The sequence below is a fragment of the Streptomyces angustmyceticus genome, assembly GCF_019933235.1.
GTDB classification, from domain to species: domain Bacteria; phylum Actinomycetota; class Actinomycetes; order Streptomycetales; family Streptomycetaceae; genus Streptomyces; species Streptomyces angustmyceticus.
Map to the genome: position 1 here is coordinate 7524100 of NZ_CP082945.1, position 230686 is coordinate 7754785.

Here is a 230686-nt window from a genome sequence, read left to right on the forward strand (position 1 = left end):
GGGGGAAGGGTCGCGGCCAGGGCGGAGGTCGTCGAGGCAGAGGCCGTACCGGCCGAAACGGATCAAATGGCCCCGGGCCGGGACGTCATCGGCCTTCCGGTCAAGAGCACCGGCTCATGCGAATTTCCCCACCTGTCGGGCATCGGGCGTGGCACTCACATTCCGGTCTGGAAAGACGGGACGATCGCGGCGGCGCGACAGGTGCTCGTCACAGCTGACCGAAGCGAAGGAGACCACCCATGGCCACGGCAGGTCAGCGCAGTCGGCGCAGTGATGCCGTCATCGTCGGGGGCGGGCTCGCCGGCCTGGCCTGTGCGCTCGACCTCAGTCGTGCGGGACTGCGGGTGGAGCTGCACGAAGCGGGCGACGAGGTCGGCGGCCGGATGCGCACGGACCACCGGGACGGCTTTGTCCTGGACCGCGGTTTCCAGGTGTTCAACACCGCCTATCCGCAGGTGAAGCGCCGCCTGCCGCTGCGGGAACTGCGGCTGCGGCCGTTCACCCCCGGCGTGCTGGCCCACACCCCCACGGGCGTCGCACGGCTCACCGATCCCACCCGGCGCCCTCGCGAGGCGGGCGGCCTCCTGCCCGGACGTGTCCTGGGAGCACGTGACCTCGCGGTCCTGGCCGCCCTGACCGCGCGGGACATGCTGGCTCCCGCCGCCGTTCTCAAACGCGGCGGGGACCGCAGCACCGCTGAACTGCTGGCCGGCAGCGGCCTGTCCGCGGAAGCGGTGGACCATCTGCTGCGGCCCTTCCTCGCCGGCGTGTTCCTCGACAAGAAACTGGAGACCTCGGCCCGGTTCTTCCATCTGGTGTGGCGCAGCATGGCCCGTGGCACGCTCTGCCTGCCCGCGCAGGGCATCGGCAGTGTGCCGCGCCTCCTCGCCGGCCGGCTGCCCGCCGGCACCGTGCGGCTCGATTCCCCCGTCACGGCCGTCACCGACGGGGGAGTGCTGCTGCGCGACGGCACCGAGCGCCCGGCGGAGGTGGTGGTCGTCGCCACGGACGCCGGCACGGCAACCCGGTTGCTTCCCGGCCTGCCCGTGCCCCGCGGGCGGACCGTCACCACCTACTACCACGCGGCCGAGACCTCGCCCCTGCCGGAACCGACCCTCGTGGTCGACAGCACCCTGGCCGTGCTCAACACCTGCGTGCTCACCGAGGTCACCACGACGTACGCGCCGCCGAGCACTGCCCTGGTGTCGACCTCCGTCCTCGGTGGCGATCCGCCGGGCGCCGAGGTCGCGGTGCGCCGGCGGCTGGCGGAGCTGTACGGCACGGACACCGCGCCCTGGCGACTCGTGGCGACGTACACCGTCGTGGACGCGCTGCCCCAGATGCGCCCGCCGTGGCCGCTCAGCCGCAGCACCCGCTTCGCGAAGGGCCGGTACGTCTGCGGCGACCACCGGGCGACCGGCTCGGTGCAGGGGGCTCTGGCCTCGGGCAGCCGGGCCGCCCGGGAGGTCCTGGCGGACATCCGCAGCAGGGGAAGGCTGTGATGCACTGGCTCTTCGGCGACCAGTTGGGGCCGCACTTCCTGCGGCCCTCGCAGGACAGCGGTCTCACCCGCGAGGCACCACTGCTGATGATCGAGGCCCGGTCGGTGTTCCGGCGCCGGCGCTTCCACCGTGCCAAGGCCCATCTGGTGCTCTCCGCCATGCGTCACCGGGCCGCCGAACTCGGCGACCGGGTCACCTACGTCCGCGCGGACACCTACCGGGAGGCGCTGGAACGGGCGGCGGGCGGCGACCGAATGACCGTGCATCACCCCACCTCGTACGCCGCACTGAAGCTGGTGCGTTCGCTGCCGCGGGTCACCGTGGGCCCCGCGCGCGGATTCCTGGTCCCCATGGACGACTTCACGGCATGGGCGGACGGTCACGGCGGCGAGCGACTGCGTCAGGAGGACTTCTACCGGTGGGTGCGGCGGCGCCATGACCTGCTGATGGACGGCGACGCCCCGGCCGGCGGCCGGTGGAACCACGACCACGACAACCGGGAGCCGCCGCCGCGCAGGACGCCCGTCCTGCCGGTCGCCGCCCCCTACCGGCCGCGTGAGGACGAGATCGACGACGAGGTCCGCCGCGACCTCGACCGCTGGGAGCGGGACGGCGACGTGTCCTTCGTCGGACGGGACGGACCGCGCCTCTTCCCCGCCACCCGCGCCGAGGCCCGACGAGCCCTGCGGCGCTTCATCGACCACCGGCTCGCCACGTTCGGCCCGTACGAGGACGCGATGCTCGCCGCCGATCCCGTCATGAGCCACAGCCTGCTGTCCGCCGCGCTCAACCTCGGCCTGCTCGACCCCGCCGAGTGCGTCGAGCAGGCCGAAGCGGTGTGGCGTGCGGGCGGGGCGCCGCTGAACAGCGTGGAGGGCTTCGTCCGCCAGGTCGCCGGCTGGCGCGAGTACGTATGGCAGCTGTACTGGTACTTCGGTGAGGAGTACCGGCACTCGAACGAGCTGCGGCACACCGCGCCGCTGCCCGACTGGTGGCACGACCTGGACGCGGACGACGTACGCGCGCGCTGCCTGAGGACGGTACTGACCCAGGTACGCGACTCGGGCTGGACCCACCACATCCCGCGGCTGATGATCCTCGGCAGTTACGCACTCCAGCACGGCTGGGATCCGGCCGCCGTCACGGACTGGTTCCACCGCTGCTTCGTGGACGGCTACGACTGGGTGATGGTCCCCAACGTCGTCGGCATGTCCCAGTACGCCGACGGCGGCCGCATGACCACCAAGCCCTACACCTCGGGCGGCGCCTACGTGAACCGCATGAGCGACCTGTGCGGCCCCTGCGTCCACCGCCCCGGCGACCGCACCGGCCCCCGCGCCTGCCCCTACACCGCCGCCTACTGGTTCTTCCTCGACCGGCACCGCGGCAGACTGGAACACAATCACCGCACCGCCCGCGCCGTACGAGGGCTGGACCGCCTCCCCGACCTCGCGGAACTCCGCCGACAGGAGCGAGCACGCGGTGACGGCCCGCCGTGAGGTGCGGGTTTCGCACGGTCGCCGAGCAGCCGGAGAACCGGCCGACGGGGGAAGGCTCCCCACCTCGCCGGCTCCCGGCCGGCCGCCCCCGTGCCGAGGATCAGACACGTGATCATGCTGCGTGTTTCGGCGGGGAACCGCGGGGCACACGTGCTGTAGTCCCCGGCTGGTACCCCCGTCCAGCCGGGGACTACGTCATGGAACCCGCCGGGGTGCTGGTGGCAGCCGTGCCCGCGGGTGGCTGGGTTGTCAGGCCATCCAGAAGAAGACCGCCGTCATCCGTTTGTCCTGCAGGGTGGTGCCCCAGTAACCGGTCGCCGTGTGGATCAGGTTGGCGGAGTAGAGCAGCAGACGGTTGGCGCGGTGCGGGACGCGGACGTCCTCGGTGAAGGAGTCCGGTCCGACGAAGCGGGTGCCGAGGGCGTCGACCAGGTTGTTGTGCGGAGGGGCCACTTGGTTGCCGCCGAGGGTGCCGCCCGGCAGGCTCTGCCGGCAGAAGCTGGTTCCGCAGTCCTTGGGGACCAGGGGGTTGAGGTAGAGCACGGCCGCGTACCGGCACAGGCTGCGGGAATCGGTGTGCGGGCGGGGCTCGCCCTCGCCCTCGCCGACGACCTGGACGCAGTTGTGGTGGAAGGTGCTCCCGCCCGCCGGGCGTTCGGCCCAGATCTTCGGGGCGCCGGTCGCCCCTCGCACCAGCTTCTCGACGTGCGCCAGTTCGCCGGGTTCGAGCGCCGGCATGGTGCGCAGGCCCGGCCAGCTCTCGGGCTTGTGCGGGTAGCCCTCGGTCCAGTCGCTCCGGGCCAGACAGCGTTCCCGCACCGCGTCCGGGTCCGGCAGTACGTCGTCCAGCACCCAGTAGTCCCGGCCGCGGGTCGGCTTGCGGTACGGGAGCACGGGCAGAGCCGGGGTTCGTAGAGGCATGCAGGGAACGTAGTTCGCATCCCGTCAAGGGCTCGCCACCCAGGCGGTCAACCTTCAGTCAAGGGTTGCTCATCCCGCATTTGACCCTCGGAGTCGGGGGAGCGGTGGCGTTGGCCTGGGACCGGCAGGCCGGCCCCCTCGTCCCGCCGCGAGGTCGTCGCGGTGCTGGGCCCTTCCGGTTCCGGGAAGTCGACGCTGCTGCACTGCCTGGCCGGGATCGTGGCCCCCGACTCGGGATCCATCGTCTACGACGGCCGCGAGATGGCCGGCATGAGCGACGCCGAGCGAAGTGGGCTCAGGCGGTCCGAATGTTCCCGTTCGGGCAGTTGGTGGCCGAACTCACCTGGGTCGAGAACGTGGCCCTTCCCGCTGCGGCGCCGTCGTGGTCCTCCTGGTGACGCTGCTCGGCCTGCCGCCGCTGATCCGGATGGTGCGGCCGGACGGGCTGCGTACGGAGTGACCTCCGGCCTCGTGGTGGCACGCTCGGAAACAGCGCGCCACCACGTCGCGTTGCCGCGGGTGGTCCGCCGCTGCCCTCGTGCCACGACGGTGGTCCGTACGGGCAGCCGCGGACTGCCCGTGCGGACCTTCACCGGCGCCCGGCGAACCCGTATACCTGGACGCGATACCCGATCCCCGTCCCGAAGGATCCCGCTCCGATGCGCGCCAGCGATCACGACACCGCGGCGGCCGGCCGCTCCCCTCGCGCCCCGTTACCGTCCGCCGCGCGACGCGCGGACGGACCGCGGGGCGACCTCCTCGCCCTCCAGCGGACCGCCGGCAACGCGGCCCTCACCGCCGCGCTGCGAGAGGGCGGGCACGCCGTGCAGCGCACCGCCGGGCCGGCCGTCCAGCGGGCCCCGCTCTCCCACGGCAACTTCCAGTTCACCAACCTGGCGCAGACCAACCCGCAGTACCGGGACAAGGCCATCCGCGTCCTCGACCTGCTCGGCAGGCACACGACCATCACGAACTACGTCGGTACCCGCACCTGCCGCATCACCCTGGAGAAACGCACCACCGAGACCCCCGGCGAAGTCGTCGACCGGGGTGCCGAAGGCGTCTCCGTCACACTCGCCGCCTACTACTTCGAGAACTACGACGTCGGGTACCTCACCGGCATGCTCGCGCACGAGTTCGCGGTCCACCCGCTGGCCTCGGCCCGGGGGATCGCGCACGAGGAAGCGGGCTTCCACGGATTGCCCTTCCCCGTACCGGGGCTGGAGAACGAGGACCGCCGGGGCGGACCGCCCATGATGAACACCCAGGGCGCGAAGCAGGCCGACCACATCCTCGCCGTCGTCCCCAACGGACCGCGCTACGAGATCTACCGGGACGTCACCCTGGAGATGGCCGAGCTGCTCGTGGAGGACGTGCACCAGCAGGAGGAGGGGGCGAGCGAGCAGGACGTCACCGACCTGCTCGACTGCTTCCTCATGGACGTCGCCACCATGGCGGCCACCAACGACCAGCGGCTGCGCGCCGCTCCGATGACGTGGGGCGGCGGCGCGGTGCGTGCGGACGTCGCCAAGGTCTACAACGCGTACAAGGAGAGACTGTCCGCGGTTCTCGCGGCGGACAGCCCCATCCGGCCCCTGATGCCGAAGAACAAGGACGCCGACGCCGTCTACACGGACTTCGCCACCCTGGCCCGCCGCGTCGCCGCGGGCGTGCTGGGCGCCCGGAGCATCCAGAACTAGCGGGCGTCACCTTGGCCGGCCCCGGCCCCGGCCCCGGCCCCGGCACCGGCCTCGGACCGCTCCCGCTCCCGCTCCGCCTCGTCGGAGTCCGGGCGCAGGGTCGCGGTGGCGATGTCCAGGAAATCCCGTACCGGTCCCGTGCAGTTGCTCTCCGGTACCGCCAGGCAGGTCTCAACGGGCAGGGCGTCGGTGATGGGCAGGTGGACGAGGTCGGGGCGGGAGTACGAGGTCATGACCCTGAGGGGGACCAGGGCGATGCCCTGCCCGGAGGCGATGAGCTCGAACTTCTCCTCCAGCGAGGACGTCCGCCGCTTCCTGACGTCGAGGATCGGCTCACCGTCGAGATCGGCCGAGGTGAGGGCGCGGCGGCCGGCCAGGTGATGCGTCACGGGCAGGCACGCGACCTTGGACTCGTGGCCGATCGGGACGGTGTGCATCCCTGAATCGTCGAAGGGGCGCCGGAGGTATCCGACATGCGCGCGGCCGTCGCGAAGCGGCGCGTCCTGCTCCCACCAGCGCAGCGGGAAGACGTCGATCGCGACCTCGGGGTGGCTCGCCGTGAACGCCCGGATCGCGTCCGACACGTGCAGGCCGGGCGAGAAGGCGATGACGAGCCGCTGCTCGCCCCGCTCGGCCTCGTGCACCCGTCGCAGCGCCGTGTCCACCACCGTGGTGATCCTCTGCGCCTCGTCGTACAACTGCCGCCCGGCGGCCGTCATTTCGACGCTGCGTGTGGTCCGTGTGAACAGCCGGCAGCCCAGCTCCTGCTCGAACGCGCGGATCTGCCGGCTGAGAACCGGCTGCGCGATGAACAACGCCTGTGCCGCCCGGCCGAATTGCCGGTGCTCGGCCACCGCGACGAAGTAGCGGAGCTTCCGCAGATCCAAGTCCATGCCTGGAAGGTATCAATGTGCGCGAAAGGGTATTGGACGCCCGGCCGAACCGCTCGGAGACTTGAAGCATGATCGTCCTCACCGCTCCGGTGGGCGGGCGGCAGCGACAGCCGGGGCCTGCCCCCTACGTGGCGGGAGGCTGCTCCCTTCCGGAGTCCGCACCCAGCTGACCGGGCGCCCGCTGCCACCCAACTCCGGCCCGCCGCACCCCAACTCCGGCCCTACGTAACGCCGCTTCGGCACAACCGCCCGGCGGGCCAACCCACTACGGGGCATCCCGCTACGGGCCATCCCTGCTGCCGCAGTCGCTCCTCCTCGCGACCCGGCGCGCGGCGAACGATCACCGACCCGCGACGGCCGTGAGCCATGCCTCGCGACCGCCTTTGACCACGATAGGAATGCCTCACATGACCGACACCCGCAACACCGCCCTCGTCGTCGGCGCCTCCCGGACCCTGGGCCTCGGGCTCGTCGCCGAGTACCTCCGCCGCGGCTGGGACGTCATCGGTACGGTCCGCGGCAGCCGGCGCACCGGCCTCCACGACCTCGCCGACGCCTCCGAAGGGCGGCTGACCATCGAGTCGCTGGAGATGACCGACCCGGAACAGATCTCGGCCCTGCGCGACCGCCTCGCACAGCGCACCCTCGACCTGCTCTTCGTCAACGCCGCCATCACCCGCGGCGACCTCCCGGTCGGCGAGGTCCCGACGGACATGTTCACCGAGGTCATGACCACCAACGCGCTCAGCCCGATGCGCGTCGTGGAGTCCCTCCGCCCGCTGGTCGCGCCGACCGGAACCATCGGCGTCATGTCCTCCAGCCAGGGCAGCATCGCCCTGAACACCCGTGGCGGCCAGGACCTGTACCGGGCCAGCAAGTCCGCGCTGAACCAGCTGATGCGCAGCTACGCCGCCCGCTACGCCGAGGACCCGCGCACCCTGCTGCTCGTCGACCCGGGCTGGGTGCGCACCGAACTCGGGGGGCCGGGCGCCGAGCTGAGCGTGGCGGAGAGCGTTCCCGGCGTGGCGGAGACGATCGAGCGCCACCGGGGGAGGACCGGCCTCCACTTCGTCGACCACGAGGGGCAGGTCGTGCCCTGGTAGATGCCGTGACGGGGCCCGCTGCGCTCGTCGGGCGGTCGGGGTGGGTCACGGTTGTGTAATACGGCGATCCGGGCCTGAACGCGCGGGACGGTGCGGCCATCTCACCCGGCAGCAACGACGTAAGGAGTGCGCAGATGCTTCACAAGCGCTTAGGTCTGATCGCCGCGCCGATCGCGGCCGTCGCCTTGTCCCTGACCGTGGCCGGTTCCCCGGCCGGCGCGGCCGGGTCGCCGGCCTCGGGCGGCACGGGACAGTCCGGCAAGGCGGCCAAGGCCGCGGCCCCGTGCCTGGCCGGTGCCGCGACGCTGGTCGGCGACCTCGACGGTGACGGTCACGCCGACAAGATCAGCAACCCGGGTCTCACCGGTACCAGGATGACGGTGCAGTGGGGGGCCGCGAACGGCTCGTTCGGCAAGCCGTACGCCGTCAGTGCCCTCCTCGGCGCGAAGAAGGGCGAGGTCACCTCCGCCGCGGTCGCCGACTTCCAGCGCGACGGCACCCTGGACATGGTCGTCAACATCGTCAAGCCGGCCGACGGCGACGACCCCGCGACGGCACGCGTGGCGCAGTACCGCCCCGGCCCCCTCAAGCGGGCCGACCTGGCCTCCGCCAAGGCCCGGCACTCCGACATCGGCGACCACGGCGAGGCCCAGCAGCTCCGGATCGCCAACTACGGCGGCGACGCCTACCCGGACCTCGCGATCCTCAACAACTCCGGTGACGGCGGACTGGACCGCGACGTACGCCTGACGAAACCGGCCACCGGACCGGGGCACTTCGACTACGACCTCCAGGTCAAGTACGGCGCGTTCGGCACCACCTCCGAGCCACCGGCCATGCCCGGCGACGGCTGGAAGCACTTCTACACGCCCTGCTCCTGACCCCACCGGGGTGACCGGTCCTCTTCCGGTAGGCCGGTCCCGGCCCCTGATCCGAGGAGGCCGAACGGAAGGCGCCTGACGGGCAGAGCCCGGGTCAGGCGCCTTCCTTGTGCTCTTGGACGAAGTGGTCCTTCATCCTTGAGGCACGAAACCCGTTACCGGCAGCGCAGTTGGCCTCCCATAATGGTGATCATGACTGCGGTGTACGTCGATGATCCTGTGCGGGTGGGTGCGTGCCGGCTCTCCGATGGGCGGTTGCTCGGGTGGGCGGAGTGGGGGCCGTCGGACGGGGTGCCCGTGGTGTTGTGTCCGGGGGCGGCCACGAGCCGGTGGCTGGGTTTCGGTGCCGGTGTCGTGGAGGCGCTGGGAGTGCGTCTGGTGTCCGTGGACCGGCCGGGGCTCGGCGTCTCCAGTCCTGAACTCGGGCGGGACTTCTCCGGCTTCGCCGGTGACATCGGGCAACTCTGTGTGCAGCGGGGGCTGGGGCGGCCGGCTGTGGTGGGGAACTCGCAAGGTGCGCCGTTCGCGCTCGCCTGTGCCGAAGCGGGTGTCGTCTCCGCTCTGGCGGTGGTCTCCGGCGCGGACGAGGTCGCCGCCCCGGAGTTCGCCGTCGACCTTCCGGCCGATCTGCGGGGGCTCGTCGAGCGGGCCGCGGACGATCCGGCCGGTGCCGAGGCGTTCTTCGCGGGGTTCGGTGCGGAGGCGATGTGGCGCATGGTCATGGCCGGGAGCCCGGCGTGTGACCTCGCCGTGTACCGGGACGACGGGTTCGCGGCGGCCTACCGCAGGGCCCTGGACGAGGGCTTTGCGCAGGGCGGGGCCGGCTATGCCCGGGACACGGTCCTGGCCATGCGGCGGTGGCCGTTCGCCCTCGACCGGATCACCGTGCCGGTCGACATCTGGTACGGCGAGGAGGACAGCGGCCACTCTCCCGACCGCGGTGCGTGGCTCGCCACCCGTGTTCCCCGGGCCCGGCGTCGTGTCGTACCGGGGGCCGGCGGATCGCTGTTGTGGACGCACGCCGGGCCGATCCTCACCTCGCTCCTGGAGAAGGCCGTACGGGACACGTAGCGAACCGCAGCATCGGAGCGGGGAGGACCGCTCAGCTCCAGCCGGGCAACAGAGGCAGCGGGGGCAGGGCCGGCTTGCGCAGCCATGCGTCGAAGAGGTCGTCCAGGGGAGCGGTCGCGTAGTGCTGGGTGTGCGTCGTGAAGTCGGTGGTGGTCACGACGCTGTGGCGATGGAGGCTGGTCCAGTCCCTCAGCATGGGGAAGAAGGCGTCGTCGCCGAGGGCGCAGCGCAGCGCGTGGACCGTCAGCCCGCCCCGTTCGTAGAGCCGGTCGTCGAACATCAGCCACCGGCCCGGGTCGGCCGGCCGCAGGTTCTGTGGGAGGCAGGCCAGCAGGTGGTGCGCGGTGGCGGCGTGGGCGGCCGCCGAGCGGCCGCCCGAGTGCTCCGACCACAGCCACTCGGCGTACTTGGCGAAGCCCTCGTTGAGCCAGATGTGCTGCCAGTCGGCGAGCGAGACGCTGTTGCCGAACCACTGGTGGGCCAGTTCATGGGCGATCAGGCGTTCAAAGGTGCGGGCGCCGTCGACGTGGTTGGTGCCGAAGGTGGCGATGCCCTGGGCCTCCACCGGGACGTCCAGTTCCTCGTCGGCGACCACGACCGTGTACTCCTCGAAGGGGTACGGCCCGAAGACCTCCTCGAAGTACTGCATCATGCGGGTCTGCCGGGCGAAGTCCTCGGTGAACTCGGGCAGCAGCCGTGCGGGCAGGTAGGCGGTCTGCGGCACCGGTGCGGGCCGTCCGTCGGACGGGTCCCGGGCGGTGAGCGGCACGGCCGTGTACCTGCCGAGGGAGACGGTCACCAGGTAGGGGGAGGTGGGGGCGGGCTGCTCGTACACCCAGGTGGTGCTGCTCGCCCGGGTGGTGCGGGCGAGCAGCCGGCCGCCGGTGACCGCGGTGTACGGGGACGGTGTGGTGATCGCCAGGCGGTACGCGGCCTTGTCGGCCGGCCGGTCGTTGCAGGGGTACCAGGACGGGGCACCGACCGGCTGGCTGGCCACCAGCGCGCCGTCGGTCAGCTCCTCCCAGCCCAGGCCGCCCCACGGGCTGCGCACCGGCCTGGGGTTGCCGGAGTAGCGCACCTCGACGGTGAAGGCGGCGTCCGGGGCGAGCCCCTTCGCCGGACGGATGCGCAGCTTGCCCGCGCGGTGGGTGTAGCGCACGGGCCTGCCGTCCAGCAGCACCCGCTGAATCCGGAATGCGGCCAGGTCGAGTGCGATGTCCGCCAGTGGCGCGGGGCCCGTCTGCGCGCTGATCCGGGCCGTGCCGCTGAGCCGGTTGGACATGGGCCGGTAGTCCAGGTCGAGATCGTAGTGGTGGACCCGGTAGCGGGGGTCCCCGTGATCCGGGAAGTACGGGTCCGGGCCGGGAGTGGAGACCTGGCGGGCGTTCACCGGTGTCCCTCCCTCCTGGCGCCGGTGGGCCGGCGGCGCATCGTGGTGTGTCTCATTCTCGCCAGGCCGCGATGGGATTGCCCAGCCACCGGGTGTCGTCGGGGACGGTTTCCGCGCCCATGGCCAACGACGCGGGACCGAGCGTGCTGCGCGCCCCGAGGGTGCTGCCGGGCAGCACGATGCCGCCGGGGCCGAGTGTGGCGCCCTCGCGGAGCACCACGGTGTTCATCCGGATGATGCGGTCGTGAAAAAGGTGGGTCTGCAGCACACAGCCCCGGTTGACGCTCACCCCGTCCTCCAGGGTGACCAGGTCGGCTTCCGGCAGCCAGTACGTTTCGCACCACACCCCCCGGCCGACGGTGGCGCCCTGGGCCCGCAGCCAGAGGTTCATCAGCGGCGTGCCCGGCACCGCACCGATCAGCCACGGCACGGCCAGCACCTCGACGAACGTGTCGGCCAGCTCCGTTCGCCAGACGAAGCCACTCCAGAGCGGGCGCTCCGAGGGGCGGAACCGGCCCACCAGCAGCCACTTGGCGGCGAGGGACACCCCGCAGGCGAGGACCCCCGCGGCCAGCAGCACCGGGCCGGACAGCAGCGCCGCCACCGCCGGCGAGCCGAGTGCGGCCAAGTGGGCCAGCGCGGCCGTCGTCAGCAGGCCGAGGGCGGCGGAGGCCAGTACCGGCACCAGCCGGCACCCCTCGACCAGCCCCCGGGCCCAGACCAGCCGGGCCGGCGGATCGTAGGTCTGGCGGGGGTCCGCGGCGCCGGCCCTGCGCGGCAGGCGGATGGGCGGCAGGCCGAGGTACGAGCCGCCCTTCTTCGCCTTCTTCGGCGTGGCCGACAGCACCCCCACCAGCCCGCGTGCCGGGACGGTCCGCCCGGGTGCGGTCATGCCGGAGTTGCCGAGGAAGCCCCGCTCGCCGATCTCCGCCGCGCCGATCCGCAGCCATCCGCCGCCCAGTTCGTACGGGGCGACCAGGGTGTCGTCGGCGAGAAAGGCCCCGTCGCGCACGGTGGTGAGACTGGGCAGCGCCAGCACCGTGGAGACCTCGGCCCGCCTGCCGACCCGCATGCCCAGCAGGCGCAGCCAGACGGGGGTGACGAGGCCGGCGTAGAGCGGGAAGAGCGCCTCCCGGGCCAGGTCCATGAGCTGGCTGACGGTCCAGACCTGCCAGCCGGTCCGGCCGTGCAGCGGATACCAGCCGGGGCGCAGACCACGGCTCAGCGACCGGACGGCGACGATCAGCAGGGCGGCGTACGCCAGCCCGTACGCCAGGGTGGCGGGCACGAGCGCGATCAGCGCCCCGCGTACGGCGTCGCCGAGGCCGTCCCCGGCGTGGACGAAGCAGCCCGCCACCGCGAAGGCCGGGACCGCCGCGAGCAGTCGCAGCAGCCCGAATGCCGGGCGGCTCATTCCGTAGAGCGCCGCCCAGCGGGCCCCGCGCGGGGCCCGCGGCTCGGGCCACTGCCGTTCGGCCTTGCCCAGCTCGACGGCGGGCGCACCGCCCCAGCTCTGGCCGGTCGGCACCCGGGCGGTGACGACGGAACCGGGGGCGACCTGGGCCCGCTTGCCCACGCGGGCGCCGGGGAAGAGGGTGCTGCGGACACCGACGACCGCGCCGGAGCCGACCTTCACCGGGCCGACCACCAGCCGGTCCCCGTCCAGCCAGTAACCGGACAGGTCCACCTCCGGCTCGACGGCGCACCCCCGGCCCAGCTTGAGCATCCCGGTGACCGGCGGCAGCGCGTGCAGATCGACGTCCGGGCCGATCCGGGCGCCCAGCGCACGGCCGTACCGGACCAGCCACGCCCCGGACAGGCAGTCGACCCCGCTCAGTTCGGCGAGCCGCTCCGCGGTCCACAGCCGCAGATGCACACTCCCGCCGCGGGGGTAGCTGCCCGGCCGCAGTCCCCGAAGCAGCAGCCGCGCCCCGCCGGCCGCCGTCGCCAGCCTGCCCGGCGGGCTGAAGAGCAGCAGACCGCCGGCCGTCACCCACCACCAGGAGGCCGTCGGCGCCCACGGATAGCCGCCCCACCACGCCAGGACGTTGCCCAGGGCCAGCAGCCCCAGCGTCCAGCGCAGCCCGGTCAGGGTGAAGAGCGGCAGGAGCAGCAGCAGGTGCCCGAGGCCGGCTCGGGCCGGTACGGGCGTCACCCGGCGCGTGGTGCCGTCGGGCTCGTCCGGTGCGGAACGCTCCAGCAGCCGGGCCAGCTTGCGCAGGGTGGGCTGCCGGTAGATGTCGCGGACGGCGGTGGCGGGGTAGCGGCCGCGGAGCAGGGTGGCGAGCTGGGCGGCGGCGAGGCTGCCGCCGCCGATCGCGAAGAAGTCGTCCCGGGCGTCGGTGACCGGCACGCCGAGGATCTCGTACCACTGCTCGGCCAGCCACGCCTCGGTGCCGGTGAGCCGCCCGTCCGGCCCCGGGGAGGAGCGGGTGGGGCCTGTGGTGCGCGGCAGCGGCCAGGGCAGCGCGGCCCGGTCCACCTTGCCGGAGGTACGGGTGGGCAGGGCGTCGACGGGGGCGAGCAACGGCACCAGGGCGGCGGGCAACTGGGCGCGCAGCCGCTCGACGGCCTTCGCCCGGTCCCAGCCGTCCTGGGTCACCACATAGCCGACCAGCAGGGGAGTGCCGCCGCGCGGCGTCCGGACGGCGGCCGCGGCGCCGCTCACGCCCGGCAGGGCCTGGAGCGCCGCGTCCACCTCGCCGAGTTCGATCCGCCGTCCGCCGAGCTTGACCTGTTCGTCGTCGCGCCCCAGGAAGACCAGCCCCTCGGGCTCGGCCCGTACGAGGTCACCGGTGCGGTAGGCCCGGGGCCAGCCGAGTGACGGAAGCGGCCCGTATTTCTCGGCGTCCTTGGCGCGGTCCAGGTAACGCGCCAGTCCGGCGCCTCCGACGACGAGTTGGCCGCTGCGGCCCATGGCGACCGGGGTGCCGGCCCCGTCCACCACGGCCAGCTCCCACCCGTCCAGCGGCAGGCCGATCCTGACCGGTCCCTCGCCCGTCAGCAGAGCGGCACAGGTGACCACCGTCGCCTCGGTCGGACCGTAGGTGTTCCACACCTCCCGCCCCTCGGTGACCACCCGCTCCACCAGTTCGGGCGGACACGGCTCGCCACCGAAGACCAGCAGCCGCACCTCGTTGAGGGCCTCGGCCGGCCACAGCGCGGCGAGCGTGGGGACCGTGGACACCACCGTGATGTCCTGCTCGGCGAGCCACGGGCCGAGACCGGCGCCGTCCCGCACCCGGGAACGCGGTACGGGCACCAGACAGGCCCCGTGCCGCCAGGCGAGCCACATCTCCTCGCACGAGGCGTCGAAGGCCACCGAGAGACCCGCCATCACCCGGTCACCCGGACCGACCGGCTCCTCCTGGAGGAAGAGCGCCGCCTCGGCATCGACGAAGGCCGCCGCGCTGCGGTGGGTGACGGCGACGCCCTTGGGCCTGCCGGTGGAACCGGAGGTGAAGATGATCCAGGCGTCTTGCGCGGGATCAGGGCGGCCCGGGGCGCCGGTGGTGCCGCCACCCGTCAGGGTGAGCCGCCGCCCGGCTTCCAGGACCGCGCCCACCGCGGCCTCGCCGAACACCAGGTCGGCCCGCTCGTCCGGGTCCTCGGCGTCCACCGGGACGTACGCCGCCCCCGCGGCGAGCACCGCCAGAATGCAGATGTAGAGGTCATTGGTGCCGGACGGCAACCGCACCCCGACCCGGCCGCCCACCCCGATCCCGGCCGCCGCCAGCCGGCGCCGCAGCGCATCGACCTCACCCGCGAGCTCCCGATAGCTCAGCGAGGTCCGTCCGTCGTCCAGGGCCGGTTCGTGCGGGTGGATCAGGACGGTGGCGTCCAGGATGTCCACGAGCGTCCGCGAAGGGGGAGCCATGCGTCCGCCGAACACGGCGGGAGGGCTCTGCACGCGCTCGCCGACCGGGTCCTGTCCCCGCACCATGCGCCCCGACACCAGGTCAACCATGCGTTCCTCGTCCTTCGTGCGCGGTTCCGCCACCAGGGGCGGGACGGGGCCGGGGCGGGCCCATCGCGGCGCGCGGAATCGCCCTGCCCTGCCCCGCCAGGGAGCGACCGCGTGCGGTGCCCGCGGGCTCACTCGCCCATCCATGCGAATATCCGGCATGACGCGCCAGGCGGCGAGGAGTATGGGCAAAAGGGTTGTTTCGGACTGTGGTCCGCGGCCTGCGGTCGCCCTTCGGTGGGCCACTGGCGGGTCACCCATTCGGCCGTCCGTGTGCGGGAGGGGTGGGGCGTGGGAAGTCCGATGGTCCCTGGGGGCGCCGGAGGCGGCCTCCGTGTCCCTCAAGTGCCACCGGCGGCGGCCGAAATGGCGCCCTCGGTGCATGGGGTGGCTTGTCGGTCGGTGTGCGTGCCGCGCATGCTCGTGCGGTAAGAGAGCGCTCCCAAGAGGGAGTTCGCGCCCGGTGGGCCGAACGCGTCGAGCCGTCTGCCGGCTGCTGGTTCGCGTCGCGACATCCTGCCATAAAGCGGCTTTTTCAAGACGCATGCCCAGATATGTACGTCATGCGGATTCTCTGCCCGGTGAACTGATCGTCGGCTGTGTACGGGGAGCGGTGCACGACGGTCGGCGATCGGGAGGGGCTCATGGCACTCGGGGAGATCGGCCGCAGGAACGAGACGGCGCGGCTCCGGGCCGTGCTCGAACAGTCCCGCCGGGACCGCGGACCCGTCGTGGCGGTCATCCGTGGCGAGCCGGGGGCGGGGAAGTCGGCGCTGCTCGACGCCTTCGGAGCGGCCGCGTCCGCGGCGGGGTTCCGCGTCGCCGTGGTGCGCGGGACGGGGGCGGAGGACCGCCCGCATGCGGCCGCCCACCGGCTCCTCGCCCAACTGAGGGCCGCTGACGGGACATGCGGGGAGGGGCCGCACGGCATACCGTCCGGAGAGGATCTCGGGCGGCCGGCCGCCGTGGTGCCGACGGAACGGGACGTCCCCCTCGCCCTGTGCGTGGACGACATGGCGCAGGTCGACAGCCGGTCGCTGCGGTGGCTGCTGGAATTGTCCCGGACGGTGCCCACCGCCCCGCTGGCGATCGTGCTCACGGTCCGGATCTGCGGGGCCGGGGCGGAGGCCGTCGCCGGCTCCGCCAACGGCACCCCGGACGAGCCCGGCGCCGCACTCCTCGCCGCCGCCGAGCCCGTCGACCTGCCGGGGCTGGGCACGAACGACCTGCCCGAAGCCGCCGCCGAACGGTGCCGGGTCCGCCTCGACACCGGCACCGCCGCGGTGTGCGGCGAACTCACCGGCGGCAATCCCGCTCTCCTGCGCGCGCTGCTGGCACCGCACACCGGCACCGCGCCGACGGCCGACGCGCTGCGCACCACCGCGGCGTCGGGCACCGTGGCAGGGGCCGACCGGTGGCTCGCGCCGTTGAGCGCCCCGGCCCTGGCGCTCGCGCGGGCGGTGGCGGTGCTCGGCGCGGGCGCGGAGGTCGTGGAGTGCGCCGAGCTGGTCCGCCTGACGGTCGAGGAGGCGCTCGGCGCCGTCGACCAGCTCGTCGGCGCCTGTCTCCTCGCCAATCGCACCCCGCTGGCCTTCCGCCACCCGCTCCTCGAAGCCATGGTTCTCGGCCGTATCGCCGCCGGCAGCCGGGCCGCCCTGCATCTGCGGGCGGCGGCCCTGCTGCGCGACCGGCAGGCCGCCACGACGACCGTCGCCCACCACCTGGTCGCCGCCGGCCTGGTGGGACAGGAGTGGGCGATGCGGTGCCTGTGGCGGGCCGCCCGCCAACTGGAGCAGGAGGGCAGGCCCCAGGACGCGGCCCGCTGCCTGCGCGCCGCGCTCCGCGAGCCCCTGCGTCCCCACGAGAAGTCGGCCGTCCGCCGGGAACTCGCCGAGCTGGACGCCTTCGTCGACCCGGAGCGCGCCGTACGCCTTCTGGACGCCGCCCGCTGCGAGTCAAACGACCCCGGCGTCGTCCTCGAATACGCGCTGGCGCTGGCCGCGGTGCTGGCCGAGTGCGGCCGGGCCGAGGACGCCGTCACCGTCCTCGACGACGCCGCGGCCCGCCTCGGGCGGACCTCGGGGGACGGCTCCTGGCAGCTGCGGCTGCGCCTGCACAAGGCGTTCACCTGCCGGCGCGGCCCCCTGTGGCTGGCGCAGGCGGCCGATCCGCCGGGGCACCTGACCCGCCGGGCCCCGCAGCGGGGGCAGGTGGGCCGGGAACTCGCGGCGCTGCGCGCGGTACAGGAGGCCGACACCGGGGCCGACCGGAGCGCGGCGGTCCGCTACGCCCGGCAGGGACTGCCGCGGGGTGCGGGGCCCGGCTCGGCCGCCCTGCTGTGGCACACCTGCGGCGTACTGGTGGCGGCCGGTGAACTGGCCGAAGCGTGGACGCACTGCGGCCGCGGGCGGCAGGTCGCCGGCGCCCGCCCCGGCCACTGGGACCACATCAAGGTCGAGCTGCTGCGCGCGACGGTCCTGCGGGCCCGCGGTGACCTCCACGCCGCCGACGCCACCCTGACCCCGCTGGCCGACCGTCTGGTCGCCTTCGCGGCGACCGGACACCCCTCGGCCGTGACCGGCGTGGCCGTCCTGGCCGAGGTACGGGCTCTGAAGGGCCTGACCGACTCGGCCCGTTCCCTGCTCGCGGAGAGCGGCCTGGACCGGGACCCGCTGCCGTGGCGGCGGGACTCCGCGCACGCCCTGGCCGCGCGAGCGGCGGTGCACACGAGCGACGACCCCGCCCGCGCCCTGGACGACCTGCTCGCGGCAGGCCGCCTCCTGGAGGAGGCCGGGGTGCGGAACCCGGCGCTGCTGCCCTGGCGCTCCCGCGCCGCGCGGCTCCTCGCGGCGCGGGACGAACGCAAGGAGGCCGCCGAACTCGCCGCCGCCGAGCTGGACGACGCCCGCCGCTGGGGCACACCGGAGGCCATCGGCACCGCATGGCACGCCGTGGCCCTCGCCGAGACCGGGGAGCGGCACATCGACCTGCTCACGGACGCGGCCGCGCTCCTCGCCCGGTCCCCGGACCGCCTGCAACGCGCCGTGGTGCAAGCGGACCTGGGGGCCGGACTGGCCGGGCTGGGGCGCGGGGAGGCGGCCCGCGCCGAGCTGCTGTCGGCCTTCCGGCTCGCCCGCGCGTGCGGCGCGGAGCCGCTGGCGCGGCACGTCCAGAGCGTCTGGACGTCGCTCCGGGGGACGGAGCGGGGGCCGTTGGAACTCTCCGGGACGCCCATGCCGGCGCCCGCGCCCGTGCCCACGCCCGCTCCGGTGCCGGCCCCGATGGCCGCGCCCACGCCCCTGGCCTCGCCCGACCCCGCGGGCGTGGGGGAGCAGCCGTCCGTACCCGCGCCGTCCACCGTCCACGCCGCCCCACGGCCCGCCCCGCACTCGGTCCGGCAGGCCGACTCTCCGCTCCTGGACCGCCTGACGCCGCAGGAACGGAAGATCCTCCACCTCGCCAGGGACGGACACTCCAACCGCGACATCGCGGGCCGGCTGTTCGTGGCCGTGCGCACCGTCGAGTTCCACCTGTCCGGCGCGTACCGCAAGCTGGGGATCACGGGCCGCCGGCAGCTCGCCCAGGTCTTCAGCGGCGGCTGACGCCGGGGCGGGCGGGGGCGGGGCTCAGCGCGTGCCCTCCGCCCACTCGGTGCCGATCCGCCGCCAGGCGGGCTCCTCGCTCCCGTCGGGTTCGGCGACGTACCGGGCGAAGCTGGCGACGGCCGACGTGCCGTGCACCGACTCCACGGTCCGCGACGCCAGATGGCACAGCAGCCCGCGGTCCACGGGCGCCAGCCCCAGCCGGTTGAGGTGCAGGTAGAGGTAGTTCATCACCAGGCGGAACGACGCGAACCACGCGTCGTCGACCAGGAAGTCCCGGTGCCCGTGGTCGGACTGCAGGAGCCGGTGGAACTCGCTGAGCTCGCGCGTCGGCATGCGCGGCGCCAGCGCCGCCCCGGCCATCGACACCTCGCCCGAAGCGAGCAGCGGCTGCGCGATCCGCTGGTGCCGGCGCACGGCCCGCGCCCACTCCCGTACGAAGGGCACCCCGGAGCCCGGCGGGGGATCGGTGCCCTCCGGGTCCGCGAGCGTGGCTTCCACCTCCCGCAGCCGCGCGCCCAGGGCGGCTTCCTGCCTGCGGAACCGCTCGTCGAAGCGGGCGAGGCAGACCACCGGGTCGCGGGTGCGGGACAGGAAGGCGTCCGCGTGCGAGCGCAGCGACAACACGCCCCGCTCGATCGGGGCCCCGCCGTCCTCGAACGGGATCGCCGCCGCGGCCGCCGTGGTCCACATCAGGTCCAGTGCCAGCACGGACAGCGGAGCGGCCCGCAGATGCTCGTACATCCGGAACGCGAGGCCGGTGGTGTCGGAGAGGAACCCGGCCAGCAGTTCGCTCGCGCGCGGCGAGCCGAGCACCTGCAGCCGGTGGTCGTACGGGCGCTCCACGACGGTGTTGTCCGCCACCCACGGACCCGGCGGCCCGGCCTCCATCTCCAGTTCGGCGAGCCGCTCGTGCACGGGCGCGAGCGCGGCGGGGTCCACCCGGACGGTGGACGGGCGCGCCCGTAGGTAGTCGGTGACGATGCTCCGCACCCGGGGGCGTACGTGCGCCCGCCATGTCGCCTCCTCCGTAAGGAAGTTGAGACGGAGATGCGGGCCGCGCAGCCAGTGCCGGCCGAACCAGGCGCCGCGCACCCGCGCCTCCACCGAGGCGAACGCCGGCCGGACGGCGCCCAGGATCAGTGCCGGCTCGGCGGCTTCGTCGTGGTGGTGGACGTGCAGGCTGTACCAGGACGCCCCGGCGGATCCGGTCATGCGACGCCCTGCGCCTCGGGCAGCTCGGACAGCACCCGTCCCACGAGGAAACGCAACTGGTTCTCCTGCCACAGCGTGAGCCCGAGGCGGTTGTTCACCAGGTGGGCGCAGCGCAACAGCACCAGGCTGGTGGCCGGGTGGGCGGTGGCCGCCAGGTCCAGCGGTTCCGCCAGGGGGGAGCCCGCCCAGTCGGCGGCGAACCGGCCGGTCTCCTCCAGGTGGTGCAGCTCGTCGCGCAGCCGCCGCACCGACGCCAGCCAGTATCCGCGCTGGTCGTTCCCGGGCGGACGGGCCGTGAGTTCCCAGGTGTGCCGGGCGCGCGCGTGCAACCGCTCCCGCTGGGCGCGGTAGCGCGGCTCGACATCGGCGGCTTCGGGGCCGCTTCCGAACGGCAGCGGCGGCCCGCCGTGGCGCGCCCACCGGTCGCGGACCTCGTCGCACAGCGCGAACACGCCCACCACCAGGTCGAATGCGAGCAGCGCCCGCTGCTCCACCGAGGTGCCCGCCGACACCACCGACAGCGCCAGCCGGCTCGACTCGCAGAAGTGCCGCTCCACGGCGGCGATGGCGGGGCCGCGCCCGTAGTCGGCGTGCTCACGCTCGTAGGGGAGGAACTCCGCGGTGTTGTTGGGCCGCACCACGTCGTCATGGCCCGCGCGCCCCTCCAGCCCGGCCAGGTCCTGCGCGACCTGCGCGAAGCGGGAGCGGTCCACGACGTCCGGGGCGGGCGACGTGGCGAGGAACGTGCCGAGGCGATGCTCCGCCTCCTCCGCCACCGCCGTGCGGTCACGGGCACGGGAGGGCAGCAGCCGCAGCCGCACATGCGGGCCGCCCTCCCAGTAGCGCAGGAAGAAGTACCGCCGGATCAGCCCGCGTCGCTCCAGTTCCGTCACCACCGGCTCGACGCAGCGGGCGAGGAGGGCGTCCTGGTCGGTGTCGTAGAAGACGTGCGCGCACACCCAGTCCGCCGCCCGTGCGGTCGCCGGGTCCAGGCGGGCGCCGTCGCGGTGTCCGTCCGTCATGGTCATCGTGTCCGTCCTTCGTTGATCTCGACGAGGAATTCGGTCACCCGGGGCCCGCTGTCGTCGTGGTCCGGCATCTCGCAGGGGCCGGGCAGGGCCTCCTGGAGGAACACCACCTGTCCCGCACCGGCGGCGAGCAGCCGCTCGAAGACCCCGACGAGCAGCAGGTTGGCGAAGTCCACATAGAGCGGCTTGCGCGACTTGACCCGCCACACCTCCCCGCTGACCACCGACCGCGGGTCCAGGGCGCGGACGAAGCACCGCTGCGGCATCCCGTGCTCCGTCAGCCACCCGACCAGCCGCAACAGCAGCGAACGGTCGCTCTCGCCCTTCTCCCGCCGCGGCACGGCACCCGCCGGCAGCACCCACTGCCGGCGGCTGACCGTCGTACGGCCCACGACCACCCGCGGCTCCGCCATGACCTCCCGCACCTCCGAGAGCGATGGATCGCCGAACATCCGCCGCCCCGGGATCAGCAGGTTGGACGTCGCGCCGAAGGTCTGCAGCAGCAGACGCAGCGCGGGCGGCAGCCACAACTCCGCGATCAGGTTGGGGTGGACGGGCCGTACCTCGCCGTCGCGCCCCCGCGCGTGCAGGGTGAGCAGGCCGGGGCCCGGGTCGTGCCGGACGAGCAGGTCGCCCAGGCGGATACGGTGCCCGCGAGGCCGCAGGCTCAGCCCTCCGGGGTAGTCGATCTCCGCGGCGACGGCGGACGCCCGCAGACCGACGTTGCTGCCGAAGTGGCGGCAGGTGTCGGCGGGGACGAGGCCCGGGGGCGGGGGAGCGGTGTCCACGGCCGTGTCCCGTACCGCGTCGAGCCCCGCCTGGGTCAGGAGCCGCCGGATGCGGTCGCGTCCCCGGCCGTGCCCGGAGTTGACGGCGTTGACCACGAACTCGGGCGCGGTGCCGGTGCCGAGCGGCTGGCCGTAGTAGGTCACGGAGTCCGGCGCCCGCATCCACGCGGGCCGGCGTTCCACCACCGAGAGCAGCCGCTCGGGGGCGATCCGGGCGACGCCCTGCGCCTCGGCCGGGGCCGCGCGGACCACCTCGCACAGTTCGTCCCGCAGCGCGGCCAGTTCGCCCAGCCGGGGCAGCCGGTGCCGGTACATCGGCCCGTAGCCGTGCACGGCGACCGAGAGCAGGGCGGGCAGCGCGGGGTCGTCGCGCAGCCAGGTCTGCACCAGCCGGTGGAAGGCGAGGAACGGCACCGACTCGCCGGGGCCGACGCGCTCGGCGAACAGGTCGGCGAGCGCGACCCGTCCGGGCAGGCCGGGGTCGAGCACGGCGTAGCACTGCCGTACGGCGTCCAGGTCCCGCAGGACCGGACCCCAGGCGTGGCGGTCCGGACCGGGGTAGGGCGCCGCCACCAGGGCGTTCTCGATGACGCTGTTCTTGGCGGGCAGAGTGACCCGGTCCGGGCCTGCCAGGTCCCTGATCCGCCGCAGGGCCGCCTCCACCGCACGGGTGGCGCGCACCCGCTCCGCAGGATCGGACAGGCGCGGATAGCCGGCCAAGGTGTCGGCGATGACCGCGAGTTCCCGCTCGATCCCGACGAGCCCGTCATCCGTCGACCCGGCGAGCCAGGAGCGCACCTCGGCGACATGATCGAGGCTCTGGTCGGCGAAGGGCCGCTCGGCCTCCAGCAGCCCCAGCTCCTCCAGACGCGCCAGGTACGCCGCGGCCGTCGCCCGGTCGCTCGCGGTGCGGTCCGCGACGATCCGGGCCGCCTCCTCGCGCGTGGGGCGGCCCTCCCGCACCACCGCCACACACTCCCGCACCGCGGCCGCCCCGGGCAGGGTCCGCAGCGGCTCCTCGGCGCCCGTCCCCAGGAACTCCCAGCGGCCCTCGGTGAGCCGGGCACTCGGGTTGAGGCGCAGCCGTGCGCGCCCGGCGAGCCCGGGACGGCCGGCGAGCGCGCGGACGACCTGCTGGACGACCCACACGTTCAGCTCGGCGACCGTACGCACCCCGGGCCCGCCTGCCGCCCGGTCCCCTTCGTCGCCGTTCCAGGTCCCCAGGCCGCTGGCGGTGAACGTGCTGAACGGACTGGTCTTCATGGTGACCCGCGCCAGGTACTTGGCGAGCCGCAGCGCCAACGAGCGCTCCGGTGCCCGCTCGTCGGGGCGCGCGAGCCACTTGCGCACCTCGGCGAGGAGCACCGGACTGCTCAGGACGAGCCCGTGCTGGAGGACGGGATCGCCGGCCGCCTTGCGCAGCAGTACCTGCTGGGTGCGCAGATGGTGCCCGATCAGGTCGTCCAGCCGGGCCACCGCCTCCTGATGGCCGGCCCGCAGCCGCGCCCAGCCGTCCACCTCGTCGACGACGGCCCGGGGGAGCAGCGCCCGGACGTCGTCGTTCCAGTGCCGCTCGGCGAGCGGACGGCGGTTGTGCACGGCCCGCCGCACCGCCACCAGCAGCGGCTTGCCGGAACCGGCCCGCCCGATTTCCTCGTAGAGCACACCGGACAACACCGATGCCCGGCCATCGAGTTGGCGCTCCATGGCGCACACGGCCTCGGCCCGGCGCCACAACTCCGGCGAGCGCATGTCGTCCAGCGTGGGCGCGGGCAGCCCGCCGATCCGTACGCCGAAGGTGTCCGGGGTGGTGAAGTCCTCGGTCATGGCCGACTCCAGTCACGGAAGGTGCGGAAAGCACGGGGGAGCGTGGGTGGCAGGCGGACGGACGTCACGGGAACGGATGCGGGTGCGGATTGATCTCCGCCTCGGCCAACGGCGCTCCGCGACAGCCGAGTTCGGCCGGCAGCCGCAGCAGCCGGGGCAGCCCGTGGGTGCGGCGCATCCGGTGCCCGAACGTCATCGGCAGCAGCCCCGGCACGATCACCTTCGCGCAGGCCAGCCCGCCCGCCCGGTGTTCGTCCGTGGTCTGGTCGACCACGACGACGTCCAGGCCCCGGCCGGTGAACCGGGCCACCGCCTCGGCCAGGTCGTCGCGGAGATCCTCGCCGCGCGGCCGGCAGGTGGCCCGCGCGAATGCCTCCTCGACGGGCAGCCCGCCCCGCTCGGCGTCGCCGTCGTCGCCGAGCAGGAAGGCGAAGCGGTCGAACGCGGCCGGGTGGCAGTACAGCAGCGCATGGTCCCGCATCTCGCGCACCAGCTCCGGCGCGTCGACCATCGCCGCGATGCGGTCCCGCTCCTCGCGGAAGGCCGCCCGGTTCCACCCCAGGTTCGCCGCGAGTTCCAACAGGCCGTTCCGCAGGGCGCTCTCGGGGTCGAAGTGCGCCCCCGCGGCGCAGACCGCGGCGGGCTCGTCGGGCCGGCCCGGTCCGCTCGGCCGTACGGCCATCAGCCACGCCGTGGGGATGCCGTGCTCCGGGGTGGTGGCGAAGGCCAGCACCCGGTGGCCGCTGTCCTGCCGGATGCGCTCGGCGAGCGCACCGACGCGGGGGTCGGACACCGTCCGCAGGTCCACCCGCGGCACCGGGAGGCGGGCGTACCAGGTCAGCAGGAACGCGTCCCGCTCGGCGAGTTCGACCAGCCCGTGCAGCGCCGCCTCCTCCAGACAGCCGCCCAGCGCGCACCCGTTGGACACCTCGTACGCCAGGGGCCGGGCCGCCTGGTTGCCGTGCCGGGTGCGGTAGTACGCGTAGTCCTCCGGCACCAGGACGGGGGCGTCCCGGGCGAAGGAGTGCCCCCATACCCAGTTGAGCTCCAGGCCCGGGTCGTACGGCGGATAGGGGAAGTCCGGCTCGGCGTAGCGCTCGGGCGGGTACAGGCCCAGGTCGAGGGGGCACAGCGCCCGGTCGGCGACCGCCGCGTAGCCGGACCGCACCGTCGTCCGCCGCCCGCCGGGCCGGGCCCCGCCCAGCCGCTCCAGGGCCTCGGCGAGCGCGGTCCGGGCGCACGCCGCGTAGTCCAGATCGCGGCCGAACCCGGCCTCCTGCTCCCCGCCCGGCAGGTGCAGCGGGGCGGAGACCATGGGATACGGATAGTCGGTGCGTACGTCGAGCTGCCGGACCAGTCCCGTGCGCCCGTCGACGTACCGGGCGACCAGCTCGTCCCAGTCCGCTCGCAGGTCGCGCACGCGCGGGACGTCCGGGTGGGGCTTGGGCCGGGGCCGCTCCATGAGGACGGGCGGCCGGTCCTCCGGGAGCCCGCCGCACCAGGTGCACGCCGGGTCGGGCAGGAAGCGGTGCACGTCGACGGCCATGGTCGTCAACGGCAGGAAGGCGACGGCGCGGTCGGTCGACCGCCCGGCGGTGGCGCCCAGGTCGCTCGCGACGAGCGCGGCGGCGGTTTCGCACGCCCAGGTGGTGAGGACTGGTGACGCCCGGTCCGCGAGCCGGTCGCCGTGCCGCTCCAGGAGGGCCGCGCGCGGACTGTCCTTGCCGAGGGCCCGCTGCCGCCGCGTCCGGGCGCACCGGGCACACCCGGCCCGCCCCGGTACGGTCGCCGGGCCGATCACGAGCAGACCGAGCTCGACCCGTACGGGCAGCCAGGGCACGTCGGGGCGCGGTGGCTCGGTCCCGGTCACCCAGCCGTCCTCGGCGGTGACCACCGCGGCACACGCCGGATCCTCCTCCGGCACCAGCCGGTGCGTACGGGCCAGGGCCGCCCGGATCGTCGAGGCGAGGGCGCCCTTGCCGACGACGGCGACGGGGGCCGCGGGAGCCGCGAGGGCCGTCTCGGGGCCGGTGGGGCGGGCCGGGCGGAGGGTTTCGGCGAGCCGTCCGGTGCGGGCGGCTGTCGCTGCGTCGGTCAACGTCACATCCTCGTCGTTCGCCGGGATGCCGCGTCCGGCGGGCGCGGGGCCCGCCGGACGCGACCGTGCTGCCGTCTTTCAGCAGCAGCAGCAGGAACAGCAGCTCGCCGGGGTACCCCTGGACGTGCAGTTGGACGCGCCGATCTCGACCATCGCGTGGCCCACGTTCACCGCCTCCAGGCTCTCGCCCGGTGAGGTCGGCAGGATCTCCAGTTCGTCCGCACTGAGGTCGGCGAGGTCGAGGACGAGTTTGTCCTGCATCGCGATCCCCTTTCTCCTTGGCAGGATGAGAAGTTGGCCAGTCACTGGTTGCTCCGCATCCTGCGGTCCGCGAGCGTGCGGTGTCTTCACGGTCCGACCGCAGGTCCGGCCGTAGCACGGGGCTGCGGGCGCGGCCGTCGCGCACCACAGGCCCGCCATGGCCCGCCCCGTGAAGCACCGCAGGTACGGTTCACCAGATCAGCTCCGGCTCGTACTGGGCGGTGGGCCGACGACGGCCCACGATGAGCGTGAACACCGGCACCTGGGCGGCATCCAGACCGATCAGGTCCCTGACCATCCCGTCGTGGTACCCGTTCGTGATCCGCGCGGACAACCCGGCCGCGGCGGCGAGCACGCTGACCCGCTGGGCGACGATCCCCGCCTCCTGGTGCAGGAGGCGGTAGCCCCGGGCCCCGAACCACCGGTCCCCGGCCAGCCGGTCGGCGGTCAGGAACACGACGGCGCCGGCCTTCGCCGCGTTCACCGCCGGCGTCCGGTCGCACAGCATCCCGAGCACGGCGCGCCAGTCCCGCGCCGGCAGCCGCACCAGCGCGGGCGGCCCCGCACCGGCGGCCAGCCGGTAGAGCCCGGTGGAGGCCCCGTCCGTGCCCAGCACCAGCACATGGGCCGACACGAGAGGGCGGCACGGTGCAGCCGCATGGTCGGACGGCACGGGCTCCAGCGCATACCGCAGTGCCGACGCCAGCCGGGCGAAGGCCACGGGCCGGGCGTCGGGGAGGAACATCCGCCCGCCCGAGTCCCGGGCCCGCAGCGCGGCGGCCAGCTCCACCCCACCGGCCCCGGGCTCCGGCCCGGCCAGCCCGAGGACCCCGTCCGGGCCCGGTGCCCCGACGGGCGGGCGAAAGCCGCCGGGGTCAACGGGCGCACCGGGCCCCGCGAGCCGGGCGGCGAGATCGAGCGCGGTCAGACCGGACCACGCGCCGTCGGACATGCGACCGGTCTCCGCATGAACCGGCCGAATCTCCGGGAAATCGCTTGGGACGCACGGCTGTTGAGGAGCAGCGGCAGCCACCGGCGCCCCCTCCTCGGCCGTGGACGGGGCCAGATCGAGCACGGCGAACGCCGTCTCCTCCCGCCCGTCGAGCCCCAGCGCACGGTTGACCACCGCGTCGTCGAAGCGGTGGTGCACCCGCGCGCGCAGCCCGAGCGCGGCACCGGTCAGCAGCGCGTTCCCGACCGTCATCCCCGCTTCCTGCGCGCACAGCCGGTACGCGTAGTCCCGGTAGCGGAAAGCGGTCTTGCGGAACCAGGCGGAGGCCACCAGGAGTCCCGCCTGCGCGCGCACACCCGCACCGATGCGCACCGCGTCCGGCACACCGCCCTCGCGCAGCAGTGTCACGGCGTGGTGCGCCGGGTGGTAGTGGTAGCACCCGGCGGGCAGCTCACCCGCCGGACGTGCCAGCCACACGTACAGCTCCACAGGGTGGAAGCACCGCGCGGAGGCGACCATCCGGTGGTAGGGCCACACGGCATGCGGACCCAGCTCGATCCGGCCTACCCCGTACGTCCAGTACAGCAGCGCGGAGAGCGTGTGCCGGTCCAGGACGCCGGGGGCGGGCGCGCCCTGCGGGTGGGCGGCACGGAACGCGGCGAAGGACCAGCGCGCGTCGCCGATCCGCCGCGCCGGTTCGGGAAGCACGTAACGGGGCAGCCCGCGGTACGTCTTGACCGGCAGCGGGTCGTCCGGGCCGCCCTCTTCGCCGTGGCCCTCCGCGAAGAGGTCCTGGACCCCCTCGAAGGTCCGCCACCAGAACCGCAGGCCGACCGAACCCCGCAGCCTGTCGTCGGTGGCGCTACGCATCGCCGTGCGCCTCCGCCCGCCTCTCCGCTTCCCCCGGACCCGCCCCGTCCCCGTCGGCGATGACGAGGCGCACGACGAAGGGCAGCACCTCGTGCACCGCCGGATCGTGATCGAGCGGCACCACGAGCGGCCGCGCCCCGCGCGACCGCAACGCCTCGACCATCCGCGCGGGCCCGGCCGGCACCGGCAACTCGGCACCCTCGTCGCCCGCGACGGGCACGCCGAGCCGCGCCCACCGGGCCGGTGCGTAGGCCGGTTCGCCCGTCATCACCGCCTGACGGTCGAGCAGAACGCCGCGAAGCCCCTCGGCGACCGCCGACTCCCCACACGTCACGGCGGCCGGGCGGCCACCCTGCCACCAGGCCAGGACGGGTACGCCCAGGGCCCCGCCGATGTCGGCCACCTCGACCGAGCCGCGCGAGGCGGCCAGCAGATCGAGGAGCCGCCGCTCCCCGGCGGCCAGCGCTTCGGGCCGCAACCGCACGGGCCGGGGCCGCGACCGCCCCCGCGCCACATCGCCCAGCGCCAGACGCACACAGTGCTGGGCAAGGCCGTCCGCCACCGCCTCGCCCCAGCCGAGCCGGGCGGCCACCCCGACCTCGTGGTCCGTGCCGAACACCCGGCCCGCCGCCACCGCCTCGGCACGCCGCTCGTCCGGGGCCCAGCCCCACACCGTGCCACCGGGCCCGTAACGGCGCTCGTCGGGGCGGTGCGCCGCGTACGAGGCGAGCCCGCGCAGCGCGGCCTCCCGGCGCGCCGCGGCGAAGCCCGTCCCCGCCCCGTGCACCGGTGCCGCGCCCGCCGCGCGCGGCACCGCCTCGGTCACATGGAGCGGCACCTGTGTGAACTCCCCCTCGTCGAGGCCGCGCAGGACACCGACGTACGGATCGAAGCAACGGGCCGCGCGCCGGGAGAACGCGTCCTCGTCCAGCGGCGCCGTGGCACCGAGCCGCTCGACGCGCCGGGTGAACTCCTCCCGCGTCTCCGGACGGGCCGGGGCCGCCGCCGGGTGGGGCAGGAACGCATGCGTCGAGGTGCGCAGGGTCTCCAGATCGATCCGCGTCACCTTCCGCGCCCCGTCCGCGGCTTTTGTGGCGCCGGCGATCCCGGTGAGCGCGGTGAACGCCGCGAGTCCCAGGTGCGAGGCGACCACCGCGGCGGCGGGCCCGGTGAGGAAGGCGTTCGGCCGGAACGGCCCACGGGCATCGAGCCGCAGCCACGCCGACCGCCAGTCGCTACCGGCCGGCCCCAGCCATGCGACATCGTCCACCACCAGCCCCTGCACCAGCAGCGTGCCCGCCTCCCGGCACAGCTCGTCCAGCCACCGCGCCCGATCGACACCGCCCCCGTCCGCGACGTGCACCACCGCCCCTGCCCGGCCACCGACCAGCCGCGCCAACTCCCCCTTTTCATAGGCGATATGACTGACCCGCTGCTCCGGATCCCGTACGGCCGCCTCGGCCGCGAGCTCCGCCAGCCGCTCGGTATGGGTGGTGGCCTCCTCCGTACACACGGCCCGCAGATGCCGCACCCCGGAACGCAGCGCCGAGCAGACCAGCGATACGAACACCGGCCCCGCACCCACCACCAGCAGCCCGCTGTCGCGGTAGGTCTCGAACCGCCGCGCCGCGGAGTCGCCGTGGTACTCGATGAACGCGATCTCGGACGCGTAGGTCTCCAACTCCCGCCGCGTGAGCCCGTGCGGCAGATCCTCTCCCGCGTCGAAGAGGCAGCCGGCGGCCTGCAACTGGCCCACCAGGGCGTGCACGAGCCGCCGCTTGTCGTCGGGCAGCCGCCCGACCAGGTCGTCGAGCTCGGCCGAACCGTCGAAATGCGGCGCCAGCCGGTCCAGCCACTGATAGGCGGCCCTGCCACGCAGCGCGAGATCGGCACCGGCACCGAAGACATGGACGCCGTCACCGGTCGGCACATACAGCACATCGGATTTGAGTCGCGGGCGCATCATCCGCCTTCGGAGTCGGGCATCCGCCACCCCGGGTCCGATGCGCCATCGGACCCGGAGCCGGAACCAGCAGTCGGTCGGGGCCCAGCCGAGTATCGGCGCCCCTCAGACCCCTGTCTTCACGGTCGGGCCACAGGGTTCACCGCAGGTTTCCGCGGTCGGGTGGCAACGGAGTCCTCACCCGAGCAGGGCGCGGGCGAGTTCCAGGGCGAGGCGCAGTTCCAGGGTGCTGCCCGTGGTGGTGGCCGTCGGCAGGAGTTCCTCGGCGCGTTTGACGCGGTAGGTGACGGTGTTGCGGGCCACGTGCAGAGCGCCGGCGGCGGCCCGCAGGCTGCGTCCCTCGGCGAGGTAGACCCGCAGGGTCTCGCGCAGCTCCCGTAGCCGGGCGCCGTCGGAGGCCAGCGGGCCCAGGAGGTCGTGGACGAACCAACGGGCGTGTTCGGGGTCGGCGGTGGCCAGGGCGACCAGGCGTGCTTCGCGGTAGTCGGTCAGCCAGTCGCCGGGGGCGAGCCGGGCGACGCGTTGCGCCTCGCGCGCGCCGTAGTGGCTGCGGCGCATCCCGGCCGTGCCGTGGGCGGGCGGGCCGAGGGCGACGTGTACCCCCGGGGCCCTGTCGGTCCGGGACCGTGCGCGGTCGGGGAGGCCGGCGAGGTCGTCGGGGGCGTGCAGCCACAGCCAGGCGAGGGTCCCGGCGGCAGGGATCATGAGCAGCGGGCCGGTGCCGACCGCGCGGGCCAGCGCGGTCGCCGTGTGCTGCAGCCGCTCCGCCGCGGGCAGCGGGTCCACGGCGTCGTCGCACCACAGCACGGCGGCCAGGTGCGTACGGGTGACGTCGTAGCGCAGCCGCCGGGTCGCGGTTTCCGGTTCCACCGGACGGGCGGCCAGCAGGTCGTCGATCGTCTGGCGCCGGGCCGCCTCGTCGCTGCCGCGCCAGCGGTCGCGTTCGGCGATGTAGGACTCGGCCATCAGACTGGCGTGGGTGTCGGCGTGGGTGAAGAGTTCCTCGGTGATCCGGCGCAGTTCGGCGAGGTGCTCGCCGGCCGGGACGTACCGCTCGACGGCCGAGGTGAGTTCCTGGGTGAGCCGGGCGTGGCCGAGCCGCACCCCGCGCAGCACCCGGTCGAGCCCGACGCCCCGGCGGGCGAACTCGCGGCAGCTCTCCAGGGCTTCGTCGGGCAGTGTGCCTCCCTCGCCGGCGGCCTCGGTGAGCAGCAGCCGCAGAGCGGCCAGGACCGTTGACTCGATGCAGCGACGCAGGGTGGCCAGGGCCGCCGGACCGCCGCCGTGTTCGGGAACCTGCTCCAGGACTTCCGCGGCCATGGCGTCGGCGGTCTGCATCGCCCACCCGACGGGGCCGGGGCCGAGGACGGCGGTCATGGCGGTCAGGGTGGCCGGGGACAGTGCCGGCTCGTGGTGCGGGTGGTCCTGGTCCGGCGTGAGCTGCCGGAGCCACTGCCGTGTCATGAGCGCCTCCTTTCGGGTCCATGGTGCCGGGGCCGGCGGCTGTTCGGCTGCCGGCTCACCTCATCGGTCAGCCCTATCACCGGCCCCCCGGCGGCCGTCTGCCGGGACCGGCCCTCTGCCGGGGACCGTCGCCCGGCAGAGGGCCGGCCTCCCTCTCCCGGTACCGACGGGGGAGAGGGAGAGGAAGGGACCCGACTCACCGGCCGGACGGCACCGCGGCGGAGGCCACGTGCTCCTGGGACGCCACGAGCCCCTGCCGCAGCGCCGCCACCAGCCCCGGCACCTGGGCCATACGTGCCGCACCGCCGAAGACGTAGTGGTCCGGACGCAGCAGCAGGGCCTCCTGGCCGCAGTTTTCCAGGTGGGAGCGGTAGGTACCGTCGAGGTCGACGACCTCGGCCGGTCCGTTCGCCGCCGGGTCGCCGGTGACCCGCAGGAGGCGGACGCCGAGCCGCGCGCACCAGCCGAGTGCCTCGTCGTCGAGTACGGCCCGTGGGTCCTCGGTGGCGAGCAGGGCGAAGCCGGTGCCCACGGCCTGGTCGAAGAGCCCGGTGCGGCCGCGGAAGCGCACCCGGCCCTGACAGCCGAGCTGCCCGGCCGGGGCCGGTGGCGCGCCGTCCGTACCCTGCCGCAGCAGTCCTCCGGTGAGGATCTGCGGGGGCATGTCCGCCAACGGGTCCCGGCCCGCCCGCCGGTCGGCGAGCATCCGCGCGTCGCGCTGGGCGGCGGCCGCGGGGTCGGGTTCGCAGATGATGCCGCCCAGGAAGACGGAGAGTTCGATGGCGTGCCGCAGGTGCTGGGAGCGTTCCGCGGTGTAGGTGTCCAGCAGCGTCGCGCCGGCGCCGCCGCGGAGCACGAGATCCAGTTTCCAGGTGAGGTTGGCGGCGTCGCGGATGCCCGAGCACATGCCCTGGCCGGCGAACGGCGGCATCTGGTGGGCGGCGTCACCGGCCAGCAGCAGACGGCCCTCGCGCCAGTTCTCGGCCCAGCGGGCGCGGAAGGTGTAGACGGTGTGCCGCTCCAGGGTGGCGTTGCCCGGATGCAGATCCCAGTCGGCCAGCAGCCGCCAGGCGTTCTCCGCGCTGCCGAACTCCGCGGCCGGCTCACCGGGCAGCAGCATGAACTCCCAGCGGCGCCGGCCCGGACCGCCGGAGACCGCCGTAGTGGGCCTGCGGGGGTCGCAGACCTGGAGGTTGCGCGGGGCGAAGACGCGGTCCGCCTCGTGCGGGAGGACGTCCAGGACCAGCCAGTCGTGCTGGAAGCCGCGGTCGGTCATCGTGGTCGTCATCCGGGCGCGGACGAAGCTGTTGGCGCCGTCGCAGCCGACGACGTACCGCGCGCGCAGGGTGCGGTGCCCGCGGACACCGCCGCGGAGCACCGGCTCGTCCCCGGCGCTCTCGGCGACGGTCAGCGAGACCCCGGCCGCGTCCTCGGCGAGGTCGGTGGCCTCCCAGCCGCGCAGCACGTCGACCCCCGCGGTCCGGCGGGCCTGCGCCTCCAGGACGCCCTCCAGCTGTGGCTGGGTGAAGAGGTTCATCGCCGGCCAGCCGGAGGCTCCGGTGTCCTCGAACGCCAGCCGCAGCAGCGTCTCGCCGTCGCCGTTGCGCCATTCGTAGTCCGCGGCCGGCTCACTGAACGTGGGCAGCACGTCCGCCAGGCCCAGCGCGGCCAGGATGCGGGCGACCTCGTGGTCGAAGACCACCGCCCGCGGCAGCGGATAGGGCCGCGGCCAGCGCTCGACGAGGCCGACCCGCCATCCCCGGGCCCCGAGCTGGATCGCGCAGGTGAGCCCGACGGGCCCGGCACCGACGACCAGTACGTCATAGGTGTCATCGCCGCCCGACCCGACAGCGCCGGCCACCGGGACGGGGAAGTCCGCCGGGACGGACCCCGCAACCGTCACGGGAGCGTCCGCCGGGGCAGAGCCGTCAGCCGTGCCCGTCCCGCCACCCGCCGCGGCATCCGTGTTCTGCTTCTCGTTCATGCTCGGTGTCCTCCTGCCGTACGGGTCGTCAGCTCGCGTCATGGGCGCCGGTCATCAGCGCGGCGAGGTCCTCGGGTTCGAGGAAGGAGGGCGGGACCGGCGGGCCCCAGCTGTAGAGGGAGCGGGCGTCCTCCCACACCCGGGGTGTCCACAGCTGGTCGTCGACGATGCAGTCCATGTCGGCGAAGTACTCGGCGAAGTTGCCGGCCGGGTCCTTGAGGTACCAGAAGAAGTTCGAGCCGACGTGGTGGCGGCCCAGGCCCCAGACATGGCGTTCGGGGTGGCCCGCCAGCATGCGCGTCGCGCCGCGCCCGACCTCGTCGACGTCGTCGACCTGCCAGGAGGAGTGGTGCAGGAAAGGGACCGGAGCCTGCTGCACCAGGACGTTGTGATGGTCGGTCGAACACCGCAGGAAGGCGGCGCCCGGAACCAGATCGCTGACCTTGAATCCCAGGCCCTCGGTGAAGAACCACTGCGAGGCCGCCTGGTCGGTCGACCCCAGCACCACATGCCCCAGACGGCGCGGCCGGACGGCGTCCTCGCGCAGCACCGCCGGTGCCCGGCCGTCGGGCCGCTCCACGCGGCCGGGCCCGTTGCAGGGCTCGGGCGCGGCCGCGCGCTGCACGATACGGGGCCGGACCTCGACGGTGACGGTCACGTCCGTGCCGGGATCGACCGCGCGCAGGCAGTGCCGGTCGCGGACGTACGGCATCTCCAGGCGGTCCAGGGCGGCGCCGATCCGCCCGAGGTCGTCGGCGTCATCGGCCGCGACGACCAGTTCGTCCAGCCGGCGGCGGGCGGCGTGCACGATCTTCAACTGCTCACCCCCGTCGGCCGAGGCGAAGCGCCCGCGGCCCAGGGCGGTGAGCCCGAAGTCGGCGTAGTAGTCGTGTGTGGCATCCACATGAGGCACGCCCATGGTGATCCGGGCGAGACGGTGCAGGGGCATGACGGCTCCTGGAAAGCAGGGGAGGTGGGAAGTCCGGAGGTCAGGCGCCGGGGCCGTCGGGGTAACCCGGGCCGGTGACCAGCCGGTTGCGGAGCGCGCCGATGCCGTCGATCCAGCTGTGCAGTTCCTCGCCGGGAGCCAGGAACCGGCGCGGAGTGCGGGCGCCGCCGACACCGGCGGGAGTACCGGTGAAGACCAGGTCACCGGGCAGCAGGGGGCAGACGGCGGAGAGCCAGGCGATCTGCTCAGCGAGCGGGAAGACCATCCGGCCGGTACGCGACTCCTGCATCGTCTCGCCGTCTACGGCACAGCCGAGCGCCAGATCATCCGGATCGGCGAACTCGTCGGGCGTGACCATGACCGGGCCGGTCGGACTGAACCCGGGGAACGACTTGCCGAGCGCGAACTGCGGTGCCGGTCCCTGGAGTTGGATACGACGCTCCGAGAGATCCTGCCCCAGGGTGAGACCGGCGACATGCTTCCAGGCGTCCTCCGCCCGCACCCGGTGGGCCCGGACGCCGATGACCGCGACCAGCTCGACCTCCCAGTCCACCGTCGCGCTGGGCAGCTCCACCGTGTCGTACGGACCGGCCAGCGAGGTCGGGTACTTGGTGAAGACCGCCGGCCGAGCAGGGGTGTCGAGGGCGGACTCCTCGATGTGGTCGGCGTAGTTCAGCGCGACCGCGAACACCTGGCGCGGGCGCGGCACGGGGGCGCCGAGCCGGCGCTCCTCCAGCGGCAATCGCTCGGCGCCCCGCGCGGCGGGCGTCCGCGCCCAGGCCGTGAACTCCTCCCAGCGGTCGAAGACGCCCTGCGGGTCGGACGGGAAGCGACCGTCACTGGCCTTCTCGACGTCGACCACCCCGTCCTCGTGAACGAGGACCAGACGATTACCGAGATTTGCTGTGCGCATGGCGCACCACCTCCAGGAAGGAAGAAGGGAAACGGGAAGCGGAAGGGAAGAGAAAGGGAAGGGGAAGGGGAAGGGAAGAGAAAGGGGGAACTACGGGAAAGTCCCGGGAAGCCACCTGCTGCCGCATTCAGCGGCGGAACAGGAGAGGAACGGCCCCCGGCGGCGGAGTCAGTCCCGCGCCCGGCGCCACCGCAGGCGCTGACGAGCGCCGTCGTCCGCGGCGGCCGTCAGCAGCGCGCTCATCCAGCCGTCCCGGCTGTACAGCAGCATCCCGCCGGGCCGGTCACCCAGCGGCCGGGGCTCCTTCCCCGCCCGCTCGACCGAGCAGTCCACCAGACTCCAGCAGCCGATGATCTCGTCCACGCCCATGCATGCCTCACAGGTTCCGTTCCGGACAGGTCCGGCCGGACGAGCGCACCGGAGCACCACACAGCAGCACTCGGCCCGACCGGACCACGGGTGACCGCAGCCGCCCATGCCCTCAGCCAACCGCGGCGCCCACCTGCCGGCCTCGGCCCGCGAGACCAAAGTCCGGGTCGGCATTTGGGCCCGGTGGTCTCTTCGCGGGGCCAGCGGGCCGGTGGTGCCGACAGCGCAGGTGGTGCCGCCGCTACGAGACGACGCGAGGGCTAGACGAAGCGAGACGGCGCGAGGGAAGGGGCTGCGAGGGGGCGCGAGGCGAAGGAGTGCGAGGCGATGTGAGCCCAGGCGACGCGGGGCCAGGCGACGCGAGGCGACGCGAGGCGATGCGGCGGAACGCCCTGGCCCTGGCCGTTCGGTGTCCCGGCCGTTCAGTCCGAACGCTGTCCGGCGCCGCTGATCCACCGCAGGGACTCCATCAGCACGGCGCGATGCGCGTCCGGCAGGCCGCCGACGACGGAGGCGTCAACGGCTTCGCTGAGGGGGCGGATCCGGTCCAGTGTGGCGTTGCCGTCACCCGTGAGCGTCAGGAGTTTGCGGCGGCGGTTCGCGGGGTCGACCTCGCGGGCGAGCAGGCCCCGGAGTTCCAGGCGGTGGACGAGGGGAGCCAGGGTGGCCAGGTCGATCCCGGTCATCTCACCGAGCCGGGACTGGTCGATGCCCGGGCACTCGTGGACGGTCAGCAGCACCGCGTACTGGGGCGGTGTGACGTCGCCGACGGCTTCCTGCCACTTCGCGGAGTAGCTCTGCAGGGCACGGCGCAGCAGGTGCAGGGGAGAGCCCGCGAGGTAGTGGGGTGTCTGCGGCGTGGCGATGACGGCCTCCGGGGTCGTGTGGCATACGCGGGACTTGATTCTGCCAGTCTAATGAGTATCTTCGTGTACGAATGATTCGTGCACGAAAGAAAGGCGGGATCATGCGGCGACTGGTCGTGGGGATGACGGGTGCCACGGGCGCGGTCCTGGGCATCCGGTTGCTCCAGGAACTCCGGCAGCAGCCCGACATCGAGACCCACCTGGTGATGAGCCGCTGGGCCCGCGCCACCGTCGAGCTGGAGACCGACTGGAGAGCGCGCGACGTGACCCGCCTCGCCGATGTCGTGCACGGTCCGGAGGACCAGGCGGCGTCGATCTCCAGCGGTTCGTTCCGCACCGACGGCATGGTCGTCACGCCCTGCAGCGCGAAGACCCTCGCCGCGATCCGGGCCGGCTACGGCAGCGACCTCATCAGCCGTGCGGCGGACGTCCACCTCAAGGAGCAGCGGCGGCTGGTCCTGGTGGTGCGCGAGACCCCGCTGTCGACCATCCACCTGGAGAACATGCTGGCCCTGTCCAGGATGGGCGTCAGCCTGCTCCCGCCGATGCCGGCCTTCTACAACCGGCCCGCGAGCGTGGACGACGTGGTCGATCACCTCGTCGCGCGCGTGCTGGACCAGTTCGGCCTGGACAGCCGGCGGGCGGTCCGCTGGGAAGGGCCCGCCACCGCCCGCACCCGCCACGCCCGGCCCGACAGTACGGCCCCCGACCGGGCGGTGGGCTGAGCCACGAAAACCCCCGCCGTGGCGCCCCTCGGCGCCTCGACGGCCCTGAAGGAAAGGAACCCCATGGCCCGTATCAAGGACCTGCGCGCCTACCTCGACGCCCTCGACGCACTCGGCGACCTGCGCACCGTCGACCGGCTCGTCGATCCCGATCTGGAGGTCGGCGCGATCATCCGCCGCTCCTACGAAACCGTCGCCCCCGCGCCCCTGTTCACCCACATCAAGGACTCAGCCCCCGGTTTCCGGCTGCTGGGCGCTCCCGGCGCCCTGAGCTCCGCTCCCGGCCGCCCCCTGGCCCGTATCGCGCTCTCCCTCGGACTCGACTCCACCGCGAACGCCCGCGAGATCGTCGACGCCCTCGCCGAGGCCCGCACCCGTGAGCCCCTCCCGCCGGTGCTGGTCGACAGCGCACCGTGCAAGCAGAACATCCTGCTCGGCGAGGACGCCTCACTGGCCCGGTTCCCGACCCCGCTGCTGCACGACGGCGACGGCGGCCCCTACGTCAACACCTGGGGCACCATCGTCGCCCGCACCCCGGACGGGTCGTTCACCAACTGGTCCATCGCCCGGATCATGATGATCGACGACACCCATATGACCGGCCTGGTGCTGCACCCCCAGCACATCGCCCAGGTGTGGCAGCAGTGGGCCGACCGCGGCGAGCCGATGCCGTTCGCCCTGGTCCAGGGCGGCGAGCCGGCCCTGCCCTTCGTCTCAGGGATGCCCCTGCCGGACGGCGTGGAAGAAGCCGGCTACCTCGGCGCCCTGCTCGGCGAGCCCCTGGAACTGGTCCGGTGCGAGACCGTCGACCTCCAGGTGCCGGCGAGCGCCGAGATCGTCATCGAGGGGCACCTGTCCGTCGAACGCACCGGAATCGAGGGCCCGATGGGCGAGTTCGCCGGCTACCGCCCGAGCGAGACCTCCCTGCAGCCCGTCTACACCATCGAGGCCATCACCCACCGCGACGACCCCATCTGGCCGACCGTGGTCGAGGGCGAACCCGTCGACGAGTACCACACGGCCACCGGCCTCACCCTGGCCGCCGAAGTCCTGACCGCACTGCGCGCGGCGGACCTGCCCATCACCTCCGCCTGGGAACCGTTCGACGGTGCCTCGCACCTCCTGGTCGTCAGCGTCGCCACCGACTGGCGCGACACGCTCCCCGGCCTCTCCACCGGCGACCTCACCCAGCGGATCACCGACGTCATCGCCGCCCAGCGCTTCGAAGCCCTGATACCCCGCACCTTCGTCCTCGACGACGACGTGGACGCCTCCGACACCGGAGAACTGATGTGGGCGCTCGCCACCCGGGTGCACCCCACCGGCCGGCGGATCGTGCGCGAGGGCACGGTGCTGCCCCTGCTCTCCGTCTACACGCCGGACGAACGGCACACCTCGACGGGACCGAAGGTCACCTACGACGCCCTGCTCCCCTCCGCCGAAGAGGGCCGCGAGCCCCGAAGCTCCTTCCGCTTCATCTTCCCGAAGGAGGTCCAGCAGCGGGTGCTGGACCACTGGAACGACTGACCCCGACCGGCGGGCCCGTCGCGCCCTGCACGTCGCGCCCTGCACGTCGCGCCCTGCACGTCGTGCCCGGCACGTCGTGCCCGGCACACCTCACCGAGCCGGACGAACGCACCCGCCCGGTCCCGGCTCATGCGCAGCTCCCCGTCCCTGTCGAGGACCGTTCCGTCCCTCGACGGGGACGGGCGACCGGCGGTGCGGGAACCCCGGCGACGACAACTGCGCCTTCCTGCCCGGCCCCTGCGACGTTTCGAGCTTCTTGCCCGGACCCTGCGACGTTCCGATCCGAGGAGAGAGCGGACTCAGCCCCGCGCCTCGCGGAACCGCCGCACGATTTTGCCCGCGCCCACCACGAGGACCCCCGTCACCACCACGGTGTAGAAGGAGTCCGGTGTCTGCCAGCCGCCGTTGAGGTCGGAGACGAAGGCCGGATTGAAGAACTCCTGCCGATACAGGACCCAGGCCAGCGGCAGTGCGAAGACCGCCTCGGCGCAGGCGCTCCAGACGGCCAGGGCGCGCGTGCACACCCGCACCGCCCGGATCGCGTCGAGCGTCACGAGTCCGACGAGCCCGGCCAGGACCGGCCAGATCCAGGCCGACCACAGGCCCGGGTCGAGCACATCGAGGCGGACGCCGCCGTCGGTCCGGTACGGCCGCGCGGTGTGCTGCCAGACGATCAGGGCGATCAGCAGCGCGTGCCACACCACTCCGGCGTAGGCCGCCGCACCGCGCTTCTTCGGTACGCGCCGCTCGGGCAGGTCGTCGGGCGTCCAGCCCCTGCCGACCGTCCCGGCCCGTTTGCCGGACCGCTCGACGAGGGCGAACACCACGGTGAGCCAGGCGATCATCTGGGCCCCGAGGGAGAACACCGCCGTGACGGCGCCGCCGATCACCTCATCGGCTCCCCGGCCGTCCAGGATGTCGAGCACCACGGTCACTGCGGTGACCGCGGGCAGCACGGTGCACAGCAGGACCGTGAGGAGCCGTATGTACGTCGGGTAGAGCCCGGACCCGATCAGGGCGAGCGGCCGGTCCGCGTACCGGGCGGCGAGCCGGATCGGGTCGCCCATCTCGGTCAGCACCTCGCGCTCGGCGGCCTCCGGGTCGGCCGGGCCGCGGGACTCGACGGTGTCGGCGATCGTGGCGCGCAGCTCGTCGGCCACGTCGCCACGCTGATCGGCCGGGATGCGCCGGACGACCTCCGCCACATAACGGTCCGTCAGCGTGCCCGTGCGGGACGCGGACAACATCCTCAACGTTCCCCCTTGGTCAGTCGTGATAGCGAGGCGCCGAGGTCCCGCCACTCGCGCAGCAGCCCGGCGCGGACCCGAGTGCCCTCGGGGCTGACCCGGTAGAACTTGCGCGGCCTGGACTCGTCCGTGTTCCACTCGCTGATGAGCAGCCCCTGCTTCTCCAGGCGGCGCAGCAGCGGATAGAGGGTGTTGCCGTCGACGGCAACACCGGCATCGCCGAGCGTTTCCAGGAGCGCATAGCCGTACTGCGGCTCCTCCAGGAGCGTCAGGCAGGCCAGGACGACCGTGCCGCGGCGTAGCTCCTGGGCATGGCTGAGGATCAGTTCATCGGCGCCCACGTACGGCACGATACTGTGCGTCGCACACCAATGTCACACTCCTCGGTCTGGACCGGCCCGGACCGGACTGGTGTGGCCCGGACCGGCCGGATTGGCCCGGCCGGGCCCCGGATGACCGCAACGAGCATGAGATTCCGCGCGCCCGCCCCTACTCGCCGACGCTGCCGTCGGCGAGTTCGCGTGCGATGTCGAGATGGCCGACGTGCCGCGCGTACTCCTGGAGCAGGTGGAACAGGATCCAGCCCAGCGCGGGCCGTTCGTCCTCCGGCAGCACCTCTCCGCCCAGGGTCGCGGCACGGTCCTCCCAGGACGCTCCGGCGACGACTGCCCGGGACCGCTCGCACTGTTCCCTGAAGAATGCTCCGAGTTCGTCGAACGTCTCCTCCGGGCCGACCCGCCACCTGCCGCCGCGGCATTCCATATCGCCCCATGGCTCGCTCACGGTCTCACCGGAAAAGCCCCACTGGAGCCACCGCATCTCGACATGAGCGAGATGCTTGAGCACTTCCAGCGGCGCCCACCCCGAGGGAACCCGGCTGCGGCGCAATTCCTCGTCGGACAGCCCGTCGAGCTTGCGCAGCACCGTGTCGCGGTAGAAGTCGAGGTACTCCGCCATCAGTTCGTCCGGAGCGGTGAGGGTCATGGGCGGTTCTGCCAGGAATTCCATAAGACACTCCACTATCACGTGGAACGGGCGCGGCCCTGTGAACCTGGCGCACACACTGCAGGATGTGCGGCAGCGACGCTCGGGGGCCTTCAAGGCCACTCCGGCCGGCTATGAGCCTCCGATCGCGGAGAGGTGCTGGACGGAGAGGGCCGCTGTGTAGCCCGCGCCGCGCGTGGGGACGAGGGCACCCACCAGCAGTACGGATTCCGCGATGATCGCTGCGGCCAGCACCGCGTAGGCCGGGCCGGGGGGAATCTGGCTGAGCAGACCGGTGAGGGAGTTCATCGCGAGGTTTCCGGCCGGACGGTCAGCACGCCGACGAGGTCACCGCATCGATCGGCCGGCGCAGTTGCCACACCTCCGCGGGGGGCAGATTTCCCCACACGGTCCACCGGCCGACCGCGTACCGGTGGTGGTATCGGTTCAACAGACCTTTGACGTCGCGTTGACGGCGGGCTTGCGGGCGGGAGGTCAGAAAGGTGCGCACCCAGCGACTGCCGCAGTAGGAAAAGTAGGTGAGGGTGCCCCCGGGGCGGAGCAGTTCCAGGTAGCGCCCCATGATGTCCTCGACCTGCTGCGGGGAGAAGTTGGAGAACGGCAGGCCGGAGACGATCACGTCATAGCGGCAGTCGGTGGCGAGCTGCTCGACGAAGAGGTTGTGGACGCGCACCTGCTCCTGCTTTTCCAGCACGTTCGGGTGGCTGCGAACCAGGCGACGCAGGTGTGCGGCAAAGTGGGTGTTGGCTTCCACGACGTCCAGTCGGCTTCCCCGAGGCATCAGGGGGAGCAGGGTTCGGGTGACCGATCCGGTACCCGCGCCCACTTCCAGAACGTTCGAACTCTGCGACGCTCGTTCCAGCAATGGCGCAGCCAGCATACTGGCCAGCGATTTACTGCTGGGGGCGATGGAACCCACCGTGCGATGGTTCCGTATCGATTCGACTAAGAAGGTCCAGCCTTCGGTCGCAGGCTGAGTCCGGGCGTGGTGCTGAGCAGTGATTTCGTTCATGGTGAAAGGGAATTCCTGAGGAGTGCGGAGCGGCCGGGTACGACAAACGCTCTTCACGGGCAAGGGGAAGGGCCTTGGCGGCAGACTCCAGGGCAGGGGAGCGCGCTCAGGCAAAGGCCGGGGCAGTGGATCTTCAGTAACAGCACGCGATGTAACCGCGTGCGCGAAAGGGGAATCGAGGAAGCGGAATCGGCGTACCCCTGCTATGGCACTCAGCGGCAACTGAGGGAGTGCGCCGTCGGCTCAGCCGGACACGCGTCCCCGAAGGGGGGAGCAGCTCAGCAGACCTCGGTGAGAAACCGTCGACCGGAGGGCCGGGCCATGCTCACCGGAGTGACGGACAAGTGCGAGTAACGGAACAACTGCCGTGCAGGACATGGAAACTCCTGGAGAGAGGACGGCGGACCGACTCACCCATCCTCGAATGCACAAGTCAGCACCGTCCTCCCCCACAGGGACTCAAAGCCGGACGGTACTGCGGTGCGACCACGGGTTCCGGCGTCATCCTCTGGGGGGACGGCTGCCCGCCCAGGGATCGGGGTGTGGCCCTGACCGGAGAGGTCGCCGACGGACCTGGCGTCGTCGTCTGCAACCCGGCCGTGCACCGTGTAGGGCGGCCGTGGCCGTGGTCGACAAGCAGCCGCCCGGCCTGTTCCGCAGACTCAGGCCGGGCGGGCGCACCTCCACCGACAACTCGCCACGACGCACGCGGCTCTGTGTACCTCGGCGTCGCCACCGCAGCGATCCTGGTCCTCTGGCTCCGTGCATGAGCGCCAGTTCTAGACCTCGGCGGCCGGGGCGAACGCGTCCGGCAGGCGAGGAGGAGGGCCCCGGGTCCACACGATCCGCAATGCTGAGGCGGAGATCCGCCAGCCGTCGGCCGTCCTGACGAGTTCGGTGTCGGCGTGGCCGGCCGAGATGAAGACGCGAACTCGCCGTACCGGACGGGGATTCCTCGTCCCGTCAGCCGCTGCGCGTCACCGCGACCCCGCGGCCACCAGCGTCGCGGTGATCGGTTCGAGCTCGGCTGCCAGCTCGTCGAGCTCGGCGGGAGACAGGGCGTCGTACGGCGGGGCGGCGAGCTCGTCCGTAAGGGCTTCGATGCGCTGCTTGGTCTCGCGGCCGGCGTCCGTGAACCGGCCGTCCGCGTCGACGAGCCCGCGCTCGCGCAAGCCGTCCATGACCGCGGCCAGCCGCTCCTTCGGCAGGTGATGGAGGCGTCCGAACGACCCCGGCGGGTGGATGCCCCGCGCCAGCGCGTCCAGCACGTGAGCCTCCGTGCCGCCGATGCGCGCGCCGACGAGAGCGGCGACGTGTCCGTCACAGCGGTGCTCGCGCAGCATGGTCGCGGAATGCCACAGCCGGGCGACCGGGTCGCCCGGCACCGGAAGGGTGCGCATCCCGGCGTACCTCATCCGGCCTTCTGTGGGCGCGTTCGTCGCGGCTTTGGTGGTCAGGTCGGCGGCGCGCACCAGGCCCGGGGAGTCGGCCGGCTCGTCGCCGAGGATCCGCCGCAGGGAGGTCGCGCTGCCCCGCTCCCGCGCGGCGACGGACGCCTCGGGCGGGATCGTCTCCCACGCGCTCGGGATGTGCCGTGCGGCCTCCCCGTCGGCGAAGCTGTAGAAGGCCGCGTGCACGACCTGCGCCGGAACCCGCCCCAGCGGCGCGGCCCGGCTGGCGAAGTAGCCGTCCCAGTAGGTGCGGTGGCCGAGCGCGGCCAGCTCCTCGTTGCACTCGTCGGCGAAGTAGGTGACCAGGCAGATCGGCTCCAGGAGCTCGAACATGCGGCGGGCGGAGTGCGTCATGGCGTCCATCATGCCCGCGGTCATGCGCCGTGCGGCAGTACGCGCCGCAAGAGCAGCTCCGGGCCGCTGAACACGGCCAAAGCGTCACCTGGGCACGGCTCTTGAGGCCGGTGTGGGGATGGCGCGGCCGTCACCGGCCACCAGGCACCGGACGGTCTTGGTACGGCAGGTCAGCGGGCGACTGCGGAGCAGAGCCGGCAGGCCATGGACTTCCCTCAGGGCAGGCTTTTCCTATTCGTGTTGATCCTGTGGATCTTTGCCGTCGGGCGCATGGAATCCGGACGAGGATGCCCATCTCGCTGGGGAGTTCGTGTCTTTGCCGTGATAGCACGGAGTAATTCGATTCGAGGGAGGCTACGACCGCATGGGTATCTTCAGCCGTCGCCAGAGCGCGACTATCGAGCCGACGCAGGCGGTTGGCCCCCGTACGCCCGCCCCGGCGGCCGACGGCACCGGAGTCCCGCTCGACCCCGCGCTCCGCGCGCTCACCGGGCAATGGACCATCGACCGCCCGCACAGTCGCATCGGATTCTCCGTGCGACATGCGATGGTGACGACGGTACGAGGTGCTTTCGCTGATTACGACAGTGCGCTGTATTTCGACGGAGCCCAGCCCTCCCAGTCCCGGGCCGAACTCGTCATCCGGGTCGCCAGCGTCGACACGGGCGTGGAGCAGCGGGACGCACACCTCATAGGCACCGACTTCTTCGACGCGCAGCGCTTCCCGGAGATGGTGTTCCGCAGCACCTCCACGATTCACGAGGGTGCGGAGAGCTTCCGGATGACAGGGGATCTCACCATCCGTGACCACACCCGGCCGGTCGAGCTGCAACTCGCCTACCTCGGCTCGGTCTTGGACCCCTTTGGCTATGAGCGAGCCGGATTTGACGCCACCACCACCATCGACCGCACCGATTGGGGCCTGGTCTACAACCAACGCCTGGAGGCGGGCGGCGCCATGGTGAGCGAGAGGGTTCGGCTGCAGTTCGACATCTCCGCGATCCGGTCCGTGCCCCCGGCGTAGTTGCCCCCAAGGGGCCTTTCCCGGTGTGTTCCTTACGCCTGCTCGCTCGACGAGGAGAGCGAACTTCGCCGGGCGATCCCCTTTCCATTCCGGTCTCGGCGCAGCCATGGCCGCACAGCCCTCCGGTCCCGGCTCGCGCCAGGACCGGAGGGGCTGGAGGGCCCGGGAGGGGCCGGGTCAGCGTCGGGTCACAGCTTCTGCTTGCCGCCGCCACCGACGTGCTGCAGGTTGTTGCTGGTCTTGTTCTCGGCCCCGGTCGTGCCGCCGGCGTCGTCGTTGGTGTTGCCGTTGACGTTGGTCGGGCTGCCGCTGTTGCTGTTGTTGCCGGACAGGTGGACGTTCTGCGAATTCCGGACGTTGCCGCTGTTCAGCGGGCCGTTGATGCAGATCCTCGCCCGGTTGCGGCAGCTGAAGCCGGCGTGGAAGCTGGCCACGGTGTCGCTGTTCCAGACACCGTCCCCACGCCCTCCGAACAGTCCGCCGCCGTCCCACGCCTGGGCGGGCGAGGCACCGCCGGCAGCCAGGAGCAGACCGCAAGCTCCTGCGATCACGAAATTGACGCGTGGCATGTTCTTCACTGTGTGCTCCTGGACCTCGCAGTTGGTACCTCGCGCCTTGCTACCGGCCGCGCGCCCTTGCGCCAAGTCTGAGCAACGGCCCGTCCTTTGTATTCACTCGTACCGATCAGCGAATTCACCGTGACAGCCCTCCGTGCTGCTCCCTGCGGCGGCCGTCTCACGCCGGGTGTCCGGACCACTGCGTCGTCGCCGCGGCAAAGGGTCAGTCACTAGCCGGGACGGTGTGACAGATACCGCTGCCGGTCTGGGCCACCGGTCCGTTCCGGACGTTCTGCTCGAAGCGGTCTTCGGCCGGCGATTCGCAGGAAACACTTGGCAGGCACCGGGTCCTCACTCAACGTGCGCACACGCAGGAGACGCCATGCATCTGTCCCGTCATCGCCCGCGCCTCGCGCTCGCTGCGACCATGCTGGCCGTCTTGGCCATACCTGCATGCGGCAGCGAGTCGGGAAGCCCGGAATCGGGGGAGCTACCGCGGCCAACTCATACACCCGCGAAAGACAAGAAGAAGGCCGCGCAGAACGCCTATACCGCCGGTTACCAGCAGGGCCAGGCTGTCCGCGAAGCAGGGGGCAAAGGTTCGTCGGTCCGTGAAGTCGTCTGGGGTGGCTGCACACGACGCGCTCTCCGCGCCGGCCGGGAGGCCGAAGCCGACCGTGGAGCCTGGGTTTCCGGGTGTCTGGACGGCGTGAGCGAAAACGCCAAACATCTGCCGAACAGCCAAGTCACCAAACGCAGCGATGACCGGGATCTCCTTGAGCGATTCCATGCCTGGCTGAGTGCTACCGGAAAACGGTCGATGCGCGTGCATGTCATCAGGTTGACCCTCGTGGAACTGCACCACAGTGACTATGACATCGAGCTGGCTACCGACTATTCCCCTGCCGGGGGCGACCGTCCGACAGCCATCAACCTGGCGCAGTCTTTTGTGAAGTGGTGGGACGGTGACGATGGCGACGGCACCACCTGGAATGTGGTTGTGCGTGGCGCAGGGGGCGAAAAGCTGGCCTCGAAAAGTCTTTGAGAGCTGACAATAGTTCATAACGCCCATAGGGCCGATGCCCGCATATATCCGGGGACAAATGGCCAGGGGGTGGCGTGCCACGAGTCCCAGCAGCAGGCGCACTCGGAACGCGCATAGCTGCTGGCCGCCCACGGTCCCACCCCCCTCAGTGCGGCTGACGCAGCCCTGCGACGAGGAGTGCGACCAGCTGGCGTGCGTCGTAGCGTGGGTCGCTTTCGGCGCCGATGCAGAGGTTTCCGATGCCGCGCAGGAGTTGGTAGGCGTCGAGGTCGGCGCGGATCTCGTCGGAGGCGGTGGCGGCGTCGAGGAGTTGGGTGCACACCGGCAGGAGGCGTTCGAGGAAGTAGGCGTGGAGCGTCTCGAAGCCGGTGCCCTCCCCCTGCATGGCGGCGGCGAGACCGTGCTTGGTGACCAGGAAGTCGACGAAGAGGTCGACCCACTGCCCCAGGGCGGCATGGGGTGTCGGGCCGGTCGCCAGCAGGGTCGGGCCGGCTTCGGCGCAGGCGTCGACCTGGTGGCGGTAGACGGCGATGACGAGGTCCGCCCGGGTGGGGAAGTGGCGGTAGATCGTGCCCATCCCGACGCCGGCCTTGGCCGCGATGTCGCGTACCGGCGCTTCCACGCCCGAGGTGACGAAGACCGAGGCGGCCGCCTCCAGCAGGGTCTGCTGGTTGCGCTGGGCGTCCTTGCGCTTGGGCCTGGCTGAGCTTCCCGGGCCCTGGCCGCTGTCGTTCACCGCGGCACTCCTTTCGTGGCGGGGTCTTGCAAAGCGGAACAGTGTTCCGTATCGTTAGCGGAGCGATGTTCCGCTTCTCATGATGGCAGACGGCGCGTGCGGGCGACCAGTCCGCTCACGTGTCATCGACTGGAGGGCGGCGGCCACCGCACACGGGAGGAAGGCCCCGATCCGCTGGGGACGTCGCGGAACAACGGCACAAGTAGCCGGCTCGTCCCTGCCCCTTGTCTGCGCTTCCACCTGTTTCCACCTACGGGCGTATCCACCTACGAGTTTTGCCACCTACGAGTGTTTCCACCTGTGCGTGTTTCGACAGGCCCCCGGCGGGTGCTCGCCGAAATCGTCGTATCGCCGCCACTACCGACCCTCACCTCAGTACTGCTACCGAAAGGACACGTCATGATCCTCGTCACCGGAGGTCTCGGCTTCATCGGATCCCATACCGTACGAGCGCTCCTCGACCTGGGCGAAGACTGCGTGGTGGTCCAGCGCCGCGCCCGTGAACTCCCCGCCGTACTCGCCGGAGCGCGGGTGGCGGTCGAGCAGGCGGACGTCGCCGATCGCGATGCCCTGCTCGCGATCGGCGACCGCCACGACATCACGGGCATCGTGCACCTGGCGGGACCCCATCCCTGGCCTCCCGTCCCTGGCTCGCCGGTCGAGGAGACACGGCGAGTGCTCGACGGGCTGCTGAACATCGTGCAGGCGGCGCAGGAGTGGGGCGTACGACGGCTCGGTATCGCCAGCACGATCGGGGTCTACTTCGGCGCCGCGAACGACGGACCGCTGCACGAGGACACCCCCTTGTCGATGAGTGCGTCCGCCTCGATCCCCGCCTTCAAAAAAGTCGGCGAACTGCTGGGTGGATTCCTTGCCGGCGTCACGGGTATCGACATCGTCAACTACCGCATCTCCGGCACCTGGGGCCCGCTCGGCCACCTCGATCCGTTCTTCGCCGCGCCCGCCCTCGTTCACGCCGCCGCCCGTGGCACGGCCCCGGATCTCTCCCACCTCATGGGGCCGGCCTTCGCCGAGGACGGACTCGACCTCAGCTATGTCAAGGACACCGGGCGGGCGATCGCGCTCCTCCAGCTCGCGGACAAGCTGAACCACCGCACGTACAACGTCGGTTCCGGCCACGCCACGACCAACGCCCAGTTCATCGAAGCGATGAAGAAGGTGGCTCCCGAGGCGCAGATAGCCCTCCCCGCCGGAGGCGACGCGTCGCACCTGGTCCTCGACATCAGCCGTCTGAAGGAAGACACCGGCTACCAGGCGGAGTATGACATCGAGCGAGCCGTCAGTGACTACCTCGCGTGGCTGCGCGCGGGCCATCAGAGGTGAGCCATGGCCGTTCGTCTCCGGCTTCGCCAGTGGCACCCGCCGGGACAGTTCTCAGCACCCGGGCGAAGTGCGACGGCGATAGGAGTGTGCGGCGAGGGCCAGGCCGATGCTCCACACCGGGAACTGCGGGATGCCGTAGACGACGATCAAGGGGGTGAAGACGCCGTCGTCGCTCATCCAGAGGGGGCATCAGAACAATCCGGTCCGGTAATGGTGTTCGGCGACCGTTTCCAGGGACCCCACGTCGCTGCCGAGGTGCACGGCCATCTTCTCCGCCATTTGCGCGGTGATCTGGGCGTAGAAAGTGCTGCCGAGCATGAGGGAGTCGGCCAGGCCCCGGGGGTCGTTCTCCCAGAGCCGGGCGCGGATCACGGCTTTGCCGCACTGGAAGAACGCCTCCCGCACCTTGACGATCGTCGCGAGGACAGCGGGTTTGCCCTCTGCTCCGAGCCGTTCGAGCAGGTCGGGGTCGTCGGTGAGGAACGCGTCGCCGTTCACCCGGACCGTCTCGCGTACGCCGGGGACGAAGAAGACCATGCCCACGGCCGGGTTGCGGGTGATGTTCTCGAAGGTGTCGGCGGTGCGGTTGCCCGGACGGTCGGGGACGGCCAGGGTCCACGGGTCCAGAACCCCGACCGCACCCGGCGGGTCTCCTTTGGGGCTGGCGTCCACGGCCCCGCTGTCGTCGGCGGTGGCCAGGCAGAAGAAGGTGCTGTGGGCGATGAAGCGGCGGGTGAAATCGCCGAGGAACGGCTCCTTCTTCTCCGCGATGAAGGGTTCCGGGTGCCCGAGGATCTCCCGGACGCGTGCCATGCCGATGGCGCGGTAGGCGTCGGCGGCGGTGCGTTCGGGGGCGGGGCCGCGGTGGTTCCACACCTCGACGGCGGGGTCGGCGATGCTGCCGGAGAACGCGTCGGACGTCTCGTCGTGGGTGGTGTGCCGGGTGGCGGCGGCCGGGTGCATGGGGCGCTCCTTGGCAGACGGGCGGGTGGTCCGGGGTTCGCGGCCGGAGGGTGCGGAGTCAGGCGTGGAGGAACAGTCGGTGGGTGTGGCGTCAGGCATCGAGGGCCGGCCGGTGGGTGCGGAGTCGGATATCGAGGGCCGGTCGGGGTGTGTGGAGTCAGACATCGAGGACCAGTCGGGGGGTGCGTGCCCGGGAGACGCAGAGGTACATCCGGTCGCCCTTCTCCCGGTCGTCCTCGGAGAGGATGTCGTCGCGGTGGTCGGGGACGCCTTCGAGCACCCGGGTCTCACAGGTGCCGCACACTCCCTCGCGGCACGAACCGGCCACCGGCAGGCCCGCGTCGGCGAGCGCGTCCAGGACACTCCGCTCCGCCGGTACGTCCACGGTGCGGCCGGACCGGGCGCAGACCACCTGCACGTCGGTGTTGCAGGTGCTTTCCCTGGTCCGCGGCCTGAATCGCTCCATGCGCACGGTCCCCTGGGGCAGGTGCGCGGCGGCGTCCGTGACGGCGTCCAGCAGCGGTTCGGGGCCGCACGCGTAGACGGCCGAGTCCGGGCGGGTCCGCTCCAGCAGCGCAGTCAGCGGGATGCGTCCGGACTCGTCCCCGGGGTAGAGGCGGACGGCGTCGCGGTGGGGTGCCAGCTCGGTGCGGAACGCCATGGCGGAGGCGGAGCGCCCACCGTAGACGAGGCTCCAGCGCGCGCCTGCGGCGGCGGCCTGACGCACCATCGGCAGGATCGGGGTGATGCCGATGCCGCCCGCGATGAACAGGTAGGAGTCGGCCGGCTCGAAGCGGAAGTGGTTGCGGGGCCCACGGATCCGCAGGGGCTGACCGGGCCGAAGAAAGGAGTGCACATACTCCGATCCGCCACGGCTCGCGGGCTGGCGCCGTACCGCCAGGCGGTAACCGGACAGGTCGTCGGGAGAGCCGCACAGCGAGTACTGCCGGACGATGCCGTTGGGCAGTAACAGGTCCACGTGGGCGCCGGGCTGCCAGGCGGGTAGCTGTCCGCCGTCCGGCCGGGCCAGCAGCACGGAGACCACTCCGGTGGCCTCCCATCTGAGCTGCCGCACCATCACCGGGGTCTCCTGCCGCTCGGTCTCCGGGGCCTGTGGTTCAGCCGCGGCGGGCACGGTACTGGTCGCCATTCCTTCTCCTTCCGACGGGCCGACGGGCTTCTCGTGGGCTGCCCGAAAAGCCAGTAACAGCGTTAACGGCGGTAAAAGGAAGCTAGTGATAACATCGTTAACATGTCAATGCGGGGAAGTAGCGGCGCCGGTACGCGCAAGGGCCCGATCCGGGCGGACACGGTGGTGGACGCCGCGTTGGCCCTGGTCAACGTCGGCGGCCTGGAGTCACTGACCATGCGGCGCCTGGCCGACGCCCTGGGGGCCCAACCGCCCGCCCTGTACCGGCTGTTCCGCGACAAGGGCGCACTGGTGGACGCGATGGCCGACGCGGTACTGGCCGCCGCGCTCGGCCCGCTCCCGGAGGCGGACTGGGAGACCCGCGTCGAGGTGCTTGCCGGACGGCTGCGGGCGGCGATGCTCGGCCAGCGCGACGGGGCCCGCATCGTGGGGGGCTCCTACACCACCCGGCAGCCCACCCACATGCTCGCCGATTCCTTCCTGGCCGCCATGACGGAAGCGGGCTTCACCGGAAAGGCCGCGGTATGGGCCACCACCACCGTCTTCTCCTACGTCCTGGGCGAGGCACTGGAACAACAAGGGCGTACCGAGGTGGACCTCGTCGACATGCAAGCGGCGCTCTCCGCCGAGGACTACCCGCACCTGGCGCGAAGCTCCCTGCCGGCCATGCTCGAATTCGACGACAGATTCGCGTTCGGACTCCGGATGCTCACGGCAGGACTCCGGGAGGGGAGCACGCACCCGTAGTGCGCACCCGTAGCGCTCACCGAGGCCGATGAGCAGCACGCTGCCCTGACGTTCGCGAGAGTCCTGGGCGCGCACGCGCTGTCCGGGCCGGCAACTCCGGGCCGCCGCTTCGCCCTTCCCGGGAGCCGGAGCCTGAAGAGCGCTTCAGGACTTCAGGGTGTCTTCAGGTTCCGTTCGGCACCGTGGTGAATGTCGGAAGGGCGCGACAGGGCCCGCCGACGGAACCGAACGGCACACGATCCGGAGGAACTTCCCCATGAAGGCCACCGCCAAGCGCACGCTCGCCCCCCCCGCGCCGTCGTCCTCGCCACGGCCGCCGCCGTCGCACTGATCGGCGGCACGGGTGCCGCGACCGCCTTCGCGGACGACGACGGCCCGGCCCCGCAGTCCTCGGTCCAGCTCTCGCAGAACGAGCGCCACTTGGACGACACCGCCAAGGAGCGCGCGCAGGTCAAGGCCGGCAAGATCAGCCAGTCCGAGGCCACCGCCAAGGCCCTCACGGCCGTACCCGGCACCGCGACCGCCGCCGAACTCGACAACGCGGACCGCAACGGCGCCCTCGTCTGGGAGGTCGGCGTCCTCGGCAAGGACCACAAGAGCCACGAGGTCACCATCGACGCGGCCACCGGCAAGACCCTGGGCCAGCACGTCGACCAGGACGACCGCGACGGCGACGACGGCGACGAGGACTGATCCGGCACCTGCGGAGTTCAGTCGCCAACTGCGGCGCCCCGTACTTCCGGTGACCGGGCGCCGCAGTCGGCGGGGATCGTCAGGTGGAGCGCTCAGAGGGCTCGGATCAGGCGGGTCGCGGGTCGCGGGTCGCAGGTCGCGGGTGGAGGAACCGACCTTCCCTCTGCGATGTCCTGGCAGGCATGGCGAAGCTTGCGTTTCTGATTCTGGCCTTCGGGCCGGTCCTGGCGCCCTGTGTGTTCGTGGTCGCCGCCACGGCGCTCTCCTTACGGGCCTACCGGCGGCTGCCGGGCAGGGGATGGCGCCTGCCGAGCGTCGCGACGTGCGCGCTCGTCGCGGTCATGGCCGGTGCGGCCGCGTTCGGCGGGTATGCGTGGGGTGTGATGTCGGGGTTCTACATCCTTGACCCGGATCAAATGTGCGCGGCACAGGTAGTGCGGGGCGATCACATCGAGACGCGGGAGACGCTGCCGGTCAGTGCGCGCTGCGTCACGTCGGACGGCGTGGCATCCGAGCTGGTGCCGGGCTGGGTGAATCCCCTGATCTATCTGGGGCTCACGCTGCTCGTGGCCGCCCTCGTGACGGGAGTCCTCGCGGGGCTGCGCCGCCGCACCGGCCGGAGGTGAAGCAATCCGCCGTGCCTGTCACCGCCTCCAGGGATACGAGAACCGGCCGGGGTCTCACGATCTCACCGGTGGCTCCCGGGTGCCGGCCCCGACGCGTTCACCAGCACCTCTCCGGCAGCCGTCCGCACGTACAGTACCGACCGCCCGGCCCTTCGACGGGTCACCAGGCCCGCGTCCAGCAGCACTCGCAGATGCCGTCCCACCGAACCCAGCCCCTGCCCGGTCACGGCGACCAACTGGGTCGTGCTCATGGGGGTTTCGAGCAGCACCAGCAAGCCGGCCCGCGCCGTCCCGATGAGCGCCCCGAGCCCGGCCGGGACGGGCCGCCGGTCGTGGTCCTCGGCGAGCACCCCGAGGCACGGGTAGACGACGGCGTACCGCTCCCGTCCCTCCCACGACACCCATCCGGCCCTCGGTGTCACCGGCATGAACAGCAACTCGGCCCCGGCGGCGATCTCCCGCGGCGGATACGCGTTCAGGTTGACCTGGAACCGGCTCTCCCCGAGCCACCGGACCCCCGGCCGAAGTGAGTCGAGCACCGCCGCCCAGCCGCCCTGGCTCACCTGCGCGGTCCGCGCGATCATGTCGGCCTCCAGGACGCGTCGCCGGCGCTCCCAGTACGGCCGCACGGTGTGTTCCCAGACGTAGGTCAGGAGCGCGGTCGCCCGCACGAGCAGCGTGGTCACCGGGTCGGCCGCGAGGCGCGCGAGGTAGCCGGGCAGGTGCGCGCGCAGCCAGGTCTCCTCGCCGGGATGGGCACCGGTCCCCGCGTGCAGCAGTTTCAGGCTCGCGAAGGTCTCGGCGAACGGCGAGAGCACGAACCGGCTGCGGGCGAGGGTGTCGGTGCCGATCTGCCATGAGCCCATGCGTATGACCTTTCGCGTGTCGGCGAAACAGTAAACACGACACCCGGCCGCTCCGAGACTTCGACGCATGCGCAGCTACCGCTCCCTGTTCCGGGCCCCGGAGTTCACCCCGTTCCTGCTCTCCTTCGCCTTCTTCGCCGCGGCCCAGACGATCGGCGGCCTCGCTCTCGGCACGCTGGTCTTCCGGGCCACCGGCTCCCCGCTCCTGTCGGCGGTGAGCATGTTCGGCCCGCAGCTGGCGCAGTTGGCGGGGGCCGCTTTCCTGCTCTCGGGCGCCGACCGTCTGCCCCCGCGCGCGGTCCTTTCCGGCCTCGCCCTCGCCTTCGCGGCCGGCACGGGGGTGCTGGCGCTGCCCGCCCTGCCGGTCTGGGCGGTCTTCGCCGTCGTCCTCCTGCAGGGCCTGGCCGCGTCGCTGGGCGGGGGAGTGCGCGGGGGACTGTTGACCGAGATCCTGTCCAAGGACGGCTATGTGCTGGGGCGTTCGGTGTACAACATGCTCTGGGGCCTGACGCAGGTGGCCGGGTTCGCGACGGGCGGCGCACTGCTGGCGCTGCTGTCCCCGCGGACCTGCCTGCTCCTGGCGACGACGCTGTATCTGGCGTCGGCCCTCGTCACCCGCCTGGGCCTCGCGGCCCGCGCACCGCGTTCCGTGGGACGCCCGTCCGTCTCGGCGACCTGGCGCACCAATGCCCTCCTGTGGTCCTCGCGCTCCCGCCGTCTGACGTACCTGGGCCTGTGGGTTCCCAACGGCCTGGTGGTCGGCGGCGATTCGCTCTACGTCTCCTACGCCCCCGGAGCCGCCGGCACGCTGTACGCGTGCGGGGCGCTGGGCATGTTCGTGGGCGACCTGGCGGTGGGCCGCCTGGTGCCACCCGCGGTGCGCCCCCGTCTCGCGACCCCGCTGCGCCTGCTGCTGGCCGTTCCCTACCTGTTCTTCGTCCTCCGGCCGGGAGTGCCGCTGTCGGCGCTGGCCGCCGCCGTCGCCTCCGTCGGTTTCGCCGCGAGCCTCGTCCTCCAGGAACGCCTGATGTCCCTCACCCCCGACGACCTCGCGGGGCAAGCCCTCGGCCTGCACGCCACCGGCATGGCCGCCCTGCAGGGCGTCGGCGCCGCCCTCGCGGGCACGCTGGCCCAACGGACCTCCCCGGCCACGGCGATGACGCTGATGGCCGCCGGATCGGTCACCGTGACCCTCGCCCTCGCGGTCCTGGGACGGCGCGAGGAACGACGGCCGGCCGTCACCGGTGCGGGCCCGGGGGTTCCATCGGAGCCGGCCGCCGTGGATTCGTGAGACCCGGGCCGGAGATTCCTCTCGGGTCGCCTACGGGGCGTTCTTGTCCGTCGGGTTCGTCTTGCCCTTCTGCCGGAGGCGGCGCGTGAGCACCACGAGATCGATCACGGCGGCGATGGCGAGGACGCCGCACACCACCGCCAGCACCAGCAGCACGGTGGGGCTGGGGGAGTCGTGCGGTCCGGCGGCGTGTGCGGCGAGCGCCAGGCGCACCGTGGCGGCGACGAGGAGCACCAGCGCGCCGGCGGCCAGCGTCCGCCGCAGCCGCAGTGGACTCTGGGCGGTCACCGGCTCCGTGCCTGTGCGCCGTTGCTTCATGGCTGCCTCCTCGGAGCGGCACCGCCCCGGGCTCGCGGTGCGCCGGCGGGGCTCACCCCTGCTGCCCAGGGGCCGTGTGGTGCCCGAACGTCGACGGCGGGGACGGGGCCGTGGCCGTTCATGCGTGGTCGGTGAGCGCGGTGTGGCCCTTGGCGCGGGCGCAGTGGGCGCAGCAGTAGAACTTTCCGTCGGCCTGGTGGCCGTGGCCCAGGATGCGGCAGCCGCAGTGGTCGCAGAGGGGAGCGAGCTTGTGCGCCGCGCATTCGAGGCTGTCGAAGGTGTAGGCGCCGCCGGCCACGTGGACTTCGAAGGCCATTGCGTAGTCGTTGCCGCAGACGTCGCAGGCTGCCATGTGCTCTCCTCGTGGGCGTGCGTGGTCGGGCTCCGGGCGGAGCGGTATCCCCATGACCTCACGGGTTCCGCGACGCCGCGCGACGCGGATGGCAGATGGCGCAGTCCTCGGCTGTACGGCATGAAGTGTCCGGGGGAACCTGCCGGGTGCCCGCGCCCGCGCCCGCCCCAGCCCCTGCCGGTCGGCTGGGAGAGGGACCGGTCGGCCCCTGCCCGGCCGGCGCGGTGCATCTCAGACTGGAGGTGTCACGACGGCCACGTGACGCCGGTCCGTGCACCGAGGAGGCATCATGCTCAACACTCCGCACATCGTCAGGGATGTGATGACGAGGACCGTGGCCGCGGTCGACCGGGGGGCGCGGTTCAAGGAGGTCGTCCGGACCATGGAGGAGTGGCAGGTCAGCGCTCTGCCGGTGCTTGCGGGGGAGGGCCGGGTGGTCGGCGTGGTCTCCGAGGCCGATCTGCTGCCGAAGGAGGAGTTCCGGGAGTCGGACCCCGGCCGTCTGGAGCAGTTGCGGCAGGTCGACGACGTGCGCCGGGCGGAAGCGGTGACGGCGGGGGAGCTGATGACCAGCCCCGCCTTGACCGTGCGGGCCGATGCCACGCTCTCCCAGGCCGCGCGGACGATGGCGCAGGAGTCCGTCAAAAGGCTGCCCGTGGTGGACGGGCACGGGGTGCTGCAGGGCATCGTCAGCCGTGCCGACCTGCTGAAGGTCTTTCTGCGTTCGGACGAAGAACTCGCCGGGGAAGTCCGCCGGGACATCGTGGGCGCGCTGTTCGCGGCACCGGCCAGGGATCTGCGGGTCACGGTCGCCGACGGGGTCGTCACGCTCAGCGGGCGGATCCGGGACACCTCGCTGGTCCCGGTGCTCGCCCGTCTGGTGCGGTCGGTGGAGGGGGTGGTGGACGTGGAGTTCGATGTGACCGGAGCGGCGTCCGCCCGACCCGAGGAGGCGTCATGGAACACACTCCGCACACCGTCAGCGATGTGATGACGCAGACCGTGGTGGCGGTAGGGCAGGAAGCACCGTTCAAGGAGATCGTCGCGACCATGGAGGAGTGGCAGGTCAGCGCACTGCCCGTGCTCGTGGGGGAGGGCCGGGTGATCGGTGTCGTCTCCGAAGCCGACCTGCTGCCGAAGGAGGAGTTCCGGGAGTCGGAGCCGAGCCGGATGGCGCAGCTGGGACGGCTGGACGATGTACGCAAGGCCGGTGCGCTGACCGCAAAAGAGCTGATGAGCACGCCCGCCCTGACGGTGCACGCCGACGACACCCTCGCCCAGGCGGCGCGGACGATGGCGTACAAGTCCGTGAAACGGCTTCCCGTGGTCGACGGCGAGGGGATGCTGCAGGGCGTCGTCAGCCGCTCCGACCTGCTGAAGGTCTTTCTGCGTTCCGACCAGGACCTGGCCGCGGAGGTGCGTACGGAGGTCGTCGGCCCGCTGTTCGGCGACTTTGCGAGGGACCTGGAGGTCAGGGTCGCCGAGGGGGTGGTCAGCCTCCACGGCACGGTGCGCGACACCGCGCTCCTCCCCGTCGTGGCCCGCCTGGTGCGGGCGGTCGAAGGCGTCGTGGACGTGGCGTTCGAGGTCACGGGGTCCCGCGCCGGACCGGCCGGGACCGCCGATGCCGGTGCCGCACCGGCCGGTGCCGCGCCCCGGTCCTCACCTGCGGCGGCTTTCCTGGGGCACGGACACGAGCGGAGTGCGGGGCAGGGATGAAGCGTCGGCGCGTCGGAAGCGTGATGACCGATGATGTCGTCAGCGCGCGGAGCGGGACGCCGGCCGATGTCATGGCGCGGTGGCTGGCGGAGTACGACATCAACGGCCTGCCCGTCGTGGACGCCGAGGACCGGGTGATCGGCGTCGTCTCCGCGACGGACCTGCGGCGCGACCGGCGCACCACGGACACCGGCGGCGTGCTCACGGCCGGCGAGGTGATGTCCGCTCCGGCCCGTACCGTCCGCGCCGACGACTCCGTGGTGCGTGCGGCCCGCCTCATGAGCACCGGCGGCATCGAGCGGCTCCCCGTGGTGGACGAGGAGGCCCGTCTGGTCGGCATGGTCACCCGGCGCGATGTGCTGCAGATCTTTTCCCGGACGGACGCGGAGATCCGCGACGAGGTCGTCGACGAGATCGTGGTGCGGGCGTTGTGGCTGAGCCCGCAGACCGTGGACGTGGTGGTGCGGCAGGGCATGGTGACGCTCAGCGGCCGGCTGGAGTCCAGCGGTGCGGTGGCCATCGCGGTACGGATGACACGGCAGGTCGACGGCGTGACGGCCGTGGTCAATCGCCTCACCCACCGGCACGAGGCCCCGTACCGGCAGCCGGCCTAGCCCGCGGCCGTCGCGGTTCAGGGCTGCCCCTGCCGCCACCGGAGGTCCGATTCCGCCCAGTCCTTCTCCCACTCGGCGTAGCGGCGGCGGTTCAGCAGGACCACTCCGGCCTTGTTCGCGCCGAGGAACAGCAGACCGGTGGCGGACGCGGCGACGATGCCGACCGCGATGCTCTCGGCGAGGGCGTCCCCGGGGATGGCGGGGTCCCGCAGCAGGGCTCCGTGCCGGTCGACCCATGCGGTGGTCCGGTCGCCCGCCCGCAGACCGGGCGCCACGGCCGTCTCTCCGGTCCGTGCCGTGCCGTCCGCGGCCGTCCAGCGCACCGTGGCGTGGACCCGGCCGCCGGTGCCGCCCGAGGGATCCACGCCGATGCGAGCGGGGGGATCCTCCGTGAGCACGGCGGACACGCTCTTCTGGCCGTGCCCCTGCCGCTGGGCGGAGGCGTCCAGCGCACTCCCCGCCACCACACCGGCGGCAGGCGCCGTCACGGCGATCAGGACCGCCGTGGTCAGGGCCATCCAGGACTCCGCCACGTCCGTCCCGCGCCGGAGCGGGTTGTCCCGCCATGGCAGGCGGATTGTCCGCAGCGGCATGACGCACCCCTCTCGCCTCCTTCGAGCCTGGCACGTCCGCAGCGCACAGGTGAGGGGCCGAACGGCCCACCCAGGGGACCGACCGGCGCCGCGGGCGCGGCGGACACGGGACCTCCGGCTCTGGCGGGTCGGTCCGGGACGCCGCACGATGGTGGTGAGCGGGGGTTCCCGCGTCCCGGCCCGGAGGGCACCCATGACCGACGCAGAGACGTTCTCACCGCAGCGGCCGATCCGCGTGTTCCTGCTCGACGACCATGAAGTCGTCCGCCGCGGGGTGCAGGACCTGCTCGACGCCGAGCCCGACATCGAGGTGGTGGGCGACGCCGGTACGGCGGACCACGCGCTCGCCCGGGTCCCGGCGCTGCGGCCGGATGTCGCGGTCCTCGACGTACGGCTGCCGGACGGCGACGGCGTCTCCGTCTGCCGGGACCTCCGCTCGCGGCTGCCGGGGCTGGCCTGTCTGATGCTCACGTCGTTCGACGACGACGATGCCCTGCTCGACGCGATCATGGCTGGGGCCGCCGGCTATGTGCTGAAGGAGATCAAGGGGTCCGATCTGGTCGCCGCGGTGCGCACGGTCGCCTCCGGCCGTTCCCTGCTCGACCCGGCGACGACATCGCGGCTGATGAGCACGCTGCGGGGCGAGGAGACGGACGAGGAGCCCGAGGCGGACGCCCTGTCGAGCCTGTCACCTCGGGAGAGGGAGATCCTCGGGCTGGTCGGCGAAGGGTTGACGAACCGGCAGATCGGCAAACGGCTCTATCTCTCCGAGAAGACCGTCAAGAACCACATCTCGCGTCTGCTGGCCAAACTCGGTGTGGAACGGCGCATCCAGGCGGCCGTCCTCGCCACCCAGGCCGCCCCGGCGCCGGACGCGCCCGCCGGCGGTCACCGCGACTGAGCCGTGCCCGGCGGCCGTGCGTCGTCCCCAGGCAGCGGTACCCACCACACCAGGCGCGTGCCGCCTTCCGCCGGTGCGTCGACGGACATCTTCCCGCCCATGCTCTCCGCTCGCCCGGCCAGGTTGCGCAGGCCGCTGCGTCGCCCGTCACGGGGGATGCCCACGCCGTCGTCCTGGACCGTCAGCGTCAGCATCCGATCGCGTACGACCAGGGACACGTCCGCCGCACCGGCGTGCGCATGCTGCGCGGTGTTGGACAGCGCCTCGCCGAGCACGGCCAGCGCCTGCTCCGCGACCTCGGCCGGCACCTCCGTGTCGATGAGTCCCTCCATGCGCAGGGACGGCCGGAACCCCAGTGTGTCGGCGGCCCGTTCCACCGAGGTCGTCATGCGGACCCGCATGCCGTGAGCGGCCCGCCGCGCGTCATGACCGCGGAGGCCGAATATGGTGGACCGGATGATTTTGATGGTCTCGTCCAGGTCGTCCACGGCCCGGATCAGCCGTTCGCCGGCCTCGGGGTGATCGACGAAACGCAGCGCGCTCTGCAGGGTCATACCGGTGGCGAAGAGCCGTTGGATGGCCAGATCGTGCAGGTCACGGGCGATGCGCTCATGGTCCCTGAGCAGCGTCAGCTGTTCGGCGTCGCGCCGTTGGTCGGCCATCTCCATGGCGAGGGCGCCCTGGCCGGCGAACGTCAGCAACGGCGCGGTCTCCGGCTCGGTGAAGGGGCTGCGGCCGTGGAGCCGGGCCAGCGACAGCACACCGCGTACCCGCTCGCCGGTCATCATCGGCACGGCGACCGCGGGCCCCAGACCCGTCCAGCGGGGCGGGCCGATGGTGATGCGGGGGTCGTGCTCGACGTCGAGGCTGATCAGGGTGCTACGGGCGGTGAGAGCCGCCCCGACGAACGATCCGTGGCGGGGGAGGACCAGTCCCCGGTGCGCCTCGGCATCCACGCCGACCGCGAGTGCCACGCTCAGGTTGTCGCCGTCGACCGGCAGCGCCAGCACTCCGAGGTCGGCGGAGAGGATACGCACCGCATGGTCGACGATCATCTTCAGCACGTCGGTGCCGCCCGCCCCGGGCAGCAGACCGGCGACGATCTCACCGTTCGCCTCCAGCCACCGCTGGCGATAGCGGGACTCCTCGTACAGCCGGGCATGGTCGATGGCCACACCGGCCGCGACGGCCAGCGTCGACAGCACGGTCTCGTCCTGGGCGTCGAACTGTCCGCCACCACGTTTCTCGGTGAGGTAGAGGTTGCCGAAGACCTTGTCGCGGACCCGGATCGGCACCCCGAGAAACGTGTGCATCGGCGGGTGGTTCGGCGGGAATCCGTACGACGCGCGGTGCGCGCCCAGTTCGGCCAGGCGCAGCGGTGCGGGATGACGGATCAGTTCCCCGAGAATGCCGTGACCGGCCGGCAGGGGGCCGATGGCACGAGCCTGCTCCTCGGAGATCCCGACCGGAAGGAACTGGGCGAGCCGGTCGTCCTCCCCGATCACGCCGAGCGCCCCGTACTCGGCGTCCACGAGGGCGACGGCCGCTTCGACGATGCGGCGCAGCACCTGCGACAGCTCCAGCCCCCTGCCCACGGACAGGATCGCTTCGAGCAGGAGCGAAGGCGGTCCGCCGGCTTCTCCTTCCACCGTCCGGAGCCGCTCTTGCAGGTCGTCCGGCAGCGCGCTCAGACGCACCTGAGCGTCCTCGGCTCGGTCAGGTCCCTCGTCGCCCACGACACCCTCCGCGGTGGCCGCCCGGGGCGCGGCCCCACACTCCACGGTACTGACCGCGGGGGGACGAGCACCTCGGGACGAGAACCGGGCCTGCCTGGGAAGGACACCTCGCGCGGCGCCCACAGCGCCGCGGGCAGCGGACCGGAGAGCGCCGCCCGGACCGCCCGTGCGGAGGTCCGTCAAGCGGGCACTCCGCGCCCTTCGGCCGAGCGGGCGGCCACGGCGGGCTTCAGGTCCTCGGAGACCGAGACGACGCCGTCGACGCCGGCACACATCCGGACGAGCACGGGGACGAGGAGCGGCTCCTCCACCGAGCCGTGCAGGGCCACCTGCCCCCGGACGACGTCGGCGGTCACACCTGCCGCGCCCAGACGCGTGGTACGGCCGAGGATCTCCCGGGATATCTCCTCCTGGATCGCCTTGTCCCGGCGGAGGAAGACGCGCAGCAGATCGCTGCGGCTGACGATGCCCAGCAGCCTCTCCGTCTCGTCGACGACGGGCAGCCGCTTCACGTTCTGCACCTCCATCAGCCGTGCCGCCTCCACGACGGTCCATTGCGGATGAGCACAGACCGCCGGAGCGGACATCAGCTCCCCGGCGGTGCGGCCCTCGGACCGGGCCCGTTCCCACGCCTCGAGGTGGGGCAGCGGCGTCCGGCCGGAGAGATCGGACTGGTCGGCCGCCTTCCGCAGCAGGTCGGCCTCCGAGACGATCCCGGCCGGCCTGCCGAGGCCGTCGAGTACCGGCACGGCGCTCACCGCGTGGTCGGTGAGGATCCGCGCGATGTCCTTGAACGGTGTGTCGAGCTGCACGCTCACGACCTTCCTCGTCATGAGCTCGCCTATCGTGCGGTGTTCCATCTCCGGCTCCTTTCCCCGTGACGGACGACGCCTGCCCCCGCCCCTCCAGCGTGGCCGGTGCCGGAGAGCTTTCGGCATGAGCCACTCGGTCCCTTTCGGGCGTCCGGCAGGCCCGAAAGGGACCGAGTGGCCCGGGGCACGGGACCTATGGCCCCTGACACGGGCGGAACGGCCCCAGCACGCTGGAAGGAGTCCGCCGATCCACGGCCCTTGCCCCGTCAGGGAGGCCCCGGTGTTCACCAAGACCCTCGACGACATGCTGGTGAAGACCCTCGTCGCCGACGCCGTCACCGCGCCGTCCATGCACAACGCCCAGCCCTGGCACTTCGGCTACGCCCGCGGCACCCGTACGTTCACCCTCTCCGCCGACCTCGAACGCGCGATGCCGCACGCCGACCCCACGACCCGGGGCCTGCACCTGGGCTGCGGAGCCGCGCTGCTGAACCTGCGCGTGTCCGCCTCGCACGCCGGCCATCGCACCTCGACGACCCTCCTCCCCGACCCGCACGCCCCGGCGCTCCTGGCCGCCGTGCGGCTGGACGACCCGCACGAGCGCACGGACGAGTTCCTCGCCGGCCTGCATCCCGCCCTCCGCAACCGCCACACCAGCCGCGCCCCCCTCTCGGAGCGCCGGATCCCGGAACACCTCCGCTCCGCTCTCGTCGAGGCCGCGGCCCGGGAAGGGGCACAGCTGAGTTTCCTGACCACCCCGCACCTCGAAACCGTGCTGGACCTGATCACGCATGCCGAGGGCTACAACCGGATGGACGAAGGCCGCGAGGCCGAACAGCGCCGTTGGACCCGCGACACCGCTGCCGAGCCGGCCGTCGACGACGGCATCCCGGACTACGCCTTCGGCCCCCGCAAGCGCACCGGCTCGGCCCCCCTCAGGGACTTCGCCGGCCGGGGCACCGTCCCCGACCGCGCCGCTGCCGACTTCGAGGTGCGCCCCCAACTGGCCCTGCTCAGCACCCCGTACGACACTCCGGCCGACTGGCTGCGCGCCGGTCAGGCACTGGAACGCGTCCTGCTCCTGGCCACCCTCCAGGGGCTGGCCGGCTCCTTCGCGACGCAGCCCGTCGAATGGCCGGACCTGCGCTGGATCCTGCGCGACCCGCAGTCCGGCACCGGAAATATGCACATGATCCTGCGCCTGGGGTACGGCCCCCAGGGGCCCAGGACCCCGCGCCGCCCGGTGGACCAGGTGCTGACGATCGAGCCGTGACGTCCGGTGGGGGAGCGAAGCGGAGGCGGCAGCCGTCACACGGCCTGATCCTCCAGGCCGGCTTCCCTCGTCGCCGGGCGATTCCTGAAGGTGCCTGCATCGCCCCGGGACGCCGACCCGGCACGGCTCATCGGCGACGAACGGCTGCCCTGCGGACGCCTGGTCAGCCACGTCTGGGAGCAGACCCGCGCCGGCAGCGATCAGCCCGACGCCCACACGGCCGACTGCCCGTACTGCCAGCAGGCAACCGAGGGTCTGACAGCCCTGGACGCCACCACCCGCTCCCTGCGGGCGGAGCGGCCCAGCGCCCGCACGGTCGCCGACCGGGTCGTGCGCGCCGTACGCGCGAAGGCCCGCCTCGGCCGGACGCTGCCCCTGGACGACCCCGCACACGAACTGCGGATCGCGGAAACCGCCGTGGCCAAGATCCTGCGCCGCGCCGCCGACCGGATCCCCGGAGTACGCGCCGCCAGCTGCCGCCTGACCCCTGACGAGACCGGCACCACCGTGACGATCACCATGACCCTCGCCGCCACCCTCGACCACCCCCTTCCCGGCCGAGCCACCCAGGTGCGCCGGGCCGTCGCCGACGCCTCGGCACGCGAGATCGGCCTCGCCGTCAGCAACCACGCCGGCCACACACCCGAATCCGACGCCTGGCGCCTCGAAGTCCGCTGCGTGGTCGACGCACGACGCCGTGCCCTCGACATCGCACGCGATGTCCGCGAGAGCATCCGAGCAGCCGTCGGCCCGCAGTTGAACGCCCGTGGGGGAACAGCAAGCGTCACCATCGTCGGGGGCACGGGGGGGGCGGCAGCGCCCGGGTAAGGAGCACGCTCCTCCGGGTGCTCCCCTCGGCGGGTGCACCCGCAGTCGCCCCGCCCCCGTGGGCGAGCGCGGTGGCGGGCTCGGGTGCGCCTTCAGGATGTGCTGGTCTGCTGGTTGTCGGTCCTGCTGCCGGCGTAGGGGGCGTCGGGGGCGGGCCAGTCCAGGCACAGCACGGTCGCGTCATCGTGCGGGTCGTGGTTCGAGAGTTCCAGGACGGTTTCGGTGAAGAGGCGTACGGCGTCGCGGGGATGCCACTCGCCGCTCCGCCGGAGCAGTTCGCTCAGGTCGGCTTCGGTCGCGTGGGGCTCCAGCATGCCGTCGGTGAGCAGGACCAACCGGTCGCCTTCGCGCAGGTCGAGGCTCTGGACGCGATAACCCGGGTTCGGGGTGACGCCGAAGGGCAGGTCGACCAGGGGAGCGATCTCCTCGACTTGCCCGTCGCGCAGGCGCAGCGGCCAGACGTGGCCGGCGTTGACGAAGGTGGTCCGGCCGGTGTCGAGATCGAGGCGCAGCAGTTGTCCGGTCGCCATGACCTGGCCACCGTGCCGGATGACGGCCTGGCGTACCTGTTCCGACTGGTCGTCGAATGCCTGGTGTGCTCGGTCGGCGTAGTCCGCGACGGCCTGGTGGGCATCCTGGGCCTGGTCGAGGAGGCTGCTGCCGGCCCGGCGGGCGTTGCGCAGGGCTCCGACGACCATGGTCGCCAGCAGTGCCGCCTGTACATCGTGTCCCATGGCGTCGGTCAGGGACAGGTGCAGGGCATGGCGGTCGAGCGTGTAGTCGAAGGTGTCCCCGCCGATGTCGGCAGCCGGCTCCATTGCTCCGGCGACGATGAACCGGCCGGTGTCGCAGGTGAAGGAGTCGGGGAGCAGGCGGTGCTGGATCTCGGCGGCCAGCGACAGGCGTGTGGTGCGACGGCCCCATTCGTACAGATCGGTGAAGCGGCGATTGACGATCACTACATAGGCGAGCGCATGGGCGGCATCGACGACGAGTTGCATCGTCTGGCGGTCGGGTCGGGCGGGCACTGTCAGTTCCAGCAGGCCGATCGCATCCCCGCGGTCGGACACCGGCGCGATGACCTGGAAGAGGTCCACTCCGCCCGCTCCCGGTCGCTCGCCGCTCGCCACATGGACCTGCTGGGAACGGACCACTCGTTCGTAGACCGAGCCGCGCAGCTGGATTCGCTGCGGCGTTGTCGGCCCGCCCTCCGCGGCGGCCCCGGTCAGCCGTACGACGGCCTGGCCGCCGAGGTCTGTGATCAGGAAGGACACCTCGGTCGCGGCAAGCCTTCTCGCCAGCAGCTGGGCCAGCACGGACACGGCCGTCTCCGGGGGCGCCGACTCCACTGATCTCAACAACTCGCCCAACCACGCCCGCTCATCTGCCACGCGGCGTACCTCCTTGGCGATATGTGTCTGTTATGGGAAGAATATCTCCTTCGTGTTGGTAATGGTCGCAGCGTGACGGCCCCGAGTCGGTCAGGCCCGGACGGGCCGACTGGATCGTGGGGAGTGTGGATTCCACAGGGGGCCGTGGGCCGGCTCGGCAGCGGCTGCCGCGCTGCCATCGGTGGGCCCGCTGATCCCAGCGCTCGGGAGCGCCACGGCCGGTAGCGGGTGCGCGCCGGGCCGAGACGCCATCGGCGGCGGGTTGCTCCTTGTCCGGGTACGGGTGGACCACGGGCCACCGCCGATGGCGACCAGGTCGGCGTCGGGAGCCGCAGGCGAACCGGTGCGGGACGGCGTCTCGGCCATGAGCTGTTCCGGCGCTGTGAGGTCCGTACGCACGCGGCGAGTTGGTCCATCACAAGGCCGGCGGTGACGATCCAGGGCGCGTATCCGTGCCAACCATCCGACGCGGCCGAGCCGCCGTGTCGAGCGCGGCCCGCGACGACGCGCGAGGCCGGCGCCCGGCGGCGCTACTCGGCCACGTAGGTGCACCCCGACCAGACGAACACCTGGAGCGTGTGGCCGTCCTGCCGGACGCGTTCCGGCGTCGGCTCGAAGTGCTCGTAGCGGTTGCCGCAGAGCAGTTTGAGCGGAGAGGTCGTGTCCGGTACGTAGCGGACCCGCTCCTCGTCTGCGACGTAGGTGGTGGGGCCCCCACGAAGCAGTGCGTTCATTTCGTTCATCAGCATGGTCAACTGCCCTTCTCCGAGCCCGTTCGACTGCGTAACGACCGATGTTCGGCGTGACGGTTCGCTGCCCGTCATTGGAGCAGGGCCGACGCTCGGGAAATCCCTAAAGCGCCCGGCCCCGGGAACCATCGCCACGGGTGCGGTCACCTGAGCCCGCCAGGAGGACGGCCCCTGCCCCGCCCGGCGGAGCCGGACGACCCCGCGCGAACGGGAAAGTCTGGTCGATTCCCCGGGACTTGAGGCGCGGCCGCCCACTGCGGTGGTCCCGTCCGGGGGCGCGATCTAGTCTCGGCCCACAGCGCCGTGCGTGCCGCTCGGCACCGGCGCCCACGAAGGCGCCCGCACAGGGGCAAGGACAGGAGGTACCGCTGTGATCGACGAGTTACTGCCGGAGCCGGTGTCCGCGGCGGAGGTCTTCGGCACACCGCCGGCCGCGGCGCTCCTGCCGGAGGAGGAGCCCCTCGTCGCCCGCGCGGTCGCCAAGCGCACCCGGGAGTTCGCGGCGGGCCGCTGGTGTGCCCGCCGGGCGATGGCCGGTCTCGGTTCGCCGCCCGTCCCGATCCTGCCGGGACCACGCGGGGAGCCGCGCTGGCCGTCCGGGCTCGTCGGCGCCATCACCCACTGCGAGGGATACGCCGCCGCGGTGGTCGCACGGTCCACGGAGGTGCTCGCCCTGGGCATCGACGCCGAGCCGGCGAAGCCGCTGCCGGACGGGGTCCTGGAGGCCGTGGCGCTGCCCGGGGAACGCGCCGCACTTCCCCAGAGCCCTTATGGCGCACCGCCGTTGCCCTGGGACCGGCTGCTGTTCAGCGCCAAGGAGTCGGTGTACAAGGCGTGGTTCCCGATGACCCGCCGGCCGCTGGAATTCGAGGACGCATGGCTCTCCTTCGACCCGGACCACGGGACCTTCACCGCGCGGCTGCTGGTGCCCGGGTGGCGGCTGGGCGATTCCGTACTGACCGGCTTCCAGGGACGCTGGGCCGTGCGGGCGGGCCTGGTCATGACCGCGGTGGCCGTCCCCGCCGGCCAAGCAGGACGGCCGGGCCCGGCGCCCGGAGCCGGGGCCGCGACGGGGGCGACGCGGTGACGGGCGGCTGCCGCGCCACGGCCGGCGGGGGCGGGACATGGCGACCGCTCCCCGCGGGACGGTGCGCAGACGCGTTACGGGCCGGACGTCACGTCGCCGTGCTCTCCGGGTCGAAGAACGCCCCGAGGCCCCGGCGCCCGGACACCCCGACCTTGCGGTACACGGAGGTCAGATGCTGCTCGACGGTGCGCTGGGTCACGAACAGCTCCTCGGCGATCTCCCGGTTGGTCCCTCCGCCCGCGGCCATCCGCGCCACCTGCGCCTCGCTCGGCGTCAGCGACTCGACGCCGCTCGACGTGACTCTGCGGGGGCGGGCGCCGGTGGCCAGCAGCGCGTCGTTGGCCTGGGTGTGCAGCCGGGCGGCACCGAGCGCGTACGCGAGATCGAGCCCTTGGCGCAGCGTCTCCCGGGCCGCGTCCGTGCGCCCGCACGCCTGGAGGGTGGAGCCGTAGTCGACCAGCGCGTGAGCCCGTTCGAGCCGCGCGGGGGAGCCGTCGAGGACGGACAGCGCTTCCTCCAGCGTGCCCAGCTTCCCGGCACCGCTCTCCGTCGTGGCGAGGAGCCGCAGACCGGCGCCCAGCGCATCGGTCAGGTTCCCCTCGCGGGCCCGCTCCACGGCCTCCTCGGCGAGTTCCCTGGTGGCCCCCGGCGCCCCCAGGGCGAGGTGGGCCCGGCCGGCCCAGAACCACCAGGACGACACGGCGGGACTCGTCCGGGTCCACTGGCGCTGCCGTCGGCCGGCCTCCAGGAGGTCCACCAGTGCGCCCTTCGGGTCCCGCTGGGTGAGCCGCAGCCGCCCCCTCGCGCACAGGAACTCGTTCCACTGCCAGGTGTCCAGGCTCGTCGCCGGGAAGGCCTGCGCGGCCGCCGCGTCGGCGCCGGCCAGATCACCGGAGTCGATCAACGCATGGATCTGGGTCGCGACGGGCAGCGCCAGCGTGCGGCCCCAGTGGCTGGGCGGCACCACGTTCAGCGCCGAGCGGGTGGCCGCCAGCGCCTCGGACAGCGCCCCCAGCCGGTAGTGCGCCTCGGCCCGCAGCGCCTGGCACAGCCCGTACAGCAGCAGCCGCTGGCTCTGCCGGGTGGCGTCGACGATCCGCTGAAAGGCGGCGTCCGCCTCACCCGGCAGTCCCGCGTACAGCAGGGCCGTCGCCGCCGTGGTGAGGAAGAACGGCGAGTCGACACCGGGCACGCTGCTCTCCAGCACCCGGCGGGCCGCGGCGGCCGACTCCTGCGCCCGGTCCGCGCGCACCGAGCACAGACCGGCCCCCGCGGCGATCAGGGCCCGCTCGCCGGGGGTGGTACCGGGCCGGCTGATGTCGAACGGGTACTCCCGCAAGGTCACGGCCAGGCTCTTGAGGTCCTCGGCCGACGCCATCAGCCGCTGCCCCTCCAGCAGGCGCCGCAGATCGGCGTCGCGGACCGTCGGCGCCTGCTCGGCGAGCAGCCGCACCGCCTGGAGGGACTGCCCGCAGCGGACCAGACCGCTGGCCAGCGAGCTGAGCAGACGGAAGCGCAGCGACGGTTCGTGTACGTGCTCCAGCGCCGCCTGCAGGTGCCGGACGCTCGCCTGCGGGTCCACGCCCGCCTCGGCCAGTCCCAGCTCGACCAGGACCAGGATGTCCTCGGGCGGCTGCCCGTCCCCGGGCAGACAGCGCCGCAGCAGGTCCACCGCCAGCGCCGGCGCGCCACGGAACGTCGCCTCCCGGGCGGCCTCCCGCAGCACGGCCACCGCCCAGTCCTCGGTGGCCGGCCGGGTGGTCAGCAGCAGGTGACCGGCCACCTGCTCGGCACGTGCCCCCGCGTCCAGCAGCAGACGGGCGGCGCGCCGGTGCTCCTCCGCAAGCTGCTCGGGCGGCAGGTCCGCCACGATGATTTCCCTGATCAGCCCGTGGTTGAAGGACCATGTCCGGCCGTCGTCGACCTCCGAGACCAGCCCGTTGGCCCGCAGCGCCCGCAGCGCGGCCAGGTGGGTCGCGTCATCCAGCCCGGCCAGCCTGGCGCACACCTCGGGCAGCGCGTCGTCGCCCATCACGGCCAGTGCTCGGGCGGCCGCAGAGGCGGACTCGGGCTGACTGCGCAGGACGGCCCGCACCGCCTCGTGGAGGAAGGCACCGTCGTGCGCGGTGATGTACTGCAGCCCGTCGACCGTCGGCGGCCGGCCGTCGAGCCGCAGGACGGTCAGCAGGGAGTGGACGAGCAGGGGGTTGCCGCCGGTGATGGCCAGGCAGGCTTGGTGGAACTCGGCGTCCGCCTCGCGGCCGAAGACGGTCTTCACCAGCCGGCCGATCCCGTGGCGGGTCAGCGGCCCGGGCCGCAGCACCCGGCACAGCGGCTGTCCCGCGATGTCACCGAGGAGCGCGGCGTCCGTCGCCTCGTCGCCGGTGCGCTGGGACAGCAGCAGCGCGACGGGAAGACCCTCGATCCGGCGGGCGAGGTGGGTCAGGAAGCGCAGCGAGGCCATATCGGCGCAGTGCGCGTCGTCGACCACGATCACGAGCGGCGCCTCCGCCGCCAGATTGCAGGTGAACCAGTACAGCCCGTGCAGCACGGCGTACGACATGTCCTCGGTGGGGACCATGACGTCGCCCGGGAGCGTCTCACCGCTCAGCGCCTGAGCGGCCGTACGGGCACTGCACGACAGCAGCCTGGTCAGCTGTGGTGCGTCGGCGGTGGCCAGCAGCGGTTCGAAGAGCTGGCGCACGACACCGAACGGGAAGTCGCGCTCCAGCGCGTCACCACGCGCCTCCAGCACCTGCAGACCCTCGGTGGGGAGGGCGGCGACCAGCCGGTGCAGCAGCAGACTCTTCCCGATGCCGACGACGCCCTCCAGGAGCGCGATACCGCCTGACCCGGCGCGGGCGTCCTGCACGAGAGCGGAGAGGGCGGACAGCTCCTCCTCGCGGTTGACGAGTGTCAGCCGGTCCCGCTGGCATTCGAACGCGTCGGTGGGTATCCCGTCGGTCATCGGGAGTCTCCTCTGTCCGCACTTGCACCCGGCACGGTCGTGCCGGGCAGTCCCCTGCGGGCAGGAGCGCAGCATCCGGACGGCTGCCGGCCGCCGGCCGGTCCGTTCCCGCGCAGGCCCCGCGCGGTACGCGGCGGCGCCCGTGCGCACAGGAATGCTGGCTGTCCATGGCTGTGTCCTTGGCCTCTCCCCGTAGGGGGCTGTCTTCAGTTTCTCCTATATGCGGTGAGCGGGAGACCTCCGGGGGTGCCGGGACGGCGAAGTTTCGGCGAAGAGATCTCCCCGGTGCCGGATGGGCGCCGTGCCGGAGCGCGCCGTCCGACCGGTCCCGCACCGGGGCGTCTCCTGCCAGGGGCATGCGTGCGCCGCTGACGCTTGGCCGGGCGACAGCGCCTGTCCAGCTGAGTTGACTCTAGCCCGATGACCCGGCCGGGAGTGAGACCCGTGCACCGTGTGACTCGACGGAACAGCGATGACGGAGTGGGTGGGGCGGTCAGCACGGGGGCGTGCAGAAGACTGACGCTACGTCAGCGACAGGAGTGGCTCGGGCAGACGGGGCGATTCCCCCGGTGTGCCGCCGCCCGGCGGAGCAACGCCGGCTCCGTGAGGAAGGGGATTGTCCTCACGGAGCCGGTGCGCGTCAGGCCGGAGGTGTTCGCCGGCCTTCGTCGCCGCTTCCCAGTAAGGCTCCCGGAGCGCGGGGGCACGGGTCCCGGGTGCCGTGTCGGCGACATGTCCATCCTCGCCAAAGGCAGTTGAGGAATTCCCTACACCAGAGGAGAGGTGCCCGGCCCCCGGGCGCCAGAAAGGGGCGCCCCACCGGGGACGCCCCACTGTGCTGCCGGCCGTGCTGAAGCCCTATGAGGCCCGGGAGTTCGGCATCGCCGACGTGGTCCGGGCGCCGGAGGAGGCCGACGGTGTACGAGGCGCCGCGGCCTCGGCACGGGCGGCAGCGGTGCGCTGCCGCGAAGAGTCCGCCCGGCTGCCACGGGTGCCGCGGCTGCGCCGGTTGTCGGCGTCCTTCACGAACTCGGGGAGGACCCTGGGCGGCCAACTGCCAATGGTGAGCATCCCCATGGAGTGCGCCCGCGCGACCAGCGCGGCGCGGTTGGGCGCCTTGAGCCGACGGAGCATCAGGCCGACGTGATACTCCACGCCCTGCCGGCTGAGGTAGAGCCGGGCGGCCAACTGCACCGTGGAGGCGCCGCTCGCGACGCCTTCGAGGATCTGCGCGTCGAGTTCGGTGAGCAGTTGCCTGCGGGCGGCCGGCGCGTCGTCCTGGCGGGGGAGCGAGGCCGAGTCGTCGTCGGGCCGGACCACCACGACGAACGACGGTGCGTGCCCCGCCTCGCTCCGCACCGCTATGCCGGTCAGTTCGCCCGAGAACGGCACCTCCTCGCCTCGGATCCCCACCATCCGTTCCACGAACCGGGTGCGCTGCCCCTCGGCCAGGCGGGCGAAGTGCCGGTTGAGCAGCCCGGGAGCGCTGGGGTGCAGAAGCGAGTAGAGGCTGCGGCCACAGGTTTCGGTGGAGTCCTGGCCGAACAGCCGGAAGAATTCCGCGTCGGCGGCCACGATCGCCAGCGTGGCGTCGAGACTGGCCATACAGGCCTGTTGGTGGTCGAGCGGGCGCCGCCCCGCCCCCGTGGCGGGCTGGTCGGGCGCACGCGGGGTGCGGGGGGCCGGGGCCTGAGGCGCCGCCAGAGGCGTCGGGTCGGCGTAGTGCTGGGATGTCAAGGGAGCTACCGTCTTTCTGCGGTCGACGCACCGGGAAATCCGACGGCCGAATGAGGCATTGGTCGTCCTCGCTCCTTCGGTCTACGGAGCGAAGTGCCTTTCTTTGCATTGGTATTCCGCTGTTCCGAGACTAGGAACGCCGCCTACCGAGAGTCAACGCGACAGGTGGCATGCGGCAAAACACTGTGGTGTCTCGGTTCGGTGGTTCGGTATCAATACGGTGCGGTAGCAATAACTCTTGGTCATGAACGGATTGTTGAGAGAGGCCGGCGCCGTCGAGCGACGCCGGCCGGTACCACAAAGACGAGGACGCGCCGGATCGGAATGGTGCCGGCGGGCAGGATCAGTAAGGCGCCGCCGCGCCGGGCGAGTCGGGCTGCCGGTCGAGTTCTTCCAATGCGGTGACGAGATGTACTCGCCCGGGAATTGACATCTTGCGGTAGCAATTCGTCAGATGCTTTTCCACTGCACGGCACGTGATGTTCAGCTCGCCGGCGATCACCTGGTTCGTCCGCCCCGAGGCGGCCAGCTCGGCGACCTTTCGTTCCGAGGGGGTGAGCTGGCCGCGGGTGACCTCCGGGTCCGGCGGTGCCCCGGCGAGCAGTTCCTTCGCCCGGCTCGCCAGCCAGGGGGTGTCACACTCGACCGCCTCCGCGTGGGCCTGGTGCAGTGCCGCGCGGCCACGGGCGTCGGCCGGGCCGAGGCGCTCGCCGAGGTCCAGCAGGGCCTGGCACAGCTCGAAGCGGTTGGCGGACATGTGCAGCACGTCCACCGCCTCCCTCAGCACCTCGGTGCTGCCCGGGCCCTCGACCATGTGGCCGTACACGCGCAGCGCCCGGCCGAGCGGCCCCGGCGCACCCCAGGCACGGGCCCGTTCCACCTCCAGCGCGCTCAGCTCCCGTGCCTGCTCGCGCCGGCCGAGGTAGAGCTGCAGGAACGCGGCGGCCGAGGCCCAGGGGAGCAGCGCCGGATTGAGCCATCCGCACTGCTCAAGACGGCGTCCGGCGTCCAGGAAGCAGCCCAGCGCGCCGTCCAGATCGCCCTTCCGGGCCGCGCTCTGCCCCTTCAGCATGGCCAGCCCCGACCACACGTAGGGATCGTCCTCCGCCCGGTACTTGACGGCGAGGAGCCGGTCGGCGAGCTGGTGGTCCCCGGTGAGGATCGCGCAGGTCGCCAGGGTCATCGAGGACACCGTGAAGACCTCTTCGTGCTTCTCCCCGGCCAGCTCGAAGGCGGTCACCGCCTGCTTCTTGGCCCGGGTCAGCCGGCCACGGGCCAGCGAGACGAGCGCCTGCTCGGTGCCGATCATCGCCTGCTCCACGCGCGTCTGCCGGCCCACCGCGTTCTCCTCCACCGCATCGAGCCAGCAGGCCAGTCCGTCGACGGAGTCCGCGGCCACGAGACTGGCCACCACCAGCGGCATGGTGGTGTGCACATGCCCCGGCAGGGGCGGCTCGCGCTCCAGGACGCGGTTCGCCAGCGGCGCCACCTCATGGGCGGGCAGCGCGTTGGAGAACGTCACGGCACCGAGGAGCGGAGCGAGCAGCTCCCGCTCGGCCACGGTGTCCGTCCTCGGCTCGGGGCCCAGACCGACGAGACGGGCCACCGAGTCGGCCAGGTGCTCGGGGTCCGACAGTGCCGACTGCCGGATGCGGGCCTCCAGGCGCAGCGCCAGTTCCCGGTCCGGCCCCCGCAGCCGGTCCCCGGGCCCCAGCGCGTCCGCCGCCTCCTGCAGCAGCTCGTGGACGGGCAGCAGCGTCGAGGAGTAGACGCTGGGCGCCAGCCGCACCACGGCCTGCGCGCGCTGTACGGGTCCGGAGCACAGCAGCACGGCCTGGGCGATGTGCCGCACGGACGCGTACGGGGCGAAGCTGCGCTCCGACGTGGCCAGGTCGATCAGCAGATCCGCCCGCTCGTCGTCCGACGAACAGTCCATCAGCGCCCGCCGCAGGTAGCCCGCGGCGACCTCGGGCGCGCCCCTGCGCTGCGCGGCGCCTGCCGCGGCGCGCAGCACCTCGTTGGCCCAGGTGCAGGCCGGTGCCGTCAGCGCCATCAGATGCCTCGCCACCTGCTCGGGTGGCCGTCCGGCCCGGTGCAGCAGCTCGGCCGCCAGCGTGTGGAGGGCGGTCCGTTCCTCCGGGGGGATGCCCTCCGCCACCGCCGTCCGCACCAGGGCGTGGACGAATCGGGGGCTCTGCATGCCGGTCGTCAGGCCGAGATCCGTCAGCTGCCGGAGGGCGTGGTCCCGCCCGGTGGAGTCCACCTCGGCGAGCTTGCTCAGCAGCTCGGGGTTCGTGGTGTCGCCGAGCACGGCCACCGCCCAGGCAACCCTTCTGACCTGCTCCGATTGCGCGTCCAGGCGCAGCCGCAGCCGGTGCTGCAGCGAGGCCGGACGGAGCGCGCCCACCGCCTCGGCGTTCTCCGCGGCGGGCTGGAGGCCCCGCGGCGCCGCATCCGCCAGCAGGCAGCTCAGGAACAGCGGATTGCCTCCGGTGGACCGGTGGCAGGCCGCCGTGAACACGTCGTCCGGCGCTTCCCCGTAATGCCGCCGGATCAGCTCGTGGGTGTCGTGCGGAGCGAGGTTCGCGGGGCGCAGGATGTGCGTGGCCCGGTCGACGACGTCCTGGACCGCCGGATGCCCGGAAAGGGTGTCGCCCTCGCGGACGGCACACGCCAGCAGTACCGGCAGGCGGGCCACCCGCCCGCTCAGGTGCCGCAGCCACTGGAGGGTCGCCGGGTCCGCCCACTGCAGTTCGTCGACGAGCAGCAGAACGGGCTGGTCGCGGGCCATGTTCTCGATGATCGCGGTGAGGTCGTCCGGATCGGTCTCCGACGGTCCGGCGCCGCCCGGCCGGTCGGCTTCCAGCGCGCCGAGCGCCCGGCCCGCGGCGCCCGAGGTCCATCGCGCCCTCGTCTCCGGCGACGCCTGCCGCAGCGCCGGCTCCAGGAGCTGGCGGGCCGCTCCGAGGGCGAAACCCCGCTCTCTGGGGGTCGCGCTCGCCCGCAGATGCTGGGCTCCCTGCGCCGCGCCGAGTGCGCCGATGCCGTCGAGGAGGGCTGATTTGCCCACCCCCAACGGACCACTGACCAGCACCAGAGAGCCCCGCCCGCTTCTCAGGGCGGCATCTGCCAGGTCCAGTTCGGCTTCGCGGTCCAGCAACATCAGGTTCAGATCCCTTCAGACCGCGGGCTGTTGTCGCGGCGGCGGGTGCCGAGGGTGTCGCACACGTGCGGCCGGGCGGGGAGCGGTGCCGGGGGTCTCCCGGCCGCGCTGCTGTCGGAGCCCGGCGCACCGGTGTACGGCTACGGACGTGCCGCCGTGGGTGGCGCTGGAGGAGGGGCAGGAAGTGCAAAAATCCGGCTGGGCAGTGCGGTCGGGGCAGCCTGCTGGGTTTCTGTCGCTCACGCCGAGCGCCCGGCGTGGATTGCGGTGAGCTGGTTTCTGCTGTTGCTTCCTGTCGGCCTTCACCCTCCAACGGCGGTGCGGTTCACGGGGATTTCGTATTCGCTGCGTTCAAGATTGCCACATCGTTGTGAGTACCCCTTCTCAGGGGCGTGGAACGGGTGCACCGGACGGCAATCGAAGGGTGGTCCCGGCGGATCCCGGAACGGCTGGAAGGAAATACTCGGCGGTAGCCTCTTCCGGGAAAGCAATTTGACTGCGAGCGGCGTCCGTCATGAAATTTTTCGCGCGGGGGCGGGGCTCGGTGCGGCTTCGGGCTCCGAGCGGCGCCGGCGCCGTGGATCGCACGGCGGCGGCAAAGCAGAATTCCCCGGAGAGACTGCCGGGACGTAACGGTGTGACCAATGTTACGCACCCATCTCGGGTGTTCTGCGAGGCCCTTGAGGGGAATCTGAGCTTTCTTCTTCGCGGCGGTGGCCCGGCTCGTGGCCGGGCGGGCAGCCGGTCCGGCCGCCGCGCGGAGGGGTGGTGCACGGGCAGCCGGAACGAACCTCTCAGTCGTGCCTGTCCGGCTGTCCGACAAGTTCACGACGCATCGTCGAACTCCAGGTGAGAGCAGTCAACCGGACCAACGTCCTGTTCTGCGCCGCCAATGGTCCCCTCGGTCATCGACGCAGGTCGTGGCCGGTTCCAGAGCCTTCAAGCGAGCGACTTCGGCCACTCTTCTAGGGAAACGCTCAGAAGTTCCCCCGTGGTCGTTGACGCGTTTCGCGGGGCCGCCACAGGATGCGACGCATGGTCGACCTGGACAGCAGGACAGCAGGGGTGCCCGCTCGGCGCGTCAATGCGATGGAGGTCGTGCTGCGCGACCTGCGTGGCGCCATCGAGCGGGGCGACTACGCGGTCGGGGACAAGCTTCCCTCGGAGGCGGAGCTGGGCCAGCGCTTCGAGGTGAGCCGCTCCGTCGTCCGCGAGGCACTCCGCGCCATGCAGGCCCTGGGGCTGACGGCCTCCCGCGCGGGCAAGGGGACCTACGTCGCGTCGTCGGGGGCGACGGACGATCCCACCTTCGGCGCGTACTCCGCACGCGACCTCGTCGAGGCCCGCCGGCACGTCGAGGTCCCGGTCGCCGCCTACGCCGCGACCCGGCGCACCCAGGACGACCTCGATCTCCTCGAGGGGCTGCTCGTGCGGATGGAGCGGCAGACCGACACCACGGCCTGGGTCGCCCTGGACACCCTGTTCCACATCTCCATCGCCCAGTCGGCCGGAAACCCGGTGTTCCGCAAGGTGATTGAGGAGATCCGGGACGCCCTGGCCCGGCAGTCCACCTTTCTCGACATGCTGGCCAGGGACCGCCGCGAGCAGTCGAACCGGGAGCACCGCGCGATCGTCGAGGCGATCGTCGAGCACTCCGAGGAGGACGCCGTGCGGGCCATGACCGCCCACCTCGAACATGTCGAGTGGGCACTGGCCACCATCGTCCGGCAGGACCGCACCGGCGGCGAACGCGCGGCGCTCCCCGCCGCCCCGGGCTGCCGGTGCACGCCGACTCCGGCCATCCCGGAACCCGCGGGCCCCTGACGGCGGACCTCTGGGCGTGGACCCCTTCTTGCTTGCTTATGCTACTTTTTGCTCGTGAGTGCGAAAAGGGCGGGTGAACAAGGCGGGCGGACCTTCACCGAGGAGGCCAGGCGCGCCCAGATCGTGCGGGCGGCCATCGACACGGTGGCGGAGCACGGCTACCCCCACACCTCGTTCAGCAAGATCGCCCAGCAGGCCGGTCTGAGCAGCACGGGCATGATCTCGTACTACTTCGCCGGCAAGGCGGAGCTCTTCGACGAGGTGGTGGCCACGGTCCTGCGGGCCGCCGAGGAATTCGTCGGGCCCCGCCTGCAGCGCGAGCAGACCTACCGGGCCAAGCTCCGCGTCTACATCGAGTCCAATCTCGCGTTCATGGCGGAGTACCCCGGGCACACCCTCGCCCTCGCCGAGATCGTCCTCGGCACCCGCGACCGGGACAACGTCCCGGTCGGCGCCGTCAACCAGGCCACCGCATCACTCGACGTCCTCGTGGACTGTCTGGACAAGGGGCTGGCCGCCGGGGAGTTCGCGGACCTGGAACCCCGGGTGATGGCCGTGGCCATCCGCGGGGCCATCGACAACACCCTGCGGCACCACATGCTCACCCCCGACGTCGACCTCGAAGCGTACGGCAGGCAGCTCGCCGACATCTTCGACCGCGCCACCCGCGCCACCGCCTGAACGACGCCCGGCAGCTCCACGTCCGCCACGTACACCCGCCGGCGACACCGGTGCTCCGGGGCGGCCCGGAGCACCGGCCCCGGCCTCGTCCGGCCCGGCTAGGGCAGCGTCCTCATCCCCGCGACCAGGGTCCTGGCCTGCACGTTCAGCTGGTGGCTGTACTTCAGCAGCTCATTGATCTGACGCAGTGTCACCCATCGGAAGTCCTCGGGCGCCGCGGTCGGGAAGTCCTCGTCCACCTCGATGACCAGGTAGCGACTGCGGGCATGGCGGAAACGGCCGCCCTCCTCCGACAGCACCGCATCGAACAGCGTCCGCTCCGGACGGCGGTCCAGTACGACATCGAGATACCGGGGGCGGTCCCCGGCCGGAAGCGGGGCATAGCTCTCCGGCGTGCACTGCACGGTGGGCCCCAGCTCCACCACATCCAGGAACCCCGGCTCGACCCGGGCACTGAGCAGCGCGTGCGGCACCCCGCCGATCCGCTTCACCAGCAGCGCGGCCACCCCCAGCCCGTGCGGTTCGAGCAGCGGCTGCGACCAGGCGGGAACCTCCCGCCGGTGCGAGCTGACCTCGACGGCGACGATGCTGAAGAAGCGCCCGCTCTCATGCGAGATCGCTTCCTCCGACCGGCGCCAGCCCTCCGCCTCGCACAGCGGCAGCGGCTCGGCGGTGATCTCGTGCCGGGCCCGTCGCGCGGTGACCCAGCTACGGATCTCCGTATCGGAGTGCAGGCCGCCATGGGCCGTTGACGAACCCGCCCGCCAGTCGGGGATGCAGGACAGCACCGTACGGGCATCCATGTTCACCAGATCGGGATGGCGCAGCAGCGCACCGAGCTGGCCCAGGGTGACCCAGCAGAAGTCCTCGCCCGCCTCGACCTCGGGCCCCACCTCGACCACCATGTTGCGGTTGCGCTTGCGGTAGAACCACGACCCCTGCTCGGACTGGAGCACATCGGCCAGCACCCGGCGCGGATCGGGATCGGTGAAGCACTCCATGTACGGCACGGCGGAACCGCCGTGCACCCGCGTGTAGTTGCTCTTGGTGGCCTGCACCGTGGGGGAGAGCTGCACCCCGTTGGCGTTCCCCGGCTCCGGCTTGGCCTGCATCAGACAGTGCAGCACCCCGTCGATCTCCCGGACCGCGATGCCCAGCACCCCGATCTCCGGCTGGTGGATGATCGGCTGGCACCACTCGCGGACCGGCCCGTAGTCGGAGCGGACGCGCAGACCCCCGATGGAGAAGAAACGCCCGCTGTCATGCCGCAGGTTCCCGCTCCCGGGAGCGAAGCCCCAGCCCCGCAGCTCCCCGAACGGTATCCGGCTGACCTGGAGCGCATGGGTGCGCTGCCGCTCCTCGAACCACGCGTGGAACGCCTCGTTGCTCATCACCCCGCCCTCCGTGGCCAGCGCCGAAGCGGCCAGCCGGGACGACAGCGCCACCGCCCGCCGGGAAGACACCGCGGAGCCGGCTGCGTACGAAGGCTCCACTGTGCTGTCCATGTGCATTGCTGCGCCCCTCCAGGCTGATGGGTGTACGGCTCCGCCGATGGCCGGCGGCACCGGACGGCGACCTCTCCTCCGGCAGCCTGCACCCGGGAGTCCTGGCATTCACCTAGTCTCTGCGGCGGCCGCGTACGGGGCTGGTGTTTACGGGTCGGCCGCGTACGGGCCGGCCGCGTACGGGCCGGTTGCGGCCGGGCCGGCGGCGGCCGCGCGCGAACACCCGGCGACGCGCACCGGGCCGCCGTCCCACGCTGTCGCCCACCCCCGCGGACGCAAGCCGCGTACCTCTGCGGAAGCCCTGCTCAGAGCGGTGCGGAAGGACCTTCCGCACCGCCTAGGAGTTCCCCTAGAGGTGGCCCGCGGCCCGCCGTTCGCGGCCCGCCGCTGTGGAACGGTGAACTCCAGCCGTGACTGTGCCGCTGCGCGTAGGGAGTGCGTTTGATGAACGGGTCGGAACCCGCGGGCTCCACGATTCCCTCGCCGGACGGCGAGCCGATCGCGGTCATCGGCCTCTCCTGCCGCCTGCCCGGGGCAGCCGGCCCCGACGCCCTCTGGCACCTCCTGCGCGACGGCCGCAGCGCCGTCACCGAAGCGCCGGCCGGCCGGTGGAGCACCGAACTCCTCGCCCAGTCAGGGCTGGCCGAGCCGCCCCGGGGCGGCTTCCTCGACGACGTCGCCGGTTTCGACGCCGCCTTCTTCGGCGTCTCCCCCCGCGAGGCCCGGTCGATGGCCCCCCAGCAGCGGCTCGCCCTCGAACTCGGCTGGGAGGCACTGGAAAGCGCCCGCCTCCGCCCGGAACGGCTGCACGGCCACCGGACCGGGGTCTACATCGGAGCCACCGTCGAGGACTACGCCGTACTCGTCCACCAGCAGGGCCCCGAGGCACTCGACCACCACACACCGACCGGCCTCAACCGCGGACTCATCGCCAACCGCCTCTCCTACCACCTCGGCCTGCGCGGCCCCAGCATGACCCTGGACACCGCCCAGTCCTCCTCTCTCGTCGCGGTCCAGACCGCCTGCGACAGCCTGCGCCGCGGCGACTGCGACACCGCCCTGGCCGGCGGGGTGCACCTCAACCTCGCCCCCGAGAGCACCCTCGCCATGGCCCGCTTCGGCGCGCTCAGCCCGAGCGGCCGCTGCCACACCTTCGACGCCCGCGCGGACGGCTTCGTACGGGGTGAGGGCGGCGGCCTCGTCGTCCTCAAGCCCCTCTCCCGGGCACGGGCGGACGGCGACCACGTCCACTGTGTGATCCGCGGCGGCGCCGTCAACAACGACGGCGGTGGGCCCGGCCTCACCACCCCGGACGCCGCCGCGCAGGAAGAGGTGCTGCGCCTGGCCTGCGCGCGCGCCGGTGTCCACCCCGGCGACCTCGGGTACGTGGAGCTGCACGGCACCGGCACCAGGGTCGGTGACCCCATCGAGGCGGCGTCGCTCGGCGCCGCGTTCGGCACCGACCCGAGCCGGAGCACCCCGCTGCCCGTGGGTTCGGTCAAAACCAACATCGGTCACCTCGAAGGCGCCGCCGGCATCGCGGGACTGCTGAAGGTGGTGCTGTGCCTGGAGCACGGCCACCTCGTGCCGAGTCTCAACTTCACGACACCCCACCCCGGTATTCCGCTGGACGCCCTGAACCTGCGGGTGCAGACCGAGTCCGGCCCGTGGACGGCGCAGGAGGGTCGGCAACTCGTCGCCGGTGTCTCCTCGTTCGGGATGGGCGGCACGAACGCGCATCTCATCGTGGCACGCGCCGAGGACTCCGGAGACGACGAGCCCGCCGGCGGACGGGACGGCGCCCCGTCGGCACCGGAGACGCCCGTCGTGGTGCCCGTGGTGGTGCCCTGGGTGGTGTCCGGGCGCTCCGCCGAGGCCCTGGCGGCGCAGGCGGAGCGGCTGGTGTCGCGGGTGACCGATGGTGACCTGTCGCCGGTGGAGGTGGGCTGGTCGCTGCTGGCGTCCCGGTCGTCGTTCGAGCACCGAGCGGTCGTCGTGGGTTCCCGGGCCGACGAACTCATCGCTGGGGTACGGGCGGTGGCGGAGGGGCGGCCCGATGCGGCGGTGACGGTCGGCGAGGTGACTGAGCGCACGGGCAAGGCGGTGTTCGTCTTTCCGGGGCAGGGGTCGCAGTGGGTGGGGATGGCGGTGGAGTTGCTGGATTCCTCGCCGGTTTTTGCGGGTCGGTTGGGTGAGTGTGAGGCGGCGTTGGAGCCGTTCACGGACTGGTCGTTGAGTGAGGTGTTGCGGGGGGATGAGGGCGCCCCGGGCCTGGACCGGGTCGATGTGGTCCAGCCGGTGTTGTGGGCCGTGATGGTGTCGCTGGCGGAGGTCTGGCGCGCGCATGGTGTGGAGCCTGCGGCGGTGGTCGGTCACAGCCAGGGGGAGATTGCCGCGGCGTGTGTCGCCGGGGCGTTGAGTTTGGCGGACGGCGCCCGGGTCGTGGCGCTGCGCAGCACGGCCATCCGTGCCCTCTCGGGCCGAGGCGGAATGGTGTCGGTGGCGCTGCCCCGGCCCGAAGCGGAGGAGTTGATCGCATCGTGGAGTGGTCGGGTCTCGATTGCGGCGGTCAACGGTCCGTCGTCGGTGGTGGTGTCCGGTGATAGTGATGTTCTGGGCCGGCTGGTGGAAGCGTGCCGGGAGCGCGAGGTCCGGGCACGGCGCATCGAGGTGGATTACGCCTCGCATTCGGCGCATGTCGAGTCGATCCGCGCGGAGTTGCTTGAGGTTCTGACGCCGGTGGTGCCCAGGGCGCCTGAGGTGCCCCTGTTCTCGACGGTGACGGGGGAGTGGTCGGACGGGGCGGAGATGGACGCCGGCTACTGGTTCGCCAACCTGCGGCGGACCGTGGAGTTCGCGCCCGCCGTCGAAGCCCTCACCGCCGCCGGGCACCACACCTTCGTGGAGGTCAGCCCCCACCCCGTCCTGACCATGCCGGTGCGGGAGACGATGGAGGCCGCGGGCGCCGAGGGGGCCGTCGTGGGCACCCTGCGCCGCGGCGAAGGTGGCCTCGCCCGCTTCTACACCTCACTCGGCGAGCTCCATGTGCAGGGCATCGACGTCGACTGGTCCCCGGCCTTCGCCGCGCCCCGCCCCCCGCTCGTGGACCTTCCCACCTATGCCTTCCAGCGCGAGCGGCACTGGGTGGAGCCCACCGGCGCGCACCCCCACCGCACGGCGATCGCCACACAGGACCAGCCCGCCGCCGGCGCGACCGAACGCCCCGGGACGGGCCGGTCCACCCTCGACGTCATACGGGACCACGCCGCCGCGGTGCTCGGCCACCGGGACCCCTCCGCGCTCCACGCCGCCCGCACGTTCAAGGACCTGGGCTTCGACTCGGTCACCGCCGAGGAACTGCGGAACCGGCTGAACCGGGCGCTCGCCGTACGACTGCCGTCCACCGCGCTCTACAACCACCCCTCACCCACCCGACTGGCCGGCTTCCTTGACGCCGAACGCATAGATAATGCGGGCGAGGTCGGCCCGAACCACGGCCCAGTAGCCGCCCCCGACGAGCCCATCGCCATCGTCGCGATGGCCTGCCGCTACCCCGGCGGCGTACGGTCGCCCGAAGACCTCTGGGAGATCCTGCGCGACCGGGTGGACGCCATAGCGCCGTTCCCCACCGACCGCGGCTGGCAGACCGACGGGCTGTACGACCCCGACCCCGAACGCTCGGGCACCAGTTACGTATGCGAGGGCGGCTTCCTCGACGCCGCGTCCTTCGACGCCGGCTTCTTCGGGATCTCGCCGCGCGAGGCCCTGGCGATGGACCCGCAGCAGCGACTCCTGCTGGAGACCTCGTGGGAAGCGCTGGAACGGGCCGGCATCGATCCGACGGGGGCCCGCGGCAGCCGCACGGGAGTGTTCGTCGGGGCCATGGCCCAGGAGTACGGTCCCCGTCTGCACCAGGCGGGCCGGCAGGTCGAGGGCCATGTCCTGACCGGTACCACCACGAGCGTGGCCTCCGGGCGCATCGCCTACACCCTCGGTCTCGAAGGGCCGGCCATCACCGTGGACACGGCGTGCTCCTCCTCCCTGGTGGCGCTGCACCTCGCGGCGCAGGCACTGCGCGCCGGGGAGTGCACTCTCGCGCTCGCCGGCGGGGCGACGGTGATGTCCCAACCCGGCATGTTCGTGGAGTTCAGCCGCCAGCGGGGACTCGCGCCCGACGGCCGGTGCAAGCCGTTCGCCGCGGCCGCCGACGGCACGGCCTGGGGCGAGGGCGCCGGGATCCTGCTGCTGGAACGCCTGTCGGACGCCCGCCGCCACGGCCACCCGGTCCTGGCGGTGCTGCGCGGCAGCGCCACCAACCAGGACGGCGCCTCGAACGGCCTCAGCGCCCCCAACGGCCCCTCGCAGGAACGCGTGATCCGCGCCGCGCTCGCCGCCGCCGGGCTGCGGCCCTCCGACGTCGACGCGGTCGAGGCGCACGGCACCGGTACCGCACTCGGCGACCCCATCGAGGCGCAGGCGCTGCTGGCGACGTACGGACAGGAGCGGGCGGCGGACCGGCCGCTGTGGCTCGGCTCGCTCAAGTCCAACATCGGGCACACCCAGGCTGCCGCAGGGGTCGGCGGGGTCATCAAAATGGTGCTCGCCCTGCGTCACGGCGTCCTCCCGGAAACCCTGCATCTCGACGCGCCGTCCCCGCATGTGGACTGGTCGGCGGGCACGGTACGGCTGCTCACCACGGACCAGCCGTGGGAGGCGAACGGGCAGGTGCGCCGGGCCGGTGTCTCCTCGTTCGGCATCAGCGGCACCAATGCGCATGTGATCGTGGAACAGCCTCCGGCGGAAGCCCCGGAAGCCCCGGAAGCCCCGGAAGCCCCGGAAACACGGCTGGACGGGGCGGAGCCGGGCGAGGCGGAAGGAGCGGACGGCGACCGCCGTGACCAGCCGGTCGTGCCCTGGGTCGTGCACGGCCGTACCCCGGAAGCCCTGCGCGCCCAGGCTGCCGCACTCGCCACCCACCTCGACTCCCTCCCCGACGCCGCCACACCGTACGACGTCGCACACTCCCTCCTCACGACGCGCGCGGCACTGGAACACCGAGCGGTCCTCATCGGCACCGATCGCGCCGCCCTCCTCGCGGACCTGCGCTCCCTGGCCGAGGCCGACCCCGGCCCCCGTACCGCCACCGGCTCCGTACCCACCGCCCCCGCTTCGTCAGCGGTGTTCGTCTTCCCTGGGCAGGGGTCGCAGTGGGCGGGGATGGCGGTGGAGTTGCTGGACTCCTCGCCGGTTTTCGCGCGTCGGTTGGGTGAGTGTGAGGCGGCGTTGGAGCCGTTCACCGACTGGTCGCTACAGGAGGTGCTCCGGGGGGCTGAGGGCGCGCCGGGACTGGACCGGGTCGACGTGGTCCAGCCGGTGTTGTGGGCGGTGATGGTGTCGTTGGCCGAGGCGTGGCGGGCTCATGGTGTGGAGCCTGCGGCGGTGGTCGGTCACAGTCAGGGGGAGATCGCCGCGGCCTGCGTCGCCGGGGCGTTGAGCTTGGCGGACGGCGCGCGGGTCGTGGCGTTGCGCAGCAAGGCCATCCGTGCCCTCTCGGGCCGCGGGGGAATGGTGTCCCTCGCATTGTCCTCGTCCGAGGTCGCGAAGCTGATCGAGTCGTGGGGCGGCCGGGTCTCGGTCGCGGCGGTCAACGGCCCGACGGCTGTGGTGGTCTCCGGTGATGCGGACGCGCTCGATGAGCTGATGGAGGTGTGTCGCGAGCGCGAGGTCCGGGCCCGACGCATCGACGTGGATTACGCCTCGCACTCGGCGCATGTGGAGTCGATCCGCGAGGAGTTGCTCGGCCTTTTGGCGCCGGTGACACCCAGGACCTCCGAGATCCCGTTCTTCTCGACGGTGACGGGGGAGTGGCTGGACACGGCGGAGATGGACGCCGGCTACTGGTACGCGAACCTGCGGCGGACGGTGGGCTTCGCGCCCGCCGTCGAAGCCCTCATCGCTGTCGGCCACCGCGCGTTCGTCGAGGTCAGCCCGCATCCCGTGCTCACCGTGCCGCTTCAGGAGACCGTGGAGGACGCGGGCGCGGATGCGGTGGTGACCGGCACGCTGCGCCGGGACGACGGCGGTCTGCCGCGACTCCTCGCCTCGCTCGGGGAGCTGTATGTGAACGGCGTGGACGTCGACTGGTCCCCCGTCTTCGCCGGCCGCAGGCCGCACCGGGTGGAGCTGCCGACGTACGCATTCCAGCGGCAGCGCTACTGGCTGGAGCCGGATGCGCCGGCCGTCGCCGCCTCGCCCGAGGAAGCGGCGTTCTGGACGGCCGTCGGCGACCAGGACGCCGCGGCGCTGGCGGACACGCTCGGGCTGCCCGGCGCCGAAGCCTTGGACGAGGTGCTGCCCGCGCTGTCGTCGTGGCACAAGAACCGGCGGCAGCGGAGCACGGCCGACGGCTGGCGCTATCGCGTCGTGTGGCGACCCCTCGCGGAGCCGTCCATCCGCCAACTAGAAGGCGCTGCATGGCTGTTGGCGGTGCCGGCCGGGTACGAGAACGATGCCCAGGTGCGCGGTGCCCGCGAGGCGCTGGAGGAAGTGGGCGCCCGCCCGCACGTACTGACCATTGATGACAGCTCCGGGCTCGTCGATCTGCTGCGTCGTGCCGCCTCCGGTCCCCTCGCCGGTGTGCTGTCCCTGCTGGCCCTGGACGAACGGCCGGACCCTACCCAGCCCTGCGTACCCACCGGCCTTTCGCTCACCCTCGCGCTGCTCCGGGCACTCGGAGAGGCCGGGATCGAAGCCCCGCTGTGGTGCGTCACCCGAGGCGCGGTCGCCGTCGGCAGCACGGTCGAGACCACGCGGGATGCCGCCACGGCTGATTCCACCAGCCGGTCCACCGGCGATGGCGTGGAGGGCCCCGCCGCTGCGGACCCTGCGCCGGCCAACCCCGACCAGGCCGGGATCTGGGGGCTCGGCCTGGTCGCGGCGCTGGAGCATCCGGAGCGCTGGGGTGGCCTCATCGACCTGCCCGGCGAGGCGGCAGCCGATGGCCGGGAAGTGGCGCTGCTGGCGCGGATCCTGGCTGCCGGTGGTGACGAGGACCAGCTCGCCGTCCGCGGGGCCGGTGTCTTCGGGCGGCGGCTCGTTCCCGCGCCGGTCGCCGGGAAGCCGGCACGGCGCTCCTGGCGGCCGCGCGGCACCGTCCTCGTCACCGGCGGCACGGGAGCGCTCGGCGCCCATATCGCCCGCTGGCTCGCCGCCAACGGCGCGGAACACCTCGTCCTCACCGGCCGCCGTGGCACCGATGCCCCCGGCGTGGCCGCGCTCTGCTCCGAACTCCGTGACCAGGGGGTCCGGGTCACCGTCGCGGGCTGCGACCTCGCCGATCAGCAGGCGGTGGCGGCCCTCGTACGGCAGATCGAGCAGGACGGGGAACCCGTCCGCGCCGTGGTGCACGCCGCGGGTGTCAGCGCCCTCGGCCCGCTGGCGGAGGCAGGGCCGCACGACCTCGCGGCCGCGCTCGCGGCCAAGGTCGCCGGAGCGGGCCATCTGGCCTCCGTACTCGATCCCGCACCACTCGACGCCGTCGTCTACTTCTCCTCCATCTCCGGCACGTGGGGAGTGGCCGAGCACGGCGCGTACGCCGCCGCCAACGCCATCCTCGACGCCCGCGCCGCCCGCGAACGGGCCGGCGGGCTGCCGGTCCTGTCGGTGGCCTGGGGCCCGTGGGCGGGCGGCGGCATGATCTCCGGCTCGATGCACGACGTGCTGCGCCGCCGTGGCGTGCCCGTGATCGACCCGGCCACCGCCCTCACCGCCCTCCAGCAGGCGCTGGACCACGACGAGACCTCGATCGCGGTCGCCGATGTCGACTGGCGGCGCTTCGGCAGCGTCTTCACCTCCGTACGGCCCAGCCGGCTCCTCAGCGAGATCCCACAAATGGTGGCGGACGAGGGTGAGGGCGAGAGCGAGGGCGGAGACGGGGACGGAGAAACCGGGCTCGGCTCGGCACGTTCGCCCCTCGCCGAGCGGCTCGCCGGGCTCGATGCCCGGCAGCGCACCGCGGCACTGCTGGACCTCGTCCGTGAGCAGGTCGCCTCGGTGCTCGGGCATGACAAGACGGCCCCGGTCGACCCCGAACGCCCCTTCAAGGAGCTTGGATTCGACTCGCTGACCGCCGTCGAGCTGCGCAACCGCCTGGGGCGGGCCACCGGCCTGCGGCTGCCCAGGACCGTGGTGTTCGACCATCCCAGCCCGGCCGCGCTCGCCGGCTACGTCGGCGTCGAACTGGGCGGAGAGGAGGCAGGCGGCAGACAGCCCGCCACGGCACCCGCTCTCGTCCCCCTCCCCGTGACCGCTCCCGCAGACGACGACCCGATCGCCATCGTGTCCATGGCCTGCCGGTTCCCGGGTGGTGTGCGGTCGCCCGAGGATCTGTGGCGGCTCGTCCGGGAGGGCGTCGACGCGATGTCCGCCTTCCCCACCGACCGCGGATGGGACCTCGACGGCCTCTACGACCCCGATGCCGACCAGCCGGGCAGGAGCTACGTCCGGGAGTCCGGGTTCCTGCGCGATGCCGGTGACTTCGACGCCGAGTTCTTCGGGATCTCGCCGCGCGAGGCGATTGCGATGGACCCGCAGCAGCGGCTCCTCCTGGAGACCTCCTGGGAGGTCTTCGAACGTGCGGGCATCGACCCCAAGTCCCTGCGCGGCAGCGGAACCGGCGTCTACATGGGTGTCACCGACCAGGAGTACGGGAACCGTCTGCGTACGTCGGACCCCGAGCAGTTCGAGGGCTACCTCGCGACCGGGGCGGCCGCGAGCGTCGCCTCCGGCCGGGTCGCCTACACCCTGGGACTGGAAGGCCCGGCTGTCACGGTCGACACGGCGTGCTCGTCGTCACTGGTCGCCCTGCACATGGCGGTGCGTGCACTCCGCTCGGGGGAGTGCACGCTCGCTGTCGCCGGAGCCGCGATGGTCATGGCCGACCCCGGGCCGTTCATCGGCTTCAGCCGACAGCGGGGGCTGGCGCGGGACGGCCGGTGCAAGCCGTTCTCGGCGGCGGCCGACGGCTTCGCACTCTCCGAGGGCGTCGGTGTGCTGCTGGTGGAACGCCTGTCGGAGGCCCGCCGCAACGGTCACCCGGTGCTGGCGGTCGTCCGCGGAACGGCCCTCAACCAGGACGGTGCGTCGAACGGTTTGACGGCGCCGAACGGTCCGTCGCAGCAGCGGGTGATCCGTGCGGCGTTGGCGGACGCTGGTCTGTCGGCCGCTGAGGTGGATGTGGTGGAGGCGCACGGTACGGGGACGTCGTTGGGCGACCCGATCGAGGCGCAGGCGTTGCTGGCGACGTATGGGCAGGGGCGGGCGGCGGACCGGCCGCTGTGGCTCGGCTCGGTCAAGTCGAACATCGGACACACCCAGACCGCCTCCGGTGTGGCGGGCGTCATGAAGATGGTGCTTGCCATGCGGCACGGCGAACTGCCGGGCACCTTGCACGTGGACGAGCCGTCGCCGCATGTGGAGTGGTCGTCGGGCGCGGTGGAACTGCTGACCGAGGCCCGTCCGTGGACACCGGAAGACGGCCGCCCGCGCCGCGCCGGCGTCTCCTCCTTCGGCATCAGCGGGACCAATGCGCATGTGGTCGTGGAGCAGGCGCAGCCGACCGGGACGGCGGCCGTCGCGCTGCCGTCGGATTCGGGCGTGGTCGTGCCGTGGGTGCTGTCCGGGCGCTCCGCCGAGGCGTTGGTGGCGCAGGGGGAGCGGTTGGCGGCACGGGTGGCGAACAGTGACTGGTCGCCGGTGGAGGTGGGCTGGTCGTTGGTGGCCTCGCGGTCGTCGTTCGAGCACCGGGCGGTGGTCGTGGGCTCGGATACCGATGAACTGGCGTCACAGGTACGGGAGTTGAGTCCTGTCGCCACGGTGGGTGATCCAGGTCGGACGGTGTTCGTCTTCCCGGGGCAGGGGTCGCAGTGGGTGGGGATGGCGGTGGAGTTGTTGGATTCCTCGCCGGTTTTTGCGGGTCGGTTGGGTGAGTGTGCGGCGGCGTTGGAGCCGTTCACGGAGTGGTCGTTGGGTGGTGTGTTGCGGGGGGTTGAGGGTGCGCCGGGTCTGGACCGGGTGGATGTGGTCCAGCCGGTGTTGTGGGCGGTGATGGTGTCGTTGGCGGAGGTGTGGCGGGCTCATGGTGTGGAGCCTGCGGCGGTGGTCGGTCACAGTCAGGGGGAGATTGCCGCGGCGTGTGTTGCTGGGGCGTTGACGCTGGAGGACGGCGCCCGGGTGGTGGCGCTGCGGAGCAAGGCGATCCGTGCGTTGTCGGGCCGGGGCGGGATGGTGTCGGTGGCTCTGTCCTCGTCCGGGGTCGCGGAGCTGGTTGAGCGGTGGGGTGGTCGGGTTTCGGTTGCGGCGGTCAATGGTCCGTCGTCCGTGGTGGTCTCCGGCGACGCCGACGCGCTCGATGAGCTGATGGACGTGTGCCGGGAGCGGGGGGTGCGTGCGCGCCGCATTGACGTGGATTACGCCTCGCACTCGGCTCATGTGGAGTCGATCGAGGGGACGTTGGCGGAGGCCCTGGCGCCGGTCGCGCCCCGTGAGTCGTCCGTGCCGCTGTTTTCGACGGTGACGGGGGAGTGGCTGGACACGGCGGAGATGGACGGCGGGTACTGGTACGCGAACCTGCGGCGGACCGTGGAGTTCGCGCCCGCCGTCGAAGCCCTCATTGCCGCAGGCCACCGCACATTCGTGGAGGTCAGTCCGCATCCCGTGCTCACCGTGCCACTCCAGGAGACCGTCGATGTGGCGGGTGCGGATGCCGTGGTGACGGGGACCTTGCGCCGCGACGATGGTGGTCTGTCGCGGCTCTACACCTCTCTCGGTGAGCTGTATGTGAACGGCGTGGAGGTGGACTGGTCGCCGGCGTTCGCGGTGCCTCGTCCGCGGCTCGTGGACCTGCCTACGTACGCCTTCCAGCGTCGGCGTTATTGGCTGGAGTCGGGTCCGTCGTCGGTGGCCGGTGTGGCGGATCCGGTGGAGGCGCGGTTCTGGGAGTCGGTGGAGCGTGCGGATGTGGAGGGTCTGGCGGCGACGCTGGGGCTGACCGATCCGGGGGCTTTGGGTGAGGTGTTGCCGGCGCTGTCGTCGTGGCGGCAGGGACGGCAGCAGCGGAGCACGGTCGACGGCTGGCGCTACCGGGTCACCTGGCGGCCCCAACCCGAGCCAGAAATAAGTGAGGTGACCGGCAGTTGGCTGATCGTCGCTCCCGCCGACCATCTGGACGACGACCTGGTGCAGGCGACCGCTCGCGGTCTCGGCGAACGGGCTCGCGTCATGCCCGTATCGGCCACCGCCGACCGTGCGGATCTGGCCGCAATGCTGGCCGCACAGCTGGCGGCGCTGCACGGTGACGCCGACGGCCGGCTGCACCTCGTGTCACTGCTCGCGCTGGACGACCGGGATGCCGACGGCCACCGGGGAGTGCCCAGCAGCCTGCTCAGCACCATGGCCCTCACCCAGGCACTCGCCGACTCGCAGGTGAACGCCCGTTTGTGGGCGGTCACCCAGGGGGCTGTCTCCATTGACGGCTCCGCGCGGGGACCGGAGGCCCACCGGGCATCCGACCCGATCCGCGACCCGGGCCAGGCGGCCATCTGGGGTCTGGCCAGGGTCTTCGGCCTCGATCACAGTGCTCGCTGGGGTGGTCTGATCGATCTGCCGGGGACCCTGGACGACGATGCGCTGAGGCGCTTCCTGTCTCTGCTCAGCGGTGACGGCGGCAGTCAGGACGAGTACGCCGTCCGCCCGTCCGGCGTCCACGCCCGGCGCATGGTGCGCGCGCCCCTCGCCCCGTCGGCCGTCGCCGAGCCGTGGCAGCCGCGCGGCACCGTGCTCATCACCGGCGGCACCGGCGCCCTCGGTGCCCAGGTGGCGCGGGCGCTCGCGGGCGGCGGCGCCGAGCACCTGGTACTCGTCGGCCGGCGCGGCCCCGACGCCCCCGGCGCCTCCGCGTTGTCCGCCGAGCTGACCGCACTCGGTGCGCGCGTCACCGTGGCCGCCTGCGATGTGACCGACCGGGCCGCGGTGGCCAAGCTGCTGGACTCGCTCGCCGACGAGGCTCCGCTGACCGCCGTGGTGCACGCCGCGGGAGTCGTCGGCGAGGCCCGCCCCCTCGACGAGACGTCCCTCGACGACGCCATGGCGGCCGTACACGCCAAGATCTCCGGCGCCTGTCACCTCGACGAGCTGCTGGCCGATCACCCACTGGACGCCTTCGTGCTGTTCTCCTCCGGCGCCGGCGTGTGGGGCAACGGCGGGCAGGGCCCGTATGCGGCAGCCAACGCCGCCCTTGACGCACTCGCGGAATGGCGCCGGGCCCAGGGCCGCCCGGCCACCTCCATCGCCTGGGGTGCCTGGGCGGGCGGCGGCATGGTCGACGAGGCCGTGGCCGAGCAGCTGGCCCGCCGCGGGGTGCCCGCCATGGATCCCGGACTGGCCGTACACGCCCTGCGGGAAGCCGTCGACCAGGGGGAGACGACCCTCGTCGTCGCCGACATCCGGTGGGACCGCTTCCTCCCCGCCTACACGGTGAGCGGGCCCCGGCCGCTTCTGGACGAGATCCCGGACGTGCGCCAACTGCTCGCCGACCAGGAGGAGGCACAGGCGGACGAGACTGGTGAGAAGGGTTCGGATCTTCCGGACAGACTGGCCGCGCTTGCCGAGCCCAAGCGCAAGCGGATGCTCCTGGACCTCGTCCGCACCCACGCGTCCGCCGTACTGGGGCACTCCTCGACCGAGGCGGTCCGGCCCGCTCGGGCCTTCCGCGAGCTGGGCTTCGACTCACTGACCGGAGTGGAGCTGCGCAACCGGCTCAACACGGCCACCGGCCTGAAGCTCCCCACCACTCTGGTCTTCGACCACCCCACACCGACCGCACTCGCCGCATACCTGCGGGACGCCCTGCTCCCCCCGGAACCGGAGGCAGGGGACGACATCCCGGTGCTCCCCGAGCTGCGACAGGTCGCGAGCGCACTGCGAGCGGCCACCGACGACGACACCCGGCGGGCGCTCACCGAAGGGCTGCGCGGCCTGCTCGCCCACTGGGACGGCCAGGAGCCGCCCCCGGCGAAGACCGTTGACGACGAACTCGCGGAAGCGAGTGATGAGGACATGTTCGACCTGATCGACAGGGAACTCGGGATCGGCTGATCCGGAACGCACACCGACCGCCGGTTTCTTGAAGGGCTGACGCTACATGGACAACGAGGACAAGCTCCGCGACTACCTCAAGCGGGTCACCACCGACCTGCGGCAGACCCGCCGCAGGCTGCAGGAGGTGGAGTCGCGGGAGCACGATCCCATCGCGATCGTCGCCATGGCCTGCCGCCTCCCGGGAGGAGTGGCCTCTCCGGAGGAACTGTGGCGGCTGGTGGCCGAAGGCACCGACGCCATCGGGCCCATGCCGACCGACCGCGGCTGGGACGTGGACAAGCTGTACGACCCGGACCCCGACCGGCCCGGCAGCAGCTACGTCCGCCAGGGCGGCTTCCTCTACGACGCCCCGGAGTTCGACGCCGGCTTCTTCGAGATCTCCCCGCGCGAGGCCCTCGCGATGGACCCGCAGCAGCGGCTCCTCCTGGAGACCTCCTGGGAGGTATTCGAGCGCGCGGGCATCGACCCGACCTCGGTACGCGGCAGCGCGGGCGGCGTCTTCGTCGGATCCAGCAATCAGGGCTACGCGGCTGCCGCCGACGGCAGCACCGCCCCCGAGGGCGTCGAGGGCCACCTGCTGACCGGCGGCTCGGCCGCCGTGCTCTCCGGACGGCTCGCCTACAGCTTCGGGCTGGAGGGGCCGGCCGTCACCGTCGACACCATGTGCTCGTCCTCACTGGTCGCCCTGCACCTCGCCGTCCGGGCACTGCGGCACGGCGAGTGCGAGACGGCGCTCGCCTGCGGAGCGACGGTGATGTCCTCGGCACGCAACTTCGTGGAGTTCAGCCGGCAGCGGGGGCTCGCGCGAGACGGCCGGTGCAAGCCGTTCGCCGCGGCTGCCGACGGCACGGCCTGGGGCGAGGGCGTCGGCGTCCTGCTGCTGGAACGCCTGTCGGACGCCCGCCGCAACGGTCACCCGGTACTGGCGGTGATACGCGGCAGCGCCACCAACCAGGACGGTGCGTCGAACGGTCTGACGGCGCCGAACGGTCCGTCGCAGCAGCGGGTGATCCGTGCGGCGTTGGCGGATGCCGGGTTGTCGGCCGCTGAGGTGGATGTGGTGGAGGCGCACGGTACGGGGACGTCGTTGGGCGACCCGATCGAGGCGCAGGCGTTGTTGGCGACGTACGGGCAGGGGCGGGCGGCGGACCGGCCGCTGTGGCTCGGCTCGGTCAAGTCGAACATCGGGCATGCCCAGGCCGCTTCCGGCATCGCCGGCGTGATGAAGATGGTGCAGGCGATCCGCCACGGTGTCCTGCCCGCGACCCTCCACGTCGACGCGCCCTCCCCGCATGTCGACTGGTCGACGGGGAACGTCCGCCTGCTCACCGACGAGACGGCATGGCCCGAGACCGAAGCACCCAGGCGGGCCGGCGTCTCGTCGTTCGGGGGCAGCGGCACCAACGCCCATGTCCTGCTCGAACAGGCGCCGGAGGACGACCCCGCCGACGAACAGTCCGCGGCGTCCCCCGCACGGGACGCGGCTGGCCTCGCGCTGCCCTGGGTGGTCTCCGGGCGTTCCGCGACGGCCCTGCGCGCGCAGGCAGACCGGCTGGCGTCGTGGGCGCAGACCGCCGGACAGTCGCCGGCGGACACCGGACATGCGCTGGTGACCTCACGTGCGGCCCTGGAACACCGGGCCGTGGTGGTGGGGTCCGACCAGGACGCACTGGTCGCCGGACTGCGCGCCGTGTCGGAGGGCGAGACCCCCGCCGGCGCGGTGGTGGGCGACGCGGGAGCCCTGGAGGGCGACGCCGATGTGGTGTTCGTCTTCCCGGGGCAGGGGTCGCAGTGGGTGGGGATGGCGGTGGAGTTGTTGGATTCCTCGCCGGTTTTTGCGGGTCGGTTGGGTGAGTGTGCGGCGGCGTTGGAGCCGTTCACGGAGTGGTCGTTGGGTGGTGTGTTGCGGGGGGTTGAGGGTGCGCCGGGTCTGGACCGGGTGGATGTGGTTCAGCCGGTGTTGTGGGCGGTGATGGTGTCGTTGGCGGAGGTGTGGCGGGCTCATGGTGTGGAGCCTGCGGCGGTGGTCGGTCACAGTCAGGGGGAGATTGCCGGCGTGTGTTGCTGGGGCGTTGACGCTGGAGGACGGCGCCCGGGTGGTGGCGCTGCGGAGCAAGGCGATCCGTGCGTTGTCGGGCCGGGGCGGGATGGTGTCGGTGGCTCTGTCCTCGTCCGGGGTCGCGGAGCTGGTTGAGCGGTGGGGTGGTCGGGTTTCGGTTGCGGCGGTCAATGGTCCGTCGTCCGTGGTGGTCTCCGGCGACGCCGACGCGCTCGATGAGCTGATGGACGTGTGCCGGGAGCGGGGGGTGCGTGCGCGCCGCATTGACGTGGATTACGCCTCGCACTCGGCTCATGTGGAGTCGATCGAGGGGACGTTGGCGGAGGCCCTGGCGCCGGTCGCGCCCCGTGAGTCGTCCGTGCCGCTGTTTTCGACGGTGACGGGGGAGTGGCTGGACACGGCGGAGATGGACGGCGGGTACTGGTACGCGAACCTGCGGCGGACCGTGGAGTTCGCGCCCGCCGTCGAAGCCCTCATTGCCGCAGGCCACCGCACATTCGTGGAGGTCAGTCCGCATCCCGTGCTCACCGTGCCACTCCAGGAGACCGTCGATGTGGCGGGTGCGGATGCCGTGGTGACGGGGACCTTGCGTCGTGATGACGGTGGTCTGTCGCGGCTCTACACCTCTCTCGGTGAGCTGTATGTGAACGGCGTGGAGGTGGACTGGTCGCCGGCGTTCGCGGCGCCTCGTCCGCGGCTCGTGGACCTGCCCACGTACGCCTTCCAGCGTCGGCGTTATTGGCTGGAGTCGGGTCCGTCGTCGGTGGCCGGTGTGGCGGATCCGGTGGAGGCGCGGTTCTGGGAGTCGGTGGAGCGTGCGGATGTGGAGGGTCTGGCGGCGACGCTGGGGCTGACCGATCCGGGGGCTTTGGGTGAGGTGTTGCCGGCGCTGTCGTCGTGGCGGCAGGGACGGCAACAGCGGAGCACGGTCGACGGCTGGCGCTACCGGATCGCCTGGCGGCCCCAACCCGAGCCGAGAGAAAGCAAGTTGGCGGGCTCCTGGCTCGTCGTCGTGCCCGCCGACCACCTGGACAACGACCTCGTACGGGCCACTGTCCAGGGCATGGGGGACAGCGGCGCCGAGATCACGCTCCTCGTCCTGGAGGAGTCGACCACCGACCGCCGAGGGGTGGCCGACCAGCTGCGCGACTCCCTCACGACCGGCGCCCCCAGCGGCGTGGTCTCCTTCCTCGCCCTGGACGAGCGGCCGCTGACCGGGCACCCCGAGGTCACCGTGGGACTGGTCCAGTCCGTGGCCCTGATGCAGGCGCTGCTCGACACCGACGTCGAGGCTCCGCTGTGGCCGCTCACGACCGGGTCCGCCGCCACTGGGTCCGCCGATGACGGGGTCCGGCACCCGCTCCAGGCGGCCGTCTGGGGCCTGGCCCGGGTGTTCGCCCTGGAGCACCCCAAGCTGTGGGGCGGTCTCGTCGACCTGCCCGCGGAGCTGGACGACCGTGGCGCGGCCCTGCTGTCCGGGGTCTTCGCCGCGGGCGGGGACGAGGATCAGCTTGCCCTCCGTGGATCCGCACTCCTCGCCCGCCGGCTCAGCCGCGCCCCTCTGGACGGTGGCGAGCCGGCCGCCCCCTGGCGCACCAGCGGAACCGCGCTGGTCACCGGCGGTACCGGCGGCCTCGGCGCGCACACCGCCCGGCTGCTCGCCCGTAACGGCGCCGAGCATCTGGTGCTGACCAGCCGGCGCGGCCCGGACGCCCCTGGCGCGGCCGAACTGCGCGATGAAATAGCCGAGTTGGGGGCGCGGGTCACCATCGCCGCCTGTGATGTGACGGACGCCGACGCGCTGGCCGAGCTGGTCGCCCGGGTCGAGTCGGACGGCCCGGCCATCCGCTCCGTCGTGCACACCGCCGGAGTGGGGCTGCTGGTGCCGCTCGCCGACACCACGCTGGACGAGTTCGCCGAGGGCGCCCGCGCCAAGCTGCTCGGCGCCCGCAACCTCGACGCGCTCTTCGACCGCGACGGGCTGGACGCGTTCGTGCTGTACTCGTCCGTCGCCGGCACCTGGGGCAGCGGCGACCACGGGGCCTACGCCGCGTCGAACGCCTACGTCGACGCGCTCGCGGCACACCGCCGCGCCCGCGGTCTGACGGGCACCTCGATCGCCTGGGGCATCTGGAGCCCGGAGGGCGGCGGCATGGCCGTCGATGTCGTCCAGGAGCAGCTGCGCTGGCGCGGCATTCCGTTCATGCCGGCGCACCTGGCCGTACGGGGACTTCAGCAGGCGCTCGACCACGATGAGACCTTCCTCGCCGTGGCCGACATCGACTGGGAACGCTTCGTCCCCGTCTTCACCGCCGCGCACCCCCGCCCCCTGCTGCACGAGGTCCCCGAGGTACTGCGGGCACTGGAGGCCGACGAGGCCGACACCGACGCCGCCGGGAACACCTCCGAGTCGCTCCGCACCCAACTCGCCGGACTGGCTCCCGCCGAACGTGAGCGGCAGCTCGCCGACCTCGTACGCAAGCAGGTCGCGGCCGTACTCGGGCACGCCGACACCTCGGAGGTCGAGATCGGCCGGGCCTTCCGCGAACTGGGCTTCGACTCCCTCACCGCGGTGGAGCTGCGCAACCGGCTCAACACGGCCACCGGCCTGAAGCTCCCCGCCACCGTGGTCTTCGACCATCCGACCGTGAAGGCCCTCGCCGGGCATCTGGACACCACCCTGGCCGGACACGTCGCCGACGGCGGCACCGCCCTGCCCGTACCGGCCGGCGCCCCGGAAGCCGCGGCCCCCGTCGCCCCGGCCGAGGACGACGCGATCGCGATCGTCGCCATGGCCTGCCGGTACCCGGGTGGTGTGCAGTCCCCGGAGGACCTGTGGCAGCTGGTGCGGGACCGGACGGACGCGATCTCGGAGTTCCCCGCCGACCGCGGCTGGGACCTCGACGCGCTCTACGACCCGGACCCCGACCACACCGGCACCTGTTACGTCCGCGAAGGCGGATTCCTCGACGCCGCCGGTGACTTCGACCCCGAGTTCTTCGGGATCTCGCCGCGTGAGGCCCTCGCGATGGACCCGCAGCAGCGGCTCCTCCTGGAAACCTCCTGGGAGGCGATCGAGCGCGGGGGCATCGACCCCCGAACGCTGCGGGGCACCCCGACCGGCGTCTTCTTCGGGGCCGCCTACCAGGGATACGGCAACGGCGAAGCCCCCGAAGGACTGGAGGGGCACCTCATCACCGGAACGGTGACCAGCATCGCCTCCGGCCGCATCTCCTACACACTCGGACTGGAGGGCCCCGCGGTCACGCTCGACACGGGCTGTTCGTCCTCGCTGGTGTCGCTGCACCTGGCCGTACAGGCGCTGCGCTCCGGAGAGTGCTCCCTGGCACTCGCCGGAGCCGCGGCGGTGATGAGCGAACCGATCGGACTGGTGGGCTTCAGCCGGCAGCGGGGGCTGGCGCGGGACGGCCGGTGCAAGCCGTTCTCGGCGTCCGCCGACGGCATGGGCATGGCCGAGGGCGTCGGCGTCCTGCTGGTGGAACGCCTGTCGGACGCCCGCCGCAACGGCCACCGGGTGCTGGCGGTCGTCCGCGGAACGGCCATCAACCAGGACGGCGCGTCCAACGGTCTCACCGCACCCAACGGCCTGTCCCAGCAGCGGGTGATCCGTGCCGCGCTGGCCGATGCCGGGCTGTCGGCCACTGCGGTGGACGTGGTGGAGGCGCACGGTACGGGGACGTCGCTGGGCGACCCGATCGAGGCGCAGGCGTTGCTGGCGACGTACGGGCAGGAGCGGGCGGCGGACCGGCCGCTGTGGCTCGGCTCGGTCAAGTCGAACATCGGACACAGCCAGGCCGCCTCCGGCATGGCCGGTGTCATCAAGATGGTGCAGGCACTGCGCCACGGCGAAATGCCGGCGACGCTCCATGCCGACGAGCCCTCGCCCCATGTGGAGTGGTCGTCGGGCGCCGTGGAACTGCTGACCGAGGCCCGTCCGTGGGCGCCGGAAGACGGCCGTCCGCGCCGCGCCGGCGTCTCCTCCTTCGGCGTGAGCGGAACCAACGCCCATGTGATCGTGGAGCAGGCGGAGGGGGCCGGGGAGCCGGCTGACGGAGAGGCCGGCGCGCCGTCGTCGGGTTCGGCTGTGGTCGTGCCGTGGGTGGTGTCCGGGCGTTCCGCCGAGGCGTTGGTGGCGCAGGGGGAGCGGTTGGTGTCGCGGGTGGCGGAGCGCGGCTGGTCGCCGGCCGAGGTGGGATGGTCGCTGGTGGCCGCGCGGTCGTCGTTCGAGCACCGGGCGGTGGTCGTGGGCTCGGAGAACTCTGAACTCGTCACAAAACTGGGCGAGTTGAAGCCCGTTGCTCCGGCGGGCGATCCGGGCCGTACGGTGTTCGTCTTCCCGGGGCAGGGGTCGCAGTGGGCCGGGATGGCGGTGGAGTTGATGGACTCCTCACCCGCGTTTGCGGCTCGCTTGGCGGAGTGTGAGGCGGCGTTGGAGCCGTTCACCGACTGGTCGTTGAGCGGGGTGCTGCGGGGGGCTGAGGGTGCCCCGGGGCTGGACCGTGTCGATGTGGTCCAGCCGGTGCTGTGGGCCGTGATGGTGTCGTTGGCCGAGGTCTGGCGCGCCCACGGTGTCGAGCCGGCCGCGGTCGTCGGTCACAGTCAGGGCGAGATCGCCGCGGCCTGCGTCGCCGGGGCGTTGAGCTTGGCGGACGGCGCCCGGGTGGTGGCGCTGCGGAGCAAGGCCATCCGTGCCCTGTCCGGCCGGGGCGGGATGGTGTCCGTGGCGCTGCCCTCGTCCGAGGTCCCGGGCCTTGTCGAGCCGTGGGGACGTCGCCTCTCGACCGCGGCCGTCAACGGTCCCACGTCCGTGGTGGTCTCCGGTGACGCGGACGCGCTCGACGAGCTGATGGACGCCTGCCGCGAGCGTGAGATCCGCGCGCGCCGCATCGACGTGGACTACGCCTCGCACTCGGCTCACGTGGAGTCGATCCGCGACGAGCTGCTCATGGCCTTGGCGCCGGTCGCGCCCCGGAAGTCGTCCGTGCCGTTCTTCTCGACGGTGACGGGGGAGTGGCTGGACACGGCGGAGATGGACGCCGGGTACTGGTTCCGGAATCTGCGGCAGACGGTGCGGTTGGAGCCTGCGGTGCGTGCGCTGCTGGCTGCGGATCACCGGGTGTTCGTGGAGGTCGGTCCGCATCCGGTGCTGACGATGCCGGTGCAGGAGACCGCCGAGGCGGCGGGTGCGGATGCCGTGGTGACCGGCACCCTGCGTCGTGATGACGGTGGTCTGTCGCGGCTCTACACCTCTCTCGGTGAGCTGTATGTGAACGGCGTGGAGGTGGACTGGTCCCCGGCGTTCGCGGTGCCTCGTCCGCGGCTCGTGGACCTGCCCACGTACGCTTTCCAGCACCGCCGCTACTGGCTCGCATCGCGCAATCCCGCCGCAGGGCCCGCCGGTCCGGGACTCGCCGACGCCGGGTTCTGGGAGACCGTCGCCCGTGAGGACGCGGACACGCTGGCCGAGACGCTCGGGCTGTCAGACGACGGTGCGCTGCGCGAGGTGCTGCCCGCGCTGTCGTCGTGGCACCAGCAGCGGCAGCGGCGGAGCACGGTCGACGGCTGGCGCTACCGGATCGTCTGGCGGCCCCAACCGGAGCCCGAGCGCAAGGGCTTGGACGATACCTGGGTGGTCGTCGTGCCTGACGGTCACCAGGGCGATCCACTGGTCGAAGGCGTCGTCCGCGCGCTCCGGTCGAGTGCCGCGGACATCAGGACCGTGACCGTCGGCGCGGAGGACGCCGACCGGGCACGGCTGGCGGGCCGGCTGCGGGACGAGGTCGGGGCGGCGGCCGGGACGATCGGGGGCGTGCTGTCCCTCGTGGCCCTGGACGAGCGGCCGTGGACGGACACGGAGACCCTGCCGACCGGGCTGGTGCTGATGACGTCGCTGCTGCAGGCGCTCGGCGATGCGGATATCGACGCTCCGCTGTGGTGTGCGACCCGGGGCGCGGTGTCGGTGAACCGTGCCGATGCCCTCGACCACCCGACGCAGGCGATGGCGTGGGGGCTGGGCCGGATCGCCGCCTTCGAGTATCCGCAGCGGTGGGGCGGACTCGTCGATCTGCCGGGCGAGTGGGACGACCGGGCCGGCCGGCGGCTGGCCGCGGTACTGGCGCAGAGCCCCGGCGAGGACCAGGTGGCGCTGCGCGGGTCCGGAGTCTTCACCCGCCGGATGCTGCGGTCGCTCCCGGGGGACCGGACGGGCGGCGAGGGCTGGCGACCGCACGGCACCGTCCTGGTCACCGGTGGCACGGGCGCGCTGGGCGGGCACCTCGCCCGCTGGCTCGCCCGCAACGGCGCGGAGCATCTCGTCCTCGTCAGCCGCCGGGGCCCCGAGGCGCCGGGCGCCGACGCGCTCGTCGAGGAGCTGGCCGGGCTCGGGGCGCGGGCGACCGTGCGGGCGTGTGATGTCGGCGACCGGGCGGCGGTGGCGGCACTCATCGCGGGTCTGCCGGAGGAGCAGCCGCTGACCGCGGTGGTGCACACGGCAGGGGTCCTCGACGACGGGGTGATCGACCAGCTCACCCCGGACCGCGCCGAGACCGTGTGGGAGCCGAAGGCGGGGGCCGCGTTCGCCCTCCACGAGGCGACCCGGCACCTGGACCTGTCGGCGTTCATCCTGTTCTCCTCCATGGCGGGCACGCTCGGCGGCCCCGGCCAGGGCAGCTACGCGGCGGCCAACGCCTGCCTGGACGCGCTCGCCCAGCAGCGCCGCGCCGAGGGGCTGCCCGCCACCTCGATCGCCTGGGGCGCCTGGGGCGGCGGCGGTCTGGTGGGCGAGGAACTGGCCCAGCGGCTCCGCCGCGACGGCGTGCCCCCGATGGATCCCGGCCTGGCCGTCTCCGCACTGCAGAGGGCCCTGGACGAGGACGAGACGTTCCTGGTCGTCGCGGACGTCGACTGGCGCAAGGCCACGGCCCGGCAGGTCGCCGCGGTCAGTGAGCTGCCCGAGGTCCGGGCGTCGTCCGGCGTGGACGCGGACCAGGCCACGGCGCGTGCGGACGGCCCGCCGCTCGTGGCGCGGCTGCGGGAACTCGCTCCGGGAGAACGGCGCGCCGCCCTGCTGGACGAGGTCCGGGCCACGGCCGCCGCCGTCCTCGGCTACGACCGGCCCGACGCCCTCCCCGCCGACCGGGCGTTCCGCGAGCTGGGCTATGACTCGCTGACCGCCGTCGAACTGCGCAACCGGCTGGCCGGGGCGACCGGTCTGCGGCTGCCGGTGACCCTGGTGTTCGACCATCCGACGGCGACCGCGCTCACGGCGTTCCTCCACGACGGACTCTTCGGCGCGACGCCGGAGCGCGCGGCCCCGGCCGCACCCGCCGTTCCGGCCGACAACGACGATCCGGTCGTCATCGTCGGAATGAGCTGCCGCTACCCGGGCCGGGCCGACTCGCCCGAGGAGCTGTGGCGGCTGCTCGACGAGGGCACCGACGCCGTCTCGGGCTTCCCCACCAACCGGGGCTGGGACATCGAGCGGCTCTACGACCCGGACCCCGACAAGCCGGGTACCTGCTACGCCCGCGACGGCGGGTTCCTCTACGACGCCGACCACTTCGACCCGGCGTTCTTCGGGATCTCGCCGCGTGAGGCGGTCGCCATCGACCCCCAGCACCGCCTCCTCCTGGAGACCTCCTGGGAAGCGATCGAACGGGCCGGCATCGACCCGGAGACGCTCCGGGGCACGGCGGCCGGCGTCTTCGTGGGTTCGAACTACAACGACTACGGCTCCCGCGCGCACACCGCCCCCGAGGGCATGGAGGGCTACCTCGCGACGGGCAGCGCCAGCAGCGTCGCCTCCGGCCGTATCGCCTACACCTTCGGGCTGGAGGGGCCGGCCGTCACGGTGGACACCGCGTGTTCGTCGTCGCTGGTCGCCCTGCATCTGGCGGCCCAGGCCCTGCGGTCCGGCGAGTGTTCGCTCGCGCTGGCCGCCGGCGTGACGGTGATCTCGACCCCGCAGACCTTCATCGAGTTCAGCAGGCAGCGGGCGCTCGCTCCCGACGGCCGCTGCAAGGCGTTCTCGGCGGACGCCGACGGCGCCGGGTGGGCCGAGGGCGTCGGCGTCGTCCTGCTGGAACGGCTCTCCGAGGCCCGCCGGCGCGGGCACCGGGTACTGGCCGTCGTCAAGGGCACGGCCGTCAACCAGGACGGCGCCTCCAACGGCCTGACCGCGCCCAACGGGCCGTCCCAACAGCGGGTCATCCGCCAGGCGTTGGCCAACGCGGGACTGGCCGCGGGCGATGTGGACGCCGTCGAGGCGCACGGGACGGGCACCCGGCTCGGCGACCCGATCGAGGCGCAGGCGCTCCTCGCCACCTACGGCCAGGAACGGCCCGCGGAACGCCCGCTGTGGCTCGGCTCGGTCAAGTCGAACATCGGGCACACCCAGGCCGCGGCCGGGGTCGCCGGCGTCATCAAGATGGTGCAGGCCATGCGGCACGGTGTGCTGCCCCGCACCCTGCACGCCGCGCAGCCGTCGCCGCACATCGACTGGTCGGCGGGGAACGTGCGGCTGCTGAGCGAGCCGCAGGAGTGGACGCCTGGCGACGGTCCGCGCCGGGCCGGCGTCTCCGCCTTCGGCATCAGCGGCACCAACGCGCATGTGATCCTGGAGGAGCCGGAGCCGGAGCCGGAGCCGGAGCCCGGGACCGTGGCCGTCGGGTCCGGTGTCGCGCCGCAGGGCCCTGTGCCGGAGAGCGCCGCCCCGCCCACCGTCGTCCCCTGGCTGCTGTCCGCGCGCGGCGCCACCGCCCTGCGGGCCCAGGCCGGGCGGCTGGCCGACCACCTCGCCCGCAACCCCGGGCTCGCGCCCGCCGATGTCGCACTGTCCCTGGCCACCTCGCGTACCGCTTTCGAGGACCGGGCAGCCCTTGTCGGCCGGGACGCCGGTGAACTGACCGAGGCGCTCCGGGCGTTCGCCGAGGGCCGGGAGCATCCACGGGTCGCCGCCGGCCGCGCCCGCCCCGGAAAGCTGGCCTTCCTCTTCCCGGGCCAGGGATCGCAGCGCGCCGGGACCGGACGGGCCCTCTACGCGACCCACGACGCCTTCGCCGACGCCCTGGACGCGGTCTGCGCACACCTGGACGGCCACCTCGACCGGCCCCTTCGCGAGGTGCTGTTCGCCGAGCCCGGTACGCCCGACGCGGAACTGATCGACCGCACCGTCTACACCCAGGCCGGTCTGTTCGCCCTCGAAGTCGCCCTGTTCCGGCTGCTCGAAAGCTACGGCGTGCACCCGGACCTGCTGCTCGGCCACTCGATCGGTGAACTGGCCGCCGCCCATGTCGCCGGGGTGTTCTCCCTGGCCGATGCCTGCCGCCTGGTCGCCGCCCGCGGCCGGCTGATGCAGGCCCTGCCGGCCGGCGGCGCCATGGTGTCCGTCCAGGCGGCCGAGGAGGACGTCCTGCCACTGCTCGCGCCGTACGGGGACCGGGCCGTGATCGCCGCGGTCAACGGGCCGGCCGCCGTGGTCCTCAGCGGCGACGACGATGCCGTCACCGAGGTCGCCGGACAACTCGCCACCGCCGGACACCGCACCAAGCGGCTGCGGGTCAGCCACGCCTTCCACTCCGCCCGCATGGACGCCATGCTCGACGAATTCGCGTCCGTGGCGGCCGAGTTGACCTATCAGCCGCCGGTCGTCCCCGTCGTGTCGAACGTCACCGGACGCCTGGCCGCGGCCGAGGAGCTGTGCAGCCCCGACTACTGGGTCCGCCACGTACGGCAGGCGGTCCGGTTCCACGACGGGACACGGACCCTGGAGGAGCTGGGCGCGCGGACACTCCTCGACCTCGGGTCCGGGGTGCTGACCGCCATGGCGGACGAGTGCCTGACCACGGACGGGGCTTCCCTCGGTGCGGTACTGCGCCGGGACACCGACGAGGCGGAGTCGCTCACCACGGCCCTCGCCCAGCTGCATCTGCGGGGCCACGGCCCGGACTGGGCCCGGTGTCTCGCGCCCTCGGGCGCCCGGCGGGTGCCGCTGCCGACCTACCCCTTCCAGCGGCAGCGCTACTGGCTGGAGGCCGGCCCGGACCTCACGGACGTCTCCGCCGCCGGGCTGGAGGCGGCCGGCCATCCGCTGCTCGGCGCGGCCGTGCCGCTCGCCGGGTCCGACGGCGCCCTGTTCACCGGACTGATCTCGGCGGGCCGCCAGCCGTGGCTGGCCGACCACGCACTGGACGGCACGCTGCTCTTCCCCGGCACCGGATTCCTGGAACTCGCGCTCCAGGCCGGTGAACGGACCGGCGCCGGCCACCTGGAGGAACTCACCCTGCAGGCCCCGCTGGTGGTCCCGGAGGACGGCACGGCGCAGCTTCAGCTCACCGTCGGGGAGGCGGACGAGTCGGGCCGCCGCCCGCTGTCCGTGCACTCGCGCCCCGCGACCCGCCCGGAGGACGAGGCAGCGCCCTGGACCCGGCACGCCGAAGGCACCCTCGCCGACGGCCCGCCCGGGACGGCGACGCCCGCCGGCCTCACCGCCTGGCCCCCGCCCGGCGCCGACCCGGTCGACATCTCCGACCTCTACGAGCGCACCGCCGCCAACGGCTTCGCCTACGGACCCGCCTTCCGCGGTCTGCACGCCGCCTGGCGCCGCGGCGAGGAGGTGTTCGCCGAAGTCGCCCTGCCCGAGCAGTACCGCGACGGCGCCTTCGTGCTGCACCCGGCGCTGCTGGACGCCGCCCTGCACACCGTCGCCCTGGCCGCCCCCGACACCGAACGCGCCGTCCTGCCCTTCAGTTTCCGTGAGGTCACCGCGGCACCGGCCGCCACCCGCCCGGACACCTTGCGGGTCCGTCTCGCCCGGCAGGCCGACGACACCTACACGGTGCAGCTGGCCGACGCCTGCGGCGGACCGCTCGCCGCGATAGCGGCGCTCGTCCTGCGGCCCGTAGACCCCGCCCAACTGGCCGCCGCCGCACCCGGGCCCGCCGACCTGTACCGGATGGACTGGGCGGACCTGGCGCTCCGCGGACAGCCGGCCGAGCCGTACGCGGTCCTCGGCACGGACGGCATACCGGAACTGCCCGAGGGGCACGGCGCCCGGTACGCGGACCTGTCCGCGCTGGCCGCGGCCGTCGACGCCGGGGCCGAGGTGCCCGCCACGGTCCTCGTCGGCTGCCCGCCCGCCGGGGGCGACCCGGCCCAGGCCACCCGGCAGGTCGTCCACCACGCACTGGAGGCGGCACAGACCTGGCTGAACGACGAGCGGTTCGGCGCCTCGCGGCTGGTCCTGTGCACCCGCGACGCCGTCGCCGATCAGGCCGGCGCGCCGGTCTCCGGACTGCCGCAGTCCGCCGCCTGGGGCCTCCTGCGCACCGCCAAGGCCGAGAACCCGGGCCGCTTCGCCCTCCTCGACCACGACGGCACGGCACGCTCCGCGGCCGCGCTCCCCGCCGCCCTGGCGACCGGCGAACCCGAAATCGCCCTGCGCGAGGGCACGGCCCGGGTACCGCGCCTGGTACGGGCCGGGGCGGCCGAGCCGTTCCGGGGCCTCGGCGACGGTGGAACGGTGCTGATCACCGGGGCCGGCGGCATGCTCGGCCGGCTCGTGGCCCGTCATCTGGTGACGGCGCACGGCGTGCGCGGCCTGCTGCTCGCCAGCCGCCGCGGGCGGACCGCGGACGGGATGCCCGAACTGGAGAAGGAGCTGCGCGAACTGGGCGCGGACGTCGACATCGCCGCCTGCGACCTCGCCGACCGGGACGACACCGCCCGGCTGCTGGCGTCCGTACCGGCCGAACGCCCGCTCACCGCGGTGATCCACACCGCGGGCGTCCTCGACGACGGAGTGATCGGCTCCCTGACGCCCGACCGCATGGACACCGTGCTGCGGGCCAAGGCGGACGCCGTCCTCCACCTCGACGAGCTGACCCGCGGCCTCGACCTGAGGGCGTTCGTCCTGTTCTCCTCGCTCGCCGGGACCTTCGGCGGCGTCGGACAGGGCAACTACGCGGCGGCCAACGCCTTCCTCGACGCCTTCGCCCACGCCCGCCGGGCCGCAGGCCGGCCCGCCGTCTCCCTCGCCTGGGGCCTGTGGGCCGAACGCAGCGGCATGACCACCAAACTGGAAGAGAGCGACCTCCACCGGATGGCCCGGGGCGGGGTGCGCCCCATGCCGTCGGACCAGGCGCTGGCGCTGCTCGACGCCGCACTCGCCGCGGACGAGGCGTTCCTCGTCCCGGCCGGGCTCGACCTGGCGGCGCTGCGGACCGCGGCCGGCGAGGTGCCACCGCTGCTGCGGTCGCTGACCGGGCCGCGGTCCGTGACCTCCGCCGGACGGCCGGGCCCCGCGCCCGCCGCCGACGCCGCGCCGCTCGGCACCCGCCTCGCCGCGCTGCCGGAGCGGGACCGGCACCAGGCGGTGCTCGACGCGGTCCTGGGCCAGGCCGCGCTGGTCCTGGGCCATGCCTCGCCCGACGCGGTCGACCCCGAACGCGGCTTCCTGGAGCTGGGTTTCGACTCGCTGACCGCCGTCGAGCTGCGCAACCGCCTCACCACCGTGACCGGGACCCGGCTGCCCGCGACCCTGCTGTTCGACTACCCGGAACCGGGCGCACTCGCCGACCACCTGCTCGGCAGGCTGGCCGCCACGGCGGAAGCGCAGCCGGCCGACGGAGGCCCCGTAGCCGGCCCGCTCGACGCCTGGCACGCACAGACCGAGCGGCTCATGGACGACGCCACCGCCAGGGCCGCGCTGCGCGGCCGGCTCCAGGGCCTCATGGACCGTCTCGACAGCCTCCCCGAGGACCCGGACACCGCACTGGAGAGCCGGCTGGACCAGGCGTCGGACGACGAGCTGTTCGACTTCATCGAGCAGGAACTCGGCGGCTCGTGAGGCGCTGAGCACTCCCGCACCGGCTCCGGCAGCCCGCCGACGGGCTGCCGGAGCCGGTGCCGTCCGCCCACACGCACCGTGGGCCGCCGCCCGCGGTCCGGGACCCGCCGCAGCACACCACGGGCCCGTGGCGGCGCACGCCCGACAACGCCGGTCGCCGCAGGCCCGGCACCTCCTAGGGGTTCTCTTAGAGTCCCCGGCCGGCGCCCGATTCGGCCGGCCGGCGCCCACAGAATGTGATCAGCGAGTAGAGATTCCAGCGTCGTGGTCGCCGGTGTGAGGCAGGCCGCCGGTCCGCCGGGCGGTCCGGGGAAGGGAGCTGAACGGTGAGCGAGGCAAAGCTCCGCGACTATCTGAAAAGGGTGACGGCGGATCTCCACCGCACCGGCAAGCGGCTGCGGGAGCTGGAGGCCCGCGAGCGCGAGCCCATCGCCATCGTCGCCATGAGCTGCCGCTACCCCGGCAACGTGCGCTCGCCCGAAGACCTCTGGCAGCTGGTCGCCGACGGCACCGACGGCATCACCCCCTTCCCGGAGGACCGCGGCTGGCACGTGGACTCCCTCTACCACCCGGACCCCGCCCACCCCGGCACCTGCTACACCCGGGAAGGCGGCTTCCTCCACGACGCCGCCGACTTCGACCCGGACTTCTTCGCCATGTCGCCCCGCGAGGCACTGGCGACCGACCCGCAGCAGCGCCTCCTCCTCGAAACGTCCTGGGAGGCCTTCGAACGGGCGGGGCTCCGACGGCAGACCCTCAAGGGCAGCCCCACCGGCGTCTTCGTCGGCGTCATGTACAACGACTACGGCTCCCGCTTCACCGAGCCGCCCGCCGGCCTCGAAGGGCACCTCGGCAACGGCAGCGCCGCCAGCATCGCCTCCGGCCGGGTCGCCTACACCTTCGGCCTCGAAGGACCGGCCGTGACGGTCGACACCGCCTGCTCCTCCTCCCTGGTCGCCCTCCACCTGGCCTGCAACGCCCTGCGCCATGGCGAGTGCTCGCTCGCCCTGGCCGGCGGGGTGACCGTGATGTCCACCCCCGTCACCTTCCTGGAGTTCAGCCGCCAGCGCGGGCTGTCCGCCGACGGCCGCTGCAAGGCGTTCTCCGACGACTCCGACGGCACCGGCTGGGGCGAAGGCGCCGGCATGCTGCTGCTGGAGCGGCTCTCCGACGCCCGCCGCAACGGCCATCGCGTCCTCGGCCTCGTCCGCGGCACCGCCGTCAACCAGGACGGCGCGAGCAGCGGGCTCACCGCCCCCAACGGACCGTCCCAGCAGCGCGTCATCCGCGCGGCACTCACCGCCGCGGGCCTGACCGCCGCCGACGTGGACGCCGTCGAGGCGCACGGCACCGGCACCACCCTCGGCGACCCCATCGAGGCACAGGCGCTGCTCGCCACCTACGGCCAGGAACGGGAAGCCGGCCGCCCGCTGTGGCTCGGCACCGTCAAGTCCAACATCGGCCACACCCAGGCCGCGGCCGGTGTCGCCGGCGTCATCAAGATGGTCCAGGCGATGCAGCACGGCGTGCTGCCCCGCACCCTGCACGCCGAGCGGCCCGCCACCCACGTCGACTGGAGCGAGGGCGACGTCCGGCTGCTCAGCGACGCCGTCGACTGGCCCGACACCGACCGCCCGCGCCGCGCCGGCGTCTCGGCCTTCGGCGTCAGCGGGACGAACGCCCACGCCGTCCTCGAACAGGCCCCGCCCGCCGGGACCGCGCCGCCCACCGACACCGCGCCGCCCACCGACGAGGCCGACGCGGCGGAGCCCGCGCCCCCGGTCGAGCAGCCCGCCGCCGCACCGCTCCCGGTCGTGCCCTGGGTGCTCTCCGCCCGCAGCGCACCGGCCCTCAGGGCCCAGGCGGCACAACTGCTGTCCCACGTGGAGCAGTTGACCGACGCCGCAGCCGAGGACATCGGCGCCTCGCTCGCCATCACCCGTACCGCCTTCGAGGAACGCGCGGTGGTCCTGGGCCGGGACCGCGAGGAGCTGCTCCGGCACCTCGCCCGGTTCGCGCAGGGCGACGACACCGTGGCCGTCCGGGGCACGGCCGGCCGCGGCAAGACGGCCTTCCTCTTCGCGGGCCAGGGCGCCCAGCGCCTCGGGATGGGCCGTGACCTCCACGCGGCGTTCCCCGTCTTCGCGGCGGCCTTCGACGAGATCTGCGCCCACCTCGACCCGGAGCTGCCCCAGCCGCTCGCGGACGTCGTCTTCGGGCAGGACGCCGCCGCGCTGGACCGTACCGGCTTCACCCAGCCCGCCCTGTTCGCCTTCGAGGTGGCGCTCTTCCGGCTCGTCGCGTCCTGGGGCCCGGCACCCGACTTCCTGCTCGGCCACTCCATCGGGGAGCTGGCCGCCGCGCACGTCGCCGGTGTCCTCTCGCTGCCGGACGCCTGCCGGCTGGTGGCTGCCCGCGGGCGGCTGATGCAGGCGCTGCCGTCCGGGGGCGCGATGTTCTCCCTGCGGGCCGCCGAGGACGAGGTGCTGCCGCTGCTGGCCGACGACGCCGAACGGCTGAGCGTCGCCGCCGTCAACGGGCCCCGGATGACCGTCGTGGCGGGCGACGAGGACGCGCTCACCGCGCTCGTCCGGCACTTCGAGCAGCAGGGCGGCAAGGCCAAGCGGCTCCGGGTCAGCCACGCCTTCCACTCCCCGCTGATGGCCCCCATGCTCGATGCCTTCCGTTCCGTGGCCGAGAGTGTGACGTTCCATCAGCCCACCCTCCCGGTCCTCTCCAATGTGACCGGGGAGCCGGCCACCGACCTGGCGACCGCCGACTACTGGGTACGGCACGTACGGGAGGCCGTGCGGTTCGCGGACGGCGTCCGGGCGCTGGAACAGCGCGGGGTCACCCGCTTCCTCGAAATCGGCCCCGACGCCACCCTCACCGCCCTGGCGCAGGGCTGCCTCGACACGGACCCCGGCCACCCCGGCCCCCTGCTCGTGCCCGCCCTCCGCAAGGACCGGGCCGAGACGGACAGCGTCCTGACCGCGCTGAGCGCACTGCACACCCGCGGCGTGAGCCCCGACTGGGACCGCCTCTTCCCCGGCGCCGACCGCGTCGACCTGCCCACCTACGCCTTCCAGCGCGAGCGCTACTGGCTCGCGCCCGAGGCGGCCCCCGCGCACCGGCCGGGCGAACACCCCCTGCTCCCGACGGCCCTCACCCTCGCGGACCGCAGCGCCGTCGTCTCCACCGGGCGCCTCACCCCGTCCGCGCACCCCTGGCTCGCCGACCGCGCGATCGACGGCCACATCCAGCTCCCCACCAGTGCCTGCCTCGACCTCGCCCTGCACCTCGGCGCGCTCGCCGGCTGCGAACACGTCGCCGACCTCACGGTGGACACCCCCCTCGTCCTGTCCGGGCAGTCCGCCGTCGAGATCCAGGTGGTGCTCGACGCCGCCGCGGAACCCGACGGGCAGCGCACCCTCACGGTGCACTCCCGCCCCGCCGACCGGCCGGACGACGACACTCCGTGGACCCGGCACGCCCACGGTACGCTCACCGCCGAGCCGCCGCCCCAGCGGACTGGCCATGACCTGCGGATCTGGCCTCCCGCCGACGCCCAGCCGGTGACCCTGGACGACTTCTCCGCGGCTGTGGAAGGCGACGAGCCCCCGCACGGCCTCCCGTCCGGCGGGCCGGGACGCGTATGGCGGCGGGGCGACACGGTGTTCACCGAGGCCGCGCTGCCCGAGGAGTACCGCGGAGACGCGGCCCGGTTCGCCCTCCACCCGGCGCTGCTCGACGCCGTGCTCCAGGCGCTCCCGGCGGCGGGACACCCCGACGCCGTCGCCGTGTCCTGGCGCGACTGCGTGCTGCACGCGGTGGCCGCGGAATCGGTGCGCGCCCGCCTCGTCCCCACGGACGACGGCGGCCTGGACCTCCACCTCACCGACGAACTCGGCGAGCCCGTAGCCTCGTTCGGCTCCGTCACGCCGATACCCGCCACCGAGTTCGCGCCGCCGCAGGGCCCCGACGGCCGCGACGACCTCTTCGCCGTCGAGTGGACCGGGCTGCGGACGCCCACCCCGCAGCAGCGGCCCGGCCGGGTCGCCGTCCTCGACGCGGAAGGGGCCGGGGCCGTCACGGACGCGCCCACGCTCCACCGTGAACTCGACGCGCTCGCCGCGTCCGTGGCACAGGGCGCCGACGCCCCCGACCTCGTCGTCGTGCCCTGGCGGACCGCCGACGTGGCCCCGGCCGCCGCGTCCGGTGAACCGGCCGAGGCCGCCCACGCCTCGGTGGTGCACGCCCTGGCGCTGCTGCAGAAGTGGCTCGCCCTGCCGGGTCTCGCCGACGCCCGGCTGGCCTTCCGTACCCGGGGCGCCGCCGCCACCGGCCCGGACGAGACCGTCACGGACCTGCCCGCCGCCGCGGTGTGGGGCCTGGTGCGCTCGGCGCAGTCGGAGAACCCCGACCGCTTCCTGCTCGTGGACACCGACGGCGACGCCGGCGATACCGGCGACGTCCTGCCCGCCGCCGTGGTGAACGCGGCCATGGGAGCGGGGGAGACCCAGCTCGCCGTTCGTGGCACGCGCCTCCTTGCCCCCCGCCTGACGCGGCTTCCCCAGCCCTCCCGGACCACCACGCCCGCCCCTCCCACGGCCGGGGCCCGCTTCGACGCGTTCCGTACCGTGCTGGTGACCGGAGCCACCGGAACCGTCGGCGCCGCCGTGACCAGACACCTGGTGACGGGGCACGGCGTACGGCATCTGCTGCTCGTCGGCCGACGCGGGGCCGACGCGCCCGGCGCCGTCCGACTCGCCGCCGAATTGCGCGAGATGGGTGCCCGGGTGACGCTGGCCGCCTGCGACGTCGCCGACCGCGCGGCGCTGGCCGACCTGCTGGCCACCCTCCCCGAAGCACACCCCCTGGGTGCGGTCGTGCACGCCGCAGGCGTCCTCGACGACGGGGTGATCTCCTCCCTCACCCCCGAGCGGATCGCCACCGTCCTGCGCCCCAAGGCGGATGCCGCGGTCAACCTCGACCGGCTCACCCGGGACCTCGACCTGTCGGCCTTCGTGCTGTTCTCCTCGGCCGCCGCCACCTTCGGCGGGCCCGGCCAGGGCAACTACGCCGCCGGCAACGCCTTCCTGGAAGCGCTCGCCCACCGGCGCCGCGCCGAGGGCCGCCCGGCACTGGCGCTCGGCTGGGGGATGTGGGCGGAGCGCAGCGAGATGAGCGCCCGCCTGGACGACGCGGACCGGCGGCGGATGGACCGCGGCGGCGTCGGGGTGCTGTCCACCGAGGCGGCGCTCGCCCTGTTCGACCGCTGTCTGGGCCAGGACCGGGCCGTTCCGGTCCCCGTACCGCTCGATGTCGCCGCGATCCGCAGGGGCGGTCCGGCCCTCGCCCCCCTGCTCCGGGGACTGGCCGGCCGCCCCGCCAGGCGGACCGCCGCCCCGGCGGCCGCACCGGGCGGCCACCGCGCGTCCCCGGCCGCCGACGCACTGGCCGGCCTGGCGCCGGAGGAGCGCCGCGCCCACGTCCTCGACCTGGTACGCACCGAGATCGCCGCCGTCCTCGGCCACAGCTCGGCCGGCCGGGTCGACGCGGACCGGGCCTTCGGGGACCTCGGCCTGGACTCCCTGACCTCCCTCGAACTGCGCAACGCGCTCGGCCGCCGCACCGGACTCCGGCTGCCGGCCACCCTGGTCTTCGACCACCCCACGCCCTCGGCCGTCGCCACCTACCTGCTGGCCGAACTGCGAGGCGAAGCACCGGAGTTGGCGGCAGTCGGGGCCGACGCCGCGACGGCCGGTGAGCCCGTCGCCATCGTGGCCATGAGCTGCCGCTTCCCCGGCGGCATCCGGACGCCGGAGGCGTTCTGGGAGTTCCTGGCCGCCGGCGGCGACGCCATCGGGGAGTTCCCCGACGACCGGGGCTGGGACACCGCGGCGCTCTACGACCCCGACCCCGAGCACGAGGGCACGACCTACACCCGCCAGGGCGGCTTCCTCGACGGCGCCGACCGCTTCGACGCCGCGTTCTTCGGCGTCTCGCCCCGCGAGGCCCTGGCCATGGACCCGCAGCAGCGCATCCTGCTGGAGGTCTGCTGGGAGGCGTTCGAGCGGGCCGGTATCGACCCGCACTCCCTGCGCGGCAGCCGCACCGGCGTCTTCGCCGGCACCAACGGGCAGGACTACACCACCGTCCTGGCCGGCGCCGCCGAGGCCGTCGACGGATACCTGGGCACGGGCAACGCCGCGAGCGTGGTCTCCGGCCGGATCGCGTACTCCTTCGGCCTCGAAGGCCCGGCCGTCACCGTGGACACGGCCTGCTCCTCCTCGCTCGTCGCCCTGCACTGGGCCGTCCGCGCCCTCCAGTCGGGGGAGTGCTCGCTCGCCCTGGCCGGCGGCGTCACCGTGATGTCGACCCCCGCCGCCTTCCTGGAGTTCAGCCGCCAGCGCGGGCTGTCCGCCGACGGCCGCTGCAAGGCGTTCTCCGACGGCGCCGACGGCACCGGCTGGGGCGAGGGCGCCGGCATGCTGCTGGTCGAGCGGCTGTCCGACGCCCGGCGCAACGGGCACCCGGTGCTCGCCGTCGTCCGCGGCAGCGCCATCAACTCCGACGGCGCCAGCAACGGCCTCACAGCGCCCAACGGCCCGTCCCAGCAACGGGTGATCAGGGCCGCGCTCGCCGACGCCCGGCTCACGCCCGGAGACGTCGACGCCGTCGAGGCCCACGGCACCGGCACCACCCTCGGCGACCCCATCGAGGCACAGGCGCTGCTCGCCACCTACGGCCAGGAGCGCGCCGGAGACCAACCGCTGTGGCTCGGGTCGGTGAAGTCCAACATCGGGCACACCCAGGCCGCGGCCGGCGTGGCCGGGGTGATCAAAATGGTGCAGGCCCTGCGCCATGGCCTGCTGCCGCGGACGCTGCACCTCGACGCCCCGTCGTCCCATGTGGACTGGACCGAGGGCGCCGTGGAACCGCTGGCCGCCCCTGTCACCTGGCCCGAGCACGGGCGCCCCCGCAGAGCCGCCGTCTCCTCCTTCGGCTTCAGCGGCACCAACGCCCACCTCATCCTCGAACAGGCCACCCCCGAACCGGCCGGGCCCACCGCGCCGGTGAACGGCACACCGCCGGACGCCCAGGACGCCGCCCGCACCGCACCGCTGCCGGTCGTCTGGCCGCTGTCCGCCCGCAGCCCCGAAGCGCTCCGCGCCCTGGCCGCGGCCCTGCACACCCACGCCGAACGCCACGCCGACCTGCCCGCCGCAGCCGTCGGCCACGCCCTGGCCACCACCCGCGCCTCCTTCGAGCACCGCGCGGTCGCCCACGGCACCGACCGCGCCGGCCTCCTGTCCGCCCTGGGCGGCCTGGCCGCCGGGGAGAAGCCGGCCACCGGAACCGCCCACGGCGTGGCCCGCCCCGGCGCACGCACCGCGTTCCTGTTCACCGGACAGGGCGCCCAGCGCCCCGGCATGGGCCGCGAACTGCACGGCACCTTCCCGGTGTTCGCCCAGGCCCTCGACGAGATCTGCGACCACTTCGCCGGCTCCCTCGACCGCCCGCTGCGCGACGTCATGTTCCACGACACCGAGGGACTGCTGCACCGGACGGAGTACACCCAGCCCGCCCTGTTCGCCATGGAGACCGCCCTCCACCGCCTCGCCGAGAGCGCCGGCCTGCGCGCCGACCTGCTGCTGGGCCACTCCATCGGCGAGGTGACCGCCGCACACGTTGCCGGGGTGTTCTCCCTGGCCGACGCCTGTGCCCTCGTCGCCGCCCGCGGCCGCCTCATGCAGGCCCTCCCGGAGACCGGCGCCATGGCCGCGCTCCAGGCGACGGAGGCCGAGGTACGGCCGCTGCTCGACGGGCTCGACCAACAGGTCTGCGTCGCCGCCGTCAACGGCCCCGGCTCCGTGGTGATCTCCGGCGACCGCGCCGCCGTCGCCCGGATCGCCGGCCGGCTGGCCGCCGACGGCCGCCGGACCAAGCAGCTCCAGGTCAGCCATGCGTTCCACTCGCCGCACATGGACCCGATGCTGGCCGAGTTCCGTACCGTCGCCGAAGGGCTCGCCTACCACGAGCCGCGCCTCCCGGTCGTGTCCAACCTGACCGGCGAGACCGCCGCCGAACTGCACCTCCCCGACTACTGGGTACGGCAGGCGCGGGGCGCCGTCCGCTTCCACGACGGCATCCGCGGGCTCGCCGAGCAGGGCGTGGAGCGCTATGTCGAACTCGGCCCGGACGGCACCCTCTCCGCCATGGCCGCCGGCTGTCTGCCCCCCGACGCCACGGGAACCGCGGTCGTCCCGCTGCTCCGCGACCGGACGTCCGAGGCCCGCTCGCTGCTGGACGGCCTCGCCCGCGCCCACGTGCACGGCGCGGACGTCGACTGGTCCGCCGTCGCCAACGCCCACCAGGGGCAGCGGGCGGTCGAGGGCCTGCCCACCTACCCCTTCCAGCGGCAGCGCTACTGGCCGACTCCGCGCGCCCGTGCGACCGCCGGAATCGGCGAGGCCGGCCACCCGCTGCTGAGCGCCGCAGTCGAACTCGCCGACGGCAGCCGGCTGTTCACCGGCCGGCTCTCGGTATCCGATCAGCCATGGCTCGCCGATCACGCCCTGGCGGGCACCGCCGTCGTCCCCGGCACGGCCTTCGTGGAACTCGCCATCCAGGCGGGCGACCGGGCGGGCTGCCCCCGCCTGGCGGACCTGACCCTGGTCAGCCCGCTCGTCCTGCCCGAGGAGGACGCGGTGGACCTCCAAGCGGTCCTCGGCGACGACGACGGACAGGGACACCGCCCGTTCACCGTCCATGCCCGCCGCACCGACCCGGCCCCCGGCGAGCCCTGGACGCTGCACGCCACCGGCACCCTCACCGCCGCCCACCCGGAGCCCGCCGCGCCCGCCGCGTCGGCCTGGCCGCCCGCCGGCTCCGAGCCCCTCCCCGTCGAGGACGTCTATCAGCGGCTGAGCGCGGGCGGGTTCGACTACGGGCCGCTCTTCCAAGGACTGGGCGCCGCCTGGCGCCACGGCGACCAGATTCACGCCGAGGTGACCCTGCCCCGGCCCGCACCCCAGGACGCGGACCGCTTCGCCCTCCACCCGGCGCTGCTCGACGCCGCCCTGCACGCGACGGCGTTCCTGCCGACGGAGGACACCGGCAGCGGACGACTGCCGTTCTCCTGGCGCGGAGTGCAGATCCACGCCACCGGGGCGACGCGGCTCAGGGCCCGCCTCGACCTGTCCGCCCCCGACACCGTCGCGCTTTCGCTCACCGGCACCGACGGCCGGCCCGTCGCCGACATCGAGGCGCTGACGCTGCGCGCGTTCACCCCGGACCGGGCCGCGCTCTCCGCCCGCTCCGCCGGCCCCCTCTACCACCTCGACTGGCCCGTGGCCCCGATGCCCACGACGCCCCCCGAGGAGCCGCCCCGCCTCCTCGTCCTGGACAGCGAGCACCTCGCCACCGACCTGGACGGCGCGGGCCTGCCCACCACCCGGCTGACCGGCCCCGACCTCCCGCAGGCCACCGGCACCGTCCTCGTGGCGCTCCCCGCCGCCGACCCGCACCAGGCGGCCACCGGAGCACTGGCGCTGGTCCAGCGATGGCTGGCGGATCCGCCCGCCGCGGCCCGGCTCGTCTTCGTCACCCGGGGAGCCGTCGACGCCCCCGGCACCACCCACCACGACTCCGCGGCCGCCCCCATCTGGGGCCTGGTGCGCTCGGCGCAGTCCGAGCACCCCGGCCGGTTCGTCCTCGCCGACCTCGACGGCCAGGACGCCTCGTACGCCGCGCTGCCCGCGGCACTGGCCACCGAGGAGCCCCAGTTCGCCGTCCGCGGCGGCACCGTGCACCTGCCGAAGGTCGCCCCCGTCCACGCCGGCGCCGCGCTGCGCGAGCCCGCCGACGGCACCTGCTGGCGCCTCGGCATGACCGGCAAGGGCACCCTCGACCACCTCGCCCTCATGCCCCACGACGACGCCGCACGGCCGCTGGGGCGCGGCGAAGTACGCATCGCCGTACGGGCCGCCGGGGTCAACTTCCGCGATGTGCTGAACGTCCTCGGCATGTATCCCGGCGATGCCGGAGCCTTCGGTCTGGAGGGTGCGGGGGTGGTCACCGAGACCGGCCCCGACGTCCTCGATCTCGCCCCCGGGGACCGGGTGATGGGACTCTTCCCGTACGCCTTCGGCCCGGTGGCGGTGGCCGACGCGCGCATGGTCGTCCGGGTCCCGGAGGGCTGGTCGTTCGCGCAGGCCGCGTCCGCCCCGGTGGTCTTCCTCACGGCGTACTACGCGCTGGTCGAACTCGGCGGCCTCCGGGCCGGCGAGTCGGTCCTCGTGCACGCCGCCGCGGGCGGGGTGGGCATGGCCGCCGTGCAGGTGGCACGCCACCTGGGCGCGGAGGTGTTCGGCACCGCGAGCCGGGGGAAGTGGGAGACCCTTCGGGAGCTGGGGCTGGACGACGCGCGGATCGCTTCCTCGCGTGATCTGGACTTCGAGGATTCGTTCCTGACGGCGACCGGCGGCCGGGGCATGGATCTGGTGCTGGACTCCCTGGCACGGGAGTTCGTCGACGCCTCGCTGCGATTGCTGCCGCGTGGCGGGCGGTTCCTGGAGATGGGCAAGACCGACATCCGTGAGCCCGCGCAGGTGGCCGCCGCACACGAGGGCGTCCGCTACCTGGCCTTCGACCTGATCGAGGCCGGTCCGGACCGGATCCGGGAGATGTTCGCGCAGGTCCGTGAGCTGTTCGACCAGGGTGTGCTGACGCCGTTGCCGGTGACCGCGTGGGACGTGCGGCGGGCCCCCGATGCCTTCCGCCACCTCAGCCAGGCCAAGCACATCGGCAAGGTCGTCCTGACGATGCCGGTGGCGCTCGATCCGGCCGGCACCGTACTGATCACCGGCGGGACGGGCGGTCTGGGCGCGCTGGTGGCCCGGCACCTGGTGACCGGGCACGGCGTACGGCATCTGATGCTGGCCGGCCGCCGCGGCCCCGACGCCCCGGGCGCGGACGCCCTGCGCGACGAACTCGCCGCCCTGGGCGCGGAGGTCACCGTCGCGGCCTGCGACACCGCCGACCGCGACGCCCTGCGCGGGCTGCTGGACCGCGTACCGAAGGAGCATCCGCTCACCGCGGTCGTGCACACCGCGGGCGTCCTCGACGACACCGTCGTCACCTCGCTCACCCCCCAGCGGCTCCGTACGGTCCTGCGCCCCAAGACCGATGCCGTGGCCCTTCTGCACGCTCTCACCCGCGACGAGGATCTGGCCGCGTTCGTGGTGTTCTCCTCGACGGCCGGCGTGTTCGGCTCGCCCGGACAAGCCAATTACGCCGCCGCCAACGCCTTCTGCGACACCTTCGCCGCCGAGCGCCGGGCCGCCGGGCTCCCCGCCACCTCGCTCGCCTGGGGCCCCTGGTCCCGGACGACGGGTATGACCAGCGGACTCACCGAAGCCGATCTGCGGCGGATGGCGCGCGCCGGCCTGCCCGCCCTGACCCCGGACCACGGACTCGCCCTGTACGACGCGGCACGGGACCGCCCCGAGGCGGCCCTGCTGCCGATGCTCGTCGACACCCGGGCGCTGGGCTCGGCCGGTCCCGTACCCCCGCTGCTCAGCGGCCTGCTGCCGACCGCACCCCGCCGGCCGGCCGCCGCCGCCCCCGCGGCACCGGCCGGCCCGGACGCCGCCGGCGCCCTCGCCCGTACGCTCGCCACCCTCAGCCGCGACGAGGCCCACCACACCCTGCTCGACGTGGTGTGCACCCAGGTCGCCGCCGTACTGGGCCACGCCTCCGCGGCCGAGGTCGGCGACCAGCAGTCCTTCAAGGACCTCGGCTTCGACTCGCTCACCGCCGTCGAACTGCGCAACCGGCTCAACACCGCGACCGGGGCCCTGCTGCCCGCCACGCTGGTCTTCGACCACCCCACACCGCTGGCCCTGGCCGACCACCTGTGCGCGGAACTCGCCCCCGAGCACCCCGCGGCGGCCTCCGCCGCACCGGAGGACGACGCGGCGGTACGGGAGGCCCTGGCCGCCATCCCCCTCGCCCGCCTGCGGGCGGCCGGGCTGCTCGACGACCTGCTGGCGCTGGTGCCGCCGGCGGCACCCGGCACCGACCACGGGGCCGGAGCCGACGCCGCCACCGACCCCGACGCCCTCGACAGCATGGAAGTCGACGACCTCGTGCGCCTCGCGTTCGGCGCGGCGGACGGCTGAGCACCCCCGTCCCGACGAAGCCACACCCGACGAAGCCGGAATGATGGAGAGCTGACCAATGGCCACGTCCGCGGATCAGATCGTCGAAGCCCTCCGGGCCTCGCTGCGGGAGAACGACCGGCTGCGCAAGCAGAACCAGCAACTGGTCGACGCTGCCGGTGAACCCCTCGCCATCGTCGCCATGAGCTGCCGCTTCCCCGGCGGTGTGCAGACGCCCGAGGAGTACTGGCAGCTGCTCGCGGAGGGCACCGACGCGCTGTCCGACTTCCCCGCCGACCGGGGCTGGGACCTGGGCGCCCTCGACGTGACGACCACCCGCGGCGGATTCGTCCACACCGCCGACGAGTTCGACCCGCAGTTCTTCGGCATGAGCCCCCGGGAGGCGCTGGCCACCGACCCCCAGCAGCGGCTCCTCCTGGAGGTGTCCTGGGAGGCACTGGAGCGGGCGGGCATCGACCCGATGACGCTGCGCGGCAGCAGGACCGCCGTCTTCGCGGGCTGCAGCAACCAGGAGTACGGCTCCGGGCTGCGCGGCAACGTCCCCGAGGGCGTCGAAGGGCACATCCTCACCGGCACCACGGGCAGCGTCGTCTCCGGCCGGGTCGCCTACGCCCTCGGCCTCGAAGGCCCCGCCGTCACCGTCGACACGGCCTGCTCCTCCTCGCTGGTCACCCTGCACCTCGCCGCACAGTCCCTGCGGGCGGGCGAATGCGACCTCGCCCTCGCCGGCGGCGTGGCCATCATGTCCACCCCCGCCGCCTTCGCCGAGTTCGGCCGGCAGGGCGGACTCGCCAGCGACGGCCGGTGCAAGCCGTTCTCCGACGACGCCGACGGCACCGGCTGGGGCGAGGGCGCCGGGATGCTCCTCGTCGAACGGCTCTCCGACGCCCGTCGCCACGGCCACCCCGTGCTCGCCCTGCTGCGCGGCAGCGCCCTCAACCAGGACGGCGCCTCCAACGGCCTCACCGCCCCCAACGGCCCCGCCCAGCAGCGCGTGATCCGCTCCGCGCTCAGCGGCGCCGGACTGTCCGCCGCCGATGTGGACGCCGTCGAGGCCCACGGCACCGGTACGACGCTGGGCGACCCCATCGAGGCACAGGCGCTGCTCGCCACCTACGGGCAGGACCGCCCGGCCGACCGCCCGTTGTGGCTGGGCTCGGTGAAGTCCAACATCGGGCACACCCAGGCCGCCGCGGGCGTGGCCGGCGTGATCAAGATGGTCCTCGCCCTGCGGCACGGCGTCCTGCCGCAGAGCCTGCACACCACCCGGCCCTCCACCCACGTGGACTGGTCGGCGGGCCACGTCCGGCTGCTGACCGAGCCCGTGGCCTGGCCCGACGGCGCACGGCCGCGCCGCGCCGCCGTCTCCTCCTTCAGCATCAGCGGCACCAACGCCCACACCATCCTGGAACAGGCCCCGCAGGACCGGACCCACCAGGGCACGGAACAGCCCCCGGCCGAGGGCGAACAGCCCCCGGCGGACGGGGAGACGGCCGCTGAGGCCACCCCGCTGCCCACCGCCGCCCGCCTTCCCCACATCCCGTGGGTGCTCTCCGCCCGCAGCGCGGACGCCCTGCGGGCACAGGCCGGCCGGCTGCGCGCGCACCTGGACGCCCACCCCGGCACCGACCCGTACGATCTGGCCTACTCGCTCGCCACCTCCCGGTCCGCCTTCGAACACCGCGCGGTCCTGCTCGGCACCGACCCGGCCGCACTGCGCGGCGAGCTGACCGCACTCGCCGAGGAGGGCCCGCTCGCCGCGGGCGCGGTCAGCGGCTCCCCCCTCCGCGGCAAGACCGCGTTCCTGTTCACCGGCCAGGGCGCCCAGCGCCTCGGCATGGGCCGCGAGCTGTACGCCACGTTCCCGGTCTTCGCCGACGCCTTCGACGCCGCCTGCGCACACCTCGACCCGGAGCTCGAACGGCCGCTGCGGGCCACCGCCTTCGGCGACGACCCCGCACCGCTGGACCGCACCGGACACACCCAGCCCGCCCTCTTCGCCGTCGAAGTGGCCCTCTTCCGGCTGCTCACCTCGTGGGGCATCGAGCCCGACATCGTCATGGGCCACTCGATCGGCGAACTCGCCGCCGCACACATCGCCGGCGTGCTGTCCCTCCCCGACGCCTGCCGTCTGGTCGCGGCCCGCGGACGGCTGATGCAGGCCCTCCCGCCAGGCGGAGCCATGGCCTCCCTCCAGGTGACCGAAGCCGAGGTGCTGCCGCTGCTGGCCGACACCGCGGACCGGGTGAGCATCGCCGCGGTCAACGGCCCCGAGGCCACCGTCGTCGCCGGCGACGAGACCGCCGTCGACGCCCTCGCCGGCCACTTCCGGGACCTGGGCCGCAAGGTCTCCCGCCTCCGCGTCAGCCACGCATTCCACTCGCCGCTCATGGACCCGATGCTGGCGGACCTGCGCGCCACCGCCCGCGACCTCACCTACCACCCGCCGCGGATCCCGGTCATCTCCAACGTCACCGGCCGCCTCGCCACCGCCGACGACCTGTGCGACCCCGACTACTGGGTACGCCACGCCCGCCAGGCCGTACGCTTCGCCGACGGCGTCCGCGCCCTCGCCGAACGCCACGTCACCCGGCTCGTCGAACTCGGCCCCGACGGCACCCTCACCGCCCTGGCCGCGGCCTGCCTGCCCGACGGCGACCGGCTGCTGACCCCCCTCCTGCGCAAGGACACCCCCGAGGCCCTCAGCCTGCTCACCGCGCTCAGCCGGCTCCACATCTCCGGCGTCTCCCCGGACTGGGCCGCGCTGCTGCCCGGCGCCCGCCGCGTCGACCTCCCCACGTACGCGTTCCAGCGCACCCGCTACTGGCTCAACGCCACACCCTCCGACGACACGCCCGGCACGGCGCCGGTCGACGCCGCGTTCTGGACCGCCGTCGAGCAGCAGAACGTGCCGGAACTCGCCGACAGCCTCAGCCTCGACCGCTCCCTCCTCGAACCGGTCGTCCCCGCACTCGCGGCCTTCCACCGCGACCAGCAGCAGCACTCCACCGCCCGGACCTGGCGCTACGCGGAACACTGGGAGCCGGTCGAGCCCCACCCCGCCGCGCACGCCCCGGCCCACTGGCTGCTCGCCGTCCCCGCCGACGGGCCGGAGCACCACCAGGCCGTCACCGACGCCCTCACGACCGCACTGGCCCGGCCCGGCACGACCGTCACCACCCTGAGCCTGCCGCCCGACGCCGACGCCGACCACATCGCCCAACGGATCGAGGAGACCCGCGACCGGGACCGCGACCCGGACGAGATCCACGTGCTCTCCCTCCTCGGCCTCGGCACCGCCCGCGACCCCCACCACCCCGACGCCCCCGCCGCCCTCACCGTGACCGCCGCCCTCGTCCAGGCACTCCTGCGCGCCGCCGCCCCGGTCCGGCTGTGGACCGCGACCCGGGGCGCCGTCAGCATCGGCCGCTCCGACCCCCTCAGCGACCCCGGACAGGCCACCCTCTGGGGCCTCGGCCGCACCGCCGCCATCGAACACCCCGACCACTGGACCGGCCTCGTCGACCTGCCGGAACAACTCGACGACCGCACCCTGGACCGCCTGTGCGCGGTGCTCCACAGCTCCGGTCACGCCACCGGCCACGACAACGAGTTCGCCCTCCGCGCCTCCGGCCTCTTCGCCCGCCGGCTGATCCGCGCCTCCCGCCCCGAGCAGCCCCGCGCCGCGGCCGCCTGGACCCCGGCCGGTACCACGCTGATCACCGGCGGCACCGGCACCATCGGCTCCGCCCTCGCCCGCCGACTGGCCCGCGAAGGCGCCGCCCACCTGCTCCTCATCAGCCGGCGCGGCCCCGACGCCCCGGGCGCCCAGGACCTCGTCGCCGAACTCACCGCACACGGCACCCGCACCACCCTCGCCGCCTGCGACCCCGCCGACCGCGACGCCCTGGCGCGGCTCCTCGCCTCCCTCCCCGAGGACCAGCCACTGACCAGCGTCTTCCACACCGCGGGCGTACTCGACGACGGCACCCTCGCCACCATGGACGCCGAGCGGTTCGCCACCGTCCTCCGCCCCAAGACCGAGGCCGCCGCCCACCTCCACGAACTGACCCGCGGCCACGACCTGACCGCGTTCGTCCTCTTCTCCTCCATCGCCGGCACCCTCGGCGCGGCCGGCCAGGCCAACTACGCCGCGGCCAACGCCGGCCTGGACGCCCTCGCCCAGCACCGCCGCGCCCACGGCCTGCCCGCGACCAGCATCGCCTGGGGCCCCTGGGCACACGAGGGCATGGCCGCCGACCCCACCCTGCGCGCCAAGCTCAGCCGCGCCGGCCTGCCGCCCATGGAGCCGGACACCGCCCTGGTCGCCCTGCACCAGGCACTCGACCACGGCGAGACCCACCTCGTCATCGCCGACATCGACTGGGACCTGTTCCCCGCGGGCCGCAACGCGCTCTTCGGCAAACTGCCCGAAGCCGCCGCCCAGAACCCCGACCAGGACACCCCCGCCGACGACGTCCGCAGCCGCCTCGCCACCCTGCGCACCCCCGCCGAACAGGAACAACACCTGCTCCGCCTGGTACGCCGGACCCTCGCCGCCGTACTGGGCTTCCCGGGCCCCGACGCCGTCGACACCACCCGCACCTTCCAGGAACTCGGCACCGACTCCCTCACCGCCGTCGAGCTGCGCAACACGCTCACCGCCGCCGTCGGGCTGCCCCTGTCCCCGACGCTCGTCTTCGACCACCCGACACCGCCGGCCCTGGCGCGTCACCTGCGCTCCGAACTCCTCGGAGACCCCGGCGAGCAGCACACCGCCGCACTCGCCCACCCCGTCCAGGCGGACGGCGAACCGATCGCCATCGTCGGCATGGCCTGCCGCTACCCCGGCGACGTACGCTCCCCCGACGACCTCTGGCAGCTGATCGCCGACGGCGGCGACGCCATCACGCCCTTCCCCGACGACCGCGGCTGGAACATCGACGCCGTCTACGACCCCGACTCCGGTTGCCCGGGCACCAGTTACGTCCGCGAGGGCGGCTTCGTCCGCGGCGCCGGCGACTTCGACCCCGGCTTCTTCGGGATCTCACCCCGCGAGGCACTGGCCATGGACCCCCAGCAACGGATGCTGCTGGAGATCTCCTGGGAAGCCGTCGAACGCGCCGGCATCGCCCCGCTCTCGCTACGGGGCAGCCGCGGCGGACTGTTCGTCGGCTGCGGCTACCAGGGCTACGGATCGGGCTCCGTCGACATGCCCGACGACCTCCTGGGCCATCTGCTCACCGGAAGCTCCGGCGCCGTGGTCTCCGGCCGCGTGGCGTATGCCCTGGGCCTGGAGGGGCCCGCGGTCACCGTGGACACGGCCTGTTCCTCGTCGCTGGTCGCCCTGCACCTGGCGGTGCAGTCCCTGCGCTCGGGCGACTGCGACCTCGCCCTCGCCGGCGGCGTGACCGTGATGTCCACGCCCGGAGCGTTCATCGAGTTCAGCCGGCAGCGCGGCCTCGCCGCCGACGCCCGCTGCAAGGCGTTCGCCGAGTCCGCGGACGGCACGATCTGGGGCGAGGGCGCCGGCGTCGTGCTGGTCGAACGCCTCTCGGACGCCCGGCGCAACGGCCACCGTGTGCTCGCGGTCGTACGCGGCAGCGCGGTGAACCAGGACGGTGCCTCCAACGGCCTCACGGCCCCGAACGGACCCTCCCAGCAGCGGGTGATCCGGCAGGCACTGGCCGGCGCGGGGCTCTCGGCATCGGACGTCGACGCCGTCGAGGGCCACGGGACGGGCACCACGCTGGGCGATCCGATCGAGGCCCAGGCCCTCCTTGCCACCTACGGCCAGGACCGCGCCGCGGACCGCCCGTTGTGGCTGGGTTCCGTGAAGTCGAACATCGGCCACACCCAGGTGGCAGCCGGCGTGGCCGGCGTCATCAAGATGGTGGAGGCCCTCCGGCACGGCGTCCTGCCCCGGCAGCGGTACGCCGAGCAGCCGACCTCACACGTGGACTGGTCGACCGGCCACGTCCGGCTGCTGACCGAGGACGTGCAGTGGCCCGAGGGAGACCGCCCCCGCCGGGCCGGCGTCTCGTCCTTCGGCGTGAGCGGCACCAACGCCCACGTCATCCTCGAACAGCCTCCGACGCACACACCGCGCGACGACGACCGCGACGAGCCCCGGGACGGAACGCAGGACGCGCCCACGCGAACGCCCGCACCGGCCGCCCTCGTGCCCTGGGTCCTCTCCGGACGCACCGACGCGGCCCTCAAGGCACAGGCGGAACGCCTGTCGGAACACCTCACGGCACGCCCCGAACTGGACGCGGGGGACATCGGACTCTCGCTCGCCACCACCCGCTCGCCGTTCGAACACCGGGCCGTCGTCCTCGGCCAGGACCGGGACACGCTGCTCGCCGGCCTCCACGCCCTCGCCCACGGCGAGCCACAGGGCAACATCACCCAAGGCACGACCACCCCCGCGGGCAGCCTGGCCTTTCTGTTCGCGGGTCAGGGTTCCCAACGCCCGGGGATGGGGCGGGAGTTGTACGACACCTTCCCGGTCTTCGCGGACGCCTTCGACGCGGTGTGTGCGCACTTCGACGGCGCGTTGGAGTCTTCGTTGCGGGGTGTGGTGTTCGGCGAGGACGCGGAGGTGCTGAACCGGACGGAGTTCACGCAGCCGGCGTTGTTCGCGGTGGAGGTGGCGCTGTTCCGGCTGGTGGAGTCGTTCGGTGTGCGGCCGGATTTCCTGGTGGGGCATTCCATCGGTGAGTTGGCGGCCGCGCATGTGGCGGGCGTCTTGTCGCTGGAGGATGCGTGTCGTCTGGTCGCGGCGCGTGGCCGGCTGATGCAGGCGTTGCCCGCCGGCGGGGCGATGGTCGCCCTGCAGGCCACCGAGGACGAGGTGCTGCCGCTGCTGGCGGGCCAGGAGCAGCGGGTGAGCATCGCCGCGGTGAACGGTCCGCGGTCGGTCGTCGTCTCCGGCGAGCAGTCCGCGGTGGCGGAGATAGCGAGCCGTTTCGAGTCCGAGGGGCGGAAGGTGAAGCGGCTGCGGGTGAGCCATGCCTTCCACTCGCCGCTGATGGAGCCGATGCTCGACGAGTTCCGGGCGGTCGCGGAAAGCGTGACCTTCGCGGAGCCCCGTATCGCGGTGGTCTCCAACGTCACCGGCGAACTCGCCACGCCGCAGGAATTGACGTCCGCCGACTACTGGGTGCGGCATGTCCGTGAGGCCGTCCGCTTCGCCGACGGCATCCGCCGGCTCGTCGAGAACGAGGTCACCCGGTTCCTGGAGATCGGCCCGGACGGCACCCTGACCGCCATGGCACAGGGCTGCCTCGACGGCGATACAGACCCGGACCACCTCCTCGTCCCCGCCCTGCGCAAGGACCGTCCGGAGGCCACCGGGCTCCTCACCGCACTCGGCCACGCCTACACCCGCGGCGTCCCCGTCGACTGGTCCACGCTCTTCGCCGGCACCGGCGCCCAGCAGGTCGAACTGCCCACCTACGCCTTCCAGCACCAGCGCTTCTGGCTCGGACTCGCCCACACCAGCGCCACCAACCTCGGTTCGGCGGGACTGCAGGCAGCCGAGCACCCCCTCCTCGCGGCCACCATTACGCTCGCCGACTCCTCCTCCGTCGTCTTCACCGGCCGGCTCTCCGCGCAGGACCACCCGTGGCTCGCGGACCATGTCGTGGACGGCTCCCTTCTCGTCCCCGGCACGGCCTTCCTGGAACTCGCGCTCCGCGCCGCCGACCAGGCCGGCTGTGACCACGTCGAGTCGCTGACCGTCGAAGCCCCCCTGGTGCTCCCGGCCCACGAATCAGTCCAGCTGCAAATGCGCATCGAGGAACCGGACCTCAACGGCACCCGCGCGCTGACCCTCCACTCCTGCCGCATCGGAAGCACCGGAGTCGCGGAGGAACCGTGGGTCCGGCACGCCACCGGCCTGCTCGGGACGGACGGCCACCGCGAGACCTTCGACTTCGCCGTCTGGCCCCCGGAAGGCGCGCAGCCCGTCCCGACGGACGGTCTCTACGACGCCTTCGCCGACGCCGGGATCGCCTACGGTCCCGCCTTCCGCGGACTGCACAGCGTCTGGCGGCGCGACGCCGACCTCTTCGCCACGGTGGAGCTCCCCGAAGCGACCGAGACCTCCTCCTTCGGGCTGCACCCCGCCCTGCTGGACAGCGTCCTCCACGCCCTGGCACTCGATGCGGACGAGACTGCCGTACTCGGTCAACTGCCGGTCTCCTGGCAGGACGTGAAGCTGTACGCCTCGGGGGCCGGCGTGCTGCGGGCCCGCATCTCGACGCGTGCGGAGGGCGGGCTGTCGCTCCAGCTGGCGGATGCCGTGGGGCAGCCGGTGGCGGACATCGGCTCCCTCACCCGGCAGCCCATGACGCCCGAGACGTTCGGCCGCGCCCGGCAGGGCAGCGCCCACTCCGACGCGCTCTACCGGGTCGACTGGACGCGCATACCCGAGAACACCACGGAACCCGTCGACCCCGTGGACATCCACGATATCCACGACATCCACGACGTCCACGACCTCCACACCCTCGGCTCCACACCGGCCGACGCCGACCCTTCCTACGTCGCGCTGCGCCTCGACGCCGTCACCGCTGAGGCCGCCGGAACTCCGGAGGCCGCACGGGCCGCCACCTACCGGGCTCTGGCCTGCATCCAGAAGTGGACGGAAACCGAGCGCCCCTCAGCCACGCGACTCGTGGTGGTGACACGGAACGCCGTCCCGGCGGAACTGCGGCAGCCCGACCCCGCACAGGCCGCGGTCTGGGGCCTCGTCCGGGCCGCACGCGTGGAGCACCCCGACCGCTTCGTCCTGGTGGATGTGGACGGTACGGACGCCTCGCTGGCGGCGCTGCCGGCCGCGCTGGCCTCGGGGGAGCCCGAACTCGCCCTGCGGCAGGGCACGGCCCATTCGCCGAGGCTGAGCACGAACATCCGGCGGGACGAGCTGCCGATGCCGTGCCCGCCGCAGGAGGGATGGTGCCTCCAGAACGCCGACGAGGGCACGTTGGAGAGCCTGCGCCTGGTGCGCCGCCCCGAGGCATGGGACGAACTGGAGCCCGGCCAGGTGCGCATCGCGGTGCGGGCCGCCGGGGTGAACTTCCGCGATGTGCTGAACGCCCTCGGCACGTATCCGGGGGACGCGGGGGCTTTGGGCCTGGAGGGCGCCGGCGTCGTGACCGGGACGGGCCCGGGGGTGGTGGGCCTGGCGCCGGGGGACCGGGTGATGGGGGTCTTCCCGTATGCCTTCGGCTCGGTGGCGGTGGCGGACGAGCGCATGATCGTCCGGGTCCCGGAGGGCTGGTCGTTCGCGCAGGCGGCGTCGGCTCCTGTCGCCTTCCTGACGGCGTATCACGCACTGGTCGAGTTGGGCGGGGTGCGGCCGGGCGACTCGGTGCTGGTGCATGCCGGGGCGGGTGGCGTCGGCATGGCCGCGGTGCGGTTGGCACGGCATCTGGGGGCGGAGGTGTTCGCCACCGCCAGCCCGGGGAAGTGGGGGACGCTGCGCGCTCTGGGGCTGGACGACGCGCATATCGCCTCGTCGCGTGATCTGGACTTCGAGGGCGCGGTCCTGGCGGCGACCGGTGGCCGGGGCGTGGATGTGGTCCTGGACTCCCTGGCGCGGGAGTTCGTGGACGCCTCGCTGCGGCTGCTGCCGCGCGGCGGGCGGTTCCTGGAGATGGGCAAGACCGATGTCCGTGACGCGCAGGAGGTCGCGGCCGCGTACGACGGCGTGCGCTACCGGGCCTTCGATCTCTTCGACGCCGGAGCGGACCGGATCGGGAGGATGCTCGCGCACGTACGGGAGCTGTTCGAGGGGGGTGTGCTGGAGCCGCTGCCGGTGACGGCGTGGGATGTGCGCAAGGCCCCTGAGGCCCTTCGGTATCTCGGTCAGGCCCGGCATGTGGGCAAGGTCGTGCTGACGATGCCGGTTCCGCTGGACGCGGAGGGGACGGTGCTGGTCACGGGCGGCACGGGTGGCCTGGGCGCCCTGGTGGCGCGGCATCTGGTGGCCGAGCACGGGGTGCGGCGTCTGCTGTTGGCCAGCCGTCGCGGGGCGAAGGCTCCCGGTGTGGACGCGCTGCGCGAGGAGCTGGCGGCTCTGGGCGCCGAGGTCGAGGTCGCCGCCTGCGACACGGCCGACCGCGAGGCCGTGGGCGGCCTGCTGGACTCCGTCCCGGAGCAGCACCCCCTCACCGCCGTCGTCCACACCGCCGGCGTACTCGACGACGGCATGCTGTCCTCGCTCACACCGGCCCGTATGGACACGGTGCTGGCGCCGAAGGCGGACGCGCTGGTGCACCTCGACGAGCTGACGCGCGGCGCGGACCTCGCGGAGTTCCTGGTGTTCTCGTCCGTGGCGGGAACGTTCGGCAGCGCGGGCCAGGGCAACTACGCGGCGGCGAACGCGTTCGTGGACGCCCTGGTGTGCCGGCGCAGCGGGTCGGGGCTGCCGGCGCGGTCGTTGGCCTGGGGTGCGTGGGCTCCGGACGCCGGAATGACCGGCGAACTGAGCGAAGCCGACCTGCAACGCATGGCACGCGGCGGCATCACCCCCTTCACCGAGGAGCGGGGCGTGGAGGCGTTCGACGCCGCCCGCCACACCGCCGTACCCGTGGTCGTCCCCGTCCAGCTCCATCACACGATGCTGCGGGAGCAGGACACCGCGGGCGTCCTTCCGCCGCTCATGCGCGGCCTGTTGGGCCGGAGCGCTCGGCGTACCGCGGTCTCCTCGGCGGCGGCGAAGTCGCCGGCGGACGTCCTGCGGTCCCGTCTCGCGCCCCTGCCCGCGGACGAGCGCAGGGCCGCGCTCCTGGAACTCGTCCGCACCCAGTCGGCACTGGTCCTCGGACACCCGGGCCCCGAGGCGATCGAGCCCACCCGCGACTTCCGCGGCCTCGGCGTCGACTCCCTCACCGCCGTGGAGTTGCGCAACCACCTCCAGGCCGCCACGGGACTGCCGCTGCCCGCCACCCTGGTCTTCGACTACCCGTCCCCGCTGGTGGTGGCCCGCCACCTGGAAGGCGAACTGTCCGGTGGCGACGGAACGGTTGACGCGGGAGCCATCACTCCGACGGCGGTGGCGTCTTCGGATGAGCCGGTGGCGATTGTGGCGATGAGTTGTCGGTTCCCGGGTGGTGTGGCTTCGCCGGAGGAGTTGTGGGGGTTGTTGGTTCGGGGTGGGGAGGGTGTGGTGCCGTTCCCAGTGGATCGTGGTTGGGATGTTGCGGGGTTGTATGACCCGGAGCCGGGTGTGCCGGGGAAGGTGTCGACGTGTTCGGGTGGGTTTTTGTCGGGGGTTGGGGATTTCGATCCGGCGTTTTTCGGTATTTCGCCGCGTGAGGCGGTGGCGATGGATCCTCAGCAGCGGTTGTTGTTGGAGGCGTCGTGGGAGGCGTTGGAGCGGGCGGGGATTGTTCCTGGGTCGTTGCGTGGTTCGCGGACGGGGGTGTTTGCGGGGACGAATGGTCAGGATTACACGGGGTTGTTGGTGGCGTCGGGTGAGGAGGATTTGGGGGGTTATATCGGTACGGGTAATGCGGCGAGTGTGGTGTCGGGGCGGTTGTCGTACACGTTTGGGTTTGAGGGTCCTGCGGTGACGGTGGATACGGCGTGTTCGGCGTCGTTGGTGGCGTTGCATTTGGCGGTGGGGTCGTTGCGTGCGGGTGAGTGTGATCTGGCGTTGGCGGGTGGGGTGACGGTGATGTCGACGCCGGGGTTGTTTGTGGATTTCAGTCGGCAGCGGGGGTTGGCTGCGGATGGTCGGTGTAAGGCGTTTTCGGATGGGGCGGATGGTGCGGGGTTTTCCGAGGGTGTGGGTGTGTTGGTGGTGGAGCGGTTGTCGGATGCGCGGCGGAACGGGCATCGGGTATTGGCGGTGGTGCGTGGCAGTGCGGTGAATCAGGATGGTGCGTCCAATGGTCTGACGGCGCCGAATGGTCCGTCGCAGCAGCGGGTGATCCGGCAGGCGTTGGGGGCGGCTGGTCTGTCCGCGTCGGACGTGGATGTGGTCGAGGCGCATGGGACGGGTACGTCGCTGGGCGATCCGATCGAGGCGCAGGCCCTGCTTGCCACGTACGGGCAGGGGCGGGACGACGACCGGCCGTTGTGGTTGGGGTCGGTGAAGTCGAATATCGGGCATACGCAGGCGGCTGCGGGTGTGGCGGGTGTCATCAAGATGGTGCTGGCGTTGCAGCACGGTGTTCTGCCGCAGACGCTGCACGTGGATGAGCCGTCGTCGCATGTGGACTGGTCGGCGGGCGATGTGCGGTTGCTGACGGAGCCGGTGCAGTGGCCGGAGGCCGGCCGTCCGCGTCGGGCCGGTGTGTCGTCCTTCGGCATCAGCGGCACCAACGCCCACGCCATCATCGAAGAGGCGCCGCCGACCGATGACATGGCGGAGTGCGCCGAGGAGCCGTTGAAGCTTCCGGCAGTGCCCTGGGTCATTTCAGGACGTGATGAGGCCGGCCTGACGGCACAGGCACACCGGCTCCTGGCGCACCTCGACGAGTTCCCGCTCGATGCCTCCGATGTCGGCTGTTCCCTGGCTACGTCGAGGGAGATATTCGACCACCGTGCCGTGCTGCTCGTGGACGATCAAGAGACGGCCGTACAGGGGCTGACCGCGCTCGCCGAAGGCCGAAAGGCCGCCGGCGTGGTGCGCGGGGAAAAGGGGCAGGGCCGGACCGCATTCCTGTTCACGGGGCAGGGCGCGCAGCGACTGGGGATGGGCTGGGAGTTGTACGACACCTTCCCGGTGTTCGCGGACGCGTTTGACGCGGTATGTGCCTGCTTTGACAGCGAGTTGGGGGCGTCGCTGCGGGGTGTGGTGTTCGGTGAGGATGCCGAGGCGTTGAATCGGACGGGGTTCACTCAGCCGGCGTTGTTCGCGGTGGAGGTGGCGCTGTTCCGGCTGGTGGAGGCGTTCGGTGTGCGGGCGGATTTCCTGGTGGGGCATTCCATCGGTGAGTTGGCGGCTGCGCATGTGGCCGGGGTGTTGTCGCTGGCGGACGCGTGCCGTTTGGTGGCGGCGCGTGGCCGGTTGATGCAGGCATTGCCGGCCGGTGGCGCGATGGTCTCTCTCCAGGCGTCGGAGGCCGAGGTGTTGCCGCTCCTGGAGGGCCAGGATCAGCGGGTGAGTATTGCTGCGGTGAATGGTCCGCAGGCGGTCGTGGTCTCCGGTGTGGAATCCGCCGTGGCGGAGATCGCGAAACACTTCGAGTCCGAGGGCCGGAAGGTGAAGCGGCTGCGGGTGAGCCATGCTTTCCACTCGCCTTTGATGGAACCGATGTTGGAGGAGTTCCGGGCCGTTGCGGAGAGCGTGGTGTTTGCGGAGCCGCGTATCCCGGTGGTCTCGAATGTGACCGGTGAGCTGGCCGCGACGGAGGAGTTGACGTCCCCCGATTACTGGGTCCGGCATGTCCGCGAGGCGGTCCGTTTCGCTGACGGTGTGCGGTGGCTGGAGGGGCACGGGGTGACCCGTTTCCTGGAGATCGGGCCGGACGGCACGCTGACCGCCATGGCGCAGGCATGCACGGACAGGGCGGACCTGCTTCTGACGCCCGCGTTGCGGAAGGACCGGCTGGAGTCGGAAGCCCTCGTGGCGGCGATCAGCGGCATGTTCGTCAATGGTGCGGAGGTGCAGTGGGCCGCGCTGTTCCCCGGAGCACGGCGGGTCGACCTGCCCACGTACGCGTTCCAGCATGAGCGCTTCTGGCCGAGCAACCCCACGACGGTGCGGAGCAACGCCGCGGCTCAGCCGGCGGATGACGGGGCCGCCTGGTTCTGGGAGGCCGTCGAGCGGGAAGACCCGTCCGCCTTGGCCGGGGAACTGGACATCGCCGGGGGCGCCTCGTGGGATGAGGCGCTGAGCGCCCTGTCGACGTGGCGGCGGCAACGGCGCGAGCGGTCGGTGGTGGACGGCTGGCGGTACCGGGTGCAGTGGAAGCCGGTCGGTGCGGATGCCGATGCGAAGCTGTCCGGGCGTTGGCTGGCGGTGGTTCCCGAGGCCGTGGCGGAGTCGGGTTGGGCTTCTTCGGTGCTGGAGGGGCTGGCGGAGTGTGGGGTCCAGGTCGAGCGGGTGGAGTGCGGCCCGGACGTGGACCGGGCCGACCTGGCTGAGCGATGCACGGAGTTCAAGGGCGAGGCCGTCGCGGGTGTGCTGGTGCTGCCGAGCGGGCTGGAGGAGGAGCCCGCTGGAGGGGTGCCGGCGAGCGTGTGGTGGACGGCTGTCGTGGTGCAGGCGTTGGGGGATGCGGGGGTCGGTGGGCGTCTGTGGGTGGTGACGCGGGGAGCCGTCGCCGTCGGTGGGCCGGATGGTGTTCCGGATCCGGCGGGGGCGGCGGTGTGGGGCCTGGGCCGGGTGGCGGCGCTGGAGCATCCGGACCGTTGGGGCGGTCTGGTGGATCTCCCGGAGTCGGTGGACGGTGGGGTGCTTGATCGGCTCTTCGGTGTTCTGGCCGATGGCTGTGAGGATCAGGTGGCGGTGCGGGCGTCGGGGGTGTTCGGGCGGCGGCTGGTGCATGCTCCGGCCCCCGCTCGGAACGACGTTGACGGTTGGCGGCCGCGTGGGACGGTGCTGATCACGGGGGGTACCGGCGCGCTCGGCGCTCGCGTGGCGCGGTGGGCGGCTGAGCGTGGCGCCGACCACGTGATCTTGACCAGCCGCCGGGGCCCGGCGGCGCCCGGTGCAGCCGAGCTGGAGAAGGAGCTGTCCGCCCTCGGTGTCCAGGTGACCGTCGCGGCCTGTGACATCGCCGATCGGAAGGCCGTCGAGGAGCTGCTGTCGGGCTGTGCGGTGGAGGCCGTCGTCCATGCGGCGGGGGTGGTGGATTCCGTGCCGTTGGGCGATGCGGGTGCGGAGCACTTCGCTGACGTGATGGGGGCGAAGGTCGCCGGTGCGGTGGTGCTGGACGAGGCACTGCGCGACCGCGAGCTGGATGCGTTCGTGGTGTTCTCGTCGATCGCCGGTGTGTGGGGGAGTGGCGGTCAGGCGGCGTACGCGGCCGGGAACGCCTTCGTCGAAGGGTTGGTTCAGGCGCGTCGTGCCCGGGGTGCGGTGGGTTGCGCGGTGGCGTGGGGGCCCTGGGCCGGCGGCGGCATGGCCGGCGTGGAGGGCGCGGAGGAACACCTGCTGCGCCGTGGCCTGAGGGCCCTCGACCCTGCGCCGGCGGTGTCCGCCGTGGGCGCGGGGGAGGAGTCGGTGGTGGTGGCCGACGTGGACTGGGAGCGCTTCGCTCCGGCGTTCACCAGCGCCCGTCCGAGTCCATTGCTTGCAGACCTGCCGGAGGCCGCTGACGCGATGGGCGGTGGCATGTCCACCGAGGGGCCCGCGGACAAGGGACAGTCCTTCGTCGACCGGCTCGCGGGCGTCTCCCCGGTGGAGCGCTCGCAGGCCGTACTCGACCTCGTACGCGGCCACACGGCGGCCGTTCTCGGATTCCGCGAGATGAAGGCCGTGGAGCCCGTCCGGGCATTCCGGGACTTGGGATTCGACTCGCTCACCGCGGTCGAGCTGCGCAACGGACTGAACGCCGAGACCGGGATGCGGCTCCCCGCCACCCTGGTCTTCGACTACCCCACGCCACAGCTTCTCGCGGAGCATGTGCACGACACCCTGTTCGGCGCCGCGGACGTCGAGCCGGAGGCCGCCGTACTCGCTGACCTGGACCGTCTTGCCGGCGCGATTTCAGGATTTTCCCCAGAGAACGCCGCCAGGGGGCTCGTCGAGGCCCGTCTTCGGAGCATCCTGGCTGAGCTGGGCGGGGCGGCCGAGGCCGATGCGAAGTCCGTCGTGTCCCAGCAGCTCGATGCGGCCTCGGACGACGAGATCTTCGATTTCATCAATCAGGAGCTCGGCCGTTCCTGAACGCCGCTGGTGAACCGTTCCGGTCTACAACGTATGGGGCACGTTCCACATGGCGAATGAAGAACGGCTTCGGGATTACCTCAAGTGGGTCACCGCGGACCTGCATGAGACCCGTCGGCGCCTGAAGCAGCTGGAATCGCAGCAGCAGGAGCCGGTCGCAATCGTCGGGATGAGCTGCCGCTTCCCCGGTGGTGTGAGCTCGCCGGAGGAATTCTGGCGGCTGCTGCACACCGGAGAGGACGCCATCTCCGAGTGGCCGCAGGACCGCGGCTGGGATGCCGATGCGTTGTACGACCCGGAGGCGGACGGGTCGGGCACGAGCTACTCGTGCAAGGGCGGCTTCGTCTACGAGGCCACCGAATTCGACCCCGGTTTCTTCGGGATCTCACCGCGCGAGGCACTCGCGATGGACCCGCAGCAGCGGCTGCTGCTCGAAGCGTCCTGGGAGGCTTTCGAAGGCGCCGGAATCGACCCTCTCGGTCTGCGGGGAAGCCGCAGCGGAGTGTTCGTCGGGGCCAGCGGCCAGGAATACGGCGCCGGTCTTCGCGATGTTCCCGACGATGTCCGCGGCCATCTGCTGACGGGCAACTCGACCTCGGTCGTGTCGGGGCGTGTCGCGTACACACTGGGCCTTGAGGGCCCCGCGGTCACCGTCGACACGGCCTGCTCCTCCTCCCTGGTCGCGCTGCACCTGGCCTCCCAGGCCCTCCGGTCCGGCGAATGCACGCTCGCCCTGGCGGGCGGGGTGACCGTGATGGCCACGCCCGGTGCGTTCATCGAGTTCAGCCGGCAGCGCGGCCTGGCGGCCGACGGCCGCTGCAAGGCGTTCGCGGAGGCCGCGGACGGCACGGGGTGGGCCGAGGGCGTCGGCATGCTGGTGCTGGAGCGCCTTTCCGATGCCCGGCGCAACGGCCACCGGGTGCTGGCGGTCGTCCGCGGCACCGCCGTGAACCAGGACGGCGCCTCCAACGGTCTGACCGCGCCGAACGGCCCCTCACAGCAGCGGGTGATCCGGCAGGCGCTCGGGGCGGCCGGCCTGGCGCCCTCCGACGTGGACGCGGTCGAGGCACACGGCACGGGGACGTCGCTGGGCGATCCGATCGAGGCGCAGGCACTGCTGGCGACGTACGGTCAGGAGCGGAACGCCGAGCGGCCGTTGTGGCTGGGCTCGGTGAAGTCCAACATCGGGCACACCCAGGCGGCAGCCGGCGCGGCCGGCGTCATCAAGATGGTGCTGGCACTGCAGCACGGCATCCTGCCGCAGACCCTGCACGTCGATGAGCCGTCGTCGCACGTGGACTGGTCGGCGGGCAACGTGCGACTGCTCACCGAGGCCGTCGAATGGCCGGAGAACGGGCGACCGGGCAGGGCGGCGGTCTCCGCCTTCGGCGTCAGCGGCACCAACGCGCACGCGGTGCTGGAACAGGCACCGGAGGCGGAGCCCGCACCGGAAGAAGAGCAGACGGACGACACGGCCGCAGCCGTGCGGCTGCCGTTGGTGCCGTGGGCGCTCTCGGCTCGTAGTGACGACGCCCTCCGCGAGCAGGCCCGAAGGCTGCTCTCCCACCTCGACGCCCATCCCGGGCACGACATTCGCGACCTCGCCCGCTCGCTCGCCTCGACGCGCGCCGCACTGGAGAACCGCGCCGTCGTCCTCGGCGGCAGCAGCACGGAAATCGTCGCGGGACTGCACACGCTCGCGCGCGGCGAGCACGCCGACAACATCGTGCGCGGGACGGACCGGCCCGGAACCAAGACGGCCTTTCTGTTCGCGGGCCAGGGCTCCCAACGCCCGGGGATGGGGCGGGAGTTGTACGACACCTTCCCGGTCTTCGCGGACGCCTTCGACGCGGTGTGTGCGCACTTCGACGGCGCGTTGGAGTCTTCGTTGCGGGGTGTGGTGTTCGGCGAGGACGCGGAGGTGCTGAACCGGACGGAGTTCACGCAGCCGGCGTTGTTCGCGGTGGAGGTGGCGCTGTTCCGGCTGGTGGAGTCGTTCGGTGTGCGGCCGGATTTCCTGGTGGGGCATTCCATCGGTGAGTTGGCGGCCGCGCATGTGGCGGGCGTGCTGTCGCTGGAGGATGCGTGTCGTCTGGTCGCGGCGCGTGGCCGGTTGATGCAGGCGTTGCCCGCCGGCGGGGCGATGGTCGCCCTGCAGGCCACCGAGGACGAGGTGCTGCCGCTGCTGGCGGGCCAGGAGCAGCGGGTGAGCATCGCCGCGGTGAACGGTCCGCGGTCGGTCGTCGTCTCCGGCGAGCAGTCCGCGGTGGCGGAGATAGCGAGCCGTTTCGAGTCCGAGGGGCGGAAGGTGAAGCGGCTGCGGGTGAGCCATGCCTTCCACTCGCCGCTGATGGAGCCGATGCTCGACGAGTTCCGTGCCGTCGCCGAGAGCCTGACGTTCGAGGAAGCCCGTATCCCGGTGGTCTCGAACGTCACCGGCGAACTCGCCACGCCGCAGGAATTGACGTCCCCCGACTACTGGGTGCGGCATGTCCGTGAGGCCGTCCGCTTCGCCGACGGTGTCCGCTGGCTGTCGGAGCACAGCGTCGCCCGCTGTCTCGAAATCGGGCCCGACGGCACGCTCACCGCGATGGCGCAGGCGTGTGGGGAGGGCCCCGAGCAGGTGGCGGTTCCCGCACTGCGGAGCGACCGCCGCGAGGCGGAGCACGTGGTGACGGCGCTCGCGCAGCTGTATGCCCACGGTGCGGTGCTCGACTGGGCCGCGCTCCTGCCCGGGACGCGGGCCGTCGATCTGCCGACCTACCCCTTTCAGCGTCAGCGCTATTGGCTGGCGGCGACCGGGACCGCGGCCGAGAACGCCGCGCCCCACGCGCTGGAGTCAGCCGACGCGCGGCTCTGGGACGCGATCGAGCGCGGTGACGCGGCGGCGCTGGCCGGGGAACTCGCGATCGCCGGTGATGCCTCGTGGGATGAGGCGCTGACCGCGCTGTCGTCGTGGCGGCGGCAACGGCGTGCGCGGTCGTTGGTGGACGGCTGGCGGTATCGGGTGGAGTGGAAGCCGCTCGCCGCGCAGCCCGCTGGGGTGCCGGACGGCCGCTGGCTCGCGGTGGTGGCAGCCGGGGACGTGCACGCCGAGGCCGTGGTGGAGGGGCTGGCGGCACGCGGTGTGCAACTGGAGCGGGTGGAGTGTGCAGCGGGGGAGTCGGACCGGGGGCTGCTCGCCGCCCGTGTGCGCGAGGTGGCCGGTGCGGAGCCGGTCGCGGGTGTGTTGGCGGTGGGTGCCGCGGACGCGGTGCGTACCGCGGTGCTGGTGCAGGCGCTGGGGGATGCCGGTGTCGGCGGGCGCGTGTGGGTGGTGACGCGGGGGGCCGTCGCGATCGGACGGTCGGATGCCGGCCCCGATCCGGTGCAGGCGGCGGTGTGGGGCGTGGGCCGGGTGGCGGCGCTGGAGCATCCGGACCGTTGGGGCGGTCTGGTGGACCTTCCGGAGGCCGTGGACCGCAGGGCGCTCGACCGACTGGCCGGAGTTCTCGCGCACGACACAGAGGACCAGGTGGCGGTGCGGGCCTCCGGCGTCTTCGGACGCAGGCTGGCGCACGCCCCGGCCCCCTCAGGCGACGGCACGGCCGACGGCTGGCAGCCGCACGGGACGGTGCTCATCACGGGCGGTACGGGCGCACTGGGTGCCCGGGTGGCGCGTTGGGCGGCCGAACGCGGCGCCGAGCAGGTGATCCTCACCAGCCGTAGGGGCCCGGAGGCTCCCGGCGCCGCGGAGCTGGAGTCGGAGCTGTCCGCCCTCGGCGTACGAGTGACCGTGGCGGCCTGCGATGTCGCCGACCCGGACGCCGTCGAGGCGTTGCTCTCCGAACACCCCGTGGACGCCGTCTTCCACGCCGCCGCCGTCCTCGACGACGGCGTACTCGACTCCCTCACGCCCGAGCGGTTCGCCGCCGTCCTGCGCGCCAAGGCCGCCTCGGCCCTGAACCTGCACGAGTCGACCCGCGGCCACGACCTCTCCGCCTTCGTCCTGTTCTCGTCCTTCGCCGGCACCATCGGCGCCGCCGGCCAGGCCAACTACGCGGCCGCCAACGCCTTCCTGGACGCCCTGGCCGAGCGGCGGGCGGCCGAGGGCCTGCCCGCCACCTCCCTCGCCTGGGGGCCGTGGGACGAGATCGGCATGGCGAGCGACGAGTCGATGGCCCAGCGCATGCGCCGGGGCGGCGTCTCCCCGCTGCGGCCGGACCTCGCCATCGACGCCATGGAGACCGCGATCCACTCCGGTACGCCCGGCCTGGTGATCGCCGACATCACCTGGCCGGACTTCCGTTCCGCCTTCGCCACGGTCCGCCCGAGCCCGCTGATCGGTGACCTTCCGGAGATCCGTACCGCGGTCGAACCCGCCGCCGGGACGGACGACGAGGACGGCCGGTCCGGCCTGCACCGACAGCTCGCGGGACTGGAGCCGGCCGAGCAGGAACGCGTACTCACCGATCTCGTCCGGTCCTACGCCGCCGGGGTGCTGCATTACGCGGGTCCCGCCGAAGTACCGCCGAACCGGCCCTTCCGGGACCTCGGTGTCGACTCGCTGATCGCCGTGGAACTGCGGAACGCCCTGAGCCTGGCCAGCGGAATCACCCTGAGCGCGACGGTGGTCTTCGACTACCCGACACCGGCGGAACTGGCCGGCTTCCTGCGCACCCGGATCGCCCCGGCGCACGCGGACGCCGCACAGGCGGCGACCCCCTCCGCGGTCGACGGCGACCCGCTCGCCATCGTGGGCATGAGCTGCCGCTTCCCGGGCGGGATCGACTCACCGGAAGCCTTCTGGAAGCTGCTGTCGGACGGCGCGGACGCCGTCGGAGCATTCCCCGCCGACCGCGGCTGGGACCTGGCCTCGGTCCACGACCCCGACCCGGAGCACCCGGGAACCACCTACGTCAACGTCGGTGGCTTCCTGAAGGACGTGGACCGGTTCGACCCCGCCTTCTTCGGGATGAGCCCCCGGGAAGCGCTGGCCACCGATCCACAGCAGCGACTGCTCCTCGAAGTGGCCTGGGAGGCGCTGGAGCGCGCCGGCATCGACCCGCACTCTGTGCGGGGCAGCCGGGCCGGCGTGTTCGTGGGCACGAACGGCCAGGACTATCCGGCACTCCTGGCCCAATCCCCGGACGACTTCGACGGCTATATCGGCACCGGAAACGCCGCGAGCGTGGTGTCCGGACGCGTCGCCTACACCCTCGGCCTGGAGGGCCCGGCGGTGACCGTGGACACGGCGTGCTCGTCGTCCCTGGTGGCCCTGCACTGGGCCGCGCAGGCCCTGCGTTCCGGCGAGTGCGACATGGCGCTGGTGGGCGGCGTGACGGTGATGTCCACGCCCGGAGCGTTCGTGGAGTTCAGCCGGCAGCGCGGACTCGCTCCCGACGGACGGTGCAAGGCGTTCGCCGCGGGCGCCGACGGCACCGGCTGGGGTGAGGGCGTCGGCATGCTGCTCGTGGAGCGGCTGTCGGACGCCCGGCGGAACGGCCACCGCGTACTGGCCGTCGTGGCCGGATCCGCCGTGAACCAGGACGGCGCGTCGAACGGCCTGACGGCACCCAACGGCCCCTCCCAGCAGCGGGTGATCCGCCAGGCACTGGCGAGCGCCGGCCTGACGGCCTCGGACGTGGACGCGGTCGAGGCCCACGGCACGGGAACGGCACTCGGCGACCCCATCGAGGCACAGGCCCTGCTCGCCACCTACGGCCAGGACCGCGACACCGACCGGCCGCTGTGGCTGGGCTCGGTGAAGTCCAACATCGGGCACACCCAGGCCGCCGCCGGTGTCGCCGGTGTCATCAAGATGGTGCTGGCCCTCCAGCACGGCGTGCTCCCGCGCACCCTGCACGTGGACGCGCCCTCGCCCCATGTCGACTGGTCGGCCGGCACCGTACGCCTGCTCACGGAGCCGGTCGCCTGGCCGCTCGACGACGAGACGGCAGGCCGTGTCTGCCGGGCCGGTGTCTCCTCGTTCGGCATCAGCGGTACCAACGCACACGTGGTCCTCGAAAGCGCCCCGGAACCGCCGGTCACCACCGAGGTCGTCCCGGCCGCCGCGCCCGAACGGCTGCCCCTCACCCCGCTGGTGCTCTCGGCACGCACCGAGGCCGCCCTCCGCGCACAGGCGGCTCGCCTGCACACGGCCTACGAGGACGACCCCACACGGGACCTGGCGGACGTGGGCTTCTCCCTCGCCACGACCCGCTCCCTGCGCTTCGACCACCGCGCGGTCGTGCTGGCGGACGACCCTGCGTCGGCGGTCCAGCGCCTCGCCGCGCTCGCCGACGGCCACCGGACCCCCGGCCCCGGCGTCATCCGTGGCGCCCAGGCGGAAGGCCGGCTGGCCCTGCTGTTCACGGGCCAGGGCGCGCAACGGCTGGGCATGGGCCGGGAACTGTACGCCTCCTTCCCGGTGTTCGCGGACGCGTTCGACGCGGTGTGCGCGCACTTCGAGGGCGAGTTGGGGTCGTCGCTGCGGGGTGTGGTGTTCGGTGACGAGGCCGAACCGCTGAATCAGACGGGGTTCACCCAGCCGGCGTTGTTCGCGGTGGAGGTGGCGCTGTTCCGGCTGGTGGAGTCGTTCGGCGTACGGGCCGACTTCCTGGTGGGGCATTCCATCGGTGAGTTGTCGGCGGCGCATGTGGCGGGGGTGTTGTCGCTGGAGGATGCCTGCCGGCTGGTCGCTGCCCGCGGCCGGTTGATGCAGGCGCTGCCGGCGGGTGGCGCCATGGTCTCGATCCAGGCGTCGGAAGCCGAGGTGTTGCCGCTGCTGGAGGGCCAGGAGCAGCGCGTGAGCATCGCGGCGGTCAACGGACCGCAGTCGGTCGTGGTCTCCGGTGCGGAAGCGGCGGTTGCCGAGATCGCCGGGCACTTCGAGTCCGAGGGGCGGAAGGTGAAGCGGCTCCGGGTGAGCCATGCTTTCCACTCGCCGTTGATGGAGCCGATGCTGGGGGAGTTCCGGGCGGTCGCGGAGAGCGTGTCCTTCGCGGCGCCGCGTATCCCGGTGGTCTCGAACGTCACCGGTGAACTCGCCACGGCGGAGCAGTTGACGTCGCCTGATTACTGGGTGCGGCACGTCCGGGAGGCCGTCCGGTTCGCCGACGGTGTGCGCTGGTTGGAGCAGCAGGGGGTATCCCGGTTCCTGGAGATCGGGCCGGACGGCACCCTGACCGCCATGGCACAGCTCTGCCTCTCGGCACCTGCTGCGCTGCTGCTCCCCGCCCTGCGGAAGGACCGCTCCGAGACGGAAGCCCTGCTGACCGCCGTCTCGCAGGCGTTCGTGCTCGGCACGGACGTGGACTGGGCCACGTGCTTCCCCGCCGCCCGGCGAGTGGATCTGCCCACGTACGCATTCCAGCGCGAGCGCTACTGGCCGACGCCCGCACCCGCCGCCGACCCGACCGAGAACTGGCGCTATCGGGTGCAGTGGAAGCCGCTCGCGGTGCCGTCGGGTGGGGTGCTGGGGGGCCGTTGGCTCGCGGTGGTGGCTGCTGGGGACGCGTATGCCGAGGCCGTGGTGGAGGGCCTGGCGGCGTGTGGTGTGGCGGTTGAGCGGGTGGAGTGTGCCGCGGGGGAGGTGGACCGGGGGCTGCTGGCTGAGCGGGTGCGTGCGGTGGCCGGCGAGGAGCCGGTGGCCGGGGTGCTGGTGCCGGCTGGAGCCGACACGGTGGGTACCGCGGTGCTCGTGCAGGCCCTGGGGGATGCGGGTGTGCGTGGGCGCGTGTGGGTGGTGACGCGAGGGGCTGTCGCCATCGGTGAGTCGGATGGTGGTCCTGATCCCGTGCAGGCGGCGGTGTGGGGCGTGGGCCGGGTGGCGGCGCTGGAGCTGCCGGATCGTTGGGGCGGTCTGGTGGATCTCCCGGAGACCGTGGACCGCCGGGTGCTTGACCAGTTGGTCGCGGTACTTGCGCACGGAGCTGAGGACCAGGTGGCGGTGCGGGCTTCCGGGGTGTTCGGGCGGCGCCTGGTGCACGCTCCGGCCCCGGCTGGCGACGTGGCGGGTGGCTGGCGGCCGCGTGGGACGGTGCTGATCACGGGGGGTACGGGAGCACTGGGCGCCCGGGTGGCGCGTTGGGCGGCCGAGCGTGGTGCGGAGCATGTGGTCCTGACCAGTCGTCGTGGTCCGGCTGCGCCCGGTGCGTCGGAGCTGGAGGCGGATCTGTCCGCCCTCGGTGTTCAGGTGACCGTCGCGGCCTGTGACATCGCCGATCGGAAGGCCGTCGAGGAGCTGCTGTCGGGCTGTGCGGTGGACGCTGTTGTCCATGCGGCGGGGGTGGTGGATTCCGTGCCGTTGGGCGATGCGGGTGCGGGGCACTTCGCTGAGGTGATGGGGGCGAAGGTTGCCGGTGCGGTGGTGCTGGACGAGGCACTGCGCGACCGCGAGCTGGATGCGTTCGTGGTGTTCTCGTCGATCGCCGGTGTGTGGGGGAGTGGTGGTCAGGCGGCGTACGCGGCCGGGAACGCCTTCGTCGAAGGGTTGGTTCAGGCGCGTCGTGCCCGGGGTGCGGTGGGTTGCGCGGTGGCGTGGGGCCCGTGGGCCGGCGGCGGCATGGCCGGCGTGGAGGGCGCGGAGGAACACCTGCTGCGGCGAGGGCTGAGGGCGCTCGATCCGGCTCTCGCGGTGTCGGCGCTGGAGTCGGCCGTCGGCGCGGGTGAGGGTTCGGTGGTCGTGGCGGACGTGGAGTGGGAGCGGTTCGCTCCGGCCTTCACCGGCGCCCGTCCGAGCCCGTTGCTGGAAGACCTGCCGGAGGTACGGGCGGCATTGGCTGTCGGCACCGGCAGTGCGGATGCCGGTGCCGGCGCGATGCGGGAGCGGTTGTCCGGGCTGTCGGATGTGGAGCGGGAGCGGGCGCTGCTGGAGTGGGTGCGTACGCACGCCGCAGCGGTCCTCGGCTACCACAAGCCTGCGGATCTCGAAATCGGCGCCACCTTCCGGGACTTGGGCTTCGACTCGCTCACCGCGGTCGAGCTGCGCAACGGGCTGAACGCCGAGACCGGCCTTCGGCTCCCCGCCACTGTGGTCTTCGACTATCCGACGCCGAGCGACCTGGCCGGTTTCCTGGACGCTGAGCTGTTCGGGACCGGGACGGAAACGGCGGCCTCCGGTCAGCCCGCGCCGGCTTCCGTCTCGGACGATCCGGTGGTCATCGTCGGGATGAGCTGCCGGCTTCCCGGTGGCGTGGCCGGCCCCGAGGACCTGTGGCAGCTGGTGGCAGGAGCTGAGGACGCGATCTCCGGCTTCCCGACGGACCGTGGCTGGGACCTCGAATCCCTCTTCGGGGACGACGCCGACCAGGCAGGTGCGAGCCGCACGCGCGCGGGCGGATTCCTGCGCGATGCCGCCCAGTTCGATCCGGCGTTCTTCGGGATCAGCCCCCGGGAAGCGGTCGCGATCGACCCGCAGCAGCGGCTGCTGCTGGAGACCTCCTGGGAGGCCCTCGAACGCTCAGGCGTCAGCCCCACGTCGGTCAAGGGCAGCCGGACCGGCGTATTCGTCGGCGCCAGCGCTTCGGGTTACGGGGCAGGGCTGCGGGAGGCGCCGGAAGGACTCGGCGGCCACCTGCTCACCGGAAGCTCGGGCGCTGTGGTGTCGGGCCGGGTCTCGTACGCGCTGGGCCTGGAGGGCCCGGCCGTCACGGTGGACACGGCGTGCTCCTCGTCGCTGGTCGCCCTGCATCTCGCCGCGCAGTCGCTGCGCTCGGGGGAATGCGACCTCGCCCTCGCCGGTGGTGTGACGGTCATGGGCAACCCCGGAGCCTTCGTCGAGTTCAGCCAGCAGCGGGGTCTTGCTGCTGATGGCCGGTGCAAGGCGTTCTCGGATGCTGCGGATGGCACCGGTTGGGCCGAGGGCGCCGGTGTGCTGGTGGTGGAGCGCCTGTCGGATGCGCGGCGGAACGGGCATCGGGTGTTGGCGGTGGTGCGTGGCAGTGCGGTGAATCAGGATGGTGCGTCCAATGGGCTGACGGCGCCGAATGGTCCGTCGCAGCAGCGGGTGATCCGGCAGGCGTTGGGGGCGGCTGGTCTGTCCGCGTCGGACGTGGATGTGGTCGAGGCGCACGGGACGGGTACGTCGCTGGGCGATCCGATCGAGGCGCAGGCCCTGCTTGCCACGTACGGGCAGGGGCGGGACGCCGGGAGGCCGTTGTGGCTGGGCTCGGTGAAGTCGAATATCGGGCATACGCAGGCGGCCGCCGGCGCGGCCGGTGTCATCAAGATGGTGCTGGCGTTGCAGCACGGCGTTCTGCCGCAGACCCTGCATGTCGATGAGCCGTCGTCGCATGTGGACTGGTCGGCGGGCAATGTGCGGCTGCTGACCGAGGCCGTCGGGTGGCCGGAGAGTGGCCGACCGGGTCGGGCGGCGATCTCCGCCTTCGGCGTCAGTGGGACCAATGCTCATGTGGTGATCGAGCAGGCTCCGGTGGAGGAGAGCGCGGAAGCCGGGCCGTTGGACGTGGTCGGCGGCGTGGTGCCGTGGGTGGTGTCGGCGCGGAGCCGGGACGGGCTGCGGGCGCAGGCGCAGCGGTTGTTGGCGTATGTGGAGGCCCGTCCCGAACTCGGCGCGTCCGAGGTGGGGTTCGCGCTGGCCACGACTCGTTCGGCGTTCGAACACCGGGCTGTCGTCCTCGGCACCGAGCGCGCGGAACTCCTCGAAGGTCTTGCCGCCGTGGCAGAGGGCACAACTGCGCCCCATGCGGCAACGGGCACGGTGGATGCAGGAGGACGACTGGCTCTGCTGTTCACGGGGCAGGGCGCGCAGCGGTCGGGTATGGGCCGGGAGTTGTATGACGCGTTCCCGGTGTTCGCTGATGCCTTTGACGCCGTCTGTGCGCACTTCGACGGCGAGTTGGCTGCTCCGTTGCGGGATGTGGTGTTCGGCGATGAGGCCGAGCTGCTGAACCGGACGGGGTTCACTCAGCCGGCGTTGTTCGCGGTGGAGGTGGCGCTGTTCAGGCTGGTGGAGTCGTTCGGTGTGCGGCCCGACTATCTGGTGGGGCATTCCATTGGTGAGTTGGTGGCCGCTCATGTGGCGGGCGTGCTGTCGCTGGAGGACGCGTGTCGGCTGGTCGCGGCGCGTGGCCGGTTGATGCAGGCGCTGCCGGCGGGTGGCGCGATGGTCGCCCTTCAGGCCACCGAGGACGAGGTGCTGCCGCTGCTGGAGGGCCAGGAACAGCGCGTGAGCATTGCCGCGGTGAATGGTCCGCGGTCGGTCGTGGTCTCCGGCGAGGAGTCCGCGGTGGCGGAGATAGCGAGCCGCTTCGAGTCCGAGGGCCGGAAGGTGAAGCGGCTTAAGGTGAGCCACGCTTTCCATTCCTCACTGATGGAGCCGATGCTCGACGAGTTCCGTGCCGTCGCGGAGAGCGTGTCGTTCGAGGAACCCCGTATCCCGGTGGTCTCGAACGTCACTGGCGAACTCGCCACGCCGCAGGAATTGACGTCCGCTGACTACTGGGTGCGGCACGTCCGTGGGGCGGTCCGCTTCGCCGACGGCGTCCGCTGGCTGGCGGACCACGAGGTCACCCGGTTCCTGGAGATCGGCCCGGACGGCACCCTGACCGCCATGGCGCAGGGCTGCCTCGACAGTGACGTGGACACGGACCATGTCCTGATCCCGGCCCTGCGCGGCGACGACCGCGGCGAGATATCCGCCGTACTCTCCGCCGCCGCGCGCGCATTCGCCCACGGCATCACCATCAACTGGCAGACGCTCTTCTCCACACCCGATCTCACCCCCGCCCCCCTCACCCCCGTCGACCTCCCCACCTACGCCTTCCAGCACCAGCGCTACTGGCTGGAGGTCCCCTCCGCCACCGCAGACGCCTCGTCGATCGGGCTTGCCTCGGCCGGGCACCCGCTCCTCGGCGCGACGGTGTCCCTGGCCGGTGGCCATGAGGTGGTGCTGACCGGGCAGCTCTCGCCACGCACGCAGCCGTGGCTTGCCGAGCACCGCATCGCGGGTGCGATCGTCGTCCCGAGCACCGCGCTCCTGGAGCTGGCGGTGCGTGCAGGAGACGAGGTCGGCTGCTCCCACGTCAGGGAACTCGCCCTCGAAGCGCCGCTTGTGCTCGCCGAGGACGGTGCGGTTCAGCTTCAGCTCCGCATCGAGGAACCGGATGCCTCCGGTGACCGCGCGCTCGGTGTGTACGCACGTCCCGCGGCAGCCCCGGCCGATGCGGCCTGGACGCGGCATGCGAGTGGTGTCCTGGCGGAGAGCGGCTTGTCGGAGTCCTTCGACTTTGCCGCGTGGCCGCCTGCCGGTGCGCAGGCCGTGGACATCGACGACCTGTACGACGGGCTGGAGGCGGCCGGGTTCGCGTACGGCTCGGCCTTCCGCGGCCTGCGGGCCGTTTGGCGGGGCGCCGACGGCGTGTACGCCGAGGCTGAACTGCCGGAGTCCGCGTCACCCGAGGAATTCGCTCTCCATCCCGCGCTGTTGGACGCGGCACTCCATCCGCTCGGCCTCGGGCTGCTGGACGGTGTGGCGACGGAGGCCGTCCTGTTCGCGTGGAGCGGCGCCTCTCTGCACGCGACCGGCGCGACCGCGCTGCGGATCCGGCTGGCCCGCCGTGGGCCCGACGAGGTGTCCCTCCAGGCCGCCGACGGCTCCGGTCAGCCGGTGATCGCGGTCGAGTCGATGCTGATGCGCAGGATGGGTGAGCTGCGGGACGAGCGGACACCTTCGCTGCCGGCCTCGCTGCTCCGTCTCGACTGGGCTCCGGTCGCCGTGGCAGGGGCCGGGGAGTCGGACGGCGGCGAGGACGCGGCGGCGGATGCCGATGAGCTGCGGCTGACGGTAGTGGGGAGCGACCCGCTGGACCTGGCCCAGACACTGGGCGCACACGCCGCCGAGGCCGCCGTCGACGCCACGACGGACGCCGACGCCACGACCGCCGCGACGACCGGCACCGTGCTCGTGACCGGTCTCGCCACAGGGGCCGAGGCACGCACCACCCTCAGCGCGTTCCGCGAACGACTGGCGCAGGAGTCATCGCCGGCCCGTCTGGTGTTCGTCACCCAAGGTGCCCTCGCCCTCGGTGACGAGGCACCGGACGCGGCGGCCGCCGCTCTCTGGGAAGAGCTTCGTGTCGTCCAGGCCGACCACCCGGGCCGGATCGTGCTCATGGACGTCGATGACGACCTCGACTCCCACCGTGCACTGCCGGCCGCGCTGGCCACGGACGAGCCCGAGCTTGCGGTCCGCAGGGGTGAGGTGTCGGCCGCGCGACTGGTCCGGTGCGCATCGAGCACCGCCACCGCCCTGGACGTGGAGCCCGGAGGAACGGTCCTGGTCACCGGCCCGTTCGCCGAACAGCTCGCCGCCGCCCTCGAAGCCCAGGGAGACATCCGGACCGTCGCCTACCCGGTCCAGGACGCGGCAACGGACGCCGGTCAGGATCCCCACAACCTGCAATCGGCCATCGCCACAGCCCGAGCAGACGGGCGCCCGCTCAGCGCCGTCGTGCACACCGCCGACCTCAGCCGGAGCCGCGATGTCGACACGGCCCGCACCCTCGATGAGCTGACCCGCCGCCCCGGCGCGGACGGTGCTCCGCCCGCGCTCATCCTCCTCGGCGTCGGCGGCCCGGCCGTCACCCCGCCGAGCGGGCGGCTGGCCGCTCTCGCCCATCGCCGTGCCGCCGCCGGCCTCCCGGTGCTGGCGCTGCTCCCGCCGTCCGGAGCCGAGACGCCGGGGCTGTCGCCGGTGTCGGTGGAGGAAACCGCCGCGCTGCTGGGCGCGGCCCAGGCCACCGGCCGGACAGTGCTGCATTCCGCACGGGTGGACCGCGCCGCGCTGCGCGCCTCCACCGCCCCGCTGCCGCCCGTCCTGCGCGCCTTGGCGCAGGGCTCCGGGCGCCGGATCGCCACACGCGAGCAGGCCACCGCGGCCTCCGGCCTGGCGCGCCGCCTCGCGGGGAAGGGCGCCGCCGAACGCGGCCGCGCGCTGCTCACCGTCGTCCGTACCCAGGTCGCCCACGTCCTCGGCTACGCGGGGCCCGACGAGGTGGAGTCCTCCCGGAGCTTCACCGACCTCGGCTTCACCTCCCTCACCGCCGTCGAGCTGCGCAACCAGCTCAGGGAAGCGACGGGTATGGCATTGCCCGCCACACTCGTCTTCGACTACCCGACCCCGGTGGCGCTGGCCCGCTACCTGGACGGTGAACTCACCGGAGAGACCAGCGACGTGGCGCCCGTGGCGTCCGGTGCGCCGCTCGACAACGACCCCATCGTCATCGTCGGGATGAGCTGCCGCTACCCGGGCGGCATCCGCACGCCCGAGGAGCTGTGGGAGCTGGTCGCCGCGGGCGGCGACGGGATCTCCCCGTTCCCCGCGGACCGGGGCTGGGACCTCGCCGGCCTCTACCACCCGGACCCCGACCACCCGGGCACCTGCTACACCCGCGAAGGCGGCTTCCTGCACGACGCGAGCCACTTCGACCCGGGCTTCTTCGGCATCAGCCCGCGCGAGGCGCTGTCGATGGACCCGCAGCAGCGCCTCCTCCTCGAAGCGTCGTGGGAGGCCCTGGAGCGCTCCGGGATCGACCCCGCGGCCGCCCGTGGCACCCTCACCGGCGTCTTCGCGGGCGTCACCTACCAGGACTACATCGGCATCCTCGGCGGGGCGCAGGAGAGCTTCGAGGGGTACGTCGGCACCGGTAACTCGCCCAGTGTGCTGTCCGGGCGGATCGCCTACACCCTCGGCCTCGAAGGGCCGGCCGTCAGCGTCGACACCGCCTGCTCCTCGTCCCTGGTCGCCCTGCATCTGGCCGTCCAGTCGCTGCGTCAGGGCGAGTGCGATCTCGCGCTCGCCGGCGGTGTGACGGTGATGTCCACCCCCGGCTCGCTCATCGAGTTCAGCAGGCAGCGGGCGCTCGCCGAGGACGGCCGCTGCAAGCCGTTCTCGGCCGACGCCGACGGCGCGAGCTGGGCCGAGGGCGTCGGCATGGTGGCCGTCGAACGGCTCTCCGACGCCCGGCGCAACGGGCATCCCGTCCTGGCCGTCATCCGCGGCAGCGCCCTCAACCAGGACGGTGCCTCCAACGGCCTCACGGCCCCCAACGGCCCCTCCCAGCAGCGCGTCATCCGCCGGGCCCTGGCCGTCGCCGGACTGACCCCCCAACAGGTCGACGCGGTCGAGGCGCACGGCACCGGGACCACCCTCGGCGACCCGATCGAGGCCCAGGCCCTGATCGCGGCCTACGGACAGGACCGTGACGAGGACCGGCCGCTGTGGCTCGGCTCGCTGAAGTCGAATATCGGGCACAGCCAGGCCGCCGCCGGCGTGGGCGGCGTCATCAAGATGGTGATGGCGCTGCGCAACGGGCTGCTGCCCAGGACGCTGCACGCCGAGGAGCCCAGCCCGCACGTCGACTGGGCGGCGGGCCAGGTACGCCTGCTCAACGAGGCCGTCGCCTGGCCGGACGCGGCCGAGCCCCGCCGGGCCGGTGTCTCCTCGTTCGGCATGAGCGGCACCAACGCCCACGTCATCGTCGAGGAGGCACCCCGGCAGCCGGCACCGCGCGAGACCCCGGAGGTGTCCGTCCTCCCCGTCGTGCCGGTGCCCCTGTCGGCGCGCAGCGAGGAGGCCCTGCGCGACCAGGCCGCCCGGCTGCGCTCCCACCTGCTCGCCCGACCCGGCGAATGCGACCTGCCCGGCATCGGCTTCTCGCTCGCCACGACCCGTTCCGCGTTCGAGCACCGGGCGGTGCTCGTCGCGGCCGACCGGGACGACCTCGACCGCGGCCTGCGCGAGATCGCCGAAGGCGCGATGGTGTCCGACGTGCCCCGGGGCGTCGCCCGCGACGGCAGCGCCCGCCCCGTCCTGGTCTTCCCCGGCCAGGGCAGCCAGTGGGCCGGTATGGCACGCGAACTGCTCGACACGTCAACGGTGTTCGCCGAGCGGCTGGCCGCCTGCGAGCGCGCCCTCGACCCGTTCGTCGACTGGTCGCTGACGGCCGTCCTGCGCGGCGGCACCGACGCACCCGACCTCGAACGCGTCGACGTCATCCAGCCCGCGCTGTGGGCCGTCATGGTGTCGCTCGCCGCACTGTGGCGCTCCTACGGGGTCGAACCCGACGCGGTCGTCGGACACAGCCAGGGAGAGATCGCCGCCGCCGTGGTCGCCGGGGCGCTGACCCTGGACGACGGGGCACGGGTGGTGGCCCTGCGCAGCCGGGCCCTGACCGCCATCACCGGAAGCGGCGGCATGATGTCCGTCCAGCTGTCCGCCGGTGCGGTGCGCGAACGCATCGAGCGGTGGGGCGAGCGGCTGTCCGTCGCCGCCGTGAACGGCCCGGCCTCCGTCGTGGTCTCCGGTGCCGCGGACGCGCTCGACGAAGTCTTTGCCGCGCTCACCGCCGATGGCGTGCAGGCCCGCAAGGTGGCCGTCGACTACGGCTCGCACTCGGCACAGGTCGAGGCGGTGCGGGCCCGGGTCCTCGACGCCCTGGACGGCATCAGCCCGGCCGAGGCCACCATCCCGTTCTTCTCCACGGTCACCGGCCAGTGGCAGGACACCACCGGCCTCGACGCCGACTACTGGTACACCAACCTGCGGCAGACCGTACGGTTCGAGGACGCCCTCCGCGGCCTGGTGGCCGCCGGACACCGTGCCTTCATCGAAGTCAGCCCGCACCCCGTGCTGTCCGGCGGCATCCGCGACTGCGTGGACGCACTCGGCACGGACGCCGCCGTGCTCGGTACCCTCCGCCGCGACGCGGGCGGCCCCGGCCGGTTCCTCACCTCCCTCGCCGAAGCCCACGCCCAGGGCGTGACCGTCGACTGGACCGCCGTCTTCGCGGGCACCGGCGCACACCGCGTCGACCTGCCGGCCTACGCCTTCCAGCGTGCGCGGTACTGGCCCCAGGCACGCGAACTGGCCGCCGCCGGCAGCGAGGACGGACCGCTGTCCGACGCCGTCGAGGCGAAGTTCTGGGAGAGCGTCGAACGCGAGGACCTCCAGGCGCTGACCGACGCGCTCAACCTGGACGGCGACGATCCGCTGAGCGCCGTACTGCCCGCCCTGTCGTCGTGGCGCAGGAACAGCCGCGAGAAGTCCACCGTCGACAGCTGGCGCTACACCGTGCGCTGGTCCCCGCTCGCCGAGCGCACCGCCGCCGCCCTCCACGGCACCTGGCTGCTGGTAGCCCCGGCGGCGGAGTCCGCCGACGGCCATGTGACCGCCGTACAGGACGCCCTCACCTCTCACGGCGCCCGGGTGCGCCGCGTCGACCTGGACCCCGAGGACGGCACCTGCCGTGAGCGGACCGCCGGCCGGCTGCGCGAGGCACTCGAAGACGACGACCTCACCGGAGTCCTCTCGCTGCTCCCGCTGGACGAGCACGCGCACCCCGCACACCCCGCCGTGCCCGTCGGACTGTCCGGGACCCTGGCCCTGGTCCAGGCCCTCGGCGACCTCGGCATCGAGGCGCCCCTGTGGTGCGGTACCCACGGAGCGGTCGCCATCGGCCGGTCCGAGTCCGTCACCCACGCCCACCAGGCCCTGGTCTGGGGCATGGGCCGGGTCGCCGCCCTGGAACACTCCGACCGCTGGGGCGGCCTCATCGACCTGCCCGAAACGCTCGACAAGCGCGCCGCCGACCGCCTCTGCGCCCTGCTCGCCGGCCCGGACGGCGAGGACCAGATCGCCCTGCGCGGCTCCGGAGCCTACGGCCGCCGCCTGGTACGCGCCCCCCTGGCGGGCACCCCGCCGCAGCGCGCCTGGCGGCCCCGCGGCACCGTCCTCGTCACCGGCGGCACCGGAGCCGTCGGTGGCCACATCGCCCGCTGGCTCGCCCGCGAAGGCGCCGAACACCTGCTGCTCACCAGCCGCCGCGGCGCCGACGCACCGGGCGCCGCAGAACTCGAAGCCGAACTCACCGCGCTCGGCTCCCGCGTCACCCTCGCCGCCTGCGACGTCGCCGACCGCGACGCGCTGCGCGACCTGCTGGCAGCCGTCCCCGAGCAGTACCCGCTCGACGCGGTCATGCATGTCGCCGGCTCCCTCGACGACGGCGTCATCGACTCCCTCGACCCCGGCCGCATGGACACCGTGCTGCGCGCCAAGGTCACCGCGGCGCTCAACCTCGACGAGCTGACCCGGGACCGGGACCTGTCCGCCTTCGTGCTCTTCTCCTCCACCTCCGGCACCATCAGCGGCCCCGGCCTGGGCAACTACGCCCCCGGAAACGCCTTTCTCGACGCACTCGCCGACCGGCGCCGCGCCGGAGGGCTCCCCGCCACCGCCGTCGCCTGGGGCCACTGGTCCGGAGACGGCATGGGCGAGGGCGCCGTCGGCGACCGGCTCCGGCGCTACGGCGTCTACGACATGCAGCCCGAACCGGCCTGCGGCGCGCTCCAGCAGGCCCTCGACCACGACGAGAGCTACGTCTCCGTCACCGACCTCGGCTGGGACAAGTTCACCCCCGCCTTCACCGCCTCCCGGCCCAGCGCACTGCTGCGCGACCTCCCGGACGCCCAACGCGTCCTGGAAACGGCACAGGAGAGCGACGACACCGGGTCGGACGCCGCCAAGCTGCTCCAGCACCTCGCCGGACTCACCGAACCCGAACGCGCCGCCATGGTCCTGGACGTCGTCCGCAGCTATGTCGCCACCGTGCTCGGCTACGCCGGCCCCTCCGCCGTCGACCCCGAACGCGCCTTCAGCGACCTCGGATTCGACTCGCTCAGCGCCGTCGAACTGCGCAACGGCATGAACGGCATCACCGGTCTGCGGCTGCCCGCGACCCTCGTCTTCGACTACCCCACCTGCGCGGCGCTCGCCGACTTCCTGCTCGCCGAATTGTCCGACACGACAGCCCAGGACGGGCCCGCATCGGCGCCGTCCGCCACACCGGCCGCACAGGCGGAGCACGACGAACCGGTGGCGATTGTGGCGATGAGTTGTCGGTTCCCGGGTGGTGTGGCTTCGCCGGAGGAGTTGTGGGGGTTGTTGGTTCGGGGTGGGGAGGGTGTGGTGCCGTTCCCAGTGGATCGTGGTTGGGATGTTGCGGGGTTGTATGACCCGGAGCCGGGTGTGCCGGGGAAGGTGTCGACGTGTTCGGGTGGGTTTTTGTCGGGGGTTGGGGATTTCGATCCGGCGTTTTTCGGTATTTCGCCGCGTGAGGCGGTGGCGATGGATCCTCAGCAGCGGTTGTTGTTGGAGGCGTCGTGGGAGGCGTTGGAGCGGGCGGGGATTGTTCCTGGGTCGTTGCGTGGTTCGCGGACGGGGGTGTTTGCGGGGACGAATGGTCAGGATTACACGGGGTTGTTGGTGGCGTCGGGTGAGGAGGATTTGGGGGGTTATATCGGTACGGGTAATGCGGCGAGTGTGGTGTCGGGGCGGTTGTCGTACACGTTTGGGTTTGAGGGTCCTGCGGTGACGGTGGATACGGCGTGTTCGGCGTCGTTGGTGGCGTTGCATTTGGCGGTGGGGTCGTTGCGTGCGGGTGAGTGTGATCTGGCGTTGGCGGGTGGGGTGACGGTGATGTCGACGCCGGGGTTGTTTGTGGATTTCAGTCGGCAGCGGGGGTTGGCTGCGGATGGTCGGTGTAAGGCGTTTTCGGATGGGGCGGATGGTGCGGGGTTTTCCGAGGGTGTGGGTGTGTTGGTGGTGGAGCGGTTGTCGGATGCGCGGCGGAACGGGCATCGGGTATTGGCGGTGGTGCGTGGCAGTGCGGTGAATCAGGATGGTGCGTCCAATGGTCTGACGGCGCCGAATGGTCCGTCGCAGCAGCGGGTGATCCGGCAGGCGTTGGGGGCGGCTGGTCTGTCCGCGTCGGACGTGGATGTGGTCGAGGCGCATGGGACGGGTACGTCGCTGGGCGATCCGATCGAGGCGCAGGCCCTGCTTGCCACGTACGGGCAGGGGCGGGACGACGACCGGCCGTTGTGGTTGGGGTCGGTGAAGTCGAATATCGGGCATACGCAGGCGGCTGCGGGTGTGGCGGGTGTCATCAAGATGGTGCTGGCGTTGCAGCACGGTGTTCTGCCGCAGACGCTGCACGTGGATGAGCCGTCGTCGCATGTGGACTGGTCGGCGGGCGATGTGCGGTTGCTGACGGAGCCGGTGCAGTGGCCGGAGGCCGGCCGTCCGCGTCGGGCCGGTGTGTCGTCCTTCGGCATCAGCGGCACCAACGCCCACACGATCCTGGAGGAGGCCCCGTCCGAGGACGCCGGCCGGTCCGAGGGCATCGCCCCTGACGAGGATGCCCGGGTGGCAGGCGAGAACGCCCGGAAGGCAACGGAGGCCGCTCCCGCCCCCTGGGTGATCACCGGAAAGACCAGGTCCGCCCTCCGCGCGCAGGCCGCCCGGCTGCTCGCGCACGTCGAAGCGTTCCCGGCTCTGCGGACCGTCGATGTGGGGCTGTCGCTGGCCACCACCCGGTCGGTCATGGAACACCGCGCCGTGGTCCAGGGGACGGACCGGGACGAGCTGCTCCGCGGCCTGGCCGCCGTGGCTGCCGACGAAGCCGCGCCGAACGCCGTCACCGGCACCGCAAAGACGGACGGCCGGCTGGCACTGCTCTTCACGGGCCAGGGCGCTCAGCGCCTCGGAATGGGAAAGGAGCTGTACGAGACGTATCCGGTCTTCGCGGATGCCTTTGACGCCGTCTGTGCCCACTTCGACAGCGAATTGGCGTCGCCGCTGCGGGGCGTGGTCTTTGACGAAGAGGCTCAGAGGGATGCCGATGGGGATACGGAGGCTCTGAACCAGACCGGTTTCACCCAGCCGGCTTTGTTCGCCGTCGAAGTGGCACTGTTCCGGTTGGTGGAATCCTTCGGAGTCCGGCCCGACTATCTGGTGGGCCATTCCATCGGCGAACTGGCCGCCGCGCAGGTGGCCGGCGTGCTGTCGCTGGAGGACGCGTGCCGATTGGTCGCGGCCCGCGGCCGGCTGATGCAGGAATTGCCGGCGGGTGGTGCGATGGTCGCCCTTCAGGCCACCGGGGAAGAAGTGCTGCCGCTGCTGGAAGGCCAGGAGCAGCGGATGAGCATTGCCGCGGTGAACGGTCCGAAGTCGATCGTGATCGCCGGTGCGGAATCCGCGGTGGCGGAGATCGCGAAGCACTTCGAGTCCGAGGGCCGGAAGGTGAAGCGGCTCCAGGTGAGCCATGCCTTCCATTCCCCGCTGATGGAGCCGATGCTCGACGAGTTCCGTACGGTCGCGGAAAGCGTGTCGTACTCGGAACCGCGTATCCCGGTGGTCTCGAACGTCACCGGCACGCTCGCCACGGCCGAAGAACTGACCTCTCCCGACTACTGGGTGCGGCATGTCCGCGGCGCCGTCCGCTTCGCCGACGGCGTCCGCTGGCTGGCGGACCACGAGGTCACCCGGTTCCTGGAGATCGGCCCGGACGGCACCCTGACCGCCATGGCGCAGGGCTGCCTCGACGGTGACCCGGGCGCGGACCACCTCCTCGTCCCCGCCCTGCGCAAGGACCGTCCTGAGGCCGCCGGACTGCTCACCGCGCTCGCCCAGGTGTTCACCGCCGGCACGCCGCTGACCTGGGAGGCCGCCTTCGCGGGCGGCGATGCCCGGCGCGTCGGACTGCCGACCTACGCGTTCCAGCGGCACCGCTACTGGCCCAAGCCGCCCGTCCTGCCGACCGGCGACATCAGCTCGGCGGGTCTCGGCTCGGCGGACCACCCCCTGCTCGGCGCGGCGGTCGAGGTGGCCGGCTCGGACGCCTTCCTCTTCACCGGCAGGCTGTCGCTGCGGACCCACCCGTGGCTCGGCGACCACGCGGTGACCGGCACCGTCCTGTTCCCCGGCACGGGCTTCCTCGAACTGGCCGTCCGTGCGGCCGACGAGGTGGGCTGCGACCGGGTGGACGAGTTCACGATCGCCGCGCCGCTCGTCCTGCCCGAGCGTGGCGCGGTGCGACTGCAGCTCGCGGTGGAGCCGCCGGACGACTCCGGGCGGCGGACGCTGAACCTGTACTCACGGCCTGAGGACGGCCTCGCCGATCAGCCGTGGGTGCTCAACGCCAGCGGCGTGGTGTCCACGGGAGCGGCCGCGGCCCAGGACGAGCCGTACGACTTCACCGACTGGCCGCCGCGTGACGCGGACGCCACCTCGGTCGACGACTTCTACGGCCGCTTCGCCGAGGCCGGCTTCGCCTACGGCCCGGTCTTCCGCGGGCTGCAGGCCGTCTGGCAGCGGGGCGACGAGATCTTCGCCGAGGTCGGACTGCCGGAGGAGCACGACGGGCTGGCCGGCGCGTTCGGTCTGCATCCCGCGCTGCTCGACTCCGCGCTGCACGCGATGATGTTCGTGTCCATGGAGGACGTCGGCCGCGGGCGGCTGCCGTTCTCCTGGAACGGGGTCTCCCTGAAGGCCGCCGGAGCCACCGCCCTGCGGGTGCGTCTGGTGCAGGCCGGACCCGAGTCGGTCTCTCTCGAACTGGCCGACCCCGCAGGAGGCGCGGTCGCCTCCATCGAGTCCTTGACGCTCCGTCAGGTCTCGGGTGAGCAGGTGAGCGGCGGCGCGGCCCACCACGACGCGCTGTTCCAGGTGGACTGGAATGCCGTGCCGACGCCCGCCGCCCCGTCCGACGAGCACTGGGCGGTCGTCGGGGACATGGCGCTGGCCGTGGCCCTGGACGGCACGGGCGTACGGGTGGAGGCGACGGACAGCCTGAACGAACTCGCCGACGAGGCGCCCCCGGTGGTGCTGGTCAGCACCACCGGCGCAGCAGACCCGGACGACGCTGCCGCCGGAGCGCACACCGCCGCCCACGACACGCTCGCACTGCTCCAGACCTGGCTGGCCGACGAGCGCTTCGCCGCCTCCCGGCTCGTCGTCCTCACGCGCGGCGCCGTGAGCGCCGCGGACGCGGACCACCCGGACCCGGCCCAGGCCGCAGTCTGGGGCCTGGTCCGAGCCGCCGGTGTCGAGAACCCGGGCCGGTTCACGCTGATCGACCTCGACGGCACGGCGGAGTCGACCGCCGCCGTGCCCGGTGCGCTGGCGAGCGGAGAGCCCGAGGCCGCGATACGGGCCGGTTCCCTGCACGTACCGCGACTGGCGCGGGTCGCGTCCGCGGACGCGTTGCGCCGGCCCGACACCGACGGGGACGCCTGGCGGCTCGACATCGCCGACAAGGGCACCCTGGAGAATCTGCGCCTGGCCGAATGCCCGGACGCCGAAGCCGAGCTGGGGGCCGGGCAGGTACGCATCGGGGTGCGCGCGGCAGGCGTCAACTTCCGCGATGTGCTCAACGCGCTGGGGATGTACCCCGGCGAAGCCGGTGCACTCGGCAGTGAGGGCGCCGGAGTGGTGCTGGAGGTCGGGCCCGGCGTGCGGGACCTGCGGCCCGGTGACCGGGTGATGGGCATGTTCTTCGGCGCCTTCGGGCCCCGCGCGGTCGCCGACCGCCGGCTGCTGGCCCGGATACCCGAGGGCTGGTCGTTCGCACAGGCCGCCTCGGTACCCGTCGTGTTCCTGACGGCGTACTACGCCCTGGTGGAACTCGGCGAGGTGCAGGCGGGCGAGTCGGTGTTGGTGCATGCCGCCGCGGGTGGTGTGGGGATGGCCGCGGTGCAGCTGGCGCGCCACCTGGGCGCGGAGGTGTTCGGCACCGCGAGCCCGGGGAAGTGGGAGACCCTGCGGTCGTCGGGTCTGGACCAGGCGCATATCGCGTCGTCACGTGACCTCGACTTCGAACCGTCCTTCCTCGCCGGGACCGGTGGCCGGGGTATGGATGTGGTGCTGGACTCCCTGGCGCGGGAGTTCGTGGACGCCTCGCTGCGGCTGCTGCCGCGCGGCGGGCGGTTCCTGGAAATGGGCAAGACCGACGTCCGTGACGCGCAGGAGGTCGCCGACGCACACGGAGGCGTGCGCTACCGCGCCTTCGACCTGTGGGAGGCCGGTCCCGAGCGGATCGGGGAGATGCTGACCGCGCTCCTCGACCTCTTCGAGCAGGGCGCCTTGCGGCCGCTGCCCGTGACGGCATGGGACGTGCGCAGGGCACCGGAGGGCTTCCGGTACCTCAGCCAGGCCCGGCATGTCGGCAAGGTCGTGCTGACCGTGCCGGCGCCCCTCGATCCGCAGGGCACGGCCCTGGTGACCGGAGGCACCGGTGGTCTGGGCGCGCTGGTGGCCCGGCACCTGGTGACCGAGCACGGCGTGCGCCACCTCCTCCTGGCCAGCCGGCGCGGCGCGCAGGCTCCCGGCGTCGACGCACTGCGCGACGAACTCGCCGCCCTCGGCGCCGAGGTCACCGTCGCCGCCTGCGACAGCGCCGACCGCGACGCCCTGCGCGGACTGCTGGACTCCGTACCGAAGCAGCACCCGCTCACCGCCGTTGTGCACACGGCCGGGGTGCTGGACGACGGCGTCCTGTCCTCGCTGACCCCGGAGCGGCTGGACAAGGTGCTCGCGCCGAAGGCCGACGCCGTGAGCAACCTGCACGAGCTGACCCGGGACGCGGATCTGGCGGCGTTCGTCGTCTTCTCCTCGGTGGCGGGGACGTTCGGCAGCGCCGGCCAGGCCAACTACGCGGCGGCGAACGCCTTCGTGGACGCGCTGGCCTGCCGGCGCGCCTCCCTGGGGCTTCCCGCACAGTCGCTGGCGTGGGGTGCCTGGGCGCCGGGCGTCGGCATGACGGGGGAGCTGAGCGAAGCCGATCTGCAGCGCATGGCGCGCGGCGGCATGCTCCCGCTCACGCCGGAACAGGGCCTCGGCCTGCTCGACACCGCCCGGGACCTGCCCCGCCCCCTGCTGCTGCCGATGCACCTCGACACGGCGCCCCTGCGGGAGCACCCCGAGGCCGTACCGCCGCTGCTGCGCGGCCTGGTCCGGGCGCCCGCCCGCCGCGGGGCCGCGAGCTCCGGCGCGGCGAAGGGAACGCCGGCACCGCAGGATCTGGCCGAGCGACTGGCCGCGCTGCCTCCGGCGGACCGCGAGCAGCATCTGCTCGACCTGGTCTGCGCACAGGTGGCCCTCGTCCTCGGACACGGATCCGCCGAGGACATCGAACCCGACCAGGCTTTCAAGGAGCTGGGCTTCGATTCGCTGACGGCGGTGGAACTCCGTAACCACCTCAACGCGGCGACCCAGCTCAGGCTGCCCGCCACCCTCGTCTTCGACTACCCGACGCCGCTCGTCCTGGTCCGCCATGTCCTGGACGAGATCGACCTGCCCGAGACCTCGGGTGCGCAGCCGGTCCTCGGTGAGCTCGCCCGGCTGGAGGCGGCGCTGGCCGGGGCCACGGTCGGAGACGAGGAACGGGCCGAGATCGCCGACCGGCTGCGGGCCCTGGCCGCGCACTGGCAGGGCGACCGCAAGCAGGAGCAAGGCGCGGATCCGTACGCGGAAACCGATGAGGACGACGGAGAACTGGCCTCGGCATCGACCGCGGGCGAACTCTTCGACCTCATCGACAAGGAACTGGGAACGTCGTGACCGGACGCGGGGAACCGCTCGGCTCTGTTCGAGGATGTGACGTGGGTGGCTGCTGACGACGAGAAGTACATGGAGTACCTGAAGCGGGTGACGACCGAGCTTCGGCAGACCCGTCGCCAGCTTCGCGAAGCCGAGGGCAGAGACCAGGAGCCCATCGCCATCGTCGCGATGAGCTGCCGCTACCCCGGAGGCGTGCGTACTCCTGAAGACCTGTGGCAGCTCGTCGCCGAAGGGGGAGACGCCGTCTCCGGCTTCCCGGCCGACCGGGGCTGGGACGTCGACGCGGCCTACGATCCGGACCCGGACAAGCCCGGCTCGATCTATGTGCGCGAAGGCGGCTTCCTCCACGACGCGGGATACTTCGACCCGGCGTTCTTCGGGATGAGCCCACGCGAGGCGCTGGCCACCGACCCGCAGCAGCGGCTGCTGCTCGAAGTGGCCTGGGAGGCCATCGAACGCGCGGGCATCGACCCGGCGTCGGTGCGCGGCTCCAACGGCGGAGTGTTCGTCGGCGCCGCCACCTCCGGGTACGGCATCGGCGTCGCCGAGCTCCCCGAAGGCGTACAGGGGCTGCTCCTCGCCGGGAACGCCACCTCCGTGGCCTCCGGCCGGATCGCCTACACCCTCGGACTCGAAGGGCCCGCCGTCACGGTCGACACGGCATGCTCCTCGTCGCTGGTCGCGCTGCACTGGGCGTGCCATGCGCTGCGCCGCGGCGAATGCGATCTGGCGCTGGCCGGCGGCGTCGCCGTGATGTGCACCCCGGCCATGTTCTTCGAGTTCAGCCGGCAGCGCGGCCTGGCCGCCGACGGCCGCTGCAAGCCGTTCTCCGACGACGCGGACGGCACCGGCTGGTCGGAGGGCGCCGGCATGCTGCTCGTCGAGCGGCTCTCCGACGCGCGGAAGAACGGCCATCCGGTGCTGGCCGTCGTCCGGGGCACCGCCATCAACTCCGACGGCGCGTCCAACGGCCTGACCGCCCCCAACGGTCCCTCGCAGCAGCGGGTGATCCGCTCCGCGCTGTCCCGGGCGGGACTCTCCCCGAGCGATGTCGACGCCGTCGACGCCCACGGCACGGGTACCTCGCTGGGTGACCCCATCGAGGCACAGGCGCTGCTCGCCACCTACGGAAAGGACCGCGCGGACCACGGGCCGTTGCGGCTCGGCTCGCTCAAGTCCAACATCGGCCACACCCAGTCGGCGGCCGGCGTCGGCAGCGTCATCAAAATGGTGATGGCGATGCACCACGGGACGCTCCCCAAGTCCCTCCACATCTCCGAGCCGTCCCGCCACATCGAATGGACCGCCGGCGATGTCCAACTACTGACCGAGGCGACGCCCTGGCAGCAGGACGGGCGCCCGCGCCGCGCCGGCGTCTCGTCCTTCGGCATCAGCGGAACCAACGCACACGCCATCCTGGAAGAGGCCCCGAAGACCGAGGACGCCCCGGAATCGGCATCGGTATCGGCGGACGACGGCACGACCCCCCGAACCCTCCCCCTCGTCCCCTGGGCGGTGTCGGCCCGCAGCGCGGCCGCACTGCGCGCACAAGCGGCGCAGCTGCTGGCGCGGGTCAAGCGGGACGAGCGGGACGAGCTGGATCTGACCGATGTCGGATACTCCCTGACCACCACACGAACCGCGTTCGAACACCGCGCCGTGGTGCTCGCGGAGGACCGCACCACGGCCCTGCGCGGACTGGAGGAACTCGCCACCAAGGGCATCGAGGGCACGGGCGCCGCAGTGGTGGGCGGCCGCACGATGCGCGGTGCCACCGCCTTCCTCTTCACGGGGCAGGGTGCCCAACGCGCAGGTATGGGACGGGAGTTGTATGCCACGTTCCCGGCCTTCGCGACGGCGTTCGACGAGACGTGCGCGCTCTTCGACGCCCAGCTGGAACGCCCGCTCCGAGACGTCCTCTTCGGTGGAGATGCCGAGATCGGGGGAGACTCCGGCTTCGGCGAGAACCCTGACTTCGGCAAGGATCCTGACGCCCTCCACCGGACGGCCTTCACTCAGCCCGCGCTCTTCGCCGTCGAAGTGGCGCTCTACCGGCTGATCGAGTCCTGGGGCCTCAAGCCCAAATACCTGGTCGGACACTCCATCGGTGAGTTGGCGGCCGCGCACGTGGCGGGGGTGCTGTCGTTGGAGGACGCCTGCCGGCTGGTCGCTGCCCGCGGCCGTCTGATGCAGGCGCTGCCGGCGGGCGGGGCGATGGTGTCGCTTCAGGCCCCGGAGGTTGAGGTGCTGCCGCTGTTGGAGGGGCTTGAGCAGCGGGTGAGCGTTGCTGCGGTGAACGGTCCGCAGGCGGTGGTGATCTCGGGTGACGAGTCGGCGGTTGCCGAGATAGCGAGCCGTTTCGAGTCCGAGGGGCGGAAGGTGAAGCGGCTGCGGGTGAGCCATGCCTTCCACTCGCCGTTGATGGAGCCGATGCTGGAGGAGTTCCGGGCGGTCGCGGAGAGCGTGTCGTTCGCTGAGCCGCGTATCCCGGTGGTCTCGAACGTCACCGGTGAACTCGCCACGGCGGAGCAGTTGACATCCCCCGACTACTGGGTGCGGCACGTCCGGGAGGCCGTCCGGTTCGCCGATGGCGTGCGGTGGCTCGCCGAGCACGGCGTGACCCGGCTCCTGGAGCTGGGCCCCGGAGGCACGCTGACCGCGATGGCGCAGACCTGCCTCGCGGACACGGCGGACGACGACACCGAGCGGGTTCTCCTCGCCTCCCTGCGGGCAGACCGGACCGAGACCGCGTCCCTGATGTCGGCGGTGGCCGGCGCCTTCGCGTCGGGCGCACCGATCGACTGGGCCGCCTACTTCGCGGGCACCGGGGCACGGCGGGTGGACCTGCCCACCTACGCGTTCCAGCGCGAGCGCTACTGGCTGGAAGCGACGGGCGCCGCACCCGAGCCGCGCGAGCAGTCTGCCGTGGACGGCTGGCGGTATCGGGTGGAGTGGAAGCCGTTGGGGGGACAGCCCGGCGGGGTGCTGGGTGGTCGTTGGCTTGCGGTGGTGGCTGCCGGGGATGCGCATGTCGGGGATGCCCATGCCGAGGCTGTGGTGGAGGGGCTGGCGGCGTGTGGTGTGGCGGTTCAGCGGGTGGAGTGTGTCGCGGGGGAGGTGGACCGGGGGAGGTTGGCCGCGCGTGTGCGTGAGGCCGCTGGCGAGGAGCCGGTTGCCGGTGTGTTGGTGGTGGGTGCGGCGGATGTGGTGCGTACCGCGGTGGTGGTGCAGGCGCTGGGGGATGCCGGGGCCGGTGGGCGTGTGTGGGTGGTGACGCGGGGAGCTGTCGCCATCGGTCCGTCGGATGGTGGGCCGGATCCGGCCGGTGCGGCGGTGTGGGGCCTCGGCCGGGTGGCGGCGCTGGAGCTGCCGGATCGTTGGGGCGGCCTGGTGGATCTTCCGCAGGCCGTGGACGATAGGGCGCTGGACCGGCTGGTGGGGGTGCTTGCGCACGGTGCTGAGGATCAGGTGGCGGTGCGGGCGTCGGGGGTGTTCGGACGGCGGCTGGTGCAGGCTCCGGCTCCCGCTGGGGATGCAGTTGGTGGTTGGCGGCCGCGTGGGACGGTGCTGATCACGGGGGGCACGGGCGCGCTGGGTGCCCGGGTGGCGCGTTGGGCGGCTGAGCGTGGTGCGGAGCATGTGGTCCTGACCAGTCGTCGTGGTCCGGCTGCGCCCGGTGCGTCGGAGCTGGAGGCGGATCTGACCGCCCTCGGTGTTCAGGTGACCGTCGCGGCCTGCGACATCGCCGATCGGAACGCCGTCGAGGAGCTGCTGTCGGGCTGTGCGGTGGACGCCGTCGTCCATGCGGCGGGGGTGGTGGATTCCGTGCCGTTGGGCGATGCGGGTGCGGAGCACTTCGCTGAGGTGATGGGGGCGAAGGTTTCCGGTGCGGTGGTGCTGGACGAGTTGCTGGGTGACCATGCGCTCGACGCCTTTGTGGTGTTCTCGTCGATTGCCGGTGTGTGGGGGAGTGGTGGTCAGGCGGCGTACGCGGCCGGGAACACCTTCGTCGAAGGGTTGGTTCAGGCGCGTCGTGCCCGGGGTGCGGTGGGTTGCGCGGTGGCGTGGGGGCCCTGGGCCGGTGGCGGTATGGCCGGCGTGGAGGGCGCGGAGGAACACCTGCTGCGCCGTGGCCTGAGGGCGCTGGACCCCGACCTTGCTGTCTCGGTTTTGGAGTCGGCGGTGGGTGCGGGTGAGGGCTCGGTGGTGGTGGCCGATGTGGAGTGGGAGCGGTTCGCTCCGGCGTTCACCAGTGCCCGTCCGAGTCCGCTGCTGGAGGGTTTGGCGGAGGTGCGGGCGGCGTTGGCTGCCGACGCCGGCGGGGAGGTTTCCGGTGCCGGGGCGCTGCGGGGTCGGTTGACAGGGCTGTCGGCTGTCGAGCGTGAGCGGGCGCTGCTGGAGCTGGTGCGTACGCACGCCGCAGCGGTCCTCGGCTATCACAACCCGGGATCTCTTGAAGCGCGCTCTGCCTTCCGGGACTTGGGCTTCGACTCGCTGACCGCGGTGGAGCTGCGCGGCCGGCTGAACACGGAAACCGGGCTGCGGCTGCCCGCCACCGCCGTCTTCGACTATCCGACGCCGGTCGAACTGGCGCGCTTCGTGGGCGACGAGCTGTTCGGAACCGGGACGGACATCGTGCCCGGTCTGCCGGTGCCGGCGTCCACCTCGGACGATCCGGTGGTCATCGTCGGGATGAGCTGCCGGCTGCCCGGTGGAGTGGCCAGCCCGGAGGACCTGTGGCGGCTGGTGGCCGGGGCCGAGGACGCGATCTCCGAGCTTCCGGATGACCGTGGCTGGGACCTCGACGCCCTCTATGACCCGACGCCGGGACGACCGGGGAAGAGCTACTCACGCCACGGCGGTTTCGTCAGCGGGGTCGACCAGTTCGATCCGGCGTTCTTCGGGATCAGCCCCCGGGAAGCGGTCGCGATCGACCCGCAGCAGCGACTGCTGCTGGAAACCTCCTGGGAGGCGCTTGAGCGTTCCGGCATCGATCCGCAGGCGTTGCGGGGGAAGCGGGCCGGGGTCTTCGTCGGTTCCAACGGCCAGGACTACCCCGCCCTGCTGCTGAGCACCCCGGAAGGCCAGGACGGCTACCTCGGCACCGGGAACGCGGCCGCTGTGGTGTCGGGCCGGGTGTCGTATGCGCTGGGCCTGGAGGGGCCGGCGGTGACGGTGGACACGGCGTGTTCTTCGTCGCTGGTCGCCCTGCATCTGGCGGTGCAGTCCCTGCGCTCGGGCGAATGCGATCTGGCGCTGGCCGGCGGCGTGACCGTGATGTCGACGCCGGGTGCGTTCATCGAGTTCAGCCAGCAGCGGGGTCTTGCTGCTGATGGCCGGTGCAAGGCGTTCTCGGATGCTGCGGATGGCACCGGTTGGGCCGAGGGCGCTGGTGTCCTGGTGGTGGAGCGGCTGTCGGATGCCCGGCGCAAGGGGCATCGGGTGTTGGCTGTCGTACGTGGTTCCGCTGTGAACCAGGATGGCGCCTCCAATGGTTTGACGGCGCCGAATGGTCCGTCGCAGCAGCGGGTGATCCGGCAGGCGTTGGGGGCGGCTGGTCTGTCCGCGTCGGACGTGGATGTGGTCGAGGCGCACGGGACGGGTACGTCGCTGGGTGACCCGATCGAGGCGCAGGCGCTGCTGGCGACGTACGGTCAAGGCCGGGACGTCGAGCGGCCGTTGTGGCTGGGCTCGGTGAAGTCCAACATCGGGCACACGCAGGCCGCTGCCGGCGCGGCCGGTGTCATCAAGATGGTGCTGGCGTTGCAGCACGGCGTTCTGCCGCAGACCCTGCATGCCGATGAGCCGTCGTCGCATGTGGACTGGTCGGCGGGCAATGTGCGGCTGCTGACCGAGGCCGTGGCGTGGCCGGAGGGGGAGCGGCTGCGTCGGGCCGGGGTGTCGGCGTTCGGAGTGAGTGGCACCAACGCGCATGTGGTGATCGAGCAGCCTCCGGTGGAGGAGAGCACGGAAACCCGGCCGGTTGGCGGCGTGGGCGTGGTGCCGTGGGTGGTGTCGGCGCGGAGCCGGGAGGGGCTGCGGGCCCAGGCGCAGCGGTTGTTGGCGTATGTGGAGGCCCGTCCCGAACTCGGCGCGTCCGAGGTGGGGTTCGCGCTGGCCACGACTCGTTCGGCGTTCGAACACCGAGCCGTCGTCCTCGGCACCGAGCGCGGTGCGCTGGTTGACGGACTCAAGGCGCTGGCCACAGGGGGTGAGGCCGCATCCGTGGTGAGCGCGCCGGCTGTGCCCGAAGCACGACTGGCCCTGCTGTTCACCGGGCAGGGCGCGCAGCGGCTGGGGATGGGCCGGGAGTTGTATGACGCGTTCCCGGTGTTCGCTGATGCCTTTGACGCCGTCTGTGCGCACTTCGACGGCGAGTTGGCTGCTCCGTTGCGGGATGTGGTGTTCGGCGATGAGGCCGAGCTGCTGAACCGGACGGGGTTCACTCAGCCGGCGTTGTTCGCCGTCGAGGTGGCGCTGTTCAGGCTGGTGGAGTCGTTCGGTGTGCGGCCCGACTATCTGGTGGGGCATTCCATTGGTGAGTTGGTGGCCGCGCATGTGGCGGGCGTGCTGTCGCTGGAGGATGCGTGTCGTCTGGTGGCGGCGCGTGGTCGGTTGATGCAGGCGCTGCCGGTAGGCGGGGCGATGGTGGCGTTGCAGGCCACCGAGGACGAGGTGCTGCCGCTGCTGGAGGGCCAGGAACAGCGGGTGAGCATTGCCGCGGTGAACGGTCCGCGGTCGGTCGTGGTCTCCGGCGAGGAGTCCGCGGTGGTGGAGATAGCGAGCCGTTTCGAGTCCGAGGGCCGGAAGGTCAAACGGCTCCAGGTGAGCCACGCTTTCCATTCCCCGCTGATGGAGCCGATGCTCGACGAGTTCCGTGCCGTCGCCGAGAGCCTGACGTTCGAGGAACCCCGTATCCCGGTGGTCTCGAACGTCACTGGCGAACTCGCCACGCCGCAGGAATTGACGTCCGCTGACTACTGGGTGCGGCACGTCCGTGGGGCGGTCCGCTTCGCCGACGGCGTCCGCTGGCTGGCGGACCACGAGGTCACCCGGTTCCTGGAGATCGGCCCGGACGGCACCCTGACCGCCATGGCGCAGGGCTGCCTCGACGCTGACGTGGACACGGACCATGTCCTGATCCCGGCCCTGCGCGGCGACGACCGCGGCGAGATATCCGCCGTACTCTCCGCCGCCGCGCGCGCATTCGCCCACGGCATCACCATCAACTGGCAGACCTTCTTCCCCACACCGACTCCTGCCTCTACCCCGATCACCCCCATCGACCTCCCCACCTACCCCTTCCAACACCAGCGCTACTGGCCCCGGTTCACGGGCCTGCCGGCCGGGGATCTCGGTTCTGCCGGGCTGGTGTCCGCGCAGCACCCCTTGCTGGGCGCTGCGGTATCGCTGGCCGGCAGCGTGGACGGTGCCGACGGCTTCGAAGGCGCCTACGGGTCGGCCGAGGGCGGCGCCGTGGTGTTCACGGGGCGAGTGTCCGTCGCCGCGCAGCCCTGGCTCACCGAGCATGTCGTCTCGGGCTCTGTCCTGCTGCCCGGCACGGCCTTCCTGGAGCTGGCCGTCCGTGCCGGGGACCAGGTCGGCTGCGGGCAGGTGGAGGAACTCACGCTCCAGGCGCCGCTGGTCCTGCCGGAGCGGGGTGCCGTACAGCTCCAGGTGGCCGTCGGAGCCGCGGACGAGACCGGGCGCCGGACAGTGGCCGTCTACTCGCGGCCGCAGGACGCACAGGCCGACCAGCCATGGGTACGTCATGCCGTCGGCGTACTCGCCATCGAAGGTGCTGCGCCCGGTACGGACCTGTCTCAGTGGCCGCCCGCCGGTGCGGAGCCCGTATCCGTCGAGGGGCTGTACGAGGGGCTGACGGCGGCGGGGTTCGGCTATGGGCCGGTCTTCCGTGGTCTGCGTCAGGTGTGGAGCCGTGGTGACGAGCTGTTCGCCTCGGTCGCGCTTCCGGAGAACGCCGTCCCCGAGGCGGCCGGCTTTGGGCTGCACCCTGCGCTGCTGGATTCGGTGCTGCACGCACTCGGACTCGTGGCGTCGGACCGCGCGGACGAGGGCCCGGCGGACCAGGGCCGGGGCCGGCTGCCCTTCTCCTGGTCGGGGGCGACCCTGCACGCGTCCGGAGCGTCGGTGCTGCGTGCCCGGCTGTCCGTGAAGGGGCCCGACTCGGTCGCCCTGGAACTGGCCGACGCCTCGGGCGGACCGGTCGCGACGATCGACTCCCTGGTGCTGCGACCGGTGTCGGCCGACGGGATCGCCCAGGCCACGGCGGGCCTGCAGGACACCACGCTGCACACGATGGACTGGACGCCGCTGCCGGAGCCGTCCGGAGCCGGCGGGCCCACCGCGCCCGCGGTCTCGATTGCGGCGGTTGTGGGCGCGACCGACGGCGCCGACGGCGGGCTCGACGTGTCCGCGATCGGTGCGTCCGTCGTATCCCCGGACCTCGCGTCGCTTTTCCTGGACGAGGGGGTGCCCTCCCACGTCCTGCTTCGGCTGGACGCCCCCGACGGTGAACCGGCCGCCGCCGCGCATGCCGCGACCCATCGGACGCTCGCGTTCCTTCAGGCGTGGCTGGCCGAGGAGCGGTTCGCCGCGGCCCGGCTGGTCGTCGTCACCCAGGGCGCGGTCACCGTGGACGAACGGCGACCGGACCCGGCGCAGGCCGCCGTCTGGGGGCTCGTCCGGGCCGCACGTTCCGAGCACCCGGACCGGTTCACGCTGGTCGACCTGGACGGGGCGAACCAGTCCCTCGCCGCCCTCCCCGCCGCTCTGGCCTCCGACGAGCCCGAACTCGCGGTACGCGCCGGACAGGCATACGTCCCGAGGCTCAGCAGGCACGTGCGGCCGGATGCGCTGCCGCTGCCCGGAGACGGCGGGGCGTGGTGCCTGGACATCGCGGAGAAGGGCACGCTGGAGAACCTCCACCTCGCCGAATCACCTGCGGCGGAAGCCGAGTTGGGGACCGGACAGGTGCGGATCTCGGTACGCGCCGCCGGTCTGAACTTCCGTGATGTGCTCAACGCGCTCGGCATGTATCCGGGTGACGCCGTGGCCCTGGGGATCGAGGGGGCCGGTGTGGTCACCGAGGTCGGTCCGGGAGTGACCGGGTTCTCCCCGGGCGACCGGGTCATGGGGCTCTTCACCCAGTCCTTCGGTCCGCTGGCGGTGGCCGATGCGCGCACCCTCGCCCGGATACCCGAGGGCTGGTCGTTCGCGCAGGCCGCCTCGGTACCCGTCGTGTTCCTGACGGCGTACTACGCGTTGGTGGATCTGGGTGGTCTTCAGGCGGGCGAGTCGGTCCTCGTGCACGCCGCCGCGGGGGGAGTGGGCATGGCCGCCGTGCAGGTGGCGCGCCACCTGGGCGCGGAGGTGTTCGGCACCGCGAGCCGGGGGAAGTGGGAGACCCTTCGGGAGCTGGGGCTGGACGAGGCGCGGATCGCTTCCTCGCGTGATCTGGACTTCGAGGATTCGTTCCTGACGGCGACCGGCGGCCGGGGCATGGATGTGGTCCTGGACTCCCTGGCACGGGAGTTCGTGGACGCCTCGCTGCGGCTGCTGCCGCGCGGCGGGCGGTTCCTGGAGATGGGCAAGACGGATGTCCGTGACGCGCAGGAGGTCGCCGACGCGTACGACGGCGTGCGCTACCGGGCGTTCGATCTCTTCGACGCCGGTCCGGAGCGGATCGGGGAGATGCTGACGGCCCTCGTCGACCTCTTCGAGCAGGGTGTGCTGCGTCCCCTGCCGCTCACCGCGTGGGACGTACGCAAGGCGCCCGAGGCGTTCCGCTTCCTCAGCCAGGCCAAGAACGTCGGCAAGGTCGTGCTGACGATGCCGGTTCCGCTCGATGCGGAGGGAACGGTCCTGGTCACGGGCGGGACAGGTGGCCTGGGCGCGCTGGTGGCGCGGCATCTGGTGGCCGAGCACGGGGTCCGTCATCTGCTGCTGTCCAGTCGCCGGGGACCGCAGGCTCCGGGTGCCGAGGCACTGCGTGACGAACTCGCCGCCCTCGGCGCCGAGGTCACCGTCGCCGCCTGTGACGTGGCGGACCACGAGGCACTGCGCGGGCTGCTCGGCTCCGTACCGCCGCAGCACCCGCTGACCGCCGTTGTGCACACGGCCGGGGTGCTGGACGACGGTGTGCTGTCGTCGCTGACGCCCGAGCGGCTGGACGGTGTGCTCGCGCCGAAGGCGGACGCGGTGAGCAACCTGCACGAGCTGACCCGGGACGCGGACCTGGCCGCGTTCGTCGTCTTCTCCTCGGTCGCCGGCATGCTGGGCGGCTCGGGGCAGGGCAACTACTCGGCGGCGAATGCCTTCCTGGATGCGTTCGCCCAGGCCAGGCAGGGTGCGGGGCTGCCCGCGACCTCGCTTGCCTGGGGCCCGTGGGCTTCCGGCGCGGGGATGACCGGGGGGCTTGCGGAGGCCGATCTGCAGCGGATGGCGCGGGGCGGCATGGTGCCGTTCACGGCCGAGCAGGGCATGGCGGCATTCGATGCCGCGTTCCGTACGGCCGAGGCGGTCTACGCCCCCGTTCAGCTCGACCACGCGGCGCTGCGGGCACCGCACTCCGCGACGCCGGCGCTCCTGCGGGGGCTGGTGACCGGGTCCGCCCGGCGCTCGGCCGCGTCGGCGTCCCCCGCCGATGCGGCGGAGAGCCTGCGTGCCGGGCTGGCCGCGCTGCCGGCCGCCGAGCGGGAGCCGGCGGTGCTGGAACTCGTCCGGGCGCAGGCGGCGCTCGTGCTCGGGCACGCCGGCCCCGAAGCCGTCGAGCCGGCCCGGGACTTCCGTGGCCTGGGCATCGACTCGCTCACCGCCGTCGAGCTGCGCAACCGGCTGGGCGCCGCGACCGGTCTGCGGCTGCCGGCGACGCTCGTCTTCGACTACCCGTCGCCGGTGTCGCTGGCCCGCCATGTGCGCAGCGAACTGTTCGGGGACGACGAGGCTGCCGCCGCCCCGGTGGCCGTGGCCGGCCGGCCGGCGGCCGGTGAGGAGGAACTCGCCGTCGTCGCCATGAGCTGCCGGTTCCCCGGTGGGGCGGGCAGTCCCGAGGAGTTCTGGCGGCTGCTGGCCGACGGCGTGGACGCGCTGTCGCCCCTGCCGGCCGACCGGGGCTGGCAGACCGATGGCGACGCGGCCCGCGTCGAGGGCGGATTCCTCTACGACAGCGGCGACTTCGACGCGGACTTCTTCGGCATCTCGCCGCGGGAGGCGGTCACCATGGACCCGCAGCAGCGGCTGCTGCTGGAAATCTCCTGGGAGGCACTGGAGCGGGCCGGCATCGACCCGGCGGGGCTGCGCGGCAGCCGAACCGGGGTGTTCGCGGGGACGAACTACCAGGGATACGGCTCGGCCGCGCACACGCTGCCCGAGGGCGCCGAGGGGCAGCTGCTCACCGGCCATGCCACCAGCGTGACGTCCGGCCGGGTCTCCTACGCCCTCGGTCTCGAAGGCCCCGCCGTCACCGTCGACACGGCCTGTTCGTCGTCGCTGGTGGCGCTGCATCTGGCCGCCCAGGCCCTGCGGCTGGGTGAGTGCGATCTCGCCTTCGCGGGCGGGGTGACGGTGATGGCCACCCCGGGTGCCTTCGTGGAGTTCGGGCGGCAAGGGGGACTGGCCGGCGACGGGCGGTGCAAGGCGTTCTCCGACGACGCGGACGGCACCGGCTGGGGCGAGGGCGCGGGCATCGTCCTCGTCGAGCGGCTCTCCGACGCGCGGCGCAACGGGCATCCGGTGCTCGCCGTGCTGCGTGGCTCCGCGGTCAACCAGGACGGCGCGTCGAACGGTTTGACCGCCCCGAACGGGCCCTCTCAGCAGCGGGTCATCCAGGCCGCGCTCGCCAACGCCGGACTCGCGGCCCACGAGGTGGACGCCGTCGAGGCACACGGCACCGGGACGTCGCTGGGCGATCCGATCGAGGCGCAGGCACTGCTGGCGACGTACGGTCAAGGCCGGGACGCCGAGCGGCCGTTGTGGCTGGGCTCGGTGAAGTCCAACATCGGACACACCCAGGCCGCCGCCGGCATCGCCGGTGTGATCAAGATGGTGCTGGCGCTCCAGAAGGGCGTCCTGCCCCGCACCCTGCACGTCAGCGAGCCGTCCTCGCACGTCGACTGGTCGGCGGGTGAGGTGCGGCTGCTGACCCGGGCCGTGGAGTGGCCGCGGCGCGAACTGCCGCGCCGGGCCGCCGTGTCCTCGTTCGGGATCAGCGGCACCAACGCGCATGTGGTGCTCGAACAGTACGGGGCGGCCGAGGGCGGGCCGGAGGACGCACCTGTGCTTGACGGCGCCGCGTCCGCCGATGCCGCGCTCGTCGATGCCGCGCGGGCCGGGGACGAGGAAGCCGGCGACGGGCCCGTCGTCTGGCCGCTGTCCGCGCGTTCCGGCGCCGCGCTCCGCGACCAGGCGAAGCGGCTGCGCGCCCACCTCACCGAGCGCCCGGACCTGTCGGTACGCGACGTCGGGTACTCGCTCGCCACCACCCGGGCCGCCTTCGACCACCGGGCGGCGCTGGTCGCCGAGGACCGGGACGCGTTCCTGAAGGGGCTCGCCGCGCTGGCCCGCGGGGAGGACACGGCGGAGCTGGTGCGGGGGCGCGCGGACAGCGGCGGGAAGCTCGCCTTCCTGTTCAGCGGCCAGGGCTCCCAGCGTGCCGGCATGGGACGCGCGCTCCACGAGCGGTTCCCCGCGTATGCCGCGGCCTTCGACGAGATCTGCGCGGAGTTCGACCGCCACCTCGAACGGCCGCTGCGCGACATCGTCTTCGCGGACGAGGACACACCCGAGGCCGCGCTGCTCGACCGCACCGCCTACACCCAGCCCGCGCTGTTCGCCGTGGGAACGGCGCTGCACGCGCTCGTCACGTCGTGGGGTGTCCGGCCCGATGTCCTGATCGGCCACTCCATCGGGGAGCTGACCGCCGCCCATGTGGCCGGCGTGCTGACCCTGGAGGACGCGTGCCGGCTGGTCGCGGCCCGCGGCCGGCTGATGCAGGCACTGCCCGAGGGCGGCGCCATGATCGCCGTACAGGCCGCCGAGGAGGAGGTGCTGCCCCTGCTGGAGGGCCTGGCGGACCGGGCCGGGATCGCCGCGGTGAACGGGCCGTCGGCCGTCGTCGTCTCCGGCGAGCGGGAAGCGGTCACCGAGATCGCCGGGCAACTGGCCGAGCGCGGGCGAAAGACTAGGCGTTTGCGGGTCAGCCATGCGTTTCACTCTCCACTGATGGACACGATGCTGGCGGAGTTCGGGGAGATCGCGCGGGGCGTGCGCTACGCACCGCCGCGCCTGCCCGTCATCTCCGACCTCACCGGGGAACCGGCGGCCGACGCCGACCTGACCTCGCCCGACTACTGGGTGCGGCACGTCCGCGAGGCCGTCCGCTTCTGCGACGGCATCCGCCGGCTGGAGGCCGACGGCGTACGGACCTTCCTGGAACTGGGGCCCGACGGCGCCCTCGCCGCCACGGCATGGGAGAGCCTGCGCGAACCCGGCGAGGAAGCCGCCGCGCTGCCCGTCCTGCGGCGCGACCGGCCCGAGGCGCGCGGCGCCCTGCTGGCCGCGGCACACCTGCACGTGCGCGGACTCGGCGCGGGGCCCGCCGCGCTGTACGGCACGGGCGCACGCCGTGTCGAACTGCCCACCTACGCCTTCCAGCGCCGCCGCTACTGGCTGGAGCCGGCCGGCCCGCAGACCGGAGCCGAGGCGGCGCGGACGGTGGACGACCAGTTCTGGGCCGCCGTGGAGCACGCCGACCCGGGCGAGCTGGCCGAGCGGCTCCACCTGGCCGGTGACGCCCCGCTGAGCGAAGTCCTGCCCGCGCTGTCCTCGTGGCGCGACCAGCAGCGCGAACGCACCGTCGCCGACGGCTGGGAGTACCGGGTCGTCTGGCGGCCGGCCGGCGACGCCCCGACTCCCGTGCTGTCCGGAACCTGGCTGCTCGCCCACCCCGCGGGCCGCGGCGGCCGGGCCTGGGAGGCGGCGATCGCGGCCGGGCTCACGGCCCATGGGGCCGCCGGAGTGGTCCCGTTCGAGGTCGACTGCGGCCGCGCCGACCGCAAGTCGCTCGCCGACCAACTGGGCACGCTGCTGGACGAGTCAGGCCCCGTGGACGGGGTGCTGTCCCTGCTGGGCACAGACGAGGAGCCGCACCGCGGCCAGCCCGCCACCCCCGGCGGACTCGCCGCGACCATGGCCCTCGTCCAGGCCCTCGATGACTTGGGCACCGGCGCGCCGCTGTGGTGCGCGACCACCGGCGCCGTGGCGGTACGGGACCGCGAGGCCGTGCCGTCCCCCGTACAGGCCACGATCTGGGGCTTCGGGCGGGTCGCCGCGCTGGAGCAGCCGCAGAGCTGGGGCGGTCTGGTCGACCTGCCCGCGGAGCCCGACGAGCGGGCCGTGGAGCGGCTGTGCGCGGTTCTGGAGGCCGGGCCGGACGAGGACCAGGTCGCCGTCCGCGACACGGGCGTGTTCGTCCGGCGACTGGTCCGGGCCCAGGCCCCGGGCCCCGCCGGACCCGGCACCGACGAGCCGTGGGCCTGCACCGGAACCGTCCTGGTCACCGGCGGCACCGGCGCGATCGGCGCACACGTGGCCCGCCGGCTCGCCGACCGGGGCGCCGCGCACCTGATCCTGGCGGGGCGGCGCGGCGCGCGGGCCGAGGGCGCGGCCGAGCTGCGCGCCGAACTGACCGCCCGCGGCACCCGGGTGACGCTCGCCGCCTGCGACGTCGCCGACCGTGAGGCGCTGGCGCGGCTGCTGGCCGAGCACCCCGTCGACGCGGTGTTCCACGCCGCGGGCGTGCTCGACGACGGGCTGATCGCCGGGCTCGACGGTGCCCGCCTGGACGCCGTGCTGCGGTCCAAGATGGCGGCCGCGACGCATCTGCACGAGCTGACCGACGGCCTGACGGCGTTCGTGCTGTTCTCGTCCTTCGCCGGCACGGCGGGGGCGACCGGACAGGCCAACTACGCCGCCGCCAACGCCTACTTGGACGCCCTCGCCGAGCACCGGCACGCCCTCGGGCTGCCGGCCACCTCCCTCGCCTGGGGCCCGTGGGCCGGCGCCGGCATGGCGGCCGGCACGGCGGGCGACGAGCAACTGGCCGAACGCCTCACCCGGGGCGGCATGGGCGCCCTCGACCCGCGGCTCGCGGTCGACGCCCTGGAGCGCGCCGTCGCCCGTGGCCACACCGCGCTGACCGTGGCCGATGTGCACTGGGCGCGGTTCGTCCCCGGCTTCGCCTCGGTGCGGCCCAGCGCGCTGTTCTCCGACCTTCCGGAGGCCCGGCGGGCGGCACCGGAGCGCGAGTCCGCGGGCGGCGGCGGGCAGGGCGGTCTCCAGGCGCTGCGCGCCCAACTGGCCGGGCGGAGCGAGCCGGACCAGGAACGCGTCCTCGTCACCCTCGTCCGCACCCATGTCGCCGGCGTCCTCGGGCACGACTCCGTGGACGCGATCGACCCGAAGCGGGCGTTCAGCGAGCTGGGCTTCGACTCGCTCATGGCCGTCGAGCTGCGCAACCGGCTCGGTCTCGCCACCGGCACCCAGCTGCCGGCCACGCTGCTGTTCGACCACCCGACCGCCATGGCCCTCGCCCGCCATCTGCGCACGCGGGTCGCGGCGGGGGACCCGGCCGGGGCACTGCCCGCGCTCGCCGAGCTGGACCGGCTGGAGGACGTGCTCGGCGGGGTGGCGCAGGACGATCCGCAGCGGGCCAGGATCGCCTCCCGGCTGCAGACGCTGCTCGCGCGGTGGAGCGAACGGGAGGCCCCCGAGACGGAGTCGGCGGACGACTCCGGGGTGAGCGACCGGATCAACTCCGCCACCGCGGACGAGATCTTCGACTTCATCGACAACGACCTCGGCATGTCATGACACGCCGGCCGCACGACCCCCGGAACCGCCACGTGGATGAGGGTGCATGAACGAACAGAAGCTCCTCGAGTACCTCAAGAAGGTCACCAACGACCTCCACCAGACCCGCCAGCGCCTCCAGGACGTGGAGGCCGGGCGCCAGGAGCCGGTGGCGATCGTGGCGATGAGCTGCCGTTTTCCCGGTGGGGTGGGTTCGCCGGAGGAGTTCTGGCGGCTGCTCGCGGGTGGGGTGGACGCGATCGGTGAGTGGCCGGCGGACCGGGGGTGGGACGTCGAGGCGCTCTACGACCCGGAGCCGGGGGTTCCCGGGCGCAGCTACACCCGGGCCGGTGGCTTCCTCGCTGATGTCGGCGGCTTCGACGCGGCCTTCTTCGGGATTTCGCCGCGGGAGGCGGTGGCGATGGATCCGCAGCAGCGGCTGCTGCTGGAGACGTCGTGGGAGGCGTTCGAGCGGGCCGGGATCGACCCGGCGACGCTGCGCGGCAGCCGTACCGGCGTCTTCGCCGGCACCAACGGGCAGGACTACACCGCGCTGCTGCTCGGCGCCGCCGAAGGGCTGGAAGGCCATATCGGCACCGGCAACGCCGCCAGCGTGGTGTCCGGCCGGGTCTCCTACGCGCTGGGCCTGGAGGGGCCCGCGGTCACCGTCGACACCGCCTGCTCGGCCTCGCTCGTCGCCCTCCACCTGGCGGCGCAGGCCCTCCGGACGGGGGAGTGCGACCTCGCGCTGGCCGGCGGCGTCACCGTGATGTCCACGCCCGGCCTGTTCCTGGAGTTCAGCCGGCAGCGCGGACTGGCCGCCGACGGCCGGTGCAAGGCGTTCGCGGACGCGGCCGACGGCACCGCGTGGGGCGAGGGCGCGGGCATGCTCCTCGTCGAGCGGCTCTCCGACGCGCGGCGCAACGGACACCCCGTGCTGGCCGTGCTGCGCGGCTCCGCCGTCAACCAGGACGGCGCGTCGAACGGCCTGACCGCCCCCAACGGCCCCTCCCAGCAACGCGTCATCTGGCAGGCGCTGTCCGGCGCCGGCCTGGCCACGGCGGACGTCGACATGGTGGAGGCGCACGGCACCGGTACGACGCTCGGCGACCCCATCGAGGCCCAGGCGCTGCTGGCGACCTACGGGCAGGACCGGGACGAGGGGCGGCCGTTGCGGCTTGGCTCCGTGAAGTCCAACATCGGGCACACCCAGGCGGCGGCGGGAGCGGCCGGCGTCATCAAGGCCGTGCTCGCCCTCCAGCAGGGGCTGATGCCCGCGACCCTGCACCTCGACCGGCCCTCGTCACACGTCGACTGGTCGGCGGGGAACGTCGCGCTGCTCGCCGAGGCCACCCCCTGGCCCGACCACGGGCGGCCGCGCCGGGCCGCGGTCTCCTCCTTCGGCGTCAGCGGCACCAACGCCCACGTCATCCTCGAACAGGCCCCGGCCCCGGAGCCCGCCCCCGAGCCCGATGGTGTCTCGCAGAGGGACGCCGCCTCCCGTCACCTCGCCGTCCCCCTCTCGGCGCGCAGCGCGGAATCGCTGCGGACGCTCAGCGCCCGGCTGCACGAGGCGCTGGCCGAGCGGCCGGCGCCCCCGCTGCGCGACATCGCCTGGTCGCTGGCCACCACCCGCACCGCCTTCGAGCACCGGGCCGCCGTCATCGCCGCCGACCACGAGGAGCTGCTGCGCGGCCTGGACCTGCTCGCCCGCGACCTGCCGGCCCCCGGGGTGGTGCGCGGCACGAGCGGCGCGGACGGCCGGACCGCCTTCGTCTTCCCCGGCCAGGGCTCCCAGTGGACGGGGATGGCCACCGAACTCCTCGACACCGACGCGGAGTTCCGCGCCCGCTTCGCCGAGTGCGCCGAGGCCGTGGAGCGGTACGCCGGCTGGTCCCTCGACGCGGTGCTGCGCGGCGCGGAGGGGGCGCCGTCCCTCGACCGCGTGGATGTCGTCCAGCCCGCCCTGTTCGCGGTGATGGTCGCGCTGGCGGGCCTGTGGCGCGCCCGGGGGGTGGAGCCCGACGCCGTGGTGGGGCACAGCCAGGGCGAGATCGCCGCCGCCTGCGTCGCCGGGGCCCTGAGCCTGGACGACGCCGCGAGGGTCGTCGTCCTGCGCAGCCGGGCGCTGACCGCGCTCGCCGGGCGCGGCGGCATGATGTCCGTGCTGCTGCCGCTGCCCGAGGTGACGGAGCGCCTCGCCCCCTGGGGCGACGCCCTCTCCGTCGCCGCCGTCAACGGCCCCCGCTCCGTGGTCGTCTCCGGCGAAGCGGAGGCCCTCGACGAGCTGTTCGCCGCGCTGCGGGCCGACGGGGCCCAGGTCCGCCGGATACCGGTCGACTACGCGTCCCACTCCGCGCAGGTCGAGGAGATCCGCGAGCAACTGCTCGCCGACCTGGCGCCGGTGCGCCCGCGCAGCGGCGCCACCCCGTTCTTCTCCACCGTGACCGGCGACTGGATCGACACCGGCCGGCTCGACGCCGAGTACTGGTACCGCAACCTGCGCCGCACCGTCCGCTTCGAGCACGCCGTCCGCTCGCTGGCCGCACAGGACTACCGCGCCTACATCGAGACCTCACCGCACCCCGTGGTGACGGCCGCCGTACGCGAGACGCTCGACGCACTCGACATCGCGGACGCCGCCGTCGTCGGCACCCTCCGCAAGGGGGAGGGCGGCCCGCGGCGGTTCCTCACCTCGCTCGCCGAACTCTCTGTCGCCGGCGGGCCCGTCACCTGGCGCACGGTCCTCGACCCCGCCCAGGAGGGCGGCGCCCGGCGGATCGCCCTGCCGACCTACCCCTTCCAGCGCCGCCGCTACTGGCCCGAACCCGCCCCCGCCCTGCGCGGCGGCCCCGGCGACGCCACCGACGCCCGCTTCTGGGAAGCCGTCGAGAGCGGCGACGCCGACACCCTCGGCGCCGCACTGGACGTCGCCCCGGCCACCCTCGACGCGCTGCTGCCCGCCCTGTCCGACTACCGCCGGCGCCACCGCGAGGGCGCGCAGGCCGACTCGTGGCGCTACCGCATCACCTGGAAGCCCGTCCCCGCCGGCGCCGCCCCCGCCACCCTCCGCGGCACCTGGCTGGTCCTCACCCCCGGTGACCCCGCCCCGGCCGGCGACCTGGCGACGGCACTCGCCGCCGCCGGAGCGCACCCCGTCACCGTGCCCGTGGACCCCGAAGCGGACCGCGCCGCGCTCGCCGGAACGATCGAGGCGGCACTGCGCGGCACGGCCTCCCCGGACACACCGCCGCCCCCGGTCGCCGGAATCGTCTCCCTGCTCGCCCTGGACGAGGACGAGCACCGCGCCCACCCCGGCCTGCCCCGGGGTTTCGCCGCCACCGTCGCCCTCGTCCAGGCACTGGACGACCTCGGCGTCGAGGCCCCGCTGTGGTTCGCCACCCGGGGCGCCGTGGCCACCGACCCGCTGCGCGGCGTCACCGCACCGCGCCAGGCCCTGGTGTGGGGCTTCGGCCGGGTGGTCGCCCTGGAGCAGCCGGAGCGCTGGGGCGGGCTGCTCGACCTGCCCGCAACCCTGGACCCGGCCGCGGCCACCGCCGTGGTCCGGGCGCTCGCCGGAATCGGCGACGAGGACCAGCTCGCGATCCGGCCGCACGGCATCCTCGCCCGGCGGCTGGTCCGTGCCGCCACCGGCGCACTCGACACCACCCGCCGGTGGGCACCCCAGGGCACCGTCCTGGTCACCGGCGGCACCGGCGCCCTCGGCCGGCACGTGGCCCGCTGGCTCGCCCGCAACGGCGCGCCGCACCTGCTGCTCGTCAGCAGGCGCGGCGCCGACACCCCCGGCACGGACGAACTCGCCGCCGAATTGGCCGAGTTCGGCACCCGCGCCGAATTCGCGGCCTGCGACATCGCCGACCGCGACGCGCTCGCCGCCCTGCTCGACACCATCCCCGCCGACCGGCCGCTCACGGCCGTCCTGCACACCGCGGCCGTCCTCGACGACGGGACCATCAACTCCCTCACCCCCGCCCAACTGGCCGGCGTGCTCCGGGTGAAGGCCGGCGGCGCACGCAACCTCGACGAGCTGACCCGGGCACACGACCTGTCGGCCTTCGTGCTGTTCTCCTCCACCGCCGGCACCATCGGCGCACCGGGCCACGCCAACTACGCCCCCGGCAACGCCTACCTCGACGCCCTGGCCCAGCAGCGCCGGGCCGCCGGACACCGGGCCACCTCCCTCGCCTGGGGCCCCTGGGCGGAAGCCGGTATGGCCGAGGGCACCGTCGGCGAGCGGCTGCACCGGCACGGCGTACGCGTCATGGACCCCCGGTCGGCCGTCGCCGCGCTGCAACGCGCCCTCGACCACGACGACACCGCACTGGCCGTCACCGACATCGACTGGGACACCTTCGCGCACGCCTACACCACGGCCCGCCCCCGGCCCCTGATCGCCGACCTCCCCGACGCACAGCGGGCACTCGCCACCGCCGCACCGGCGAGGGAGGAGACGACCGAAGGCCCCGCACTCGCCCGGCAGCTCGCCGGCCTGGACGAGTCCGAACAGCGCCAGGCCCTGTCGGCACTCGTCCGCGCCCACATCGCCGCCGTCCTCAACCACACCGACCCCGACGAGATCGCCCCCCACCGGGCCTTCCGCGAGCTGGGCTTCGACTCCCTCATGGCCGTCGAACTCCGCAACGCCCTCAGCACCGCCATCGGCACACGACTCCCGGCCACGCTCATCTTCGACCACCCGACCCCGGCGGCCCTGGCCACCCGGCTGCGCACCGAACTGGACCTCGATGAGGCGCAGGACCCGCCCGCCACCGCCCCCGCCCCGGCCACCGCCCACGAGGACGACCCCATCGCCATCGTGGCCATGAGCTGCCGTTTTCCCGGTGGGGTGGGTTCGCCGGAGGAGTTCTGGCGGCTGCTCGCGGGTGGGGTGGACGCGATCGGTGAGTGGCCGGCGGACCGTGGCTGGGACGCGGAGGCGCTCTACGATCCCGAGCCGGGGGTCCCAGGCCGCAGCTACACCCGGGCCGGGGGGTTCCTCGACGACGTCGGCGGCTTCGACGCGGGCTTCTTCGGGATTTCGCCGCGGGAGGCGGTGGCGATGGATCCGCAGCAGCGGCTGCTGCTGGAGACGTCGTGGGAGGCGTTCGAGCGGGCCGGGATCGACCCGGTCGCACTGCGCGGCAGCCGTACCGGCGTCTTCACCGGCACCAACTACCAGGACTACTCCTCTCGTTCCCTCGCCCCGGCACCGGACGCCGAGGCCCACCTCGGTACCGGCAACTCGGCGAGCGTCATGTCCGGCCGCCTCTCCTACACCTTCGGCCTGGAAGGGCCCGCGGTCACCGTCGACACCGCCTGCTCCTCCTCCCTCGTCGCCCTCCACCTCGCGGCACAGGCCCTCCGGACGGGCGAATGCGACCTCGCCCTGGCCGGCGGCGTCACCGTGATGTCCACCCCGGGCCTCTTCCTGGACTTCAGCCGCCAGCAGGGCCTGGCGGCCGACGGCCGCTGCAAGGCGTTCGCCGACCGGACCGACGGCACCGGCTTCTCCGAGGGCGTCGGCGTCGTGCTGGTCGAACGACTCTCCGACGCCCGGCGCAACGGACACACGGTGCTGGCGCTGCTCCGCGGCTCCGCCGTCAACCAGGACGGCGCCTCGAACGGACTCACCGCCCCCAACGGCCCCTCCCAGCAACGGGTGATCCGCGAGGCCCTGACCGGCGCCGGCCTGTCCACCACGGACGTCGACGCCGTCGAGGCCCATGGCACCGGCACGACGCTCGGCGACCCCATCGAGGCCCAGGCGCTCCTGGCGACCTATGGGCAGGGGCGGGACGCCGACCGCCCGCTGTGGCTCGGCTCCGTGAAGTCCAACATCGGGCACACCCAGGCCGCCGCCGGTGTGGCGGGCCTGATCAAGATGGTCCTGGCGCTCCAGCACGGTGTCCTGCCGCCCACCTTGCACATCGACCGGCCCTCGACCCATGTGGACTGGTCGGAAGGGAACGTACGGCTGCTCACGGACACCGTGGCGTGGCCCGGAACCGACCGGCCCCGACGGGCGGGGGTGTCCTCCTTCGGCATCAGCGGCACCAATGTGCACGCCATCCTGGAACAGGCCCCGGCCCAGGAGCCCGCTCCGCCGTCGGCCGGCACTCCGGCCGTCCCCGTGGCCTGGCTGCTCAGCGGCACCACCCGTGACGCCTTGCGGGCCCAGGCCGGCCGACTGCACACGCATCTGGAGAACCGGCCCGAACTCGGCCCGCGGGACGTGGGACTCTCCCTGGCCACCACCCGTTCCGCCTTCGAGTACCGCGCCGCGCTCGTCGGCAGCACCCGCGAGGAACTGCTGAGCGGCCTGAGCGCCCTGGCGACCGGCGACACCCGGGCAGCACATGCCGTCACCGGGGTAGTACGGGGCGAGGGCAGGACGGCGCTGCTGTTCACGGGGCAGGGCGCGCAACGTGCGTACATGGGACGGGGGTTGTGCGAGTCCTTCCCGGTTTTCGCCGAGGCGTTTGACGCCGTCTGTGCGCACTTCGACGGTGAGCTGGCTTCGCCCCTGCGGGATGTGGTGTTCGGCGATGAGGCGGAACTGCTGGACCGGACAGCCTTCACTCAGCCGGCGTTGTTCGCCGTCGAGGTGGCGCTGTTCCGGTTGATGGAATCGTTCGGTGTGCGGCCCGACTACCTGGTGGGGCATTCCATCGGTGAGTTGGTGGCCGCGCATGTGGCGGGCGTGCTGTCGCTGGAGGATGCGTGTCGTCTGGTAGCGGCGCGTGGCCGGTTGATGCAGGCGTTGCCGGTAGGCGGGGCGATGGTGGCGGTGCAGGCCACCGAGGACGAGGTGCTGCCGCTGCTGGCGGGCCAGGAGCGGCGGGTGAGCATTGCCGCAGTGAATGGTCCGCGGTCGGTCGTGGTCTCCGGCGAGGAGTCCGCGGTGGCGGAGATAGCGAGCCGTTTCGAGTCAGAGGGGCGAAAGGTGAAGCGGCTGCGGGTGAGCCACGCTTTCCATTCCCCACTGATGGAGCCGATGCTCGACGAGTTCCGTGCCGTCGCGGAGAGCGTGTCGTTCGAGGAACCCCGTATCCCGGTGGTTTCGAATCTGACCGGCACGCTCGCCACGCCGCAGGAGCTGACGTCTCCCGACTACTGGGTGCGGCACGTCCGTGAGGCGGTCCGCTTCGCCGACGGCATCCGGTGGCTGGAGCGGCAGGGTGTGACCCGGTTCCTGGAGATCGGGCCGGACGGCACGCTCACCGCCATGGCGCAGGGCTGCCTGGACGGCGAACGGGCGCTGATCCCGGCGCTGCGCAAGGACCGGTCCGAAGCGCACGGGGTCATGGCCGCGGCCGGCGCCCTCCACACCTCGGGTGCCGGTCTCGACTGGGCTGCGCTGTTCCCCGGAGCCCGCCGCGTCGACCTGCCGACGTACGCCTTCCAGCGGAAGCGCTACTGGTGGGACGCCGTGGCCGCGGCGGGCGACCTCGATGCCGTGGGGCTGCGCGCGGCCGGTCACCCGCTGCTCGGCGCGGCGGTCACCGTGGCCGGTGCGGAATCCGTGGTCTTCACGGGGCGGCTGTCGCTGGCCACCCATGCCTGGCTCGCCGATCACGCGGTGCTCGGCAGGGTGATCCTGCCGGCGACGGCCTATCTCGACCTGGCCGTCAGCGCAGGTGACCGGACTGGATGCGACCATCTCGCCGAACTCACCCTGGAGAAACCGCTCGTCCTCCCGGAGCAGGGCGCGGTCCAGCTCCAGGTCGTGGTGAGCGCACCCGACGACGCCGGGTGCCGGTCGTTCACCGTGCACTCCCGGCCCGTGGAAGCGGACGACGCCGCGCCATGGGCCCGGCACGCCCAAGGAATCCTGGCCACCGCTCCGGCGAACGAGCCCGAAACGCTGGGCAGTTGGCCGCCCGAGGGCGCCGAGCCGGTGGGCACGGGGGAGTGGTACGACGCCTTCGCCGAAGGGGGGTTCGCCTACGGGCCCGCCTTCCAGGGCCTCGGGCGCGTCTGGCGGCGCGGCGACGAGCTGTTCGCCGAGGCGGCGCTGCCTGAGCCGTACCGCGCCGACGCCGCACGGTTCACCCTGCATCCCGCGCTGCTCGACGCGGCCGTGCAGACGCTGCTGGTCGGCGGGCGGGATACCCGGGATACAGATGAGGCGGGCGACGGTGATGCGATGCTGCCCTTCGCCTGGAGCGGGGTGACGTTCCATGCGGAGGGGGCCGACGCGCTGCGGGTCCGGCTGACGCCCGCCGAGGGCCGGGCCGATGCCTTCTCGGTGCTGGTCACGGACGTCTCCGGGCGGCCTGTCGCGGCTGCCGACGCGCTGACGCTGCGCGCGGTCACCACCGAGCAACTGCCCGCCCCCGCTCCGGCCGGGCCCGAGGTGCCGCTGCGCCTGGACTGGCCGGCCGCCTCCCTGGCCGCACGCTCCGGGGCCGCGCGGTGGGCCGTGCTCGGCGGCCCGGCCGGCGCCGCGACCGGCGGAGCCGTGGATGCCGGGATCACGGAGGCGCTGGACGGCGCGGGCGTGCACATCGAGTCGTACGCCGACCTCGACGCGCTAGCGGCCACGGTGGCCACGGGGACGACGATGCCCGACACGGTGCTGCTGGTGTGCGCCACGGACGCCGGTACCGACACCCCGGACGTCCGGGGACTGCTCGCCACCACCCTCGCCACCTGCCGCCAGTGGCTCGCCGAGGAGCGGTTCGACGGCTCCCGGCTGGTGCTCGTCACCCGGGGCGCCGTCGCCGCCGGGCCCGGGGAGGACGTCAGCGATCTCGCGGGCGCGGCGGTGTGCGGACTGGTCCGTTCCGCGCAGCGGGAGCACCCCGGGCGGCTGTGGCTGCTCGACCTGGACGACAGCGAGGCGTCCCGCCGCGTGCTCGCGGACGCCGTGGCCGCCGCGCCCGCGCAGGCGGCGCTGCGCGCGGGCGAGTTGCGGCTGCCGCGGCTCGCCCGCGTCGAGCCTCCCCAGGGCCCGGAGTCCCCGTTCGACCCGGAGGGCACGGTGCTGGTCACCGGGGCCACCGGCGCGCTGGGGCGGCTGCTGACGCGCCATCTCGTCACCCGCCACGGCGTACGGCACCTGCTGCTGGCGAGCCGCGGCGGGCCCGCGGCCGACGGGGCGGCGCGGCTGTGCGCGGAGCTGACCGACCAGGGGGCGGAGGTCTCCCTGGTGGCCTGCGATGTCGCCGAGCGGGCGGACGTGGCGGGGCTGCTCGGTTCGGTCCCGGCGGAGCACCCGCTGACCGCCGTCGTGCATCTCGCCGGGGTCGTCGACGACGGGGTGCTGACCGCCCTCGACGAGGAGCGGATCGACCGGACGCTGCGTCCCAAGGCCGATGCCGCCTGGCTGCTGCACGAGCTGACGAAGGAGCAGAAGCTGTCGGCGTTCGTGCTCTTCTCCTCCGCCGCCGGCACCTTCGGCTCGGCGGGCCAGGCCAACTACGCGGCCGCCAACGCCTTCCTCGACGGTCTGGCCGCGCACCGGGCGGCCCAGGGGCTGCCGGCCACTTCCCTGGCGTGGGGGCTGTGGGCCGAGGACGGCGGGATGACGACGGGGCTCGCCGACACCGACCGGCGGCGGATGGCCCGCGGCGGGCTGCGGCCGCTGTCCGCCGACGACGGGCTCGCGCTGTTCGACGCCGCCCTCGCGGCAGGCGACCCCGCGCTGGTCACCGTGGGACTGGGCAGGGGCGGCGCGGCGGCACTGCTGGGCGGCGCCGCTCCGGGCCGGACCCGGCGGACGGTCTCCGCGTCCGCGGCGGACCAGGACGATCTGCTCGCCCGGCTCACGGCCGCGGGCCCCGGCGGCCGGGACGCGCTGCTGCTGGATCTGGTCCGACGCCAGGTCGCGGCGGTCCTCGGCCACGGATCGACCGAGGACGTCGAACCGGACCGCGACTTCACCGAGTTGGGCTTCGACTCGCTGACCGCCGTGGAGCTGCGCAACCAGCTCGGCACCGTCACCGGCCTGCGGCTCCCGCCCACCCTGGTGTTCGACGTCGCCACCCCGCAGCAGCTCGCCGCCCGGCTGGGCGAGGAGCTGGCCGCGGGGGCCCTCCCGCAGTCCGGCACCGAGGAATCCGGCGACCGGCCGTCCACGACGGGACGGGCGCAGGACACCCTCGGTGCCCTCTTCCGGGGAGCCTGCGAGTCGGGTCGGGTGGAGGAGGGGTTCGCGCTGCTCCAGGCGGCTGTCCGGCTGCGGCCGGCGTTCGACGCTCCGGAGGACTCCGGGGCGGCCTGCACGCCCGTACGCCTCGCCCGCGGCAGCACCGCCCCGGATGATCCCGCCGAGCCGGCGCTGATCTGCTTCAGCTCGTATGTGGCGCTCGCCGGGGTGCACCAGTACGCCAGGTTCGCTTCCGCGCACCGCGGCACGCGCGACGTGTGGGCGCTGCCCACCCCGGGCTTCGGCCGGGGAGAGCTGCTGCCCGCCTCCTTCGACGCGGTCGTACGGCTGCAGGCCGAGGCGGTGCTGCGGTGCGCGGACGGCGGCCCGTTCGTGCTGCTCGGCTCGTCGTCCGGCGGCATCCTGGCCCTCGCCGTGGCGCACTACCTGGAGAAGGCGGGGACACCGCCCGCCGGTGTCGCGCTGCTGGACACCTATCTGCCGCGCGAGGACTCGCCGTTCACCCGGTTCGCCGGCGAGATGCTCGGCGGGATGTTCGACCGTGAGTCCCTGTTCGCGCAGATGGATTCCGACCGGCTGACCGCGATGAGCTGGTACATCCATGTCATCGGCGCATGGTCGCCGGACCGGCTGACCTGCCCCGTGCTGCTGGTGCGCTCCAGTGAGCCGCCGGTGAGCGTCGAGCAGGCGGGAGAACTGGCACCGCACGAGTGGCAGGCGTCCTGGGACGGGGCGGACACCGTGACCGAGGTGCCGGGCAACCACTTCACGATGATGGAGGACCACGCGGGCTCCACCGCGAAGTCCGTCGCGGCCTGGATGGAGGGGCTGCCGGGCGCGCGGCCGCGGGGCAGCGCCCCACGATGAGCTGCGGAGGCGGGACGGCGCGAGCCGCCCGGACGGAACGGCGGGCCCCAGAGCCGGGCTCCACAGCCGGGCCCACGGCAGGGCCCACAGCCGGGCCCCACGCCCGGGGCTCATTGTCTGGGCGATTCACCAGACCCTGCCGACGACGGTCGGCGGCGCGCCGCCCAGCCGACACCATGGTGCGCAGGGCCGTCGGACCAGGTCGCAGGCCCACGACACGAGGGAGACACGATGAGGATCACGGTTGACCGGGACCGGTGCGTCGGTGCCGGGATGTGTGCGATGACCGCCGGCGAGGTCTTCGAGCAGCACGAGGAGGACGGCCGTGTCGTGCTGCGGATGACCGAGCCGCCCGAGCAGTGGGCGGACGAGGTGGAAGAGGCCGAGCACCTGTGCCCGTCCCGCGCCATCACGGTGGACCCCGCCGCCCGCTGACCGGTGCGGCGGGATCCGCGGCGGCGGCATTACGCCCGCTGCACCACCAGCGGCAGCCGCTCGGCGCCGAAGACATTGCTGCCGTGGAACGACAGAGGGGAGCCGGCGTCCACCCGAACGGAGCGGAAACGGTCCAGCATCAGCTCCAGCACGATCCGGCTCTCCAGACGGGCGAGCGGAGCGCCGATGCAGTAGTGGATGCCGTGACCGAATGCCGTCTGCCGGGAGTTGGACCGCTCCGGCACGAAGGCCGCGGGGTCCTCGAAGACCCGCTCGTCATGGTTGGCGGACAGCAGCCACAGGTGGACGAGGGTGTTCGGCTCGACGACCTCCCCGGCGATCTCCACCTGCCGGGTCGGCACCCGCTCGACGCGGGTGAACGGCGGCCGGCAGCGCAGCGTCTCCTCGATCACCGCCGGAATCCCGGACCGGTCCGCGCGCAGCGCCTCCCAGCGCTCCGGCGCGCTGTCCAGGCACAGCAGGATGTTCCCGAGCAGCACCGAGGTCGTGATGTGGCCCGCGAGCAGCAGCAGCGTGGCGAAGCTGACGATCTCGTCGTCGGACAGCCGCTGACCGTCGACCTCCGCCTCGACCAGGGTGCCGATCAGATCGTCGTGCGGGATGCTCCGGCGGGCGTCCACGAACTCCTGCAGATACGCCGAGATCTCCTTGCCGGTCACCTCCATGCGCTGCACACTCTCCGGGTCCGAGGCATCCGTGGCGAGCAACTGCCCGCCCCACGCCTGGAACGTGTCGTGGTCGCGGAGCGGCACGCCCAGCATCGTGGCGATCACCATCACCGGCAGCGGATGGGCCACCGCGTCGACCAGGTCGAAACGGTCACCGTCGACGGCGTCGAACAGCTCCCGGGTCAGGGTGGTGATCCGCGGGGTCAGTTCGGAGACCAGCCGGTGGGTGAACGCCCGGCTGACCAGGCGGCGCAGCTTGCCGTGCTGCGGGGGGTCGAGCAGCAACAGGACGCCGCTCGGCGTCTCGCCGCCGCACAGACGCCCCACCGTGTCGGAGGAGTACACCTCCGGATCCGCCATGATGCGGACCACGTCCGCGTGTCTGAAGACATGAGCGTTCCCCGACTCGTCCCGCCAGACCGGTCTTTCGTCGCGCATCCGGCGCATCCAGGCCAGCAGTGTCGCCCCGCCGTCCGGCTCCACCGTCGGAGGCCGGACGATCTCCGGGCCGGGCACGCACGCCGGATACGGCACATTCGGGAGGACATTCGACATGTTCTGCGGCACCGATGATTCCCCTTTCGCGCCGGCCCGGCCGCCTGCCCGAGCACGCGCCCTGCCGTCGAAACCGCTCTTCACAGATGAGACCGAAGCTCAGCACGGCAGGGCGGCGCGGGACAGGAACGCGGCGGAATTCTAGGGATTTCCGGAGCCCGGGTGCGGCCGTGCGGGGGTGCCCGCCCCACCGGACGGCGGCAGGGCGCCGACCGGCCCGGATCCTGTCTCCGGGAGCCGGTCCGCGGGTTCGGCCGCCATTGTCTGGAGGAATCCCCAGACCCTGGCGGCGCGGTGCCGCGGGGCACCGCCGCAGACCACAGGATGAGCATCGACACCCTCCGCGCGCTGGCCGCGAAGGTGTGCCTGGCGGTCATATCGAGACCACCCGACTGTGCGCGACCGAGAGGGGATCCCATGCGCGTGCTGTTCGCCGGACTGTCCGAGAAGTCGCATCTGTATTCCATGGTGCCGCTGGCTTGGGCGCTGACCGCGGCAGGGCACGAGGTGCGCATGGCGAACGCGCCGGGACTCACCGACATCGTCACCGGCACCGGTCTGGTCGCGGCTCCCGTCGGCCGCGACCACGGACTGCACCAGGCCATGAAGCTGGCCCCCGAGTCACAGGACCAGGAGGTCGCCAACTGGAGCCGGCTGGGGCCGGGAGAGGTGGACTGGCCCGCCCTCCGCGACCGCTACGAGGTCAGCGTTCCCTACGGCTTCGCGCCGTACAACGAGCCGGTGATCGACGAGATGACCGCCCTGGCGCAGAGCTGGCGGCCGGACCTGGTCGTCCGTGACCCGCTCTGCTACGCCGGGGCCATCGCCGCCCGCGCCTGCGACGCCGTCCACGTCCGGCTGCTGTGGTGCGCCGATGTCTACGGCAGGGCACGGCAGACCTACCTCGGCCTGATGCGCCAGGCACCGCCCGGCGAGCGGGCGGACCCGCTCGCCGACTGGCTCGACGAGCGGGGCGCACCGTTCGGCGTCACCTGCGACGAAGAGCTGATCAACGGGCAGTACACCCTCGACACCCTGCCGCCGAGCCTGCGCCCGCCCACCACGCTGGAGTCGCTGTCCATGCGCTACGTGCCGTACAACGGCGACGCGGTGTGGTGGCCGTGGCTGCGCGAGGCACCCAAGCGGCCGCGGGTCTGTCTGACCCTCGGCACCAGCAACACCGAGGCGTACGGCGGCGATTACGTCTCCGTTCCCGACATCCTCGGAGCGCTGGCCGCGCTCGACATCGAGGTGGTCGCCGCGCTCCTTCCGCAGCAGCGGGCGGCGCTCGTCGACGTCCCCGCCAATGTGCGCGCCGTCGACGGCGTGGCGCTGCACACCCTGCTGCCCAGCTGCTCGGCCGTCATCCACCACGGCGGCTGGGGGACCTACGCCACCGCCCTGATCAACGCCGTACCGCAACTCGCCCTCTCCACCAACGTCGCCGACCAGGAGTGGCGCGGCAGGTCCCTGGAGCGCGCCGGCGCGGGGATCTACGCCCACCACAGCGAGGTCACCACCGACCTGGTGCTCCGTCATACCCTGCAGATCCTCGACGACCCGGGCTTCGCCTCCGCCGCGCAGCGACTGCGCGACGAATCCGCGGCGATGCCCAGCCCGCGCGACATGGTCACCACACTGGAGCACCTGGTCGCGGAGCGCTGACCGGGCCGCGTCGGCCGGCGACCGACAGGCCCCCCTGACACCACTCGCCCCAGGATGGAAACCGTGAAGGCTCTTGTGCTCTCGGGAGGCGCGGGTACGCGCCTGCGGCCCATAACCCACACCTCCGCCAAACAACTCGTCCCGGTCGCCAACAAGCCGATCCTCTTCTACGTGCTGGAGGCCATCGCCGAGACCGGCATCACCGATGTCGGCATGATCATCGGCGACACCGGACCGGAGATCCGGGCGGCGGTCGGCGACGGGTCGCAGTTCGGCCTGAACGTGACCTACATTCCGCAGAGCGCCCCGCTCGGCCTCGCCCACGCCGTGCTCATCGCCCGTGACTTCCTGGGCGACGACGACTTCCTGATGTACCTGGGGGACAACTTCATCTCCGGCGGCATCACCGATCTCGTCGAGGGTTTCCGCAAGGAGCGCCCCGACGCCCAGCTCGTGCTGAGCCGGGTCCCCGACCCCACCGCCTTCGGCGTGGCCGAGCTGGACGCCACGGGCCGGGTGACGGGCCTGGAGGAGAAGCCGCGACACCCCAAGAGCGATCTGGCGCTGGTCGGCGTCTATCTGTTCACCCCCGCGGTGCACGAGGCGGTACGGGCCATCCGGCCGTCCGCGCGCGGCGAACTGGAGATCACCGACGCCGTGCAGTGGATGGTCGAGGACGGACAGGACATCCGTTCCGGCGAGCTGTCCGGCTACTGGCGGGACACCGGCAGCGTCGTCGACATGCTGGAGGTCAACCGCATGCTGCTGGAGAGCCAGGAACGCTGCATCGAGGGCTCCGTGGACGGCGCGAGCGAGATCGTCGGCCGGGTGCGCATCGGACCCGGCGCCATGGTCCGCACCTCGCGTATCGTCGGGCCGGCCGTGATCGGCGCCGGCACCGTCGTCACCGACTCCCACATCGGCCCGTCCACCTCCATCGCGGAGGACTGCCGCATCCACGACAGCGAACTCGCCTCCTCGATCGTGCTGCGCGGTTCGTCGTTCGAGAGCGTGCGCCGGGTGGAGGGCTCACTGGTCGGACGCAACGCGCAGGTGGCGCTCGCACCGCAGGGCCCGGTGGCCCACCGCCTGGTCATCGGCGACCACGCCAGGGTGCACATCCAGTCCTGACACCGCCCGCGCGGCGGGCCGACCATCCCACCCGCACCGAACAACGGAAGGAGGTAGGCGCTCCCCACCGGCCCGGCTCCCGGGCCTCGCGCCACAACCTCGATGAGCCCCACGAGAATCCTGGTGACCGGCGGCGCCGGCTTCATCGGTTCGCACTACGTCCGCACGCTCCTGGGACCCTTCGGGCCGGGCGACGTCCAGATCACCGTGCTCGACAGCCTCACCTACGCGGCCAGCACCGCCAACCTCGACGAGGTCCGCCACCTCGACGGCTTCCGGTTCTTCGCGGGCGACATCTGCGACGAGGCACTCGTCGGCGACCTGCTGGCCACCCACGACCAGGTCGTCCACTTCGCGGCCGAGTCGCATGTCGACCGCTCCATCCTCAGCTCCGCGGAGTTCGTCCGCACCAACGTCCTGGGCACCCAGGTCCTCCTCGACGCCGCGCTCCGGCACGGGCTGCGGACCTTCGTCCATGTCTCGACCGACGAGGTCTACGGCTCGATCGCCACGGGGTCCTGCTCGGAGACCCACCCCGTCGACCCCAACTCGCCGTACGCCGCCTCCAAGGCGTCCAGCGACCTGATCGCCCTCGCCTACCACCGCACCCACGGCCTCGACGTACGGGTCACCCGCTGCTCCAACAACTACGGGCACCGCCAGTTCCCCGAGAAGGTCATCCCGCTGTTCGTCACCAACCTCCTGGACGGCAAGAAGGTCCCGCTCTACGGCGACGGCCTGCACGTCCGCGACTGGCTGCACATCGACGACCACGTCCAGGGCATCGAGCTGGTCCGCACCGGCGGCCGCCCCGGCGAGGTCTACAACATCGGCGGCGGCACCGAGCTGAGCAACCGGGAACTGACCGAGCTGCTGCTGGAGACCTGCGGGGCCTCGCCGGAGATGATCGAGTACGTCGCCGACCGCAAGGGACACGACCGGCGCTACTCGGTGGACTGGCGCAAGATCCAGACCGAGCTGGGCTACCAGCCGGGCAAGGACTTCGCCGACGGCCTGGCCGAGGCGGTCGCCTGGTACCGCGACCACCGCGACTGGTGGGAGCCGCTCAAGGAGCGCGCGCAGCGGCTCGCCGGGACGCGCTGATGGCCCCGTGCCCCACGCCCGCCGAGCACCGGGACCCGGACGGCCGGCTGCGCCGGGTGGTCGTGCTGGGCGCGAGCGGATTCATCGGCCGGCAGGTGTCCGCCGCGGTCCGCGCGGCCGGCGGCGAACCCCTGCTGGTGGCACGCCGGCCGCTCGCGGGCGCCACCGCGCGCTGTCTTCCGCTGGACCTGATCGGCGACGGGCCGGACGCCCTGAGCCGCCTCCTGGACACCGAGCGGCCGAGTGCCGTGGTCAACGCCGCGGGCGCCGTGTGGTCCCGCGAGCCGGAGACCATGCGGCAGGCCAACCACACCCTGGTCGAGACGGTGCTGGCGGCGCTCGCCGGGGCCACCTGGCGCCCCCGGCTCGTCCACCTCGGGTCGGTGTTCGAGTACGCCCCGCCCCCGCCGGGCACCGCCCTGGACGAACGGGCACCGACCCGGCCGACCACCCCCTACGGGCAGTCGAAACTCCAGGGCACCCGCGCGGTCCTGGCGGCGTCCGCGCAGGGAAGGGCGGACGCGGTGGTGCTGCGGCTGTCGAACGTGATCGGCGCGGGCACCTCACCGAGCAGCCTGCTGGGACAGGTCGCCGCGCAGTTGCGTGCCGCGGAGGCCGGGCGGGAGGCGGTGGTACGGGTCAGCCCGCTGCGGGCCAGCCGTGACTTCGTGGACGTCCGGGACACCGCCGACGCGGTGCTGGCCGCCCTGACGAGGCCGGTCGGCGGACAGGTCATCAACATCGGGCGCGGCGAGGCGGTGCCGGTGCGCTCCATGGTGGAGCGGCTCATCGCGGCCGGCGGAAGACCGGCCCGGATCGTCGAAGGGGCCGGCGCCGGCGTGCGGACCGGCACCGGCCTGGACTGGATGCAGGTGGCGACCGGCACCGCCCGACGGCTGCTCGGCTGGTCGGCGCGGCACAGCCTCGACAGCTCCGCACAGGAGCTGTGGCGGGCGGCCACCGCCCGGCCCGCCCCCGTCACGGGCCCGCCGGCCGCCCAGCACTAGCCAAAACCCTAGGTCACAGTCCCTACGGTGGCAGCAGGGGGACTCGACTGCCGTCGAACGCCCCTGATCCGGCCCCGTACAGCAGCGAGCAGAGGTGTGGAAGTGTCAGGGTCCCGAGCGGTATCCCAGCGGCATGTGGCCGTCTTCGTCTTCGCCGACTTCGGGCACGTCAACCCGACGCTCGGCCTGACCCGTGAACTCGTCGCCCGCGGCCACCGGGTGACCTATGTCGTCGACCACCGCTACACCGAACTCGTCGAGCGGGCCGGCGCCCGCGCCGTGGGCTACACCTCCCGGCGCGGCGCGTTCGGCAAGGTGCCCGACCCGAGCGCGGCACGCCTGGCCGCCGAGGGCTACGAGCTGCTGGTCGAGACGATGGACACGGTCTGCCCGCTCGCCGTGGCCGCCCTCGCCTCCGACGTACCGGACCTCGTGCTCTACGACTTCGAGTCGTTCGCGGCCGCCCGGATGACCGCCCGCATCCTGGGCTGCACCACCACCGTGCAGCTGAGCCCCAGCCACGCGTCGAACGAGACCTTCTCCATGCGGGCGCAGCTGTTCGACCCCGAGGACCCCTCGATGCGCCAGGGCGGCGCCGCGCTGATGCGCTTCACCCGCGACCACGGCCTCGCCCCGGACGAGCTGGGCCGCTTCCTGGCGGAGTGGGACGACCGCAACCTGGCCTTCCTGCCGCGGGAGTTCCAGATCGAGGGCGCGAGCTTCGACGACCGCTTCGCCTTCGTCGGCCCCTCGGTCGCCGAGGACGGCGCCGCCGTGCCGTGGACACCGCCCGGCGACGGCCGGCGGCTGGCCCTGGTCTCGCTCGGCACCGAGTCCAACCGGCAGCGCGACTTCTTCCGCACCTGCCTGGACGCCTTCGACGGCGACGACTGGCATGTGGTGATGACCCTCGGCCGCGGCAGCGACCTCGCCGGCCTCGGGCCCGTGCCGCCGCACGTGGAGGTCCACGAGTGGCTGCCGCACCCCGTGGTCCTGCCGCACGCCGATCTGCTGGTCTGCCACGCCGGCATGGGCAGCGTCATGGAGGCGCTGTACTTCGGCACCCCGGTGATCGCGGTGCCGCAGACCTTCGAACTCGCCCTGACCGCACGGCGTCTGGACGACCTGAAGCTGGGCCGCTGGATCGACCGCGACCAGCTGACGTCGCAGACCCTCGCCGCGGCCGTCACGGAGATCGTGACCGACCCCGGGACCCCCGAGCGGATGGCGCGGATGCGCGCACAGGTCCGCGGGGCCGGGGGCGCGGTCCGCGCCGCCGACCTCCTGGAGCAGTGGGCCGCTGACCGTGCCCCGTCCGTCTCCGGGGTCTGAACCGTCCGGGCCGCTCCCGCCCCCTGCGGCCCGGACAGCACGGGCGCCCGTCACGCTCACGCGTGGCGGGCGCCTTGTGCCGGGCCCGTCAGGTGCGGCCGGTGACGAACTCGGTGACGCTGCGGATGCTGTGGTCGATCATCTCGTCGGTCAGCCCCGGGAACACCCCGATCCAGAAGGTCCGCTCGGCGATGATGTCGCTGTTGGTCAGCGGACCGCTCACCCGGAACGGGCTGTTCAGATAGGCCGGGTGGCGGGTGAGATTGCCGGCGAAGAAGCGGCGGGTGGCCACCCGCCGGGACTCCAGGTGGCCGATGAGCTCCGCCGTCGAGAACGGCGCGCCGTCCAGCACCGTGAGCACGAAGCCGAACCAGCTCGGATCGCTGTCCGGCGTGGGCTCGGGCAGCAGCAGATGCGGCAGGCCGTCCAGCCCCGCGCGCAGCCGCGCCCAGTTGTGCCGCCGGGCGGCACCGAACTCCTCGATCTTCCCGAACTGGTTGAGCCCGAGCGACGCCTGCAGGTCCGTCGACTTCAGGTTGTAGCCGATGTGGGAGAAGATGTACTTGTGGTCGTAGCCTTTCGGCAGGGTGCCCATCTGCTGGTCGAACCGCTTGAAGCAGCGGTTGTCCTCGCCCGGCTCGCACCAGCAGTCCCGCCCCCAGTCCCGCAGCGATTCCACGATGCGGGCGAGCACCATGTTGTCGGTCAGCACACAGCCGCCCTCGCCCATGGTGATGTGGTGGGCCGGATAGAAGCTCTCCGTCGCCAGATCCCCGAACGTGCCGGTCAGCCGGCCCCGGTAGGTGCTGCCGAGGGCGTCGCAGTTGTCCTCGATGAGGAACAGCCCGCGGTCGTCGGCGATCTTGGCTACCTCCTCGACGGCGAAGGGGTTGCCGAGCGCATGGGCGATCATGATGGCCCGGGTGCGCGGACCGATGGCCTCCGCGATCCGCTCCGGGGAGGCGTTGTAGGTGCCGAGCTCGACATCGATGAAGACCGGTACCAGACCGTTCTGCAGGATCGGATTGACCGTCGTGGGAAAGCCCGCCGCCACGGTCACGACCTCGTCGCCGGGCACCAGCCGCAGGTCCTCCAGCTGAGGTGAGGTCAGCGCGCTGAGCGCCAGGAGGTTGGCCGAGGAACCCGAGTTGGTCAGATGCGCCTTGCGCAGCCCGAAGTACTTGGCCAGCGCCCGCTCGAACCGGCGGGAACTGGCACCGGCCGCGATCCGCAGATCCAGGGCCGCCTCGACGAGGGCGACCCGGTCGTCCTCGTCGAGGACCGCGCCCGACGCCGCAACCGGCGTCACCCCGGGCACGAACCCGGACGCGACATTGTCCTGGTGGTACGCGCGTACCTGATCCAGAATGTCGCTCTTGCTGTACCCCATCGGCTGCCGCCTCCTGTGAGTGTCCTGCGGGATGTTCGTCGCGTTGCCGCGGGGGTGCGATCCGCGGGTCGCGGCGCGGAGCACGACAGGCCGACGGCGTGTCCCGGCCACGCGGTACACCGGGTCCCGTCACCGGTCGGCTGATCGGGGCCATCAGCTCAGCACGCCGGGCCCGGACGGGGCCAGTGCGGGCCGCGAAGTCTAGGGAGTGCCGTAGAGGCTGCGCGCCGCGGCCCAACGGGCGCCACAAGCCGGGCGGACACTAGGGAATGCCCCACACCGCCGCTGCCCATACTGGGGCCGGACAGGGGGACGGCGCTTCTCCACGGTCGGAGCGACGGGACGTGTTCTCCCTCCCGAAGGCGCGAGGACGCTGCGGTGAGACCTCTCGGCGAGAGCGGTACCGGCGGAGCGGACGGGAGGTTCCGGCGCGCCCGGGCCCAAGGTGCCCGGGGTGCCCGGACGGCCTGCGCCTGCCCGAGGCCAAGGACCGGTTTCCGAAGTGGTGGGAGCGCTAACGACGTGAGTGCCAAGATGCGCACCGAACTGATCCGCCCGGTGCACGAGTTGCTCACCGAGCACGCCGGCCGGTTCGCCGGCAAGACCGCGTTCTCCGACGCGCGGCGCGGCGTCACCTACGCCGCGCTCGACCGGCGCACCGCGCGGCTGGCCGGCAACCTGGCGGATCTGGGCCTGGCCCGCGGCGGCCGCGCGGCCGTCTACCTGGGCAACTGTGTGGAGATGGCGGAGAGCTGCCTGGCCGCCTCCCGGGCGGGTGCCGTCGTGGTGCCGCTCAACCCCCAGTCCTCCGACGCGGAGCTGGCACATCTGCTCGACGACAGCGACGCCCAGGTGATCATCACCGGCCCGGCCCAGGCCGACCAGGTGCTCCGGATGCTGCCGCGGCGCCCCGGCCTGCGCGTCGTGGTCACCGGCGACGGAGCCGCCCCCGAGGGCACCGCGCACTACGAGACCCTCGCCACCACCGAACCGGCCACCCCGGCGCGCGACGACCTCGGCCTGGACGAGCCGGCCTGGATGCTCTACACCTCGGGCACCACCGGCCGGCCCAAGGGAGTGCTCTCCACCCAGCGCCGGTCCCTGTGGGCGACGGCCTCGTGCAACGCACCGATCCTCGGCCTGTCCGCCGGTGACCGGGTGCTCTGGCCGCTGCCGCTGTTCCACTGCGTGTCGCACAACGTGTGCCTGCTGGGCGTCATCGCCGTCGGCGCCACGGCACACCTCATGCAGGGGCTGGCGGCCGACGAGATCCTGGAGGCCCTGCGGGCCGAGCGCAGCACCTTTCTCGTCGGCGTACCGACGATGTTCCACCACATGATCGAGGCGGCCCGCGACGGCGACTTCGCCGCGCCCGACCTGCGCCTGTGCATGGTCGCCGGCTCCGCCTGCCCGGACCGGCTGCAGCGGGCGTTCCAGGAGACCTTCGGGATCTCCCTGCTGGCCAGCTACGGCAGCACCGAGACCGGCGGCGCGATCACCACGAACCTCCCCGACGGCCCGCAGGTGACGGGCTCCTGCGGACTGCCCCTGCCCGGCCTCGGCCTGCGGCTGACCGACCCGCGCACCGGGGACGAGGTCGCCACCGGCGAGGAGGGCGAGGTATGGGTCAACAGCCCGGCCCTGATGGTCGGTTACCACCAGCAGCCCGAGGCCACATCCGCTGTGCTGTCCGACGGGTGGTACCGCACCGGCGACCTCGGCCGCCGTGACGAAGCCGGCTATCTGACCCTCACCGGCCGCCTCAAGGAGCTGATCATCCGCGGCGGCGAGAACATCCACCCCGGCGAGGTCGAGGAGGTCCTCCAGCAGATCCCGGGTGTGGCCGAGGCCGCCGTCGCCGGCGCACCGCACGAGGTGCTCGGGGAGGTCCCCGTCGCCTACCTCGTACCGGGGCCCGACGGCATCGACCCCGACCTGGTCCTCGCCACCTGCCAGGAGCGGCTGTCCGCCTACAAGGTGCCCGACGAACTCCACGAGATCGCCGCCGTCCCCCGCACACCGGCCGGGAAGATCGCCCGGCAGGAACTGGCGAAGCTGCCGGCCCGGCTGCTGGCGGTGAACCCCCTGGCGGAGCTGCGCACCAGGGCCGTCTCCTCGACGCAGAGCTCCGCCGGCCGGGCGGCCGAGCAGCTCACCCGCCGGCTCAACGGCTCCCAGCACCACCGCGCGCTGCTGACCATGGTGCGTTCGGCCGTCGCCGACGTACTCGGTCTGGGCGCGGCGGACGACATCGCTCCGGAGAAGGCGTTCAAGGAGCTGGGCTTCACCTCGCTGGCCGCGGTCCGGCTGCGCGACCGGCTGCGCTCCCTGACCGGCAAGCGGCTGTCCGCCGCGATCGCCTTCGACTACCCCACCCCCGCCGCGCTCGCCGGGCACCTGCACACCGAGCTGCTGGACGAACCGGAGGAGCGGGCCGCCGAGGCCCTGCCGCGCGCCGAACCGGACGAACCGGTCGCCATCATCGCGATGGGCTGCCGCTACCCGGGCGGCAGCGACTCTCCCGAGGCGCTGTGGCGGCTGGTCGCCGAGGGCACCGACGCCGTCGGCCCGCTGCCGGTGGACCGCGGCTGGGACCTGGAACGGCTCCTCGGCCGGGACCCGGCCGCCGGCGGCCGGTCCGACGCCCACGAAGGGGCGTTCCTGGACGACGCGGACCGCTTCGACGCCGCCTTCTTCGGCATCTCCCCGCGCGAGGCGCTGGCGATGGATCCACAGCAGCGACTGCTGCTGGAGACCGCATGGGAGACCTTCGAACGCGCGGGGATCGACGCGGCGTCCCTCAAGGGCAGCCCTACCGGGGTGTTCGCCGGGGTGATGCACGGCGGCTACGGCCCCGGCCCGTACGACCGGTCGGACCCGGGCCTGGAGGGCCATCTCGCCAACGGCAGCGCGATCAGCATCGCCTCGGGCCGGATCGCCTACAGCTTCGGCCTGGAAGGCCCCGCCCTCACGGTCGACACCGCGTGTTCGTCCTCGCTGGTGGCGATCCATCTGGCGGCCCAGTCGCTGCGGCAGGGGGAGTGCTCCCTGGCGCTGGCCGGCGGGGTGACGGTGATGACCGCGCCGACCGCCCTGGTCGAATTCAGCCGCCAGGGCGCGCTGTCCGCCGACGGGCGCTGCAAGGCGTACTCCTCGGCGGCCAACGGAACCGGGTTCTCCGAGGGGGCGGGGCTGGTGCTGCTGGAGCGGCTGTCGGACGCCCGCCGGCTGGGGCACCCGGTGCTGGCGGTCGTACGGGGCAGCGCGGTGAACCAGGACGGCGCGAGCAACGGCCTGACGGCACCCAGCGGACCGGCCCAACAGCGGGTGATCCGGCAGGCGTTGGACCGGGCGGGGCTGACACCGGACGAGGTGGACGCGGTCGAGGGCCACGGCACGGGCACCACCCTGGGCGACCCCATCGAGGCGCAGGCCCTGCTGGCCACCTACGGGCAGGGACGGCAACCGGACCGGCCGCTGTGGCTGGGCTCGCTGAAGTCGAACATCGGCCACACCCAGGCGGCGGCCGGCGTGGCGGGCGTGATCAAGATGGTGCAGGCCCTCGGACGGGGGACGCTGCCGCGGACCCTGCACGTGGCGGAACCGTCGCCCCATGTGGACTGGTCGGCCGGTGCGGTGGAACTCCTCACCGAGCCGGTCGCCTGGCCGGCGACCGACCGGCCCCGGCGTGCCGCGGTCTCCTCCTTCGGGGCCAGCGGCACCAACGCGCACCTCATCCTGGAGCAGGCGCCGGACGCACCCGTGGCGGGTGAGCCGGCGACCGAGCCGGCCGCGGCGCCCGGCGTACTCCCCTGGGTGCTCTCCGGCCGGGGGCCCCAGGGGCTCGCCGGACAGGCCGCCCGGCTCCGGGAGTTCACCGAACCCGGCGCAGCGCTCGAATCCGGCGCAGCGCCCGAATCCGGCGCAGCGCCCGACGCCCTGGACGCGGCCGGAGTGGGTCTCGCCCTGCTCGGCCGCAGCGCCCTGGACCACCGGGCCGTGGTCGTCGGCAGCGGCGCGGAACTGCCGGCCGGACTGGACGCCCTCGCACGGGGTGAGGCCGCCGCCGCAGTGGTGCGCGGCACCGCCCGCCCGGGCGGCACCGTCTTCGTCTTCCCCGGCCAGGGCTCCCAATGGGCAGGCATGGCACGGGAGTTGGCAGCCACCTCGGACGTCTTCCGCAACCGGCTGGCCGAGTGCGAGGAGGCCCTGTCGGCCTTCGTGGACTGGTCGCTGGCGGACGTGCTGGCGGGGGCCGAGGGCGCTCCGGGGCTGGAGCGGGCGGACGTGGTGCAGCCGGTGCTGTTCGCCGTCATGGTGTCGCTGGCGGAGCTGTGGCGCTCGTTCGGCGTGCGGCCGGACGCGGTGGTCGGGCACTCCCAGGGCGAGATCGCGGCGGCCTGCGTGGCGGGGGCCCTCGGCCTGGACGACGCGGCTCGGGTCGTCGCCCTGCGCAGCCAGGCGATCGCCAGGGTGGCGGGCTCCGGCGGAATGGCGTCGGTGGGCATGCCCGCGGACGTGGTGCGGGCCCACCTGGAGCACTGGGACGGGCAGGTCGGCGTGGCCGCCGTCAACGGCCCCTCCTCCACCGTGATCTCCGGTCATGCGGAGACCCTGGAGCAGGCGATGGCCCTGCTGGAGGGCGAGGGGGCGAGGGTGCGCCGGGTCCCGGTCGACTTCGCCGGACACTCGGTGGCGACCGAGCAACTGGAGGACGAGCTGCTGGAGCTGCTGGCGTCGGTGTCACCGCGGCCGTGCGAGGTGGCGTTCTACTCGTCGGTGACCGGCGGCCAGGTCGACGGGCGGGAACTGGACGCGGCCTACTGGTACCGCAACCTGCGGCAGACCGTGGAGTTCGAGTCCGCGACCCGCACGCTGCTCGCCGACGGGTACGAGATCTTCGTGGAGGCCGGCGCCCACCCCGTACTGGCGGTCGGCCTGCAGGAGACCTTCCGGTCCGCCGGGTCCGCCGCGGCGGCCGTGCCGTCGCTGCGCGCCGACGACGGCGGCTGGGACCGCTTCCTGCGCTCGCTGGGCGAGGCATGGGTGCACGGCGCGCCGGTGGACTGGCGCCCCGCCTTCCCGGCCGCCGCGACGCCCCGTACCGATCTGCCGACGTACGCGTTCCAGCGCGACAGGTTCTGGCTGACACCCCCCGACGGCGCGGGCGATGTCTCCGCGCTGGGACTCGCTGAGGCGGACCATCCGCTGCTGGGCGCGGCCGTGGAACTGCCCGACTCCGAGGGCCTGGTGTTCACCGGCCGGCTGTCGGCCCGGACCCACGACTGGCTCACCGACCACCGCGTGAACGGCAGTGCCCTGGTGCCCGGCCCGGCCTTCGTCGAGCTGGCGCTGCGCGCCGGTGACGAGGTGGGCTGCGACCGGGTGGCGGACCTGTCCCTGCACGCCCCGCTGGTGGTTCCCACGCAGGGCGCCGTCCAGCTCAGGGTCACCGTGCGCGCCCCGGACGAGACCGGTCACCGGCCCGTCGCGGTCCACTCCCGACGCGACGACGGAGGCACCGGCAGGCCGTGGACGTGCCACGCCACGGGCTCCCTGGCCGCGGACGGGGCCACGCCCTCATGGGACCTGGAGGTGTGGCCCCCGGCGGAGGCGACCCCCGTGGCGACGGACGAGGTGGCCGCCGCCCTGGCCGCCGGCGGATACCGCCACGGCCCCGCCCTCCGCTGCCTGACGGCCGTCTGGCGGCGCGGTGACGAACTCTTCGCCGAGGCCGCCCTGCCCGAGGACCGCACGGACCGGGCCGCGGCGTTCGGCCTCCACCCCGCCCTGCTGGACTCCGCGCTGCACCCCGTGTGGGCGGGCGAACTCCTCGACGACGAGCGCCGGCCGGGGCAGCCCGCCCGGTGGCAGGGCGTGACCCTGCACGCCGCCGGCGCCTCCGTCCTGCGGGTACGGATCACCCGCACGGCGTCCGGGGACCTGACGGTCGCCGCCGCCGACGCGACCGGCCAGCCGGTCCTGAGCATCGACTCCCTCGACACCGACCCTGTGTCCGCACGCGCCATCAGGGGCGCCGCCGCGGCACAGCAGGACAGCCTGTTCCAGGTGGAGTGGACCGAGATACCGGCCGGGTCCCTCGCCACGGACACCTCGCGGGCCTGGGCCGTCGTGGGCGAGGACCCGCTCCGCGCACGGTCCGGCCTGATGGGCGCCGGGCAGTACGCCGAGACCTACCCGGATCTGGAGACCCTCGCCAAGGAGATCGAGGGCGGCGCCGCCGTACCGGACTGCGTGGTGATGACCACCGCCCCCGCGACGGACCCGGCCACCGAGGACCGGAGCGGCGCGGACCCCGGCGACGCCGTCCACCACCACACCCGGCAGGCGCTCGCCCGGGCCCAGACCTGGCTGACCGGCCCCGCCTTCGCCTCCTCCAAGCTGATCCTGCTCACCCGTGGCGCGGTGGCGGCCTGGGACGACACCCCCGCACCGGACGTGACGACGGCCGCCGTCTGGGGACTGATCCGCTCCGCGCAGAGTGAGAACCCCGGCCGCTTCATGCTCGTCGACACCGACGCGAGCAAGCCCGCATGGCGCACCCTGCGCAAAGCCGCCGGCTCCGAGCTGCCGCAACTGGCCCTGCGCAAACGCACGGTGCGGGTCCCGCGGCTGACCCGGCTCGCCGCTCCGGTCCGGAGTGCCCCGCTGCTCACCGGTCCGCACGGCACCGTCCTCCTCACGGGCGGCACCGGTCTGCTCGGCGCCGCCCTCGCCCGCCACCTCGTCACCGAGCACGGCGTCCGCGACCTGCTGCTCACCAGCCGCCGGGGCCCCGACGCCCCCGGAGCCGCGGAGCTGGCGGCCGAACTGACCACGCTGGGCGCCCGGGTGACCCTCGCGGCCTGCGACACGGCCGACCGCGAGGCGCTCGCGGAACTGCTGGCGACGGTGCCCGCGGACCGCCCGCTCAAGGCCGTGGTGCACACCGCGGTGGTCACGGACGACGGCATCGTGCTGTCCCTGACCCCGGAGCGGCTGGACGCGGTCCTGCGGCCCAAGGTGGACGCCGCGCTCGCCCTGCACGAGGCGACCAAGGACCTGGACCTCTCCGCGTTCGTCGTCTTCTCCTCCATCGCGGGGATCCTGGGCGGCGCCGGCCAGGGCAACTACGCCGCGGCCAACGCCTTCCTGGACGCCCTCGCCCGGAGCCGCCGCGCGCAGGGCCTCCCGGCGGCATCCGTCGCCTGGGGCCTGTGGGCCGGCCGGGACCTTCCGGCCACGGGCACGTCCCGGCTGCCGGTCCACCCTCTTCCCCTCGCCGAGGGCCTGGAACTGTTCGACGCGGTATGCGCACTGGACGAGGGCAACCCGGTCGCGGCACGGCTGGACACCGCGGAACTCCGCCGGCAGGCCGCGTCCGGGGATCTGCCACCGCTGCTGCGCGCCCTGGCGCACCAGCCGTCCCGGCCGGCCGCGCACAACGCCCCCGCGGAAGCATCCGAGCTCAAGCACCGTCTCGCCGCGATGACCGACACCGAACGGGACGAGACCCTCCTCGACCTCGTACGCCGGCACGTGGCCGCGGGGCTGGGCCATGCCTCCGCCGACGCGATCGGCCCGCGGCAGGCGTTCAGCGATCTCGGCTTCGACTCACTGACGGCGCTGACCGTCCGCAACGAGCTGAACGCGGCGACAAAACTCACCCTGCCGCCCGCGGTGATATTCGACTTCGCCGACCCCGGAGCCCTGGCCCAGTACCTCAAACGAGAGCTTCTCGAATGCTGACCGGGCCCGCCAGCACGCACAGAGGAGACTGTTCATGAAGGTGGAAGACGTCTACATCGACTCGCTGGGAGCATTCCTTCCGGAATGGGCGAGCGCGGAGCAGGCGGTCGCCGACGGCATCCTGGACGCGGAGATTCCGCAGAGCAACGGACTGACCGGCGCGCACGTCGGCGGCGACATTCCGGCGATGGACATGGCGGTCTCCGCTGCCCGGACGGCCCTTGAGCGCTCGAAGCTGGACATCGAGACGATCGGCGCGCACATTCACAGCTCCGTCAACTACCAGGGACCCGTGGGCTGTTATCCGCCGGGCTACATCATGCGGGAGCTGGCCCTCGAAAACGTCCCCGCGCAGAACCTCCAGCAGGGCTGCAACGGCATGCTGGGGGCGCTGGAGGTGGCCATCGGCCAGATGACCGGCGCCGCGGAGGCCGAGGCCGTCCTGCTGACCTCGGGCGAGAACTTCACCGCCCCGGGAGCCGACCGCTGGAACGACGGCTTCGGCCAGTCCTACTTCTTCTCCGACGGCGGAATGGCGGTCCTGCTCAGCGCCGACGAGGGATTCGCCCAGGTGCGCTCCCTCAACGCGGGCGTACTGCACGCACTGGAGAAGTGGCACCGCGGCAACGGCGGAATGCTGGAGCGCGAAGAGCCGGTCCCCACGATGCCGGAGCGGGCCGAGCAGTTCAACGAAACCGAAATGCCGCTGTCCGAGGCCCTTGAGAAGATCACGCTGTTCAACCTCGACATCATTCACCGGTCCCTGGTCGACGCGGATCTGAACGCCTCCGACCTCGCCAAGGTCATACCGATCAACATGGACGGCCGCATGGTCGAATTCGCCACCATGATGCCGCTCGGCCTTCCTATGTCGCGATCGAGCTGGGATTTCGGCAAATCGGTCGGGCACGTGGGCGGGGCCGATGTCTTCATTTCGCTGGAACACCTGGTGCGCACCGGCGAAGTGACAGCGGGTGATAACGTCCTGCTGGTTTCCCAGGGGCCGGGGTGGATCTGTACGGCCAGTGTGGTGACCATCCTGGATCTGCCCCCGTGGTCCGTGTGACACCGTGCCCGGGCGGCGGTGTGCGGAGCTGATGGTGGAGAAGAGGGGAGCCTGAGGTGGCTACGGGTACGGTGGTCCGGTTCGACGAGGTGCGCGGGTATGGCTTCATCGCCCCCGACGCCGGCGGCGAGGATGTGTTCGTGCACGTCAACGACTTGTGCGACGAGAAGCATCTGTTCCGCAGCGGGCTGCGGGTCGCGTACACGACCGAGACGGGGGACCGCGGGCTCAAGGCCGGCGAGGTGCAGCTGCTGGAGCCGGCGCGCGCGGTCACGGCGCGGCGGCAGGCTCCGGGTGCGGCAACGGCACGGCCCGCCGCCGAGCCGGACGAGGATCTGGTGTGCGAGGTCCTCTCCGCCGCCGAGTTCCGCGGCGAACTGACGGAGGCCCTGCTCGACGCGGCACCGTCGCTCACCGCGGCCCAGCTGCTGCAGGTGCGCAAGCGCGTCATGGAACTGGCCCAGACGCACAACTGGATCGACGCCTGACCCGCCGCCGCGCGCGGGCGGCCCGCGGTCGCCCGCCGCTCTGATCGCCAGGGCAGCGGGCGGACCACCTCGGCACCGCCGCCGCGGCGGCCCTCACCATCCGGCTCCGCGTACCGGCCGGACACGGCCTAGTCGGCGATGTTGACGTGCATGTTGAAACGGACCCCGCCGATCTTCACCAGCAGGTCGCCCTGCACCTTGCGCGTTTCCTTGGTGTCGCCCACATTGCCCTTGTTCACCGCCTGCTTGTTCTGCGGGTCGTGGCTCACGAACTCCGTGAAGACCCCGCCCGCGGCGAGCTGAGCGGCGTCGTCCCAGGCGTCGCGCAGGTCCGCGTAGCGCGTGGCGTCCATGGGAGGGCCGCCGAGGGTCAGGTATACGCGGTGGCCGGCGACGTACGCGTCGGCGAGCTGCTGGAGGATGCCGGCCACCGTCGTCTTCAGCGAGTAGTGGCCCGCCGCCGCGGCGAGGAGCTGTGCGGTGTCCCCGTCGATCCTGGCCCGACGCGCGTCCCGGGCCCTGGCGCGGAACAGGTCGTCCTTGTCCGTGTCGATGCTCCTGAACGCCTCGGTGTACCCCGTCCTCTTGTCCAGGGCGATCCCGATCGCCGCGGCCCACTGCGGCGCGCTGATCCACTCGTGGTCGAACGAGAGGGTCGCGCAGTACGCCTTGAGCTCCGTCTCGGCCTCTTCGGCCGACTTGGCATAGCCGCTCTTCGGCATGTGGGTCCCCCTGTCGTCGTGGCGAACCACGAACGTGCCACGCGGCGACACCCCCTGTCAGCCGGATCCCGGAAACCGCCCCGAAGGGCTGTGAGCAGGGGAGTTGCTGCAGGGCCGGGCGGGGCGCGAGGGGACTGGTGGGCCGCGCGGAACCCGCCACGGCGGGCGGCTCCTAGGCACCCGCCTTGCGGAAGATCCGGGCGCCGAGGAAGACCGAGATCGCGGCGAGGGCCGCCGCCACCAGTGCGCCGCGGATCATCTCGGTGCTCGTGTACTGGCCGAGGAACGCGGCCCGGACGGCTTCCACCAGGTAGCGCAGCGGCACGAACTTCGACACCACGTCGAGCCACCGGGGGGCGAGGGCCATCGGCAGCAGGATGCCGGAGAGCAGCATGACCGGCAGGTTGATGGTGTTGACGACCGGCGCGAACTCCTCGGGGGAGTTGAGCCGCATGGCCAGCGCGTACGACAGCGAGGCCAGTGCCACCGTGAGCACGGCGACGAACAGGAAGCCGATGAGGACGCCGAGCACCGGGGCGCGCAGGCCCATCGCCATGCCGGCGAGCACCAGCAGCAGGGACTGGGCCAGCATCTGCACCACGTCGCGCAGCACCCGGCCCATGAGCAGCGCCAGGCGGCTGACCGGGGTGACCTGCATCCGCTCGATCACGCCGTGCTGCTTCTCGATCAGAATGCCGATGCCGGCGAAGGCGGCGCTGAACATGCCGAGCTGCACCAAGAGCCCCGGCACCAGCGTCTGCCACGCGTCACCGCCCGTACCGAGTTGCACATGCGTCAGCAGCGGGCCGAAGAAGAACAGCACGAGCAGCGGCATGAGGACGCCGACCACGAGGCCGATCTTGGCGCGCAGGGTCTGCCGCAGATAGCGCCCGAGGATCAGGCGGGTGTCGGCGGCCAGGTCGGCCAGGCCGGAACTGCTCCTGGCCGCGTGGCGCCGGGGCGGTGGGGCCGCGGCTTCGGATGCCGTCGTCGCCGGGGACGCGGCGGGGGACGAGTGCGGCAAGTCAACCTCCGTGGGGAGCGGGCGGTCAGACGGTGACAGGGGCTTCGGGCGCGGGGGTGTGGTGCCCCGTGATGGCGAGGAAGGCATCGCGCAGGCTGGCGGTCGCGGAGCCCGCGTACCGCAGCTTCAGGTCCTGCGGGGCGCCCTCGGCGGCGACCAGGCCGTCGTCGACGATGACGAGCCGGTCGGAGAGGACGTCCGCCTCGTCCAGGTAGTGCGTGGTCAGGAAGACGGTGGTGCCCTCGGCGCGGATGCGGTGCACCAGGTCCCATACGTCGGAGCGGCTGCCGGGGTCGAGGCCGGTCGTCGGCTCGTCGAGGAACAGCAGCTCGGGCCGGTGGGTCAGGCCCAGGGCGATGTCGAGGCGGCGGCGCTGGCCTCCGGAGAGCGCCCGGGTGGGCCGGTCGAGGAGCTCGGCGAGGTCGAGGTCCTCGGCGAGTTCCCGCGCACGGTCCCGGGCCTCGGCCCTGCCGAGCCGGTACAGCCGCCCCTGGGTGACCAGTTCCTCGCGCACGCTGATGGCCGGGTCGACGCCGCTGGCCTGGGCGACATAGCCGATGCGCCGGCGCACCCCGGCCGGGTCGCTCGCCAGATCGTGCCCGGCGACGGTTGCGCTTCCCCCGGTGGGGGGCAGCAGCGTGGTGAGCATGCGCATCGTGGTGGTCTTGCCGGCGCCGTTGGGGCCGAGGAACCCGAGGATCTCCCCGGCCGCCACCGTGAGGTCGATGCCCCGCACCGCCTCCACCGGGCCCTTCTTGGTCGTGAACGTCCGGGCGAGCCCCTGGGCGCTGATGATCGGAGCGGTCATGGCGGCCTCCTGCCTCGCGGATGCGAATCTCGTCCGCCGTCTCCCGCGCAGTCGAATGATTTGCTCGCTTGAGCATACTTTGACATGACCGAGCAAACATTTCGATCCCTGTCGCGCCGAGCACGAACTACCCGGCAAATCCCTAGCCTTTGGGCCGTCGCGGGGCTCAGCCGAGGTGCCGGTCCGGGAGCGGCTGGTCCGCGCCCACGGTGTCCCACATCGCCCGCATCGATTCCCCGAGGGTGTACCGGGGGCGCCAGCCGAGGAGGCGTGCGGCACGGGAGATGTCGACCTGGATCCAGTCGGCGCCCCTGCTGCGCACCTCGCCCCGCCGCTCGCGAATCGTCTCCGCGGGCAGTCCGGCGGCCGCCACGAGTTCGTCCACCAGGGTCCGTACGTCCTGCGCCCGGCCGCAGCCGATGTTGACCAGCGGGTCGGCGTGCCGGATCCGGGCCGCCCGGACCACGGCGTCCACGGCGTCCCGGACATCGACGTAGTCGCGCCGGGCGTCGGCGATGGTCAGCTCGATCCCCGTGGCCGCGTCGGCACCGCGGAGCCGGACCGCCAGGGACCCGAAGAAACTCTCCAGGGCGGGGTGCGGCCCCAGGGTGTTGGCCACCCGCAGGACCACGCCGTCGAGCGCGCCGTCCCGGGCGGCGTCGAGGACCATCCGCGAGGCGGTGAGCTTCGCCTTGGCGTAGGGGTTCTCCGGAGCGGGCTCGGTGCCCTCGTGGACCGACGTCCCGAGGGGGACCGGGCCGTACTCGTGGATGGTGCCGAGGTGCACCAGCCGGGGAGGGGTCTTGAGCAGCGCCAGTGCGTCGAGGAGCCGTTCCACCAACTGCACGTTGGCGTAGTGCAGTTCGTCCCCCCAGCCGAGGGTGGCGTTGACCACGACATCGACGTCCTCGTGGGCCAGCACCCGGGCCAGCTCGCCGCTGGTGGTGCCCGCGACATCGAGGGGCAGGAACCGGTGCGCGGCGACCTGTGGCGCGTAGCGGCGGGCGACCGCGACGACCTCGCTCCCCTCGGCAGAGAAGGCGGCACAGAGGTGCCGGCCCATACAACCGGTGGCCCCCAGCACCGCGACACGGACGGGGCCGGTGACCGGTGTCGACGGTGCCACGGCACGTTCCTCGTCGGTCACCGGACCGTCGGCCGATCGGGGTGCGCCGGCGGTGCGGCGGCCGGCAGGCAGTCGGCGTACTGCGGGAGCATGCCCTTGGCCTCGGCCTCCGCCAGACGGGGCGCGATGGTGTCGCGCGCGGAGAGGCGGAACTCCACCTCCTGCGGCCAGGGCAGCCCGATCGCGGGGTCGAGCGGATCGATCGCGTGCTCCAGCTCGGCCCGGTAGGCGCTGCTCACGAGGTACGACATGACCGTGTCGTCCTCCAGCGCCAGGAAGGCGTGGGCGAGCCCGTCGGGGATGTACACGGCCCGGAAGGACTCCGCGTCCATCTGGACGAGGTCCCACTGGCCGAAGGTGGGCGATCCCACCCGGATGTCCACGACGGCGTCCAGTGCCCGCCCCCGTGCGCAGTAGACGTACTTGGCCTGGCCCGGGGGAGTGGCCGTGAAGTGGAGCCCGCGCAGCACGCCTCGGGCCGACCTGCTGTGGTTGGTCTGTGCCACGGGGAACCGGTGGCCGACCGCCGCGACGAACGCCTCGTCCTGCAAGGGCGAGACGAACAGCCCGCGGTGGTCGGAGTGGATGTCGGGGGTGAACTCGAATCCGCCGGCGACGGCGAGCTTTCGGGTATGCATCACGGATCACCTGCCTGGAGCGGATCGGTCAGACGACGGACAGCTCGGGCAGCGGGAAGACCAGCTTGCCGCCGCCGGCCAGGAAGGCGCTCTCGCGCTCGATGAAGCCCTCCCGGTAGATCCAGGGGAGCACCAGCAGCTGGTCGGGGCGCCGGGACTTGGCCTCCTCCTCGGACACGATGGGGATGCCCGTACCGGGCGTGAAGCAGCCGGACTTGTCCGCGTTGGGCTCGCCGATGCAGGGCAGGTCGTCCTCGGTGAGCCCGCAGAACTGCAGGATGACATTGCCCTTGGTCGAGGCGCCGTACCCGAGGGTCACCTTCCCGGCCTTGCGCGAGTCGTCGAGGAAGTCCCGCAGGCGGTCGCGATAGTCGTGGACCCGCTTGGCGAACGCGTCGAACGGGGCCATGGTGTCCAGCCCGAGCGCGGCCTCCCTGGCGCGGACGGCGGCCAGCCCCGCCTCGTCCACGGGGTGGCGGCCGGGCCGTTTGGCGAGGGTCACACAGAGGCTGCCGCCGTACACCTCGGTGAGTTCGGCCTTGAGGACGGTGAATCCGACGCGCTCGGCCATCCACTCGATCTGCCGCAGCGCGTAGTACTCCAGGTGTTCGTGGCACACCACGTCGTACGCGGTGCCCTCGATCATCGCCGGCAGGTAGCTCTGCTCCATGACCCAGACGCCGTCGTCGTCGAGGACGTCGTACACGTCCTGCATGAACGCCATCGGCCGCGGGAGGTCGTAGAACATCGCGATGGAGGTGACGACCTTCGCGCGGCGCGAGCCGAACCGTTCGGTGAACAGGTCGCGGGAGAAGAAGTCGGGGATCAGTTCGGCGTCCGGCGGGTAGTGCTCGCGGAACTTCGGCCCGGTCGGGTCGATGCCGACCAGTGTCGGGCCGGGGGTGGGGTAGCCGCGCAGCAGGGTGGAGTCGTTGCTGCCGATGTCCACCACCAGGTCTCCGGGCCCGAGGTCGACCAGGTCGGTGATCGCCGCGACCTTGCCGTGGAGGTGCCGGACCATGAACGGCCGTATCCCGGAGCGGTAGCCGTAGTTCTCCCCGTACATCAGCCCGAAGTCGGCGGTGTGGCGGAGCTGGACGAGGCCGCAGCCCTCGGGTGAGCACTTGACCAGTTCGAGGGGGACCGTGGGGACGGCCTCGTCCCGGGCGCGGGGGAAGACGCCGGTGAGAGCCTGCGGGCCCAGGTCGAGAACCGGCAGCAGGGTGCGGTTGCCGCAGATGCGGCAGTCATCGATGATCATGGATTCTCCAGGTCGCGTTCCACCATCGGCTGGACCGGATCGGAACCGGCGTCGTGATCCCACGCCACGCGCGGCGAGCCCCGCCAGGTATCTGCCGGCGACCCTAATGCCGGAGTCCCCGACCCTCGTGATTCCGGCGAGCATTCTGGGAAATGCTCCAGAACCCGCCCGACGAGGCCCCGCGCGGGCGGGCCGGGTGGCAGGCTCTGCGCACCCGGGACCCTCGGCCGTGTCAGCGGACCGCTGTCGCGCGGGGCGCCGCGTCTGCTTGCGTGTGCTACTTTTTGCTTGGCTATGCAACTCCGGTAGGTGTCAGGGGCGACTCGCGGCACAGGCTCTTCGCACAGCGGCCTGATCCGGCACGGACGGGCGGCAACGGACAACTCAAGGAGCAGCGATGGCTGCAATGCGTGACGAAGCCGAGTTGGCACCAGACAGCAACCACAGCGAGCAGACCGCGGCCCGCCGGCAGTTCGCGCTGACCCTGCTCTGCGATGTCGTCCTTCCCGTGGGGCTCTACTACGCGCTGCGCAGCGCCGGCTGCGGCGAACTGGTCTCGCTGCTGCTCAGCGCCGCCGCACCGGCACTCAGCACCGGATACTCCATCGTCAAACAGCGCCGGATCGACAGCGTCGGCATCTTCGTCATCGCCATCCTCGTGCTCGCCGGGCTCGGTTCCCTCATCTCCGGCAGCCCGCGCCTGGCCCTGGCCCGCGGCGGCTGGTTCACCGGGCTGATCGCGCTGTGGATCCTCGGATCGCTGTTCACCTCCCGCCCGTTCACCTACCGCGCGCTCAAGACGCTGCTCCCGGGCAAGGCCGCGACCCTGGAGGGCCTTTGGCAGGCCGATCCGCGGTTCCGCCGCATCTGGCGCGGCCTGACGGTGCTGTGGGGGTGCGGGCTGCTGGCCGACGCGGCGCTCCGGGTGATCATGGCCTACACGCTGCCCGTCGACTCGGTGCCGGTGCTCGACGGCGTGCTGTACTTCGTGACCTACCTCGTCCTGCAAGTGATCACGCACGTCATCCTGCACAGGACCGGTGTGTTCCGGGTGCTCTTCCCCGGACGGGGCAGGAGGCCGGCCCGGTCCCGGGTCTCCGCGGGGGCGAAGGACGACGGGACGGCCTGAGAACAGCCGAAGAAGAACTCCGCGCCCGGGTGGGCCCTCACGCGGCGGAACGTCCCGTGAGCGGCTTCCCGGGCGTCGTCGCGCCATGGCCTTCCGCGGGCCTCCGGGCGCCGGTCCGGTGACCGGAGCGTCACCGGTCGGGGAGTCCCAGAAGAACTCCTAGTTGTTCCGGAACGGCCTTGCCGGGCGCGCACGGCGCATGGCCAGAATACCGGCGATCGGTTCACCGCCATGGGAGAAGTTGATGCTGACCCACGTGCCGCTTCCGCGACGTCAAGAGCTCACTCCACGCGGCATCCTCCTGGCGCATCCGCGTCTGCCCTGGCCGCTCAGGGCCGTGAACGGCCTGCTCGGGCCGCTGGCGCCCCGGCTGTGGCCGTTGGAGCCCGACGTGCTCAAGCGCAAGGCGGCTGCCCGGGCCAAGGTGCCGGCCGCCGCGCCGGACAACGCCTTCGACGAACCCTTGGCCCTGCTGTGCCGGTCGCTCACCGAGGAAGTCCGGCTGAGCGCGAACGGCCGGTTCATGCTGCACAGCCAGCTGGTCAAGAACCTGTCGACCCGGCTCCGGCTCGCCGAACTGGCCGCACGGAGCCCGGAGATCTTCGAAACACCGGTACCCGCGCCGCTCTTCATCACGGGCGCGCCGCGCACCGGCACGACGTTCCTGCAACGGCTCATCGCCAGGGACCGGTCCTCCCGCTCCCTTCCGCTGTGGGAGTCGACGCATCCCCTGCCGGACGGAGAGCTGACGGCGGCCCGGAAGGACCCCGACCCCCGCATCAAGGCCAGCCGGGTCGAGGTCGGGATGACCAACCGCATCCTGCCCGAACAGGCGTTGATGCACGAGCTGGTGCACGACGAGGCCGAAGAGGACAACCTGCTGCTGTCGCTGAGCCACTGCTCGCCCATGTACGAGGACATCGGGCTGGTCCCCGCGTACACGCGCTGGTACACCACCACCGACCACACCGAGGGCTACCGCTACTTCAAGCGGGTCCTGCAGTTCCTGCAGTGGAGCCGCCCGGCCGGTGACCGGTGGGTGCTGAAGTCCCCCGGACACGCCGAGATGCTGGTGCCGCTGTTCGGCGCCTTCGAGGACGCCACGGTGGTGCACACCCACCGGGACCCGGTGACCTCGGTGATCTCCTTCAGCAACATGGTCGCCTACGGCGCCAGGGTCTACTTCGACCACCCGAATCCGCACCTCATCGGCACGTTCGCCGCCGACATCATCGAGCGGTCGCTGCGCGCCGCGCTGCGGGACCGCGCCGGCCACGAGCACCAGGTCGTGGACGTGTTCTTCCGCCCGCTCGTCGAGGACCCGATCCGCGAGATACGCCGGGTCTACGAGGTGGCCGGCCGCGAACTGGACGACGTCACCGAGCAGGCGATGCGCGAGTACGCCACGGCGGAGAAACACCGCAGCGGCCGCCACCGCTACGCCGCCGAGGACTTCGCCCTGGACGTCGGTGAACTCAGAGAGCGCTTCGCCTTCTACTACGACCGCTTCGACGTGCCGCGGGAGAAGCGCTGACCATGAACGACGACAGCCTCAGGTGCGGATGCGCCGGCGCCACGGTCTGGTTCACCGGCCTGCCGGGCTCCGGCAAGACCACCCTCGCCCAGGCCCTCGCCGGCGCCCTGCGCGCCCAGCGCCACCGGGTGGAGATCCTCGACGGCGACGCCCTGCACGCGACGCTGCCCACCGGACCCGGGCCCGCCCGGGAGGACCGCGGCCACCACGTGGAGCGCACCGGCCTCGCCGCCGAAGTGCTGGCCCGCAACGGCTTCATCACCCTGGTGTCCGCCACCGCCACCGCGACCGCCCCCGGCAGGGACAGCCGCGAGGCCGTGCGCAGACGCCACGAGGCGACCGGAACCCCGTACGTGGAGGTCCACTTGGACACCCCGCGCGCGGTGTGCGCCGAGCGCCGGCGCGCCGGGCACCTGACAGGGCCCGCCGCCGCCCTGGCGGCGGGGGACCAGGCGTACGCCGCACCGGCCGGTCCCGACCTGCGCCTGGCCACGCACCGGCAATCCGTCCCGGAAGCCGCGGCCGCCGTGTACGCCCTGCTGATCGACAAGGGCGTGGTGCGTTCCCGGTGCCCCGGGACGCCGGCCCCGCTCCTGCCCGATCCCGTTGCCGGCCACGGGCCTTCGGGCGGCGACGGGATCAGGCCGTAGCGGTCAGACCCGCTCCTGCCGTTCCCCGGCAGCCGCCGCGCGGCACAGCGCGACCACCCGGTCGAGCGTCGGCTCGCTGATGATCGTGGCGAGATGCGCCATGAACGCCTCCTCCCCGCCGGCCTCCAGCACCTCGCGGCACACACCGGCGACCATCGCGAGCAGCGACAGCGAGTCGCCGCCCATCCGGTGGAAATCCGCCTGCCCGTCGAGCCGGCCGCGCTCCACGCCCAGGGCCCGTGCCCAGACCCGCGCCACCGCCTCCTCCACCGGATCCACCGGCGCGGCCGGACCCGCCCGGTCCAGGGCCCAGGCGCCCGGCTCCTCGGTGAGGGGATCGGGCAGCGCCTTCTCGTCGACCTTCCCGCTGACCGTGTACGGCAGTTCCGGCACCACGAGAATCGCGGCGGGCACCATGTAACGGGGGAGCCGTCCGGTGGCGTAGGCGGCCAGCTCCTCCGGCGTGACCTCCGCGTGGGCCAGCACATACGCGTACAGCGACTTGCCGGACCGGCCCGGCCTGGCCCGCGCCACCACCACGGCCCGGTCGACCGCCGGGTGGCCCTCCAGACTCTGCGCCACCTCCGCCGGCTCCACCCGGTGTCCCCGCACCTTGACCTGGTTGTCGACGCGTCCGACGAACTCCAGCCCGCCCGAGGGCAGGGCCCGCGCCAGATCACCCGTGCGGTAGACCCGGGTCCCGTCCGCCAGCCTGGGGAAGCACTCCCGGTCCAGGTCCGGACGGCCACGGTAGCCGCGGGCCAGTTGCGCGCCACCGAGGTACATCTCGCCCACCCCGCCCGGGGCGACGAACCGCCGCTGCGCGTCGAGCAGGAACACCTGGGTGTTGTCGGCCGGCATCCCGATCGGCACCACGGCCCGCTCCGCGTCCGCCTCCGGCCGGAACGTGTAGGCCGTGCACCCGATCGTCGCCTCGGTGGGCCCGTACTCGTTGATGATCCGGCACCGTTCCCCGAACATCTCCTGCGCCCGCGCCGCGACCTCCACCCTCAGCTGCTCACCGATCACGATGACGGTGCGGAACCCGGCCGGGCGGATGTCCAACTGCCCGATCAGATCGAGATGGGAGGGCGTCAGGTTCAGCGTATTGGCGCCCGAGTGCTCCAGCAGGCGGCGCAGCGAGAGGTGATGGGGCTCGTCGCGCAGGAGGATCACCTCGCCGCCCGCCAGCAGGGGCAGGAACACGGAGGTGCCCGAGACGTCGAAAGAGGGCGAGGTGAGGAGCGGCAGGCGGGTCTCGGCGTCCACCCCGAATTCCCGGGTGGCCCAGTGGACGTAGTGCGTAAGGCTCCGGTGCTCGATCTGCACGCCCTTGGGCCGTCCCGTCGAGCCCGAGGTGTAGATGATGTAGGCCAGGTCGTCCGGCGCCACCTCGGCGTCCTCGAAGCCGCGGTGGCCGGACACGCCGTCCTCCGCCGCGCCGGGACGCCGCGGCGCCGCCGCCTCGGCCATCAGGTCGTCCAGCACCAGCGGCACACAACCGTCCGGTATGCCGCCGCGCCGCTCGTAGGGCCGCTCCACCAGGCAGTACGCGGCCCCGGCGGCGGACAGCAGCTCCGCCAGACGGGCATCGGGATGCTGTGCGTCCACCGGCAGATAGCAGGAACCGGCCCGCAGCACCCCCCACAGCCCCGCGACGCCCGCCACCGACCGGTCGGCGAGCAGGGCGACGACGGTGCCGCGGCCGGCGCCGCGGCGGGTCAGTTCGGCGGCCACCGCATCCGCGCGGCGGCTGAGCCCGGCGTAGGTGACCGTGCCCTCCGGCCCGCTGAGCGCCACCCGGTCGGGCGTCCGCCGGACCTGCTCACGGAAGAGCCGGACCACCGAACCGTCCGTGGGCAGCTCTCGCGCGGTGTCGTTGCCCGCCCAGTGGCGGTGCGCGCGGGGCGACAGCACCTCTTCGACCTGGTCGAGAAGGGCCTCGGCGCGCTCCCCGACACCGGGGCCGTCCTGCCACGCCACGGTGATCTCGGTGCGGCCCCCGCTCTCCATCATCTCGATCGACGGCGGGCTGCCCGGACCGGTGCCGCCCAGCGTGAACAGCGTCCTGGCCCGGAATCCGGCAGCGCTGAAGTCCTGGAGGGCGAAGGCGCCCAGATGCGTCACAAAGCCCAGAGCGGAGAAGCGGCCCTTGCGGACGGCGGCACGGTCGACCGCCGCCGACAGCAGGCGCAGCACCGGCAACGGCGCCTGCAGCAGGCGGGGTTCGGTGCGCAGCGCCAGCTCCTCCCTGGCGGAGAGCGCGGTCAGCATCCTGCGATGCGTCTCCTCCCAGCCGTCCCCGGGGCCGACGTCCACCACCAGCGCCTGGGACAGCCAGGCCGTGGAACGGAGCGCCGTGTCATGGCGGCGCAGATCGACCGGGACGAAGAACTGCCCCCGGCCCCGCGGTCCGTACTCCGCGGCCAGGGCCGTGATCACCTTGGCCGTGATCGCCGGGTGACTGCCGTCCACGGTCCGGCGCCGCCAGATCAGGCCACGCCCCCTGCGCGGCAACGGCCCCAGCGGGGAGGGCCATTCGAGCTTCCCGACGCCCTGCGGGATCGGCGGCAGGCCGCCCGGCACCTCGAGCTGCCGCAGAAACTCGTCACTGTTCAGCCGGGCGGGCGCGCCGAGCGGCCGCTCACCGCGCAGCACCCGGAACACATCGACGGCCCAGGGCAGCAGGCCCCGGGCATCGGTCACGGCATGGCAGGCCCGGAAGACCACGGTGACCGGGTCCCCGGGCACGAGCAGCACCTCACAGGTCGGCCCCGACGGGCTCAGCGGCGTGCGCAGCGCGGGGGAATCCAGCCGCTCCCCGTCGAACGGGCCGGCCAGGACGTGCACCAGGGGGGCGACCCCGCTGTCCACCCAACGGCGCCCCTGCCGCCTGAGCCGGGTGCCGGGGCACGCCTCCGAGGCGACCGCCACCGCCTTGGTGAGTGCCTCGGCGTCCAGGGTTCCGTCGCCCTCGACGACGTGCTGAATGGTGTTCCGGCCGCCCATGCCCACGTACAGCCATTCCTCGGCCGACAGGGGTCTGGTGTAGAGCTGACGTGCGGAAGGGTCACGCATTCCTGGCCTCCGGGGAGCGAGCCGGCTCTCGTTCGCCGGTTGGGCGCCATCTTCCGCCGCCGATGACTAGGGGGGTGCTTAGCATTCCCCGCCCTGGGAACTGCGGAATGCGGGGAACCGGGGGAGGGGTGCTGGCGCGCCCTACGCCCGGTACGGCACGCGGTGGTGCCCCGCCGGGGACATCTCCACGCCGAATTCGAGGATCGCCGAGATCGCCCGGGCGACGTCGGCCGGGGACTCCACATGCACGACGGGGAACGGAAACCGGAGCAGGTTCCTCGGCAGGGACGGGCCCAGGACGAGTCCGAGCCGGGTGCCGTGCGCGTGCATCTCCGCCGTGAGCGAGCCGAGGTCGGCCGGCTGCACCACGTTCCGTACGAAGAGTTCGCTCACCTCGCCCGCCGTACGCAGCGCCCTGGCTTCCAGCGGGGAGCACAGCGGCAGCACGGGGGCGGTGAACGGCAGGCCGGTCACCAGACGGCGCATCGTGCCGTGGGCCTCCCGGCCGAGCGGGCTGTGCACCGTGACGCCAGGGCTCCCGTTGATCCGGACGGCGCCCTTCGGGGCCTCGGCGGCGAGCCGCCGCAGCGCGTCGCCGTACCCGGTCAGCAGCACCACCCGGTACGTTCCGCCGGTGTCCTCGCCCAGGGCCCCGCCCAACCGCACCCCTGCGCGCAGGGCACCGCGGTACCACTCGGGGTCGTGGCCGGCCGGCAGAAATGCCAGCGCGACGGCTCCCGCGGGCTCCGGCCCGCCGGGGCCGCCACCGTCGGCCAGCGTCCGGATCAGCGCCTCGCGCGGGAGGGCGCCCGCCAGAGTGGCCGCGACCATCGCCCCGACGCCCAGGCCGCCCAGCACACCGGGCCGGATCCGGTGCACCGCGAGCACGTCGTGGATGCCGAGCATCGCCGTCGCCAGTGCCAGCCGGCCGATGAGGGCCCGCTCCCGCGCCCCGGCCCGGGGGCGGTCCCCGCCGAGCAGCCGTCCGGCCGGCACGCCCGTCCAGTCGGCCACCTGCCGGTAGCGGTGGCGCAGCACCGGCGAGCTGTCGTGGAACGCGGCCGGTCCGCTCGGGTCGTAGGCGTCGAGATCGGTTCCGCAGAGGAATGCGAGACCGGTGTCCGTCATCGCCGGACGGCCGACCGGCCCAGCGCCGGCACCAGGACCGCGGCCGCGACCAGATGCATGCACAGCAGCGTCACCTTGGCGCCCGTCGTCACCCCGCTCTGCAGCGGGGCGATCAGGGAGAGCACGAGGACCACGACCGCCACGGCCGTCCACACCCGGCGCGGCCGCACGGTGAGGCGCTCCAGCAGGGCCAGCAGCGCCCAGGCGGCGAGTCCGACGACGAGGCTCGCGAGGACCACCGCGGCCGGGCCGATGTGCTGGGCCGCGGCGCCGGGCTTCATCCGCGCGTCGAGCTTCACGCCCAGCAGCACCGTGCCGATCACCCACACCACGAGCGTGGCGGCGACGGTCCCGAGGACGGCCAGGAACCGGGCGGACCGTGGTGACGTCGCGGCCATGATGAACCAACCTCCTGAGGCGGATGGACAGGACCCGGCACGGCGGGGCGCGAACGGGCAGCCGGACCGCCGCCGTACCCGGACGGCGACCGCTGCACCGTGAGGCTAGGCCCGGGGCGCTCCGCCGCGCCACAGGTCCGGTTCCCCCGCACCCGAGAACCGGGGAAACGCCCAGACTTCCCCCGCATCGGGCCGGTAGGGCTTGTGCCGGTGGTCCGGCCCCGCTGGATAGTGGCGGCAGCAAGTGATTCCCGATCCGCTCGGGACGACGGTGCCGGCCGTGGCGCGGCCGGGCCGGTCCACTGGAAAGGACGGATCAGCACGATGAGTTCACCCCTTGCGGACGACGGCCTGTGGTGCCGGCGCTTCCACCCGGCCCCGGACGCGGGCCGGCGCCTGGTGTGCTTCCCGCACGCCGGCGGTTCCGCGAGCTTCTACCACCCCGTCTCGGCCGCGCTCAGCCCCGGCGTGGACGTGATCGCCGTGCAGTACCCCGGGCGGCAGGACCGTCGCAAGGAACCGGCGATCGACGACATCGGCCTCCTGGCGGACCGGATCGCCGAGGCGCTGAAAGACTGGTCCGACCGGCCGTTGACCTTCTTCGGCCACAGCATGGGCGCGCTGGTGGCCTTCGAGGTGGCACGGCGGCTGGAACGCGACGGCGACGGTCCTCTGCGGCTGTTCGCCTCCGGACGCAGGGCGCCGTCCGCGTACCGCGACGAGCAGGTGCACCGGCGGGACGACGACGGCATCGTCGCCGAGCTGCGGGCGCTGAGCGGCACCGACGCCCGGGTCCTCGACGACGAGGAGATGCTGCGGATGGTGCTGCCCGCGCTGCGCAGCGACTACAAGGCCGTCGAGACCTACCGCAGCGAGCCCGCGGCCGTCGTGCGCTGCCCCGTCACCGTGCTCGTCGGGGACGACGACCCCAAGACCTCCCTCGACGAGGCCCGGTCCTGGGAGGCGCACACCACCGGCGACTTCGCCCTGCGGGTCTTCTCCGGTGGTCACTTCTACCTGGCCGACCGGCCGCACGAGGTGATGACCGTGCTCAGCGACCACTTCACCTCCCCGGCCCTCACCCACCACGCGTAGGTGCCGCCCCGCTGCCCGACCGAGCACCCTGGAGCCCGACAGACATGCCTGAACCCCTACTCACCGCGTCGGCCACGCCCGCACCGCGCACCGGGCGACGGCCCAGGGTCGGTCACATCGAATTCCTCAACTGTCTCCCGCTGTTCTGGGGACTGGCCAGAAGCGGCAGCCTGCTCGACATGGACCTGAGGAAGGACAGCCCGGACGGCCTGAGCGACGCCCTCGTCGCCGGCACGCTCGACATCGGGCCGATCAGCCTCCTCGAATTCCTCAAGCACGCCGACGACCTGGTGGCCATGCCGGGCATCGCCGTGGGCAGTGACGGCCCCGTGGAGTCCTGCCTGATCGTCAGCCAGGTCCCGCTGGACCAGCTGGACGGCGAACCCGTCGCCCTCGGATCCACCAGCCGGACATCGGTGCGGCTCGCCGAGCTGTTGTTCGCGGAGTCGGTCGGCGTCCGGCCCGACTACTTCGTCTGTCTTCCGGACCTCGACGCGATGATGCAGCAGGCACGGGCGGCCGTGGTCATCGGCGACGCCGCGCTGCGGGCCGCCCTGCACGAGGCGCCCCGGCTCGGGCTGCAGGTGCACGACCTCGGCCGGATGTGGCGCGACTGGACCGGACTGCCCTTCGTCTTCGCCGTCTTCGCCGCCCGCAGGGACTTCCTCGCCAGGGAGCCGGAGACCGTCCGCCGCGTACACGCCGCCCTGCTGGCGTCCCGCGACCTGGCCCTCGCCGAGGTCAAGGAGGTCTGCGAACAGGCCGCCCGCTGGGAGGCGTTCGACGCCGGGACGCTGGAGCACTACTACACCACCGCCCTCGACTTCAGCCTCGGTGAGCGTCAGCTCGCCGGAATCGCGGAATTCGCCCGCAGGGTCGGCGGCGGACCGGCCGGCTTCCCGCCGGACGTCCGCGTCCGGCTGCTGGGCGCCGAAGCGATCAGCACGTGACATGACCAGCAACGAGCCCGACATCACACCCGGAAAGGCCGTCGACATGCCCCGACCGTCCGAAGCCACCGACCGTGGCCTCCAGTCCGTACTGGACCGAGCCGCCGAGGGCGGCAGGGTGACACCCGAAGAGGCGCTGGGCCTCTACCGTTTCGCGCCGCTGCACGCGCTGGGCCAGGCGGCCGACGCGATCCGCCGCCGTCGCTACGCGGGTACCGAGCACATCGCGACGTACATCATCGAGCGCAACATCAACTACACCAACGTCTGCGTGACGGCCTGCCGGTTCTGTGCCTTCTACGCCGCGCCGAAGGACACCGCGAAGGGCTGGACCCGCGACCTCGACGACATCCTGCGCCGCTGCGCGGAGACCGTCGAACTGGGCGGCACCCAGATCATGTTCCAGGGCGGCCACCACCCGGACTACGGCGTCGAGTACTACGAGGAGCACTTCGCCGCGATCAAGAAGGCGTTCCCGCAGCTGGTCATCCACTCCCTGGGCGCGTCCGAGGTCGAGCACATGGCGCGGATCTCCAAGGTGTCGGTGGAGGAGGCGATCCAGCGCATCCACGCCGCGGGCCTGGACTCCTTCGCGGGTGCCGGCGCCGAGCTGCTGCCGGCCCGGCCGCGCAAGGCGATCGCGCCGCTGAAGGAGTCCGGCGAGCGCTGGCTGGAGATCATGGAGGTGGCCCATGGACTCGGTGTGGAGTCGACTTCGACGATGCTGATGGGCACCGGCGAGACGAACGCCGAGCGGATCGAGCACCTGCGGATGATCCGCGACGTCCAGGACCGCTCCCACGGCTTCCGCGCCTTCATTCCGTACACCTACCAGCCGGAGAACAACCATCTGAAGGGCCAGACCCAGGCGACGGTCTTCGAGTATCTGCGCATGCTCGCCATCGCGCGGATCTTCCTCGACAACGTCCCGCACATCCAGGGGTCCTGGCTGACCGTCGGCAAGGAGGCCGGGCAGCTCGCCCTGCACTACGGCGCGGACGACCTGGGCTCGGTGATGCTGGAGGAGAACGTGGTCTCCTCGGCCGGCGCCAAGCACCGCTCCAACCGCATGGAACTGCTGCAGCTGATCCGGTCGGCGGACCGGGTCCCGGCACAGCGCGCCACCACCTACGAACACCTGGTCGTGCACGACGACCCGGCCAACGACCCGGTCGACGACCATGTCGTCTCCCACCTGTCCTCCACCGCCCTCGACGGCCCGGACGCCGCACGGAGCCACCCCGAGCTGAAGGTGATCGGGGCGAGCTGACCGGCCCGCCTTCCCCGCCACTCGCCCCCTTACCGCCCCCTCCCGCAGCGGTGGCCGGATCGCACTGATCCGGCCACCGCTGTGCTGTGCGGTGCGCAGGACGCCGGCCGGCCGTGCGGGGAATCGGCCGCGGCGTCGCTGCCGACGGGCCGTTCCCGCGGGCGGACGGGCCCATGCCGACAGGCCGGCTCCCGGAGAACTCTCCCGGAGCCGGCCTGTTCGCCGTGTGTCCTGCGCGTCCTGAGGGCCCGCCGGCCCCGGTCAGGCCGACTCGGCCTCCGGCCCGTAGACCTCCACCGCGTCCTTGACGCGTCGTACGTGGATGCACTCGCCCGGGCACTCCTTGGCCGATTCCGCGACATCGCGGATCAGGTCCAGTGGCAGCGGCACGGTCGCCCGGGGCTCCTGGCGCAACTCGTCGTCCTCACCCTTCACATAGGCGAGGCCGTCGATGTCCAGCTCGAAGACCTCCGGCGCGTACTCCACGCAGATGCCGTCTCCGGTGCACAGGTCCTGGTCGATCCAGACCTCGAGATTGTCGTCGTTCACGTTCGCCTTGGTGGACATACCGCCTGCCTGCTCATCGTGGTCCTGATCGGTGGTTTCGGGTGCTCGGGCCGGCCGGCCTCAGACCCGCATGGGCTGGGGCGCCTCGCGGCGCTCGGGGTCCGGGCCCGGGTACTCGCGGATGGTCTCGTAGCGGGTGTTGCGCTCGACGGGGCGGAAGCCGGCGTCCCGGATCAGGTCGAGAATGTCCTCGCGGGTCAGCTTGTCCGGTGTGCCGAAGGCGTCCGCGTCGTGCGTGATCTTGTACTCGACCACCGAGCCGTCCATGTCGTCCGCGCCGTGGTTCAGGGCCAGTTGGGCCGTGGACACCCCGTGCATGACCCAGAAGACCTTGACGTGGGGGACGTTGTCGAAGAGGAGGCGGGAGACCGCGAAGGTCTTCAGGGCCTCCGCGCCCGATGCCATGGTGGTCCGGGCCTGGAGCTTGTTGCGGACCTTGCCGTCCTGCATGTCGACGAAGTCGTGCTGGTAGCGCAGCGGGATGAAGACCTGGAAGCCGCCGGTCTCGTCCTGGAGCTCCCGCAGCCGCAGCACGTGGTCGACGCGGTGTCGGGGCTCCTCGATGTGCCCGTAGAGCATCGTCGAGGGGGTCTTGAGCCCCTTCTCGTGCGCGAGGCGGTGGATGCGCGACCAGTCCTCCCAGTGGGTGCGGTGGTCGACGATGTGCTGCCGGACCTCCCAGTCGAAGATCTCCGCGCCGCCGCCGGTCAGCGACTCCAGACCGGCGTCGATCAGCTCGTCGAGGATCTCGGAGGCGGACAGCCCCGAGATGGTCTCGAAGTGATGGATCTCGGTGGCGGTGAACGCCTTCAGCGAGACGTTCGGCAGGGCCTTCTTCAGCTCGCGCAGCGACCGCGGGTAGTACCGCCACGGCAGGGTCGGATGCAGGCCGTTGACGATGTGCAGCTCGGTGAGGTTCTCGTTCTCCATCGCCTTGGCGAGGCGGACGGCCTCCTCGATGCGCATCGTGTACGCGTCCTGCTCACCGGGCTTGCGCTGGAAGGAGCAGTACGCACAGGAGGCGGTGCACACATTCGTCATGTTGAGGTGGCGATTCACATTGAAGTGGACGACATCGCCGTTCTTGCGCGTACGCACCTCGTGGGCCAGCCCGCCCAGCCAGGCCAGGTCGTCGCACCCGTAGAGGGCGATACCGTCCTCGCGGGTCAGCCGTTCTCCCGCACGGACCTTCTCCTCCAGCTCACGCTTGAGTCCTGCGTCCATCCCCAACTACCTTCCATAGTGCTAGACCTTGCTGAAAACGTGTTCTCAGGGGCTGAGGGCGTCGCCTCAGTAGATTCCTTCGGGAGCGGCCCGGGAGACCTGCAGCGGCTGCACATTCGCCACTCCGTCGCAGGGCCAGTCGGCCGAGGTGCGGTACCGCGCGGCCTGGTCGCGTTCGAGGATGTGGGGCAGGAAGAGATCCTCGTGCAACACGGTGAGCCGGACCTGTCCCACCTCCCCGTAGCCCACCGTCCGCGCGGGGTCGTTCTTGTCGACGACGGTCATCGTCACCTCCGGGTAGTGCGGGACGTACGGCAGCACCTCGCCGTCGCGCTCCGCGGGCAGGCCCATGGCACCGCCGAAGGTGTTCCCGTAGCTCGCCCCGATCAGACCGCCCTCCAGCGCCCCGGCGAACTCCCGGTACATCGCCGGCACGAACTGTGTGCCGCCGAGCCCGACACCGTCGAGCCGCCCGACCAGTTCCGGACGCCGCCGGGCCAGCACCTGGAACAGCGCGGGTGTCGTCTCCAGGTAGTCGATCCGGCGGCTGCTCATGAGGTCCGTGATCTGCTCGACGACGTGCTCGACATAGCGGTTGACCTCGGCCAGCCGGCAGCCCCGGATGAGCTGTTTGATCCAGCGCGGGTCGAGGTCGATCCCGTAGACGACCGACGCGTGCAGATGGGCGATCTGCGCGGCGCCCTCACCCACCACATGCGGCCCGGCGGGGGTGGCATGGATCCAGGTGCGGCCCGGTGCGAACCCTGCCGTACGGAGGCCGAACCGGCGCCAGAGGGCGTGATGGTCGAGCATCGGTCCGGTGTAGAAGACATGGCAGGGCCTGCCGGTGGTGCCTCCGGAGTCGAAGACCCGGCCCGACAGCGGTCGCGGTACGGCCTGTGGGACCAGGTCGACGGGGTCGAGGTCCCGCAGCTCGGCGAGGGTGAAGTGACCGAACGCCGGCAGTTCGGCGTAGTGCGTGATGTCGAGCGGATCGAAGGCCAGCGTGTCACGGCGCTTGAGCCAATACGGACTCCCGGTGTCCGGGGCGAAGTGGCGTCGTACGACATGCCGGGTCCACGCGTCGAGGTCCATGGACAGCCGGCGCTCCAGGGCGGAGGCGTCCTGTGGTGCGGTGGTCGGCAGCATCGCCGTTCCTTTCCTTCCGGGAAGGTTGCGTGCGGATCTGCGGGAGCCGGGCGGCCGCTCGCGTCACCCGGCCGGGCCGGCACCGGGGTGGCAGCGCGGCACGGCGACGCCGGCGGCCCTCCCATCCTCGCCGAGGCCACTCTGGGGAAATCCCCATACCCACAACGGGTTTCCTGGGAGGTACGGCGCCGGAACTCCGCGCCGGCGGCCCGCACGCACCCCGGCGGAGGGGACCCATGGCCCAACGGCTGACGCTCGCCCACTCACCGTGCCCCAATGACACCTTCGCGTTCCACGCCTGGTCACACGGGTTGCTCCCGGAGGCTCCCGGACTCGCGGTGACCCTCGCGGACATCGACGTCACCAACGGCCTCGCGGAACGCGGGGCCGGGGACCTGCTGAAGATCTCCTACGCGGCCCTGCCGTACGTGCTCGACGAATACGCGCTGCTGCCCTGCGGCGGCGCACTGGGCCACGGCTGCGGGCCGCTGGTCCTCACCCGGCCCGAGGACGGCCAGGACGGCTCCGGTCCGGCGCGGCTGGCCGGGCGGCGGGTGGCGGTGCCCGGTGTGCGCTCGACCGCGTATCTGCTGTTCCGCCTGTGGGCGGCGCGGGCGGTACCGGGCGGGGTGGGGGACATCGTGGTGCTGCCCTTCCACGAGATCATGCCCGCGGTCCGGGACGGCGCGGTCGACGCCGGGCTCGTCATCCACGAGGCCCGCTTCACCTATCAGCACTACGGGCTGCACCGCCTCGCCGACATGGGCGAGGAATGGGAGGCCGCCACCGGCCGCCCGATCCCGCTCGGCGCGATCGTCGCCCGGCGGGACCTCGGGGACGAGCGGCTGCGGGCGGTGGCCCGCGCCGCCGCCGACTCCGTCCGCTTCGCCCGGGACAACCCGTCGGCCTCCCGTCCCTACGTCCTGGAACACGCCCAGGAGATGGCCCCGGACGTGATCGAGCGGCACATCGGGCTGTATGTGAACGACTACACCGCAGCCCTCGGCGAGGACGGCTACGCGGCGGTGCGGGAGCTGCTCGGCCGCGCCGCAGCCGAGGGCCTCGTCCCGCCCGTCGCTCCCGGCGCGCTGGACTTCCCGGGCGCCGGGACACCCCCTAGCGGGAAACGAAGCGGTCCACCAGGAGCGTGAGGCGGTCGGACACCCGCTCGGCGGGCAGCCGCCCGGCGCGGGTGAGGGTGACCAGTCCGTGCAGCGCCGCCCAGAACGCCTCGACGAACAGCCCCGGTTCGTCCGGGTGGGCGTGGTCGGCGAGGTGGTCCTGCAAGACCCCGAACGCCTCGTGCAGCGGCGCCGGCGTGGTCTCGTCGGCGAAGGGGAGACCGTTGTCGAGGCTGAACATCGCGTCGTACAGCGCGGGATTGTCCGTGGCGAAGCCGGTGTAGGCGCGGGCCAGCGCGGCCACCGTCGCAGGGTCGGCGGGCCCCTTCGGCGCCGCGGCGCGCAGCGCGGTCGTCAGCTCGGCGAACCCTTCCAGCGCGACCGCTCCCAGGATCTCCCTCTTCCCCCGGAAGTGGCTGTAGAGGACGGGCTGGCTGTACTCGATCCGTTCGGCGAGCCGGCGGGTGGTGACCGCGTCCCACCCTTCGCTCTCGGCGAGTTCGCGGGCGGTGGAGACGATCAGCTGGTGGCGGGAGGCCCGCTCGCGTTCCTTGCGTTCACGTACCGACATACCGCGATCCTAGCACCGCTAGACAATCGAGCAACGGCATGTCTAGCATTGACTCAATGCCTAGCGCCGCTAGGTCCGGTCCTTGGGAGGGGACATGCAGAACGCACTTGCCGTCATCACGGTCGTCGTCGTCGGACTGATGGTGGGCGTGGAGTTCACGGTGGCGGTGTTCATCAACCCGATCCTCGACCGGCTCCCGAACGACGGAGGAGTCCACGCCCGCAGCGCCGGCGCGCGGATCCTCGGCCGGATCATGCCGTTCTGGTACATCGGCTCGGTCGTCCTCGGATCGGTGTGGGCCGCGGTGGGGTGGGGCGGCGCCGGTGCCCCGCTCGTCGCCACGGGCACGGCGCTGCTCGTACTGAGCGTGGTGATGTCGGTCCTGCTGCTGGTGCCGATCAACAAGCGGGTGGCGACCTGGACGCGGGAGGGCGTGCCCGCGGACTGGAAGCAGCAGGTGGGGCGGTGGGACCGGCTCCACTACCTGCGCGTGGGCATCATCGTGTCCGCCTTCGCGCTGTTCGCCGTCGCGCTCGTCTGACGGCTTCGGGAACCGGGGCGGGGCCGGCGGTCTGCGTACCGCCGGCCCCGCCGGTACGCAGACCCCTCGACCGACCCCCGCCACTACCCTTCGACGGCCACCGGCACGGCCCGGGCGCGGACCTGGTCGACCAGGTCCATGGTCGCCACCGCCTCCTGCCGCCACCGGGCCTCGTGGGGGGAGGCCGCGGCGCCACCGGCGGCCACAGCCGCGGCGAACCCGGCCAGGGACCGGTCCAGCTGATCCGCCGCCGGCAGCGTGAACTGCTCGGCGTGGTCCTGTTCCACCAGCTCCAGCACCGGCTGATGCCCGGCCGGCGGGGTGAACGCCCGGTCCACGGTGAGCTTCGCCCGCTCGCCCCACAGGGAGTACGACGAACCATAGGTGTGCTCGAAGCCGAACTCGACGTGCGCCAGCACACCGGACGGCGACATCAGCAGCGCCTGGCCCGACAGATCGAGGCCGTCGGAGTGCCGCACCCGCGTCGTGGCGCCCGCCACCCGCAGCCCGGGACCGAGCAGCATCACGGCCGCCCGCAACGGGTACACCCCCGCGTCCAGGAGCGCGCCGCCACCGAGACCGGGCACGTACCGGATGTCCTGCGCGGGAAGCGGCGGGAAGCAGAAGGCGCCGCGGAACGAACGCAGCCCCCCGAGCCGGCCTTCGGCGATCAGAGCCGCGACCGCGTCGTGCTGCGGATGGTGCAGGAACATGAAGTTCTCCCGCAGCACCAGGTCGCGGTCCTCGGCCAGCGCCACCACCGCACGGGCCTCGGCGGCCGTCGTGGCGATCGGCTTCTCGACCAGGACGTGCTTGCCCGCGTGCAGCGCCCGGGCCGCCCATTCGCCGTGCAGGGAAGGCGGCAGGGAGATGTAGACGGCGTCGATGTCGTCGCGCTCCAGGAGCGCTTCCGTGGCGGAGGCGGCACAGCCGAACCGGTCGGCGAACCGCTGTGCGCGCTCCGGGCTGCGGCCGGCCACCGCCACGAGTTCGGTCCCCGGGCAGAGCGCTATCGCCGGCAGCACCCGCCGCCAGCCGAACGACGAGGTGCCCAGCGCGCCGAAGCGCACCGGTTTCTCCTCGGCGCCGTCGGCGGCCGCGCGACCAGGAGCCGAGTCGGCGGCGGGTTCGGACGGTCGCGGTGCGGGAGTGCCGCGCTGCGCCGGCACGGAGTCATCCATGGGAAGTCCTCGGAAACGGAGGCGGGGAGGTCTGCCACCACCCCGGTGATCGATGGGCGGCCCTGTGGCCGTGGCACGTGGTCCTGCCGGGACAGCCGGGCCCGGGGATCAGCCCCAGGTCACCGGCAGTTCGTACACGCCGTAGTGCATCGCGGTCTCCCGCAGCGGCACCTGACCGGCGGGCACCGCGAGCCGCAGATCCGGGAAACGGTCGAACAGCTTCTGGAAGCCGATGCGCAGCGACGCCCTCGCGAGGTGCTGCCCGAGGCACTGGTGGATCCCGAAGCCGAACGCCAGGTGGCGGCGCGAGGGGCGGTCGATGTCGAACGCGTCGGCGTTCTCGAAGTAGCGCGGGTCGCGGTTGGCCGACGGCAGCGAGAGCACCACCGTCTGACCGGCCCTGATGGTCCTGCCGTCGATCTCGACGTCCTCCAACGCGACTCGGCTCGCCCCGAAGTGAGAGATCGTCAGGTAACGCAGCAGCTCCTCGACGGTGTTCTCCATCAGCTCCGGCCGCTCCCGCACCTTCGCCAGCTGCTCGGGGTGCTCCAGCAGCGCGAAGGTGCCCAGCGCGAACATGTTGGGCGTGGTGTCCAGCGCACCGCCGATGGCGATCCAGGCGATGTTGAACATCTCCTGCTCGGTCAGCTCGCCGGTCGCGATGAGCTGTCCGAGCAGGTCGTCACCCGGATCGCCGGCGAAGCGCTCGGCCATCATCCGCTCCAGCGTCGCGTTGAGCTCCGTGTTGTGGTGGATGAACTCCTCGAGCGTGTAGTCGATCCGCATGATGACGGAGAAGTGCTCCGCCAGGGCCGTGAGGTCGCTCTCCGACACCCCCATGATGGAGCAGGTCGACCTGGCGGGGATCTTCTCCGCGAAGACCTTCACCAGGTCCACCGGCGGCTCCAGCGCGGCCATTTCGTCGAGCACACCGTCGATGATCCGTTCCAGCGTGGGCTCGTACTGCTGGATCTTGCGTACCGTGAAGAAGCCGGTCAGCAGCCGCCGGTACCGGGTGTGCTCCGGAGCGTCCATCCGCACGAAATTGCCCGGCGCGGAGGGTTCGGGGGAGTACTCCTCCACCTCGAACGGCGGCGAGTGCACCAGCGCCAGCAGCTCGCTGCGGTGGCTGAACCGGGGGTCCGTCATGATCTGGCGGATGTGATCGTGCCGGGTGATCAGCCAGCCGTCCTTCTCGCGCGGCGACAGCTCGAAGGTCACCGGGCTGATCGGGTCCTCCTCGCGCAGCTGGGCGTATTCGGCCGCCGGATCGAAAGGACAGGTGCGCTTGTACGGGATCACCGGCGCTTTCGGCTCGTAAACCATGACTCCTCCGTTACTGTTGGTGGCCACTGGGGTGCCGCGCCCGGAGCCCGTGCGCGGCGCGGGGCCGCACCGGGTACGACGGGCGGCCGTCGCGGACGACATCCTTGGTCCGGTTCGGGAAGCGGGACGCCCGACGCCGTGCGCCACAGGGCGGGCGGCGGCCGGTCGGGCGTGCGGTCGAGGGCAGGTCCGCACTACGAGGCGCGCGAGCGGCGCTCCGGGGCCGTAGTGGATCCCATGGCGACTCCCCTTTCGGTGTGGCCCGAGCCCGATGACAGCCACAGCCCAGCACGGACCGGCGAGGGGGAGCCAGCCCGGCGGGGGAACTCTAGGGAATTGCCGGTCGGGGACGGCGGGCCCCGCGGCCTATTGCGGCGGGTTCCCGTGCTTGCGCGGCGGCAGTTCGGCCCGCTTGGTGCGCAGCATCGCGAAGGAGCGGATGAGCACGGCCCTGGTCTCGGCCGGGTCGATGACATCGTCCACCAGACCGCGCTCGGCGGCGTAGTAGG

105 protein-coding genes and 3 pseudogenes (1 of these 108 cut by a window edge) are annotated in these 230686 nt (G+C 72.9%); 50 read left to right on the plus strand and 58 right to left on the minus strand.

From position 1 onward, the window contains the following. Positions 1-239 precede the first annotated feature (239 nt). Entirely contained in the window at positions 240-1502 is a 1263-nt protein-coding gene (locus K7396_RS33445) for an NAD(P)/FAD-dependent oxidoreductase (RefSeq protein WP_086719713.1), read from the plus strand. Then, positions 1502-3001 (plus strand): cryptochrome/photolyase family protein, encoded by a 1500-nt coding sequence (locus K7396_RS33450; RefSeq protein ID WP_086719714.1) that lies wholly within the window; start codon positions 1502-1504, stop codon positions 2999-3001. The genes K7396_RS33445 and K7396_RS33450 overlap by 1 nt, the downstream gene beginning before the upstream one ends. A gap of 249 nt (positions 3002-3250) precedes the next feature. On the opposite strand, the gene K7396_RS33455 is transcribed toward K7396_RS33450, so the two are convergent. Beyond that, the gene (locus K7396_RS33455) at positions 3251-3922 is read right to left on the minus strand and encodes a DUF6445 family protein (RefSeq protein WP_086719715.1); all 672 of its coding nucleotides are present in this window, start codon (positions 3920-3922) and stop codon (positions 3251-3253) included. 150 nt (positions 3923-4072) lie between these two features. Here K7396_RS33455 and K7396_RS33460 point away from each other — a divergent pair. Continuing rightward, positions 4073-4290: pseudogene (locus K7396_RS33460) on the plus strand (ATP-binding cassette domain-containing protein); the annotation flags it as partial. Between the two features lie 291 nt (positions 4291-4581). Next, entirely contained in the window at positions 4582-5622 is a 1041-nt protein-coding gene (locus K7396_RS33465; protein WP_152104477.1) for a hypothetical protein, read from the plus strand. Here K7396_RS33465 and K7396_RS33470 read toward each other — a convergent pair. Then, positions 5619-6515, minus strand: coding sequence for a LysR family transcriptional regulator (locus tag K7396_RS33470; protein WP_086721089.1), 897 nt, complete (start codon positions 6513-6515; stop codon positions 5619-5621). The genes K7396_RS33465 and K7396_RS33470 overlap by 4 nt on opposite strands. A gap of 407 nt (positions 6516-6922) precedes the next feature. On the opposite strand from K7396_RS33470, the gene K7396_RS33475 reads away from it, so the two are divergent. From K7396_RS33475 to K7396_RS33485, 3 genes are all read left to right on the plus strand, one after another. Then, positions 6923-7618 (plus strand): SDR family oxidoreductase, encoded by a 696-nt coding sequence (locus K7396_RS33475; protein ID WP_086721090.1) that lies wholly within the window; start codon positions 6923-6925, stop codon positions 7616-7618. Between the two features lie 134 nt (positions 7619-7752). Further along, positions 7753-8499 carry an FG-GAP repeat domain-containing protein gene (locus tag K7396_RS33480; protein ID WP_152104476.1) on the plus strand — a complete coding sequence of 249 codons (747 nt, stop codon included), beginning with the start codon at positions 7753-7755 and terminating at the stop codon, positions 8497-8499. Between the two features lie 192 nt (positions 8500-8691). Then, complete coding sequence (locus K7396_RS33485) at positions 8692-9570, plus strand: alpha/beta fold hydrolase (RefSeq protein ID WP_208629155.1); 879 nt, start codon at positions 8692-8694, stop codon at positions 9568-9570. Positions 9571-9601: 31 nt separating this feature from the next. Here K7396_RS33485 and K7396_RS33490 read toward each other — a convergent pair whose 3' ends face one another. Both K7396_RS33490 and K7396_RS33495 read right to left on the minus strand, forming a co-directional pair. Then, complete coding sequence (locus tag K7396_RS33490) at positions 9602-10960, minus strand: M1 family metallopeptidase (protein ID WP_086720260.1); 1359 nt, start codon at positions 10958-10960, stop codon at positions 9602-9604. A 52-nt stretch (positions 10961-11012) separates the two neighbouring features. Next, positions 11013-14837, minus strand: a complete 3825-nt coding sequence (locus K7396_RS33495; RefSeq protein ID WP_223660449.1) for a Pls/PosA family non-ribosomal peptide synthetase — start codon at positions 14835-14837, stop codon at positions 11013-11015. Between the two features lie 731 nt (positions 14838-15568). On the opposite strand from K7396_RS33495, the gene K7396_RS35745 reads away from it, so the two are divergent. Continuing rightward, positions 15569-18526 (plus strand): helix-turn-helix transcriptional regulator, encoded by a 2958-nt coding sequence (locus K7396_RS35745; protein WP_152104475.1) that lies wholly within the window; start codon positions 15569-15571, stop codon positions 18524-18526. 24 nt (positions 18527-18550) lie between these two features. On the opposite strand, the gene K7396_RS33510 is transcribed toward K7396_RS35745, so the two are convergent. From K7396_RS33510 to K7396_RS33570, 13 genes are all read right to left on the minus strand, one after another. Then, on the minus strand, positions 18551-19741 hold the full coding sequence (locus K7396_RS33510; RefSeq protein WP_086715354.1) for a thiopeptide maturation pyridine synthase: 1191 nt from the start codon (positions 19739-19741) through the stop codon (positions 18551-18553). After that, positions 19738-20769, minus strand: a complete 1032-nt coding sequence (locus K7396_RS33515) for a lantibiotic dehydratase C-terminal domain-containing protein (protein WP_223660290.1) — start codon at positions 20767-20769, stop codon at positions 19738-19740. The genes K7396_RS33510 and K7396_RS33515 overlap by 4 nt, the downstream gene beginning before the upstream one ends. Next, entirely contained in the window at positions 20766-23384 is a 2619-nt protein-coding gene (locus tag K7396_RS33520) for a lantibiotic dehydratase (protein WP_086715355.1), read from the minus strand. The genes K7396_RS33515 and K7396_RS33520 overlap by 4 nt, the downstream gene beginning before the upstream one ends. Positions 23385-23448: 64 nt before the next feature. Continuing rightward, positions 23449-25482, minus strand: coding sequence for a TOMM precursor leader peptide-binding protein (locus tag K7396_RS33525; RefSeq protein WP_086715357.1), 2034 nt, complete (start codon positions 25480-25482; stop codon positions 23449-23451). Positions 25483-25560: 78 nt separating this feature from the next. Further along, positions 25561-25743, minus strand: coding sequence for a hypothetical protein (locus K7396_RS33530; RefSeq protein ID WP_086715359.1), 183 nt, complete (start codon positions 25741-25743; stop codon positions 25561-25563). 190 nt (positions 25744-25933) lie between these two features. Continuing rightward, the gene (locus K7396_RS33535; RefSeq protein ID WP_086715361.1) at positions 25934-27565 is read right to left on the minus strand and encodes a SagB family peptide dehydrogenase; all 1632 of its coding nucleotides are present in this window, start codon (positions 27563-27565) and stop codon (positions 25934-25936) included. Beyond that, positions 27558-29495, minus strand: coding sequence for a hypothetical protein (locus tag K7396_RS33540; RefSeq protein ID WP_218039124.1), 1938 nt, complete (start codon positions 29493-29495; stop codon positions 27558-27560). Before K7396_RS33540 ends, K7396_RS33535 begins: the two co-directional genes overlap by 8 nt. Before the next feature lie 210 nt (positions 29496-29705). Further along, positions 29706-30992, minus strand: coding sequence for a PucR family transcriptional regulator (locus K7396_RS33545; protein ID WP_086715363.1), 1287 nt, complete (start codon positions 30990-30992; stop codon positions 29706-29708). Positions 30993-31188: 196 nt separating this feature from the next. Beyond that, positions 31189-32976, minus strand: coding sequence for a bifunctional 3-(3-hydroxy-phenyl)propionate/3-hydroxycinnamic acid hydroxylase MhpA (gene mhpA / locus K7396_RS33550; RefSeq protein ID WP_086715365.1), 1788 nt, complete (start codon positions 32974-32976; stop codon positions 31189-31191). Positions 32977-33004: 28 nt separating this feature from the next. Continuing rightward, positions 33005-33925, minus strand: coding sequence for a VOC family protein (locus tag K7396_RS33555; protein ID WP_086715367.1), 921 nt, complete (start codon positions 33923-33925; stop codon positions 33005-33007). 40 nt (positions 33926-33965) lie between these two features. Then, on the minus strand, positions 33966-34838 hold the full coding sequence (locus tag K7396_RS33560) for a fumarylacetoacetate hydrolase family protein (RefSeq protein WP_086715369.1): 873 nt from the start codon (positions 34836-34838) through the stop codon (positions 33966-33968). 168 nt (positions 34839-35006) lie between these two features. Continuing rightward, positions 35007-35207 (minus strand): lipocalin-like domain-containing protein, encoded by a 201-nt coding sequence (locus tag K7396_RS33565; protein ID WP_158101069.1) that lies wholly within the window; start codon positions 35205-35207, stop codon positions 35007-35009. 422 nt (positions 35208-35629) lie between these two features. Beyond that, the gene (locus K7396_RS33570; protein WP_086715373.1) at positions 35630-36112 is read right to left on the minus strand and encodes a MarR family winged helix-turn-helix transcriptional regulator; all 483 of its coding nucleotides are present in this window, start codon (positions 36110-36112) and stop codon (positions 35630-35632) included. 62 nt (positions 36113-36174) lie between these two features. On the opposite strand from K7396_RS33570, the gene K7396_RS33575 reads away from it, so the two are divergent. After that, entirely contained in the window at positions 36175-36798 is a 624-nt protein-coding gene (locus K7396_RS33575) for a non-oxidative hydroxyarylic acid decarboxylases subunit B (protein WP_086715375.1), read from the plus strand. Positions 36799-36861: 63 nt separating this feature from the next. Next, on the plus strand, positions 36862-38325 hold the full coding sequence (locus K7396_RS33580) for a UbiD family decarboxylase (RefSeq protein ID WP_086715377.1): 1464 nt from the start codon (positions 36862-36864) through the stop codon (positions 38323-38325). Positions 38326-38624: 299 nt separating this feature from the next. Here the strand turns inward: K7396_RS33580 and K7396_RS33585 are convergent, their stop codons facing one another. From K7396_RS33585 to K7396_RS33610, 6 genes are all read right to left on the minus strand, one after another. Next, positions 38625-39572: an HAAS signaling domain-containing protein gene (locus K7396_RS33585; RefSeq protein WP_086715379.1), complete on the minus strand. Its 948-nt coding sequence runs from the start codon at positions 39570-39572 to the stop codon at positions 38625-38627. Positions 39573-39574: 2 nt separating this feature from the next. After that, on the minus strand, positions 39575-39913 hold the full coding sequence (locus K7396_RS33590; RefSeq protein WP_086715445.1) for a PadR family transcriptional regulator: 339 nt from the start codon (positions 39911-39913) through the stop codon (positions 39575-39577). Positions 39914-40061: 148 nt separating this feature from the next. Further along, positions 40062-40580 (minus strand): DinB family protein, encoded by a 519-nt coding sequence (locus tag K7396_RS33595; protein WP_223660291.1) that lies wholly within the window; start codon positions 40578-40580, stop codon positions 40062-40064. A 108-nt stretch (positions 40581-40688) separates the two neighbouring features. After that, the gene (locus K7396_RS33600) at positions 40689-40865 is read right to left on the minus strand and encodes a hypothetical protein (RefSeq protein WP_174886884.1); all 177 of its coding nucleotides are present in this window, start codon (positions 40863-40865) and stop codon (positions 40689-40691) included. Between the two features lie 22 nt (positions 40866-40887). Next, on the minus strand, positions 40888-41589 hold the full coding sequence (locus K7396_RS33605) for a class I SAM-dependent methyltransferase (RefSeq protein WP_086715381.1): 702 nt from the start codon (positions 41587-41589) through the stop codon (positions 40888-40890). 977 nt (positions 41590-42566) lie between these two features. After that, positions 42567-43394, minus strand: coding sequence for an SCO6745 family protein (locus K7396_RS33610; protein WP_086715449.1), 828 nt, complete (start codon positions 43392-43394; stop codon positions 42567-42569). Positions 43395-43758: 364 nt separating this feature from the next. On the opposite strand from K7396_RS33610, the gene K7396_RS33615 reads away from it, so the two are divergent. Beyond that, entirely contained in the window at positions 43759-44418 is a 660-nt protein-coding gene (locus tag K7396_RS33615) for a YceI family protein (RefSeq protein WP_086715383.1), read from the plus strand. Between the two features lie 188 nt (positions 44419-44606). Here the strand turns inward: K7396_RS33615 and K7396_RS33620 are convergent, their stop codons facing one another. Continuing rightward, positions 44607-44987: a hypothetical protein gene (locus K7396_RS33620; RefSeq protein ID WP_373866902.1), complete on the minus strand. Its 381-nt coding sequence runs from the start codon at positions 44985-44987 to the stop codon at positions 44607-44609. Between the two features lie 370 nt (positions 44988-45357). Here K7396_RS33620 and K7396_RS33625 point away from each other — a divergent pair, with 370 nt between their 5' ends. Then, positions 45358-46020, plus strand: a complete 663-nt coding sequence (locus K7396_RS33625) for a hypothetical protein (protein WP_143589009.1) — start codon at positions 45358-45360, stop codon at positions 46018-46020. Positions 46021-46165: 145 nt separating this feature from the next. On the opposite strand, the gene K7396_RS33630 is transcribed toward K7396_RS33625, so the two are convergent. Then, positions 46166-46756, minus strand: coding sequence for a TetR/AcrR family transcriptional regulator (locus K7396_RS33630; protein ID WP_086715400.1), 591 nt, complete (start codon positions 46754-46756; stop codon positions 46166-46168). Positions 46757-47155: 399 nt separating this feature from the next. Between K7396_RS33630 and K7396_RS33635 the strand changes: the two genes are divergently transcribed. Continuing rightward, positions 47156-48100, plus strand: a complete 945-nt coding sequence (locus K7396_RS33635) for an NAD-dependent epimerase/dehydratase family protein (RefSeq protein ID WP_086715403.1) — start codon at positions 47156-47158, stop codon at positions 48098-48100. A gap of 51 nt (positions 48101-48151) precedes the next feature. Here K7396_RS33635 and K7396_RS35750 read toward each other — a convergent pair whose 3' ends face one another. The 3 genes from K7396_RS35750 to K7396_RS33645 form a co-directional block, all read right to left on the minus strand. Then, on the minus strand, positions 48152-48277 hold the full coding sequence (locus K7396_RS35750; protein ID WP_263295989.1) for a hypothetical protein: 126 nt from the start codon (positions 48275-48277) through the stop codon (positions 48152-48154). Between the two features lie 12 nt (positions 48278-48289). After that, positions 48290-49063 (minus strand): MSMEG_1061 family FMN-dependent PPOX-type flavoprotein, encoded by a 774-nt coding sequence (locus K7396_RS33640; protein ID WP_107421133.1) that lies wholly within the window; start codon positions 49061-49063, stop codon positions 48290-48292. 157 nt (positions 49064-49220) lie between these two features. Continuing rightward, positions 49221-50213, minus strand: a complete 993-nt coding sequence (locus tag K7396_RS33645; protein WP_086715405.1) for a PDR/VanB family oxidoreductase — start codon at positions 50211-50213, stop codon at positions 49221-49223. A gap of 108 nt (positions 50214-50321) precedes the next feature. Between K7396_RS33645 and K7396_RS33650 the strand changes: the two genes are divergently transcribed. The 3 genes from K7396_RS33650 (at position 50322) to K7396_RS33660 (ending at position 52279) form a co-directional block, all read left to right on the plus strand. Next, the gene (locus tag K7396_RS33650) at positions 50322-50960 is read left to right on the plus strand and encodes a TetR/AcrR family transcriptional regulator C-terminal domain-containing protein (protein WP_223660292.1); all 639 of its coding nucleotides are present in this window, start codon (positions 50322-50324) and stop codon (positions 50958-50960) included. 189 nt (positions 50961-51149) lie between these two features. Next, entirely contained in the window at positions 51150-51653 is a 504-nt protein-coding gene (locus K7396_RS33655) for a PepSY domain-containing protein (protein WP_223660293.1), read from the plus strand. Positions 51654-51835: 182 nt separating this feature from the next. Beyond that, positions 51836-52279, plus strand: a complete 444-nt coding sequence (locus K7396_RS33660; protein ID WP_086715406.1) for a hypothetical protein — start codon at positions 51836-51838, stop codon at positions 52277-52279. Positions 52280-52341: 62 nt separating this feature from the next. Here K7396_RS33660 and K7396_RS33665 read toward each other — a convergent pair whose 3' ends face one another. Then, on the minus strand, positions 52342-53145 hold the full coding sequence (locus K7396_RS33665) for an ArsR/SmtB family transcription factor (protein WP_086715408.1): 804 nt from the start codon (positions 53143-53145) through the stop codon (positions 52342-52344). Positions 53146-53212: 67 nt separating this feature from the next. On the opposite strand from K7396_RS33665, the gene K7396_RS33670 reads away from it, so the two are divergent. Beyond that, positions 53213-54436, plus strand: a complete 1224-nt coding sequence (locus K7396_RS33670) for an MFS transporter (protein ID WP_174886883.1) — start codon at positions 53213-53215, stop codon at positions 54434-54436. 30 nt (positions 54437-54466) lie between these two features. Here the strand turns inward: K7396_RS33670 and K7396_RS33675 are convergent, their stop codons facing one another. Continuing rightward, entirely contained in the window at positions 54467-54754 is a 288-nt protein-coding gene (locus K7396_RS33675; protein WP_086715410.1) for a DUF6343 family protein, read from the minus strand. A gap of 118 nt (positions 54755-54872) precedes the next feature. Next, positions 54873-55106 (minus strand): hypothetical protein, encoded by a 234-nt coding sequence (locus K7396_RS33680; RefSeq protein ID WP_086715411.1) that lies wholly within the window; start codon positions 55104-55106, stop codon positions 54873-54875. Positions 55107-55395: 289 nt separating this feature from the next. On the opposite strand from K7396_RS33680, the gene K7396_RS33685 reads away from it, so the two are divergent. From K7396_RS33685 to K7396_RS33695, 3 genes are read left to right on the plus strand one after another with little or no spacing between them, the layout of a single operon-like run. Continuing rightward, a complete protein-coding gene (locus tag K7396_RS33685; RefSeq protein WP_086715412.1) occupies positions 55396-56097 on the plus strand; it encodes a CBS domain-containing protein in 702 nt (233 codons plus the stop codon). Further along, the gene (locus tag K7396_RS33690) at positions 56064-56825 is read left to right on the plus strand and encodes a CBS domain-containing protein (protein ID WP_086715414.1); all 762 of its coding nucleotides are present in this window, start codon (positions 56064-56066) and stop codon (positions 56823-56825) included. The genes K7396_RS33685 and K7396_RS33690 overlap by 34 nt, the downstream gene beginning before the upstream one ends. A gap of 23 nt (positions 56826-56848) precedes the next feature. Then, a complete protein-coding gene (locus tag K7396_RS33695; RefSeq protein WP_223660294.1) occupies positions 56849-57439 on the plus strand; it encodes a CBS domain-containing protein in 591 nt (196 codons plus the stop codon). A 17-nt stretch (positions 57440-57456) separates the two neighbouring features. Here the strand turns inward: K7396_RS33695 and K7396_RS33700 are convergent, their stop codons facing one another. Beyond that, positions 57457-58032, minus strand: coding sequence for an Rv1733c family protein (locus K7396_RS33700; protein WP_223660295.1), 576 nt, complete (start codon positions 58030-58032; stop codon positions 57457-57459). 193 nt (positions 58033-58225) lie between these two features. On the opposite strand from K7396_RS33700, the gene K7396_RS33705 reads away from it, so the two are divergent. Beyond that, positions 58226-58933 carry a response regulator gene (locus K7396_RS33705; RefSeq protein WP_086715418.1) on the plus strand — a complete coding sequence of 236 codons (708 nt, stop codon included), beginning with the start codon at positions 58226-58228 and terminating at the stop codon, positions 58931-58933. Here the strand turns inward: K7396_RS33705 and K7396_RS33710 are convergent. Beyond that, a complete protein-coding gene (locus tag K7396_RS33710) occupies positions 58921-60630 on the minus strand; it encodes a sensor histidine kinase (RefSeq protein WP_373866901.1) in 1710 nt (569 codons plus the stop codon). The genes K7396_RS33705 and K7396_RS33710 overlap by 13 nt on opposite strands. Positions 60631-60848: 218 nt before the next feature. Then, on the minus strand, positions 60849-61529 hold the full coding sequence (locus K7396_RS33715; RefSeq protein ID WP_086715422.1) for a CBS domain-containing protein: 681 nt from the start codon (positions 61527-61529) through the stop codon (positions 60849-60851). Positions 61530-61761: 232 nt separating this feature from the next. On the opposite strand from K7396_RS33715, the gene K7396_RS33720 reads away from it, so the two are divergent. Further along, on the plus strand, positions 61762-62754 hold the full coding sequence (locus K7396_RS33720) for an Acg family FMN-binding oxidoreductase (RefSeq protein WP_398688485.1): 993 nt from the start codon (positions 61762-61764) through the stop codon (positions 62752-62754). A 90-nt stretch (positions 62755-62844) separates the two neighbouring features. Next, positions 62845-63582 (plus strand): hypothetical protein, encoded by a 738-nt coding sequence (locus tag K7396_RS33725; protein WP_086715424.1) that lies wholly within the window; start codon positions 62845-62847, stop codon positions 63580-63582. Between the two features lie 92 nt (positions 63583-63674). Here the strand turns inward: K7396_RS33725 and K7396_RS33730 are convergent, their stop codons facing one another. Together K7396_RS33730 and K7396_RS33735 are read right to left on the minus strand one after the other, a co-directional pair. Continuing rightward, complete coding sequence (locus tag K7396_RS33730) at positions 63675-64973, minus strand: PP2C family protein-serine/threonine phosphatase (protein WP_086715426.1); 1299 nt, start codon at positions 64971-64973, stop codon at positions 63675-63677. A gap of 530 nt (positions 64974-65503) precedes the next feature. Beyond that, positions 65504-65722 carry a DUF5988 family protein gene (locus K7396_RS33735; RefSeq protein ID WP_086715428.1) on the minus strand — a complete coding sequence of 73 codons (219 nt, stop codon included), beginning with the start codon at positions 65720-65722 and terminating at the stop codon, positions 65504-65506. A 370-nt stretch (positions 65723-66092) separates the two neighbouring features. Between K7396_RS33735 and K7396_RS33740 the strand changes: the two genes are divergently transcribed. Continuing rightward, positions 66093-66809, plus strand: coding sequence for a 4'-phosphopantetheinyl transferase family protein (locus K7396_RS33740; RefSeq protein WP_086715430.1), 717 nt, complete (start codon positions 66093-66095; stop codon positions 66807-66809). 88 nt (positions 66810-66897) lie between these two features. On the opposite strand, the gene K7396_RS33745 is transcribed toward K7396_RS33740, so the two are convergent. The 3 genes from K7396_RS33745 to K7396_RS33755 form a co-directional block, all read right to left on the minus strand. Beyond that, positions 66898-69777, minus strand: coding sequence for a helix-turn-helix transcriptional regulator (locus tag K7396_RS33745; RefSeq protein ID WP_158101071.1), 2880 nt, complete (start codon positions 69775-69777; stop codon positions 66898-66900). Between the two features lie 858 nt (positions 69778-70635). Continuing rightward, entirely contained in the window at positions 70636-71514 is an 879-nt protein-coding gene (locus K7396_RS33750) for a LuxR family transcriptional regulator (protein WP_223660296.1), read from the minus strand. A 343-nt stretch (positions 71515-71857) separates the two neighbouring features. Next, entirely contained in the window at positions 71858-74677 is a 2820-nt protein-coding gene (locus K7396_RS33755; RefSeq protein WP_086715436.1) for a helix-turn-helix transcriptional regulator, read from the minus strand. Between the two features lie 1035 nt (positions 74678-75712). On the opposite strand from K7396_RS33755, the gene K7396_RS33760 reads away from it, so the two are divergent. Then, positions 75713-76501, plus strand: coding sequence for a FadR/GntR family transcriptional regulator (locus K7396_RS33760; protein ID WP_223660297.1), 789 nt, complete (start codon positions 75713-75715; stop codon positions 76499-76501). 54 nt (positions 76502-76555) lie between these two features. Beyond that, positions 76556-77182, plus strand: coding sequence for a TetR family transcriptional regulator (locus tag K7396_RS33765; RefSeq protein WP_223660298.1), 627 nt, complete (start codon positions 76556-76558; stop codon positions 77180-77182). 98 nt (positions 77183-77280) lie between these two features. Here K7396_RS33765 and K7396_RS33770 read toward each other — a convergent pair whose 3' ends face one another. Beyond that, entirely contained in the window at positions 77281-78687 is a 1407-nt protein-coding gene (locus K7396_RS33770) for an NDP-hexose 2,3-dehydratase family protein (protein ID WP_086715460.1), read from the minus strand. A 444-nt stretch (positions 78688-79131) separates the two neighbouring features. Here K7396_RS33770 and K7396_RS33775 point away from each other — a divergent pair, with 444 nt between their 5' ends. The 8 genes and pseudogenes from K7396_RS33775 to K7396_RS33815 all read left to right on the plus strand — a co-directional run bounded on the left by K7396_RS33775 (position 79132) and on the right by K7396_RS33815 (position 187510). Then, on the plus strand, positions 79132-91839 hold the full coding sequence (locus K7396_RS33775) for a type I polyketide synthase (RefSeq protein WP_223660299.1): 12708 nt from the start codon (positions 79132-79134) through the stop codon (positions 91837-91839). Positions 91840-91885: 46 nt separating this feature from the next. Continuing rightward, positions 91886-106766, plus strand: a pseudogene (locus K7396_RS33780) (type I polyketide synthase). A 326-nt stretch (positions 106767-107092) separates the two neighbouring features. Continuing rightward, positions 107093-118954, plus strand: a complete 11862-nt coding sequence (locus K7396_RS33785; RefSeq protein WP_223660300.1) for a type I polyketide synthase — start codon at positions 107093-107095, stop codon at positions 118952-118954. A gap of 58 nt (positions 118955-119012) precedes the next feature. Continuing rightward, the gene (locus K7396_RS33790; protein ID WP_223660301.1) at positions 119013-134807 is read left to right on the plus strand and encodes a type I polyketide synthase; all 15795 of its coding nucleotides are present in this window, start codon (positions 119013-119015) and stop codon (positions 134805-134807) included. 49 nt (positions 134808-134856) lie between these two features. Then, on the plus strand, positions 134857-160206 hold the full coding sequence (locus K7396_RS33795; protein ID WP_223660302.1) for a type I polyketide synthase: 25350 nt from the start codon (positions 134857-134859) through the stop codon (positions 160204-160206). 69 nt (positions 160207-160275) lie between these two features. Beyond that, complete coding sequence (locus tag K7396_RS33800) at positions 160276-176097, plus strand: type I polyketide synthase (RefSeq protein ID WP_152105167.1); 15822 nt, start codon at positions 160276-160278, stop codon at positions 176095-176097. A gap of 46 nt (positions 176098-176143) precedes the next feature. Next, positions 176144-187075 carry a type I polyketide synthase gene (locus K7396_RS33810; RefSeq protein WP_152105164.1) on the plus strand — a complete coding sequence of 3644 codons (10932 nt, stop codon included), beginning with the start codon at positions 176144-176146 and terminating at the stop codon, positions 187073-187075. 231 nt (positions 187076-187306) lie between these two features. Then, positions 187307-187510, plus strand: coding sequence for a ferredoxin (locus tag K7396_RS33815; protein WP_086716624.1), 204 nt, complete (start codon positions 187307-187309; stop codon positions 187508-187510). A 29-nt stretch (positions 187511-187539) separates the two neighbouring features. Here the strand turns inward: K7396_RS33815 and K7396_RS33820 are convergent, their stop codons facing one another. Beyond that, positions 187540-188766: a cytochrome P450 gene (locus tag K7396_RS33820; RefSeq protein WP_223660304.1), complete on the minus strand. Its 1227-nt coding sequence runs from the start codon at positions 188764-188766 to the stop codon at positions 187540-187542. Positions 188767-189171: 405 nt separating this feature from the next. Between K7396_RS33820 and K7396_RS33825 the strand changes: the two genes are divergently transcribed. From K7396_RS33825 to K7396_RS33845, 5 genes are all read left to right on the plus strand, one after another. Further along, the gene (locus tag K7396_RS33825) at positions 189172-190419 is read left to right on the plus strand and encodes an activator-dependent family glycosyltransferase (RefSeq protein ID WP_086716623.1); all 1248 of its coding nucleotides are present in this window, start codon (positions 189172-189174) and stop codon (positions 190417-190419) included. 63 nt (positions 190420-190482) lie between these two features. After that, complete coding sequence (locus tag K7396_RS33830) at positions 190483-191550, plus strand: glucose-1-phosphate thymidylyltransferase (RefSeq protein WP_086716622.1); 1068 nt, start codon at positions 190483-190485, stop codon at positions 191548-191550. Between the two features lie 102 nt (positions 191551-191652). Further along, the gene (gene rfbB / locus K7396_RS33835) at positions 191653-192654 is read left to right on the plus strand and encodes a dTDP-glucose 4,6-dehydratase (RefSeq protein WP_086716621.1); all 1002 of its coding nucleotides are present in this window, start codon (positions 191653-191655) and stop codon (positions 192652-192654) included. Beyond that, positions 192654-193661, plus strand: a complete 1008-nt coding sequence (locus tag K7396_RS33840) for an NAD-dependent epimerase/dehydratase family protein (RefSeq protein ID WP_223660305.1) — start codon at positions 192654-192656, stop codon at positions 193659-193661. Before rfbB ends, K7396_RS33840 begins: the two co-directional genes overlap by 1 nt. 102 nt (positions 193662-193763) lie before the next feature. Next, positions 193764-194993 carry a macrolide family glycosyltransferase gene (locus K7396_RS33845; protein ID WP_223660306.1) on the plus strand — a complete coding sequence of 410 codons (1230 nt, stop codon included), beginning with the start codon at positions 193764-193766 and terminating at the stop codon, positions 194991-194993. 88 nt (positions 194994-195081) lie between these two features. Here the strand turns inward: K7396_RS33845 and rfbH are convergent, their stop codons facing one another. Next, complete coding sequence (rfbH, locus tag K7396_RS33850) at positions 195082-196383, minus strand: lipopolysaccharide biosynthesis protein RfbH (protein WP_086716619.1); 1302 nt, start codon at positions 196381-196383, stop codon at positions 195082-195084. Between the two features lie 534 nt (positions 196384-196917). On the opposite strand from rfbH, the gene K7396_RS33855 reads away from it, so the two are divergent. The 3 genes from K7396_RS33855 to K7396_RS33865 are packed head-to-tail and all read left to right on the plus strand — an operon-like array spanning position 196918 to position 205686. Beyond that, positions 196918-204132: a type I polyketide synthase gene (locus tag K7396_RS33855; protein WP_086716627.1), complete on the plus strand. Its 7215-nt coding sequence runs from the start codon at positions 196918-196920 to the stop codon at positions 204130-204132. A 34-nt stretch (positions 204133-204166) separates the two neighbouring features. Then, positions 204167-205198 carry a ketoacyl-ACP synthase III family protein gene (locus tag K7396_RS33860; protein ID WP_167392720.1) on the plus strand — a complete coding sequence of 344 codons (1032 nt, stop codon included), beginning with the start codon at positions 204167-204169 and terminating at the stop codon, positions 205196-205198. A gap of 56 nt (positions 205199-205254) precedes the next feature. Then, the gene (locus K7396_RS33865) at positions 205255-205686 is read left to right on the plus strand and encodes a cold-shock protein (RefSeq protein WP_086716617.1); all 432 of its coding nucleotides are present in this window, start codon (positions 205255-205257) and stop codon (positions 205684-205686) included. A 128-nt stretch (positions 205687-205814) separates the two neighbouring features. Here K7396_RS33865 and K7396_RS33870 read toward each other — a convergent pair whose 3' ends face one another. The 6 genes from K7396_RS33870 to K7396_RS33895 all read right to left on the minus strand — a co-directional run bounded on the left by K7396_RS33870 (position 205815) and on the right by K7396_RS33895 (position 211265). Beyond that, a complete protein-coding gene (locus tag K7396_RS33870) occupies positions 205815-206408 on the minus strand; it encodes a hypothetical protein (RefSeq protein WP_086716616.1) in 594 nt (197 codons plus the stop codon). 172 nt (positions 206409-206580) lie between these two features. Further along, on the minus strand, positions 206581-207336 hold the full coding sequence (locus K7396_RS33875; RefSeq protein ID WP_086716626.1) for an ABC transporter permease: 756 nt from the start codon (positions 207334-207336) through the stop codon (positions 206581-206583). A 121-nt stretch (positions 207337-207457) separates the two neighbouring features. After that, positions 207458-208240, minus strand: coding sequence for an ABC transporter ATP-binding protein (locus K7396_RS33880; protein ID WP_086716615.1), 783 nt, complete (start codon positions 208238-208240; stop codon positions 207458-207460). A 166-nt stretch (positions 208241-208406) separates the two neighbouring features. After that, on the minus strand, positions 208407-209387 hold the full coding sequence (locus tag K7396_RS33885; protein ID WP_317852139.1) for an NAD-dependent epimerase/dehydratase family protein: 981 nt from the start codon (positions 209385-209387) through the stop codon (positions 208407-208409). Then, on the minus strand, positions 209384-210004 hold the full coding sequence (locus K7396_RS33890; RefSeq protein ID WP_086716613.1) for a dTDP-4-dehydrorhamnose 3,5-epimerase family protein: 621 nt from the start codon (positions 210002-210004) through the stop codon (positions 209384-209386). The genes K7396_RS33885 and K7396_RS33890 overlap by 4 nt, the downstream gene beginning before the upstream one ends. Positions 210005-210032: 28 nt before the next feature. After that, a complete protein-coding gene (locus K7396_RS33895; RefSeq protein WP_086716612.1) occupies positions 210033-211265 on the minus strand; it encodes a class I SAM-dependent methyltransferase in 1233 nt (410 codons plus the stop codon). A gap of 397 nt (positions 211266-211662) precedes the next feature. Between K7396_RS33895 and K7396_RS33900 the strand changes: the two genes are divergently transcribed. The 3 genes and pseudogenes from K7396_RS33900 to K7396_RS33910 form a co-directional block, all read left to right on the plus strand. Next, positions 211663-212394: a VC0807 family protein gene (locus K7396_RS33900; protein ID WP_086716611.1), complete on the plus strand. Its 732-nt coding sequence runs from the start codon at positions 211663-211665 to the stop codon at positions 212392-212394. A 244-nt stretch (positions 212395-212638) separates the two neighbouring features. Continuing rightward, complete coding sequence (locus tag K7396_RS33905; protein ID WP_158101099.1) at positions 212639-213928, plus strand: sulfotransferase family protein; 1290 nt, start codon at positions 212639-212641, stop codon at positions 213926-213928. Positions 213929-213930: 2 nt separating this feature from the next. Next, a pseudogene (locus K7396_RS33910) lies at positions 213931-214485 on the plus strand (adenylyl-sulfate kinase); the annotation flags it as partial. Between the two features lie 96 nt (positions 214486-214581). Here the strand turns inward: K7396_RS33910 and K7396_RS33915 are convergent. From K7396_RS33915 to K7396_RS33925, 3 genes are all read right to left on the minus strand, one after another. Continuing rightward, entirely contained in the window at positions 214582-217656 is a 3075-nt protein-coding gene (locus tag K7396_RS33915; RefSeq protein WP_086716608.1) for a non-ribosomal peptide synthetase, read from the minus strand. Positions 217657-217797: 141 nt separating this feature from the next. Beyond that, positions 217798-218784, minus strand: a complete 987-nt coding sequence (locus K7396_RS33920; RefSeq protein WP_086716607.1) for a hypothetical protein — start codon at positions 218782-218784, stop codon at positions 217798-217800. Then, the gene (locus K7396_RS33925; protein WP_086716606.1) at positions 218781-219182 is read right to left on the minus strand and encodes a DUF6069 family protein; all 402 of its coding nucleotides are present in this window, start codon (positions 219180-219182) and stop codon (positions 218781-218783) included. Before K7396_RS33925 ends, K7396_RS33920 begins: the two co-directional genes overlap by 4 nt. A 324-nt stretch (positions 219183-219506) precedes the next feature. Between K7396_RS33925 and K7396_RS33930 the strand changes: the two genes are divergently transcribed. Genes K7396_RS33930 through mqnC form a run of 3 tightly spaced genes read left to right on the plus strand, consistent with a single transcriptional unit; the run spans position 219507 to position 222497 of the window. Further along, on the plus strand, positions 219507-220277 hold the full coding sequence (locus tag K7396_RS33930; RefSeq protein WP_086716605.1) for a thioesterase II family protein: 771 nt from the start codon (positions 219507-219509) through the stop codon (positions 220275-220277). 44 nt (positions 220278-220321) lie between these two features. Further along, positions 220322-221227, plus strand: a complete 906-nt coding sequence (locus K7396_RS33935) for a menaquinone biosynthetic enzyme MqnA/MqnD family protein (protein ID WP_086716604.1) — start codon at positions 220322-220324, stop codon at positions 221225-221227. Positions 221228-221273: 46 nt separating this feature from the next. Further along, on the plus strand, positions 221274-222497 hold the full coding sequence (gene mqnC / locus K7396_RS33940) for a cyclic dehypoxanthinyl futalosine synthase (protein WP_152105166.1): 1224 nt from the start codon (positions 221274-221276) through the stop codon (positions 222495-222497). A gap of 261 nt (positions 222498-222758) precedes the next feature. Here mqnC and K7396_RS33945 read toward each other — a convergent pair whose 3' ends face one another. From K7396_RS33945 to K7396_RS33955, 3 genes are all read right to left on the minus strand, one after another. After that, positions 222759-223064: a ferredoxin gene (locus K7396_RS33945; protein ID WP_152105163.1), complete on the minus strand. Its 306-nt coding sequence runs from the start codon at positions 223062-223064 to the stop codon at positions 222759-222761. A gap of 60 nt (positions 223065-223124) precedes the next feature. After that, the gene (gene mqnE, locus K7396_RS33950) at positions 223125-224288 is read right to left on the minus strand and encodes an aminofutalosine synthase MqnE (protein ID WP_086715951.1); all 1164 of its coding nucleotides are present in this window, start codon (positions 224286-224288) and stop codon (positions 223125-223127) included. A 66-nt stretch (positions 224289-224354) separates the two neighbouring features. Next, complete coding sequence (locus K7396_RS33955) at positions 224355-225437, minus strand: arylcarboxylate reductase (protein ID WP_086715953.1); 1083 nt, start codon at positions 225435-225437, stop codon at positions 224355-224357. 236 nt (positions 225438-225673) lie between these two features. Between K7396_RS33955 and K7396_RS33960 the strand changes: the two genes are divergently transcribed. After that, positions 225674-226588, plus strand: a complete 915-nt coding sequence (locus K7396_RS33960; protein WP_086715955.1) for a 1,4-dihydroxy-6-naphthoate synthase — start codon at positions 225674-225676, stop codon at positions 226586-226588. Here the strand turns inward: K7396_RS33960 and K7396_RS33965 are convergent. Then, positions 226554-227129, minus strand: a complete 576-nt coding sequence (locus K7396_RS33965; RefSeq protein ID WP_086715957.1) for a TetR/AcrR family transcriptional regulator — start codon at positions 227127-227129, stop codon at positions 226554-226556. The two genes, K7396_RS33960 and K7396_RS33965, sit on opposite strands and share 35 nt — an antisense overlap. Positions 227130-227223: 94 nt before the next feature. Between K7396_RS33965 and K7396_RS33970 the strand changes: the two genes are divergently transcribed. Further along, entirely contained in the window at positions 227224-227670 is a 447-nt protein-coding gene (locus tag K7396_RS33970; RefSeq protein ID WP_086715958.1) for a DUF1772 domain-containing protein, read from the plus strand. An 83-nt stretch (positions 227671-227753) separates the two neighbouring features. Here the strand turns inward: K7396_RS33970 and K7396_RS33975 are convergent, their stop codons facing one another. The 3 genes from K7396_RS33975 to K7396_RS33985 form a co-directional block, all read right to left on the minus strand. Continuing rightward, positions 227754-228851 (minus strand): Gfo/Idh/MocA family protein, encoded by a 1098-nt coding sequence (locus K7396_RS33975; RefSeq protein ID WP_167392703.1) that lies wholly within the window; start codon positions 228849-228851, stop codon positions 227754-227756. 108 nt (positions 228852-228959) lie between these two features. Further along, positions 228960-230177: a cytochrome P450 gene (locus K7396_RS33980; RefSeq protein ID WP_086715960.1), complete on the minus strand. Its 1218-nt coding sequence runs from the start codon at positions 230175-230177 to the stop codon at positions 228960-228962. A 366-nt stretch (positions 230178-230543) separates the two neighbouring features. After that, on the minus strand, positions 230544-230686 hold the 3' portion of the coding sequence (locus K7396_RS33985; protein WP_086715999.1) for an acyl-CoA carboxylase subunit beta. 1447 nt of this gene lie beyond the right edge of the window; 143 of the gene's 1590 nt are visible here — the last part of the coding sequence; its start codon lies off the right edge, out of view — the gene reads right to left on this strand; it ends in the stop codon at positions 230544-230546.

What these genes read in the sequence shown, in the direction of transcription:
- mqnC (WP_152105166.1), top strand. Translation starts at nt 221,274, where the DNA reads ATGCCCCGACCGTCCGAAGCCACCGACCGTGGCCTCCAGTCCGTACTG.
- K7396_RS33965 (WP_086715957.1), bottom strand. Translation starts at nt 227,129, where the DNA reads ATGTCGGTACGTGAACGCAAGGAACGCGAGCGGGCCTCCCGCCACCAG.
- K7396_RS33675 (WP_086715410.1), bottom strand. Translation starts at nt 54,754, where the DNA reads ATGAAGCAACGGCGCACAGGCACGGAGCCGGTGACCGCCCAGAGTCCA.
- K7396_RS33455 (WP_086719715.1), bottom strand. Translation starts at nt 3,922, where the DNA reads ATGCCTCTACGAACCCCGGCTCTGCCCGTGCTCCCGTACCGCAAGCCG.
- K7396_RS33930 (WP_086716605.1), top strand. Translation starts at nt 219,507, where the DNA reads ATGAGTTCACCCCTTGCGGACGACGGCCTGTGGTGCCGGCGCTTCCAC.
- K7396_RS33715 (WP_086715422.1), bottom strand. Translation starts at nt 61,529, where the DNA reads ATGGAACACCGCACGATAGGCGAGCTCATGACGAGGAAGGTCGTGAGC.
- K7396_RS33840 (WP_223660305.1), top strand. Translation starts at nt 192,654, where the DNA reads ATGGCCCCGTGCCCCACGCCCGCCGAGCACCGGGACCCGGACGGCCGG.
- K7396_RS33945 (WP_152105163.1), bottom strand. Translation starts at nt 223,064, where the DNA reads ATGTCCACCAAGGCGAACGTGAACGACGACAATCTCGAGGTCTGGATC.
- K7396_RS33615 (WP_086715383.1), top strand. Translation starts at nt 43,759, where the DNA reads ATGGGTATCTTCAGCCGTCGCCAGAGCGCGACTATCGAGCCGACGCAG.
- K7396_RS33610 (WP_086715449.1), bottom strand. Translation starts at nt 43,394, where the DNA reads ATGACGCACTCCGCCCGCCGCATGTTCGAGCTCCTGGAGCCGATCTGC.
- K7396_RS33700 (WP_223660295.1), bottom strand. Translation starts at nt 58,032, where the DNA reads ATGCCGCTGCGGACAATCCGCCTGCCATGGCGGGACAACCCGCTCCGG.
- K7396_RS33790 (WP_223660301.1), top strand. Translation starts at nt 119,013, where the DNA reads ATGGCCACGTCCGCGGATCAGATCGTCGAAGCCCTCCGGGCCTCGCTG.
- K7396_RS33895 (WP_086716612.1), bottom strand. Translation starts at nt 211,265, where the DNA reads ATGATCATCGATGACTGCCGCATCTGCGGCAACCGCACCCTGCTGCCG.
- K7396_RS33565 (WP_158101069.1), bottom strand. Translation starts at nt 35,207, where the DNA reads ATGGGCGTGGACGAGATCATCGGCTGCTGGAGTCTGGTGGACTGCTCG.
- mqnE (WP_086715951.1), bottom strand. Translation starts at nt 224,288, where the DNA reads ATGGACGCAGGACTCAAGCGTGAGCTGGAGGAGAAGGTCCGTGCGGGA.
- K7396_RS33530 (WP_086715359.1), bottom strand. Translation starts at nt 25,743, where the DNA reads ATGCAGGACAAACTCGTCCTCGACCTCGCCGACCTCAGTGCGGACGAA.
- K7396_RS33605 (WP_086715381.1), bottom strand. Translation starts at nt 41,589, where the DNA reads ATGAACGAAATCACTGCTCAGCACCACGCCCGGACTCAGCCTGCGACC.
- K7396_RS33905 (WP_158101099.1), top strand. Translation starts at nt 212,639, where the DNA reads ATGCTGACCCACGTGCCGCTTCCGCGACGTCAAGAGCTCACTCCACGC.
- K7396_RS33920 (WP_086716607.1), bottom strand. Translation starts at nt 218,784, where the DNA reads ATGACGGACACCGGTCTCGCATTCCTCTGCGGAACCGATCTCGACGCC.
- K7396_RS33575 (WP_086715375.1), top strand. Translation starts at nt 36,175, where the DNA reads ATGCGGCGACTGGTCGTGGGGATGACGGGTGCCACGGGCGCGGTCCTG.
- K7396_RS33465 (WP_152104477.1), top strand. Translation starts at nt 4,582, where the DNA reads ATGCGCGCCAGCGATCACGACACCGCGGCGGCCGGCCGCTCCCCTCGC.
- K7396_RS33815 (WP_086716624.1), top strand. Translation starts at nt 187,307, where the DNA reads ATGAGGATCACGGTTGACCGGGACCGGTGCGTCGGTGCCGGGATGTGT.
- K7396_RS33595 (WP_223660291.1), bottom strand. Translation starts at nt 40,580, where the DNA reads ATGGAATTCCTGGCAGAACCGCCCATGACCCTCACCGCTCCGGACGAA.
- K7396_RS33495 (WP_223660449.1), bottom strand. Translation starts at nt 14,837, where the DNA reads ATGGCTCCCCCTTCGCGGACGCTCGTGGACATCCTGGACGCCACCGTC.
- K7396_RS33535 (WP_086715361.1), bottom strand. Translation starts at nt 27,565, where the DNA reads ATGCGTAGCGCCACCGACGACAGGCTGCGGGGTTCGGTCGGCCTGCGG.
- K7396_RS33580 (WP_086715377.1), top strand. Translation starts at nt 36,862, where the DNA reads ATGGCCCGTATCAAGGACCTGCGCGCCTACCTCGACGCCCTCGACGCA.
- K7396_RS33515 (WP_223660290.1), bottom strand. Translation starts at nt 20,769, where the DNA reads ATGACCATGACGGACGGACACCGCGACGGCGCCCGCCTGGACCCGGCG.
- K7396_RS33870 (WP_086716616.1), bottom strand. Translation starts at nt 206,408, where the DNA reads ATGCCGAAGAGCGGCTATGCCAAGTCGGCCGAAGAGGCCGAGACGGAG.
- K7396_RS33450 (WP_086719714.1), top strand. Translation starts at nt 1,502, where the DNA reads ATGCACTGGCTCTTCGGCGACCAGTTGGGGCCGCACTTCCTGCGGCCC.
- K7396_RS33480 (WP_152104476.1), top strand. Translation starts at nt 7,753, where the DNA reads ATGCTTCACAAGCGCTTAGGTCTGATCGCCGCGCCGATCGCGGCCGTC.
- K7396_RS33620 (WP_373866902.1), bottom strand. Translation starts at nt 44,987, where the DNA reads ATGCCACGCGTCAATTTCGTGATCGCAGGAGCTTGCGGTCTGCTCCTG.
- K7396_RS33665 (WP_086715408.1), bottom strand. Translation starts at nt 53,145, where the DNA reads ATGGGCTCATGGCAGATCGGCACCGACACCCTCGCCCGCAGCCGGTTC.
- K7396_RS33880 (WP_086716615.1), bottom strand. Translation starts at nt 208,240, where the DNA reads ATGACCGCTCCGATCATCAGCGCCCAGGGGCTCGCCCGGACGTTCACG.
- K7396_RS33705 (WP_086715418.1), top strand. Translation starts at nt 58,226, where the DNA reads ATGACCGACGCAGAGACGTTCTCACCGCAGCGGCCGATCCGCGTGTTC.
- K7396_RS33520 (WP_086715355.1), bottom strand. Translation starts at nt 23,384, where the DNA reads ATGACCGAGGACTTCACCACCCCGGACACCTTCGGCGTACGGATCGGC.
- K7396_RS33975 (WP_167392703.1), bottom strand. Translation starts at nt 228,851, where the DNA reads ATGGATGACTCCGTGCCGGCGCAGCGCGGCACTCCCGCACCGCGACCG.
- K7396_RS33560 (WP_086715369.1), bottom strand. Translation starts at nt 34,838, where the DNA reads ATGCGCACAGCAAATCTCGGTAATCGTCTGGTCCTCGTTCACGAGGAC.
- K7396_RS33695 (WP_223660294.1), top strand. Translation starts at nt 56,849, where the DNA reads ATGACCGATGATGTCGTCAGCGCGCGGAGCGGGACGCCGGCCGATGTC.
- K7396_RS33825 (WP_086716623.1), top strand. Translation starts at nt 189,172, where the DNA reads ATGCGCGTGCTGTTCGCCGGACTGTCCGAGAAGTCGCATCTGTATTCC.
- K7396_RS33510 (WP_086715354.1), bottom strand. Translation starts at nt 19,741, where the DNA reads ATGACCGGATCCGCCGGGGCGTCCTGGTACAGCCTGCACGTCCACCAC.
- K7396_RS33855 (WP_086716627.1), top strand. Translation starts at nt 196,918, where the DNA reads ATGCGCACCGAACTGATCCGCCCGGTGCACGAGTTGCTCACCGAGCAC.
- K7396_RS33900 (WP_086716611.1), top strand. Translation starts at nt 211,663, where the DNA reads ATGGCTGCAATGCGTGACGAAGCCGAGTTGGCACCAGACAGCAACCAC.
- K7396_RS33960 (WP_086715955.1), top strand. Translation starts at nt 225,674, where the DNA reads ATGGCCCAACGGCTGACGCTCGCCCACTCACCGTGCCCCAATGACACC.
- K7396_RS33735 (WP_086715428.1), bottom strand. Translation starts at nt 65,722, where the DNA reads ATGCTGATGAACGAAATGAACGCACTGCTTCGTGGGGGCCCCACCACC.
- K7396_RS33925 (WP_086716606.1), bottom strand. Translation starts at nt 219,182, where the DNA reads ATGGCCGCGACGTCACCACGGTCCGCCCGGTTCCTGGCCGTCCTCGGG.
- K7396_RS33685 (WP_086715412.1), top strand. Translation starts at nt 55,396, where the DNA reads ATGCTCAACACTCCGCACATCGTCAGGGATGTGATGACGAGGACCGTG.
- K7396_RS33445 (WP_086719713.1), top strand. Translation starts at nt 240, where the DNA reads ATGGCCACGGCAGGTCAGCGCAGTCGGCGCAGTGATGCCGTCATCGTC.
- rfbB (WP_086716621.1), top strand. Translation starts at nt 191,653, where the DNA reads ATGAGCCCCACGAGAATCCTGGTGACCGGCGGCGCCGGCTTCATCGGT.
- K7396_RS35750 (WP_263295989.1), bottom strand. Translation starts at nt 48,277, where the DNA reads ATGAGCGACGACGGCGTCTTCACCCCCTTGATCGTCGTCTACGGCATC.
- K7396_RS33860 (WP_167392720.1), top strand. Translation starts at nt 204,167, where the DNA reads ATGAAGGTGGAAGACGTCTACATCGACTCGCTGGGAGCATTCCTTCCG.
- K7396_RS33555 (WP_086715367.1), bottom strand. Translation starts at nt 33,925, where the DNA reads ATGCCCCTGCACCGTCTCGCCCGGATCACCATGGGCGTGCCTCATGTG.
- K7396_RS33545 (WP_086715363.1), bottom strand. Translation starts at nt 30,992, where the DNA reads ATGACACGGCAGTGGCTCCGGCAGCTCACGCCGGACCAGGACCACCCG.
- K7396_RS33755 (WP_086715436.1), bottom strand. Translation starts at nt 74,677, where the DNA reads ATGTTGCTGGACCGCGAAGCCGAACTGGACCTGGCAGATGCCGCCCTG.
- K7396_RS33645 (WP_086715405.1), bottom strand. Translation starts at nt 50,213, where the DNA reads ATGGCGACCAGTACCGTGCCCGCCGCGGCTGAACCACAGGCCCCGGAG.
- K7396_RS33935 (WP_086716604.1), top strand. Translation starts at nt 220,322, where the DNA reads ATGCCTGAACCCCTACTCACCGCGTCGGCCACGCCCGCACCGCGCACC.
- K7396_RS33475 (WP_086721090.1), top strand. Translation starts at nt 6,923, where the DNA reads ATGACCGACACCCGCAACACCGCCCTCGTCGTCGGCGCCTCCCGGACC.
- K7396_RS33955 (WP_086715953.1), bottom strand. Translation starts at nt 225,437, where the DNA reads ATGCTGCCGACCACCGCACCACAGGACGCCTCCGCCCTGGAGCGCCGG.
- K7396_RS33775 (WP_223660299.1), top strand. Translation starts at nt 79,132, where the DNA reads ATGAACGGGTCGGAACCCGCGGGCTCCACGATTCCCTCGCCGGACGGC.
- K7396_RS33915 (WP_086716608.1), bottom strand. Translation starts at nt 217,656, where the DNA reads ATGCGTGACCCTTCCGCACGTCAGCTCTACACCAGACCCCTGTCGGCC.
- K7396_RS33640 (WP_107421133.1), bottom strand. Translation starts at nt 49,063, where the DNA reads ATGCACCCGGCCGCCGCCACCCGGCACACCACCCACGACGAGACGTCC.
- K7396_RS33970 (WP_086715958.1), top strand. Translation starts at nt 227,224, where the DNA reads ATGCAGAACGCACTTGCCGTCATCACGGTCGTCGTCGTCGGACTGATG.
- K7396_RS33470 (WP_086721089.1), bottom strand. Translation starts at nt 6,515, where the DNA reads ATGGACTTGGATCTGCGGAAGCTCCGCTACTTCGTCGCGGTGGCCGAG.
- K7396_RS33650 (WP_223660292.1), top strand. Translation starts at nt 50,322, where the DNA reads ATGCGGGGAAGTAGCGGCGCCGGTACGCGCAAGGGCCCGATCCGGGCG.
- K7396_RS33890 (WP_086716613.1), bottom strand. Translation starts at nt 210,004, where the DNA reads ATGCATACCCGAAAGCTCGCCGTCGCCGGCGGATTCGAGTTCACCCCC.
- K7396_RS33670 (WP_174886883.1), top strand. Translation starts at nt 53,213, where the DNA reads ATGCGCAGCTACCGCTCCCTGTTCCGGGCCCCGGAGTTCACCCCGTTC.
- K7396_RS33660 (WP_086715406.1), top strand. Translation starts at nt 51,836, where the DNA reads ATGGCGAAGCTTGCGTTTCTGATTCTGGCCTTCGGGCCGGTCCTGGCG.
- rfbH (WP_086716619.1), bottom strand. Translation starts at nt 196,383, where the DNA reads ATGGGGTACAGCAAGAGCGACATTCTGGATCAGGTACGCGCGTACCAC.
- K7396_RS33485 (WP_208629155.1), top strand. Translation starts at nt 8,692, where the DNA reads ATGACTGCGGTGTACGTCGATGATCCTGTGCGGGTGGGTGCGTGCCGG.
- K7396_RS33585 (WP_086715379.1), bottom strand. Translation starts at nt 39,572, where the DNA reads ATGTTGTCCGCGTCCCGCACGGGCACGCTGACGGACCGTTATGTGGCG.
- K7396_RS33800 (WP_152105167.1), top strand. Translation starts at nt 160,276, where the DNA reads ATGGAGTACCTGAAGCGGGTGACGACCGAGCTTCGGCAGACCCGTCGC.
- K7396_RS33600 (WP_174886884.1), bottom strand. Translation starts at nt 40,865, where the DNA reads ATGAACTCCCTCACCGGTCTGCTCAGCCAGATTCCCCCCGGCCCGGCC.
- K7396_RS33655 (WP_223660293.1), top strand. Translation starts at nt 51,150, where the DNA reads ATGTCGGAAGGGCGCGACAGGGCCCGCCGACGGAACCGAACGGCACAC.
- K7396_RS33810 (WP_152105164.1), top strand. Translation starts at nt 176,144, where the DNA reads ATGAACGAACAGAAGCTCCTCGAGTACCTCAAGAAGGTCACCAACGAC.
- mhpA (WP_086715365.1), bottom strand. Translation starts at nt 32,976, where the DNA reads ATGAACGAGAAGCAGAACACGGATGCCGCGGCGGGTGGCGGGACGGGC.
- K7396_RS35745 (WP_152104475.1), top strand. Translation starts at nt 15,569, where the DNA reads ATGGCACTCGGGGAGATCGGCCGCAGGAACGAGACGGCGCGGCTCCGG.
- K7396_RS33760 (WP_223660297.1), top strand. Translation starts at nt 75,713, where the DNA reads ATGGTCGACCTGGACAGCAGGACAGCAGGGGTGCCCGCTCGGCGCGTC.
- K7396_RS33980 (WP_086715960.1), bottom strand. Translation starts at nt 230,177, where the DNA reads ATGGTTTACGAGCCGAAAGCGCCGGTGATCCCGTACAAGCGCACCTGT.
- K7396_RS33680 (WP_086715411.1), bottom strand. Translation starts at nt 55,106, where the DNA reads ATGGCAGCCTGCGACGTCTGCGGCAACGACTACGCAATGGCCTTCGAA.
- K7396_RS33690 (WP_086715414.1), top strand. Translation starts at nt 56,064, where the DNA reads ATGGAACACACTCCGCACACCGTCAGCGATGTGATGACGCAGACCGTG.
- K7396_RS33770 (WP_086715460.1), bottom strand. Translation starts at nt 78,687, where the DNA reads ATGGACAGCACAGTGGAGCCTTCGTACGCAGCCGGCTCCGCGGTGTCT.
- K7396_RS33745 (WP_158101071.1), bottom strand. Translation starts at nt 69,777, where the DNA reads ATGACCGACGGGATACCCACCGACGCGTTCGAATGCCAGCGGGACCGG.
- K7396_RS33795 (WP_223660302.1), top strand. Translation starts at nt 134,857, where the DNA reads ATGGCGAATGAAGAACGGCTTCGGGATTACCTCAAGTGGGTCACCGCG.
- K7396_RS33625 (WP_143589009.1), top strand. Translation starts at nt 45,358, where the DNA reads ATGCATCTGTCCCGTCATCGCCCGCGCCTCGCGCTCGCTGCGACCATG.
- K7396_RS33635 (WP_086715403.1), top strand. Translation starts at nt 47,156, where the DNA reads ATGATCCTCGTCACCGGAGGTCTCGGCTTCATCGGATCCCATACCGTA.